The organism is Streptomyces sp. NPDC025833 (genome assembly GCF_055558055.1).
This window is the reverse complement of record NZ_JBVHNF010000010.1, coordinates 56,012-283,927: the sequence shown is the minus strand read 5'-3', so window position 1 is coordinate 283,927 and position 227,916 is coordinate 56,012. Positions and strand designations below refer to the sequence as shown.

The following is a 227,916-nucleotide window of genomic DNA, read 5'->3' as shown; positions in this document are numbered from 1 at the left end:
CCCGCAACCTGCTCCCCCTGCCCTCGGGCGGGGCGCTCATCGACACCCCGGGGCTGCGGGGGGTCGGCCTGTTCGACGCCGCGAGCGGGGTCGGGCAGGTGTTCGCCGAGATCGAGGAACTGGCCGGGGGCTGCCGGTTCCAGGACTGCGCCCACGAGACCGAGCCGGGCTGCGCGGTGCGCTCCGCCGTCGAGGACGGGGACCTCCCGGCCCGGCGGCTGGAGAGCTACCGCAAGCTCGTGCGGGAGAACCAGTGGATCGTGGCCAAGACCGACGTACGACTCCGCGCCGAACTGAAGAAGGACTGGAAGCGGAGGGGAGCGGAGGGCAAGGCGGCGATGGAGGCCAAGCGGAACGGTTGGCGCTAGCGCCCGGGCCTCGGGGTCTCCGGGTCTCCGGGTGTCGGGGTCTCCCGGCCTTTGGGCCTCGGGATCTCCGGCCTCGCAGTCTCCCGGCCTTTGGGCCTCCGGGTCGCCGGGCTCGCGGTCTCCTGGCGCGTGGTCTCCGGGCCTCGCGGCGACTGGGCCTCGCGGCGACTGGGCCTCGTGGTCTCCGGGCCTTCGGGCCTGCGGTTTCCCGGCCTTCGGGCCTCGCGGTCTTCGGGGCGCGCGGCCTCCGCGTCTCCCGGCACCCGGGCCTGGCGGTCTCCGGGCTGCGCGGCCTCTGGGTCTCCCGGCCTTTGCGCCTCGTGGTCTCCGGGCCTGGGTCTCCCGGCCCGGGGGCCCCGGGAGTGCCGGGGCTCGGGACCTTGGACGTCTTCAGGGCTTGGGGCGTTTTCGGAAGCCGTGGCCACGGCAGCGCGGGCGTACGGTCCTGGTGGTGTGTCGAGCACGGCACCGGTGCCGGGGCGGTGCCCGGGAGTGCCGTGTCCGATTTCCGCTGGCCCGGGGGTCGGGCGGCGGCCCACACTGGACCTTGTGAAGGACGAGGACAGCAGGTACGAGGCGGTGCGCAGCCGCGACGGGCGGTTCGACGGCGTGTTCTTCTTCGCCGTCGAGACCACCGGCATCTATTGCCGCCCGAGCTGCCCCGCCGTGACCCCGAGACGGCACAACGTGCGGTTCTTCGCGACGGCCGCCGCCGCGCAGGGCGCGGGCTTCCGGGCCTGCCGGCGGTGCCGCCCGGACGCCGCGCCGGGCTCGGCGGAGTGGAACGTCCGCGCGGACGTCGTCGGCCGGGCCATGCGCCTGATCGCCGACGGCGTCGTGGACCGCGAGGGCGTCGCCGGGCTCGCCAACCGGCTCGGCTACAGCGCCCGGCAGGTGCAGCGGCAGCTCACCGCCGAGCTGGGCGCCGGACCCGTGGCCCTCGCCCGGACCCAGCGGGCCCACACCGCGCGCGTCCTGCTCCAGACCACCGAACTGCCCGTCACCGAGATCGCGTTCGCCTCCGGGTTCGCCAGCGTGCGGCAGTTCAACGAGACCATCCGGGAGGCGTACGCCGCGACGCCGACCGAGGTGCGGGCCGCCACCCCCCGGGGCCGGTCCGCCCGCCGGGCCGCACCCGGCGCGGCCGTCCCGCTCCGGCTCGCCCACCGTGGCCCCTACCAGGCCGGCGCCGTCTTCGACCAGCTCGCCCGGGAGGCCGTGCCCGGCGTCGAGGAGGTGACCGGGGTCCCCGGCGCCCGCACCTACCGGCGCACCCTGCGGCTGCCGTACGGTACCGCGCTCGCCGCCGTCGCGGAACGCACCCGCACCCCGCGGCCGGGCACCGGCACCCACCCGGGCGGCTGGCTCGACGCCCGGCTGCACCTGACCGACCCCAGGGACCTCACCACCGCCGTGCAGCGGCTGCGCCGGCTGTTCGACCTCGACGCCGACCCGTACGCCGTCGACGAGCGGCTCGGCGCCGACCCGCGGCTCGCCCCGCTGGTCGCCGCCCGCCCCGGCCTGCGCTCACCCGGCGCCGTCGACCCGCTGGAGCCCGCCGTGCTCGCCCTGGTGGGACGGCAGGCGGCCGAGCGGCTGGTGCTGCGGTACGGCAAGGTGCTCGACGCGCCCCACGGCGGCCTCACCCACCTCTTCCCCGAACCCGGGGTGCTCGCCGAGGCCGAGCCCGACGGCCCGCTGGGCGCGCTGGCCGCCGCGCTCGCCGACGGCACCGTACGGCTGGACCCCGGCGCCGACCGGCACGACGCCGAGGCGGCCCTGCTCGCCCTGCCCGGCATGGACCCGGCCACCGTCGCCACCGTCCGGATCCGCGCCCTCGGCGACCCGGACGTCGCCCCGCCCGGCGCCGACGTCCCCGACGGCTGGCGGCCCTGGCGCTCGTACGCGGTCCGGCACCTGTGCGTGGCGGGGGAGGAGATCCGATGACCGCCGTCTACTGCACCCACGTGGAGACCCCCGTCGGGCGGCTGCTGCTCACCGCGGACGCGGACGGCGTGCTCACCTCGCTGTCCGTGCCCGGGCAGAAGGGCGGGCGGACCGTCCAGGAGGGCTGGCGGGCCGACCCCGGGCCGTTCCGCGCGGCCGCCGACCAGCTCGCCGCCTACTTCGCCGGCGAACTCCGCGACTTCAGGCTGCCGTTGCGCGCCACCGGCACCGAGTTCCGGCAGCGGGTGTGGGACGCGCTGGACGAGGTGCCGTACGGCGCCACCGCCACCTACGGGGAGATCGCCGCCCGGATCGGCGCGTCCCGTATGGCCGTTCGCGCCGTCGGCGGGGCGATCGGCGCCAACCCCCTGCTCATCCTGCGGCCCTGCCACCGGGTGATCGGCGCCGACGGGACGATGACCGGATACGCGGGGGGACTGGAGCGCAAGGTCCGGCTGCTCACCCTGGAGGGCGCCCTCGGCTGAGGCGCCCGGCGGCCGGGCCTGCGGCGGCGCGTGGCGCGGCCCCCGCCGCCCGGCCGCCGGAGCCCCGGCCCGCCCCGTCCCACCCCCGCCGGGGGGCGCGTTGCGCCGAGCGGGTGGACCGCCGTCGACATTGCGCGACGGCGGTCCCGCCGTGTGGCACGGTCGCCTCCGACGGTCACGGGGAAGGACGGGCACACATGGGGGCATACGTGGGGGCACACCTGGGGGCGCACGCGGCGGCATACACGAGGGCGCGCATGGCCAGGGCCGCACGGGTCCTCACGGTCCTCCTCCCGGTGCTGCTGCCGGGCCTGGCGGCACCGGCCGTCGCCGAACCGGCCCCGCTGCCCTGGACCGGCAGTTGGGAGACCGCGCCCTCCGGCACCACCGCCGCGCTGCCCGGGGCCGCCGTCCGCAACGTCGTCCACCTCAGCGTCGGCGGCAGCGCCGTGCGGATCCGGCTCAGCAACCGGTTCGGCACCCGGCCCCTGCGGCTCGGCACGGTCACCGTCGCGCTGCGCCGGGCGGCCGGCCCCGATGCCGTACCCGGCACGGTGCGCACGGCCGCCTTCCACGGCGCCCGGGAGACGACCGTCCCGCCGGGCGCCGACACCGTGACCGATCCGGTGCCGCTGGCCGTACCGTCCGCCGCGGACCTGCTCGTCACCGTGTACACCCCGGACGACTCCGGACCCGCCACCCACCACCGCGACGCCCAGCAGACCAGCTACCTGGCCCGCTCCGGCGCCGGCCGCGCCGCCGACGAGGACGGCCGCGCGTACACGGCGACCACCCGCCGCTGGTACTACGTCACCGGCGTCGACGTCCGGGGCGTCACCGGTGGCGGCGTCGTCGCCTTCGGGGACTCGCTCACCGACGGCAACGGCTCCACCCCCGACACCAACCGCCGCTGGCCCGACCTGCTCGCCCGGCGGCTGCTCGACCGGCGGATCGGCGTCCTCAACGCGGGCATCTCCGGCAACCGGCTGCTGCGCGACGGCACCGGACCACGCGCACTCGCCCGCCTCGACGCCGACGCCCTGGACCGGGCCGGGGTGCGGACCCTGGTCGTCCTGGAGGGCGTCAACGACATCAAGGGCACCCCGGGGGCGAACGACCCCGCCGCCTACGCGGACGCGTACCGCACCCTGGTGGCCCGGGCCCACGCCCGTGGCATCCGCGTCGTCGGCGTCACCCTCACCCCGTTCGGCGGCCATCCCGCCTGGACCGCCGCCCGCGAGGCGGTACGGCTGCGGGTGAACGCCTTCATCCGCACCGGCGGTGCCTTCGACGCCGTCGCCGACGCGGACGCCGCCCTCCGCGACCCGGCCGACCACGCCCGCCTCCGGCCCGCCTACGACCCCGGCGACCACCTGCACTTCGCCGACACCGGTATGGCCGCCGTGGCCGACACCGTCCTGAGGGCGCTGACCGGTCGACCGGCGGCCGCGCCCCCGCGACCAGCCGTCCGGTGACCCGCCGCGCCGGCCCGCCAGGGCGGCGGCGCGGGGCGCACGGCCGCGCGGACGATTCACGGCCGAGTTCCTGGGAACACGGCCCGCGCGTCGCCGGGCGGTCCTCCCGTGGGGGGTGGGGCCGCCCGGCGGGGCCGGAATTTCCCGATGCGCCGTTTCCCGGCGGCCCGTGCGGTGGACAATCGGGAACATGAGCCAGCAGGGGGGACGACCCGCCCGTCAAGACGACGACTGGTGGGGGCAGTTGTACGACGACTCCACCGAGGACACGGGTCCCACGGTGGCGCCCGATTCCCTGGACGACCGGTTCGCCTCGGCACGGAACGCGGTGACGGAACGGCCCCCGACGCCCCCTGGAGCGCCGGTGCCACCACAGCGGACGGAGGCGACCCCACCCATCGCCGGACCCTGGCCGGGGGAGCACGCTCCGCCCGTCGCCGGGCCCCCGTCGAGGGAGGACGCTCCGCCCGTGTCCGGGTCGCCGTCGAGGGAGGACGCTCCGCCCGTCGCCGGGTCCCCGGCGCCCGCGGGGGTGTCGGTGCCGCCGCAGCGGAGGGAGGCGGTTCCACCGTCGGCGCCGGATCCGCGGGCGGCGCAGTCCCCGCCGCCCGACCCGGCCCCGCCCGTCACTGGTCCCCCGCCCGCGGAGCCGGCCTTCCCCGTGGTCGATTCCCCGCCCGCAGAGGCGGCGGCCCCCGCCACCGTTCACCCGCCCGCGGAGGCGGCCCCGCCCGTTGCCGGGTCCCCGGCGCAACCGGTGGCGGCTGTCGAGGAGGAGGGGGCCGTGGTCGTCGGTGACTGTGCGCCGGCCGGTCATGCCGACCACGTGGGCTCCGGTCCGCCCACCTACGATCCCGAGCCCACCGCGCTCCCGCTCGCCGACCCGGACGGACTCGGCGAGCTGGTCGCGGACACCGTGCTGGACGGCGCCCGGTACGGGGCGTGCACGCTGCGGGCGGTGTCCCTGCGCGGGGACTCCGCCCGGTACCGGGGCGAACCGCGCCGGGACTCGCTGCTCACCGCGCGGTTCGGGACGGGGGAGGGGGCGCTGCTCCTCGTCGCCATGGCGACCGGTGTGCGGGGCGCCCCGGACGCGCACCTCGCGGCGGCCGAGGCGTGCCGGTGGATCGCGCGGGCCGTGGGCCGCAGCCGCGAGCGGCTCGTGGCGGACATCAGGGCCGGGCGGCGGGGCGAGCTGAAGTCGGGGCTGCACCGGCTCACCGACCGCAGCCTCGGCAGGCTCCGGGCGAGCGCCGCCGAGCGGGGCGTCACCCCCGCGCAGTACACGGCGAGCCTGCGCTGCCTGCTGCTGCCCGCCGACCCGGACTGCCGCACCCGCGTGTTCTTCGGCGTCGGCGACGGCGGGCTGTTCCTGCTGCGGGACGGCACCTGGCAGGACGTCGAGCCCGCCCCGGCGCCCGGCGGTACCCCGGGGGCCGTCCCCGCCCCACCCGCCGAGCCGCTCGCCGAGGACGGACGCACTCCGGCGGACCTCGGCCTCCCGGACCCGCCGAGCCCCTTCGAACCGGCCCCCGCACCGGCCCCGGAGCCGCCCCCCGAGCCGTTCCGGTTCCGCGCCCCGGTAGCCCGACCGGGTGATGCGCTGGTGATGTGCACGGCGGGCCTCGCCGACCCGCTGCGCGGTGAGCCCGCGCTCTGCGCCTACCTGGCCCGCCGCTGGTCCGGCCGCACCCCGCCCGGGCTCGCCGGGTTCCTCGCCGACGCCCAGGTGCGGGTGAAGGGCTACGCCGACGACCGTACGGCGGCGGCCGTGTGGGAGGCGTAACCGCGGCCCCTGTGCCTGTATGGGTGCATGGCCAGACAGAACGTAGCCGAGCAGTTCGTCGACATCCTCGTCCGCGCCGGGGTGCGCCGCCTCTACGGTGTCGTCGGCGACAGCCTCAACCCGGTCGTGGACGCCGTCCGCCGCCACGCCTCCGTCGACTGGATCCACGTGCGCCACGAGGAGACCGCCGCCTTCGCGGCCGGCGCCGAGGCCCAGATCACCGGGCGGCTGGCGGCCTGCGCCGGCTCCTGCGGCCCCGGCAACCTGCACCTGATCAACGGCCTCTACGACGCCCACCGCTCCATGGCCCCGGTGCTCGCGCTCGCCTCGCACATCCCGTCCGGCGAGATCGGCCTCGGCTACTTCCAGGAGACCCACCCGGACCGGCTCTTCCAGGAGTGCAGCCACTACAGCGAGCTGATCTCCAGCTCGAAGCAGATGCCCCGGCTGCTGCAGACCGCCATCCAGCACGCGGTCGGGCAGCGCGGGGTGAGCGTGGTGTCCCTGCCCGGGGACATCGCCGGCGAGCCCGCCCCGGAGAAGGCCCCGCAGAGCGCGCTGGTCACCTCACGGCCCACCGTGCGGCCCGGCGACGCCGAGATCGACCGGCTGGTGGAGATGATCGACGCGGCCGGCAAGGTCACCCTGTTCTGCGGCAGCGGCACGGCCGGGGCGCACGCCGAGGTGATGGAGTTCGCCGGCCGGATCAAGGCGCCCGTCGGGCACGCGCTGCGCGGCAAGGAGTTCATCCAGTACGACAACCCGTACGACGTCGGCATGAGCGGCCTGCTCGGCTACGGCGCCGCCTACGAGGCCACCCACGAGTGCGACCTGCTGATCCTGCTCGGCACCGACTTCCCGTACAACGCCTTCCTGCCGGACGACGTGCGCATCGCCCAGGTCGACGTGCGCCCCGAGGTGCTCGGCCGCCGCTCCCGGCTCGACCTCGCCGTGTGGGGCGACGTGCGCGAGACGCTGCGCTGCCTGATCCCGCGGGTGCGGGAGAAGACGAACCGGCGGTTCCTGGACCGGATGCTGAAGAAGCACGCCGACGCGCTGGAGGGCGTGGTCAAGGCGTACACCCGGAAGGTCGACCGGCACATCCCGATCCACCCCGAGTACGTGGCCGCCGTGCTGGACGAGGTCGCCGCCGACGACGCCGTCTTCACGGTCGACACCGGTATGTGCAACGTGTGGGCCGCCCGCTACATCTCGCCCAACGGCCGCCGCCGGATCATCGGTTCCTTCTCGCACGGGTCGATGGCGAACGCGCTGCCCATGGCGATCGGCGCCCAGTTCACCGACCGGCGCCGGCAGGTGGTGTCGATGTCCGGGGACGGCGGCTTCGCCATGCTGATGGGCGACTTCCTGACGCTCGTGCAGTACGACCTGCCGGTCAAGGTGGTGCTGTTCAACAACTCGTCGCTCAGCATGGTCGAGTTGGAGATGCTGGTCGCGGGACTGCCCTCGTACGGCACCGCCAACACCAATCCCGACTTCGCCGCCGTCGCCCGCGCCTGCGGTGCGCACGGCGTGCGCGTGGAGAAGCCCAAGCAGCTCGCCGGGGCGCTCAAGGACGCGTTCCGGCACAAGGGCCCCGCCCTGGTGGACGTCGTCACCGACCCGAACGCCCTGTCCATCCCGCCGCGGATCAGCGCCGACATGGTCACCGGGTTCGCCCTGTCCGCCTCCAGGATGGTGCTGGACGGCGGGGTCGGCCGCATGGTCCAGATGGCCCGCTCCAACCTGCGCAACGTGCCGCGGCCCTGAGGCGTTGCGGCCGATCGGTCCGCGGGCTGGAGGGGGAGCCGGGCAGGACGGAGCCCCGGCCGGTCCCCGTGCCACGGGGACCGGCCGGGGCCGGGGTGTGCGTCGGTGCGTGTGCGTCCGTCAGACGCGCTGCCACAGGGCGGGGACGTTCGGCGGCTCCCAGCCCGGGTTGGCGGTGTGGCCCTGGAGGCACCGGTAGCTGACGCCGTTGTAGGTCACGACGTCGCCGGCCGCGTAGGTGGCGCCCACCTGCCAGGTGGTGTCACCGCTGCCGCCGGACACGGTGAGGGTGTAGGTGGTGGTGTGGGTGGCCTCGCCGGCACCCGTGATGGTGATCGTGTACGTGCCGCCGGTCGTGCCCGCGGCGACCTGCACGGTGGCGGTCGAGGACTGGCCGGAGGTCACCGAGGACGGGCTGAACGACACGCTCACGCCCGCCGGGGCGCCGGACGCCGACAGCGCGACGGTCTGGGCGTTGCCGCTGGTGGTGGCGGTGGCGACGGTCACCGTGGCGGACGAGCCGGGGGAGACCGTGCCGGTGGCGGGGTTGGCGGAGATCGAGAAGTCGTTGGCCGGCGCGGGCGCGTCACCGACGGCGGTCTTCCAGATCGTGTACGCGATCCCGTCCGCGCTGCGGTTCAGCGCGGTGGCGTTGATGTTGCTGGTGGTGTCGCAGGCGGAGTGGTAGCACGAGTCGTAGGCACGGCCCGCGGTGCCGCCCCACTTGGAGGCCTCGCTGGTGGACTTCACGGCCGAGGCACCGGTGGCGTAGCCGGAGGTGGGGATGCCCACCTGCTGGAAGGAGTAGTCGTCGGAGCGGCCCTGGCCCTCGACGTTCTCCTGCGGGGCCAGGCCCAGCGAGTCCCAGTAGGCCTTCATCGGCGCCGAGGCGGCCGAGTTCAGGTTGTTGATGAAGTAACCCGCGTTGGTCGAGGCGACCATGTCGAAGTTGTAGTACGCCTTGATCCGGGCGCGCTCGGTCGTGGAGAGCGAACGGGCGTAGAAGCTGGAGCCGTTCAGGCCCTGCTCCTCATCGGTCCACCAGGCGAAGCGGACCCGGTTCTTCATCGTGGGGTTGGACTGCGCCAGGGTCAGCGCGGTCTCCAGGAGCGCGGCGGAGCCGGAGCCGTTGTCGTTGATGCCGGGCCCGGCGGACACGCCGTCGAGGTGCGCGCCGAACATGTAGACGCTGTTCGCGTCGCCCTGCGGCCACTCGGCGACCAGGTTGTTGCCCGCTCCCGCGGTGCAGCCGGAGGTGCAGCTCTGCTCGGTGACCGTGTAGCCCGCCGACTGGAGCCGGTCCTTGACGTAGGCGAGCGAGGCCCGGTAACCGGCCGTGGTGGAGCGGCGGTTGCCGCCGTTCTGCGAGGCGATGGTGTTCAGCTGGGTCAGGTGCGCCTGCACCTTGGCCACGTCGACGTCCGGCGGGGTGGACGGGTTGCCGCCGCTGCCGCCGGTCACCCGCAGGGTGTACTGGGCGGTGTGGGTCTTCGTGCCGGCGGTGCCCGTGACCGTGATCTGGTAGGTCCCGGCGGCCGTGGCCGACGAGGTGGAGACCGTCATCGTGGAGCTGCTGCCGGAGGTGACCGTCGCCGGGCTGAAGGAGACGTTCACCCCGGCCGGCGCGCCGGAGGCGGTCAGCGAGACCTGCTGGGCGCTGCCGGAGACGGTGCTGGTGCTGACGGTGGCGCGTGCCGAGGCGCCCGCGTCGACGTCACCCGAGGCGGGGCTGAGCGCCAGCGAGAAGTCGGTCTGCTCCCCCGTGCAGGTCGGGTCGCCGGTCTGCGCGGTCACGCTGATCGCGTCCCAGGCGGCCTTGGTGGAGTTGAACAGGGTGCAGCTGGCGTCGAGGCTCTTCGCGGTGGTGAGGGTGGCGGTGCGGTACCGCTTGTACGTCATGCCGCTGGTCTTGAGCAGCATGCCGCCGTAGAAGACCTTGCCCGCGTTCTGGATGCCGACGCCGGTGACGGTGGAGTTGTTGCAGGTGGGGCTGGAGGGCTTGCCGCCGCCGGGGTTGGAGCCCTCGGCCAGCAGGTAGAACCAGTGGTTGAGCGGGCCGGCCGCCGCGTGCTCCTCGGTCGACGGGATCGACGCGGAGTAGCAGTTGGGGTTGTTGCCCACCAGGCTGGGGTTGTACATGTTGCGGATCGGGCCGCGGCCCTGGAGGTTGATCATCTCGCCGACGGTGTAGTCGGGAGTGTCGTACGGCGCCGGCTCGTTGGCGTACGCCTCGGTCAGGGCGCCCATGATGTCGCCGGTCGCCTCGCCCAGCCCGCTCTCGTGGTTGGCGCCGCCGGGCGTGAAGGAGTCCAGGCCGTGGCCGAACTCGTGGCCCACCACGTCGATCCCGGCTATCCACTCGTTCGCGCTGTTGTGGCCGATGGTGATGGTGGAGCCGTCCCAGTACGCGTTCAGCTCGTTCAGGCCGACGCGCACCGGCCAGCTTCCGCCGTTGCCGTCGTGCCCGTTGCGGCCGAGCCAGTTCTTGAGCATGTCGGATTCCTTCTGCGCGGCGAACATCGCGTCCACGCAGCCGGTTTCCTTGCTCGTGGGGTTGCCGGTACCCCAGGTGTCGGTCGTCTTGGTGAACAGGCCGCCGCTGTAGTCCGAACACTGGAGTCCGGGCCGGTTGGTGTCGCGCAGCACGTAGTTGGTGCCCGACCGGGAGGTGTCGATGGTCAGCGGGTTCGGGCCGTTCCACTTGCTGTTGCCGCTGCCCGCCCGGACGTCGTCGTAGGTGTCGACGACCTTTCCGGTGCGCGCGTCGACGAAGACGTGCAGCCGGCTGGGGACGTTCGCCTCGGTGCGGCCGGTCAGCACGGTCTCCCAGGCGAGGGTGGCGCGGTTGCCCTCGGCCCGCACCACCAGCCGCCGGGAGTCGACCTTCTCGGTCTTCGCGAGCTCGGCGCGGCTGGTGCGGACCGCCTGCGCGGCGGTGACCCGGGCCTTGGTGGAGAGCGAGAGCCTGGCCTTGGTGGCGGACTGGACCGAGCGGACCCGGCCGGCGCCGTCGGCGAGGACGACCACGTCGCCGCCCACCACGGGCAGGCCGCGGTAGGTGCGCTCGTAGGCGACGGAGTACAGGCCCTTGACCCAGGGGGTGACCTGCCGCCGGTCGTACTGCTCGTCGGGGCCCTTGGCGAGCGCGTCGAGGCCGCTGCGTGCCGCCTGGTCGGCGGCCGCGACGGCTCTGGCGACGGGGGCCGGTCCCGGCTTGCTCGCCGGGGGCGCGGCGTGCGGCGCGGCCGAGGCGAAGGCGGCCGGCATCACCACCCCTCCCAGCGTCAGGGCCAGGGATGTCCCGGCCACCGCCAGCTTTCTCAGCATTGTTGCTCCTTGTGAGAGGTCGTGAGGCTCACCCGGTGCCCGAATTGGCATGCTCATGCCAATCTGACCACCGGTGTCCGCGGTACGTCGGTGTCTCCGCCCGTTCCGCGCCGGGGTGGCTTGCCACGCCGCCGGGCTGGCCGAACCCTCACACCGCCCCGCGCCCGGGTCAACGGATCGCGGCCCGCCGTCCCGTCCTGTCAAAAACCGGCAAAGGCCCGGGGCGGCGGAACGCGCTCAGATCCCCGCGGCAGGCAGCCGCTCCCGGTACTCCCTGACCTCCGGCACGTCACCCCAGTGGGCCAGCAGCCTGCCGTGCAGTCCGCGCAGCTCGGCGTTGATCGTCAACTCCCGCGAGGACACCGCCGCGTCGAGCACCGGGGCCGCCAGCGCGACCGCCGCGCCCGGGTCGCCCGCGCACGCCCAGCTGTCGGCCAGGCGCAGGGTGAGCAGCAGCCGGGTCTCCCGCATCAGCGGCGGCAGCTGTGCCCGCGACCGCGCGGTGGCGTCGACGGCGCGCCGCGCCGTCATCCGGTCGCCGGTCGCGGCGGCGAGGTCGCGCAGCGCCCCGCCGATCGCCGACTCCACCCGCATCTCGCCCTCGGCGCCGGACAGCCAGGGCGCCTCCAGGCGGTCCCGGTGGCCGAGGCGGGCGAACCCGCGCCGTGCCAGGGCGATGTGCCGCCGGCACTCGGCGACGTCGTGGCCGAGCGCGTGCCCGCGGGCCCGGTACAGGTGCGAGAGGGTGACCACCCACCGCCGCCCGGGGTCCACCGCGCCGATGGCCTCCGCGTACGCGAGGGCCGCCCCGGCGTCCCGGTCGAGCCGGACCAGGGTGCACATGTCACTGAGCAGGGTCGCCCGGGCCGGGACGTCCTGCACCGCGCCCGCCCAGGCCAGGCCCTGGCCGAACCAGGCCATGCCGATGCTGCTCTGCCCGCGCTGCATCCGCAGCCGCCCGGCGACCTGGGCGTACTGGGCGGCCAGCCGGAGCTGCCCGTACGGCAGCCGGCCGGTGGAGTTCACCGCCCCGGCCCATCCCACCAGGGCCCGTAAGAGCCGCTCCACCGTGGTCACGCCGTCGGACGAGCCCCGGTGCAGCGCGCCGCGGAGCAGGCAGGCCAGGGCCGCGGTGAGCGCGTGCAGCAGTTCCGGCTCGCCGCCCGTGCGGCCGTCGAACCCGTCCTGCGGCGCGGTCAGCCCGGCCAGCAGGTCCGGTGTCCCCGCCGGGCCGGGCGCCGCACAGCCCACCGTGCCGTGCAGCGGGCACGCCAGCCCCTCGGCGGGCAGCTCCGACGGCCACAGCGCGGGGTCCAGCACGTCCTGGCCGCCGGGTGTCTCCCCGCCGCCCGGCACCAGGGCGAACAGCCGGGGGTCCGCCGGCGGGCGGTCGGGGCGGTACGGCGTCCCGCACGGCGCGGCGACGACCGCCGCCAGCTCGCCGTCGGTCTCCAGGACGGCGTCTAGCCGGCCCACGATCCCGGCCGGTGGTTCGCGCAGCCCCGCTTCGAGCCTGCTGATGAGACTGTGGTGGTACCCCACCTTCACTCCGAGCTGTGACTGGGTCAGCCCGGCCTGTCTGCGCCGGGCCCGCAGCCGCCGCCCGAACTCCGCCCAGGATTCCACCGGCTGTGCCGTCTCCACGGACCTGCCCCTCCCGACGAAGGCCCGCCGCCGGCAGCGTGACACCGCGTGCTCCATGGCCGCGCGCGTCCGGGCCGGGCCTGGCCGGCCCGCGCGCCGCGTGCCCCGGGCGTGGGTGGGCGCGCCCCGGGCCGACGCTGGTCCGGACCTGACTCATTAGGTCTAGACCATAGTCGTGAACCGGGCCCGGTCAAGGGTCCGTACGAGGTGAACTACCGCACCTCACGAGCTACTTGGGAGTTCACTTCCGTCGAGGAGATCTGGCCGGAGCTGCCGGGGACCGCACCGACCCCGGCCGGAGCCCGGAATCAGCCCGGCGCCTCGGAGGCCGGTGGCCGCGTGGACCTGGCTGAGGTGGATCAGGATGTCGTAGGCCCGGGTGATGGCGAGGGCGGGCAGCGGGTCCTTTCTGAAGGACGAGCCGGCCTCGTAGGTGGGGCGGAGGGTGCTCAGCCAGGTGCGGCCCGCGGCGGGCAGGGTGCGCAGGTCGAGGTGGTGGTCGCGGTGGCGCACCCGGTCCAGGGCGTACTCCCGCAGGTCGGGGTGTTCTCCGGACGATCGCCTCGACCGCCCGGCAGTCCCTCGGCGCGCCACACCGGCCCGGAGTGTCTCACCGGCGAGCCGAAGGGCTCGCACGACCCTGCCGGGACCGTGTGCACCGTCCTCGCCGCGATGTCCGGCACGGAACGCGCGTACGTGCGCGGCCGCACCCCCGAAGGGCGCGAGTCCGCCCGAAGGCGCGGCAGGACCATCGGCGGCGCCGGGTCCGTCGCCCCTTCGGCCCGTGTCCCGGCCGGATCCCTGCGGGTCGGCGCGCGGGTCCGGTGTCCGGGTTCGTCCCGTGGGTCCGGCGTGCGGTGGCGGAGGTGCGCGTGCCGTACGCGGTGTCGCGGCGGCCGTCTCCTCGCCACGCACCCCGCCTTCGGCGAGGCTTGGCCCCGCGCGAACGGGGCATCCGTGCGGTGCTCCCGGAAGGGGGCCGACCGGCAGGCAGGCGGATGGGCGGGCCGGGGCCGTCGCGAACGGGGCGGTGGCAGGCCGGCGGTCGTCGTCCCGCCGTGTGCGTGCGCCCCGCGGAGGATCACATTTCGGCCAGTTTCACCGGGCGTGACGGTCCGTCGGCCGAAGGTGCCTGAGGGGGCCCGGACGCCGTCGCGGGGCGTCCGTGGTGTCCAGCGGCGCCCGGGGTGTCCGGGGTGTCCGGGGAGCCGTCCCGGCACGGCCCGTCGTCCGGCCGGAACGGGCTGCGGACATGGCCGAACCACCGGGCGTCGGGCATGCGCCAGGAGTGTCCGGGATGCCGCTGGGCAAGCATCCCCCCGTGAACGTGTTCGACCAGGAGGGGCAGGGACCGGGCGGCGTGCGGGCGGGGGCCATGAACAGGCAGGCGCGAAGGGGCGGTCCCGTGACCGTGGGGGCCTTCTCGACAACCGGGCAAGAGACCGACACCATCACGGAACAGGCGCTCAGGCGCAGGCTGGGCCGGGCCGATCTGGCAGCGGTGCCCGAGGCCCGCCGGGCCCTGCGCGAACTGCTGCGGCACTGGGGCAAACCGGGCCGCTCGGACATCGCCGAGCTGCTCACCAGCGAACTCGTCACCAACGCCCTCGTCCACACCGACCGCGAGGCCGTCCTCACGGCCGTGGTGGACTCCGGCGGACTGCACGTGGAAGTACGGGACTTCGTGGCCCGCAGACCCGAGGTGCGCGTCCCGGACACGGCCGAGGACACCAACGGCCGGGGCTTGATGCTGGTGCAGTCCCTGGCCGACACCTGGGGCGTGCGGGCGCACGGGGTGGGCAAGTCGGTCTGGTTCGACCTGGGCGCCGAGGCGGCGTGATCCGCCGACGCGAACGGGGCGGGGCGTGACCGGTGTGGTCACGCCCCGCCCCGTTGCCGTCGTACGTGCCGCGACGGTCAGCCGAACTGCTGCTCCAGGTCCTTGAGCTTGCGCTCCAGGGAGTCCAGCCGCGGCAGGGCCATGGTGTCGTCCTCGGCGGTGAGGTCGACGGTCACCGCCTCACTCTTGCCGCGGACCGGCTGGAGGGAGGGCCGAGAGGGCACGGGCAACTGCTCCGCGGTCGCTATGGCAGGCTCCGCGGTGGGCGACGAGGAACCGCGCTCCACCGCCTGCACCTCGACCTGCCGTGCCGCGCCCCGGCCGACGAAGCCGCGGTGGCCCCGGCTGATCGCCTTCAACTGGGCCCGCTCCACGCGCTGCTGGTCGCGCCGCCGCTGCCGGGTCTCCTCCTTCTGTCGCTTGTCCTCGCGGACCTCCTCGACGGCCTCGTCCAGGCTGCGCACGCCCTCCAGGAGCATCAGCGACCAGGCGCGGTAGGTCTCGCGGGGAGCCCGCACCCAGCGGACGATCCGGATCTGCGGCAGCGGACGCGGCACCAGGCCCTGCTCGCGCAGCGCGGCCCGGCGGGTCTGCTTCAGCGCCCGGTCGAACAGGACTGCCGCCGAGAGCGACATCCCGGAGAAGAACTGCGGGGCGCCGGCGTGCCCGATGCCGCGCGGCGCGTGCACCCAGTTGAACCAGGCCGCCGCCGCGGCGAACATCCACACGAGTATCCGGGAGCCGAGGGCCGCGTCACCGTGGCTGGCCTCGCGCACCGCGAGGACGGAGCAGAACATCGCCGCGCCGTCCAGGCCGAACGGCACCAGGTACTGCCAGCCGTCGGTCAGCCCGAGGTTCTGCTCGCCGAAGCCGACGAGGCCGTGGAAGGACAGGGCCGCCGCCACCGCCGCGCAGCAGAACAGCAGGACGTAGGAGGCGGTGCCGTAGATGGCCTCCTTGCGCCTGCGACGCTCCTCGCTGCGCTCCCAGGAGTCGTCCGCGCTCGTGCTCTCCCCGGCGGAGCGCTTGCCGCGCGCGAGCACCGCCACCGCCGCCAGCACGCCCAGGAGCAGTACGGCGCCCGGAAGCAGCCAGTTCAGCGATATGTCGGTCAGTCTCATACGGGTCCCTTGCATGGGGATAGGGCGTGACGCCCGCCATAGTGGCCCACTCCCGACGGCCCTCAGGGGGATTCGGGGCAAGAGGCCGCCAAGGTGGTGCAGGGGGATGCCCAAGACGGCGTTCTGCTCGAACTGCCGCATGACGGGCGGGAGTTGAGTTCGAATAAGACTACCCGTACAAGCGGTTCTGCGGAAAGTTCCCGTGACAAGTGAGGAAGATGTGAATCACCTGCTCGGGAGCCGGTCCGCCGACGGGTGGTCCGCCGGCGTGATCTTAGCGGACGCCCGGCCGTGTTCCGTACCTGACGGCGCCTCAAGCGGCGGCGGCGGCCGTGAGCTTGGCGATCCGGTCGGTGTCACAGGTGCGCGGGCACGTCGCGCAGGTGTCCTCAGGGCGAACGGTGTAGAACATGCAGCAGCTCGCCCGGTCCCGGGTGGGCAGCGCCGCGCCGTCCGGGCCGGTCAGCTCCCGGAACCCGGCCGATCCGGCGTACGGCCGCGTCGCCCCCGGCAGCAGCAGTTCCAGTTCTCGTACCGCCCGCGCCGCCTCCCGCTCGCCGAGCAGCCCGGCGACGTACCACAGCCCCTCCACCAGCTCGTCGGTCGCCATGCCCCACAGCGCGCGTCCGCGCCGCCGCATCCGGGGCCCGAAGGCCGCGAGCACCGGCTCCAGGTGCTCGGCCACGGCCGCCCGCACCTCGGCCCGCAGCGCCTCCTCGTCCGGGACGACGACGGCGCCGGGCAGCGCGGCGGCGGGGTCGCCCGGCAGGCAGGCGACGGCGACGGGGCCGCGCACGGCCATCCGGCCGGTCGTGCGGTCGTAGGAGACGCGTGTGACGGGCAGCCGGGGCACGCGGCGGTGCAGGAACCACGGGACCGTGATCAGCAGGCAGGCGGGCCAGGCGTACCGGTGCAGGCCGAAGCTCGCGACGACGTCCGGGCGCGCGGGCCGGCCGTAGTCCCGCACCACCTGGGCCTCGTCCCAGGCGAGGAAGGCGTCCAGCTCGGCGCCGCCCGCCGCGAGCCCGGCGGCACCGGTCCAGCCCGCGCCCCGCGGCGCCGGGTCGCCGGGCCCCAGCTCCGTCACGGCGAGCCCGGGGAAGGCCGCGGCGAGGCGGTCGTACGCGGCGGTGAGCGGCGAGGCCGCAGCGGGCATGGCGGAACCATCCGTCCTTCGACGCGTCCGCGGGCACGGACCCGGTTGCAGAGGTAAGCCTTACCTTACCCATTCGTCCGGGAGTTTGAACTGCCGCCCCGTACGCCTATCGTGCTGGACGGGCAACCGACAACCCCACGTCAATGACCCCAAGTACGACAAGCCGCCAGGAGGACCCGTGAAGCAGGGCGTGCAGGGCTCACCGGGCATGCCGGCCGCCGCCCGGGTGCCGGTACGGCGGCGCCCGGAAGCCGCCGTGGACCGGGAGCGGGACGACGCGGTGCCCGGCGCGGTGCGGGGCGAGCACACGCACGGCGAACGGCCGGTCCCCGGGCCGCGGGCCCCGGTGCAGCGCTCCTCGGTGCGCGGGCAGGTCCTGGACGCGCTGCGCACGGCGCTGGTGACCGGTGAGCTGAAGCCGGGCGAGGTGTACTCGGCGCCGGTGCTCGGGGAGCGCTTCGGCGTCTCGGCCACGCCCGTGCGGGAGGCCATGCAGCAGCTCGCCCTGGAGGGCGCCGTGGAGGTCGTGCCCAACCGCGGGTTCCGGGTGGTCGAGCGGGGGGCGCGGGAGCTGGCCGAACTGGCGGAGGTGCGCGCGCTCATCGAGGTGCCGGTGCTGCTCCGGCTCGCGCACACGGTGCCCGCCGAGCGGTGGGCCGGGCTGCGGCCGCTCGCCGAGGAGACGGCACGGGCGGCGGCCACCGGCTGCCCGGCGGCGTACGCCGAGTCCGACCGCGCCTTCCACCGGGCGCTGCTCGCCCTGGCGGGCAACGAGCAACTGGTGCGGACAGCCGAGGACCTGCACCGCCGCTCGCAGTGGCCACCGGTCCGGCACGGGCGGGCCTGCCTGATGGCGGACGCCGCGGAACACCTGGCGCTGCTCGACGCGTTGGCCGCGGGGGACCTGGAGTCCGCACGGTCGCTGGTGGGGGAGCACTTCGCGGGCGCGGGCTGAGCCGGGCGGCCGCGCCGCGCCGTTCCGCGGGCTCCCGGACGGTGGCGGGCGGCGCGGTGCCTTGCGGTTCGGTTCGATGCGGCGCCTTGCCATGTGGTGCGGTGCGGTGCGGTGCGATGCGCGCGCCGGGTGTCCGTGACGGCTCCGTGATGTACGCGGGGGCAACGAAGCGTGTCCGCCGGGTGTCCGACCGGTGGGTGCTCGCACGGAGCACCCTCCTCGGGGTCCTACATGCGACAAGGAGGCGTTGATGAGACGTCCCGTCCGCAGATCCGTCCTACGCGCACTGCTCGGCTTCCTGGCGGCCACCGCCCTGGCCGCCGGCACCGGTGCCGCGCTGCCCGCGCTGGCCGCCGACGGCGACCCGCTGCCGGTGCGGATCACCGGCGAGAGCCGCGTGGATCTGTCACTCCAGGGCGACAACGGCGACCCGGCCGAGCCGCAGGTCACCCTGCGGCTCGCCGCGCCCGGGAGCGACGAGCCCGGCGACGGCCCGGACACGCCCGTCGTCCACCAGGGCGACTTCAAGATCAAGATCGACGCGGGGGGTCTCGCCCGCGTCGCCGACGTCAAGCTGCCCTGCGCCGCCAGCGGCTGGACGGCCACCTGCGAGGGCGACCGGATCCACGCGGGGGAGAAGTCCAATGTGATCGGCGGCATCCGCCTCGACATCGCCGCCGACGGCGCGCCGAGGCGGTTCGGCGAGATCACGGTCACCGGTGAGGGCGAGGGCGTCGTCTTCGAGCCGCTGCGCATCCAGGTCGTGGTGAGCGACTCGCGGATCGTGAGCCACGAACTGCCCACACCGGGAGTCGGCGTGGGCGGCACCTGGGAGGCCCCGCTCGGCTTCCGCAACGCCGGCCGCGCGCCCGCCGACGGCGTCGTCCTGCGCTTCCGCGGCACCCGCGGCCTCGGATTCCCCGACAGCTACGGCAACTGCGCCTACCGGCACACCACCGACGGCCCGCTGCGGGACCAGGGCACCGACGCGATCTGCACCTTCACCGGGACCTACGACGCGGGCGCGGCCTACGAGGTGACCGGGCCGCTGAAGGTGGGGACCGCCGCGTTCGCGCTGAACGACCTGTTCACCTACAGCTTCGCCCCCGCCACCGCGCCGACGGCGAAGTCCTCCCCGGGGGACGGCGGTTACACCCAGGGCACCGGCGCGCCGATGACCCTGCGGAAGCTCCCGGCCACCCCCGCCGGCGGGTACTCCGGCAAGGGCATGGCCTGGCTGCCCTCCGGCAACTCCTACGACATCCGGATCACCGGCGACTCGGCGCGCGGCGCGGCGGGCGACACGGTGACGATGGACGTCGGCTTCCGCAATCTCGGTCCCGCCTGGATCCGGGGCCTCGAACCGCCGGACGACGACCCGATGCTCGTCCACGTCGCCCTCCCGCCCGGCACGACGGCGACCACGATCCCCGAGGACTGCTGGGCCGGCCGTCTCGACGACGGCTCGGACGGCTACGGGTGCTGGGTCCGCACGCCGGTCCGGGAGGACGCGAACGTGACCTTCCCGTTCGGGCTGCGCATCGACAAGGTCGTGGAGAACGCCAGGGGCAGGATCGCGTTGCAGCCCTTCGACTACCCGGGGGAACCGAACCAGGACAACAACACGGCCTGGCTCGTCCTGAACGCCACGGACGGTGGCGGGGACACGCAGGGGACCTCCGGCGACCCCGGGTCCGGCGGCCCCTCGGCGGATCCGAGCCCCACCTCCACCTCCGTCCCCGCCCCCAGCCCCACCGCCACGGTCTCGACCGGCGGTACCGGCACGTCCGGCGGTAACGGCACGGCCTCGTCCGGTGGAGACGGTTCGGCAGCCTCAGGCGGTACCTCCGGCGGCGGGCTCGCGACGACCGGCGCGGGCGGGGCCCTGCTCCTCGGGGGCGGCGCACTCCTCGCCCTCGCGCTGGGCACGGTACTGGTCGCCGTGGTCCGCCGCCGCTCGGCGGCCTGAGGCCCCGGGTCCGCGGGCTCAGGCCCCGGGACCGCGGTCCGCGGCCCCGGCCCCCGGCCTGACGCCGCACCGGCCCGCGTCCGCCCGGCCGGTGCGAACGCCCGTCGCGGGGCGTGGGTGCCACCCGGCTTGCCGGCACGGTGAGCTGTTCCTCGTCGTAGTGCTCGGCCGCGCGCGTCCGGACCGCGTCGCCGACACCGCCGGCTCCATCCGTGATCCGGTCGCCTGCTCCGCCGCCTCCAGGGGGGCCCGCTCCGCCTCGCTGAAGACCGTGGCCTCCCGCCACGCGGCGACCAGGCGCAGCCGCACCGCGCTCTCACCGGCGGCCGCGGCCTCCTTGCTGTGCATGCCGAGGCGGAAGGCACGGCCGTCGATCTGGCTCACGCGCAGCGCCACCGGCTCCTGCGTCGCCTTCGGCAGCGGCGACTCCCGGAGCGCCCTGCCCGCGGACAAGTGGTTCAGTCGTGCGTCCATCGTGTGCTCCGCGCGGTCGTCGGTACCCGCACACCCGAGACGACAGGGTCCGCCGCCCTGTGACCCGGGCCGGCTTGTGACCCGCGTCGCCCGCGCTCCCGGGGCGTCGGCTGCGGCGGTGGCACCGGTCTGTCAAGGGGGTGGACCACCCCAGGGATACGGGGGCCGGTCGCAATGATCTTGCGTGGAGTCGGCGGCAGAGTGGACGGCGAGCCGCGGAAGCGGACCGTGCCCACCGGGCCACGATCAGGGGGAGAACCATGAATCGCCGACGTCTCGCCGCCACGGCGGCGCTCGCCGCAGTCCTCACCGGGGTCTTCGCGCCCGTCGCGACGGCCGCCCGGCACGACGACCCCGTCCAGCGGCAGCTCGACCTGCTCGTCGAGCGGGACGGAGTGCCGGGGGCGCTGGCGTTCGACGGCAGGGTGACGCGTACCGCCGGGGTCGCGGACCTGGAGACGGGCCGCGCGATGCCGGGCGCACACGGCAGGTTCCGGCTGGCCAGCGACACCAAGGCGTTCACCGCGGCGGCCGTGCTGCGCCTGGTCGCGGACGGCCGGGTACGGCTGGACGACCGCGCGGGCGCCTACGTGCCGCAGCTCGCCGAACGCCGCATCACCGTACGGCAGTTGCTCAAGCAGACCAGCGGGCTCCCCGAGTACTCCGCGCTGGTCGACTGGAGCGGAGGGCCCGGCACCCCCGAGGACTACCTGGCCCTCGCCCTCAAGGAGCGGCCCGTCTTCGAACCGGGCACCGACTGGGGCTACTCCAACACCAATTACCTGGTCCTCGGCATGCTGATCGACAAGGTCTCGGGGACGGACTTCCGCACCTACATCGAGCGCACGATCCTGCGCCCGCTGCACCTGGACGACACCTACTGGCCCGCGCCCGGCGAGCTGACCCTGCGCGGACCGCACGCCCGCAACTACGGCACCGACCCGGTGCACCCGGAAGCCGGCCGGGTGGACGTGACCGAACTCCCCGGGTACGAGTTCGGCGCCTCCGGCGGGCTCGTCGCGACGCCCGCGGACCTCAACGCCTTCTGGAACGGCCTGTTCGGGGGCCGCCTTCTGCCCGGCTGGGCGCTGCGCCTGATGACCGGGGACACCAGCGACGTCGGCGGCCGGGACGTCTACCCGGCGGGCAGCCGCTACGGCTACGGCGTCGCCTCGGTCCCGCTCAGCTGCGGCGGCGTCTACTGGGGCCACGGCGGGGACCTGCCCGGCGACTCGGTGGGCGGCGGCCGGGCCACGGGCGGCCGCGGCACCGTGACCGTCTACACCACGACCTGGGCGGCCGAGGGCGCGAGCCTGCGGCACCTGCAGAAGGCGGTGGACGCGTCCCTGTGCGCCAAGCGCCGCTGACCGCCCGGCCGGTGCTCCGCCAACCGGGGCTCCGCCGGCCGATCGGCGTCGGCCGGTAGCCGCCGGTGCCACGCCGGGAGCGTGGCGCCGGCGGTGCCACGCTGCCGCTACCGGGTGGCGATCGCCTCGGCCCACGCGTCGACGGTGACGACGTCCGCCCACTGCGGGAACAGCCGCTCGACGAGGACCCGGTGCACCTCCGGGTCGATGTCCAGGCAGGCGTCGGACAGGACGGTGAGACCGAAGTCCATGTCGTTCGCCTGGCACAGCGTGGACAGCACCACGGCGCTGGTGGCGATGCCGGTGAGCACGAGCCCGTCGATGCCCCGCGCCCGCAGCACCACGTCGAGGTCGCTGCCCGAGAACGCGCTCGCCCGCCTCTTGGTGACCACCACGTCACCCGGCCGGGGCGCGACCTCGGGGTGGATCTCGGTGCCGGGGTCGCCCTCGACGTAGAGACCGGCCCGCGCGATGGCGCCGAGCGCCCTGTTGCGGGTGCCGACCTCGGGGAAACCGGGCCGGAACGAGATGACGACGTAGATCACCGGGATGTCCGCCGCGCGGGCCGCGTCGATCGCCCGGCGCAGGCGCGGCAGGTAACCGGAGCCGTCGTCGACGATGTCCACGATGGACCGCTGGACGTCCATGACCAGGAGCGCGTTGCTCATACCTTCTCCAGGGAGGAAGCGGGGCGGGGGCGTCCAGGCACCCTACGACGGAGGCGGCGGCGGTGACGGACCGGCCGGGCGCACGACGGCACCCCGGCCGGTCCGAACCTGACGGCACCTCAGAGCATCAGCAGCAGCCGGGTGTTCGGCACGAGCTTCCGGTTCACGCTGGTGCTCTGCACGAAGATCGTGAAGTCGTCGTTGTGGTCGGGCTTCACGCGGGTCTCCGCGTCCGGCAGGCCGAGCAGGGCCCGGGCCTCGGGCCCCGTGTAGACCCGGTCCGTCGCCTTCTCCAGCACCGCGATCTGCTTGCGGGCCTGTATCTTCTCCGACTTGCTCAGCTGGTAGAACGCGCCACCGGTCCGGTAGGTGTGCCCGGACTCGACGACCCACTCCCGGATCGCGGCGTCGCGCGCCACCGGGATCAGCGCGTACCCCGACGGGTCCGCCGGAGTGAGGCCGGCCGCCTCGATGGTGTCCTTGTTGACCGCCTCCGCGCCCGTGGAGAACACGGCCCGCGACCCCCGGATGCCCTTGGTGCGGCCCACCATGAACTTCTCGGTGGCCTCCTGGATGACCTGTCCGGCCTCCTGCAGTCCCTGCGTGCTCGTGGCGTCCCAGACGGCGATGTTGTCCTTGGGGAAGCCGCACTGCATGGCCTCGCGCTTGCCCATCTGGTCCGGCACGAGGACGGCCAGCGTCCAGTTCTCGTCCTGGGTCTCGATCATCTCGGACACGGCCCGGACCAGGGCGCGCGGGTCGCGGGAGGGGGCGTCCGGGCAGTGGGGGCTGGCGTTCTCCTGCCCGTCGGTGAGCACGAACGTCAGGAAGCTGTGGTCGCCGTACAGCTGGGCCGTCTGCGCCAGTTCCCGCTGCGACTTCAGCGTGGCCGCCAGCAGCGCCGTCATGCCCCCGGCCCGGTAGAGCTGGCTCAGCGACGGCATCCGCAGTACGTCCTTGTCGTAGATGACGCACTCCACCTGGCTCGCGAAGACGTACACCGTGACGCGGGTCTCCTGGTCCAACTCCCGGGACCGGCGCGCGAGGTAGGCGATCTGCTGGTCGGCGACGTCGACGACCTTCTTGCTCAGGTGCGACATCGACGAGCTGGCATCCAGCACGAGAGCGACGTGGTTGATGTAGTTCTGGCTACCGGACATGGCGGGTCCCCCTCGTTCCGACTCGATGGGCCCACCGTCGCACGGGGCACTGACAATCGGTCCCGGCCCGCGGCGCGTGCGCGCACCGGGGGCCGGGACGGCGCTCCGGGGTTCCGCCCGGCGGGCCCGCCGGACGGGTGGAACCCCGGAGCACCCGCGGTCAGCCCATGCTCTTGGCGCCGTCCAGGGCCTCCCGGACGATGTCGGCGTGGCCGGCGTGCTGGGCGGTCTCGGCGATGATGTGCATCAGGACCCGGCGGACCGACCACCGCTCGCCCGGTTCGAACCACGGGGCCTTCGGCAGCGGCCACGAGGCGTCCAGGTCGGGCTGCGCGGCGACCAGTTCGTCGGTCCGGCGGGCCGCCTCGGCGTAGTCGGCCAGCACACCCGCCAGCGTCTCGCCGGGCAGCAGCCGGAACTCGTCCGCCCGCCGGGCCCAGTCGGCCTCGGTCATGGCAGTGAAGTCCCCCATCGCCGACGGGCCGTTCAGGATGAAGCCCGCCCAGCTCCGCTCGACCGCGGTGACGTGCTTGATCAGGCCGCCCAGGCACAGCTCGCTGACGGTGGTCCGCCGCCCGGCCTGCTCGTCGTCGAGGTCGCGGGTGGTGAAGCGCAGGAAGTGCCGGTGCTTGGCCAGCACGTCCAGCAGGTCGGCGCGCTCGCCGGTGGCGGCCGGGGTTCCGGCGGGGGCGCGGTCGGTCAGCTCGTTCACGGTCATGGGATATCCGCCTTCCGGTGGTCCTGTTGCCTCGGTGAAGACCACGCTAGGGACGAATGAGGTCGGATCCTGTCCTAGATGGCCGACCTGGACGGCAGACCCGGATGGCGGATCTGGACGGCGGACCCGGATGGCGGATCTGGACGGCAGTCCTGGGTGCCGGTCATCCGAAGCCCGTCCCGGGTGCCCGGCCCGCCCGCCCGCCCGCGTCCTCACGCCGTGGCCGCCCCCGGCGCGGGCGGCGCCAACTGGCGGGCCAGCCAGGTCGGTACGCCGCCCAGCAGCCGGAACAGGCGCCGCGCCTCCTCGCGGAGCCGGGACGCCTCGGGCTCGTCCTCGGTGTCGGCCAGGGACGCCAGTGCCGGGGCGGTGCCCACCAGGTAGCCCAGTTCCTCCCGGATCCGCAGGGACTCGGCGAAGCCGTGCCGCGCGTCGGCCAGCTCGCCGTCGCGCAGCGAGAGACCGGCGAGGTGGCGCCAGGTGAACGAGAGCAGCAGGGGGTCGGCGTGCGCGGTGGCGCCCGCGTGGGCGCGGAGGTAGGCGGCGCGGGCCGCTTGCGGGGACCGGGCCAGGTTCTCGGCGATCAGACCGCGGCGGAAGTCCAGCAGGGCCCGGCCCGCGGCCCCCGGGGGGATCAGGGCCGCCGCCCGGCCGAGCGCGGACCGCGCCTCGTCGGCGCGGTCCCGGACGCCGTGCAGCGTGGCCGTGTACGCCAGCTGGCCCCGCTCGCAGGCGGCGGCGCCGCGCTCCTCGTCGGTGTGCGCCACCGCCTCCGCGGTCCGCAGCGCGTCCTCCGCGTCCTCCCAGCCCCGCTCGGTGTACAGGCACCGTTCGACCAGCAGGACGGCCCGCTGCAGCGCCGGGGCGGGGCGGTCGGCCGGCAGCAGCGCCGCCGCGTCGGCCCAGCAGGCCCGGCTGCGCAACCGCCATACCGCGGTCTGGAGTGGATCGTCGTCGGTCGTTCCCTTACCAGACATGGCGGTATGCGCCACGTTGCCCTCCCCATGCACGCCATCGAGCTGTTGAGTGGTGGCGGCATTCCAGCACCTCCCGGCGGGCCCGGCCAAGAGGATGGGTGAAAAAATTCACAAAGTAGTGGGGCGCGGCCGTGACCCGAACGCCCCGGCCGCGCACCCCCGCCGGCCTCAGCTCATGCGCAGGGCCAGGAAGAAGTCCAGCTTGTCCTCCAGGCGGGACAGGTCGCGTCCCGTCAACTGCTCGATCCGGCCGACCCGGTAGCGCAGCGTGTTGACGTGCAGGTGGAGCCGGGTCGCGCAGCGGGTCCAGGAGCCGTCGCAGTCGAGGAACGCCTCCAGGGTGGGGATCAGCTCGGCGCGGTGCCGGCGGTCGTAGTCCTTCAGCGGGTCCAGCAGACGGGCCGTGAAGGCGCGCCGCACGTCGTCGGGGACGAAGGGCAGCAGCAGCACGTGCGAGGCCAGCTCCTGGTGCCCGGCGGCGCAGACCCGGCCGGTGCGGGCGGCGGCGACGCGGCGGGCGTGCCGGGCCTCCTCCAGGGCCCCGCGCAGGCCCTCCGCCGAGTGCACGGCGGCGCTGACGCCGAGGGTGAGCCGGCCGTCGTCGGCGAGGCCGGCGGACAGCGGCTCCCGTACCGACCGGAGCAGCGAGTCGGCGAGCAGGCCGGTCTCCGAGCCGTCGTGCTCGGCGGCGACCGCGGGCAGCGGGACCAGGGCGATCGCCTCGTCGCCGGTGTGCGCGACGGCGATCCGGTCCGCGGGCTCGGGACCGGTCGCCAGCGGGTCGACGAGCACTTCCTCCAGCAGGGACTGGGCGACCGGGCCGCCCTCGACCTGCTCGCCCGCCCACTCCACGCGGGCCACCACGACCTGCCAGTGCGGGGCCGCCCCGAGGCCGGGCAGCAGCACCGGCGCCGCCACCCGGAGGCGGGCGGCGATCTCGGCGGGCGCGGCGCCCGTCTGCACCAGCTCCAGCACCTCCTGGGCGAGCCGGCGCCGGACCGTGCGGGCCGCGTCCCGGCGGTCCCGCTCGACGTCGATCAGCTGGGTGACGCCCTGGAGCAGGTCCAGGCGCTCCCCGGGCCAGTCGCCCGCGTCCGCCTCCACGGCCAGCAGCCAGTCCGACAGGACGGTCTGGCGCACGTCGCGGGCGGCCTGCGGGGACCGGCCCGGGGAGCGGACCGGGAACAGCGAGTACGTGGAGCCGTCCAGCAGGATCCGGTGCGGGCCGCGGCGGCCGGTGCGGGTGGCCGCCAGGTGCTCGGCGGCCAGCCGGGCGCAGACGTCGGTGGGCAGCGCCGGGCCGCCCACCTTGGAACCGGCGATCAGCCGGCCGGTGGGGGAGAGCACCCAGGCGCGCAGGTCCAGGTCGGAGCCGAGCAGGTCCAGGACCACGTCCGGGCCGCCGCCCGCCGGGCCGGAGGTCATCATCCGCCGGTGCCGGTCGACCACCGCGGCCAGGTCGCCGGCCCGCTCGCCGGAGACCTGGCGCACCACGTGCTCGGTGATGGTCGCGAACGCCACCGACTCGTGCACCGCGAACAGCGGCAGCCGGTGCCGGGTGCAGGCCCGCACCAGGTCGTCCGGCACGGCGCCCAGCTCGGCCTCGCCGGCGGCGAGCGCCGCCACCCCGGCCTGCACCAGGATCCGCACGAACGGCTCCGAGTCGTCGGCGTCCCGGCGCCAGGCCAGGCCCGTCAGTACCAGCTCGCCACCGGAGAGGTAGCGGCTCGGGTCGCGCAGGTCGGTGGTCATGACCCCGCGTACCGCGCGGTCCAGCTCGTCCTCGCCGCCGAGCAGCCGCAGGCCCAGCGCGTCGGTGTCCAGCAGTGCGCGCAGCCGCATCTCGTCGCCGCCGTTCTTTGTCTCGAAACCTACGATGGATCTTGGAAAACGGGGTGGAACCCACCCGGAACCGGACGTCCGGGCCCGCGCTCCGCGGTCTCCGTGCTGTTTCCCGCGTTTCCCCGGGAAATCGGAGAGGCAGCCGATGACCCCCGTTCATACGAATCTACAAGATGCTCGGCCTGGCCAGCGAACTCCTTCATGGTTTCGGTGACTGACCCCGCCGGAGTACGGAGCGGTGTACTGAGTCCACTCCGCGTTAACAGGACATGAACGAGCCGGGCCCGCCGCACACGGATTGGCTCAATCTGAACGACCCACGAGACGAAGAAGAGAGCCGGTCATGGACTTCCTTCGCCCCGCCAGCTGGGAGGAGGCGCTCGCCGCGAAGGCCGAGCACCCCACCGCTGTGCCGATTGCGGGTGGCACCGATGTGATGGTCGAGATCAACTTCGACCACCGCCGGCCCGAGTACCTCCTCGACCTCAACCGCATCGGCGACCTCCGCGAGTGGGAGGTCGGCGAGGACACCGTACGGCTGGGTGCCTCCGTCCCGTACACCCAGATCATGGAACACCTCCGTGCCGAGCTGCCGGGCCTCGCGCTCGCCTCGCACACGGTCGCCTCCCCGCAGATCCGCAACCGCGGCGGCGTCGGCGGCAACCTCGGCACGGCCTCGCCCGCCGGCGACGCCCACCCCGCCCTCCTCGCCGCGGGCGCCGAGGTCGAGGTGGCGTCGTCGGCCCGGGGCACCCGGCTCATCCCGATCGACGAGTTCTACAAGGGCGTCAAGCGCAACGCGCTCCAGCCCGACGAGCTGATCCGCGCGGTGCACGTCAGGAAGGCCGACGGCCCGCAGCAGTACTCGAAGGTCGGCACCCGCAACGCCATGGTCATCGCCGTGTGCGCCTTCGGTCTCGCCCTGCACCCCGAGACCCGGACCGTGCGCACCGGCATCGGCTCGGCCGCCCCCACCCCGGTGCGGGCCAAGGCCGCCGAGGAGTTCCTGAACGCGGCCCTGGAGGAGGGCGGCTTCTGGGACAACGGGAAGATCATCACCCCGTCGGTCGCCAAGCAGTTCGCCGACCTGTGCTCGGGCGCCTGCAACCCGATCGACGACGTCCGGGGCACCGCGAGCTACCGCCGGCACGCCGTCGGCGTCATGGCCCGCCGGACGCTGACCTGGACCTGGGAGTCGTACCGCGGCACCCGCCGCACCACCGAGGGAGCTGCGTAATGCGCGTCAACTTCACCGTCAACGGACGTCCGCAGGAAGCCGACGACGTCTGGGAGGGCGAGTCCCTGCTGTACGTGCTGCGCGAGCGCCTCGGCCTGCCGGGCTCGAAGAACGCCTGCGAGCAGGGCGAGTGCGGTTCCTGCACGGTGCGCCTGGACGGCGTGCCCGTCTGCTCCTGCCTCGTCGCCGCCGGTCAGGTCGAGGGCCGTGACGTGGTGACCGTCGAGGGCCTCGCCGACTTCGCCCGGCAGCGCGCCGAGCAGGACTGCGCGAGCGGCGCCTGCGGCACCTCCCTCCAGGACGCCCGGCAGTGGCAGGCCAAGGGGACCGACTCGCAGACCGGCGAGGGCGGCGAACTCTCCCCGATCCAGCAGGCGTTCATCGACGCCGGCGCCGTCCAGTGCGGTTTCTGCACCCCGGGCCTGCTCGTCGCCGCCGACGAGATGCTGGAGAACAACCCCAACCCGAGCGACGCGGACATCCGCGAGGCGCTGTCGGGCAACCTGTGCCGCTGCACCGGTTACGAGAAGATCATGGACGCGGTCCGCCTGGCCGCGGCCCGCCAGTCCGAGGGGGTCTGACAGACATGCCGACCAACGGCGCTCCTACGAAGATCACACAGGGCTCGCAGACCAAGGGCGGTATCGGCGAGTCCACGCTCCGCCCGGACGGCACCCTCAAGGTCACCGGCGAGTTCGCGTACTCGTCGGACATGTGGCACGAGGACATGCTGTGGGGCCAGATCCTGCGCTCCACCGTCGCGCACGCGGAGATCGTGTCGATCGACACCTCCGAGGCCCTGGCCATGGCCGGCGTGTACGCCGTCCTGACCTACGACGACCTGCCCACCGCGGTGAAGAACTACGGCCTGGAGATCCAGGACACCCCGGTGCTCGCCCACGGCAAGGTGCGCCACCACGGCGAGCCGGTCGCGATCGTCGCCGCCGACCACCCGGAGACGGCCCGCCGCGCCGCCGCCAAGATCAAGGTGGACTACCGGGAACTGCCGGTCATCACCGACGAGGCCTCCGCGACCGCCCCGGACGCGATCCTCATCCACGAGGGCCGCGACGACCACCACGCCGGGCACGTCCCGCACCCGAACATCGTCCACCGTCAGCCGATCATCCGCGGCGACGTGGCCGAGGCCCGCCGGCGGGCCGACGTGATCGTCGAGGGCGAGTACACCTTCGGCATGCAGGACCAGGCCTTCCTCGGCCCCGAGTCCGGCCTCGCCGTGCCCGAGGAGGACGGCGGCGTCCACCTGTACGTCGCCACCCAGTGGCTCCACTCCGACCTGCGCCAGATCGCGCCCGTCCTCGGCCTGCCCGAGGAGAAGGTGCGGATGACGCTGGCCGGCGTCGGCGGCGCGTTCGGCGGCCGTGAGGACCTGTCGATGCAGATCCACGCCTGCCTGCTGGCGCTGCGCACCGGCAAGCCGGTGAAGATCGTCTACAACCGGTTCGAGTCCTTCTTCGGGCACGTCCACCGCCACCCGGCGAAGCTCCACTACGAGCACGGCGCCACCAAGGACGGCAAGCTCACGCACATGAAGTGCAGGATCGTCCTGGACGGCGGGGCCTACGCCTCCGCCTCCCCGGCGGTCGTCGGCAACGCCTCCTCCCTCTCCGTCGGCCCGTACGTCATCGACGACGTCGACATCGAGGCCGTCGCGCTCTACACCAACAACCCGCCCTGCGGCGCCATGCGCGGCTTCGGCGCGGTCCAGGCGTGCTTCGCCTACGAGGCGCAGATGGACAAGCTGGCGAAGAAGCTCGGCATGGACCCGGTGCGGTTCCGGCAGCTGAACGCGATGGAGCAGGGGACCATCATGCCGACGGGGCAGCCCGTCGACTCCCCGGCCCCGGTCGCCGAACTCCTGCGCCGCATCACGGCGATGCCGCTGCCGCCCGAGCGCCAGTGGGAGTCCAGCGAGGGCTCCGACGTACGGCAGCTGCCCGGCGGCCTGTCCAACACCACGCACGGCGAGGGCGTCGTACGGGGCGTCGGCTACGCGGTCGGCATCAAGAACGTCGGCTTCTCCGAGGGCTTCGACGACTACTCCACCGCCAAGGTGCGCATGGAGGTCGTGGGCGGCGAGCCGGTCGCGACCGTGCACACCGCGATGGCGGAGGTCGGCCAGGGCGGTGTCACCGTCCACGCGCAGATCGCCCGCACCGAGCTGGGCGTCACCCAGGTGACCATCCATCCGGCCGACACCCAGGTCGGCTCGGCGGGTTCGACCTCGGCCTCCCGGCAGACGTACGTCACCGGCGGCGCCGTGAAGAACGCCTGCGAGGTGGTCCGGGAGAAGGTCCTGGAGATCGGGCGCCGCAAGTTCGGCTCCTACCACCCGGCCTGGGCCACCGCCGAACTCCTGCTGGAGGGCGGCAAGGTCGTCACCGACGGCGGCGAGGTCCTCGGCGACCTGGCCGACGTCCTGGAGGGCGAGACCGTGGAGGTCGAGGAGGAGTGGCGGCACCGGCCGACCAAAGCCTTCGACCTGCACACCGGTCAGGGCAACGGGCACGTCCAGTACTCCTTCGCCGCCCACCGCGCGGTCGTCGAGGTCGACACCGAACTCGGCCTGGTCAAGGTCGTCGAACTGGCCTGCGCCCAGGACGTCGGCAAGGCGCTCAACCCGCTCTCCGTCGTCGGCCAGATCCAGGGCGGCACGGCCCAGGGCCTGGGCGTGGCGGTGATGGAGGAGATCATCGTCGACCCCAAGACCGCCAAGGTCAGGAACCCGTCCTTCACGGACTACCTGATCCCCACCATCCTCGACACGCCGACCATCCCGGTCGACGTGCTCGAACTCGCCGACGACCACGCCCCCTACGGGCTGCGCGGCATCGGCGAGGCCCCGACCCTGTCGTCCACGCCGGCCGTCCTCGCGGCGATCCGGAACGCGACCGGGCTGGAGCTCAACCGCTCTCCGGTACGGCCCGAGCACCTGACGGGGACCGCGTAGCACCAGCAGCTCCCCGGGCGGCGCAGGGAACGTCACAACCTCCGCCGCGCCGCCCGGGGGACCCTTTGAGTTCCGCTCCGCTCGCGGTCCTTGAAGTACCAGGAATCTCGTTCGTCTCGGGCCGTCCCCCGGGTCGTCCATTCCCCAAATCCCGCAACCGTGAAGACGGTTGGCGGGTGCCCCTGTGAACCTTGGGAGATGGCACCATGACCCAGCAGTCAGTGGAGCCCAGGACCGCGTCCGAGGATGCCGGCGAAGGCAGCCGCGTTCCCGCAGGACGGTCCTGGCTCGACCGGTACTTCCACATATCAAGAAGAGGATCCACGGTCTCCCGCGAGGTCCGCGGCGGCATCACCACCTTCATGGCGATGGCCTACATCCTCCTGCTCAACCCCCTGATCCTGTCCGGCAAGGACGCGGCGGGGGACGTCATGGGGCAGAAGGCGCTGATCACCGCGACCGCGTTCGCGGCGGCCTTCACCACGCTGCTCATGGGCTTCGTCGGCAAGGTGCCGCTCGCCCTCGCCGCCGGCCTCTCCGTCTCCGGCGTCCTGTCCTCACAGGTCGCCCCCGAGATGACCTGGCCGCAGGCCATGGGCATGTGCGTCATGTACGGCGCCGTCATCATGCTGCTGGTCGTCACCGGCCTCCGCGAGATGATCATGAACGCGATCCCGCTCGCGCTCAAGCACGGCATCACCATGGGCATCGGCCTGTTCATCGCCCTGATCGGCTTCTACAAGTCGGGCTTCGTGCACCAGGGCAAGGCCACCCCGCTCGCCCTCGGCCCCGCCGGTGAACTCGCCGGCTGGCCCGTCCTGCTCTTCGCGGGCACCCTGCTGCTGATCTTCGCGCTCCAGGCCCGCAACACCCCGGGCGCCATCCTGATCGGCATCGTCACCGGCACCGTCGTCGCCGCGGTCCTCAACGGCCTCGGCGTCATCGGCTCGAAGTCATGGGCGAACGGCGCCCCCGAACTGCACGGCAGCGCGGTCTCGATGCCCGACTTCTCGCTCTTCGGCCACGTGGAGTTCGGCGGCTGGGGCAAGGTCGGCGCGATGACGGTCGGCATGATCGTCTTCACCCTCGTCCTCGCCGGCTTCTTCGACGCCATGGCCACCATCATCGGTGTCGGCACCGAGGCCAACCTGGCCGACGACAAGGGCCGGATGCCCGGCCTGTCCAAAGCGCTGTTCATCGACGGCGCGGGCGGCGCGATCGGCGGTGTCGCGGGCGGCTCCGGCCAGACCGTGTTCATCGAGTCGGCCACCGGCGTCGGCGAGGGCGCCCGCACCGGACTCGCCTCCGTCGTCACCGGCCTGTTCTTCGCGGCCTGTCTGTTCTTCACGCCGGTCACCGCGATCGTCCCGCAGGAGGTCGCCTCCGCCGCCCTGGTCGTCATCGGCGCCATGATGCTGATGAACGCCCGGCACGTGGACTGGGCCGACCGCGCCACCGCCATCCCGGTGTTCCTGACCGTCGTCCTGATGCCGTTCACGTACACCATCACCACCGGTGTCGCCGCGGGCGTCATCTCCTACGTCGTCATCAAGGCGGCCCAGGGCAAGGCCCGCGAGATCGGTGCCTTCATGTGGGGACTGACCGTCGTGTTCCTCGTCTACTTCGCCCTTCATCCGATCGAGGGCTGGCTCGGCGTCCACTAGACGCCCCGCCCCGCCCCCGCACCCCGCTAAGGAGACCGACAGATGCTGGACATCGCCGAGGAGCTCGACCGGTGGGTCGAGCAGGGCCGTGACTTCGCCGTCGCCACCGTGGTGGCCGTCGGCGGCAGTGCCCCGCGCCAACCGGGCGCCGCCCTCGCGGTGGACGCCGACGGCACGGCCATCGGATCGGTCTCCGGCGGGTGCGTGGAGGGGGCCGTGTACGAGCTGTGCCGGCAGTCGCTCGAGGACGGGGAGACCGTCCTGGAACGCTTCGGGTACAGCGACGAGGATGCCTTCGCCGTCGGGCTCACCTGCGGCGGCGTCATCGACATCCTCGTCACACCGGTCCGGGCGGACGGTCCCGCCCGGCCGGTGTTCGCGGCCGCGCTGGCCGCCGCCGCTCGTGGGGAGGCGGCGGCGGTCGCGCGGATCGCCGAGGGCCCGGCGGAACTGCGGGGCCGGGCCCTCCTCGTCCGCCCCGACGGGTCGTACGACGGCGGTTTCGGCGCCCATCCGGGGCTGGACCGCACGGTCGCCGCCGAGGCGTGCGCCCTCCTGGACGCGGGCCGCACCGGCACCGTGGAGATCGGCGAGCAGGGCTCGCGCTGCGGCGCCCCGCTCACGGTCCTCGTCGAGTCCTCCGTCCCGGCACCCCGGATGATGGTCTTCGGCGCGATCGACTTCGCGTCGGCACTGGTCCGGATGGGCAAGTTCCTCGGCTACCACGTCACCGTGTGCGACGCCCGCCCGGTGTTCGCGACGCGGACCCGCTTCCCCGACGCGGACGAGATCGTCGTGGAGTGGCCGCACCGGTACCTGGAGCGCACCGCCGTCGACGGCCGCACCGTCCTGTGCGTCCTCACCCACGACGCCAAGTTCGACGTGCCCCTGCTCAGGCTGGCCCTGCGGCTGCCGGTCGCCTACGTCGGCGCGATGGGTTCCCGCCGCACCCACCTCGACCGCGACAAGCGGCTGCGCGAGGTCGGCGTCACCGACCTCGAACTGGCCCGGCTGCGCTCCCCGATCGGCCTGGACCTCGGCGCCCGCACGCCCGAGGAGACGGCGCTGTCCATCGCGGCGGAGATCGTCGCGGCCCGCCGCGGGGGCAGCGGGGTGTCGCTGACCGGCGCGCACACCCCGATCCACCACGACGCCACCTCGCGGACCCGGGGACCGATCGGGTCGGTGGCCTGAGCCCGGCCCGGGAACCCGGCGTCCACCGCCCGCACCGGCGCGGCCTTGCGACCCTGCGGCCGCGTCGTCAGGCGGTCCCCGCCGGCTGCGGTGGCTGCGGGGGTTGCTCGCCCCTGATCTGGAAGACCTCGGACCCGCTCTCCTCCTTGACCGTCTCCACGGCCCGGCGGAACTCCGTGAAGCGCCTGCGCATGCTCGGGCCGTCCTGCGGCGATTCGGTGTCGTAACGGAAGTCGCGGCGCAGCCGTTGCAGCCGCACGGACTGTTTGTGCAGCAGGAGGTACTCCTTCTGGTTCCGCCCACTGGCCGCCACGAACTGGCAGGCGGCGGTGAGCAGGCTCAGGAAGGCCGGTATCCAGGCCGGTGCCCGGACGGTCACGGCGAAGGTGACGGCGAGCGCGGAGAGGCCCGCCGTCACGGTGAGCGCCGTGAAGCGCCGCTGGTGCGACCTGGCCGCCCGGACCACCCACTGGACGTAGGTGTCCAGCCAGTCCAGGTACTCCTTCTCCCTCTCCAGCAGACCGGCGGGAGGAGGCACCCGCGGGTGCATCGAGGGATTGGGCCTGACCTCCTCCAGCAGCGAGGCGCGCAGGAGGGCCACGGCCACCGCGACCATCACCACGGGGCGGACCAGCAGACCTGGGACGCGGCCACGGCTCGTCATCCCCGCATCGTAGGGCCGACGGCGGCCGGTGTCAGCGGAGTTGCCGGTATCGGCCCGGCCGCCGGGCGGGCCGCCGCCCGGGGGAGACCCCGGGACGCCGGGACCGGGCTCCGGGCGGGGCGGGGCGCGGGAGATCCGGTGCCGGGCGGGGCCGTTGCCGTGCTCGCACGGGGCCATGGTGTCCCCCGACCGGCCGGCGGCCTTCGCCGCGCTGTCCCTGCCGCCGACCGTGGTGCCCGGGCCCAGTGCGCTGTTCGTGACCGGCCGGGCCCCGGCCCACGGCCGCCGCGCCGGCCACGGTCCTCGGCAACACGCTCGGCGCGTACCTGCTCGTCGTGGCCGTGGCGCCCGGCGTCGGAACGGTCGTCGAGCGCTCCGTCCCGGTCTTCACCGCGCTGGAACTCGCGGGCGCCTGCTACCTCGTGTACCTGGGCGTCAGGGCGTGGCGGCGGCGCGGGGCGCTGCGGCGGGCGTTCGCGGAGTCCGGCCCGGCGCACGGCGGTCCGCAGCCTCCGGGAGGGGTTCGCCGTCGGCGTGGCCAACCCCGGGACTGATGTCTTCTTCGCCGCCGTGCCGCCGCAGTTAGTGGACCGGGAGCAGGGCCACGCCCCGGCGCAGCCGCTGTTGCTCGGGCTCGTCTGCAACGCCATCGCGGTGGCCTGCGACCCCGTCCGGGGTCCGACCGCCTCGGCCGCCCGGGACCGGTTCGCCCGCTGTCCGCGGCGGCTGTCCGCGGCGGGTGGGGCGGGCGGTCTGACGATGATCGGCCTGGGCGTGACGGTCGCGCCCTGACGGACCGCGGGGACCGACCGCGAGCGAGGCGGGGACCGGCGGGGCCCGGGAAGACCGGCGCCGGGCGCGCGGAGGGGGACCCGGCCGGGGCGCCGTGCCGGGTCAGGTGTGGCCGAGCAGCTCAGGCGTGTCCGAGCGGCTCAGGCGTGCCCGAGCGGCTCACGTGTGCGCGAGCAGCCGGTCCGCGGCCCGGCCGAAGAGTGTGCGGGCCGTCCGTTCCAGTACGCCGTCGAAGACGCGGGGCAGGAAGCGGACGCCCACCTCCTCCCGCCACACGACCCGGCTGCGGCCCCCGGGCCCCGGCCGCACCTCGATCTCCGCCCAGCCCAGGACCACCCGCCCCCGTTTCTCCAGCCGGCACAGGCCGCCTCCGCCGTCCCCCGGCGGGCGCCAGACCGTCACCTCCATGACGTCGTCGACGGTGAGCGGGCCGATTCCCGAGCGGGCCGTGAAGCGCGTGCCCTCGTGGGTCGGCGGTGGGGTGAGCACCAGGATCCGGGTCAGCGGTACGGCGTCGGCGTGGCGGGGCCACTCGGTGAGCCGGCGCCACGCCTCGCCGGGCGGGAGCGGGACCGTGCGTTCGACGATGAAGGTGGGCACGGCACGATCGTAGGCAGGGGGCGCCGGCCGCCCGCCCGTTCACGGCCCCGTGTCGCCCGGCTCGTGCGGCGGGCGCACCGGAGCGGACGGCCGGATCCCGGCGCGGCGCCGGGTCCCGGGTCAGGGGCGGTACACCTCGCCGGGCTCGGCCTTGCCGGGTGCCAGCAGCTGGGGGACCGTCACGAAGACGTAGCCGCGCGCCTTGAGCGCGTCGATGATGCCGGGCACGGCCGGCACGGTCCCGGCGTAGATGTCGTGCAGCAGGATGATGCCGTCCCGGGACGACTGGTCGAGGACGCGCTGGGTGATGAGCGCGGAGTCCTCGGTCGTGTAGTCCTTGGCGGTGACGCTCCACAGCACCTCCGCCAGGCCCAGCTCCTTGCTGATCTCGTGCACGTTGGTGTCGGTGCGGCCCTGCGGCGGGCGCATCAGCGTCGGCTTGCGGCCGGTGAGCCGCTCGATGGCGTCGTTGGGCCGCTTCAGCTCCTCGCGTATCTGCGCGTCGGATATGCGGGTGAGGATCTTGTGGTCCCAGGTGTGGCTCGCGACCTCGTGGCCCTCCGCGGCCATCCGCTTGACGAGCTCCGGGTACTTCTCGATGTGCCCCTTGCCGAGCAGGAAGAAGGTCGCCGGCACCTTCTTCTCCTTCAGGATGTCGAGCAGCCGCGCCGAGTTCTCGCTGGGCCCCGCGTCGAAGGTGAGCGCGATGCACTTGGCCCGGCGGCAGTCGACGGTGCCGAAGGAGCCCGGTGCGCCGTGCGCCGCCCCGGCGCGCGCGGTGCTGGGCGCCGTCGTGTCGACCTGGGCGCAGCCGGACATGGCGAGCGCCAGGGTGGCCGCGGCGGACGCGAGGGCCCAGCCGCGCAACCCGCGGGCCGTTCCGCGCGTCTTCCTGGTCGCGTGGTCCGGCGTCGCGTGCGTGTGGGTCAGAAGAGGCATGCGTGCACTATACACTGCATGTATAGTGCATTCGTTCGAATGCCCAGGTGGGAGCGGCGCCGCGACACGGACGCGGAAGCGGGCCTTGAACCCGCCGGAGCCCCCGCGCGCACCACCGCCACGACCCCCTGCACACCAGTGGTACCGGGCCGGTACGCGGAGTAACCTCGGGTCCATGACGCGCACGGGGGAGCGAGTCGGGGGAACGCGATTACGGACGCCGGCCTGGATCGCGCGCATCGAGACGCCGGACGGCCAAGTCCTCGGCGCGGGCGTGCTGCTCGCACCCCAGCGCGTGCTCACCGCCGGCCACGTCGTCGGACCCGGCCACCGCTACACCGTCCGTCTCGTCGCCGTCCCCGGCCTCGGCGCCGTCGAGGCCACCGTCGACCCCCACGAGCACGTCCCCCAGCGCGAGGAACTCGGCGACCGCAGCGGTGATCTCGCCCTGCTCCGGCTGGCCGCGCCCCTGCCCGCCGAACACACCACCCGGCTCTACCGGCTCGCCGCCCCGCACGGCCCCGTCAGCATGTACGGCTTCCCGGACGGCGACGACGGCGGGCGCTGGCACGGCGCCGTCCTGGTCGCCCCCCGCGGCCGGGACAGCCAGGTGCAACTGCGCCCGGTCACCCCCGGCGAACTCGCCGCCCCCGGCTTCAGCGGCGGCGGTGTCGTGGACCACGCCACCGACCAGGTCATCGGCATCGTCCTCAGCGTCGACGACGGCCCGGGCTCCGCCTTCAGCTACATGAGCCCCACCGAGACCATCCTCAGCCACCTGCCGCAGGTCGCCGCCTGGACCGACGGGGCCGAGGCCGTCGACCCGCGGCTGCGCACCGCCACCGGCGCGGCCGGCGGCCGGCTCGACGTCCCCTTCGCCACCGAACTCGCCTCCTGGTTCCGCGGCGAGGGCTGGCCCGTCCTCGCCACCGTCGTCCCCTCCAGCGGCGACCGCGCCTGGACCCTGCAACGGGCCGTCACCCTCGCCGACCGCGAACTGCGCACCCCCCGCAACACCAGCGCCGTCAGCCACGACCCGCCCGAGACCGTGCCCCCCGCCGGCGCCCACGACCTCGCCCTGGACGTCACCGGGCTGACCGTCGCGGAGGTCATGGACCGGATCGCCGAACGCCTCGGCTTCCGCGACGACCCCCGGCCCGAACGCCTCGGCACCCTCCACATCCCGCTCGCCGCCGTACTCGTGGCCGTGGACCGGGCGGCCGACCCCGACGCCCTGCTCGGCCTGCTGGACCGGCTCGCCGGACAGGGCGCCCGGCTGCTGCTGGCCTTCCGCGAACCGGGCGAGCGCGCCACCCGGGCCGCCGAGAGCCTCGTACACCGGCCGCTGCACGACCGCTGGAACCGGCTGAGCGCCGAAGTCGACCGGATCACCGACGAGCTGGGCCCGGCCCTCGACCTCCACCGCGCCCGTGTGCTGCCCGCCCCGGGCGACCGCTCCCTGATCGACCGGGCCGAGGCCGGTGCCCGCCGCACGGAGATGCTGCGCGCCTGGCTCGCGCACACCTCGGGCCAGGAGCGCGAACCCGGGCGCGCCGACGCGCTGTTCACCTTCGAGGAGGCCGTCGCACGCCGTCGGCGGCGCCTGGAGGAGGCCATCGGCGCTCTCGGCACCCGGCTGCGCCGCCGCGACGAACTCCTCGGCCGCGTCGGCGCGGAGTGGCTGCTGTGCCGGCGGCGGACCGCCGCCCAGGGCGACCGGGTCATGGCCGCCTACCGGCTCTACGAGGAGGCCGCCCTGCGACTGCGGCAGTCCCCCTGTGACATCGAAGGCGCGGAGGCGGCCGTCGAGCGGTTCGTCGGCTTCTGCTCCGCCGCCCCGGACGAAGCGGAGGGCACGTCATGACCTCGTGCGTCCGGCCCGGCTGCGCGGGCCGCATCATGGCCACCGGCTACTGCGACACCTGCGGCCACCGGCACACCGAGCAGCACGCCGTACCACCGTCCGGCCCCGAGGCCCGCAGCGCCGAGGAGTCACCCGGCCCCGCGGCCGTGCACGCCGTCGCCGGGACCGGTGAACTCGACCAGCACGGACTGGTGGTCCTGCCCGAGGTCCCCGCCCCCGACGACGACGTGCTGATCGAGGCCCCCAGCCCGCCCCCCGGCGGCCGCCGCTGCGGCGTCGAGGGCTGCACCATGACCATCGGTGTCGGATACGGCGGCCAGTCCGCCCCCGAGACCGGCCGCTGCCCCCGCTGCGGCGCCACCTACTGGATGACGCCCCAGCTCAAGAAGGACGATGTCGTCGACAACCGCTACAAGGTGCTCGGCTTCCTCGCCCACGGCGGCGTCGGCTGGATCCACCTGGCCGCCGACATGGGCGCCGAGGGCCACCGGGTCGTCCTCAAGAACCAGATCAACCAGGACTCGCTCGCCCGCCGCACCGCCGTGGAGGAGCGCCGGTCCCTCACCGAACTCCATCACCCCGACATCGTCCGCATCGTCACCTACGTCAGGCACAGCACCCCTGGCCGCCCGCCCGCCGGGTACCTGGTCATGGACTACATCGCCGGACGCTCCCTGCAACAGCTCTTCGACGCCGACGACGTCGAGCGGACCTTCCAGGGCCGGCCCCGCCTCGACCACGTCCTCACCTACGGCTGCAAGATCCTCGGCGCCCTCCAGTACATGCACGAACGCGGCCTGCTCTACTGCGACATGAAGCCGGCCAACGTCATCCACTTCGGCCGGGCCGTCAAGGTCGTCGACCTCGGCGCCGTCCGCGCGGTGGGCGACCGCACCTCCCCCTACGTCTACACGCCCGGCTTCGCCCCGCCCAAGGCGGAGATCGACAGCCGCGGCTGGCACGTCGACAGCGACCTCTACACCGTCGGCCTGACCCTCCAGGCACTGGCCCGCGGCACCGAACCCGCGCGCGGCCTCGCCCCCGACTCCTTCCGCCGCCTCGTCGCCCGCGCCACCCATGCCGAACCCTGGGCCCGCTTCCGCTCCGCCGCCGAGATGTCCCGCCAGCTCTGGGAGGTGCTGCGCGAGTTCCGCTCGCTCCAGTTCGGCGAGCAACTGCCCGAGGCCAGCACCCGGTTCCGCCCCTCCGGCGCCAGCCTCGACGCCGGACTCGGCGCGATCCCCGCCCTGGACCACTGGACCGGCCGCCCCGGCGGACACCCCGCCGGACTGCGCGTCTCCCCGCCCGCCGCCGCCGAGGTGGCCGGCGCCCTGCCCGAGCCGGTCCCCGACCCCGACGACGGCGCCGCCCTGCTGCTGGACTCCTTCCCGCCCGACGCCCCCGACCGGATCGCCCGGCAGTGGCCCCGCGAATCCCGCCTCGGCACCCCCGAGACCGCCCTGTGGCTGTGCCGCGCCTACCTCCGCAAGGGCGAGCGGCTGGCGGCGGAGAGCTGGCTCGACGAGGCCGAGACCCAGCTCGGCGAACGCGCCGCCGCCCACGACTGGCGCATCGCCTGGCACCGCGGCGTCCTGCACCTCAGCAGGGGCGAGGTGGAGCTGGCCGGCGCCCGCTTCGACGCGGTCTACCAGGCGCTGCCCGGCGAGTACGTGCCCAAGCTGGCCCTCGGCCACTGCGCCGAGCACATGAGCGGCGACGGGCGCCCGGCCCGGGCCATGCGGTACTACGAGGCCGTCTGGCGGCGGGACTCCGCGCACACCGCCGCCGCCTTCGGCCTGGCCCGCGGCCACCTCGCCGGCGGCGACCGGGACGCGGCCGTCCACGTCCTCGACGAGGTCCCCGCCACCTCCCGGCACCACGACGCGGCCCGCATCGCGGCCGTACGGATCCGCGCCGGCATCCTGAACGGCGAGCCGCCCACCCCGGCCGGACTGCGCGACGCGGACCGGCGGCTGCCCCGGCTGCGGCTGGACGGCGGCGCCGCGGACGGCGGATCCCGCGCCCGGCTGGTCGCCGAGGTCCGAGAGAACGCCCTGCACACGCGGCCGGCCCAGGGCTGGGGACCGGACTTCCCCGCCGGGGACCTCCTCGGCCCCGGGGACGAGGACGGCCTGCGCACCCGCCTGGAGCACTCCTTCCGGCAACTGGCCGCCCAGGCCCGCACCGCCGGCGAACACGGCCGGCTGCTCGACCTGGCCCACGCGGTCCGCCCGATGACCACCTTCTGACGCCCGGGACGCCCGGGGGAGAGGCAGCGATGACCGTGGCCGACGAGACCGAGGTGACACTCGAGATCGGTCAGCAGATGGACCTGCCCGCCGTGCCGGACGCGGCCGGGCGCCGCACCGAGCAGGAGATGCACGCCATCCTGGAGATCGGGGTGCGCGGCCCGGACGGCGCCGGGCGGACGGCGGCGCCCGCGCCCGGCACCGGACCCGTGCTCGCCGAGGTGCTGATCATCGACGCCTCCCGCTCGATGCTCCACCCGGCGGCGAAGCTGCACGCGGCCAAGGACGCCACCGTCGCGGCCGTCCGGATGCTGCCCGACGGCACCGCGTTCGCCGTACTGGCCGGGCAGTTCGACGCCGAGCTGGTCCACCCCGGGCCCGGCCGCGAGGTGCTGGCCGTCGCCGGGCCCGCCGAACGCGCGGCCGCCGAGCGCGCCGTGCGCATCGTGGACGCGGACGGCGGCACCGCCATCGGCGCCTGGCTGGAGCTCGCCCGGCGGCTGCTCAAGGACCATCCCGCGCCCGTCAAGCACGTCCTGCTGCTCACCGACGGACGCAACGAGCACGACGAGCAGTCCCGTTCGCGGCTGGAGACCGTCCTCGACGCCTGCGACGGCCAGTTCGTCTGCGACGCCTGGGGAATCGGCGACGACTGGGACGCCGACCTGCTGCTGGGCATCACCGCACGGCTGCACGGCCGTGCCCGGTCCGTCCGCGAGGAATCGGAACTCGTCGCCGAGTACGAGCAGTTGATGGCCGGACTGCTCGGCACCGCGGTGCCCGAGCTGCGCATCAGGCTGACCCCCACCCCCGGCACCGTCATCCGCCAGGTCAAGCAGGTGGTGCCGAACGAGCAGGAACTCCGGGCCGTCGAGACCGCCCCGGGCGGACGCGCCGCGGAGTACGTCACCCGGGCCTGGGGCGACGAGGTACGGCACTTCCAGGTCGTGCTGTCCGCCGACCCGGCCGGCCGGGAGCGGGACGAGGCCCTGCAACTGGCCGCGGTGGAGATCGTCGTGCCCGATGCGCGGTGGCCGGTACGGCTGCCCAGGCCGCGTCCCATCCTGGTGCGCTGGACCAGCGACCCGAGCGACGCCTCACTGGTGTATCCCGGGGTGCGCCGGCACGAGCTGTACCAGGAGACGGGCGCCGCCGTCGCCGCGGCCTACCAGGCGTGGCTGCGCGGCACCGACGGCCGGGACACCGCGGACCGCGCCCTGGCCCGCGCCCTCGTGCTGGCCGGCGAACTGGGCGACGCCCGGCTGCTCGGTGCGCTCGGGCTGATCGAGGCGGCACCGGGCACCGGGCGGATCCGGACCGGCCTGAAGGACGTCGACTGGCAGCACCTGATCCTCTCCAGCGCCATGGCCACCCCGTCGGAACAGTGCGCGGACCCACCGCCGCCGGCCGGGCCGGGTGAGGCGCACGCGTCCGCCGCGCCCGGCGACGGCGCCGCCCGGTCCGGCGCGGGCCCCGCCCGGGGTTCCGCGGGCCCCGGTCCGGCCGCGGCCGAGGCCGCCGGCCCCTCCGGACCCGCCGCCTCGGGCCTGCCCGTGCGGCCCGACGGACTCATCGAGTGCCCGGACTGCGGGTGGCGCGGCCCGGCCGACTCCGTCTTCTGCGGCGGCGCGTGCGGACGCCGGCTGAAGGGACCCTCCGCATGAACACCGGCAATGACCCGGGCGCGGGCGGCGGGGGACCGCACGGGCGGGCCGCCGAGGGCCGCGGGGCCCACGGGCGGGGGGCCCGGGGCGGTCCGGCGCGCGGGCGCGCCCCCGGGAACGGCGGGCCCGGCAGCCATGTCGCCCCGCCACCCGGCCCGCCGGCCCCGCCGGTCACTCCCACCACTCCCGCCAGGGCCCCCTCCGCCCCCCGCGGCCCGGCCGCACCCACCGCCACCTCGTCCGGCCCGGGGCCGCGCCCCGTGGACCGGCGGGTGCCCGGCCGGTGGCCGCACCGCCTCGCCCGGCTCCCCGTCCGGCTGCTCGAACGGCTCCCCGGCGCCGTCCCGCCTCCGGAGCGGGGCGGCAGCACGACCGCCCGCGACCTCGCCGTCCGCCACCGCCTGCTGCTGGCCCTGGCGGTCCTCCTCACGGTGTCCCTGTTCGCGTCGTACCAGGGCGTGCACGGCGACGCCGACCCGCTGCGCGACTCCAGCGCCCCGGCCGTCCTGTCCCTCGACACCGCGCTGTACGCGCTCGACCGGGCCGAGGAGGACGCCCGGGCGCCGGCGCCGACCAGTGACTTCCAGAAGCAGATCTCCGTCGCCGTGCAGAGCCTCGCGGCGGCCGCGGCCGACGACGACATCGGCGGGCCGGCGGGCCGGCAGGCCCTCCAGACGATCGCCGGGCTGATCACCGTCTACTCCGTCAAGGTGCAGCAGTCCCAGCTCGAGCCCGACGGGAGCGTGCTGCGCGAGGCGTACCTCAGCTACGCCGACGACATCCTGGCGGAGGAGAACGCCGGGATACAGATCCGGCTGACGACGCTGCTGAAGCAGCAGCGTGCCACGGTGGTGCGGCAGACCACGTTCGGCCCCCTGATGTGGCTCGCCTGGAGCGTGACCCTGCTGCTCGCCCTCGCCCTCGTCGCCGCGCTGCTGGAGACCCAGCGCTTCCTGCGCCACCGCTTCCGGCGCCGGTACAACCGGCAGGTCCTCGCCGCGGTGCTGCTGACGCTCGCCGGGGTGGGGGTCGCCGTGCTGTTCACCGTGTGGACCCAGCAGGGCATGGCGGACACCCGCGCGCTGCTCGGCCACACGGTGCCCGGGGAGCAGATCCCCGCAGCGGGGCGGCGCACCGCCACGTACCTGACCGGCACCGGCTTCCGCGCGGCGGCGGCGGTGTGGATCCTGATGGGAGGCGTCCTGCTCATGGCACTGGCCGAGACGGGCCTGCGGCGGCACATCGCCGACTACCGGTTCGGGCCCCGGTGAACGCGCACCCCGGCGGCCCCGCGCCGGCCGCCCCCGGCACCCGGCCCCGCGCCTCGCGCCGTCCGGTCCGCATCGCCACCGTGGTGGCCACCTGCCTGGTCGTGCTGGCGGCGGCCGTCGTGGTGGCCGTCCGCACCTTCGGGCGGGAGCCGACCGTCACGCTGCTGGCCAACTGGACCGGCACGGACGAGCGGAACTTCCGCCGGGCGGTCATCGAGCCGTTCGAGCGCAAGTACCACATCAAGGTCGACTACCAGGGCAGCAACGCGGAGAGCCAGGTGCTCGGCGCCGACGTCGAGGCCGGGACGCCACCCGACGTGGTGGTGCTCACCGGGCCCGGCGAACTCGCCGAGTACGCCCGGCAGAAGCACCTCGTGGCGCTCGACGACCTGGTCGACAGCGGGGACTTCGGCACCTCCTGGGCCACCCGGCTGACGGACGGGCACATGTACTGGTTCCCGCTCAAGGCCGATCTGAAGAGCGTCGTCTGGTACCCGGCCGGCGTCGACGAGCAGCAGCGCCGAAAGGCGGTGCACGAGCCCGCGCAGTGGTGCCTGGGCATGGGGTCCGGAGCCACCAGCGGCTGGCCCGGCACCGACTGGATCGAGGACATCCTGCTCCAGCTGTACGGCCCGGACGTCTACGAACGCTGGGTGAGCGGCGCACTGCGCTGGCAGTCCACGCAGGTGCGCAAGGCGTGGACGACCTGGAAGGAGCTGGTCGGCGCCGGCGGCGACGAGGCCCGGGTGCGGCTCGCCCTGAAGACGTCCTTCCGGACGGCGTCGCAGCGGGTCGGCGCGATCCCGCGCGGCTGCACACTGGAGCACCAGGCGTCGTTCATCCGCAGCGAGCGGGTCTGGAAGGACGCCGACGGCCGGTACGAGCCCTCCGCTCGCCTGCTCTTCGGGCGTCCCGACAACCGCGCCTGGGAGGTCTCCGGGGACCTCGTCGCGCTGCTGCACGACACCCCGGAGGCGAGGACGCTGATCCGCTACCTGGCCTCCGCCGAGGCCCAACGCGCCTGGAACAGCCAGGAGTCCGGCTTCTCCGTGCACGCCGGGGTCGAGCCCGGCGCCGACGGTGCCGGCTCCGCCTGGCACCGCTCGCTGGCGGGCACCCTGCGCGACACCGGGACGGTGCGCTGCTTCGACGCCTCCGACGCCATGCCGCCCGTGGTCCGGGACGCGTTCGCCGAGGCGGTGATCGAATTCCTCGCCTATCCCGGGCGGCTGGAGGCCCTGCTGCGCTCCCTGGACACCCTCAGCTCCAGCCCCGGCCTGACCTGGATCCCGTCGGTGTGCGACGGCAAGCCGTAGGCTCCGGCGGGCCGGCATTGGATCGGGGGGGGGGGGGGGGGGGGGGGGGGGGGGGGGCCCCCCCCCCCCCGCGCGCCCCCCCCGGGGGGGGGGGGGGGGGCGGGGGGGGGGTGGGGGGGGGGGGGGGCGCCCACTGGGTTGGGGTGGGGGGGTTGTTGGTGGCCGGGGGGGGGGGGGGGGTTTTTTTTTTGTATTGTGGGGGGGTGGGGGGGGGGTTGGGGGGGGGGGGGGGGGGGGGGGTGGTTGTTTGGGGGGGGGGGGGGGGGGGGGGGGGGGGGGCGGGGGGGGGGGGGGGTTGGGGGGGGGGGGGGGGGGGGGGGGGGGGGGGCCCCCCCCCCGCCCCCTGGTCGTCACCCGAGGGGTGCTCGGGGAATCTTCCGGGTCACGAGTTGACCTGTGCGGTCACCAGGTTCGAGAAGGTGGTCAGCCGGGTGTAGACACCCGGGTAACCCGCCTCCGCGCACCCCTCGCCCCAGGAAGTGATCCCTGCCAGGACGCCCCCGATGAGCAGGGGACCGCCGCTGTCGCCCTGGCAGGTGTCCACGCCACCGGAGGTGTATCCGGCGCAAACCATGTCGGACTGGACGAAGTCCGAACCGTAGGAGGAACGGCAGCCGGAGTCGGACACGACCGGGACGGTCGCGGTCCGCAGCTGGTTGGAGGAGCCACCGTTCTCCGCGGTGGTGCCCCAGCCGAGGATCCGGGCCGTGGTGCCGGCCGCGTAGAGGCTCGTCTGGGAGGGGGAGACGTACTTCGCCGCGGTGTACGGCATCGACGTCGAGAGGGTCAGCACGGCCACGTCGTCGCCGTTGGTGGCGTCCGTGTAGTCCGGGTCGACCCAGATCCCGCTGACCCGGCTCACCGTGCCGTCGCTGCCGTTCAGATACGTCCGGCCGCCGACGACGCGGACGCTGCCCGGGGTCTCCCCGGCCATGCAGTGGGCGGCCGTCACGACCTTCCTGGGCGCCACCAGGGTGCCGCCGCAGAACTGGTTCTGGGACGCGTCCGTGATCTGCATCATGAACGGGTACGACGCCGTCGTGGTGGTCGTACCGCCGACGATGGGCTGGGGTGCGGCGCTCGCGGTGGGGGAGGCGAGCAGCGCGGTCGCCGCCGCGGCGGCGGTGGCCACCAGGGTGGCGACGGTCCTTCTGGCACGTCTGGGCCCGAACATCAGTCTCCTAGGTGGAGGTTGCACCGGTGGGGGATCGCGCGGGTGTGGGGGGTGAGGCACGGAGGCCGCGGGACCGACCCCCGTGTGCCCGGGCGAGCGGCACACCGCTTACGCTAGGACCCTGAACCCTCGGCTCCCAATGAGGGAACCCCCTAGGCGGTCGGGTGAGGGAAAACCCTCGGTGCGGCCCAGTCAACAAGAGCCCGGCTCAGTGCGCCCGCCGGCCTGCCGCCAATCGGACGATGTCCACCCGCGACCGGATCCCGAGCTTGCGGTAGACCCGGGTCAGGGTCGCCTCCACCGTCTTCACACTGATGAACAGCCGGGCCGCGATCTCCCGGTTGGTGGCGCCCTCCATGATCAGCGCCGCGACCTGACGCTCCATCGCGGCGAGCGTGTCCAGGGCGTCCAGCGTCCTCGGCGGGGCCGGCACCGGTTCCGGCTCGGGGGTGGCGAGGGCCTCCTCCACCTGGCGCAGCCAGGGCAGTGCCCGGCAGCGCCGGAACAGCCGGGCCGCCTCGTCGGCGGCCGTGGAGGCGGTGCCCGCCCGGGGCTCCGGCACGCCGGGGCCCGCGGCGGCGGCCCGCCCGGGGCCGGTCCCGCGGGCGTCCGCGCGCTCCGGCTCCCGCCACGGGCGGCCCCCGGCGGCGGTGTACCTGCCCCACAGCCGGGCCAGGGCGAACGCGGCCCGCGCCTCCTCCAGGCCGTAGCCGAGCTTGCCGAGCCGGTCCTGAGCGGACATCAGCTGGGCGACGGCCGCCTCCAGGTCGCCCCGGGCGGCGCGGACCAGGGCCTCGGACCGGTCGAGCACGGCGAGGACGCTCTCCCGGCCCAGGCGCAGCGCGTGCTCCCGGCTGGCGTCGATGACGTCCTGGGCCTCGTCGGGTTCACCGATCCGGACGAGCGCCTCGGCGAGATCGCCCTGCCAGCGGCCCCGGGCCGGGTCGGTGATGCCGAGCCCCAGCTCCAGGGTGCGCACCCGGCGCAGCGAGCGCACCGTGTCCGCCGGGTCCCCGGCCACCAGTTGGGCGTACCCGAGGGCGCCCAGCGCGCGCGAGAGGTACATCTGGTCGCCGTCCCGCTCGGCGTGCTGCACGGCCTCCAGGGCGAGTGCCAGCGCCCGGTCCACATCGCCGCCGGAGGCCTCCGCGAGCGAGGTGAACATCGCCGAGGCGGTCTCGCCGATGCCCGAGTCCCGGGCCAGCCGCAGGCTCTCGCGGCCCAGGTCGAGGGCGCGTCCGCAGTATCCGGCGCGCAGTTCGGTCTCGGCGAGGCCGCGCAGGAAGTGCACCTCGCTCTCCACCGAGCCGCGCCGGCGCACCTCCCGCAGCAGCGCGGTGACCGTGGTCCGGGCCTCGGCCAGCTGGTCGCCCATGACCAGCCAGCGGAACCGGGCGCTGCCCGCGCCGTTGTGGTGCCAGGCCACCCGGGGGTCCTGCGGCTGCCGCAGGGCCCGCTTGATGGTCCGGGGCGCCTCCGGATGGCCCATCAGGGTCTCCGTCTGCGCCTGGAAGGCGAGGGCGAGCAGCTCGGTGCGCCGGTCCGTGCCGCGCGCGGCCAGTCCGGCGGCGTGCGCGGCGGCCTCCCGGGCCTCGGTGAAGTCGCCCTCGACGATCAGCGCCCGCCAGGCGAGCTGGTAGTGGACCAGGGCGAGCAGCCGGGGGTCGTCGCCGGCGTCGGCGAGGGCCTGCGGGAAGACGGCGTCGACCTCGGCCATGGTGTGCCCGGCGGTGTCGATGACGACGATCCAGGCGCGCACCCGGTCGGCGGGCACGGTCGCCCGGGTCAGCACCTCCCGGGCGATGTCCCGGGCCAGGTCGACCTCGCCGGCGGTGATGGCGTCCTCGGCGGCGGTGAGCCGGCGCTCCTCCCGGCTCGGGACGCCGTCGGCCGGGGTGTGCCGGGCGGCGAGCAGCCCGAGCTGGGCGGCGACCGACGGCGCCCCGCGGTCCCGGGCGAGGGAAGCGGCCTCGGCGAGCCGGGCGGCGACCTCCGGATCGGCGCCGGTGGTGGCGAGGGCCAGGTGCCGGGCCCGCTCTATCGGGTCGGAGGCGGCGGTGGACAACGCCGTGTGCGCGGCGCGCCGTTCGTGCGCCGGCGCCTCCGCGTACAGGGCGGCCGAGATCAGCGGGTGCGCGAACCGTACGGCCGGCGCGTCGGCCCGGCCGGCCAGCAGCCCGAGTTCGGCGGCCTGGGCGCACTCGGCCTCGGCGTTGTGCCGGCCGGCCGCGTGCAGCAGCGCCGAGGTGGGGCGCGCGCCCGCGCTGGCCACCAGCAGGGTGCGGCGGGCCTCCACCGAGAGCATGTCGAGGCGGCTGAGGACCAGGGCGCGCAGCGAGGTCGGCACCGGCAGCGGCTCGCCCGGCCGGGGCGGGGTGGGGCTGTCGGCGAGGGCGCGGCCCAGCTCCAGCGCGAACAGCGGGTTGCCGCCGCTGGTGCGGTGGATCTCGCGGAGGGTGGAGCGGGGCAGGCCGCCGTGCCCGCGGTGGTCGAGGAGCCGGGCGACCTGGACGCGGGAGAGCGGGCCCAGCCGGAGCGCGAGGGTGCCCGGCGGACAGGCGCGCAGGTGGTGGTCGTACTCCTGGCTCTCCTGCCCCTCCGTGCGGACCGCGCACAGGAGTTGCACCGGGGTGCCCTCCAGGCGCCGGGCGGCGAAGCCGAGCAGTTCGGCGCTGGCCGGATCCAGCCACTGCAGGTCGTCGGCGACGACCAGGACCGGGCCGTGGACGGCGAGGGCGCGCAGCGCGGAGAGCACCGCCAGGCGCAGGGCGAGGCCGTCGCGCCGGAGGCTGGACTCGCCCCGGCCGGTGAGCGCCGACTCCAGGGCGGTGCGCTGGGCGGCGGGCAGGCGCGGGGAGACCTCGTCGAGGACCAGCCCGAGCAGATCGGCGAGGGCGAGGAAGGGGAGATGGGATTCGGACTCGGTTGCGGAGCAGCGCAACACGGTGCGGGCCGTGGCGCCGTATTCCTCGGCCAATGCCCGCAGGACGGTGGATTTCCCTATTCCGGCGGGTCCGTGGAGCAGCAGGCTGCCTCCCGCGGCCAGTTGCCCACGGGCACCGGGGAACAGCTCCTCGCGGCCGATGACCAGGTCGGAACGGCACCTGGCAGACTCCTGGAAGTCCCGTCGCACGGTCACCGCTCCCCTCCTGTGTCGTGTCCGGGCCAAATAATAGGCAACGATCCCCGAAATGCGGACGGAAGCAGCGGTGAGGTAAATGACAAAGGGTCAAGGGGAGGGAAATTCAAAGTGCTGCGTTGCCCGATGATTGGGAAAGTTTCCTGTCCGGCTCCGGACTACGGCAGCAGTCCCGTCCTGCGGGCCGCGGTCACCGCCTCCCCCCGTGTGCGCGCGCCCAGCTTCCGCATCGCCGAACGCAGATAACCCTTGACCGTCTCCGGGCCGATGCCCAGCCGTTCGGCCACCGCCGCGTTGGTGGCTCCCGCCGCCACCCAGGACAGCACGTCCAGCTCGCGTGGCGCCAGGGTCACGCCCCCGGCTCGCGGCGGCGCGGTCAGCAGGCCGCAGGCGGCCAGCAGCTCGGCCCGCAGCTCCGGGTCGGTGATCCGGGGGGCCAGCGCCCGCAGCGCCGCGTGCGCCTCGCGCACCTGCTCCCAGGCGCGTCCCTGGTCGGCGCCGGTCCGCTCCGGCCGGGCCGCCGCCAGCAGGCCGTGCGCCTCGTCCCGGACCACCAGCGCCTGCTCCAGGTCCCGCGCCACCGTCACCGCCGCGCCCAGCGTGCGGTCGCCCAGCGGCCCGGCCGAGCGCAGGGCGCCGTACAGCACCCCGCGCACCCGGCGCCGCACCACGACCGGCACCGCGAGCACCGCGCGGATGCCCTCGGCGGCCACCGGTACGTCGTACTCGTGGCTGATCTGCCGCGACCGGGAGTAGTCCGGCACCGCGCACGGCCGGGCCAGCGCCACCGCCTTGCCGCCGAGCCCGCTGCCGGAGGTCACCGCGAGCGAGCGCAGCGCGGCCGTGGTCGTGCCGCTCAGCTCGCTGATGCGGATCCGCGGGCGGCCCGACTCCACCAGGCCGCCGAAGGCGACCGGCAGTCCCGTCGCGCGCCGCAGCCGGGCCAGCGCGCCCGCGATCTCCACCGCCTCCACCGCGTCTGCCGTCACGTCTTCGCCTCTCCGGCCGTTCCACCCCCGTTCGGGGGTGGTGAGACCCGCATCACGGAGTAGACGATGCCAGAGAGCCGCCCGGCAATGGTCCGGCACTGAGGAGGACATGGATGACGGCGACCGAGATGTTCCGCGGGGCGAGGGACTTCCTGCTGGAACACCGCGAGGACTACGCCACCGCCTACGAGGGGTTCCGCTGGCCATGGCCGGAGCACTTCAACTGGGCGCTGGACTGGTTCGACGTGATCGCCGCCGGGAACGACCGCACGGCGCTGCACATCGCCGAGGAGGACGGCAGCGAGGTCCGGCTGTCCTTCGCGGAAATGGCCGAGCGCTCCAACCGGGTGGCCCGGTGGCTGCGTGACCGGGGGGTCGCGGCCGAGGACCGCGTCCTCGTCATGCTCGGCAACCAGGCCGAGCTGTGGGAGATCGCGCTGGCCGCGATGAAGCTGCGCGCGGTCGTCATCCCGGCCACTCCGCTGCTCGGCCCGGCCGACCTGGCGGACCGGGTGGAGCGGGGCCGGGTGAAGCACGTGATCGTCCGGGCCGGGGACACCGCCAAGTTCGACGGCGTGCCCGGCGCCTACACCCGGATCTCGGTCGGCGGGCTGCTCCAGGAGGGCTGGGAGCCGTACGAGGACGCCTACGCGGCCCCCGCCGACTTCGTCCCCGACGGCCCGACCCTGGCCGACGACCCGCTGATGCTGTACTTCACCTCCGGGACGACCGCCCGCCCCAAGCTGGTCGAGCACACCCACACGTCGTACCCGATCGGGCACCTGTCCACCATGTACTGGATCGGCCTGACCCCCGGTGACGTGCACCTGAACATCTCCTCGCCCGGCTGGGCCAAGCACGCCTGGTCCAACCTGTTCGCCCCGTGGAACGCCGAGGCGACCGTCTTCATCCACAACTACACCCGCTTCGACGCGTCCCGGCTGATGGCCGAGATGGACCGCGCCGGCGTCACCACCTTCTGCGCCCCGCCGACGGTGTGGCGGATGCTCATCCAGGCCGACCTCGGCCGGCTCCAGACCCCGCCCCGCGAGGTCGTGGCGGCCGGCGAGCCGCTCAACCCCGAGGTCATCGAGCAGGTCCGGCGGGCCTGGGGGGTGACCATCCGGGACGGCTTCGGGCAGACCGAGACCGCCGTGCAGGTCTCCAACAGCCCCGGGCAGCGGCTGAAGACCGGCTCCATGGGCCGGCCCAGCCCCGGCTACCGGGTGGAACTCCTCGACCCGGTCTCCGGCGCGCCGGGGGCGGCCGAGGGGGAGATCGCCCTCGACCTCGCCGAGCGGCCGGTCGGCCTGATGACCGGCTACCACGGGGACCCGGACCGCACGGCCGAGGCCATGGCCGGCGGCTACTACCGCACCGGGGACATCGCGCACCGGGACGACGACGGATACCTCACCTACATCGGCCGCAGTGACGACGTCTTCAAGGCCTCCGACTACAAGGTGAGTCCCTTCGAGCTGGAGAGCGCGCTGCTGGAGCACGAGGCGGTGGCCGAGGCGGCCGTGGTGCCCGCCCCGGACGAGCTGCGGCTCGCCGTGCCCAAGGCGTACGTCGTCCTCGCCGAGGGCTGGGAGCCCGGCCCCGGCACCGCGAAGGCCCTCTTCGAGCACTCCCGCGAGGTGCTCGCCCCGTACAAACGCATCCGCCGGCTGGAGTTCGGCGCCCTGCCCAAGACCGTGTCCGGCAAGATCCGCCGGATCGAACTGCGCGAGGCCACGGCGGCCGGTTCCCGGGACGAGTACCGCGAGGAGGACTTCCGGTGACCGCCGAGCCGTCGTACAGCCACGGGACGGGGGCCACCGCGCTCCTCGGGGACACCATCGGCGCCAATCTGGACCGGACCGTCGCGGCCTGGCCGGACCGCGAGGCCCTCGTCGACGTGCCGTCCGGACGGCGCTGGACCTACGCGGAGTTCGCCGCCGACGTCGACCGGCTGGCGCGCGCCCTGCTCGCCAGCGGGGTCGCCAAGGGCGACCGGGTCGGCATCTGGGCGGTCAACTGCCCGGAGTGGGTGCTGGTCCAGTACGCCACCGCCCGGATGGGCGCGATCATGGTGAACATCAACCCGGCCTACCGCACGCACGAGGTCGCGTACGTCCTCGACCAGGCGGGCGTCTCCTTCCTCTTCGCCTCCCTCGGCCACAAGGGCAGCGACTACCGGGCGATGGTGGCGGAGGTCCGCGGCACCTGCCCGGGGCTGCGGGAGACCGTCCACTTCGGCGACCCGGGCTGGGACGCGCTGCTCGCGCGCGCCGCCCCCGGCGCCGAGTTCGAGGAACTGTCCTGCGACGACCCCATCAACATCCAGTACACCTCCGGCACCACGGGCTTCCCCAAGGGCGCCACCCTCTCGCACCACAACATCCTCAACAACGGCTATTTCGTGGGCGAGTCGGTCGGGTACACCGAGCAGGACCGGATCTGCGTCCCGGTGCCGTTCTACCACTGCTTCGGCATGGTGATGGGCAACCTCGCGGCCACCTCGCACGGCGCCTGCGTGGTCATCCCGGCCCCGTCCTTCGACCCGGCGGCCACCCTGGAGGCGGTGCGGCGGGAGCGGTGCACGTCCCTGTACGGCGTCCCGACGATGTTCATCGCGGAGCTGAACCTGCCCGGCTTCGCCTCCTACGACCTGTCCAGCCTGCGCACCGGCATCATGGCGGGCTCGCCCTGCCCGGTCGAGGTGATGAAGCGGGTGATGGCCGACCTGCACATGGAGCAGGTCTCCATCTGCTACGGCATGACCGAGACGTCCCCCGTCTCGCTCCAGACCCGGATGGACGACGACCTGGAGCACCGCACGGGCACGGTCGGCCGCGTCCTGCCGCACCTGGAGGTCAAGGTCGTCGACCCGGCCACGGGCGTCACCCGGCCCCGCGGCAGCGCGGGGGAGCTGTGCACGCGCGGGTACAGCGTGATGCTCGGCTACTGGGACGAGCCGGCGAAGACGGCCGAGGTGATCGACGCGGGCCGCTGGATGCACACCGGGGACCTCGCGGTGATGCGCGAGGACGGGTACGTCGAGATCGTCGGCCGGATCAAGGACATGATCATCCGGGGCGGCGAGAACGTCTACCCGCGCGAGATCGAGGAGTTCCTCCACGCGCACCCGAAGATCCGGGACGTCCAGGTCATCGGGGTGCCGCACGAGCGGTACGGCGAGGAGGTGATGGCCTGCGTCATCCCGGGCGATCCCGCGGACGCGCTCACCCTGGAGGAACTGCGGGCCTTCTGCGCCGGCCGGCTCGCCCACTACAAGGTCCCCACCCGGCTCCGCGTCCTCGACTCCTTCCCGATGACGGTGTCGGGCAAGGTACGCAAGGTCGAACTGCGGGAGACGTACGGGGCGTGAGCCCCCGGGTCCCGGCGCCCTGGGCGGCGGTGTCAGGCCGGGCCGTCCCGGCAGCCGCCGGCGGGTGGCGGTGCGCCCGCGCCGTCGTCCACCGGTTGCGGCTCGCCCGCTGGGCGCCGGGCGTGCGCGGTGCCGGGCGGCGTCGGTGGTTCCGGTGACGGAGGAGTACGGGCAGTGAGGCCCCGGCCGCCGCCGTCCGGCGGCGGTGCGCCCGCGGCGTCGTTCACCGGTCGCGGCTGGTCCGCCCGGTCGAGTGTGAACAGTGGGACGTCCAACGCTTCCGCGCGGTGCCGGGTGGCGTCGGTGGATCCGGCGTTGGAGGAGTACGGGGCGTGAGGCCCCGGCCGGGCCCTGGCGGGCCGGGGCGGCGGTGTCGGGGCCGGTCGTCGGCGTGTGCGGCGGGGTGCCCAGCGCGTCGGCGCGGTCCCGGCCGCCGCCGGTGATTCCGGCGATGGAGAAGTGCGCACCGTGCCGACTCCGCCGTCGCCCACAGGCACCGCACGTCCTGCCGCGCGCCCGTGTCCACCCGGGCGAGCCGTCCGCGGGCCGCGAGTCCGATGCCGTCCGGGGGCGCCGGCCGGCGCGGTCGCGGAGACCGCGTCCCGGGCGGTGCGCACGGCGTGCCACCCCGCCGGGGGCGGCTCCCCGGCGGGGCCGGGGCCCTCGTCCCGCCCGCGGCCCGGCCCGGGCGCCCGCCGGGCCGCGCGTCCGACCCAGGTTCCGCCGTCGCGGCCCCCGTGCCGCTCGGGTGGCCCGGCTCCGGGCGCCGCCGGTCACCCGACGCCCGCGGGGCGGCACACACCACGCCGAGCCACTCCTCGTCCCGGCCGCGGGGCGACCGGCGCCCCGCACGCGTACGGACACACCGGCACGGTGTGGACGTGCCCGCGCCCGCGGACCGACGCGGGCCCCGCCCCCCGGCATCCCTCGCCGCCTCTCCCGTCCGGTCCTTCCGCTGTCCGGACGGCTCTTGACGACCTTCGCCCTCCGCCCTACATTGCTTCCAGATAGTAGAAAGTAAGTTCCGCAATACGGAAAACGTAGCGGAGTTTGACGATCGGGAGACTGTGCTCACCGCGGGGCGCGCCGGGAGTACGCATCCGAGAAGCCGAAGCAGGAGTACTCGATGGCTCGTATGACCGCTGCCCGCGCGGCAGTTGAGATCCTCAAGCGCGAGGGCGTCACCGACGCCTTCGGTGTGCCGGGCGCGGCGATCAACCCCTTCTACAAGGCCCTCCAGCAGGGCGGCGGGATCAACCACACCCTCGCCCGCCACGTCGAGGGTGCCTCGCACATGGCCGAGGGCTACACCCGTACCAAGCCGGGCAACATCGGTGTCTGCATCGGCACCTCCGGCCCGGCCGGCACCGACATGATCACCGGCCTGTACTCGGCCATCGGCGACTCGATCCCGATCCTGTGCATCACGGGCCAGGCGCCCACCAACGTGATCCACAAGGAGGACTTCCAGGCCGTCGACATCGCCTCGATCGCCAAGCCGGTCACCAAGATGGCGGTGACCGTCCTGGAGGCCGCGCAGGTTCCCGGCGTCTTCCAGCAGGCGTTCCACCTGATGCGCTCAGGCCGTCCCGGCCCGGTCCTGATCGACCTGCCCATCGACGTCCAGCTCACCGAGATCGAGTTCGACCCCGAGACGTACGAGCCGCTCCCGGTCTACAAGCCGGCCGCGACCCGCGCGCAGATCGAGAAGGCCCTCTCCTTCCTGCTCGCCTCCGAGCGCCCGGTCATCGTCGCGGGCGGCGGCATCATCGGCGCCGACGCCACCGAGCTGCTGGTCGAGTTCGCCGAGCTGACCCAGACCCCGGTCGTCCCCACCCTGATGGGCTGGGGCGCGCTGGCCGACGACCACGAGCTGAACGCCGGCATGGTCGGCGTGCAGACCTCGCACCGGTACGGCAACGCCAACTTCCTGGCGTCGGACTTCGTCCTCGGCATCGGCAACCGCTGGGCCAACCGCCACACCGGCTACAAGCTCGACGTGTACCGCGGCGACCGCAAGTTCGTCCACGTCGACATCGAGCCCACCCAGATCGGCAAGATCTTCCCGCCGGACTACGGTGTCGTCTCCGACGCCAGGGCCGCGCTGGAGCTCTTCGTCGAGGTGGCCAAGGAGCTGAAGGCCGCGGGCAAGCTGCCGGACCACACCGAGTGGGTCGCCTCCACCCAGGAGCGCAAGGCCACCCTGCTGCGCCGCACGCACTTCGACAACGTGCCGATGAAGCCGCAGCGCGTGTACGAGGAGATGAACAAGGCGTTCGGCCCGGACACCCGGTACGTCACCACCATCGGCCTCTCCCAGATCGCCGGCGCGCAGATGCTGCACGTCTACAAGCCGCGCCACTGGATCAACTGCGGCCAGGCCGGCCCACTCGGCTGGACCATCCCGGCCGCCATCGGCGTCGCCAAGGCCGACCCGGACTCCCCGGTCGTCGCGCTCTCCGGCGACTACGACTTCCAGTTCCTGATCGAGGAGCTGGCGGTCGCCGCCCAGCACAAGATCCCGTACGTCCACGTGCTGGTGAACAACGCCTACCTGGGCCTGATCCGGCAGGCGCAGATCGGCCTGGACATCAACTTCCAGGTCAACCTGGAGTTTGAGAACATCAACACCCCGGAGCTGGGCGTCTACGGCGTGGACCACGTCAAGGTCGCCGAGGGCCTGGGCTGCAAGGCCATCCGGGTCACCGAGCCGGACCAGCTCGGCGCCGCCTTCGAGCAGGCCAAGAAGCTGGCCGCCGAGTACCAGGTGCCGGTCGTCGTCGAGGCGATCCTCGAGCGGATCACCAACATCTCGATGAGCCGCACGATGGACATCAGCGACATCTCCGAGTTCGAGGACCTGGCCACCGAGCCCGGCCACGCGCCGACGTCGATCAAGACGCTGAAGGTCTGACCCGCCTGACGCACGAGGGGCGGCCCACCCGGTGGGCCGCCCCTTCGGCATGTCCGCCGCGCGGTCCGCGGAGCCCGCGGGCGGTTCAGAACCCGCCGCCCCCGCAGCCACCGCCGTGGTCGTGGCCACCGCCCCAGCCGTGACCGTGACCGCCGTGGTGGCCACCGCCGTACCCACCGTCGTGGTCGCCGCCCCCGCCCCCGTGGCCGTCGCCGCCCCCGCCGCGCGCGGCCTCGTCGTCGTAGAGGCGGCGCAGTTCGCGGCCCCGGCCGAGCGGGAACAGGCGCTCGTCCGCGAGCGCGCCCGGACCGGTGAGCCGGGCCTCACGGGCGAAACGCGGCACCAGGACGGTGAGAGCGCGTTCGCCGTACAGCGCGACGGCGAGCAGCACCTCCTCCTCCGGCAGGCATTCGGGACCCTGGGGGAGCGGACGGTGCTCGCGCAGCGCCGCCAGGAAGCGGCGGGCGGCCCGGGTGCGGCCGGGCGGCGCCGTGCGCAGCAGTCCCTCCGCCGCCAGCTCGGCCCGCATCCGGGCCAGGGCCCGCCGCACCACCGCCCGGGTGGGCAGCTCCCGCGGTCCCGCGGGCCGGTAGAGGCCGGTGCGCACCGCCTTCTCCAGAGGGTGCCGGAAGGCCTCGGCGGCGTCCACCGAGGTCCGGCACAGGATGCCCGGCAGGCCCGCCACGACCCCGCCGCGCAGGTGCAGCGCCAGCACCGCGACGGTCACGGCGGCGCGGTCGCCCCCGCGCAGCAGGGCGACCGCGCAAGGGGCCTGCGGATTCGGAATCGACGTCGTACGGCCCATGAGACACCCCCGTGCGGGGCCCGCCGCCCCCGTGTCGGCGGGCCCCGTGTGCCGATACTGTGCCCTGGCGCGGGCCGCCGCCGAAGCCCCCGCGGCGTTGTTCAGAGGTTGATTTGAGGGTTGCGCTGCCGGGCTACGACCGCCGCCGTACGCGCCGTCGTCACAGCTCGTGCTCGGACAGCCCGGGCCAGTCGTCCGGGCCGCCGCCCTGCCACTCGATCAGGTCGCTCTCCTCCACCTCGATCCGGTCCAGGTCGGCGAGCCGCAGGATCTCCACGACGTCGTCCAGGTGGGAGGCGATCCCGAGGGTGACGTCCCCCTCGGTGACCCGCCGGGACCCGTCCAGGGCCGGGGAGTGGACCACGATGTGCGGGAAATGGGTCGGATTGGCCATGGGATCAGCGTCCTGCGGATGGCCGCGCCGCGCACGCCGGGGCCGGAACGCGACGAAGCGCCCCCTGACCAGGGGGGCGCTTCGCTGTCACATGGTGACCGTCCGACGGCGCGAGGCTGGGCGCGACAGGTCGTTCGCGCCGCCGGACGGAGTGGGCGGCCCCCGTGCGGGGGCTGGGTGGGACCGCGGCGGGTGCGACGGAGCCGGGTGCCCTTCCCTCTGGTCGAGAAGGGGACGCGGTCCTTCACCACCGCACTGGCTCGCACGCCGCCACGGTCCTCGCCCTGCCCGCGCCCCCCGCCTTCCGGCCACCCCTCATCCGGGCCGTGCGGCGGTTCGCGCGGGCCGCGTGCGGAGATCATGACCTCCCGTCAGATCCCGTACGCTGCTCTGTTTCCTGGATCTCAGTCCTCGCGCAGGGCGCGGACCGCCTCCTCCACGCGCTTGCCGTACTCGGGGTCGGCGGCGTGGAAGTGGGCCAGGTTCTTCTCGACCACGTCGTTGCGGGAGACCTGCGAGAGGCCGCCGGCGATGGTCGCGACCAGCCGGGCCTTTGCGTCCTCCGGCATGAGGCGGTACAGCTCGCCCGCCTGGACGAAGTGGTCGTCCTTGGTGTGCAGCGGGGCCTCGTGGTTGCCGGTGTGACCGGAGACCGGGAGCGGCGCCGACAGCGGGCGGCCGGTCTCGGCCGGGCCGTCGTAGGAGTTCGGCTCGTAGTTCTTCGCGCCGCGGCCCTGGCCGTTGACCGCCATGAGGCCGTCGCGGCCGTAGTTGCGGGCACCGCCCGGGACCGCCTTCGGGGCGTTCACGGCGAGCAGGGTGTGGTTGACGCCCAGGCGGTAGCGGTGGGCGTCCGCGTAGGCGAACAGCCGGCCCTGGAGCATCTTGTCCGGGGACGGGCCGATGCCGGGCACGAAGTTGTTCGGCGAGAACGCGGCCTGCTCGACCTCGGCGAAGACGTTGTCCGGGTTGCGGTTCAGCACCAGGCGGCCCACCCGCTGGAGCGGGTAGTCGCGGTGCGGCCACACCTTGGTGAGGTCGAACGGGTTGAAGCGGTAGTTCGCCGCCTCGGCCGCCGGCATGATCTGCACGTACAGGGTCCACGACGGGTGCACACCGCGCTCGATGGCCTGGAGCAGGTCCGTCTGGTGGGAGTTGGGGTCCGAGCCCGCAATCTCCGCGGCCTGCTCGGCCGTCAGGCAGCGGATGCCCTGGTCGGTCTTGAAGTGGTACTTGACGAAGAACGCCTCGCCCGCCTCGTTCGTCCACTGGTAGGTGTGCGAGCCGAAGCCGTCCATGTGGCGGTACGACGCCGGGATGCCGCGGTCGCCCATCAGCCAGGTCACCTGGTGCGTGGCCTCGGGGGAGTGGGCCCAGAAGTCCCAGACGTTGTCCGGCTCCTGCTTGCCGGTGAACGGGTCCCGCTTCTGCGAGTGGATGAAGTCGGGGAACTTGATCGGGTCCTTGATGAAGAACACGGGGGTGTTGTTGCCGACGAGGTCGTAGTTGCCCTCCTCGGTGTAGAACTTCACCGCGAAGCCGCGCGGGTCGCGGACGGCGTCCGCGCCGCCGAGGGAGTCGGCGACCGTGGAGAAGCGCAGGAACACCTCGGTGCGCTTGCCGATCTCGCTCAGGAAGGCGGCGTGCGTGTAGCCGGTGACGTCGTCGGTCACCTCGAAGTGGCCGTACGCGCCGGAACCGCGGGCGTGCACCACGCGCTCCGGGATCCGCTCGCGGTTGAACCGCGCGAGCTTCTCCAGCAGCTGCTGGTCCTGGATCAGGAGCGGCCCGCCGACGCCGGCGGAGGCGGAGTTCTGGTTGTCGGCGACGGGGGCGCCGGACTCGGTCGTGAGCACGGGCTTCGACATGTGGACCTTCCGAACGGGGGCTGCTGAGGCCTGGTGACGGTGGACAGAGCGTAGGAACGCCCGACCAGGGGAGTCAACAGTTTGTTGAAGAGCTTTTCAACGGTTTGTTGAACACTTGGACAGGAGTGGATTCCGGGCCGCGGCGACGCCTGGGCGCGACAGGACAGGTGTCAGCGCCGCCGCGGCCCGGAAGTCTCGGGGGCCGGTCAGACCTGGGCGCCGGAGAGGCGCTCGACGGCCCGCAGCAGGGCCGAGTGGTCCAGGCCGCCGTCGCCCTGGGCGCGCAGCGAGGCGACGAGCTGGGCGACCACGGCGCCGACCGGCAGGGCCGCGCCGACGTTGCGGGCGGCGTCGGTGACGATGCCCATGTCCTTGTGGTGCAGGTCGATCCGGAAGCCCGGCTTGAAGTCGCGGTTGAGGAAGTTGTCCTTCTTGCGCGTCAGCACGGTGGAGCCGGCGAGACCGCCGTTCAGCACGTCGAGCGCGGCCGTCAGGTCCACGCCGGACTTCTCCAGGAAGACCACGGCCTCGGCGCACGCCTGGATGTTCACGGCGACGATCAGCTGGTTCGCGGCCTTCACGGTCTGGCCGGAGCCGTGCGGGCCGCACAGCACGATGGTCTTGCCCAGCGCCTCGAAGATCGGCTCGGCCTGGTCGAAGTCGGCCCGCTCGCCGCCGACCATGATGGACAGCACGGCCTCCACGGCACCGGCCTCGCCGCCGGAGACCGGCGCGTCCAGGACGCGGATGCCCTTGTCCTTGGCGGCCTTGGCGAGGTCGACGGAGGTCTGCGGGGTGATCGAGGACATGTCGATCAGCAGGGCGCCCTGCTTCGCGTTCTCCAGGATGCCGTCCGGACCGTAGGCGATGGCCTCGACGTGCGGGGAGGCGGGCACCATGGTGATCACCACGTCGGCGTCACGCACGGCCTCGGCGATCGAGCCGGCGGCCGTGCCGCCGGCGGCGGCCAGGCGCTCCAGCTTCTCCTGCTCCAGGGTGAAGCCGGTGACCTGGTAGCCCGCCTTGATCAGGTTCTCGGACATGGGGGAGCCCATGATGCCGAGGCCGATCCACGCGATCTTGGGAAGAGTGCTCATCGGGGTGCCTCTCTAACTGCTCTGCAAAGTCGAAGGGTTCAGCGTGCGGCGCGGGCTTCGCGCGGGAGCCAGTCGAACGACTCGGCGCTGGGGCGGTCGCCCGGCTTGTACTCCAGGCCGACCCAGCCGTCGTAACCGGCCTTGCGGAGCTGGTCGAGCAGCTCCTCCAGCGGGAGCGAGCCCGTGCCCGGGGCGCCGCGGCCGGGGTTGTCGGCGATCTGCACGTGCCCGGTCCGCGCCGCGTACCGCTCGATCACCGCGGGCAGGTCCTCGCCGTTCATGGACAGGTGGTAGAGGTCCATGAGGAACTTGGCGTTCCCGAGGCCCGTCGCCGCGTTGACCTTGTCCACGACCTCGATCGCCGCGGGGGCGCTGACGATCGGGCACTTCGGCGACTCGGGCCGGTTCAGGGCCTCGATCAGGACGGTCCCGCCGACCCGGCCGACGGCCCGGGCCGCGAGGACCAGGTTCTCCAGGGCGAGCGCGTCCTGCTCGGCCGGGTCCACGCCCTCGACGCGGTTGCCGTACAGGGCGTTGAACGTCGTGCAGCCCAGGGAGCCGGCGAAGGCGATGGCCACGTCGATGTTGGCGCGGAACCGCTCCGACTCCGCACCGGGGACCGACAGGGCGCCGCGGTCCGGGCCCGGGAGCTGCCCGGCGTAGAAGTTCAGGCCCGTGAGCCGGACGCCCGCGTCCTCGATCGCCTTCTTCAGGGCGTCGAGCTCGGACTGCTCGGGCGTGGGGGTGTCGATCCAGGGCCACCACAGCTCGACCGCGGTGAAGCCGGCCGCGGCGGCGGCCGCGGGACGCTCCAGGAGCGGGAGTTCCGTGAAGAGGATCGACAGGTTGACGTTGAAGCGCTGGTCTGCGAATCCCATCGGGGGCCGCGCTCCCTTCCGTGGTCGTGTTTCCGTATAGCGGAAGTTCGTTTCTGCGTAATGGAAGATTGCCGCCGTGTGTCGCCGCTTGTCAAGGGGCGCCCGTCCAGCGGACGGCCCTGACCTGCCGCGCGGGTCGGCGGGACGGCGGTTCCGGCGCCGTCCGGGGGCTGCGAAAAGGCGCCCGCCGGGCGTTAGGTTGAGCGCGTGCGATTGAGAGTGGAGTTCACGACCGAGCCGTTCGATCTCGACGAGGCGCCGCCGCACGCCGTGGTGGCCCGCGAGGTCGTCGAGGCTGCCGAACTGGACGCCGTGGACGTCGGACCGTTCGGCAACACCGCGGAGGGCGGTACGGAGGCGGTGCTCACCGCGGTGGACGCGCTGCTGCGCAGATCCCTCGCGGCCGGCGCCACCCGCATCTCCCTCCAGGTCAACGTGATCGGGGAGAGCGAGTGACGGGCACCGGGGACGAGCCGTTCATCGCGGCCGTGAAGCCGCTGGTCGACGCGATCGGCGGCGAGATGGTGCCGCCGGACGAGGCCTGTCCCGACGACGTCGTGCTGAGCTGGGAGGGCGCGCAGGTCGTCGCCGTGCGCCTGCCGCAGCTCGCCGACTCCCTGGACCACATCCTGGCCGCGATGGAGCGCCGCAAGGGTGTGCCGCTCGCCGACCTGGACCGCAGGGCCAAGCAGGAGATCGTCCGCGTCCTGGAGGCCCGCGGGGCCTTCTCGGTCCGCCACGGCGTGGAGACCGTCGCCGGTGCCCTGGGCGTCAGCCGCTTCACCGTCTACAACTACCTGAACCGCCAGAAGGAGGCCTGACCGGACCCTGGCCGTCCCCTTCGAGAGCCGTCGTCCGGCACCTTGGGACGGCGGCTCTCGGCGTGTGTGCGGGGCCCGTTCGGCCCTGTTCGTGAAGCCCTCGTATTTGTTACTCCGAATTTTCAACAAACTGTTGACGTCATGTTTCGGAGGGCGTTAGCTATCCGCAGCCCGTTCAGCACAAGGCCACGGAGGCACCCGTGACTTCGACTTCCACGCCGCCGGGCCTGGCCCGCTTCAACGCCTCGGGGGAGGACTCCGCGCTCGCCTCGCTCCATGAGGCGTGCAGCTCCACGGCATGGGCACGGCGGCTGCTGGCCGCCCGCCCCTACGCTGCTCCCGAGGACCTCTACGCAGCCAGCGACGCCGCCATGGCGGAGCTGACCGCGGAGGACCTGGAGGAAGCCATGGCCGGGCACCCGCCGATCGGCCGCCCCAAGCCGGGGGACCCCACCTCGGCCCGGGAGCAGCGCGGCATGGCCGGCGCCTCCGAATCGCTCAAGGCGGAGATGCTCGACCTCAACCTGGCCTACCAGGAGAAGTTCGGCCATGTCTTCCTGATCTGCGCCACCGGCAGGACCGGTGAGCAGATGCGGGACGCCGTCAAGGAGCGGATCGCGAACTCGCCCGAGCAGGAGCGGGAGATCGTCCGCACCGAGCTGGGCAAGATCAACCGCATCCGACTGGCACGACTCGTCGAAGAGGACTGACAGCAGCCATGAGCACCAGCACCACGCCCTCGGTGTCCACGCACATCCTGGACACCTCCGCCGGCCGACCCGCAGGGGACGTCGCCGTCCACCTCTCCGCCCGCTCCGGGCGCGACGGTGAGTGGCAGCCGCTCGGCGGTTCGGCCACCGACGCGGACGGGCGGTGCAAGGACCTCCCGGCCCTGCCGGAAGGAACCACCCACGTACGGCTCGACTTCGACACCGAGACGTACTTCGCCAAGAAACAAGCCGCGGCCCAGCAGGACGCCCCCGCGCTCCGGGACAGCGAGAACAGCCGGCCGGTGTTCTTCCCCGAGGTCGCCATCGCCTTCGCGGTGGTGCCCGGTGAGCACTACCACGTTCCGCTGCTGCTCAACCCGTTCGGCTACTCCGTTTATCGAGGGAGCTGACCGACACAATGACCCGTTTCGTCCTGGGACAGAACCAGTACGGCAAGTCCGAGAACCGCGTTGTCAAGATCACGCGTGACGGCGACACGCACCACATCAAGGACCTGAACGTCTCCGTCGCCCTCTCCGGCGACATGGAGGACGTCCACCGCAGCGGTTCCAACACGAACGTCCTGCCGACCGACACCACCAAGAACACGGTGTACGCCTTCGCCAAGGAGCACGGCATCGAGAGCGCCGAGAACCTCGGCGTCAAGCTCGCCCGGCACTTCGTGGACAACAACGAGCCCATCCACCGGGCCCGCATCCGCATCGAGGAGTACTCCTGGGAGCGGATCGAGACCTCACAGTCCGGCGCCCGCTTCGTCGGCGCCGAGGACATCGCGCACTCCTTCGTCCGCAAGGGCCAGGAGACCCGCGTCGCGCAGATCACCTACGACGGCCACGGCATCCAGGTGCTCTCCGGCTTCAAGGACCTCACCGTCCTGAACTCGACCAACTCCGAGTTCTTCGGCTTCCTGAAGGACAAGTACACCACCCTGAAGGAGGACTACGACCGCATCCTGGCCACCACCGTCTCCACCTGGTGGCGGCACAACTGGGACGGCGTCGACTCGCACGCCCCGGACTGGGACCGGTCGTACAACGGGGTGCGCAAGCACGCGCTCCAGGCGTTCGCGGAGACCTACTCGTACTCGCTCCAGCAGACCCTCTTCGAGATGGGTGTGCGGGTGCTGAACTCGCGCGACGAGGTCGACGAGATCCGCTTCTCGATGCCCAACAAGCACCACTTCCGCTCTGACCTGTCGCCCTTCGGGATCGACAACGAGGCCAAGGACGGCGCCGTCTACTTCGCCGCCGACCGTCCCTACGGCCTCATCGAGGCCACCATCCTGCGGGACGGTGCCGAGCAGCTCATCCCGGTCGACATGACGAACCTCTGACGCGGGACGCGTGCCCCCGGCCCCGGCACCCGGGCCGGGGGCACGCAACACCGGAGGGAACAAAATGGCACAGCCTGCGAAGGGGCCCGCCACAGCCCCGTGTTCCACCCCGCCGGTGCACATCGAGGACGCCGTCACGTCCGTGCACCCGGTGGACGAGAAGCTCCACCCCTCGCGGCTCGTCCCCGCCGCGCTCCAGCACATCGCCGCCATGTACGCGGGCGTCGTCACTCCTCCGCTCATCATCGGCCAGGCCTGCGGTCTCGACATCGCGGCCCGCACCCGGCTGATCGCCGCGAGCCTGCTCATCGCCGGCATCGCGACCATCCTGCAGACCATCGGCGTCAAGGGCCTCGTCGGCAACCGGCTGCCCTTCGTCAACGCCGCCTCCTCCGCCGGCATCGCACCGATCCTCGCGATCGCCGAGACCAACGGCAAGGGCCACCAACTCCCCGCCATCTACGGCGCGGTGATGGTCGCCGGCGCCTTCTGCCTGGCGCTCGGCCCGTTCTTCGGGCGGCTGCTCCGCTTCTTCCCACCCCTCGTCACGGGTGTGGTCATCACCCTGATCGGCGTCACGCTGATGCCCGTCCCGGTGGGCTGGGCACAGGGCGGCGACAGGACCGCCGCCGACTTCGGCGCCATGCGGCACCTGGCACTGGCCGGCTTCACCCTCGCGGTGATCCTGCTGATCCAGCGCTTCGGCAAGGGCTTCGTCAAGCAGGTAGCCCTGCTGTTCGGGCTGCTCGTCGGCACCCTGGCCGCGATCCCCTTCGGCATGGCCGACTTCACCGGCCTGAAGTCCGCGCCCGTCGCCGCGCTGCCCACCCCCTTCGCCTTCGGCGCCCCCGAGTTCCAGCCCGCGGCGATCCTCTCGCTGTGCATCGTGATGCTGGTGCTGATGACCGAGTCCAGCGCCGGCATGCTCGCCCTCGGCGAGATCTGCGACCGCCGGGCCGACGCCAGGACCATCACCCGCGGCCTGCGCACCGACGGCCTCGCCACCCTGCTCGGACCCGTCTTCGGCGGCTTCCCCACCTCGGCCTTCGCGCAGAACGTCGGCGTCGTCTCGCTGACCCGGGTACGCAGCCGGTACGTCGTCGCCGTCGCCGGCGGCGCCCTGCTGGTCCTCGGCGCCTTCCCGGTCCTCGGCGCGGTCGTCTCCCTGGTCCCCATGCCGGTCCTCGGCGGCGCCGGCATCGTCCTCTTCGGCTCGATCGCCGTCAGCGGCATCCGCACGCTGTCCGAGGCGGGCCTGGACGACAGCTCCAACATCATCCTGGTGGCGGTCGCCCTCGGCGCCGGCATCATCCCGCTGGCCGCGCCGACCTTCTACGCGGACTTCCCGGCCTGGGCGCAGACCGTGCTCGGCTCCGGCATCAGCGCCGGCGCGCTCGTCGCGGTCGTGCTCAACCTGTTCTTCCACCATCTCGGCACCCGGAGTGGGCAACCGGCTCCGGCACTCAAATCCTCCTAGGGTCCTGCCGTGCCCTCCCCGCGGACTCCCCTTCCGGTCCGCGGGCCGCCACTGAAAGACGAGGAAGCACCATGGCACCATCGGCAGACCAGCGCATCGTCATCGAGAACTGTGCGATCGCGACCGTGGACGCGGACGACACCGAGTACGTCTCCGGACACCTCGTCCTCGCCGGCAACCGGATCGAGTCGGTCGGCGCGGGCAAGGCACCCGAGGGGCTGGCGAACGTGGTGCGCCGGATCGACGCGAGCGGCCACCTGGCCACTCCCGGTCTGGTCAACACCCACCACCACTTCTACCAGTGGATCACCCGGGGCCTGGCCACCGACCACAACCTGTTCAACTGGCTCGTCGCGCTCTACCCGACCTGGGCGCGCATCGACGAGCAGATGACGTACACGGCGGCGCAGGGCTCCCTGGCCATGATGGCCCGCGGCGGTGTCACCACCGCCATGGACCACCACTACGTCTTCCCGCAGGGCTCCGGCGACCTGGCCGGCTCGATCATCCGGGCCGCCGCCGAGATGGGCGTCCGCTTCACGCTGGCCCGCGGCTCGATGGACCGCAGCGAGAAGGACGGCGGCCTGCCGCCGGACTTCGCCGTGGAGACGCTGGAGGGCGCGCTCGCCGCGACCGAGGAGACCGTCAAGAGGCACCACGACGCCTCCTTCGACGCCATGACCCAGGTGGCCGTCGCGCCCTGCTCCCCGTTCTCCGTCTCCACCGAACTGATGCGCAACGGCGCCGAGCTGGCCCGCCGGCTGGGCGTACGGCTCCACACGCACGGCTCGGAGACGGTGGAGGAGGAGAAGTTCTGCCACGAGCTGTTCGGGATGGGCCCGACCGACTACTTCGAGTCCACCGGCTGGCTCGGCGAGGACGTGTGGATGGCGCACTGCGTCCACATGACCGACTCCGACATCGCCGCGTTCGCCCGCACCAGGACCGGCGTCGCCCACTGCCCGTCGTCCAACGCCCGGCTCGCGGCCGGCATCGCCCGGGTGCCCGACATGCTGAAGGCGGGCGTCCCGGTCGGCCTCGGCGTCGACGGCACCGCCTCCAACGAGTCCGGCGAACTCCACACCGAGCTGCGCAACGCCCTGCTCATCAACCGCCTCGGCGCCCACCGCGAGGCCGCCCTCAACGCCCGCCAGGCGTTGCGGCTCGGCACCCACGGCGGTGCCCAGGTGCTCGGCCGGGCCGGGCAGATCGGCTCGCTGGAGGCCGGCAAGCTGGCCGACGTCGTGCTGTGGAAGATGGACACCCTCGCCCACGCCTCCATCGCCGACCCGGTGACCGCGCTCGTCTTCGGCGCGGCCGCCCCGGTCACCGCGTCCTTCGTCAACGGCCGGCAGATCGTCGAGAACGGCCGTCTGCTCACCGTCGACGAGGACGCCATCGCCACCGGCACCCGCGAGGAGGCCCGGCGCCTGGCCCGGATCGCCGCCCAGGGCTGACCCGCCTCCTCGTCCCACAGACTCCGGCCGGGAGGGACGGCTCCCGGCCGGGACCCGTGGATCCGAGCGGGATCCACGGTATGCCGTCTCCGGGGCTCGTGTAAGACGCACGCGCCCCGGAGACGGTCGCCCCCCACACCGCTCGCCCACCGCTCACCGCCACACCCCCGTCACGGTCCCGCACGACCACACGCACCACCTCCATGAAACCCACGTCGACGACGACGTGTTACCCGCTCGGAGGAGCCGCAGTGGCCGCCCATCCAGTTGACGAGAAACTCCCCGCCCTCAAAATGGCGACCAGCGGCCTGCAGCATGTCGCCGCCATGTACGCCGGAGTCGTCGCCCCACCGCTCATCGTCGGCGCGGCCATCGGCCTGTCCGCCTCCGACCTGACCTTCCTCACCGGCGCCTGCCTGTTCACCGCCGGTCTCGCCACCTTCCTCCAGACGCTCGGCATCTGGAAGATCGGCGCCCGGCTGCCGTTCGTCAACGGCGTCACCTTCGCCGGGGTGGCCCCGATGACCGCCATCGTCGCCTCGACCTCCGACAAGTCGGACGCCCTGCCGGTCATCTTCGGCGCGGTGATCGTCGCGGGTCTCCTCGGCTTCCTCGCCGCCCCCGTCTTCTGCAAGGCGGTCCGCTTCTTCCCACCGGTCGTCACCGGCTCCGTCATCACCCTGATCGGCATCTCCCTGCTGCCGGTGGCCTTCGGCTGGGCCCAGGGACCCAACCCCAAGGCGGACGACTACGGTTCGACGACCTACCTCACCCTGGCCGGCGTCACCCTGCTGATCGTCCTGCTGCTGCGCCGCTTCACCCGCGGTTTCGTCAAGCAGGTGGCCGTCCTGATCGGTCTGGTGGCCGGCACCCTCGTGGCCATCCCGTTCGGCGTCACGGACTTCGGTCCCGTCGCCGACGCCGACGTGGTCGGGTTCCCGACGCCGTTCCACTTCGGCACGCCCCAGTTCCAGCTCGCCGCGATCCTGTCGATGTGCGTGGTGATGGTGGTCTCGATGACCGAGTCGACCGCCGACATGCTGGCGCTCGGTGAGATCGTCGACCGCCCCGCCGACGAGAAGACCATCGCCGCCGGACTGCGCGCCGACACCCTGGGCTCCGCGCTCAGCCCGCTGTTCAACGGCTTCATGTGCAGTGCCTTCGCGCAGAACATCGGCCTGGTGGCGATGACCCGGATCCGCAGCCGGTTCGTCGTCGCGGCCGGCGGCGGCTTCCTGGTCCTGATGGGCCTGTGTCCGGTGGCCGCCTCGCTCATCGCGGTCGTGCCCCGCCCGGTGCTCGGCGGCGCCGGGGTCGTCCTGTTCGGCTCGGTGGCCGCGAGCGGTATCCAGACGCTGGTCCGGGCCGGCCTGGACCGGGACAACAACGTCCTGATCGTGGCCGTGTCCCTGGCGGTCGGCATCATCCCGATCACGGCCCCGGAGTTCTACCACGCGTTCCCGGAGACCGCGAAGATCGTCCTGGACTCCGGCATCTCCACGGGCTGCGTCACGGCCGTGCTGCTCAACGTGATCTTCAACCACCTGGGCAGGGGCCGCGATGCCCAGGACGTCACCCACCCGATGGAGGCGGGACAGGAGATCGCCGCCGTCCGCTGACGGCGGCCGCCACGACGGAGGCCGGGGGCCACGGGGACGATCCCGTGGCCCCCGGCCGTGCCGTCACCGCCGGCCGGCTACAGGCCGAACAGGGTGAGGTCCGTCGCCAGCTTCCGGAACACGTCCCGCGGGTCGGCGACCAGCCTGCGCGCCGTGAGGTCCATGACGCCGCCCACCGCGGTGATCTCGGCGGCCAGGGTGCCGTCGGCCTTGCGTATCTCCTGCCGGATCCGGAAGGTCTTGCCGGTGCCCCACTCGAACACGCACGTGACGTCGGCCTCGTCACCGGCCAGCAGCTCGCGCAGGTAGCGGATGTTCGTCTCCAGGGCCACCGGGCCCACGCCCTGGCCGACCAGCCGCGCCTGGCTGATCCCGGCCGCCTGGAGCAGCGACCAGCGGGCGTGCTCGGCGTAGTTGAGGTACACGGCCTGGTTGAGGTGCCCCTGGGTGTCGGTCTCGTAGCCGCGCACGGTCACCCGTACGGAAAACGGTTCGGTCACTGCTCGCCCTCTCGTGTTCGTCTCCGGCGTCCGGCCGATCCTGACACGCCGGTCACACCCGGCGCGGCGAGGCCAGCAGATAACGCGCCCTCGTCCGCGGCTCGGTGTACTCGCCGGTCTGCCAGCCCGCCCGGTCCAGGGTGGCCGCGCAGGCCCCCAGCGCCGTGGCGTCCGGCGCGTACACCGCGACCGCCTCCGGCTGCGGGGTCGCCCGGACCCGGTACCCGTCCGCCGCCGCGTCCGCCGGGCGGTGCCCGGCCGCCTCCAGCGCGAGCGCCGCGGCCCGCACCAGATGCGTCCGCTCCCAGCCGCACGGCCGGTCGGCGGCGCCGTCGCGGTTCGTCATCCGGCGCAGCTCCAGCAGCCCCTGCCAGGCGCTGTGCACCTCGCGGTCCCGGGCCGGGCCGGACACGGGCGGTTCCTCCTCGCCGCCGACCCGGGCCGCGAAGACCCCGGTACCGGACTCGGACGGCCCGGCCGCCGCGGTCGGTGCGGCCGGTGCGGGCGCCCCGGTCGGCGCCTCCCGCAGCCGGTGGCCCGCCGGGGTGAGGAAGTGGTCGTGCGGGGGCCGCGGGTGCCGGAAGGCGAGCCCCCGTCCCACCAGCGCCGCCAGTTGGTGCTCCGTGCCGCGCAGCCGGCCGGTGACCGGGTCGGCGGCCTCGATCAGCCGCAGTTGCGCGGCGGTCGGCGGTCGGCTCACGGACGGCTCCTTCCGGCGCGGTCGCTCCACGGGCCCGCCGGACGGCCGGCCTCTCGCGCAGGGTACGGCCCGGGTCCGACAACGCCCTAGCCCTCCCGGGGCCGCAGGTTCCACCCGGTCAGCGCCGGCCGCCCGTGCTCGGTGCCGATGCGGCACAGCGTCCCGGTCGCGAGCTGGAAGAGGGCCCCGTACCGGGGGGCCAGGCCCAGCCGGCGCGCGGTGAGCACCCGCAGGAAGTGGCCGTGGGCGATCAGCGCGACGTCCCCGTCCCCGTCGGCCAGGGCGGCGTCGGCCCTGGCCAGCACCCGGTCGGCGCGGTCGCCGACCTGCTCCGGGGTCTCGCCCGGGTGCTCCGGCGGTCCGGGCGCGACGCCGTCCGTGAAGAGGAACCAGTCCGGCCGGTCGCGCTGGATCTCCGGCGTGGTCACCCCCTCGTACCCGCCGTAGTCCCACTCGCGCAGGTCGGCGTCGACCCGCGCCTCGGGGAGCCCGATGAGCCGGGCGGTCTCCCGGGCCCGTGCCAGGGGGCTGACGAAGGCGGCGCCGACCCGGTACGCGCGGAGCAGCGGCGCCAGGCCGCGTGCCTCCGCGCGCCCGTGCTCGGTGAGGGGTACGTCGGTCCAGCCGGTGTGCCGACCGGAACGCGACCACTCGGTCTCCCCGTGCCGGACGAGAAGGAGCTCACCCATGACGGCACGGTGCCACAGGGCGGCCCGGCCCGCAGGAGGGACTGCTCCGGACGGCGGCCCGGCCGCCGCCCGGCCGCGGGCGCGCTCAGGTGCCGGGGTGGACCAGCGTGTGCTCGGTGCCGAGTCTCCGGGCGGCCGTGTCGGCGTACAGCGTGGTCTCCCCGTCGGACCAGCGCACGACCAGGTCGTCGCGCGAGCGGCCGTGGAGGAAGTCGCCGGCCGTGAGCACCTGGGCGTTCTTCCAGACGCCGTTCGGGCCGAGCAGCCGCGACCGGGTGCCGAGCCCCGTGGCGGAGACGTCGGTGTACGAGTCGAGCGAGCCGTCGGCCCGGCGCACCAGCAGGTCCCCGGTGGCCGTGCCGCCGAAGTCGCCGCCGGTCAGCAGGGCGGTCCCGGCCCAGGTGGCGTTCGCCGCGAGCAGCCGGGTGGCGGGGCCGAAGCCGCCGGTCCCGACGCCGGGGTAGAGGGTGAGCGAGCCGTCGGCCCAGCGGACGAGCAGGGCGGTGCCCCCGTCGGCGCGGAACGGCCCGGCGGTGAGCTGGGCGGCGTTCTTCCACGCGGAGCGGGGCGGCGCCATCCGGATCTCCCGGCCGAGGCCGGTGGGGCCGGGCTGCGGGTAGAGGGTGGCCTCGCCGTCGGACCAGCGCACCAGCAGGCCGGACCGGCTGCCGCCCGCGAAGGCGCCGCCGGTGATGGCCCGGGCGTGCGTCCAGACGGAGTTGGCCCTCTGGAGCACCTTCTCGGCGCCGAAGCCGCCCTTGCCGTCACCGGCGTACAGGGTGACCGCGCCGTCGGACCAGACCACGAGCAGGTCACCGCGCCCGTCGCCGGTGTAGTCGCCCGAGGCCGTGAGCGCCGCCCTGCGCCAGCGTGCCGCGCCGCCCGGCAGCGATCCCTTCAGGCCCCGGTACACCGGCAGGTCGGTGGGTGGCGCCTGGCCGGCCACGGCGTCGGCGAGCAGGTTCGCGGCGTCCGCGCCGAACGCGGGGGCGTAGCTGACGTAGTCGACGTTGGCGTCGTTGCCGCCGCCGTTGTAGCCGCCGAGGTTGCCGATGACGTGCCCGGTGAGGGCGTTGTCCTTGTAGTCGGTGATCCAGGGGCTGCCGGACACCCCGCCGTAGTAGCCGCCGCAGGTCATCGAGAGCTGCCGGAAGCCGCGCAACTGCGTCGTGGGGACGGTGCACTTGACCGCGCGCCCGGCGCTGTTGTGCGCGTAGGAGGGGTAGCCGACGACGGTGACGGCGCGCTGGGTGTAGGAGCCGGGCCGGGTGAAGGTCAGGCCGCCGCCGACCGCGTCCTGGAGGGACTTGCCCGCCTGGTTGGGCGAGACCCGGGCGAAGGCCGTGTCCAGGTCGGACGAGACCTTCTTGGTGGTCGAGGAGCCCGGGTCGGGCGTGTACCGCGGGTCGATGAAGATCCGCTGGATGTGGAAGATGCCGTACGGCTGCCGGTCGGGCGCCGCGCCCTTGACGAACTTCGGGACGAAGACGTAGTCGCCCTTCATGTTCCGCGCGCAGTGGGCCGCGGTGAGCACGATGTCGCGGGCCCGGGTGTTGATCACGCTGCCGGTGCAGTGCCAGGTGGTGCCGCGCGGTCCGTCGGACCCGAAGAACGTGCCGACGAGCCGGGTCCCCGTGAACAGGGTGCCCTTCGGCCGGGTCGCGGCGGCGGCCGGCGCCTCGGGTGCCGCGGCGGTGCGCCGCACCGCGTCCAGCGGCGAGGCCCCGGCCATGCGCTCGGCCGTCCAGAACCGCGCGGCCTCCCGCGCCTCCCGGCCCGCGGCGGGCGCGGGCGGCGCGGTACCGGCCCGTGCGGCCGGCGCCGCGGCCGCGAGCAGCGCCGCGCACAGCACGGCGACGGCCGCGCGACGTCTTCCGTACGAGGACAGCCGTCCGTACGAGAACACTGAAGCTCCCCCTGGTCATCGCTGGAACCGGACCGGGAGCGGCGCGGCGGCCGGCCGTGCGCCGGCGGCGGTGTGCCGTTCCGTCGGGCGCGGCTCCCCGGTCGTTGCCGGGTGATCTTCGCACAGGCGAGCGAACGGGGGGCCGGGCGGGTGCCGGGCGCTACTGCCGGTACCCGCCGAGGAAACGGCCGATCCGGCCGATCGCCGCCTCCAGGTCGTCCGCGTGCGGCAGGGTGAGGATGCGGAAGTGGTCGGGGGAGGGCCAGTTGAAGCCGGTGCCCTGGACCACCTGGATCTTCTCGCGCAGCAGCAGGTCCAGGACGAACCTCTCGTCGTCGTGGATGCGGTGCACCTTGGGGTCCAGGCGCGGGAACGCGTACAGCGCGCCCCTCGGTTTCACGCAGGACACCCCGGGGATCTCGTTGAGCCTCTCCCAGGCGACGGTCCGCTGTTCGTGGAGCCGGCCGCCGGGCCGGGTGAGGTCGCCGATGGACTGGCGTCCGCCGAGCGCGGCCTGGATGGCGTACTGGGCGGGCGCGTTGGCGCACAGCCGCATGGAGGCCAGCATGGTCAGGCCCTCCAGGTAGTCCCGGGCGTGCTGCCTCGGTCCGGTGACCACCAGCCAGCCGGAGCGGAAGCCCGCCACCCGGTGGGTCTTGGACAGGCCGCAGAAGGTGAGCACGACCAGGTCGGGGGCGAGGGCCGCGGCCGAGTGGTGGACGGTGTCGTCGTACAGGATCTGGTCGTAGATCTCGTCGGCGAACACCATCAGGCCGTGCCGGCGGGCCAGGTCGAGGATGCCCTCGACGACCTCCTTCGGGTAGACCGCGCCGGTCGGGTTGTTCGGGTTGATGATGACCACGGCCTTGGTGCGGTCGGTGATCTTCGAGGCGAGGTCGGCCAGGTCGGGGTTCCAGTCGGCCTGTTCGTCGCACAGGTAGTGGACCGCCTTGCCGCCGGCCAGCGTGGTGACGGCCGTCCAGAGGGGGAAGTCCGGTGCGGGGACGAGGATCTCGTCGCCGTCCTCGATCAGGGCCTGTACGGCCATCGAGACCAGTTCCGAGACGCCGTTGCCGAGGTAGACGTCGTCCACGTCCACGTCGAGGCCGAGGGTCTGGTAGCGCTGGGCGACCGCGCGGCGGGCGGAGAGGACACCGCGGGAGTCCGTGTAGCCGTGCGCCCGCGGCAGCATCCGGATCATGTCCTGGACGATCTCCTCCGGTGCCTCGAAGCCGAAGGCCGCGGGGTTGCCGGTGTTCAGGCGCAGCACGCTGTGCCCCGCCTCCTCCAGGGCGTCGGCGTGTTCTATCACCGGGCCGCGGATCTCGTAGCACACCTCGCTGAGCTTGTTGGACTGCCGGAACTCCATGGGCCCCTCCGGGAACTCGTGTTACTTGGTTTTACCAAGTGTGAGCTTGGAAAGTCCAACAAGTTGTCTAGACTGCGTCGCATGCCACCTCGCCGAAGCTACGACCAGTACTGCTCCGCAGCCCGCGCCCTCGACCTCGTCGGCGACCGCTGGACCCTGCTGATCGTCCGGGAGCTGCTCGCCGGCCCCCGCCGCTACACGGACCTGCACGCGGACCTGCCCGGCGTGAGCACCGACGTACTCGCCTCGCGGCTGAAGGACATGGAACGCGACGGCCTCGCGACCCGGCGCCGCCTGCCGCCGCCGGGAGCGGCCTCCGTGTACGAACTCACCGCGCGCGGACGGGAACTGCTGCCCGTGCTGCAGGCGCTGGGCGAGTGGGGCGAAGGGGAGCTGGGCGCGCGCCGGCCCACCGACGCGGTCCGCGCGCATTGGTTCGCGCTGCCGCTGCTGCGCGCCCTGTCCGGCGAAGGGGTCGTCGAAGTCGGCCTGGAGGAAGGCGAGTTCCACCTCGCGCTGGGGATCGAGGACGGTCCGGCGTACGGCGACGGGCCCGCGCCCGGCGGTGCCGACGCGCGGCTGGAGATGGACGCGGCGACCTGCGAGGCCATCGCCCGCGGCGAGTCGGCCCTGGTGGACGCCGTACGGGACGGCCGGGTGGCGGTGACGGGGGACGGCGCCCTCGCCAAGGCGCTGCGGGAGGCGTGACACGGCCGGAGGCCCGCCCCCGAGGAGGGCGGGCCTCCGGCCGCGGGGCCGCGGGTGGCGGAACGGCTCAGGCGCCCGGCGGCACCCGGGACGGCCGGCCGGAACCCCGCGTCAGCGCGTACCCGCCGATCCCGGCGAGCGCGGCCAGCACGGCCCCGATCCCGGTCCACACCCAGCGGTCGGACCACCAGCCGGAGGACCAGCCGTCGTCCGAGCCGAAGCTGGACAGCACCGCCTTCCTGGAACTCTGCTCGTCCTCACCGGACTTGAGCGCGATCCCGGGGACCAGCGGCTTGCCCAGCCTGCCGTCCACGGCGGCCGCGCCGCCGATGTCCTTGGAGTCGACGCGTACTTCGGCGCCGATCGGCTGCCCCAGGTCGGCGGCGCGGAGGTCGACCACCGTGAGCCGGACGTAGTACGTGCCCGGCAGCGGGTCGTCGGCCCACGGCTCCGACCAGCCACGCACCGTGCGCATCACACAGGCCAGTTCGACCGAGGCGGCGTCCTGGGCGGCGGTGCGGGGGGTGGCGCCGTACTGGCAGGACTGGCGGCGCCGCAGCCCGTCGTACACGTCGAGCTGCCAGGTCTGCGCGCCGTGCGTGGCCGGCAGCTTGACCTTCGCCTCGACGGTGGGGCGCTGCCCGGTGTCGGCGGGGAAGGACCAGTACAGGTAGTCGCCGGTGGAGCCGGACGCGGTGGCCCGCTCGCCCTGCTCGATCTCCGCGGCCGTGCGGAACGAGGTGCCCGCCCGGGTGGACGACCCGCCGTCGCCCGTGGCGCTCGGGGAGGGCGAGGAGCCGGCGGCGGCCGGTCCGGCCGCAAGGCCCAGCGCCAGCAGCGCGGTGCCCAGTACTCGTGTGATCCGCATCAGTTCGTCCTCCAGACCGCGACCCGCCAGCGTGACAGCCAGCCCCACAGCAGACCCGCCAGGAAGCCGATCAGCACCAGCGTGCCGAGCAGCCACCAGCCGCGGCCGAGACCGAAGGCGGCCACGTCGCGGTGGCCCGACGGCCCGTCGACCACGTCGACGGTCAGCTCCAGCGGCAGGCCCGGGGTCGTCTTGACGCCCGCGGCGGCCGCGAACGACTGGGTGACCTGGAGGCACACCGTCTCCGCGGGCGCCGACTCGTCGTCGCTGTCCGCCTTCGGGTAGCGCAGGCCGGTGGAGATGACGTCCGTGCGGCCGGTGCCCGCGGCCTCGCCGCGCACGATCTCCCGGCCGTGCACGGTCACCGCCCGCAGCAGCACGCCGTAGTTCGGGTCGACGGCCCGGTCGTCCGCCACGCTCACCGAGGCGCGCAGCTCCTGGCCGGGCTCGACGTCGACCTTGTACCAGCGCTGCTGCCCGAACTCCTCGCGGTCGGTGTACAGCCCGGACTTCAGGGCCGGCGCCCGCTCGCAGCGGTCCGCGCCCTCGGTGGCCACCGGCGTCACCACCGGATCGGCCGCCCGGTCCACCAACTCGCCCACCCGGTCCGTCAGTTCCTCCTTGTGGCGGACGTCGGTGTAGGTGCCGCCGGTCGCGTCCGCGATGCAGCTGAGCTGGGCGCGGGTCTTGGCGTCCGGCACCAGGCCGAGGGTGTCGATGGTCAGCCCTATGCCCTTGGCCGATATCTCCCGTGCCACCTCGCACGGGTCGAGCGGCCGGCAGGTGTCCTCACCGTCGCTGATCAGGACGATGCGCCGGGTGCCGGCCCCGCCGTCGAGGTCGTCCGCCGCCTTCAGCAGGGCGGGCCCGATCGGGGTCCAGCCGGTCGGCGCCAGCGTCGCCACGGCCGCCTTCGCGTCGGTCCGGTTCAGCGGGCCGACCGGGTAGAGCTGCGCGGTGTCCTTGCAGCCCTCCTTGCGGTCGTTGCCGTGGTAGTCGGCGCCGAGCGTGCGGATACCGAGCCGCACCTCCTCCGGCGTCGCGTCCAGCACCTCGTTGAACGCCTGCTTCGCCGCGGCCATCCGGCTGCCGCCGTCGATGTCACGGGTACGCATGGAGCCGCTGACGTCCAGCACCAGTTCGACCTTCGGGGCGGCCTGCTCCGTCTCGTCGGCTGCCGCTCCGGCGGGGAACGCCAACCCGGCCGTCAGGGCGGCGAGCAGAGCACAGACGCCCGCCGCCAGCCGTTGTCTTGTGATCATCGCCGGATCCTATTGACCGGACGCGCCGGACTCCAAAACGTCCGGCGGCGATCTCCTCCCCGCCGCACCGCGCGCCCGCCGCGGAGGTGACGCGGGGTCAGTCCGCCGCCGGGAAACCGGTCGTGCCAGGACGCGGCAGGGCCGTCCAGAGGTCGCCGCCCCGGCCGGGGGAGAGCCGCATCAGGGTCAGCGCCTTCGCCGGCACCGGGTCCTCGCGCAGCGCCCGCAGGTCCGCGGTGGCGGGCAGTCCGGGCAGCACGGCGTCGAGGGCCGCGGCCAGCGCCGGGCCCGAGCCCGCCGTGCCGGCCAGCGCGCCCGCCACCAGGGAGCCGAACAGCTTGCGGCGCAGGGCGGTCACGTCGTCCGTGACCAGCCGGCCGGTGAGGGCGGGCGGGGCGATGCCGTGCCGGGCCAGGCGGGCGGGGCTGATCCGGATGTCGGCGAGGTCCCGGTAGACCAGGCGCAGCGGGGCGCCCTCGGCCGACAGCACCACCAGCAGGTTCTGGCCGTGCGCCTCCAGCGCCACCCCGAGGTCCAGCAGACGCAGGCCCACCGTCAGCGCCAGCCGGGCGAACGCGGCCAGCCAGGCGGGGGAACCGGGCAGGGACGTGGTGGCGAGCGCGGCCACCGGCAGCACCCGCTCGCCCGGAGCCGCGTACACCTCCGGCGACTCCCGCAGCAGCGCGGCCAGATCCGGGGAGTGGGCCGTGACCGCCCCCAGCGTCCGGGTGAAGTGCAGCAGCCCGCCCGTGCGCGCCGCCAGGTCCTCGGCGAAGCCGGACAGCGGCGCCGCCGCCCGCACCGAGTAACCCGAGATGTCGCGCACCGACGACGTCAGCCGGGCGCTGAGCGCGGTCTTCACGTGCGGCCCGCCGGACAGCGCCAGGGTGCGCAGCGACATCAGCGGCCGGGCCGGACGCCAGGCGTCGCACGGCCGCCGCAGCACATGAGCGGCCTGCCAGGGGTGGACCGGCACCAGCAGCCGGCCGGCCGAGCGCAGCTCGTCCGGCCACGCCCCGGACAGCAGGCAGTCCGCCGCCGGCACCGCCACCGTGCCCAGCTCGACGACGGGCCCGTGCTCCGGGCCGTACGCGAGCTGCTCCGCCACCGAGAAACCGGGCCGGGAGCGGCAGTTCGGATGGAACGGGTGCCCGTCGACCACCCGCTGCTCCCACTCCCAGTCCTGCTCGGGCCACTCCTTCGGGTGATCCGCGCCGGCCCGGGACAGCGCCAGCGAGGCCACGCTGCCGGCCAGCTCCACCGCGAGGGCGGACGCGTGCGGCACCCCGAGCGCGGCCGTCAGGCGCGCCGGCTCGGTGTACCGCTCCCGGTCCAGGCGTACGGCCGTCACGTACGCGCTCGTGGCGTACGGGTCCGGGTGCGGACCGTGCAGCGTCCGGCCGTCGGCCAGGCGCAGGGCGAGGCCGTGCGGCCCCGGCACCCGGGCCGCGACCCACGGCAGCGGCTCATGGGCCAGCGCCCGCCACAGCCGGGTCAGCACGGCGGCGTGGGCCCCCGGCAGCTCCGCCGCGTACCGGGGCAGCAGACCGGGCCGTACGGCGGCCAGCTCCTCGGCGATCTCGGCCTCGGTGGCGGAAGGACGGTGCACGGCGGGACTCCTCGGGTACGCGGGCACGGCACGATTGTCGGGGACTGCCGGGGCGGCAGCCATACTGATCATCACCGGTCCCGGACGGCGCACCCGGCGTGCGCGGGGACGGCCGCGGGCCCTGGACGACGGACGAATGGAACGCGTGGACCTCACACCCCCCACCGGCGAGGACGGCCGCCGCGCCGACGCGTACGCGGCCGCGCCCCTGCTCAACTGCCTGCTGCGGGAGGTCGCCGAGCCGCTGCCGGACGCCGGCGGCGACCGCCGCGTCCACCGGCTGCCGGGCGGACGCCTGCTGCGGGTGCGCGCCGGACGGCGCCCCGCGGACCCCGAGCTGTACACGGACGGGGCCTGGCGCCGCATCGGCCACCCCGAACTGGTCAAACTGGTCGCCGAGGAACTGCGCCGGCACACCGGCCTGCCCGGCGGCGACCTGCCCGCCGAGATGATCGACAGCCGGGACGCGGTCGCCGCCCTGCTCACCGCCCGGGCCCGGGCCACCGCCCCCGGGGACCCCTATCTGCGCTCCGAGCAGTCGCTGCTCACCGGCCACCCCCACCACCCCGCCCCCAAGGCGCGCGGCGGCGGCCCGGTCGCGTCCTGGCTGCCCTACGCCCCCGAGGCGCACGCCCGCTTCCCGCTGGTGCTGCTCGGCGTCCGGGAGGACCAGGTCGTCGAGGAGGGCGACACCACCGCCCTGGACGCCCTCGGCACGGCCCCGCCCGGCTACCGGCTGCTGCCCGCCCACCCCTGGCAGCTCGACCTGACCGCCCGCGACCTCGCCCCCGCGTTCGCCGACGGCCGGCTGCTGCGGCTCGGCACCACCGCCTTCGCCGCCTGGCCCACGGCCGCCGTCCGCACGGTCTACGAGCCCCGCCGCGACCTGTTCCTGAAGTTCAGCCTGGACGTGCGCATCACCAACGACGTCCGCCGGCTGTGGCGGCACGACCTGCTCCGGCTGCGCCGCACCGACACCGCCGCGCGGCGCGCCTTCGCCGCGCTGGGCCCGTCCGCGGCCTGGCTGAGCGACCGCGGCTACCGCACCGCCGCCTACGCCTTCGAGGAACTGGCCGTGCTGGTCCGCGACGGGCTGCGCGGCCACCTGCTGCCGGGCGCCACCCCGCTGCTCGCGGCCGGTCTCGCCGAGGGCTTCGAGGGCAGCCCGCTGGCCGCCGCGGCCGATCCGGCCGGCTGGTGGGAGGCGTACCTGCGGCAGGTCGTGCCGCCCGCACTGGCCGCGTTCGGCGAGCACGGGGTCGTCCTGGAGGCCCACCTGCAGAACACCCTCGTCGCCGTGGACGCGGCCGGCACGCCCGTGCAGGCCCTGTTCCGGGACGCCGAGGGCGCGAAACTGGTGCCGGACACCGGCCGGGCCGCCGGCTGGGAGCGGCTGGTGTACTGCCTGGTCGTCAACCACCTCAGCGAGATCGCCGGTGCGCTCGCCGACCGGCACCCCGGCTTCGACCCGTGGCACGCCGCCCGCCGCGAACTCGCCCGGCACCACCTGCCCGAGATCCCCGCCCTGCTCACCGCGCCCACCCTGCCCGGCAAGACGAACCTGCTGCTGCGCTGGACGGGGGCGGACGGCGCGGACGCCCGGTACCGGCCCCTGCCGAACCCCCTGAGAGGGGAGCACGCGCCGTCCGGAACCTGACGGACGGGGGTCCCCGCGCTACAACCGGACCGAAGGGTCGACCGCCCTCACCACATGACCGCCCGCAGGCCCGCCATGGCATTCCCACACCGCGGTGTCACGGAGATGATTCACATGCAGACCGAAGGAGTGGCGGTCGCAGACGGGCCAGACGGTGACGTAATGGTCCATGACGAATTCCTGCACCCCTTCCGCCACGACACCGAGGACCTCCGCCCGATCCGGTGTCGAGACTTCCGCGGACTTGAAGCGGACCGCGCCGACGGGACCGAATTCCGGATCGCGGTAGTAGGCGACGTAGTCGAACTCCGCCCCGACGACGCTTCTCCCCGTGTCGTCGAGTACGGACTTCCGGACCACGATCTGCCTCTCGCCTCTTCTGGGAATTCTTCCACTGGCGGGGCCGACGTTCTCACCCCTCTGCGTGCCGGGGGACCGGGGCCACACCGGCGCGTGCCGTCACTGCCGGTTACTATGCTCACTTGATGCCGGAGGCCGGGGGAGAGAGGGGCACGGCTCTCCCCGGGGCCGATCGTGGACGTTCGCCCGAACCGCAGCGTCCTGGGCGTGGCCGTGGAACGCAAGGCCAGTGAGTGGGGGAGTCCCCGAGATGTTGAGAGAAGTCGCCGCGACCCGCTACGTCGAGCCCCTGCGCTCCGGCGGTTCCGTGCCCGCGGTCGTCGAGGCCGACGACCTCGGGACGTACGTCGTCAAGTTCACCGGCTCCGCGCAGGGCCACAAGGCACTGGTCGCCGAGATCATCGTCGGGGAACTCGCCCGCGCGCTCGGCCTGCGCTTCCCTGAACTGGTCCTCGTCCACTTCGACCCCGCCATCGCCGCCGCGGAGCCGCACCAGGAGGTGCGCGACCTGCACGGCGCCAGCGCGGGCGTCAACCTCGGCATGGACCACCTGCCGGGCGCCCGCGACTTCACCCCGGAGGTCGCCGGGACCTTCCCGGTGGACCCGCTGGAGGCCGGCCGGATCGTCTGGCTGGACGCGCTCACCGTCAACGTCGACCGCACGGTGCACAGCTCCAACCTGATGGTCTGGCCGACACTCGGCACCGTGCCCCCGCGGCTGTGGCTGATCGACCACGGCGCCGCCCTGGTCTTCCACCACCGCTGGGACACCACGGCCCCGGGCCGCGGGTACGACTTCCGCCACCACGCCCTCGGCCACTACGGCCCCGACGTGCGCGCCGCCGACGCGGAGCTGGCGCCCCGGGTGACGGAGGAACTGCTGCGCGGCATCGTCGCCGAGGTCCCGGACGCCTGGCTCGCCGAGGACGCCGGGTTCGCCACGCCCGACGACGTCCGTGACGCCTACGTCGGCTACCTGCTGGACCGCGTCCGGCTCTCGCCGCAGTGGCTGCCCACGGGTTTCCCGACCCGCGAGGAGCTCGCGGCGGAGGAGGCGGCCCGCGCGGCGCGCACGCAGGCGGGCCGCCCGGCCTGGCTGAAGCGGGTGCCCGACCTGCACGGCGAGCCGGCCGCGGAACAGGACTGGTCCGCGCACCTCGGCTGAGCCGCCCCGCGGCGGCCGGGCCGTGCCCCCACATGCGACCGGGTGGCCCCGGCGGATGCCGGGGCCACCCGGGGCCGCTCCTCCCGAGGGCCGGAGGACGCGGGGATCAGCCCTTGAGCTGCTGGTACGCCGGCAGGGTGAGGAAGTCGGCGTAGTCCTCGTCCAGGGACACGCGCAGCAGCAGGTCGTGCGCCTCCTGCCAGTGGCCGGCCGCGAAGGCCTCCTCGCCGATCTCCTTGCGGATGGCGTCGAGCTCCTCGGCGGCGACCTTGCGGGCCAGCTCCGGGGTGGCCTTGTCGCCGTTCTCGAACTCGACGCCGGCGTTGATCCACTGCCAGATCTGCGAGCGGGAGATCTCGGCGGTGGCCGCGTCCTCCATGAGGTTGAAGATGGCCACCGCGCCGAGTCCGCGCAGCCACGCCTCGATGTAGCGGATGCCCACCTGGACGGCGTTGACCAGGCCGTCGTACGTCGGCCTGGCGTCGAGCGAGTCGATCGCGATCAGGTCGGCGGCCTCGACGCGCACGTCCTCGCGGAGCCGGTCCTTCTGGTTCGGCTTGTCGCCGAGGACCTTGTCGAAGGACTCCATCGCGATCGGCACCAGGTCGGGGTGGGCGACCCAGGAGCCGTCGAAGCCGTCGTTCGCCTCGCGGTCCTTGTCGGCGCGGACCTTCTCGAAGGCCACCTTGTTGACCTCCGCGTCCCTGCGGGACGGGATGAAGGCGGCCATGCCGCCGATGGCGTGCGCGCCGCGCTTGTGGCAGGTGCGGACCAGGAGTTCGGTGTACGCCCGCATGAACGGGGCGGTCATGGTGACCGCGTTGCGGTCCGGCAGGACGAACCGGGCGCCGCCGTCACGGAAGTTCTTGACGATGGAGAACAGGTAGTCCCAGCGGCCGGCGTTCAGCCCGGAGGCGTGGTCGCGGAGTTCGTAGAGGATCTCCTCCATCTCGTACGCGGCCGTGATCGTCTCGATCAGCACGGTGGCGCGGACGGTCCCCTGCGGGATGCCGACGTAGTCCTGGGCGAAGACGAACACCTCGTTCCACAGCCGGGCCTCCAGGTGCGACTCGGTCTTCGGCAGGTAGAAGTACGGGCCCTTGCCGAGGTCCAGCAGCCGCTGGGCGTTGTGGAAGAAGTAGAGGCCGAAGTCGACCAGGGCGCCCGGGACCGGACGGCCGTCGGCGTCGACGAGGTGGCGCTCGTCCAGGTGCCAGCCGCGCGGCCGCATGACGACCGTCGCCAGCTCCTCGTTCGGGCGCAGGGCGTACGACTTGCCGGTGCGCTCGTCGGTGAAGTCGATGGCGCGGGTGTAGGCGGCGATCAGGTTGGCCTGGCCGAGGACGACGTTCTCCCAGGTGGGCGCGGAGGCGTCCTCGAAGTCGGCGAGCCAGACCCGGGCGCCCGAGTTGAGCGCGTTGATGGTCATCTTGCGGTCGGTGGGACCGGTGATCTCGACGCGCCGGTCGGTCAGCGCGGCCGGGGCCGGGGCGACCCGCCAGGAGTCGTCCGCGCGGACGGCGGCGGTCTCGGGGAGGAAGTCGAGCGTGGAGGTGCGGGCGATCTCGGCGCGGCGCTCGGCCCGGCGGGCCAGGAGTTCGTCACGGCGCGGGGTGAACCGCCGGTGCAGCTCCGCCACGAAGGCGAGCGCAGCGTCCGTGAGGACCTCTTCCTGCCGGGGCAGGGGCTCGGCGTCGACGATGGCCAGCGGGGACGCTGGTGCGGACATGAGCTGTCACTTCCTTCAGCGGTGGCACCGTGTGCCAAGTGGCACGAAATAGGACATCAGCGCCCACTGTGCGGTCAGGCGCTTCTGAACAGTGGATAGTAGTTTCCTCATCGTGGAACTTCAAGGTGTGTTGATGTCGAGATTCTCTGGGTCGAGGGAAGGTGGCGCCCCGTGCCACCCCGCTCACTCAAGGTGGCTCAGGTCGGCCTCGGTGTCGATGTCGTACGCCTCGGCCACGTCACCGCACTCCACGAGCCGGATCTCCGCCCGGTGCGCCGTGAGGTAGGCCCGCGCCCCCCGGTCCCCGGTCGCCGTCCGCGCGATGCCCGCCCAGTGCGCGGCACCGAACAGCACGGGGTGGCCGCGTACCCCGTCGTAGGCGGCCGAGACCAGCGATTTCTCGTCCTCGTGGGCGGCGAGCACCCGGGCCACCGCCGCGGGTCCGATGCCGGGCTGGTCGACCAGGGCGACCAGGGCGGCACGCGCTCGGGTGCCGGCGAGCGAGGCCAGTCCCGCCCGCAGCGACGAGCCCATGCCCTCCGCCCAGTCCGGGTTCTCCACGAGGACGCAGCCGTCCAGCACCGCGCGCTCGCGCACCTCGTCCGCCGCGGCCCCCAGCACCACGTGGAGGCGTGTGCAGCCCGCCGCCCGCAGCACGCCGACCGCGTGTTCGACCAGGGGCCGGCCCCGGTGCGTCAGCAGTGCCTTGGGGCGCCCGCCGAGCCGTCTGCCGCCGCCGGCGGCGAGCAGCAGCCCCGCGATTTCCCCCCGTGGATCATGGTTGTCCGTCATGGGTCCTGCATACCCGACGGCGGCGGAACCGGCCCTCCGCGCGGCCCGTTTCCGGTGGGCTGAATTTCGGTTCGCGCTGTGGCGCTCCCGCACGGGAGGGCGTTTACTGACCCGCGCACGACGGCGTGCCAGGGGGAGGGCTGTGTTGCGGAGCTTGGGGCAGAGGCCGGTGACCGGCAGCGGCGAGGATCCGAGGGTGGTGGGGCTGCGGACCGCGGTCTCCCGGCTGCGCCGCGAACTCGCCGCCCTGCCGGCGGACTTCCCCGACCGGGCGATAGCCGAGGACGAGCTGGCGGCCCTGGCCGCGATGGCCGCGGGCGGCCTCCCGGAGGTCCCGCGCCTGCGCGGCTCGCTGCTGCTGATCGCGGGCGCGATCGGCTCGGTCAGCGCGCTGGCGCTCGGGCTGCGCGACGTACGCGAGGCGGTGGAACTGTTCGGTCAGCCGCCCCGGCACTCCTGAGCCGGGCCCGCCGGGCGCGCGGCAGGCCGGGGCAGACACACCTCCGCCCGTGCCCCGCGCGGTCGCGGGCCGGTGCGGGTCAGGCCGGTGTGGGTCAGGCGCCTGAGCTGGCCAGTGCGTGGGACAGTTCGAGGGCGATCTGCTGGAGCACCGGCACGATCTTGTCGGTGGCGGCCTCGGTGACCCGCCCGGCCGGCCCGGAGATCGAGATCGCGGCGGCCGTCGGGCTGTCCGGCACGGACACCGCCAGGCAGCGCACCCCGATCTCCTGCTCGTTGTCGTCGACGGCGTACCCCGCCCGCCGGACGTCGTCCAGCGCCGCCAGGAACCCGTCCGGCGTGGTGATGGTCTTCTCCGTGGCGGCCGGCATCCCGGTCCGGGACAGCAGGGCCCGCACCTCGGCGTCCGGCACCCCGGCGAGCAGCGCCTTGCCCACACCGGTCGAGTGCGGCAGCACCCGCCGCCCCACCTCGGTGAACATGCGCATCGAGTGCTTCGAGGGCACCTGGGCCACGTACACGATCTCGTCGCCGTCGAGCAGCGCCATGTTCGCCGTCTCGCCGGTCTCCTCCACCAGCCGCGCCAGGTAGGGCCGCGCCCAGGTGCCGAGCAGCCGGGAGGCGGACTCGCCGAGCCGGATCAGCCGGGGCCCGAGCGCGTACCGCCGGTTGGCCTGCTGGCGCACGTAGCCGCAGGCGACCAGCGTGCGCATCAGCCGGTGGATGGTCGGCAGCGGCAGTCCGCTGGTCGCGGACAGTTCACTCAGGCCCACCTCGCCGCCGGCGTCCGCCATCCGCTCGAGCAGGTCGAAGGCACGCTCCAGGGACTGCACACCGCCGGCGGCGGCGGGCTTGGCGGAGTCGGTGGTGCTGGCGCTGGACGTCGGCACGGCGCGTTCCTTTCGGGGCTGACGGGAGGGAAGAAGCCTACCCGGCAGCCGGTTGACTCCCCGCTTGTACGTAGCTACGTTCTGCTTGATGGAATTCTAATTCCGCTTTGTGGAAACGTCTAGAGGGGGCGTTCCTGCCGTCCTGCCTCGAAGTGGGGCCCTTGACGGCCGGAGGGCGGGAGTGAAGACTCCTTCAACAGAACGTTGAAGTCCGTTACGTGGCTGAAGCTCCCGTTTCCTGGACGTGCGACAACGGTAGAGAGAGGGGTTCGGGTGTCCGACGCTGAACTGGTGCTGCGCTCGACGCGCGTGATCACTCCGGAAGGGACGCGGGCCGCCGCGGTCACCGTGTCCGGCGGGAAGATCACGGCCGTCCTGCCGTACGACGCCGAGGTACCGGCGGCGGCCCGGCTGGAGGACGTCGGGGACCACGTGCTGCTGCCCGGCCTGGTCGACACCCACGTACACGTCAACGACCCGGGCCGGACCGAGTGGGAGGGCTTCTGGACCGCCACCCGCGCGGCGGCGGCCGGCGGCATCACCACCCTGATCGACATGCCGCTCAACTCCCTGCCCCCGACCACCACGGTCGACCACCTGCGGATCAAGCAGGACGTGGCCCGGGACAAGGCGCACATCGACGTCGGCTTCTGGGGCGGCGCCCTGGCCGACAACGTCAAGGACCTGCGCCCGCTGCACGACGCCGGGGTCTTCGGCTTCAAGGCCTTCCTGTCCCCGTCCGGTGTGGACGAGTTCCCGCACCTGGACCAGGAGCAGCTCGCCCAGTCCATGGCGGAGATCGCCGGGTTCGACGGGCTGCTCATCGTGCACGCCGAGGACCCGCACCACCTGGCCGCGGCCCCGCAGCACGGCGGCCCGAAGTACGCCGACTTCCTCGCCTCCCGGCCGCGCGACGCCGAGGACACGGCCATCGCGAGCCTGATCGCGCAGGCCCGGCGGCTGAACGCCCGCGTGCACGTGCTCCACCTGTCCTCCGCCGACGCCCTGCCGCTGATCCGCGCCGCCCGCGCCGAAGGCGTCCGCGTCACCGTGGAGACCTGCCCGCACTACCTCACACTCACCGCCGAGGAGGTCCCGGACGGCGCCAGCGAGTTCAAGTGCTGCCCGCCCATCCGCGAGGCCGCCAACCAGGACCTGCTGTGGGAGGCGCTGGCCGACGGCACCATCGACTGCGTGGTCACCGACCACTCGCCCTCCACCGCCGACCTGAAGACCGAGGACTTCGCCACCGCGTGGGGCGGCATCTCCGGCCTCCAGCTCAGCCTGTCCGCCGTGTGGACGGCGGCCCGCGAGCGCGGTCACGGCCTGGAGGACGTGGTCCGCTGGATGTCCGCGCGGACCGCCGAGCTGGCCGGCCTCGACGCGCACAAGGGCGCCATCGCCCCCGGCCGCGACGCCGACTTCGCCGTCCTCGCCCCCGACGAGACCTTCACCGTCGACCCGGCCGGCCTCCAGCACCGCAACCGGGTCACCGCCTACGCCGGCAGGACCCTGTACGGCGTCGTCAAGTCCACCTGGCTGCGCGGCGAACGCATCGTCGCCGACGGCGAGTTCACCGAGCCGAAGGGCACGCTGCTCGCCCGCCCCTGATGAGCCACCTTCCATTCCCCCGGCCGACTCCAGAAAGGACCTACTGATCACCGTGACGGCGATACCGAGCTTCACCGGCGACGCGAACCCCTACGGAGGCGGCGACCCGTACGCGGACTACCGCACCGCCGACTTCCCCTTCACCCAGTACGCCAATCTTGCCGACCGGCAGCTCGGCGCCGGTGTCATCGCCGCGAACGACGAGTTCTTCGCCCAGCGGGAGAACCTGCTGGTGCCCGAGCGCGCCGAGTTCGACCCCGAGCACTTCGGCCACAAGGGCAAGATCATGGACGGCTGGGAGACGCGCCGCCGGCGCGGCGTCTCCGCCGGGCACCCGTGGCCGACCGCCGAGGACCACGACTGGGCGCTGATCCGCCTCGGCGCGCCCGGCGTGATTCGCGGGATCGTCGTCGACACCGCCCACTTCCGCGGCAACTACCCGCAGGCGATCTCGATCCAGGGCGCCTCCGTGCCCGGCTCGCCCTCGCCCGAGGAACTGCTCGCCGACGACGTCAAGTGGACCACCCTGGTCCCGCGCACCGCGGTCGGCGGCCACGCGGCCAACGGCTTCGCCGTCTCGGCCGAGCAGCGCTTCACCCACCTGCGGCTCAACCAGCACCCCGACGGCGGCATCGCCCGCCTGCGGGTGTACGGCAAGGTCGTCCCGGACCCCGAGTGGCTGGCGGCCCTCGGCACCTTCGACCTGGTGGCCCTGGAGAACGGCGGCCAGGTCGAGGACGCCTCCAACCTCTTCTACTCCCCGGCGACCAACACCATCCAGCCGGGCCGCTCCCGCAAGATGGACGACGGCTGGGAGACCCGGCGCCGCCGCGACCAGGGCAACGACTGGATCCGGTACCAGCTCGCCGCCCAGTCCCAGATCCGCGCCGTCGAGATCGACACGGCGTACCTCAAGGGCAACAGCGCCGGCTGGGCGTCGGTCTCCGTGCGGGACGGCGAGGACGGCGAGTGGACCGAGGTCCTCCCGCGCACCCGGCTCCAGCCCGACACCAACCACCGGTTCGTCCTGCCCGAGCCGGCGGTCGGCACCCACGCGCGGATCGACATCTTCCCCGACGGCGGCATCTCCCGCCTGCGGCTGTTCGGTTCGCTGACCGAGCAGGGCGCGAGCGGCCTCGCCGCCCGCCACCAGGAGCTGGGCGGCTGATCCCCGCCCGCACGCACGCGTGGGGCGCCCCGGACGGACAGCACCGGGGCGCCCCTCACGTCATCCGTTCCGGAGCCCGCCCAGGACTCCGGAACTTCTCCGTCCGCTTTTCGCGTTGTCCTCCACGTGACCCTCAGGCAAGAGATCGTCGGCAACGCCATGCAGATGGCGGTCGTCAACCTGCACCCCGGCCGGACCGTCTACTGCGAGGCCGGGAAGTTCCTGTTCAAGACCACGAACGTGACCATGGAGACGCGGCTGTCCGGCCCGTCCGGCGACGGGCGCCGGCAGGACGGCCCGGGCGGCGGCATGGGCGGCCTGCTCCGCCAGGCCGTGGGCACCGCCATGCAGGTCGGCCAGCGCGTGCTGGCCGGCGAGTCGGCGGCCTTCCAGTACTTCACCGCCCGGGGCCGTGAGGGCACGGTCGGGTTCGCGGGCGTGCTGCCCGGCGAGATGCGCGCCCTGGAGCTCGACGGCACGCGCGCGTGGTTCGCCGAGAAGGACGCCTTCGCGGCCGCCGAGTCCACCGTCGACTTCGGCATCGCCTTCGCCGGCGGCCGTACCGGCATGAGCGGCGGCGAGGGCTTCGTCCTGGAGAAGTTCACCGGGCACGGCACGGTGGTCATCGCCGGCGCGGGCAATTTCATCGACCTCGACCCCGCCGATTTCGGCGGCCGCATCGAGGTCGACACCGGCTGCGTGGTCGCCTTCGAGGAGGGCATCCGGTACGGCGTCCAGCGCGTCGGCGGCCTGAACCGCCAGGGCCTGATGAACGCGGTCTTCGGTGGCGAGGGCCTGTCGCTGGCCACCCTGGAGGGCGCCGGGCGGGTGATCCTCCAGTCCCTCACCATCGAGGGCCTGGCCAACGCCCTGAAGAAGGCGCAGGGCGGCGACAAGCAGGGCCCGACGGGCGGCCTGTTCTCGACCCACGCCGGCTGAGCCCGGTACCGGCCGCCGCCGGGCGGGGCCGGGGGCCCGGCCCCGCCCGGAGCCGGACCCCCGGTGGTGCGCGCCGTTCCCCGTGCCGGTCCGCGGGGGACTCAGCAGCCGAAGTCGACCAGGTCGAACGTGGCGTAGTGGTCCGCCGTGTAGTAGTCCTCCCGCTGTCCCTGGCCGGTGACGATGCGGCGCGCGCCGCGGGTGGGGGAGCCCGGAGTGATCACGGTGTACTCGTGGTAGTAGCCCGTGCTCCGGCTGGGCAGGACGCGCTCGCGGTTCTGGAAGACGGTGCCGTCCTGCGCGTACGGGTAGGGCCCGCCCTTCGCGATCAGGTTCAGGGTGTCGTCGGCCTGCGGGGGCAGCGCGCTGTGGCAGATCCGGCCGACGGCGGCGGTGGCGGCGTCCGCCGTGGTCGCGGAGACGGTGCCGCCCACGAGGAGGGCGGACAGCAGGGCGGCGGCGGCGCCGATGCGGGTGGTGCGCGGGGGGATTCTCATGACGTCATGATGACGCGCGTAGATCGTGGCATGTCAATGACAATCACGCAGGGTTCCCCGGGAAGTCCCAGCTCTTCCCCGGGCGTTCACACGGACCCCGCCGTCGTCACACGGCCCCCACACGCGCCCGGCTCAGCCGGACCCCGCGCTCTCCGCGGCGGCGAACAGGGCGAAGGCGAGCAGCACCAGCGCGACGCTCGCGTAGACCCCGTAGCCGTCGAGGAAACCGATCCGCTGCACCAGGCCCACGTGCCAGTCGGTGAACTCGTGCAATAGACCGAGCCCGCCCTGCACCAGTGCCATGAATCCGAGGAACTCCAGTACCTGTCTCACGCCACGAGCCTCCCGCCGCGGCGCTCCCCGGCGCATCGGCCGCCGGGCGGGGCCGCGGTGCCGAAGGGCTGCGTCCGGCGCGGCGGACCCGGCCGAAAGTCGCGGCGGTGCGACTTCGGTCGGTGATCCCGCGCGATCGGTAGGCGATCGGGGGTGCGGGGCGGCGGCGGGGCGCGGACCGTGCGTAGATTTGCCGACCGTGAGCGATGACGAGCAGGCGCGGGCGCCGAAGGAGTTCACGGGCCGCCGCTGGCTGTTCCCGTCCGCGCTGGTGCACCAACTGGACCCGCCCGCCGGCGCCGCGGGCCGGCGGCCCCGGCGCACGGCACGGGACTGGGCCGTCGACTTCTCCTGCTTCCTCCTGGCCGTCGCCATCGGCCTGGCGGCGGCGCAGTCCCTGCCCGCGGAGACCGGCCTGCCGCGCTCCCTGGCCGTCCTCGACCAGGCGCTGGGCGCGCTCGCCTGCGGCGCCGTGTGGCTGCGCCGCAGGTGGCCGGTCGGGCTCGCCGTCGCGATGGTCCCGGTCGGCCTGCTGTCCAACACCGCGGGCGGCGCGGCGGCGGTCGCCCTGTTCACGCTCGCCGTGCACCGGCCCTTCCGGTACGTCGCCTGGATCGGCGGCCTCGACCTCGCGCTGGTCCCCCTCCTCTACTGGGTGCGGCCCGACCCCGACCTGCCCTACCTCGGCGTCGTCGTCTTCGCCGTGCTGCTCGAGGTGTCGATCACCGGCTGGGGCATGTTCGTCCGCTCCAAGCGGATGCTGATGCTGAGCCTCAGGGACCGGGCGCACCGGGCGGAGACCGAGGCGCGGCTCCGTGCCGAGCAGGCGCAGCGACTGGCGCGCGAGGCCATCGCCCGCGAGATGCACGACGTGCTCGCCCACCGGCTCACCCTGCTCAGCGTGCACGCGGGCGCCCTGGAGTTCCGGCCGGACGCGCCCCGCGAGGAGGTCGCCCGGGCCGCCGGGGTGATCCGGGAGAGTGCCCACGAGGCCCTCCAGGACCTGCGCGAGATCATCGGCGTACTGCGGGCCGGCGAGTCCGACGGGCCGACCGGCGGGCGTCCCCAGCCGACGCTCGCCGCGCTGGACGCGCTCGTCGCCGAGTGCCGCGAGGCCGGCATGCGGGTCAGCCTCGACCACCGGGTCGCCGAGCCGGCCGCCGTCCCCGCCTCCGTCGGCCGCACCGCCTACCGCATCGCCCAGGAGGCCCTGACCAACGCCCGCAAGCACGCCCCGGGCGCCGAGGTCACGGTGAGCCTCGCCGGTGCCCCGGGCGACGGCCTGACGGTCGCCGTCGGCAACCCCGCGCCGCCCGGCGAGGTGCCGCCCGTCCCCGGCTCCGGCCAGGGCCTGATCGGCCTCACCGAACGTGCCACGCTGGCCGGCGGCCGCCTGGAGCACGGCGCGCGTCGCGACGGGGGGTTCGAGGTGCGGGGCTGGCTGCCGTGGCCGCGGACCTGAGCCCCCCGGCCCCCGCACGCGCGCGTGCCCGCCGCTCCCGGCCGATTACCCCGCCCCCGTTCCCCGGACCGTGATTACGTGAGCCCATGACTGCGACGCCGATCAGACTCCTCCTCGTCGACGACGACCCCCTGGTGCGCGCCGGGCTGGCGCTGATGATCGGCGGGGCCGAGGACATCGAGGTCGTCGGTGAGGCCGCCGACGGGGCCCAGGCCGAGGAACTCGTGCGGCGGACGCGGCCGGACGTCGTCCTGATGGACATCCGGATGCCGTCCGTGGACGGGATCACCGCGACCCGGCGGCTGCGCGCCCGCCCGAACGCCCCGCAGGTCGTCGTGCTCACCACCTTCCACGCCGACGACCAGGTGCTGCACGCCCTGCGGGCCGGTGCCGCCGGCTTCGTGCTCAAGGACACCCCGCCCGCGGAGATAGTCGACGCCGTGCGCCGGGTGGCCGCCGGCGACCCGGTGCTGTCGCCCGCCGTCACCCGCCAGCTCATGCGGCACGCGGCCGGCAGCGCCGCCGACGACCGGCAGGCCCGCGCGCGCCGGCGGCTCGCCGTCCTCAACGACCGGGAACGCGAGGTCGCCGTCGGCGTCGGGCGCGGACTCGCCAACGCGGGGATCGCCGCGGAACTCTTCATCAGCGTGGCCACCGTCAAGGCCCACGTCTCCCGCGTCCTCGCCAAGCTCGGCCTCGACAACCGGGTGCAGATCGCGCTCCTCGCCTACGACGCGGGGCTCCTGGAGGAAGACGCCGAGGGCGCCGACGGGCGTTAGGGGATTCCCCCGCGCCGGCCCGGGCCCCCGGTGACCTCGGTGCGTCAGCAGGCGGGGCCGGCGCCGTACCCTGTCCCTGTGCATGTCCGGACAACCGGACTACACGACTTCCCGTCAACCAGGCACGGGGCTACGCTCGGGCCCGTGCCGAAACCGAATGTGGACCCGACCGTGCCGCTCGACCTCCGCGTGGACCGCGGTTCCCCGGTGCCGCTGTACTTCCAGCTCTCCCAGCAGCTGGAGGCCGCCATCGAGCAGGGCACCCTCACGCCGGGCAGCCTGCTGGGCAACGAGATCGAGCTGGCCGCGCGGCTCGGCCTGTCCCGGCCGACCGTCCGCCAGGCCATCCAGTCCCTCGTCGACAAGGGGCTCCTCGTCCGGCGCCGGGGCGTGGGCACCCAGGTCGTGCACAGCCAGGTCAAGCGCCCGCTGGAGCTGAGCAGCCTCTACGACGACCTGGAGGCGGCCGGCCGGCGCCCCGCGACCCGGGTGCTGGTCAACACGGTCGTGCCGGCCTCCGCCGCGGTCGCCGCCGCGCTCGGTGTCGCCGAGGGCGCCGACGTGCACCGCGTCGAACGGCTCCGGCTCGCGCACGGCGAACCGATGGCCTACCTGATCAACCACCTGCCGCCCGGCCTGCTCGACCTCGGCACCGACCAGTTGGAGGCCACCGGCCTGTACCGGCTGCTGCGGGCCGCCGGGATCACCCTGCACAGCGCCCGCCAGTCCATCGGGGCGCGCGGCGCCACCGCCGCCGAGGCCGAGCGGCTCACCGAGGCCGAGGGGGCCCCGCTGCTGACCATGGAGCGGACCACCTTCGACGACACCGGCCGCGCGGTCGAGTACGGCGACCACACCTACCGCCCCAGCCGCTACGCCTTCGAGTTCCAGCTCCTCGCCCGCCCCTGACCGCACCCGGTCTTCGTCGCATTGTCCGGACAATGTGACCGGTTCGCGGTGCCCCGGTCGTGTCCAACGCGCTCGCCGTGCTCGATACTGGAGTGTCAGGGGCCGGTGAGGCCACCGCCGGAAAACCACCGGCGGCCGGGTCACCCGCCCCTCACGCACGTCGGAGCAGAGCAAGAGCACAGCAAGAAGGGCACGGCCTCGTGGCACGGTTTCGGACCTGGGTAGGCATAGCGCTGGCGGGGGCACTCTCCGTGTCCCTGGCGGCGTGCAGCAGCACCGGAGGCAAGCGGGCGGAGGACGCCCGCAAGGCCGCCGCCGCCCAGGGCAGGGCGGCGGTGAACACCCCGCGCTGGACCTTCGCCATGATCACCCACTCGGGCGACGGCGACACCTTCTGGGACATCGTGCAGAGCGGCGCCAAGCAGGCCGCGATCAAGGACAACATCAACTTCCTGTACTCGCACGACGACGAGGCGCAGCAGCAGGCCCAGCTCGTCGACGCGGCCGTCGACAAGAAGGTCGACGGGATCATCGTCACCCTCGCCAAGCCGGACGCCCTGAAGGCGGCCGTGGCCCGCGCCGAGAAGGCCGGCATCCCGGTGATCACGGTGAACTCCGGCTCCGCGGAGTCCAAGGCGTTCGGCGCCCTCACCCACATCGGGCAGGACGAGACCATCGCCGGCGAGGCGGTCGGTGACGAGCTGAACGAGCGCGGCCGGAAGAAGGCCCTGTGCGTGCTGCACGAACAGGGCAACGTCGGCCACGAGCAGCGCTGCGACGGTGTCGCCGAGACCTTCCGCGGCACCCTGCGCAAGCTCTACGTCAACGGCACCAACATGCCCGACGTGCAGTCCGCGATCGAGGCCAAGCTCCAGGCCGACCCGTCCATCGACTCCGTCGTCACCCTCGGCGCCCCGTACGCCGACACCGCCGTGAAGGCGCGGACGGACGCGGGCAGCAAGGCGGAGATCGACACCTTCGACCTCAACGCCAAGGTGGCGGCCGCGCTGAAGGACGGCACCCTCGGCTTCGCCGTGGACCAGCAGCCGTACCTCCAGGGCTACCAGGCCGTCGACCTGCTGTGGCTGTACAAGTACAACGGCGACGTCCTCGGCGGCGGCAAGCCGGTCCTGACCGGCCCGCAGATCATCACCAAGGACCAGGCGCCGGCGCTGGCGGAGTACACCGACCGGGGCACCCGATGACCGCCACCCCGGCCCGCGCCGACGGCGGGACCGCCGACGGCGGGACGCCGCCGGCCCCGGTGCTGCGCAAGCTGCTCGCCCGCCCGGAACTGGGCTCGGTCGTCGGCGCCCTGGCCGTCTTCGTCTTCTTCGCCTTCGTCGCCGACGGGTTCCTGCGCGCCTCCAGCCTCAGCACGGTCCTGTACGCCTCCTCGACCATCGGGATCATGGCCGTACCGGTGGCCCTGCTGATGATCGGCGGCGAGTTCGACCTGTCGGCCGGCGTCATGGTGACGTCCTCCGCGCTGATCTCGTCGATGTTCAGCTACCAGATGACGGCGAACACCTGGGTCGGCGTCGGCGTCTCGCTGCTGGCCACCCTCGCCGTCGGCGCCTTCAACGGCTTCGTGCTCACCCGCACCAAGCTGCCCAGCTTCATCGTGACGCTCGGCACCTTCCTCATGCTGACCGGCATGAACCTCGGCTTCACCAAGCTGATCGACGGCACGGTCTCCACCAAGACCATCGGCGACATGGAGGGCTTCGCCAGCGCCCACGCCGTCTTCGCCTCGACGCTCACCGTCGGCGGCGTCGGCATCAAGGTCACCATCCTGTGGTGGCTCGGCATGGTCGCCCTCGCCTCCTGGATCCTGCTGCGCACCCGCACCGGCAACTGGATCTTCGCCGTCGGCGGCAACCAGGACGCGGCCCGCGCGGTCGGCGTGCCCGTCGCCAGGACCAAGATCGGCCTGTACATGGGCGTCGCGTTCGGCGCCTGGGTCTCCGGCCAGCACCTGCTCTTCTCCTTCGACGCCGTCCAGTCCGGCGAGGGCGTCGGCAACGAGCTGATCTACATCATCGCGGCCGTCATCGGCGGCTGCCTGATCACCGGCGGGCACGGGAGCGCGGTCGGCTCGGCCGTCGGCGCCCTCCTGTTCGGCATGACCAGCAAGGGCATCGTCTTCGCCGAGTGGAACCCCGACTGGTTCAAGTTCTTCCTCGGAGCGATGCTGCTCCTCGCGACCCTGCTCAACGCCTGGGTCCGCAAGCGGGCGGAGGCCGCGAAATGACCGGGACCCAGACGCGCACCCCCCTGGTGGAGCTGACCGGCGTCGGCAAGCGCTACGGCAGCGTCCGCGCCCTGGAGGGCGTCTCCCTCCAGGTCCACGCGGGCGAGATCACCTGTGTCCTCGGCGACAACGGCGCGGGCAAGTCGACGCTGATCAAGACCATCGCGGGCCTGCACCCGCACGACGCGGGCACCCTGCGCATCGAGGGCGAGGAGACCCGCCTCGCCTCCCCGCGCGAGGCCCTGGACCGGGGCATCGCCACGGTCTACCAGGACCTGGCCGTCGTCCCCCTCATGCCGGTCTGGCGCAACTTCTTCCTCGGCTCCGAGCCCCGCACCGGTTCCGGCCCCTTCAAGCGCCTGGACACCGGCCTGATGCGCCGCACCACCCGCGAGGCGCTGCTGCGCATGGGCATCGACCTGCGGGACGTCGACCAGCCCATCGGCACCCTCTCCGGCGGTGAACGCCAGTGCGTGGCGATCGCCCGCGCGGTCCACTTCGGGGCGAAGGTCCTGATCCTGGACGAGCCGACGGCCGCCCTGGGAGTGAAGCAGTCCGGTGTGGTCCTGAAATATGTGGCGGCGGCACGGGACGAGGGCCTGGGCGTCGTCTTGATCACCCACAACCCGCACCACGCGTACCTCGTGGGGGACAGGTTCGTGCTGCTGCGCCGGGGCACGATGGCGGGCCACCACACCCGGGACGAGATCAGTCTGGACGAGCTGACCCGGCAGATGGCCGGCGGGTCCGACCTGGAGGAGCTCCGCCATGAACTCCGGCGTGGCTGAGCGGCGCGGGACCGCGCCGGCGGCCGGCGGCCCCGCCACCGCGGCGCGGCCGGCCGGCACGGGCCCGCGCCCGGCGGTGGCCGCGCGCCCCGGCCTCCCGTCCACGGCCGCACTCGGCCCGGCCGTGCGGCACAATCGAGCCCGATGAGCACCTACCGCGACCTCACGGCCCCCATCGGCTCGCGTCGAGCCCCCGTCCTGCGCACGGTCGGTACCCGGGAGCGCCGGTCCCACCTGACCGCCCCCCGCGTCCCCACCGTCGGCATCGACATCGGCGGCACCAAGGTCATGGCGGGCGTCGTGGACGCCGACGGCAACATCCTGGAGAAGCTCCGCACCGAGACCCCGGACAAGTCCAAGAGCCCCGAGGTCGTCGAGGACACCATCGCCGAGCTGGTCCTGGACCTGTCCGACCGGCACGACGTGCACGCCGTCGGCATCGGCGCGGCCGGCTGGGTCGACGCCGACCGCAACCGCGTCCTGTTCGCCCCCCACCTGTCCTGGCGCAACGAACCGCTGCGCGACCGCCTCGCCAGCCGGCTCTCCGTGCCGGTCCTGGTCGACAACGACGCCAACACCGCCGCCTGGGCCGAGTGGCGCTTCGGCGCCGGCCGCGGCGAGGACCACCTGGTCATGATCACCCTCGGCACCGGCATCGGCGGCGCCATCCTGGAGGACGGCCAGGTCAAGCGCGGCAAGTTCGGCGTCGCCGGTGAGTTCGGCCACATGCAGGTCGTACCCGGCGGCCACCGCTGCCCGTGCGGCAACCGCGGCTGCTGGGAGCAGTACAGCTCCGGGAACGCGCTCGTCCGCGAGGCCAGGGAGCTGGCCGCGGCGGACTCCCCGGTGGCCTACGGGATCATCGAGCACGTCAAGGGCAACGTCAACGACATCACCGGCCCCATGATCACCGAGCTGGCCCGCGAGGGCGACGCGATGTGCGTGGAGCTGCTCCAGGACATCGGCCAGTGGCTCGGCGTCGGCATCGCCAACCTCGCCGCGGCCCTCGACCCGTCCTGCTTCGTGATCGGCGGAGGCGTCAGCGCCGCCGACGACCTGCTCATCGGCCCCGCCCGGGACGCCTTCAAGCGCCACCTCACCGGCCGCGGCTACCGCCCCGAGGCGCGCATCACCCGCGCCCAGCTCGGCCCCGAGGCGGGCATGGTGGGCGCCGCCGACCTGGCCCGCCTGGTCGCCCGCCGGTTCCGCCGCGCCAAGCGCCGCCGGGTGGAGCGCCACGAGCGCTACGAGCGGTACGCCCAGGCCCGCCGCGACCAGGACAGCGCATGACGACGTCGCTGCCCCACCAGACCGGCTCCCCGGACGGCACGGACCGGCCCGCCGAGGACCCGCGGCACCGCAGCAGGCGCCGGGCGCTGACCCTGCTGATCATCGTCCTGCTCATCGGCGTCCCGGCCGGCTACCTGGTGATCTCCGCGAACCAGAGCCGGGACAGCGGCAAGGACAAGGAGGCCAAGTACTCCGCGACCGGCCTCACCGAGGGCTGGCCGTCCAAGGTGCAGCGCCGCCTCTACCAGGTGACCGTCCCGCACCCGGCCGACGGCATCGCCTACTACGAGACGAACAACTGGCGGACCAGCCGCCTCTACGTCCGGTTCCGCACCAACCCCGCGGGCCTGGACAGCTTCCTCCAGGGCATGGGCGTGCGCAGGGAGCAGCTCAGGAAGGACTACATCGCGGTCGGCGACCGGGACCGCAAGGTCAGCGGCTGGACCTTCGGCGGGTCCGGCCCGTGGTACGGACTGACCCACGAGGCGAAGAACCCGGCACCCACCCAGGACGTCGTCGTCAACCTGTCCGACCCGGAGCACCCGGACGTGTTCGCCGTCTCCCGCACGATCCCCTGACCGGGGCCCGGGCCGGGACGCGGGCCCGGTTGTCAGACCCCGCCCGTAGAGTCGGAGAGGTCTGACACGGCACACGGGCGGGACGGGAGGCGGCAGGACGTATGGGCGGCACGGCTGCGGTGGCCGAGCGCACGGCGGGATCCCCGGAGACCGGGACCGGGCACCCGGTCCCGGTGCGCCTCGCGTGCGTCTACCTGCCCGCGCCCCTGCCGCGCGAGGGCCGCCTCGCCTTCTGGGACCCCGCGGGCGACCCGCTGCCCGCGTCCCCCGGGACCACCGCGGAGGAACTCACCGTCGTACGCCGGCACGGCGCCGGTGCGCGCCGCCACCGGGTGCCCGCGCTGACCGTGCCGCTCGCCGGGGCCCTGCCGCTGCTCGTCGGCGCCCGGCACGACCCGGCCGCCCACCCGGCCACCACCTGCTGGAGCGCCGCCGCCCTGCACGCCCTGCACCTCGTCGCCCGCGGCCGGCTGCTCCCCGGCCTCACCCCGGGCGGCCACGACGCCTGGCGCGCCGGCCCGCTGGAGCCCGGTGACATCGCCCACCTGCGCGCCGTCGCCGCCGCCCTGCCCCCCGAGGGACATGCCGTGCCCCTCCCGGGTCCCGGCGCGCTCCGGGTGCCCGAGCCGGAGGCCCTCGTCCGCTCCTTCCTGGACGCGGTCGCCGACACCCTGCCCCGCACCCCCGCCGCCCCCCACGCCTCGGGCCGGCCCTTCGCCGCCCGGGAACCGCAGAGCCTGCCCGCGGCCCGGGAGTGGGCGGCCGAGGTCGCCGCCGGAATGGACGCCGGCGTCCGGATCTCGCTCCGCCTCGACCTGTCCGCGTCCGACGTCTTCGACGCGGGCGCGAGCGGCGGCGCCCGTGCCGCCGGCGCCGCCGTCGTACAGGTGCACAGCCTCGCCGACCCCACCCTGGTGGCCGACGCGGCCGGCCTGTGGGCGGGGGAGGCGGCCCCGGCGTTCGGTCCCCGCGCACGCGTGGACGCGGCCCTGGCCGTCCGGCGCGCCGCCCGGGTGTGGCCGCCCCTGGACCGCCTCGCCGAACAGGACGTCCCCGACGTGCTCGCCCTGTCCGAGGAGGAGCTGGGGGAACTCCTCGGCGTGGCGGCGAGCCGGCTCGCCGCCGCCGGGGTCGCCGTGCACTGGCCCCGCGACCTCGCCCGCGACCTGACCGCCGCCGCCGTGGTCCGCCCGGCGCCCGGCTCGGCGACCGACGGCACCGGCTTCTTCGAGAGCGAGGACCTCCTCCGGTTCCGCTGGCAGCTCGCGCTCGGCGGCGATCCGCTGAGCGAGGCCGAGATGGACTCCCTCGCCGAGGCCCACCGTCCGGTCGTCCGGCTGCGGGACCGCTGGGTGCTGGTCGACCCCGCGCTGGTCCGCAAGGCCCGCAGACGGGAACTCGGACTGCTCGACCCGGTGGACGCGCTGTCCGTGGCCCTGACCGGCGAGGCCGAGGTCGACGGCGAGAGCGTCGAGGTGGTCCCCGTCGGCGCGCTGGCCGCGCTCCGCGACCGGCTCACCGCCGGCCTCCACCCCGCGGCCCCGCCGCCCGGCCTGCACGCCACCCTGCGCGACTACCAACTGCGCGGGCTGGCCTGGCTCGACCTGATGACCTCGCTCGGCCTCGGCGGCTGCCTCGCCGACGACATGGGCCTCGGCAAGACGGTCACCCTCATCGCCCTGCACCTGAAGCGGGCCCGCACCGAGCCGACCCTCGTCGTCTGCCCGGCCTCCCTCCTCGGCAACTGGCAGCGGGAGATCACCCGGTTCGCGCCCGGGGTCCCCGTCCGCCGCTTCCACGGCCAGGACCGCACGCTGGACGGCGTCGACGGGGGCTTCGTCCTCACCACCTACGGCACCATGCGCTCCGCCGCGGACCACCTCGCAGAGCGGCCCTGGGGAATGATCGTCGCCGACGAGGCGCAGCACGTGAAGAACCCCTACTCCGCCACCGCCAAGGCACTGCGCACGATCCCGGCGCCCGCGCGGGTGGCGCTCACCGGCACCCCGGTGGAGAACAACCTCTCCGAACTGTGGGCCCTGCTCGACTGGACCACCCCCGGCCTCCTCGGCCCGCTGAAGTCCTTCCGGGCCCGGCACGCCCGCGCGGTGGAGAACGGCGAGGACGCGGAGGCCGTGGACCGCCTCTCCCGGCTGGTCCGGCCGTTCCTGCTGCGCCGCCGGAAGTCCGACCCGGGCATCGTGCCGGAACTGCCGCCCAAGACCGAGACGGACCATCCGGTACCGCTCACCCGGGAACAGGCCGCGCTGTACGAGGCCGTGGTGCGCGAGTCGATGCTCGCGATCGAGACCGCCGAGGGCATGGCGCGCCGCGGCCTGGTGCTGAAGCTGCTCGGCGCCCTCAAGCAGATCTGCGACCACCCGGCGCTGTACCTGAAGGAGGCCGCGCACACCGACCGGGCGGCCGCCCGCTCCGGCAAGCTCGCCCTGCTGGACGAGCTGCTGGACACCGTGCTCGCCGAGGACGGCTCCGTGCTCGTCTTCACCCAGTACGTCGGCATGGCCCGCATCCTCACCGCCCACCTGTCGGCCCGGGCGGTCCCGGTCGACCTGCTGCACGGCGGCACCCCGGTACCGGAGCGCGAGCGCATGGTCGACCGCTTCCAGAGCGGTGAGACGCCGGTGCTCGTCCTCTCGCTGAAGGCCGCGGGCACGGGCCTGAACCTCACGCGCGCGGGCCACGTCGTCCACTTCGACCGCTGGTGGAACCCGGCGGTCGAGGAGCAGGCGACGGACCGCGCCTACCGCATCGGCCAGACCCAGCCCGTCCAGGTCCACCGGCTGGTCACCGAGGGCACGGTCGAGGACCGCATCGCCGAGATGCTCGCGGCGAAGCGCGCCCTGGCCGACGCGATCCTCGGCTCCGGCGAGGCGGCGCTCACCGAACTGACCGACCGCGAGCTGTCCGACCTCGTCTCCCTGCGGAGGACGCCGTGACGGGCACCGGCGCCGGACCGCGCCCCGGTGACGCCGCCCGCCGGGCCCTGCGGGCGGCGCGGCGGCGAGCCGAGGCCGAGCGGGGGCAGGACACGGCGGACGTGACCCGCCCCGACCCGGCCGAGGCCCCGCGCGCCCCCGGCCCCACCGCCGACCCGGGACCGGACGCGCTTCACGGCTCGGCCGACGCCCCGGGGGGTTTCACGGCAGGCGGTGTGGCCGGCGGCGCAGCGGAGGGTACGGCCGGTGGCGCGGCTGGTGGTGAGCCAGGCGGTGCGGGCGACGACACGCCGGGTGGTGCGTCCGGCGCGCCGGGCGGCCCCGCCGACCGCACGACCGGTAGTCCGGCCGACGGTGAGTCAGGCGACACTGCCGGCAATGGGCCGGGCGATGCCTACGGCGCTACCGGCGGCGCGGAGCCGCGGCCCGGGGACCTGGCCCGGGCCGCCCTGAGGGGTGCCCGGAGCGGTTCCGCCGGCCGGGTGCCGGACGAGGTCGCAGACCACGTGCCGGACGACGCCCCGGACACGGGTCCGGCGCCGGAGGCCGGCCCCTCGGCGCAGGCCGCCCCGGACCCGGCGCCTCCCGCGGCGGGCGCGGCTCCTGGTGCCGGTGCCGTTCCGGAGGCCGGGCGGGCCGGTGAGGACGGCGGAGCCGGTGGGGTCCGCTCGGCGAGCGCCGGCGCCGGTGCTGCCGGGGAGCGGCGGCCCGGCGATGTCGCCCGGGAGGCGCTGCGCGCGGCCCGCCGGGATGCGCCGGGCACGGAGACGGCCGGGCCGCGGCGCGAGCGGCGGGCGGCCACGCGCCCCGGCGCCGCCACGCCGCGCGGCGCGTCCGTCCCGGGCCAGGAGGCCGGGGCCGCCAGGGTCAGGGCGGCGCAGGACATGCGGCGCTACCTGACGACCGCCTTCCGCATGCCCACGTGGCCGGACACTCCCGACGAGCCGGAGCGGCCGGAGGAACCCGCCTCCGCCACACCCCCGCCCGCCGAGCCGTCCCATGACGTGCCCGGGCCCTCGCCCGCCGAGCCGTCCCATGACGTGCCCGGGCCCTCGCCCGCCGAGCCGTCCCAGGTGTCCTCCGCACTCCCTCCCGCTCCTACGCCGGCCGCCCCCTCCGCGTCTGCCGTCGCGCGGGCCGGGGCCGGTGGGCCCCGCGTGCCGCCGGCCCTGCCCCCGACCATGGCCAGCCCGCACCGCGACGGCGATCTGCGGCGCACCTTCCCGGCGTTCGCGGCCTGCGGGGCCGGCGCCGGGGACGGGGCGTTCGCCGGGACCTGGTGGGGCGACGCCTGGGTCCGGGCGCTGGAGCAGGGCGCGCTCGACCCCAAGCGGCTGGCGCGGGGCCGCGGTTACGCCGACCAGGGGCACGTGGACGCCATCACCGTCACCCCGGGGCTCGTGCTGGCGTACGTGCGGGGCAGCCGGCCCCGGCCGTACCGGGTGCAGGTACGGGTGCGGACACTGGAGGACGCGGACTGGGAGCGGTTCCTGGACACCGCGGCCGACCGTCCGGGCCACATCGCGGCGCTGCTCGACGGGGAGCTGCCCCACTCCTTCGCCGACTGCGGCGTCCGCCTGCTGCCCGGCCCCGGTGACCTCGGCCCGCGGTGCAGTTGCCCCGACTCCGGCCACCCCTGCAAGCACGCGGCCGCCCTCTGCTACCAGACGGCCCGTCTGCTGGACGCCGATCCTTTCGTACTGCTTCTGCTGCGCGGCCGGGGCGAGCGGGAACTGCTCGACGCCCTGTCCCGGCGCAGCGCCGCCCACGCGGCCCGCGCCGCGCGGGAGCGGCAGCCGGACGCCCTGCCCGGGGTGCGGGCGGCCGACGTCCTGGCACCCCGCCGACTCCCGCCGCCGCCACCGCCGTTGCCGGTCCCGTCGCACCCCGGGCAGCCGCCGGTGTACCCGTCGGCGCCCGGCGGCCCGGACCCCTTCGCGCTGGACCAGTTGGCGACCGACGCCGCCGCCCGCGCCCACGCCCTGCTCGGCACCGGACGCGATCCGGTCGGCACGCTGACCCTGTGGCAGGACGCGGTCCGGCTGGCCGCGGCCCGTCCGGGTTCCGGGCTGACGGCGGCGACCCGCACGCTGTACGCCACCCTCGCCGACGCGGCCGGCCGTACCCCGGCCGACCTCGCGCGTGCCGTGGCGGCCTGGCGGCAGGGCGCAGCGGCGGGGCTGGCCGTACTGGAGGAGCCGTGGGACCCGCCGGCCGGCCGCTTCGACCGCGCCCGCCCGCTGCTGCTCGCCGCCGACCTGCCCGCGTTCCGTCCCTGGCGCAACCGCCTCACCCACCCCGGCGGCCACGTCCAGCTCCGGCTGGGCCAGCAGGGCCTGTGGTACGCCTACGAGTCGGAGCCCGGCCAGGACGACTGGTGGCCCCGCGGCACCCCGGACCTCGATCCCGTGGGAGCGCTCACCGGTCTCGGCGTACCGGACGAGTTCTGACCCCTGACCACGGCGGCCGGGGCCCCGGCCGCGGACCTCTGACCCCGGCGGCCGGGAACCGGTCACCGACGGGCGGGCGGGCGGGCCGCGGGCGGCGGCCCGGGCTGGTGCCCGCCCGCCACGCCTGGCGGAAGGCCGGTCACCCCTCCGTGCGCCGGGACGGGAAGCCGTGGGCGCGGGCGGCGAGGACGACGACGAGGACCGGCAGCAGGAGCAGCAGCACGGTCGGGGGGAAGGAGTCGCTGCCGGCCGCGTCAAGCAGGACGCCGCCCAGGACGCCGCCGCCGGCCATGGCCACGTTCCAGAGCGTGACGAGCATGGCCTGCGCGGCGTCGGCGTGTTCGCCGCCCGCGTCGCCGACAGCGGTCTGGAGCAGCGTGGGCAGCCCGCCCCAGCCCAGCCCCCACAGCGCGGCGGCGGCGTACACCGGGGCCCCGCCGTCGCCGGCCAGGGCCAGCAGGGCGGCGGCGGCAGCGACCAGCAGTGTGGCGGCGACGGTCAGCGCGCGCAGCCGCCGGTGGATGCGGGCGCCCACGATCCAGATGCTCAGCAGCGAGGTGACACCGAAGACGAGCAGCACCAGGCCGGTGCGGTCGCCCATTTCCAGGTCGTCCAGGAACGCGGCGATGTAGGCGTACAGGACCGTGTGGGCCAGGACGAAGACGAGGGTCACGAAGAGCACCGGGCGCACCCCCGGGACCCTCGACGCCCGCAGCATGCGGGGCCGTTCGCCGCGGGGCCGCCCCGGGTGGTCGGGCACGGCGGCCACGATCCACACCAGCAGCACCACCGTGAGCGCCGTCATCGCGAGGAACGCCACCCGCCAGCCGAACGCCCGGCCCAGGAAGGTCCCGGCGGGCACGCCGAGGGAGAGCGCCACCGGGATGCCCGCCATGGCGACGGCGATGGCCCGGCCCTGGAGGGGGACCGGCACCATGCGCCGGGCGTATCCGGCGAGCAGTGCCCACGCCACCCCGGCGGCGACGCCGGCGAGGAAGCGGGCCGCCATCGTCAGGCCGTACGAGGAGGACACGGCGGTGACCGTGTTGGCCACGGCGAACCCGGCCACGGCGGTCAGCAGCAGCCGCTTGCGCCGCCAGCCCGCGGTGGCCGCCGTCAGCGGCAGCGCGGTGAGCGCGGTGCCGACGGCGTAGACCGTGACGGTCTGCCCGGTCGCCGACTCGCCCACCCCCAGGTCGTGGCTCATCCCGGGCAGCAGCCCCGCCGGGAGCGTCTCGGTGAGGCTCGTGATGAACACCGCGGTGGCGAGCGCGAGGAGAGCCGCCAGCGGGAGCCCCTGCCGCCCTCCCGCGCCGTCCCGTCCCGCGGGCGGCGCGGTGCCGGACTCCCCGCCGGGGACGGCGGCCGTGTCGGTCGAGGCGCTCATGAGGTGGACTCCGTATCTCTCGGGGGGTGCGGACTCTCTGGGTGTCGGCTCCCTCGGCGGTGCCGTCGGGGTCGGCGATGCCGCCGGGGCCGACGGCGGGGCCCGGCGGGCGCGCGGCTGTGCCTGGCGGGACAGGCGGCCGTGCCCGGGCGGCGCACACGGCCGCGCCGGACGGCCCTGTCGCCGTCCGCCGGGACCGTCCGGTGCCACGACTGTGCGCCCGGCCGCTTCCGGAACGCTTCGGAAAACCTCGGGGACGCCTCGGGGACGCCTCGGGCCGGTGCCGGACGGCCGGGCGCCGCACCGGCCCGGGGTAGGTTGAGCCCATGCGGTTTGGGGTGCTCGGACCACTCGCGGTATGGGACGACGGAGGGGAGCCGGTGCGGGTCCCCGAGACCAAGGTGCGGGCGCTGCTGGCGGTCCTGCTCGCCCACGAGGGCGCCCCCGTCTCCGCGGACCGGCTCGTCCACGACCTGTGGGGCGACGGCCCGCCCCGCCGTCCGGCGGGCGCCCTTCAGGCCAAGGTCTCGCTGCTGCGCCGGGTGGTCGGGCACGGCCGGCTGCTGCGGCAGCCGCCGGGGTACCGGCTGCGGCTCGACGCCGCCGACGAGGTGGACGCCGTACGGTTCGCAGGCCTGGTCGCCGAGGCCCGCGCCGTCCCGGACCCGGGGGCGCGGGCGGCGCTGCTCACCGAGGCCCTCGGACTGTGGCGGGGCCCGGCCTACGCGGACTTCGCCGACGAGGAGTTCGCACGGGCGGCCGTGCGGCGCCTGACGGAGGAACGGCTCTCCGCGCTGGAGGAGCGGGCCGAGGCCCGGCTGTCCGCGGGGGAGCACCTGCCGCTGGTCGGAGAGCTGGCCGCCCTCGTGGCCGGGCACCCGCTGCGCGAACGGCTGCGCGCCGTGCAGCTGCGGGCGCTGTACCGCGCGGGTCACCAGGGCGAGGCCCTGGCGTCGTACGAGGACCTGCGCCGCCGCCTCGCCGACGAGCTGGGCGCCTGTCCCGGCCCCGAACTGAGCGCACTGCACGAGGCGATGCTCCGTCAGGACCCCTCCCTGAACGCCCCCTGCGTCCCCTGTGCGCCCGCCTCCGCCGCGGCGCCGCAGTCCCCGTCGCCGCGGCCCCTTCCCGCGCCCGCGGCGTCCGCGAGCCTGCCCGTGCCCCTCACCGCCCTCGTCGGCCGCGAGCGGGCCCTCGGCCGGCTCCGCCGGCTCCTCGCCCGGGAACGGCTGGTCACCCTCACCGGCCCCGGCGGTGTCGGCAAGACCCGCCTGGCCGTCGCCGCCGCGTGGGAGACCGCCTCCGGCACGGCGGCCGCGGGCGGCCCCGAGGAGGTCTGGTTCGTCGAGTGGGCGGGGGTCCGCGACGCCACCGCCGACGACCTCGCCGGGATCGTCGCCGCGACGCTCGGCATCCGCGACGACGCCCTCTCCGTCCCGCCGGCCGTCCCCGCCGTGGCCGCGTCCGCCGTGCACCGGCTGGCCACCGCCCTGCGCGACCGCAGCGCCCTGCTCGTGCTGGACAACTGCGAACACGTCGTCGAGGCCGCCGCCGAACTGGTTGCACGCCTGCTGCGCGGCGCGCCCCGGCTGCGGGTCCTCACCACCGGCCAGGAACCGCTCGCGCTGGCCGGCGAGACCGTGTTCCTGGTCGAACCGCTCGGCATGCCCGACGCCGTCCGCCTGTTCACCGAGCGGGCCGAAGCCGGTGCGCCCGGCTTCCGGCTCGGCCCGGACACCTCCGCCGGCCCCGGCGCGGGGGAGGGGGCCGACCACGCCGCCGTGGCCGAGATCTGCCGCCGCCTCGACGGCATCCCGCTCGCCCTGGAACTGGCGGCGACCCGGGTACGCGCCCTGGGAGTACGGGAGTTGGCGGCGCGGCTCGGGGACCGGTTCCGGGTGCTCACCTCGGGTCCCCGAGGGGCGCCCGCCCGTCAGCGGACGCTGCGCGCGATGATCGACTGGAGCTGGGAACTGCTCGACGAGCCCGAACGCCTCGTCCTCGGCCGCCTCGCCGTGCACGCCGACGGCTGCGGTCTCGACGCGGCGGAGGCGGTGTGCGCGGGCGACGGCGTGCCCCGCGACGCGGTGCTCGACGTCGTCACCCGGCTGGTCGGGAAGTCCCTCGTCGTCGTCACGGACGGCCCGGCGGGGCCCCGGTACCGCCTCCTGGAATCGGTCGCGGCCTACGCGCTGGAGCGGCTGCGCGCGACGGGCGAGGAGCCCGCCGCGCGCGAGCGGCACCTGCGCCACCACCGCGCGCTCGCCGAACACGCCGGGCCACGGCTGCGCGGTCCGCTCCAGCGCGACTGGCTCGCCCGGCTGGACCTGGAGGCCGGCAACCTGCGCGCCGCTCTCGACGAGGCGGTACGACGGGCCGCCGCGGGCCGCGGCGAGGAGGCCGTACGGCTCGCCACCGCCCTGTCCTGGTGGTGGCTGCTGCGCGGCCGCCTCACCGAGGCCCGCCGCGGCCTGGCCGCCGTCCTCGCGGCCACCCGGAGCGAACCCGACCCCGAACTCGCCCTGCTGCACGACGCGTTCACGCTGCTGACCGGGGAACGTGTGGCAACCCCCGGCGCCGACGCCGTGTCCGACCCCGGGCGCAGGGCCCGGGCCCTGTGGCTGAACGCCTACGGCAGGTTCGGCGTCGGCGACCTGGCCGGCAGCCACACCTGGAACGCCCGCGCCCTCGACCGTTTCGAGGCCGCGGACGACCGATGGGGCATCGCCGCCGCGCTCGCCGTGCGGGCCGCGCTCGCCCTGGTCCGCGGCGACCTGGCCGTCGTGGCCCGCGACGGCGAGCGCAGCCGCGCCCTCTTCCGTGAACTGGGCGACCGCTGGGGCGGACTCCAGACCGTCTCACCGCTGGCCGCGCTCGCCGAGATCAGGGGGGAGTACGCGCAGGCGGCCCGGCTCCAGCACGAAGGGCTCCAACTCGCCGAGGAGTTGGGACTCCGGGCCGAGGTCTCGGCCCGGCTGTCCGGCCTCGGCCGCCTCGCCCTGCTCGACCGCGACTTCGACCGGGCCCGCGACCTGCACGAGCGGGCCCGCCGCCTGGCCGTCGAACAGGGCTACAAGTACGGCGAGATCCACGCCGACATGGGGCTGGCCCTCGGCGCGCGGCGCGCCGCTGACGTCGACGCGGCCGAGGCGCACCTGCTGCGCATCCGCGCCGACCACGCCGGTGTCTCCTCCCCGGCCGGTGACCACCTGCTCCACGCCGAACTCGGCTTCGTCGCCGAACTCCGCGGCGAGGCGGCCCGGTCCGCCGCCCACCACCTGCGCGGCCTCAGGATCGCCCGCTCCCTCGGCGAACCGCGCGCCCTCGCGCTCTCCCTGGAGGGGCTCGCCGGCGCGGCCACCCTGTGCGGACACCGCTCCGGCGCGATCTGCGCGGCCCTGCTGCTCGGCGCGGCCCACAGCGCGCGCGACAGCGTGGGCGCGCCCCTGCCGCCCGCCGAGCGCGGCGACGTCGACCGCGTCACCGCGGCGGCGCGCTCGGTGCTGGGCGGGCGCGCGTTCGACGAGTCCTTCGGGCGCGGGACGGCCCTGACCCCCGCCGAAGCGGAGCACCACGCCCGCGCCGCCCTCACCGCCCCGGCGGACGACGCGGCGTGAACGGACGGCTCAGATCGGGGACGGCCCGCACCGACAGGGGCCCGTGTCGGCGGCGGCCCGGCAGCGGCTCGTGCTCGGCGACCGGCGACGGCGATCGGTCACCGGATGCGGGTGGCGGGTGTCCGGTGGCCGTGGACGCCCGCACTTTCCTCGTCGCTGCGGGGACGGGCGGCTCAGGTCGGCGGCGGCCCGCGTCGTAGGACCTGTGTCGGCGGTGGCCTGGCAGCGGCTCGTGCTCGGCGACCGGCGACGGTGATCGGTCACCGGATGCGGGTGTCCGGTGTGCGGCGGCCGTGGACGCTCGTATTCTGCTCGTCGCTGCGGGGACGGGCGGCTCGGATCGACGGCGGCCCGCGTCGGCGCGGCCCCGCGACGGCTCCCCGACCAGTGATCGGCGACCGGGAACGGGTGACCGGCGTGGGGTGTCACGGACGCCCGCACCCTCTTCGCCGCCGCCCGGCCGGACGGTGGCCCTGCCGGACCGCGCCGCCCCCGCTCCCCAAGGCCGGAGACGGAGCGGCTCTCAGGCCACCGCCGGGTGGGTGGTCACCGCGCACTCGAAGACGAGCGCGTCGTGCTGCTCGACGGTCACCCGGACCCGGCCGTCCTCCAGCGACTCCGCCGCGACGTGGGCCGGGGCGTCCAGCTCCGCGTACCGGTGGAAGACCGCCTCCAGGCCCGTCGCCAGGACGGGAACCGGTGCGAGGTGGTGCCGGGCCGCCTGGCGGGCGGCCTCCAGCAGCAGCATGCCGGGGGCGTGGTCGTTCGGGTGGTCGAAGAGGATCGGGTGCAGGGTGTCCACCCGCAGCCGCCGGCGGCCGTCCGTGCCACGCGACGAGAGCACCACGTCGTGCGCTCGGTCCCGGCCGACCAGGTCGGGGCGGAGCGGCGGCGGCAGCTCGACGGCGTCGGCCATCGCCTGTCCCGCGTCCGCGTAGGGCCCGCGCAGCCGCCGGTACAGCGCACCGCTGTGCGAACTGAACGTGGTGGACGCGGTGGCCAGGTGCTGCCCGTCACGGGTGGCGGTCACCTCCATCCGCATCCCGCGCAGCACACCGGCCCGCCGCTCGACGTCCGCGCACCGGATGCGCAGTTCCAGCTCGGCGGGCGTGGTCCCGGCGCGCAGCGCCGCCGGGTCGAGCGAGACGCGCAGGTCGCGCCAGATCTGCTTGTGGTCCATGGGCGCACCGTGCACCGCGTGGGACAGCAGCGGCACGGTCTGCCGCAGCGTCTCGCTGAACAGCAGCGGGTCGTGGAAGCCCTCGGCGGGGCCGTAGAACGAGTGGGCCCGCGGCCACTGGGCGGTGACGGTGCACGTGTGCGCGCCGGTCTGCCGCCAGCCGGTGAGGAACACCTCGGTGACCACCGAGCGGTGGACGAACTCCTTGGGGACGGTCGTCGTCCAGCTGGTCAGTCCCGCGGGCGCCGGCGCGGGCCGTGCCGCCCGGAGGCCCGTGGTCGTGCCGTCGATGGGCGCGAACGTGGTCATGTGCCTCTCCCCCAGGGCAGTTGAGAACGGAGTGCTGCCAGGAACGCAGGGCGAGCCCCGAGGGCTCGGGTGGAGCGAGCGGTGCGCGACGGCATAACTGTACGGACTGACCGGTTTTTTTCCAACCGGCCCGGGCCCCGCGGGCGTTGGGTCGACACCGCGCGCATCCGGTGGATGCCGTCTGCCCCCGGCGCGGGCGCCGGAACATCCTCCTTGGTCATCCGGTGGGGGGCGTGTGAAGATCTGGTTCCGGTCATCAGGTTCGCCGGTCCGCCGCCGCGTGTCGCGCACGGCGCACCGCACGGAGGGGAGAGGACATCCATGACCGAGCAGTTCGGCAAGCTCCGCATGGCCGCGCTCAACATCGACGGAGTGCTGCTGAACGACTCGTTCAGCCCCGTCATCCACCACTTCGTGACCAGCCGGGGTGCCGTGTACTCCGCCGACCTCGAACGCCGCATCTTCTCCCAGCCGCGGGCGGTCGCGGGCAGGCTGCTCGCGGAGGCCTGCGGCCTGCCCCTCTCCCCGGCGGAGACGATCGCCCTCTACCTCAAGGAGCGGGAGCGCTACCTCGCCGAGCACCCGGTGCACCTCCTCGACGGCGCGGTGGACCTGCTGCACCGGCTCCGCGCGCTGGGGCTGCGGACGGTCTGCTACGGCGGGCTCGACGCCTCCCACTTCGACCGGTACCTCGGCCACCTGTCCGGCCTGTTCGACGAGCCGCGGTACGTCTGCACCAACGACATCCGCCCCGGACTGCGCGAGATCGCGGTCGACATCGCCGGACTCGCCCCGGACGAGGTGCTGTTCGTCGACGACGTGGCCCGGGTCGCCGAGTCCGCGCGGGAGCTGGGCGTCCCGTTCGTCGGCCACCCGAGCGACTTCGCGCACGGCTTCCAGCGGCAGCTCATGGCGGAGGCCGGGGCGCGCCACGTCGTCGGCTCCCTCGGCGAGATCGACGAGCGCCTGCTGCGCACCGTCGACGCCGAGGCGCGGGCCGGCACGCTGTGGGACGCGGCCCCGGGGCAGGCCGTGGCATGAGCGGCGGCGAAGGACTGCTGACCGGTAAGGTCTTGCTGGTCACCGGCGCGAGCAGCGGCATCGGGGCGGCGACGGCCCGGGTGGCCGCGCGGCAGGGCGCCGCGCTGGTGCTGGTGGCCCGGCGCGCGGGCCGACTCGACGAGCTGGCGGCCGAGTTGCGTGAAGGCGGAGCCGAAGTCGCCTGCGCCGCCGGGGACGTGACCGAGGCCGGCGATGTGGAACGGGCGGTGCGGCTCGCCGTCGACCGGTACGGCAGGCTCGACGCGGCCTTCAACAACGCCGGGACGACGACCGTACCGGCCCTGCTGCACGAGACGGACGACGCCGACTTCGACACCGTCCTGGACGTCAACCTGCGGGGCGTCTGGCTGTGCATGAAGCACCAGATCAAGGCCATGCTCGGCACCGGCACGGGTGGCGCGATCGTCAACAACAGCAGTATCGCCGGGGTCCGCGCCACCTCGGCCGGGGCCCCCTACGTGGCCGCCAAGCACGCCGTGCTCGGGCTGACGAAGTCCGCCGCCGCGCAGTACGCGGGACACGGCGTCCGGGTGAACGCGCTCGCCACCGGACTGACCCGCTCGGAGATGTCCGAGGGCGTCTTCGCCCGGGACCCGGCGGCGGAGGAGAGGATGCGCCGCCGCAACCCGCAGGGCAGGGTGGCCGATCCGGAGGAGGTGGCCCGCGTCGCGGTGTGGCTCTGCAGCGACCAGGCCAGCTTCGTCACCGGCGCCACCATGGCGGTGGACGGCGGCGCCGGAGCCTGGTGACGGCCGGAGTCGGGTCCGGGGCCGCGCGGCCGGGGCGTTGATAAAGTAAAAGTACCTGACATCTGGTTTTTCGTGGCTCCGGAGTGCTGTCGTACGACGGGGAACGGTGTCCGCGCCGGCCGGAGGGGTGGCGGGTGCGGACGAGAGGACGAACTCATGGCACGGCAGTTGCGCGCGATCCGGACCCGAGCCGTGATCCTGGAGGCGGCGGCCGAGGTCTTCGCGCAGCACGGGTACCACGGTGCCAGCATCTCGCAGATCCTGGAGAAGGCCCAAGTCACCAGGGGCGCCCTGTACTTCCACTTCTCCTCCAAGGAGCAGCTGGTGCAGGGCATCTTCGCCGAGCAGGTGACGGAGCAGGGCTATCCGTCGCGCACCTACAAGCTCCAGGAACTGGTCGACGAGGCCATGGCACTCGCCTGCCGCCTGCCGCAGGAGATCATGCTGCGCGCCGGCGCCCGGCTCGCGATGGACCCGCAGCTCCAGCAACTCGCCGACGGCGGACCGTGGGAGGCGTGGGCGCAGCGGTTCGCCTCCGTGGTCGACACCGCCAAGCGGCACGGCGAGGTCTACCCGCACGTGGACCCCGGCGACCTGGGCCGTTTCCTGGTGAGTTCGTGGATCGGCGCCCAGGTCGTGTCGGAGGTGGCGTCCGGCTGGGCCGACCTGGAGGAGCGGATCGCGTCCCTCTTCGCCTACACGCTGCCCAGCGTCGCGCTGCCCGTGGTCTTCGCGCAGCTGGAATTCGGACCCGACCGCGGGACGCGGGTGCTCGCCGAGATGACGGCGCACCGCCGGGCACGGCTGATGGCCGAACCGGCGGGCTGACGCCCCGCGCCGACTCCACGCCGGTTCCGTGCCGGAACGTTCCCGCACCGAGCCCCGCGCGGCCGGGCAAGAACTTGCCGGAACTTTCAGCAAGTTCTTGCCGCGCCGGGAGGCTGCTGGTTGACTCGGCCGGGCCCGACGGCCCGAGAGGAACCCGATGACCCCCGGCACCGACGTCCTGGTCCTGGGCGGCGCGGGCGTGGACACCGTCGTCCACGTCCCCGCACTGCCGCTGCCCTTCGCCGACAGCTACATGATCCGCCCCGGCATCACGGCCCGCGCGGGACAGAGCGGTGATTTCGTCGCCCTCGGCCTCACCGCCCTGGGCCTGCGGATCCACCACATCGACATGATCGGCGACGACCCCGAGGGCGACCTGGTCCGTGCCCTCCACCGGGACCACGGCATCCCCCTCACCGCCGTCCCGCAGCCCGCGGGCACCAAACGCGCGGTCAACCTCGTCGGCCCCGACGGACGGCGGCTGTCCCTGTACGACGACACGCGCTCCCGGGAACAGGACCGGCTGCCGGAGGCGACGCTGCGCGCCCTCGCCGCCGGCGCCCGGCACGCCCACGTCGTCATCACCCACCCCTGCGCGCAGGCGCTGCCCCTGCTCCGCGAGGCCGGGCTCACCCTCTCCACCGACCTGCACGACTGGGACGGCGCCGACCCGTACCACGAGTCGTTCGCCCTGGCGGCCGACCTCGTCTTCCTCTCCGCCGCCGCGCTGGCCGACCCGGAGCGCACCATGCGGGACGTCGCCGCCCGCGGCCGGGCCCGGATCGTCGTGGCCACCGCCGGTGCCGAGGGCGCCCACCTGCTGGCGGACGGCGAGCTGACGCACGTACCGGCCGTCGCGCCCCCGGCCCCGGTGGTGGACTCCAACGGCGCGGGTGCGCCTTCGCCTCCGGGTTCCTGCTCGGCTGGCTGAACGGTGAGGAGCCGCTGCGCTGCGCCCGGTACGGAGCGGTCGCCGGGGCCCACGCCTGCACCGTCCCGTCGACCCGCACCGACGTCATCACCCGGGCCGACCTCCTCGCCCGCGCGACCCAGCCGGCCCCCGCGCCCGCAGAGCCCGCGCCCGCAGAGCCCGCGCCCAGCGAGCCCGCGCCGGCCGGGGCCGCGGCGAGGCCGCGCGCCTGACCCCGGCCGAAGGCACCACCTGACACCCGTCACCGGCCGGAGCGCACCCGGCGGCGGCACCCCGCCCGGCCCGCTCAGGGCCGCCGCCGCCCCTCACGCCCGGCTCGTCGGCGCAGTGACGGTTCCTGGGCCAGTACCGCCCCGAGGGTCACCGCGAAGGTGATCGCGGCGGCCACCACGATCAGCCAGGACAGCAGGACGAGGACCAGGCCGAGGGAGCCGTACTCCCCGAGGGCCCGGTTGAGCGCGCCCGGCATGTACAGCCGCGCGGTCAGGCTGAGCCCGGCCATGGCGGCCGAGGCCAGCAGCGCCCCCGGCAGCAGCAGCGGCCAGGAGACGCGGCCGGCCAGCAGCAGGTGCTGCGTCCACAGCCAGACCCCGATGCCCACCAGGAAGACGAGCGGGGTGCCGAGCCAGAGCCCCACCCCGAAGCCGTCGCGCACCGGGCCCTGCAACAGGACGACCACCACCAGCGCCAGCAGCCAGACCACCCAGCGCCAGGCGGCGATCCGGGTACCGGCGTGCGGCAGCCCCCAGGCCCGCTCGCACACCCGGGCCATGGCACGGCTGAAACTGGTCGCCGAGAGCAGGACGATCACCAGCCCGACGGCCCCCGTCGTCTGCTTGAGGCTGCCCTGCGGGGGCGGTGCGAGCACCTGCTGCACCTGCTGCTCGGCGGCGCCCGTCAGGCCGAACAGGGAGCTGAGCGAGTCGGAGAGCTGCTCGCGGACCCCGCGCGGCGCGAACGCGGCGAAGGCGAACAGCAGCGGGACGCAGGCCAGGAACGCCTGGGCCGCCAGTCTGGTGGCCGCGTCCAGCAGGTTCGCGGACAGCAGGCGGCCCGTCAGCTCGCTGGCCACCGGGAAGCGCTGTTCGGCGGCGGCGCGCAGGTGCTTCGGCCACGCCGTCCACGACATGCCGCCTCCCGGCCGGTGCGCTGCCCCGCCGCCGGACAGTCCCGTCGTACGACAGTCAACGCGGCCCGCCGAACCCGGGGCCAGCCGGGCTGGCCCGATCGGGCGCCCGTCCGCCGCCGCTCCGAGCCGCCCCCGGCGCGTCCGCCACACACCGCGCCCGTCCGGTGCCGGCGGCCGTCCGAACGGCCCCCTCCCGCTCGCGCGTCCGCCCCGCGCCGGGTCGGCTTGCGGGGAGAGGACCGATCGATCGGGAGGCAGGGGTGGCGGACGGCGGCGCACGCGCGGACGAGCCCGCGGAACGGGCCACGATGCGGGAACTGCGGGCCCGGATCGCGGCCCTGGAGAGCGAACGGGCCCGGCCGCCGCGGCACCGCGTCCGGTCCTCCGTCGCCGCGGTGCTCATCGTCGTCGGCTGCCTGCTCGCCCCGCTCGCCGTCGTCGCCGCGTGGGCCGCCGACGAACTGGACGACACCGACCGCTACGTGGCCACGGTCGCCCCGCTCGCCGCGAACCCGGACGTGCAGAACGCCGTCGCGAACCGGGCCACCGACGCGCTCATGCGCCACCTCGACCTGCCCACCCTGCTCGCGGACGTGGCGCCGCGGGACCGGCCCCGGCTGGAGAAGGCACTGGGCGGCCGGCTCGGCGACGCGCTCGAAGGGGCCGTACGCGGCTTCGTCCACGACGAGGCGCGGAAGATCGCCGCCTCGGACGCCTTCCGCACCATCTGGACCGACGCCAACCGGGGCATCCACCGCGCCCTCGACAAGGCCGTCACCGGGAGCGGCGGCGGCGCGGTGCGGCTCCGGGACGACGCCGTCACGCTCGATCTGGCCCCCGTGGTGGACCGGCTCAAGCAGCGGCTCGTCGACGCGGGGATCGGCGCCGCCGCCCGCATCCCCACGGTGCACACCGACTTCACCCTCGTCAGGTCCGACCAGATCGGCAAGGCCAAGACCTACCTCCGGCTCCTGCAACTCGCCGGGAACTGGCTGCCGGTGCTGGCCGCCGTCCTGGTGGCCGCCGGTGTGCTGCTCTCGGTCCGCCGCCGCCGGGCCCTGGTCGCGGGCTGCCTCGGCGTCGCCGCCGCCACCGCCGCCCTCGGCATCGGACTGCGGATCTTCCGGGCGTTCTACCTCGACCGCTTGCCCGCCGGTGTCTCCCCGGCGGCGGCCGGCGCGGTCTACGACGCGCTGACCCACCTCCTGCGGACCACCGTGCGCATGGTCGTGGCCGTCGGCGTGGTCATCGCCCTGGCCGCCTGGCTGACGGGCCCGGGCAGGCACGCCGCCCTGGTGCGACGGCTTTGGACCTCCGGCATCGGCGCGGTCCGCGCCACCGCCGGCCGCGCCGGGCTGCGCACCGGCCCGGCCGGGCCCTTCGTCCGCCGGTACCGCGCCTGGATCACCTGGATCCTGGTCGTCGCGGCGCTGGTGGCCTACCTGCTGTGGCCGTACCCCACCGGCTGGGTGGTCGTCGGCATCGCCCTGTGCCTGCTCTTCCTGCTGGCCGTCGTCGAGTTCCTGGCAGCGGCGCCGCCGGATTCCCAAGGGGGCGCGGAGGGCGCGCGGGCGCCCGCCTGACACCGCCACGCACCCCTACCGCGAGGGAGCCTGGCACCGGCGTCCACGGCGCCGTCACGGGACCATCACGCCACCGCCACCCGGTCGGCCCCGAGCCGGACGCCGGGCCACCCGCGCGGGCCGGGACCGCCGGGCGACGGCCCGACCCGGGCACCCCTCGACCCTCGACGCGAGGGCGCAGGGAGGAGAACCCGGGGACAGCGGCCTCTGCAACCTGTGCCAAGTGGTGCCCAGTGAGGGACCCAGGATCAGGAGCGACCAACAGTTATAGCCCTCGCCCCCGCGAAGTCGGACGCGCCGGGAGGCGTCTGAGGCGATGCCTGCCCCCGCCGAGGGGCGCACGGGCTTCTCGTCCGCAGACTGTTCATGGTCGCGGAAGCTGCGACAGGACCATGTGCACCGGGCGGGCCGCACCGCCCGCGCCGGTGAGTCCGGCAGCGTGGAAGTCAACGACTTCGGCCGCGAGAGGGACACCCGTCGAGACGGAGCAGAATGATGTTGTGGGCGCCTCGCACTGCGCCCAGCATGACAAGCTGTGCTTGCCCACCCCCGAACCCAGGAGGTCACCATGACCGCAGAGCCCGTATCTACGGAAGGTTCGGAGCCGGCTGCCCCGGAGACGTCCTCTCTGGAGCCGGACAGCGACGGCAACTACGACCTCAAGCGCAAGTTCCGCGAAGCCCTGGCGCGCAAGCGCGGTGCGCAGGCGGACGCCGCTGATACCGCCGCCAAGTCCGATGCATCGAAGGTGCGTTCGGCGCACGGCCCGGCTGCGAGCCAGCGGTCGTTCAGGCGCAAGAGCGGCGGCTGAGCCGATGAGTCCCGCGATCTGACCGCTTCACCGGCACTCGCGCTGTCCACTCGCGCGTCCCGTGCAGTGGCCCGCGACGTGCGCATGCCCGTGCGCGCGTTCCGGGCGGGGCTTAGAGCGCGGGCGAGGGCCGAGGGCTCAGGATTTGTCGCGTGCCAGGACGACGATGGCTGTCAGCAGCAGGACCGACCCGAATACCAGGAGCGTGCTGATCTGCTCGCCGAGCAAGACGGCTAGGAACGCGGCTGTGGCGGGTTCGAGGAGTACGAGCACGGCCGCAGTAGTGCTGCGGACCGTGGTCAGCCCGTTGAAGTACCAGCGGTAGGCGAGCAGGGTCGGCACGACGCCGAGGAAGATGAGCCAGCCGGTGGATTCGGCGACGTGTTCAGCACGGGGCCAGGTTCCCTGGGTAAAGGCCAAGGGCAGCAGACACAGTGCCCCCGCACTCCAGGTGGTCGCGTCTGAGGTTGCTTTCCCGGTGTGGCGGGCGTGCAGGGTGACGGCGCTGTAGCCGATGGCGGAGAGCAGGGCCAGCGCGATGCCCATATAGGGGCGGGGCCCGGAGACTGGGCGCGAGATCAGGAGCAGCAGGCCGAGCAGCGCGGTCCCGATCGCGGCGGTGCCGCGCTTGGTGAGCCGCTCTTTCAGAAGGACGTGGGCTCCGGCGCTGACCAGGATCGGGCTCGCGCCGAGGGTGACCATGGTGCCGAGGGCGAGCCCGGCGTCGTGGACGGCGCCGAAGTAGGCCGTCTGATAGGCCGCCAGGGCGAGGCCGGTGAAGACGGCGGTGCGTCGGCATGGCGTGGGCCGGACGTCGGCAGGTTGCCGGAAGCGGTGGGCGGTCAGGACGGCGGCCGCGATGGCGAAGCGCCAGAACGACACGGCGATGGGGCCGAGGCCGCTGGTGCGGAAGAGTTCGGCTGCTGCCGCGCCGCCTGCGCCCCAGGCGACGGCGGCGGCGGAAACGGAGAGCAGGCCACGCCGAAGCGGCGTGAGGGTAGAGCAGAGGAAGGACCTCGCTGACCTTGGGTGACTCGCGGCACCACGGCGGAAGGATTCGGACCAGCCATGGACCGGTCGAGGCGGGTTTCCTCGTCTTCGAGCGCGCGAAAATCTATCTCGGCCAGAGTAGACATTGGACTGTGATGTGGTTAAGGTTTCTCTCGTAGTCGAGATCGAGCGAGGCCCGGCAGACATGAACTGCCGGTCGGTAGTGCAGCAGTTGCAGTTCGTAGGACGGTGCGGTGGTGGAGTTCCGAAGCCAGAGCGGTTGCAGGACGGTGACGGGACTGACGACCGGACCGGGTGGCCCGCAGTGATCAGGGGCCGCCATGAGCAGTACCGCAGTGGCAGTACCCGCAAGTGCAAGTTCGCAGTACCCAGCAGTGAGGTCATGGAGCAGTACCTCGGTGAAGGCGTCGGCTGCGGGCGCGCGCACCGGGTGATTCGGCAGTGGGGTTCCAAGCCGGCAGACGCAGGACGGGCGACGGGGCCGGCTGCCGAAGGGTGGCGCTGTTCGAGGCCACCAGCAGTTTGCAGTACCGGCAATTCGCAGTTTCCGTCAGTGAGTAGTTGATCAAGAGGGAAGAACGGAGGAGCCGAGCGCCATCAGGATCGCCCGGGCGGAAGTCTTGGACCCGGGTACCGCAGGACATCGATAGTGAGGTGGTCTCCGGTCAAGCAACCGCGATCCCCGCGCCCCCGGCAGCGTCTCGGCCGGGTCTGCGGAAACAGAAGGCCGGTGCAGTATCAGGGCCGGCAGATGGTGTAGTAGTTCCTTCGGGGCCCTGGTGCCGGTACGGCGCCAGGGCCCCTCCACGCGTTCCACAGAGAGGTGCGATGACAGCAGACGACACGTTCGGCCGTCTGGATGACGACGACTACCCCGCGTACACCATGGGCCGGGCCGCCGAACTGCTCGGCACCACCCAGGGCTTCCTCCGGGCCATCGGCGAACACCGCCTCATCACCCCGCTGCGCTCCGCGGGCGGACATCGCCGCTACTCCCGCTACCAGTTGCGCGTTGCCGCCCGCGCCCGGGAACTCGTCGACCGCGGGACCCCCATCGAGGCCGCCTGCCGGATCGTCATCCTCGAGGACCAGCTCGAGGAAGCCCAGCGCCTCAACGCCGAATACCGCCGCGCCACCGAATCGGCGAACCCGACGGCAGCAGCATGAGATGAGCGTGCCCGTCTGCGTCGGCGGGCACCGCACGCAAGGTCTCGTGTGCGGCGTGATCATTTCCTGTGGTGACCCGGTGTGTGGGCGTGTAACGTCTGGGCCAGCTGTCGTGGTTCGGAATTCCCTCTTGCCCACGCCTTCGGTGTGGGCGTTTTGCTGTGCTGTGCCGCAGGAACCAGGGCGATCACCTCCGTCTGCCACATGGAGTGGGAGGCGTTCATCGACTGGAAGGCATAAGACATGGCAACGGGAACAGTGAAGTGGTTCAACGCGGAGAAGGGCTTCGGCTTCATCGCCCAGGATGGCGGCGGCCCGGACGTCTTCGCGCACTACTCCGCGATCAACTCCACCGGCTTTCGTGAGCTCCAGGAGGGCCAGGCCGTGACGTTCGACGTCACCCAGGGCCAGAAGGGTCCGCAGGCCGAGAACATCAACCTGGTCTGACCTCGCAGACCCGCCCGGGGGATCGCGCACGCCGCATCAGGCGGCCGCCGCCCGTGCAGGATCAGGGGGCCGCGCAGCAACGGCTGCGCGGCCCCCTGATCTGTGGAGGCCCAGCGCCGCTGCCGCTTCGGCTTGAACCTTCCTGACCTCAGTCGCTGCAAGCGTCGTCGGGCACGGGAGCCGCGTGTCTGGCGCGGCTGCCGTGCGGCTCGGAGGAGCGGACGGTCAGACGCTCGTCCAGGCGTCGAGGAAGGCTTTCCGTCCGGCCGGATCGTCCGACCTGTGGTCCGCGTGCAGGACGCGCCAGGCGGTGAGCTCGAGATCTCGGAGCCACAGTTCTCCGATGACCTGCGTCTCAAGGTCGGGCAGATGGTCGGACTCGACGAGGGCCTGACCGATCACCTCCCCGGCCGCGAAGCGCTGGGGCGGGGGTCATCTCATCGACGGCCGAGAGGATCTGCCGGGCCAGGGCAGTTCCCTCTCCTGCCGGCGAAACGCCGCCGCGACCACTGCGACGCCGGCGACGCCCTCCACATCGAGCTGGCCCGCCTCGCGATGCGGAGGCCAGGTCCAATGGGTGTTCCAACTGGTCTGCGAGCGCGGTGGATACGTAAGGGCGGACCTCAGGAAGCATCGGCGATCCTTGCGCGTAGGCGAGTGGAGATGCCCGTCCGTAAGCACTGATCGTTCCCAGGACCAGCCGTTTCACCGCCGGGACCGCTGCCGCTCCTGACGATCCTGCCGCCGGCCTCCGCGAGCTCCTGTAACGGCTGCTCCGTGAACGTCACGCGGGGCTGTGAGGGAGGGCTTGAGTTCGGGCTGACTGGGGCCGTCGACCGGGGGCCTGGGTCTTCCGCGGGCGTGATCCGCGGGGAGGGTACGTGCCGTGCGCCAGGCAGTGCCGACCGGCGCTCGTCAGGGCGACGCCCCACTGCCCGCAAACCCGGCGCGAGACAGTTGGAAGCCTCGAGCGCTACGCGGCCCGGGAGGCCTTCCACCTGGTCAGACCTGTGCAGTCGTCACCTCCGTTATAGGGGCAGTCGTGAGACGTGAGAGGGTCTGGGGCGTGAGCGAGACACCACCGAACACCCTGCAGTACCGCTTCGACGGGCGAGAAGACGCCCCTGTCCTGGTCCTGGGTCCCTCACTGGGCACCACCTGGCACATGTGGGACCGGCAGGTGCCGGAGCTGGCCGAGCAGTGGCGCATCTTCCGGTTCGACCTGCCCGGCCACGGCGGCGCCCCCGCACACCCGGCCGGCTCGGTCGCCGAGCTGACCGGCCGGCTGCTGGCCACCCTGGACACGCTCGGGGTGCAGCGCTTCGGCTACGCCGGCTGCGCGCTGGGCGGCGCGATCGGCATCGAGCTGGCCCTGCGCCACCCCGAGCGGCTCGCCTCACTCGCGCTGGTCGCGGCCTCGTCCCGGTTCGGCACCGCCGACGAGTTCCGGCAGCGCGGAGTGGTCGTCCGGACCAACGGCCTCGACCCGATCGCCCGGACCGCGCCCGAACGCTGGTTCACCGGCGGGTTCGCCGCCGCCCAGCCCGCGATCACCGAGTGGGCCGTGCAGATGGTCCGCACCACCGACCCGGGCTGCTACATCGCCGCCTGCGAGGCCCTGGCCGCCTTCGACGTACGGGCCGAGCTGGGCCGGGTCGGCGTCCCGACCCTGGTGCTGGTCGGCTCCGACGACCAGGTCACCGGCCCCGCCGAGGCCCGCACCCTGGTCGCCGGCATCCCGGACGCCCGGCTCGCGGTCGTCCCCGGCGCCTCCCACCTGGTACCGGTCGAGCAGCCCGCCGCCGTCACCGACCTGCTCGTCCACCACTTCGCCACCGCCTGGCAGCAGCCCTTCGACACCGGGCAGACCGCGCTGCCGGCCGCCGCGACGGCCTCGGCCCTGCCGGCCGCGCCGCCCGCCCCGGTCGTCCCGCCGCAGCCCGCGCCGGTCGCCGAGATCGCCCCGGCCGCCGTGCCCGCGCAGGACGCGGGAGAGCCCGACCGGTACCGGACCGGGCTGAAGATCCGCCGCGAGGTGCTCGGCGACGCGCACGTGGACCGGGTCCTGGCGCAGACCGACGAGTTCTCCGGGGACTTCCAGGAGTTCGTCACCCGATACGCCTGGGGCGAGATCTGGGACCGCCCCGGCCTGGACCGCCGCACCCGGAGCTGCATCACCCTCACCGCGCTGGTCGCGGGCGGCCACACGGAGGAACTGGCCTCGCACACCCGGGCCGCCCTGCGCAACGGGCTGACACCGGACGAGATCCGGGAGGTGCTGCTCCAGGCGGCCGTCTACTGCGGGATGCCGGCCGCGAACAGCGCGTTCAGGGTCGCCCAGCAGGTCATCCGGGAGGAGACGACACCCGCCGGGTAGCGTCCGCGCCGCGCGGGGCGGCCGGCGGCGGCAGGATGGGGAGTCATGGAACTCACGAAGAAGTCGCACGCCTGTGTCCGCCTCACCAAGGAGGGGCGGACCCTCGTCATCGATCCGGGCGGGTACTCCGAGGAGGACGCCGCCGTCGGCGCGGACGCCGTCCTGGTCACGCACGAGCACCCGGACCACTTCGACGAGGGGCGGCTGCGGGCCGCCCTGGAGGCGAAGCCGGCCGCCGCGATCTGGACGCTGCGGGCCGTCGCCGACCGGATCGCGGCGGCCTTCCCGGGCCGCGTGCACACCGTCGGCCACGGCGACACCTTCACCGCCGCCGGCTTCGACGTCCAGGTCCACGGCGAGCTGCACGCGGTCATCCACCCGGACATCCCGCGCATCACCAACGTCGGCTACCTGATCGACGGCGGGAAGGTCTTCCACCCCGGCGACGCCCTGACCGTCCCGGACCACCCGGTGGAGACCCTGCTGCTCCCGGTGATGGCCCCCTGGAACAAGATCTCCGAGGTCATCGACTACGTCCGCGAGGTCGGCCCGCGACGCGCCTACGACGTCCACGACGCGCTGCTCACCGACCTCGCCCGGCCGATCTACGACCGCCAGATCGGCGCCCTGGGCGGCACCGACCACCAGCGGCTCGCCCCCGGGGCGTCCGCGGACCTCTGACCGCGCGGACCCGCGCTGTCACCCCCGCCGGGTAGGTTGGGGGACATGCGCATCGCCACCTGGAACGTGAACTCGATCACCGCCCGCCTTCCCCGGCTGCTGGCCTGGCTGGAGAGCAGCGGCACCGACGTGCTCTGCATCCAGGAGGCCAAGCTGGCCGAGGAGCAGTTCCCGTTCGACCCGCTGCGCGAGCTGGGGTACGAGGCCGCGGTCCACGCCACCGGCCGGTGGAACGGCGTGGCCGTGCTCTCCCGGGTGGGCCTGGCGGACGTGGTCAAGGGCCTGCCCGGCGACCCGGGGTACGACGGCGCGACCGAGCCGCGGGCCGTCTCGGCCACCTGCGGCCCGGTCCGCGTCTGGTCGGTGTACGTGCCCAACGGCCGCGAGGTCGGCCACCCGCACTACGCCTACAAGCTCCAGTGGTTCGAGGCGCTGAGGGCCGCCGTGCGGGACGACGCGCGGGGCGGTCGCCCGTTCGCCGTCCTCGGCGACTACAACGTCGCGCCGACCGACGCCGACGTCTTCGACCCGGCCGCCTTCGAGGGCTCCACCCACGTCACCACCGCCGAGCGGGCCGCCCTGGCCTCCCTGCGCGAGACGGGCCTGACCGACGTCGTGCCGCGCCCCCTGAAGTACGACCACCCGTACACGTACTGGGACTACCGCCAGCTCTGCTTCCCGAAGAACCGCGGCATGCGCATCGACCTGGTGTACGGCAACGAGCCGTTCGCCAACGCGGTCAAGGACTCCTACGTCGACCGCGAGGAGCGCAAGGGCAAGGGCGCGTCCGACCACGCGCCGGTGGTGGTCGACCTGGACGTGTGATGCCACGCTGGGGCCATGCAGCTTCCGTTCCCCGGCGCCCGGCACCACAAGAAGCGTGAGGGCGCGGGCGACCCCGCGGCGGGGGCGCCTCCCGCGCCGGCGAAGCCGGGCGGCCGGCGGCCGGGGGCGGGGGAGTTCCCCGCCGATCCCGACGCGGTCGCCGGGCTGCTGTCCGAGTGCGAGCTGCTGCGCTCGCACGCGACCCGGGCCGGCGTCCGCCTCGACGACACCCCGGCCTCCCTGGAGGCCCTGGACCAGATGGTCCCGCGCTGGCGGGACGACCCCGAGACCCTGCCCTGGCTGGGCCACGACGCCGGGCTGTACCTGGGCACGGTCGTGGTGCGCACCGTGACCGGCGCCGCCTGGCGGATCCGCGCCGACGGAGAGCCCGTCGTACGGCTCCCCTCCGGGCGGGTGGTGGAGGTGGTGCCGGCCGGGCAGGAGTGGGCCGCGAACGGGGTGCCCGAGCTGTCCCAGCTCTACGCCGAGACCGCCGAGACCTGACCCGGCCGGACCCGCCCCCGCTGCCGTCCCGTTACGTCGAGGTATGCCCGCCGGCAAGGCCCGGCGCCCGCGGGCAAGACCCGGCGCCCACGGGCAAGGCCCGCCGCCCGGTGGCCGGTTCGGTGCCGTCCCGGCCGACGTCGCCAGGGGACGGCACCGGCCGCACCGGCCACCCCACCGGAGCCCCCGCGGACCCGGTGCCGTCGGCCGGACGACGTCGTCAACCCGGCACCCCAGGCGAGGCGTTGGGCGGTGCCGCGGGCCGGGACGCCGACGCCGTACCCGGCGCCGGCCGTCGCCGCACCACGTCAGGCGCGGCCCCGGCGGCACGAGTTCCCCCATGCCGGGAGACCCGCCGCCGCCAACCTCGACTACGATTTGCGGTTCATCCCCGTGGTGATGGTGATCGCGCCGAACCGCACCGGGATGAGCACGCTGCTCTCGCGGTTCGCCGGCCGGGTGTCCCGCCCGAGCAGCACAGCCCCGAGACCGGGACCGTGGCGGCCGCCACGGCCGGCCCCGGGGCGCTGCCGGGTGGGGAGCCTCCCATGGCCCCGCAACCGCAAGGGGGGCGGCAGTTCACACGGGCCAGGCTCGTCCGGCGGCAGCCGGAGATCACTGCTCGCCGAGCGGGACGGACGTATGACGGGCCGTTCGCGGGCGAGCGGAAGGTCAGCTGCGCGCCGGACGGGTTGTGCTCGGGGCAGAGCGGGCCGACGGTGTCGGCCACCGGCGCGAGGCGGTGCCCGGCGGGGACGTCGCAGGCCGTGGGGTACGGGTCCACGGCCTCGGCGCACGGTCCGCCGGGCGTCCGCCCGCGCGAGGCGTCCGGCCCGTCAGACGGCACCGGCCGCGGCCGGCTCCGGCGGCGGAGTCCGCGCGGCCCGCGTCACGTCCGCCACCAGTTCGACCACATCGGGCCCGTACGCGTGCGAGTTGACCACCTTCAGCAGCAGGACGAAGGAGCCGTCGCCGTGCTTGCGGGCCAGCCGCTCGTGGTGGCGGGCGAGGTAGCGGGTGGCGGCCTGGTTGGTGATGGCCCGCTGGCCGCAGAACAGGAACACCGGCCGGCTGTCCGCCCGGTCGCCCGCGGTGAGCCGGGCCGGCAGCACGTACTCGCTCCGCCCGCCGTCCACGCGGTACTCCTGCCCGCCTGTCCGCAGGGCGCCGGCCCGCGGACCCGCGGCGGTCTCGCTGTCGACGCGCACACCCGGCAGCAGGGACGCCAGGTGAGCCTCCATCCGCCGGTTCGACACCGGCCCGCCGAGGCAGAACTCGGTGCGCTCGCCGAAGCCCTGGCGGGCGGCGTCGTGCGCCACGACCTGGGCGTTGGCGTCGCAGTCCTTGATGAGCGCGGCCAGTTCCAGCAGGGCGAACACGTCGTGCCGCATCACCGCCGGTTCGGGACCGCCCGCGTTGCGGTTGACCACCAGCAGCGACTCGGAGTGGTCCGGCAGCCCGAAGAACGCCTGCCTGCGGCGCAGCCGGCGCTTCCACAGGTACGTGCGGGACAGCCGGCCGAGCGTGGCGGAGACGCCGGTGGCCGGCACGCCCAGGACGAGGTTGCGCACGTCGTCGTTCATGGCCGAGCAGGGTAGCGGCCCCACGGGGCCGGCGTGCGTACCGGTGTTCGACGTGTGACGGTCGTGTGGCGGCATCCGCAGGCGTACTGTCGGTACTGCACCGATCTGGTTACGCTGCGCGCACTTGTCCCGACCGGAGGTACGCATGGCTCGTCCAGGTACGCGGAAACTGGCGGTTCTGGCGGTCTCGGCCGCCGTGGTGTCGGTGGGGGCCGCGGCGCCGCCCGCCGCGACGGCGGGCGGGGCGGCTGGCAAGGTACCCGTGGCCGTCGGCTACGGCGGCGCGGTGGCCAGCGTCGACGCGGACGCCTCCGCCGCCGGCATCGAGGTGCTCAGGCGCGGCGGCAACGCGGTCGACGCGGCCGTGGCCACCGCCGCCGCGCTCGGCGTCACCGAGCCCTACTCCGCCGGCATCGGCGGGGGCGGTTACTTCGTCTACTACGACGCCAGGTCCCGCACGGTGCACACCATCGACGGACGCGAGACCGCGCCGCTCAGCGCCGACTCCGACCTGTTCACGGAGAACGGCAAGCCGCTCGCCTTCGCCGACGCCGTCAGCAGCGGCCTGAGCGTCGGCACCCCGGGCACCCCCGCCACCTGGCGGACGGCCCTGGACCGGTGGGGCAGCCAACGGCTCGGCACCGTGCTGCGGCCCGCCGAGCGGCTGGCCCGTGACGGGTTCACCGTCGACGACACGTTCCGTTCGCAGACCGCGTCCAACGAGACCCGGTTCCGCTACTTCCCGGACACGGCGAAGCTGTTCCTGCCGAACGGACGGCTGCCCGCCGTCGGTTCCACGTTCAAGAACCCGGACCTCGCGCGCACCTACGAGCAACTGGGCCGCCAGGGCACCGGCGCGATCTACCGCGGCGACATCGGCGACGACATCGTCGAGGCCGTCGAACGGCCGCCCGTTGACCCCGCCTCGGGCTGGAACGCCCGCCCCGGCAAGCTGGCCGAGAAGGACCTCGCCGTCTACCGCGCCAAGCTCCAGGCGCCCACCAGGACGGCGTACCGCGGCCTGGACGTGTACTCCATCGCGCCCTCCTCCTCCGGCGGCACGACGGTCGGCGAGGCCCTCAACATCCTGGAGGGGACCGACCTGCCGAAGGCCGGTGAGGTGCAGTACCTGCACCACTTCATCGAGGCGAGCCGCATCGCCTTCGCCGACCGCGGCCGCTGGGTCGGCGACCCCGCCTTCGAGAACGTGCCCACCAGGCAACTGCTGTCCCAGCGGTTCGCCGACTCCCGGGCCTGCCTGATCAAGGACGACGCGGTGCTCACCAGTCCGCTGGCCCCGGGCGACCCGCGCCACCCCGCGGCCTGCGGCAAGGGCGGCACGGCGGCCCCGACGACCTACGAGGGCGAGAACACCTCCCACCTGACGGTGGCCGACAAGTGGGGCAACGTCGTCGCCTACACGCTCACCCTGGAGCAGACCGGCGGCAGCGGCATCACCGTCCCGGGCCGCGGCTTCCTGCTCAACAACGAGCTGACCGACTTCTCCTTCGCCCCGGCCAACCCGGCCGTGCACGACCCCAACCTGCCCGGCCCGGGCAAGCGCCCGCGCTCCTCGCTCTCCCCGACCATCGTCCTGGACCGGCAGGGCAAGCCGGTGGTGGCGGTCGGCTCACCCGGCGGCGCGACCATCATCACCACCGTCCTGCAGACCCTGACCGGGTTCCTGGACCGGCGGCTGCCGCTGGTCGACGCCATCGCCGCGCCCCGCGCCAGCCAGCGCAACGCGGCCCAGACCGAGCTGGAACCGGCGCTGTACGACAGCGCCTTGCGGCAGCGGCTCGAGGCCATCGGGCACAGCTTCAAGCCCAACCCGGAGATCGGCGCGGCGACCGGCGTGCAGCGCCTGCCGAACGGCAAGTGGCTGGCCGCGGCCGAGAAGGTACGGCGCGGAGGCGGCTCGGCGATGGTGGTGAACCCGGCGCCGTAGCGGCAGCCGTACCCGTGACCGGAACCGGGCCGGGGGCCACGACCCCCGGCCCGGGTCCGGCGGGCGCCCGGGCCCCGGGTGAGGGGCGGGCGCCCGGGGCACTCAGTGCTGCGGCTCGGCGACGGGCGGCCGGTCCTCCTCGGTGCGGAAGTCCAGCCGCCCCTCCCGCGCGTCCACCGTGACCCGGCTGCCCTTGGAGACGGTGCCGTTCAGCAGCAGCCGGGACAGCGCGTTGTCCACCTCGCGCTGGATCGTGCGGCGCAGCGGCCGGGCGCCGTACTCCGGCTGGTAGCCGCGCTCGGCGAGCCAGTCGACGGCCGCGTGCGTGAAGGAGACCTCGACGCCCTGGCCGTCCAGCAGCCGCCGGGTGCTCTCCAGCAGCAGGCCGGTGATCCGCCGCAGTTGTTCGCCCGTCAGCTGCCGGAAGACCACGACCTCGTCGATCCGGTTGAGGAACTCCGGGCGGAAGTGCTCGCGCAGCGGCCGCAGGATCTGCTCGCGCCGCGCCTCCTCGTCGGCGTCCGCGCCACCCGGCCCGAACCCGATCCCGGCACCGCGCCGGGTGATCGCCTCGGAACCCAGGTTGCTGGTCATCACGATGACCGTGTTGGTGAAGTCGACCGTACGGCCCTGCGCGTCGGTGAGCCGGCCGTCGTCCAGGACCTGGAGCAGGATGTTGAAGACGTCCGGGTGGGCCTTCTCCACCTCGTCCAGCAGGAGCAGCGAGTACGGGTGACGGCGCACCACCTCGGTGAGCTGCCCGGCCTCCTCGTGGCCGACGTACCCGGGCGGGGCGCCCACCAGCCGGGAGACGGTGTGCCGTTCCTGGTACTCGCTCATGTCGAGGCGGACCATGCGGTCCTCGCTGCCGAACAGGGCCTCCGCGAGCGCCCGCGCCAGCTCGGTCTTGCCGACACCGGTCGGCCCGAGGAAGAGGAAGCTGCCGATCGGCCGGTGGGGGCTGGCGAGCCCCGCGCGGGAGCGCAACACCGCCTCGGAGACCACGGCGACGGCCTCCTCCTGGCCGACCACCCGCTCGTGCAGGTGCTCCTCCAGACCGAGCAGCCGCTCCTTCTCCTCCTGCGTCAGCCGGCTGACCGGGATGCCGGTCTGCCGGGACACCACCTCGGCGATGGCCTCCGCCGTCACCTCCAGCTGTCCCTCGTCGGCCTTCTCGTCGTCGCCGGCCTCGGTGATCCGCTGCTTCAGCTCGGCGATCCGGTCGCGGAGCTGCTTGGCCTGCTCGTAGTCCTCGTCCGCGACCGCCTGGTCCTTGTCCCGGACGAGCTGCTCCACCTCGCGCTCCATCGCGCGCACGTCGGTGCCCTTGGTCCGCGCGCCGAGCCGCACCCGGGCGCCCGCCTGGTCGATGAGGTCGATCGCCTTGTCCGGCAGCCGCCGGTCGGTGAGATAGCGGTCCGACAGCTCGACGGCGGCGACCAGCGCCTCGTCGGTGTACCGGACCTGGTGGTGGGCCTCGTACCGGTCGCGCAGCCCGCGCAGGATCTCGATGGTGTCCGCGGCCGTCGGCTCGGGCACCAGGATTGGCTGGAAGCGGCGGGCCAGCGCGGCGTCCTTCTCGATCCGGCGGTACTCCTCCAGCGTGGTCGCGCCCACGATGTGCAGCTCCCCCCGGGCGAGGGCGGGCTTGAGGATGTTCCCGGCGTCCAGCGCGCCGCCCTCGCCGCCGGAACCGGCGCCGACCACGGTGTGCAGTTCGTCGATGAACACGACCAGCCGGTCGGAGTGGGCGCGGATCTCCTCGACGATGTTGTTCAGCCGCTCCTCGAAGTCGCCCCGGTAGCGGGTGCCGGCGACCACGCCGGTGAGGTCCAGGGCGACGACCCGGCGGCCCGCCAGCATGTCCGGGACGTCGCCGTCCGCGATGCGCTGGGCGAGGCCCTCGACGACGGCCGTCTTGCCGACGCCCGCGTCGCCGATGAGGACCGGGTTGTTCTTGCCGCGCCGGGACAGCACCTCGATGGTCTGCTCGATCTCCGTGTCCCGGCCGATGACCGGGTCCACCCGGCCCTGCCGGGCCAGGTCGGTCAGGTCCCGGCCGTACTTGTCGAGGGTCGGCGTGCCGGTGGGCCGCTGCCGCTCCTGGCGGGGCGGCGCGGTGTCCGGGGCGTCGGGCGGCAGGCCGCCCGCCGAGAAGCGGGCCGCGTTCAGGATGTGCCCGGCCGCCGAGTCCGGGTTCGCGGCCAGCGCGCTCAGCACGTGCTCCGGGCCGATGTAGCCGGTACCGCTCGCCCGGGCCAGGTCGTGCGCGTCCAGCAGGGCGCGCTTGACGGCCGGGGTCAGCGACAGCGAGGTCGGCGGCGGCGCCTCGCCGGGCGCGTGCTGCACCGGGCCCGCCCGGTCGTCTATCTCCGTGGCGAGCGAGTCGGGGTCCGCGCCCGCCCGGGTCAGCAGGCTCCTGGTGGGCTCCGCCGACACGGCCGCGCGCAGCAGGTGCTGGGTGTCCAGGTCCCGGCTGCCGTGCTCGGCGGCGTACTGGGCGGCTCCTCTGACCAGGTCCCGGGCCGGCTGGCTGAGCAGGCGGCCGATGTCGATGTGGCGCGGTCCCTGTGCTCCGCCGGGCGGCCCGCCGAAGAAGCGGGCCATGAACTCACCGAAGGGGTCAGGAGGGTAGCCGTTGGTCATGGCGTGGGTTCCTTCGCTGACGGCATGCGGAGCGACCGGGTAACCAGGGGGCGGGTCGCTCATGCCCACGATGACACGATCCGAGGGGGCGGGCATGTCCGCCCATCGGGGCGGCGACCGCGTCCGCCGACCGTCCGGCGCCCTGGTGGCGGGACCGCCGGGGACATCCCGCGCACAACCGTCCGGGGGGCCGGGACGGCACCGCGCACATCGTTCCGAGGGGCCCGGCGACCGCGCATGTGCCCGGTCGTCCGAGGGGCCCGGGCGCGCGCCGCGGGAGGGTGTGCCCGGCCCCTCAGGCGGGGGAGCGCGCCGTGAGGATCCGGGGGCCCGCCTCCGTGATCGCCACGGTGTGCTCGACGTGGGCCGCCCGGGACCCGTCGGTGGTGCGCAGGGTCCAGCCGTCGGGGTCCTCGCCGTAGCCGTCGCCGCCGCCCGCGATCAGCATCGGCTCGATGGCGAGGACCAGGCCGGCGCGCAGCGGGAAGCCCCGGCCGGGCCGTCCCTCGTTCGGGACGTCGGGTTCCTCGTGCATGCGGCGGCCGATGCCGTGGCCGCCGAAGCCCTGCGGGACGCCGTAGCCGGCCGTACGGCAGACCCGGCCGACGGCGTGCGCGATGTCACCGGTGCGGTTGCCGGGCACGGCCGCCGCGACACCGGCCGCCAGGGCGCGCTCGGCGGTCTCGATCAGCCGGAGGTCGTCCGGGCGCGGGCGGCCCACCACGAAGCTGATCGCCGAGTCACCGGCCCAGCCGTCCAGCTCGGCCCCGCAGTCGACGGAGAGGAGATCGCCGTCGCGCAGCCGGTACCGGGTGGGGATGCCGTGCACGATCGCGTCGTTCACGGAGGTGCAGAGCACCGCGGGGAAGGGGGTCGGGGCGAAGGAGGGGCGGTACCCGAGGAACGGCGAGGACGCCCCCGCCTCGCGCAGCACCTCGCGGGCGACCTCGTCCAGCTCCAGCAGGGAGACGCCGACGCGCGCCGCCTCCCGTACGGCCGTCAGGGCCCGGCCGACGACCTGCCCGGCCGCGTGCATCGCGTCGATGGACGCGTCTGTCTTCAGTTCCACCATGCCAATTACTATACCGGTATTTAAATGGGGGTCGCGCGGGGCACAATGGGGACATGGTGCGCACCCCTCTCACCCCCGAAGAGCACGAGCGCGGCGAGCGGCTCGGGCGGCTGCTGCGCGAGGCGCGCGGCGCCCGGAGCATGGCCGACGTCGCCGCCGAGGCGGGCGTGTCGGCCGAGACGCTCCGCAAGATCGAGACGGGCCGGGCGCCGACGCCGGCCTTCTTCACGGTGGCGGCGCTGGCGGCCGCCCTCGGCCTGTCCATGGACGAGCTGGTCACCCGCTGCGCCCTGGTGGCCGTCTGACCCGACCGCGGACGCCCGGAGCACCCTCCGCGGCGGCCGCGCGCCGCGCCCGGCGCCGCCTTGCGGACGCGCCCGCGGCGCCCGGGCGCAGGCGCGCGACGCCCGCGGCGCGACACCCGGCGGCCCGTCCGCGAGCCGGAGGGCGTCGTCCGGCGGTATGCCCGCGAGCCGGTGGGCTCCGCCCGGCGGCCCGTCCGCGAACCGGCCGCCGACACCCGGTCCGCTGCCCGGCCGGGGGCCGCTCACCCACCGGAGTGTGAATCGTGATCGACTCCGCGGCTTGGCGACGATGGTCTTGGCAAGGGCCCCGCGGGGGCTTACGTTCGTGCCTCTACGCCCCCTGCTCTACGGGCGTAGAGGCTCTGACGTCGTGTCGAAGGAGCAGCTCATGGCCAACGTCGTCCGCGCCGCTCTGGTCCAGGCCACCTGGACCGGCGACACCGAGTCCATGGTGGCGAAGCACGAGCGGCACGCCCGCGAGGCGGCCCGCCGGGGCGCGAGGATCATCGGGTTCCAGGAGGTCTTCAACGCCCCCTACTTCTGCCAGGTCCAGGACCCGGAGCACTACCGCTGGGCCGAGCCGGTGCCCGACGGCCCGACCGTGACCCGGATGCGGGAGCTGGCCCGGGAGACCGGCATGGTGATCGTCGTCCCGGTCTTCGAGGTCGAGCAGTCCGGGGTCTACTACAACACCGCCGCCGTGATCGACGCCGACGGCACCTGCCTCGGCAAGTACCGCAAGCACCACATCCCGCAGGTCACGGGCTTCTGGGAGAAGTACTACTTCAGGCCCGGCAACCTGGGCTGGCCCGTCTTCGACACCGCCGTCGGCAAGGTCGGCGTCTACATCTGCTACGACCGGCACTTCCCGGAGGGCTGGCGGCAGCTCGGGCTCAACGGCGCCCAGCTCGTCTACAACCCCTCCGCCACCCACCGGGGCCTGTCCGCCCACCTGTGGCGGCTGGAGCAGCCCGCCGCGGCCGTCGCCAACGAGTACTTCGTCGCCGCCATCAACCGGGTGGGCCGGGAGGAGTACGGCGACAACGACTTCTACGGCACGTCGTACTTCGTCGACCCGCGGGGGCGGTTCGTGGGCGACGTGGCCGACGACGGGGCCGAGGAACTCGTCGTCCGCGACCTGGACTTCGACCTCATCGAGGAGGTGCGGCGGCAGTGGGCGTTCTACCGCGACCGCCGCCCCGACGCCTACGAAGGGCTGGTGCGGCCGTGAACGACCTCTACTCGCGCCACCGCCGCGTCATGCCCGACTGGCTCGCCCTGTACTACGACGACCCGATCGAGATCACCCACGGCGAGGGACGGCACGTCTGGGACTCCGACGGCCGCAGGTACCTGGACTTCTTCGGCGGCATCCTCACCACGATGACCGCGCACGCCCTGCCCGAGGTAACCAAGGCGGTCGAGGAGCAGGCCGGCCGGATCCTCCACTCCTCCACCCTCTACCTCAACCGGCCGATGGTCGAACTCGCCGAGCGCATCGCCCGGCTGAGCGGGATCCCGGACGCCAGGGTGTTCTTCACGACCTCCGGCACCGAGGCCAACGACACCGCCCTGCTGCTCGCCACCTCCCACCGGCGCAGCAACACGGTCCTGGCCATGCGCAACAGCTACCACGGCCGCTCCTTCGGCACGGTCGGCATCACCGGCAACCGCTCCTGGTCCCCGACCTCCCTGTCCCCGCTGCAGACCCTGTACGTCCACGGCGGCGTGCGCACCCGGGGGCCGTTCGCGGGCCTCGACGACCGCGGCTTCGTCGACGCCTGCGTCGCCGACCTGAAGGACGTGCTCGGCCACACCCGGCCGCCCGCCGCGCTGATCGCCGAGCCCGTCCAGGGCGTCGGCGGGTTCACCTCCCCGCCCGACGGCCTCTACGCCGCCTTCCGCGAGGTCCTCGCGGAGCACGGCGTGCTCTGGATCGCCGACGAGGTGCAGACCGGCTGGGGCCGGACCGGCGACCACTTCTGGGGCTGGCAGGCACACGCCCGCAGCGGCCCGCCGGACATCGTCACCTTCGCCAAGGGCATCGGCAACGGCATGTCCGTCGGCGGTGTCATCGCCCGCGCCGACCTCATGAACTGCCTGGACGCCAACAGCATCTCCACCTTCGGCGGGACCCAGGTCACCATGGCCGCGGCTCTCGCCAACCTCGGTCACCTCCTCGAACACGACCTCCAGGGCAACGCCCGCCGGGTCGGCGGACTGCTCATCGAGCGGCTGCGGACGGTCGCCGCCCGGCTCCCCGGGGTGCGGGAGGTGCGCGGCCGCGGTCTGATGATCGGGATCGAGCTGGTCCGGCCGGGCACGGACGACGCCGACCCGCAGGCCGCCGCCGCCGTGCTGGAGGCGGCGCGCCAGGGCGGCCTGCTCATCGGCAAGGGCGGCGGCCACGACACCAGCGCCCTCCGGATCGCCCCGCCGCTGTCCCTGACGGTCGCCGAGGCGGAGGAGGGCGCGGCCATCCTGGAAGGCGCGCTGCGCGGCACGTACGCGAGCGGCTGAGCCGCCTCCCGGGCCGCGCCCGGACGGCCGCCGGGGAGCAGGCACGAGAGAACACCAGAGAAGAGGGGTACGGCGATGGGCACCACCTCGACGTCCCGGCCCGCCGGGCCCCGGCCGCCCGGACCGGTGCTGCCCGTGCGCCGGGTGCCGGCCCTGGAGCGGGTGCTCGCCGGGGACGAGTCCCGGCAGGCCGCGTACACCAGGTCCCCGCAGCGCGCGGAGGCGGCGGCCGTCGTGCTCGGCCGGGCCTTCCCCGCCCCGCCGGAGGTGGTGCGCCGGGCCGCCGAGCGGTGCGGGCTGCCCGTGGTCGTCCTACACCGGCCCTTCCCCCTCGCGGAGCCGACGGAGGAGGTGCGGTCCCGGCCGGTCCGGCGGACGTTCGCCCCGATCAGCCTGTCGCAGGCCGTACGGACCGCCCCGACCGGCCTCGTCACGGCCGGCGCGCCGTCGCGGACGCTCCTTCCCGCCGCGACCGCGCGCCGGGGGCGTACACGCCGCTGACCGCGCCCCGACCGCACCGTCCACCCTGGCCATCCCGCAAGGAGAGGGACCATGAGCAGCCGAACCGTCATCCGCGGTGGACTCGTGATCACCGCGTCCGACGAGATCCACGCCGACGTCCTGGTCGAGGACGGCCGCGTCGCCGCCCTCGCCGCCTCCGGCACTCCCGCCGCCGGGGCGTTCACCGCGGACCGGGTCCTCGACGCCACCGGGAAGTACGTCATCCCCGGCGGCGTCGACGGCCACACCCACATGGAGATGCCCTTCGGCGGCACCACCGCCGCCGACACCTTCGAGACCGGCACCCGCGCGGCGGCCTGGGGCGGCACCACCACGATCGTCGACTTCGCCGTCCAGACGGCCGGCCGCACCCTGCGCGAGGGCCTGGACGCCTGGCACGCCAAGGCCGAGGGCAACTGCGCCGTCGACTACGCCTTCCACATGATCGTCTCCGATGTGAACCCCGACACGCTCAAGGAGATGGACCTCCTGGTCGAGGAGGGCGTGACCTCGTTCAAGCAGTTCATGGCCTACCCCGGGGTGCTCTACTCCGACGACGGCCAGATCCTGCGCGCCATGCAGCGCGCCGCCGGCAACGGCGGGCTCATCATGATGCACGCCGAGAACGGCATCGCCATCGACGTGCTGGTCGAGCAGGCGCTCGCCCGCGGCGAGACCGACCCGCGCTTCCACGGCGAGGTCCGCAAGGCCCTGCTGGAGGCCGAGGCCACGCACCGCGCCATCCGGCTCGCGCAGGTCGCCGGAGCCCCGCTGTACGTGGTGCACGTCTCGGCCGCGGAGGCGGTGGCCGAGCTGACCCGCGCCCGCGACGAGGGACTGGACGTCTTCGGCGAGACCTGCCCGCAGTACCTCTTCCTGTCCACCGACAACCTCGCCGAACCGGGCTTCGAGGGCGCCAAGTACGTGTGCAGCACCCCGCTGCGGCCCCGCACCCACCAGGAGCGGTTGTGGCGGGCGCTGCGGACCGACGACCTCCAGGTCGTCTCCACCGACCACTGCCCCTTCTGCTTCACGGGCCAGAAGGAACTCGGCCGCGGCGACTTCTCGAAGATCCCCAACGGGCTGCCGGGCGTGGAGAACCGCATGGACCTGCTCCACCAGGCGGTCCTCGACGGGCACATCTCGCGCCGCCGCTGGATCGAGATCGCCTGCGCCACCCCGGCCCGGATGTTCGGCCTGTACCCGAAGAAGGGCACCATCACCCCGGGCGCCGACGCGGACATCGTCGTCTACGACCCGCACGCCGAGCAGGTGCTGTCCGCCGCGACCCACCACATGAACGTCGACTACTCGGCGTACGAGGGCAGGCGCGTCACCGGCCGCGTCGAGACGGTCCTCTCGCGCGGCGAACTCGTCGTCGACCGGCGGGAGTACACCGGCCGCGCCGGGCACGGCGTCTTCATCCCGCGCTCCACCTGTCAGTTCCTGAACTAGGAGTGGCGTCCATGGACTTCGGCCTCGTCCTGCAGACCGATCCGCCCGCCTCCCGCGTCGTCGCCCTGATGCAACGCGCCGAGCGCAACGGCTTCCGCTACGGCTGGACCTTCGACTCCGCCGTGCTCTGGCAGGAGCCCTTCGTCATCCACAGCCAGATCCTGGCCAACACCGAGCGGCTGAAGGTCGGCCCGATGGTGACCAACCCGGGCACCCGCACCTGGGAGGTGACCGCCTCCACCTTCGCCACCCTCAACGACATGTTCGGCAACCGCACCGTCTGCGGCATCGGCCGCGGCGACTCCGCGATGCGGGTGGCGGGACGCAGACCGAACACCCTCGCCCGCATCAGCGAGGCCATGAAGGTGATCCGCGCCCTCGGCCGGGGCGAGGAGGCCGACCTCGGCGGCACGAAGATCCGCTTCCCGTGGATCGCGGAGGGCGCCGAGGTCCCCGTCTGGATGGCCGCGTACGGCCCCAAGGCGCTCAGGATGGCCGGCGAGGAGGCCGACGGGTTCATCCTCCAGCTAGCCGACCCGTACCTGACCGAGTCCATGGTGCGCACCGTCAGGGACGCGGCGGCGGCGGCCGGCCGCGACCCGTCCGAGGTGACGGTCTGCGTCGCCGCCCCGGCGTACGTCACCGAGGACGACTCGCCCGAGGCCCTCGCCCACGCCCGCGAGCAGTGCCGCTGGTTCGGCGGCATGGTCGGCAACCACGTCGCCGACCTGGTCGCCAGGTACGGCGAGCACTCCTCCCAGGTCCCCGCCGAACTCACCGGCTACATCGAGGCCCGGCAGGAGTACGACTACGCCCACCACGGACGCAGCGGCAACCCCGACACCCGGTTCGTGCCCGACGAGATCGTCGACCGGTTCTGCGTCATCGGCCCGGCCGAACGGCACGTCGAGAAGCTGGAGGCGCTCCGCGCCCTGGGCGTCGACCAGTTCGCGGTGTACGACATGCACGACGCGCAGGAGGCCACCATCGACGCCTACGGCAGCCGGGTCATCCCCGCCCTCACCGCCTGAGCCCCGCCCGCGCCCCCCGCACACCCCCTGGTCTCCCCTTCCCGCCGCCTCCGGGGAGGGGGCCGGTGCCCGCGCGGCATGCCCCGGTCCGCGCCCTGCCGGTACTCCGGCGGCCGGAACCGGCGGGCGGTCGCCGCCTCGGCTTCAGCCCCGGCCGCCCAGCGCCGCCACCGCGGACTTCGCCGCCTTGATGGCGCCCTTGTTGATCTCGTCCGTGCCGGGGGCCTTCCTGGTCTCGAAGTCGCTGCCGCTGTAGGTGACGACGACGAGGGCGTTGGCGACCCGGGCCAGCACCACGCCCTCGCGGGTCTGCTGCCCGTCCTCCGTGACGAGGTGCACGACCGAGTAGGCGCCGTCCCCGAGCCCCGGCACGGCCCCGCCGCCGCTCTTCTCCCCGACCCGCTGCCGGTACTCGCCGGTCGCCTCCTGCTCCGACCCGGTCAGCTCGAACGACACGTCCAGCCAGCGGTAGTCGTAGCCCTTGAGCGCGTTCCAGGAGCAGGTGCGGCGCCGCGTGGTGTCCGTCGACGGGATCTCCTTGCCGGCCGTCTTCGCCCCGGGCACCAGGGACTTGAGGACGGCGGCGGGCACGGCGGAACAGGGGGCGGGCGCGGTGGCGTACGCGGGCGCCGCCGCGCCGCCGGACGGGCTCGCGGCGGGGGACTCCGCGGGGGTGCTCTGGGACGCCCGGTGCCCGGCCGCCGCGGACGGGGCCGCCGGCCCGGACGTCAGCGCCCAGCCGGCGCAGGCGAGTACCGCGACCGGCGACAGACGCGCGGTGAGCGCGAGCGGCAAGGGAAGGGAACGCACGGCGCACTTCTCGTGGGGGAGGGGTGGGGAGGGTCCACGATGTGGACGGGGACGACAGTGTCACACGGCTGCCGGTGGCGCGGAAGAGGAAACTCGCAGCGTCCCCACCCGGTGACACACCCCCTCACGGGATGCCCCATTCGCCCCGTACGTCGCCGGATCGTCCGCCGGCGCCGCGGCACCCGCCCCGCCCCCACCGCCCCACCCGGGCTACGGGACCCTCGACGTCCATTCCGGTGACGCGAACTTGGTGCGGGCCAGTTCCGTCGCGCGGGCCATCTCGGTGTCGGTGACCGTGCCCTGAGCCAGGCCGTAGCGTGCGCGGAAGGAGTCGATCATCCGGTCGATGACGGCCTCACGGGCCAGCCCGGTCTGCCGCCGCAGCGGGTCGACCCGCTTCTTCGCGCTCTTCGTGCCCTTGTCCGACAGCTTCTCCCGCCCGATGCGCAGCACCTCGACCATCTTGTCGGCGTCGATGTCGTACGACATGGTCACGTGGTGCAGCACGGCACCCGGGCCGCCGCCGGGCCCGACGATCCGCTTCTGCGCCGCGCCCGCGATCTTCCCCTGGTCCGTGGCGATGTCGTTCAGCGGCTGGTACCAGGCCCGGATGCCCATGTCGCCGAGCGCGCCCAGCACCCAGTCGTCCAGGTAGGCGTAGCTGTCCTGGAAGGACAGGCCCTGCACGAGGGACTCGGGCACCGACAGGGAGTAGGTGATCGTGTTGCCGGGCTCCACGAACATCGCGCCGCCGCCGGAGATCCGCCGCACCACCTCGATGCCGTGCCGGGCGGCGCCGCCGGGGTCCACCTCGTTGCGCAGCGACTGGAAGCTGCCGATGATCACCGCCGGGGCGGCCCACTCCCACACCCGCAGCGTCGGCGGCCGCCGCTCCGCGGCCACCTCGGCGGTCAGCACCTCGTCCAGCGCCATGTGCAGGGCGGGCGGCTGCGGCGCCTCGTGGATCAGCTGCCAGTCGTAGTCGGTCCAGTCCGTGGCGCGCGCCAGCGCCCGGCGCACCGCGATGCCGACGCCTTCCGAGGTCAGGCCGTACATCACCGTCCCGGCGGGGAGCGCCGCGTCGATCCGCGCGGCCAGCCCCGCCGCGTCGGTGTCCGCGGGCGCGCCCTCCAGCGCGCCGTCCACCGCCTCCAGCGCCTCGTCCGGCTCCAGGAAGAAGTCACCCGCCACGCGCACCCGCCGCAGCACGCCGTCCTCGACGTCCACATCCACGACGACGAGCTTGCCGCCGGGCACCTTGTACTCACCGTGCACTGCCTGAGCCTCCGTTCCTGCCGGACTCGATCAACGTACGCCCCGCCCGGGATGTTCCCGGGCGCCCCGCACCGGGCCGGACGCCCCCCCGGCGCGTACGTCGTGTGCCCGCCTGCGGAGAACGGCCCCCCGGCGCCGGTGCGCGACCGTACGATCCTGACCGGTCCTCCCGTCGACCGTGAGGTGAGAGATGCGGTTCACCACCCGGCCCACCCTCCAGGGCACCTTCGGCATGGTGTCGTCCACCCACTGGCTGGCCTCCCAGTCCGCGATGGCGGTGCTGGAGGACGGGGGCAACGCCTTCGACGCCGCCGTGGCCGGCGCGTTCGTGCTGCACGTCGTGGAGCCGCACCTCAACGGCCCGGCCGGCGAGGTGCCGATCCTGCTCGCCCCCGCGGGCGGCGCCGTGCGCGTGCTGTGCGGGCAGGGCGTGGCCCCCGCGGGCGCCTCGGCCGCCCACTACCGCGGGCTCGGACTGGACCTCGTACCGGGCACCGGGCCGCTCGCCGCCGCCGTGCCCGGCGCCTTCGACGCCTGGCTGCTCCTGCTGCGCGACCACGGCACCAGGGCCCTGGACGACGTGCTGAAGTACGCCATCGGGTACGCCGAGCACGGGCACCCGCCCGTGGAGAACGTCGGCGCGACCGTCGAGAGCGTACGGCGGCTGTTCGAGACCGAGTGGACCTCGTCGGCCGAGGTGTACCTGCCGCACGGCCGCGCGCCCCGCCCCGGCACGCTGCTGCGCAACCCCGCGCTCGCCGCCACCTGGCGGCGGCTGCTGGCCGAAACCGCCGGCGCGGGCGGCCGGGAGGCGCGGATCGACGCCGCGCGCGAGGTGTGGCGCACCGGCTTCATCGCCGAGGCCCTGGTGCGCCAGTCCGGGCGGCCCACCATGGACACCACCGGGCGGCGGCACACCGGCACGCTCACCGCGGCCGACCTGGCCGGCTGGTCGGCGGCCTACGAGGCGCCGGTCACCCACGACTGGAACGGCTGGACCGTCTGCAAGGCCGGCCCCTGGAGCCAGGGCCCCGCCTTCCTCCAGCAGCTCGCCCTGCTCCCGCCCGAGCTGCCCGCACACGGCTCCGCCGACTACCTCCACCTGCTGATCGAGGGCTGCAAACTCGCCATGGCCGACCGCGAGGCCTGGTACGGGGACGCGGCCGAGGTGCCCCTCGCGGACCTGCTGTCGGACGACTACAACACCGCGCGGCGCGCCCTGATCGGGGACACGGCCTCCTGGGACCTGCGCCCCGGCAGTCCCGGCGGGCGCGCCCCGCGGCTGCCCGCACAGGCGCTCGCGCGCGTGGTGCCGGCCGGCGCGCGGCCCGGCTTCGACCCGATGGGCGCCGGCGAGCCGACCGTCGCGCCGCTGCCCGGCCTGCCGCCCCTCGCGGACGTGACCGGCGAGGCGCAGGCGGCCGGGGACGGACCGGTCGCCGCCGACGGCACCACCCGCGGCGACACCTGCCACCTGGACGTCGCCGACCGCTGGGGCAACATGGTCGCGGCCACGCCCAGCGGCGGCTGGCTCCAGTCCAACCCCGTCGTGCCGGAACTCGGCTTCCCGCTCGGCACGCGCCTGCAGATGGCCTGGCTGGAGGAGGGCCTGCCGAACTCCCTGACCCCCGGCCGCCGTCCCCGCACCACGCTCACCCCGTCCCTCGCGCTGCGCGACGGGGTGCCGGTCCTGGCGTTCGGCACGCCCGGCGGTGACCAGCAGGACCAGTGGCAGTTCCACTTCTTCCTGGCCGCCGCCCTGCGCGCCCCCGTGCGCGGCGGCCTCGACCTCCAGGGCGCCGTCGACGCGCCCAACTGGCACAACGACGGTTTCCCCAGTTCCTTCCACCCGCGCGGCCGGCGCCCCGGCAGCGTGACCGTGGAGTCCCGCACGGACCCGGCCGTGGTCGCGGAACTGCGGCGGCGCGGCCACCACGTCACCGTCGGCCCGGCCTGGTCCGAGGGCCGGCTGTGCGCGGTGGCCCGGGACCCGGAGACCGGCGTCCTGTCGGCGGCGGCCAACCCGCGCGGGATGCAGGGGTACGCCGTCGGCCGCTGACCCCCGCGCCGGCCCCCGTTCTTCATCGGGAATCCACCCCGGGTACACCCGCGGGGCGGGGGATGTCAGTGGGACGTGCTCTCATGGGAGGCATGAACGAAGAGACGGAAACCATCGACGAGTTTCTCGCCCGCTGCTCGGCCGACGTGGAGGAAGCGGTCCGCAAGGCCGCCGCGGCCGAGATCCTGCCCCGCTTCCGCCGCCTCGCCGCGGACGAGGTGGACCAGAAGAGCGGCCCGCACGACCTGGTGACCGACGCCGACCGCCTCGCCGAGCTGCGGCTCACCGAGGACCTCGGCGCCCTGCTGCCCGGCTCCCTGGTGGTCGGTGAGGAAGCGGTGCACGCCAACCCCGCGGTGTACGAGGCGCTGCAGGGCGACACGCCGGTCTGGATCGTCGACCCGGTCGACGGCACCCGCCAGTTCGTCCACGGCGACGACGGCTTCTGCACCCTGGTGGCCCTCGCCCACCGGGGTGACGTCATCGCCTCCTGGACCTACGCCCCGGCCCGCGACCAGTTCGCCACCGCCGTCCGCGGCCGGGGCGCCTTCCTCGACGGCGAGCGGCTGTTCGCGGGCCCGCCCGAGCCCGGCCGGGACCTCGCCGTCGCCACCTCCCACCCGGACTTCACCACGGACGCCCAGAAGCGCGCGCTGCGCGCCCTGTGGACGGACGGCCTCGCCCCGCGCCCGTGCGGCTCCGCCGGCCTGGAGTACCTGGCCGTCGCCCGGGGCGAGTTGGACGCCGTGGCGTTCTCCTGGGAGGCCGCCTGGGACCACGCCGCCGGCCTGCTGCTGGTCGAGGAGGCGGGCGGCACGCACCTCACCCTGACCGGCGAGCCGTTCCGCGTCACCGGGGGCAACGCCCTGCCCTTCACGGCCGCCCGGGACGCGGCCACCGCCCGCCGGGTGGCCGGGCTGCTGGGCACCGGCTCCTGAACCTCCGGGGTCACCCGGGCCGGGGGAGTGGCGGTCCCCCGGCATATCCTGATCCCGAATGGCCGTCGGCTGACAAAGGGGACCGAAGGTGCCGTCGATGCTCGATGCGGTCGTGGTGGGTGCGGGACCGAACGGACTGACCGCCGCGGTGGAGCTGGCCCGCCGCGGCTTCTCCGTGGCCCTGTTCGAGGCGAAGTCCACCGTGGGCGGGGGGGCCCGCACCGAGGAGCTGACCCTCCCCGGTTTCCGGCACGACCCGTGCTCGGCCGCCCACCCCCTCGGCATCAACTCCCCGGCGTTCCGCGCCCTGCCGCTCGACCGGTACGGCCTCGAATGGCTGCACGCCCCGCTGCCCATGGCCCACCCCTTCCCGGACGGCGGCGCGGCCGTGCTGTCCCGCTCGGTGGCCGAGACCGCGGCCTCCTTCGGACCGCGCGACGCGGGCCCCTACCGCAGACTCGTCGAGCCGCTGCTCGCCCACTGGGACACCCTGGTGCGGGACTTCATGTCCCTGCCGCTGACGGCGCTCCCGCGCGACCCCGTCACCCTCGCCCGGTTCGGCCTGGCGGGCCTGCCGCCGTCCACGTGGCTGATGCGCCGCTTCCGCGACGAACGGGTCAAGGCGCTCCTCGCCGGCCTGGTCGCCCATGTGATGGCGCCCCTGGGCGGCCTGGCCACGAGCGCCATCGGACTCGTCTTCGCCCTGTCCGCCCACGCCCGCGGCTGGCCCGTGCCCCGCGGCGGCTCCCAGGCCATCTCCGACGCGCTGGCCGCGCTGCTGCGGGACCTCGGCGGCGAGATCCACACCGACTACGAGGTCAAGCGCCTGGACGACCTGCCGCCCGCGCGCGCCTACGTCTTCGACACCTCGCCCGCCGCGCTCGCCCGCATCGCCGGCTTCGGCGACTACTACGCGCACTACCGCTACGGCCCCAGCGTCTTCAAGATCGACTACGCGCTGGACGGCCCGGTGCCCTGGACCGCGCCCGAGGCCCGCGTCGCCGGCACCGTCCAGATCGGTGCGAGCAAGGCCGAGATCGGCGCCGCCCTGCACACCGCGTCCCGCACGGACCGCGCCCCCGACAAGCCGTTCATGATCACCGTGCAGCCCAGCGTGGCCGACCCCGGCCGCGCCCCCGAGGGCAAGCACGTCTTCTGGGCCTACGGCCACGTGCCGAACAACTGGTCCGGCGACCTCACCGAGGCCATAGAACGCCAGCTGGAGCGCTTCGCCCCCGGCTTCCGCGACCGTGTCCTCGCCCGGGCCACCGCCGGACCCGCCGAGATGGCCGCCCGCAACGCCAACTACGTCGGCGGTGACATCGCCTGCGGCGCGGCCTCCGGCCTCCAGCTCCTGCTGCGCCCCCGGCTCTCCCTGTTCCCGTACCACACCCCGCACCCGGCGGTCTTCATCTGCTCCTCGGCCACCCCGCCCGGGCCCGGCGTCCACGGCATGTCGGGGCACAACGCGGCCAAGGCCGTCTGGCGGAGACTGAGGCAGACATGACCACCATCACCCTCGTCCGGGGCGACATCACCCGGCAGCACGCCGACGCCATCGTGAACGCCGCCAACTCCTCCCTGCTCGGCGGCGGGGGCGTGGACGGCGCGATCCACCGCCGCGGCGGCCCCGCCATCCTGGAGGAGTGCCGCGCCCTGCGCGCCTCCCGGTACGGCAAGGGCCTCCCCACCGGGCAGGCCGTCGCGACCACGGCGGGCGAGCTGGACGCCCGCTGGGTGATCCACACCGTCGGCCCCGTGTACAGCGGGAGCGAGGACCGCTCGGACCTGCTCGCCTCCTGTTACCGCGAGTCCCTCCGCCTCGCCGGTGAACTCGGCGCCCGCACCGTCGCGTTCCCGGCCGTCTCCACCGGCGTCTACCGCTGGCCGATGGAGGACGCGGCCCGGATCGCGGTGGAGGCGGTCCGGGACACGCCGACGGCGGTCGAAGAGGTGCGCTTCGTCCTCTTCGACGACCGGGCGTACGAGGCGTTCGCCGCGCGGCTGGACTGAGCCGCCCACCGCGCACTCCCGCGGACCGAGCGGTCCGCCCGTCCCGCCGAGCGCTCCCGCGGTCCGGACACCCCGCCCGTCCCGCCGGACACCCCGCCCGTCCCGCCGAGCGCTCCGCCCGCCTCGCCAAGGGCCGCCAAGGGATCCGGCCGACGACCCGGTGGCCGTCGAACCGGTGCGCCGAATTCACCCGAACGGAGTCTTTCGCGGTGCGCCCGGACGCCGTAGGGCCGACCCTCGACACAGCGGTACGCGCCGCAAGGACGCGCGTGCCCCACACGGGGGAGGCAGGGAGGAGACAGTCATGAGCCAGGCAGCACAGCCCACCGGACCGGCTTCCCCGGGCGGCCCGGGGCGGCCGCACCAGTCCGCGGCCCGGAGCAGCGGCTGGGTGACCGGCGGTGTCACGTTCGCCGGAGTCCTGATGGTGTGCAGCGGCGTCCTCGCCCTCCTCCAGGGCATCGCCGCGGTCGCCAAGAACGACGTGTACTTCCGCATCGGCGCGTACCTCTACGAGTTCAGCCTCACCGGCTGGGGCACGATCCACATCATCCTCGGCGCGCTGGTCCTGCTGACCGGTGTCGGCCTGCTCATGGACATGACGTGGGCGCGCTTCGCCGGTCTGTTCTTCGTCGCGCTGAGCCTGATCACCCAGTTCCTGTTCCTGCCGTACTCGCCCGTCTGGTCGCTGGTCCTGATCGCGATCGACGTCTTCGTGATCTGGGCCCTGGCGAGCCGGCAGGAAGCGGCGGCGGCCTGAGGCCGCCGGCACCGGCTCCGGTCAGCCCAGCGCGCGCAGCGTCCTGCCGAGCCGCGCCACCCCGTCGGCGACGACACCGGGCGGGGTGGCGGCGTACCCGAGGACCAGCCCCGGCCGCCCCGGCGACTGCCGGTGCCAGGACAGCGGCTGGCACTTGACGCCCCGGGCGAGCGCGGCCGCCGCGAACACGGTGTCGGGCACGTCCGAGGCGTACGTCACCGTCAGGTGCAGGCCCGCCGCCGCGCCGTGCACGCGGGCGCCCGGGAGGTGTTCGGCGAGGGCCGCGATCATCGCGTCCCGCCGCCCGCGGTGGCGCCCGCGCAGCATCCGCAGGTGCCGTTCCAGCTCGCCGGACTCCATGAGCCGGGCGAGGACGAGCTGCGGCAGCACGGCGTTCCCCAGGTCGTTGAAGCGCTTGGCGTCGACCAGCGGGGCGCGGTACCGGGCCGGTGCCACCAGCCAGCCGATCCGCAGCGCGGGCGCGAGCAGCTTGGACACGCTGCCCAGGTAGCAGACCCGGTCGGCCAGCAGGGCGCGCAGCGCGGGGACCGGAGGGCGGTCGTAGCGGTGCTCGGCGTCGTAGTCGTCCTCCAGGATCAGCCCGCCCTCGTGCGCCCACGCCAGCAGCTCGCGCCGGCGTGCGCCGCTGGTCACGACACCCGTGGGGAACTGGTGGGCGGGCGTGAGCAGGACCGCCCGCGCCCCGGTCGCCCGCAGCGCGTCGACCCGTACGCCCTCCTCGTCGACCGGCACGGGCGGGGTGGCCAGGTCCCCGTTGGCCAGGTGCTGCCGGGCCCCGAGCGAACCGGGGTCCTCCACCGCGACCGCGTCGACGCCGTCCGCCCGCAGCACCGGGTGCAGCAGCGTCAGCGCCTGCGCGGTGCCCGCGACGATCAGCACGTCGTCCGGCACCACCCGTACCCCGCGCACCCGCGCGAGCCAGTCGGCGACGGCCCGCCGCAGCCGGGGCGCGCCGCGCGGGTCGCCGTAGCCGAGCTGCTCGGCCGCCAGCCCGGCGAGCACGGCCCGCTCGGCGCGCAGCCAGGCGGCGCGCGGGAAGGTGCTGAGGTCGGGACGGCCGGGCGTGAAGTCGACGGCGGCCGGGGCGGCCCGCAGGGCGTCGAAGACCTCGACGCTCGGGGCCCCGGTGAACAGCGCCGGGGCGCCCGTACCGGGGCCACCGGGTCCGCCGGCCGCCCGCGCGCCGCCGGCGCCGGGGGCGCGGCCATCCCTGCCGTGGGCACCCGCGCCGACGGCACGGGCGGAGGAGCCGCCGCCACCGGCACCGGTGCCCCCGCCACCGGCAACAGAGCCACCGGTACCGAAGCCACCGCCACCGCCAGCGCCACCGGCACCGGCGGCGCGCACGCCGTCGCGTGCGAGCCCGGCACCGTCGCCGGTGCCCCTCGGCGGGCCGCCCGCCGGCCCCGTCGTGCCGGGTGCGGCCCGCCCGGTACGGCCGCGGTCGCGCGCGGAGGCGGTGAACGGGGCCGCGACCACCACCGTGCCGCCGCGCCGGCGGCCCGTCACCTGGCCGTCCTCGGCGAGCCGCCGGTACGCCTCGGTCACCACGCCCCGCGACACGTACAGCTCCGCGGCGAGCACCCGGGTGGGCGGCAGCCTGCTGCCCACCACCAGCCGGCCGTCGGCTATCGCCTGCCGCAGCCGTCCGGCCAGCCACTCCGCCTTGCCGACGGCGGGCACCTCCGCCACCGCGAGCTGGAGGAAGTCGGAGCCACGCCCCGCTCCCTCGGCCTCACCCACCGCCTTTGCCGTCCCCTCCGCAGCCATCCGCCCATGCTGTCACGCGCCCCGCCGCCCCCACCCCTGGCGCGCCCCTCCCGTGCCCGGCGTCCCGGCGTCCCCGTGCCCGCGCCGCCCCCCTTCAGCCCCCTCAGCCCCCTCACTCCCCGAACGTGAACCCGGGTTCGTCGCGGGTGAGGACGGCCGCCGCCGGTACGGTCCGCCAGTGCGCGGTCACCTCCTCCTCGATCGCCTTGAGGACCTCGGGCACGACGTCCGCGCCGCCCTCGTGCATCGCCTCCGCCACCACCAGCACCCGGCCGGTGTGCGCGCCGACCGCCGAGAAGCCGCTCTGGCGGTGGGTCCAGCGGCGGGCGTGCGCCCGGCCCGCGGAGTCGACGAAGGTCACCTCACCGGGGGCGGGATGCTCGACGCCACCGCCGAACGCCGTGTACGTCTCGTCGCCGCGGGCGGGGCGGACCTCCAGCAGCGGCCCGGCGATCCGGTCGGCGTCGAGGACCGCCACCGGCACGGCGTACGCCACGGACACCGCGTTGCACAGGTCCACCAGCGGATGGATGGCCGGCAGCGCCCCCTCCTTCCGCAGCCGGCGCAGCAGCGACTCCGCGGCGGACCGGTACTGCGTCGGCTTCACCCCCATCCGGGCGAAGGCCCGCCGCCAGGCCAGCACCTCGGGGAACTCGCCCTCGGTCGCCCGCTCCAGCCGGGCCAGCGCCCGCGCGGTGTACGCGGCGGCGCGCGGCCCGGTGTCCGCGGCGGCGTCGACACCGGCGGCGTACAGCACACCGGCCGACAGCTCGGGATGGGCGGCCCGGACCGGGTCCGCATGCCGGAATCGCACGCTCACGCCACCACCACTCGCACGCCTGGGTTCGACGGGACGCTCAACGGGACCTCCTCGGTGATCGGAAAGGCCAGACTGCCCCGCCCTTGGCCCGCCGGACAGAGCCAAAGGCGCTCGCACCGACCGGTCCATAACCGCCGACCGGTCCACCACCCCGGGCCACGCCCCCTGGACCGCGGCCGCCGCGGCCCGCGTGGCATCATCGGCCCGGGTCAGGACCACCGCCGTACGAGGAGCACGATGAACCCCGCTCTCACCGAGTCGCCCGAGGGGACCGCCCCGCGCCCGGACGGCGCCGGGGGCCCCGGGCGGGGCGCCTCGCTGCTGGACGACTTCTCCCTGGAGATGACCGGCAAGGACGTGGCCCGGCTGGAGGAGGCGGCACCCGGCATCCCGCCCGGCACGCGCGTCAACATCACCTTCCTCGCCGGCGAGGACACCGCCACCCGCCGGACGGCCGCCCGCGCGGTGAAGCGGCTCGGCTTCGTCCCCGTACCGCACCTCTCCGCGCGCCGGCTGCCCTCCCGGCCGGCCCTGGAGGAGTTCCTCGGCGGGCTGGCGGCCGACGGCACCGCCGAGAACGTGTTCGTCGTCGGCGGCGACCCCGCCCGTCCCGAGGGCCCCTACGAGGACGCCCTCTCCGTGCTGCGCACCGGGCTGCTGCACCGGTACGGCGTCCGGCACGTCGGCATCACCGGCTACCCCGAGGGCCACCCCGCGATCACCGGCCAGGCGCTGTGGTCCGCGCTCACGGACAAGGCCGCCGCCATCGGGGCCGGCCCCTTCACCGGCGACGTCATCACCCAGTTCGGCTTCGACGCCGACCCGGTCCTCACCTGGCTGGAGGCCCTGCGCGCCCGGGACGTGCGTCTCCCCGTCCGCATCGGCGTCCCCGGACCGGCCGGAGTGCGCCGGCTGCTGGGCTACGCCACCCGGTTCGGCGTCGGCACCAGCGCCTCCGTCGCCCGCAAGTACGGGTTCTCGCTGACCGGCCTCGTGGGCACGGCCGGCCCGGACCGCTTCCTGCACGCCCTGGCCGACGGGTACGACCCCGCCCGGCACGGCCCGGTGAAGGTGCACTTCTACACGTTCGGCGGGCTGCGGGCCACCGCCGAGTGGATCACCCGGTTCCGGCAGCGGCACCCCCCGGCGCCCCGGACGCCCTGAACCGCCCGGGCCCCAGGCCAGACCCACGTACGTGTCGGATTCCCGCCAGCCACGGGGGCGGCCGGTGGCCGATGCTGGACGTATGCAGACAGGGACGCACCCCGACCGGGAACACTGCGTGCGCGCCGTCCGGTCCAAGGACGCACGGTTCGACGGATGGTTCTTCACGGCCGTCCTGACCACCCGGATCTACTGCCGGCCGAGCTGCCCGGTCGTACCGCCCAAGCCGGAGAACATGACGTTCTACCCGAGCGCCGCCGCCTGCCAGCAGGCCGGGTTCCGGGCCTGCAAGCGCTGCCGCCCCGACGCCAGCCCCGGCTCCCCGGAGTGGAACCGGCGCGCGGACCTGGTGGCCCGGGCCATGCGGCTGATCGCCGACGGCGTCGTGGACCGCGAGGGCGTGCCCGGACTCGCCGCCCGGCTCGGCTACAGCACCCGGCAGGTGGAGCGGCAGCTCCTCGCCGAGCTGGGCGCCGGCCCCCTCGCGCTCGCCCGCGCCCAGCGCGCCCAGACCGCGCGCCTGCTCATCGAGACCACGCCGCTGCCCATGGCGGACATCGCCTTCGCCGCGGGCTTCGCCTCCGTCCGGGCCTTCAACGACACCGTCCGCGAGGTCTTCGCCCTGTCCCCGAGCGAGCTGCGCGCCCGGGTGCCCGGCAGCGGCCCCGGCACCCCCGGCGTGCTCACGCTGCGGCTGCCGTTCCGCGCCCCGCTCAACCCGTCCAACCTCTTCGGGCACCTCGCCGCCACCGCCGTACCCGGCGTGGAGGAGTGGCTGCCCGGCCGCCCGGACGGCCCGGAGGGCCCCACCACCGGCGCCTACCGGCGCACCCTGCGGCTGCCGTACGGACACGGCATCGTCGCCCTCGCCCCCCGCCCCGACCACATCGCCTGCCGGCTCACCCTCGGCGACCTGCGCGACCTGACCGTGGCCATCAGCCGCTGCCGCCGCCTGCTGGACCTGGACGCCGACCCGGTCGCCGTCGACGAGCGGCTGCGCGCCGACCCGCTGCTCGCCCCGCTGGTCGACCAGGGTCCCGGCCGCCGGGTGCCGCGCACCGTCGACGAGGCCGAGTTCGCCGTCCGGGCCGTGCTGGGCCAGCAGGTGTCCACGGCCGCCGCCCGCACCCACGCGGCCCGCCTGGTCACCGCGCACGGCAAACCCCTCGACGACCCCGAGGGCGGACTCACCCACCTCTTCCCGTCCCCCGAGGCGCTGGCCTCGGTCGACCCCGCGAGCCTGGCCATGCCCCGCACCCGGCGCACCACCTTCACCACCCTCGTCCAGCGGCTCGCCGACGGCGACCTGCACCTCGGCGTGGACGCCGACCGGGCGGAGGCCCGCGAGCGGCTGCTCGCGCTGCCCGGCTTCGGCCCGTGGACCGTGGACGTCATCGCCATGCGCGCCCTGGGCGACCCCGACGCCTTCCTCCCCACCGACCTCGGCATCCGGCGCGCCGCCAGGACGCTGGGCCTGCCGTCCACCCCGGCCGCGCTCACCGCCCGCGCCGAGAGCTGGCGCCCCTGGCGGGCCTACGCGGTGCAGTACCTGTGGGCGACCGACAGCCACCCCGTCAACTTCCTTCCGGCATGAGGAACCCGATGAACCGGCACACCACGACCGACAGCCCGTACGGTCCGCTCACCCTCGTCGCCGACGCCGACGGCGCCCTGTGCGGCCTGTACATGGCCGGGCAGCGGCACCGCCCCGGCGAGGAGGCCTTCGGCCCGCGCGACGACTCGCTGCCCGTCTTCGCCGAGGCGGCCGGGCAACTGGACGCGTACTTCGCGGGCGAGACCCGGGAGTTCACCGTCCGGCTCGGGCTGCACGGCACCCCGTTCCAGCGCGGCGTCTGGGAGCAGCTCACCCGGATCCCGTACGGCGAGACCCGCACCTACGGCGAACTCGCCGGCGCCCTCGGCAGCCCCGGCGCCTCCCGGGCCGTCGGCCTCGCCAACGGCCGCAACCCCGTGGGCATCATCGTCCCCTGCCACCGCGTGATCGGCTCCGACGGCAGCCTCACCGGTTACGGCGGCGGCCTGGACCGCAAGCGCCGCCTGCTGGACTTCGAACGCGGCAGCGCCCTGTTCTGACGGCCCCGGCCGCGGGCCCCGGCGGGCCGCCGGATGAGTCCGGGGCCCGCCGGGCGGGCCCGGGGGTCTCAGCCGCCGGCGGTGGCCCGGCCGAGCGCGGCGAGCGCGGCGACGGCCTCGGCCTGGCGCGGACTCCTCAGCGCGGCGAGGGCGTCCCGGGCCGCGATCAGCGTCTGACGGGCCTCCGGGTGCCCCAGGGCGGCGAGCGTCCGGCCCAGGTCGAGCCGGGCCTGCTCGGCCCAGGCCGGCATCTGCGCGGCCTCGAAGTGCGCGAGGGCCCGCCGGAGGGACGGCTCGGCCTCCTGCCAGCGCCCCAGGGCCGCCAGGTCGTTGCCGATGTGCTGCCGGGTGACCGCGTGGTACAGCCCGATCAGCTCGTCCGCCCGGCCCGGGACACCCTCCTGGCAGATCCGTTCGCTGCGCCGGTGGATGTCCAGGGCCTCCGCCGCCCGGCCGAGCCGGCGCAGCAGGGTGCCGAGGGCGTTGAGGGTGGTCAGCTCGGCCAGCCTCGCCTGCGGGGAGTCCTCCGCGGCGACGCGGACGGCCGCCTCGCGCAGCCGCGTGTGGGCCTCGTCCATCCGGTCCAGCCGCTGGAGCGCCGCCGCGCCGTAGCCGAGTGCCCAGCTCTCCTGGAGCGTGTCCCCGCTGTCGCGGGCCGCCACGAGCGCCGCGTCGGCGGCCACCAGGGCGGCCCCTGGGTCGTGGACGCACGAGTTGTGGGCCCAGGAAAGGTAGTTGAGGTGGACCGCCTCCTCCCGCCGGCTGCCGAGCGCGCGGGCGGCCTCGGAGGAGCGCCGGAACACCTCCACCCACTGCTCCCAGTGCAGGTTGAGGTCGGAGAACCAGTGCATCGCCTCCGCGGTGTCCAGGACCTGCCGGTGCCGGCCGGCGTCGTGGGCCCGGCGCAGCGCGGCGAGCCACTGGGAGCGCTCGGCCTCCAGCCAGGCCCGCGCCTCCTCCCGGCCGTCGGGCGCAGCGTCCGGGTCCGGGTCGCAGGACGGCGCGTCCGGGTCGTGGTCGGCTTCGAAGTGCAGCGCGGCGGCGGTGGCCCGGCGCAGCATCCACTCCGCGGTCCGGTCGAGGGCGGCTTCGCGGACCGCGGGGCCGTCCTCGGCCTCGACCTGCTCGGTGGCGTAGAGCCTGAGCAGGTCGTGGAACCGGTAGCGCTCGGCGGCGGGGTCGCTCTGGAGCAGCCCGGCGTCGGTCAGCTCCTCGGCGCAGGCGACCGCCTCGTCGTAGGGCAGCCCGGCCAGGAGCCCGCCGGTCTCCGGGCTGAAGTCCGCCCCGGCCGCCAGCGCGGCGCGGCGCAGGAACGTCCGGGATTCCGACCGCAGTTGACGGTACGACAGCGCGAAGGCGGCGCGCACCTGCAGGCTGCCCGCCTGGAGGCCGTCCAGTCGCCGGCCCTCGGCGGCGAGCCGGGCGACGAGCTTGCCCAGGCGCTCGTGCGGCCGGCTGAGCAGCCGCTGCCCGGCGATCCGGACGGCCAGGGGCAGGTGCCCGCACAGGTCGGCGAGGTCGCGGGCGGCCTGCGCCTCGGCCCGCACCCGTTCGGGGCCGACGATGCGGGTGAGCAGTTCCACCGCCTCCTCGCGCCGCAGCAGCGTCAGGTCGCAGCGGTGCACGGACGGCAGGCCGGCCAGGGCCTGACGGCTGGTGACGAGGGTCAGCGACGGGCCGGGGCCGGCCAGCAGCGGGGTGACCTGGGACTCGTCGGCGGCGTTGTCCAGCAGCAGGAGCAGCCGCCGCTCACCGGCCAGGGACCGCCACAGGCCCGCCCGGTCGTCGGTGCCGGCTGGGATCGCGGCGTCGGCCACCCCCACGGCGGCCAGCAGCCGGGCCAGCGCGTCCCGCGGCGTGGTCGGCTCCGCGTCCATGCCGTGCAGGTCCAGGGCGTACTGCCCGTCCGGGAAGTACGGGGCGAGACGGTGGGCGGCGTGCACCGCGAACGAGGTCTTGCCCAGTCCGGGCTGCCCGGCGACCACGGCGACCGCCGGCCGGTCCGGGCCGGGGTCCCGCGCCAGGTCCAGCAGCCGGGCGAGAGCCGTGTCGCGGGCGGTGAAGTCCTGGATGTCGCGGGGCAGGCACAGGGCGGCGGGCGCGTCCGGGCCGGCGGCCGGACGAGGGCGCGGCCGGCCCAGCGCGGCGGCCCTCTCCAGGCCCGCCGCCTCGTCCGCGTCCAGTCCCAGCGCCTCGGCCAGCGCCTGGACCGTGCGGCGCTGCGGCCCCTTGGTCCGCCCGCGTTCCATGTCGGCCAGCGCCCTGACGCTCACCCCGGCCGCGTGCGACAGAGCCTCCTGGCTCAGTCCGGCACGCGCGCGCAGGAGGCGCAGCCGCTGTCCGAAGTCCTCAGTGGAAGGCGTGCCACCGCGCACCGTCGACGTCCCCGATCGTCCGGCCCGTCCAGCGCGAGCCACCGGCAGAAGTATGGCGGACGGTACTTCTGCCGGTGGAACCGCCTGGGAGGCGGGGGGTGTTGGTGATGGACTGAGGTCAGGCGCGGGACGCCCGCCGCATGGGGCGGGCACCGACCACCCGCCGCCGCACGGCCCCCGCGGACCCGCGGGGCTGCTGGAACGGGGAAGAGACCGCACAGACCGAGCACCACACGGCACACGCACACGACACGGGCCCCACCGGCACCCGTCCGCCCCCCGGGCGGCACGGCGCCTCGGGCCCGCTCCGGTCCGCGCTCGCCGATCCGCGCACGCGGGTCCACCCGCCGCCGCACCACCGGCCGGCAGGGGCTGCCGAGCCGCACCGGACCACACCGCACCACACCGTCACGACCACGTCGGCCGTCGGCACCGAGCCGCGGCCCCGCACCACTCACGGGGGAACTCTCCATGAACGCCGCACGTCGCCACACCCTGCTGCTCGCCACCGCGGGCACCGCCCTCGCCCTGTCCCTCACCGCCTGCCAGAGCGACGGGGACAGCAAGTCGGCGCCCGCGACGACCTCTTCGGCGACCGCCTCCGCGACCGCGTCCGCCACCGCCCCGGCGCCCGCCGGGGCCGCGGACGGCGAGCACGCCGAGGCGGCCGGCAAGGCCGGCGCCACCGTCCAGGCCGGCGCCACCGTCCAGGCCGGCGCCACCGTCCAGGCCGGCGCCACCGTCCGGGCCGGCGCGACCATCCTCGCGCGTCCGACGAAGGCGGCGGGCGGCGGCGACGCCGCGGGCTCCACCGCCCGGCAGGCGTCCGCCGCCGGCCGGGTCTGCACCGCGCGCGACGTCACCGTCACCGCCGCCCTCCAGGGCGGCCCGCCCTACACCCACATCGTGCTCACCGCGAAGAACACCTCCGGCCAGTCCTGCCGCCTGGCGGGCGCGCCGCACATCCAGTTCCTGGAGAGCCACAAGCAGGACGTCCCGGTCGTCGCCAAGAGCAAGCCGGCCACCCCGGTCGTGCTCACCGCCGGAGCCCCCGCCTACGCCCTGGTGAAGCTCTCGGACGGCGGGGTCGACGAGGACAACGAGCCCGTGTCGGCGTTCTCCGTCGTCCTGGAGGGCGACTCCACGGTCATCGCCGTCCGCGCGCCCGGCAGCGCCGGCATCGCCGTCGACCCGGCGAAGGCCCTCACCGGCTACTGGACCCCGCAGCTCCGCAACGGCGCGGACGACTTCTGAGTCCCACGGGACACCAGCGAGCGGAGCGCTCCGCCGGACGAGACCGGCGGAGCGCTCCGCTCGTCCACCGAACCCGCTGGCCACAGGAGTGCGCAGGTCAGCCCGGGTGGCGTAACTCCGGCGTAACACCCGGGGCGTAGCTTCTCACCCGGGTGCGGGGGCATCCGGTCCGGCGGTGCACGACCGGCGGGCGGCTCCCGGCCGCGACCCTTCATCGGGAGCGGGCCGAGGCCACGGCCGGTCGTCCTCCCCTCCCGGAGCGACGAATCCACCCGAAGGCTCTTCCTCCTGCGCGCGAGGATCAGGCCATGGACGACCTCGTGCCCAGGCGATGGACCCGGCGGACGCACGTCACGCAGGGCTCGCGTGCGCCCTCGGAGTGCTGGCGCGGTCCTACGACGAGCACCCCGAGTACCGCCAGGAGGGGCGCTCGGCGGTCGGCCGGGACATCCCCTATCCGCCAGCCCCCCCGCCCAGCTCGCGCAGCAGGCGGGGCAGGGCGGTGCCGATGGGTTCGCGGACGACCTCGTGTGCGCGGTCGTCGTACGGGGTCGGCTCGGCGTTGACGATGATCAGGCGGGCGCCGTGGTCCGCGGCGACCCCGACCAGGCCGGCGGCGGGCTGCACCTGGAGGCTGCTGCCGGCGGCGACGAACACCGTGCACGCCTTGCCGATCGCCAGGGCCTCGCCGAGCACGACGGGGTCCAGCGGCTGGCCGAACATCACCGTCGCCGGTTTCAGGACGCCCCCGCACGCCCGGCAGTCCGGGTCGTCCTCGCCTGCGTCCAGCCGGGCCAGGGCGTCGTCCATCGGCCCGCGGGCCCCGCAGCCGGTGCACACCGTGCTCCGGGCGCTGCCGTGCAGTTCCAGCACCTTGCGGGCGGGCATCCCGGCGAGCTGGTGCAGGCCGTCGACGTTCTGCGTGATCACCCGCACCGGGACGCCGGACCGCTCCAGCTCGGCGACCGCCCGGTGCGCGGCGTTGGGCTCGGCCCGCGCCGCGTGGTTCTCCCGGCGCATCCGCCAGGACCGGCGCCGGATCTCGGGGTCCGCCATGTAGTACTCGTAGGTCACGAGCTTCTCGGCCTCGGGGTCCCGCCGCCACAGCCCGTTCGGGCCGCGGTAGTCGGGGATGCCGGAGTCGGTGGAGACACCGGCCCCGGTGAACACGGCGACGAGCGGTCTGGTCATGCCACCGAGGGTAGGACGGACCGCCCGGCGCCCGCGGGCCGGGCGGCCGGGCTCAGGACACCCGGTGGCCGTTCTCCAGTTCCGCCGTGCCCGAGCCGCCCGCCAGCACGTCCAGGGCGGCCAGCACCCGGCGGCCCAGCGCGCCGCCGAGGTGGGCGGCGAGGTCGTCGCGGGCGACCAGGCGCCAGGACAGCAGTTCCTCCTCCTGGAGGCGGACGGCCGCCAGCTCGGTCTCGGTGAGGACGCCCCCGTCGTACAGGTACGCCACCAGCGGCGGCCGGTCCGCGCCGTGCACCCAGTCGACCGCGAGGAGCCGGCCGAGCGGGCGGTCGAGCCCGATCTCCTCCAGCGTCTCCCGGCGGGCGCCCTGGCGCGGCGTCTCCCCGGTGTCGGACTCGACGGTCCCGCCCGGGAGCGCCCAGCCCTCGCGGTAGTTGGGCTCGACGAGCAGCACCCGCCCCGTTGCGTCCCGGAAGAGCACGGCGGCACCGGCCAGGACCCGGGGCAGGCCCGCGATGTACGCGGCGAAGTCAGAGGTGGTGGTCATGGGGGGAAGGGTAACCAGCCGTCCCGTTCCCGCGTCCGGTCGTGGCCAGCCGCAGGGTCCGTTCGGCCAGGGCGCTGACCGGCACGCCGTCGGAGCCGGACACCGCGCTGCGGACGGTGTCCTCCAGCGGGTCCCGCCACCGGGCCGGGACGGCCCGCGCCCCGGTGCCGACGTCGGCCACCGAGCCGGCCGTCGCCCCGTCGGAGTCGGTGTCCAGGCCGCCGTGCACGCACGCGCGCCACTCCGGGCGCAGCAGGGCGGCCTCGTCGGCGTCGGCGGGCTCGGGGAGGCAGCCGGTCAGCGGCAGCGCCGCGGCCCGGCGCGGACAGCGGTCGAGGTCGATGCGGCCGCGGGTCCGCACCTCGCCCCGCTCGACGGGTCTGCCGGGCATGTCGCCCGCGACGCGGCCGAGCCGGCCGCCGTGGACGCGGTCGGCGAGGCCCGGTCCGGTGCGCCGGGTGCTCATGGCAGGGGTGTGCCCGCGTGAGGCGGGGCTTCCCACGGTTCGGGCGGGGCATGACGCCGGGGGTGTCCTGCGGTTATGGTCACAGCGGCGCGACTGGCCCCGCCGTGCGCGGGGCCCGGAGAGCAAGGGGAAGACAAGGTGGCGGACGCTGCAGGGAACGAGACCCGTCGGGTGCTCATCGCCGCGGACAAGTTCAAGGGCTCGCTGACGGCGGTGCAGGTCGCCGAGCGGGTGACGGCCGGGCTGCGCCGGGTCGTGCCGGACCTGCGGGTCGAGGCGCTGCCCGTGGCCGACGGCGGCGACGGGACCGTGGACGCGGCGGTCGCGGCCGGCTTCGAGCGGCGTGAGGTCCGGGTCGCCGGGCCGCTCGGCGGGGAGGTGACGGCCGCGTTCGCGCTGCGCGAGGGCACCGCGGTCGTGGAGATGGCGGAGGCGAGCGGCCTCCAGCGGCTGCCGGCCGGGGTCTTCGCCCCGCTCACGGCCTCGACGTACGGCTCCGGGGAGCTCCTGCGGGCCGCGCTGGACGCGGGCGCCCGCACGATCGTGTTCGGGGTGGGCGGCAGCGCCACCACCGACGGCGGCGCGGGCATGCTGGCGGCGCTGGGCGCCCGGTTCCTGACCGGGGACGGCGTGCCGGTGCCCCCGGGCGGCGGCGGTCTGGCCGCGCTGGCCCGCGCCGACCTCTCGGGGCTCGACCCGCGGCTGTCCTCGGTCGAGCTGGTGCTCGCCAGCGACGTCGACAACCCGCTGACCGGGCCGAAGGGGGCGCCCGCGGTGTACGGGCCGCAGAAGGGCGCCTCTCCGGACGACGTGGCGGCCCTGGACGCGGCGCTGGCCCACTTCGCGAAGGTGCTGGAGGCGGAGGTGGGCCCGCGGGCGGCCGAGTACGCGGCGTCCCCCGGGGCCGGCGCGGCCGGCGGCATCGGCTACGGCGCCCTCCTCCTGGGCGCCCGCTTCCGCCCCGGCATCGAGGTCATGCTCGACGTGCTGGGCTTCGCGCCCGCCCTGGAGCGGGCCTCCCTGGTCATCACGGGGGAGGGGTCGCTGGACGAGCAGACGCTGCACGGCAAGGCACCGGCCGGGGTCGCCGCGGCGGCCCGGAGCGCCGGCAAGGAGGTCGTCGCGGTGTGCGGGCGGCTGGCGCTGTCGGAGGAGGCGCTGACGGGCGCCGGGATCTCCCGGGCGTACCCGCTGACCTCCGTCGAGCCCGACGTGGCCGAGTGCATCGCGAACGCGGGACCGATCCTGGAGCGGGTCGCCGCCCGGATCGCCGAGGACCGCCTGGGCTGAGCCGCCGGCACCGTCCGGACGGAGAAGGGCCCCGAACCCGTCCCGGGTTCGGGGCCCTTCTCCGTGTCTTCGCCGGGCTACGGGAGCTGCGCCGCCCGGGACTCGCGCCGGTTGTCGCGGAAGTTGTTCACCCGCCGGGCCGTCGCGAACAGCGGGATCACCGCGCCCATCACGAGCTGGAGCGCGCAGCCCGTCTGGAGCAGCAGCTGGCCGCTGGGGGCGTCGAAGGCCCAGCCCGCGAGCAGCCCCATGGACAGCACGATCCAGGAGAGCATGGCGCCGGCGAGGCGGCCCCGCGGCTTCGGGTACTCCACGCGGCTCACCATCAGCCACGCCGTCCCGAGGATCGCCAGCAGCGTCGCCACGAACGGCAGCTCCAGGAGCACGATCGAGACGACGGTCAGCGCGCCGAACGGCGAGGGCATGCCCTGGAACACGCCGTCCTTCATCGTCACGCAGGAGAAGCGCGCGAGGCGCAGCACGACCGCCAGCAGGACCACGATCCCGCCGACCGCCGCCACTCTCTGGTGCGCGTCGTCCGCGACCATCCCGTAGACGAGGACGAAGTACGCGGGGGCGAGGCCGAAGCTGATCAGGTCCGACAGGTTGTCCAGCTCGGCCCCCATCGGCGAGGAGCGCAGCTTCCTCGCCACCAGCCCGTCGAACAGGTCGAACACGGCCGCGCAGAGCATCAGGATGACCGCCGTGGCCGCGCTGTGGCGGGCCATGCCGGTCTCCTGGCTGCCGGTCAGGTGCGGGATCAGGATGCCGGTGGTGGTGAAGTACACCGCCATGAAGCCGCACGTGGCGTTGCCCAGCGTCAGCGTGTCCGCTATCGACAGGCGCAGAGAGAGGGGCATCTCCTCCTCTTCGTGCACCTCGTCAGCCTCGGGCACCCAGCCCGCCTGGGTCTCCGGATCAATCACGGTCAATGCGAGTCACCCCAGCCACGGTCTTCTGTCCGACCTCGACCGCGACCTCCACGCCCTCGGGCAGGTAGAGGTCGACACGCGACCCGAAGCGGATCAGACCGATGCGCTCGCCCTGCTCGACCTTGGTCCCCCGGGGGATGTAGGGCACGATGCGACGGGCGACGGCGCCGGCGATCTGGATCATTTCGATGTCGCCGAGTTCGGTGTCGAAATGCCAGACTACGCGCTCGTTGTTCTCGCTCTCCTTGTTGAACGCGGGAACGAAGCCGCCGGGGACGTGCTCGACGGACGTGACCGTGCCCGCGAGGGGGGCGCGGTTGACGTGGACGTTGAGCGGGCTCATGAAGATCGCGACGCGGGTGCGGCCGTCCTTCCACGGCATGATGCTCTGCACCACGCCGTCGGCGGGCGAGATGACCCGGCCGGGAGCGATCTCGCGCTCGGGGTCGCGGAAGAACCACAGCATGCCCGCGGCGAGCGCGGTGGCGGGCACGGCGACGGCCCTGGCCGCTCCCGAGCGTCGGGCGCGGGCCAGGCTGAGGGCTGCGGTGGCGACGGTCGGGAGGAGCCACGGCGATGCTCCGCGCGCGAGGCGTGCGCCTACCAGGCTGTCGCGGTGTGCAGAGGTTTGGCTGTGGGGCATGGATGACCTTCGTAGCGGATGATGCCGCGCTCTGACGGGGGACGGCGGCTTTCCCGGATCGTACCGGTCGCGGGCTACAACTGGGCAAGCCAGGAAGCCGAGTCGGCGGCCGAAGAGCGTCTACGGGGTGTGATCTTCTTCTCGAAGAAACACCCCGTATCCGGACAATCAGCCCTCGAATCGATACTCCTCGAGCAGCCTGCGCCCGATGATCATTTTCTGGATCTCGGCGGTGCCTTCACCGATGAGCAGCATCGGAGCCTCCCGGTAGAGGCGCTCGATCTCGTACTCCTTGGAGAAGCCGTAGCCGCCGTGGATCCGGAAGGCGTCCTCCACGACCTCCTTGCAGTACTCGGAGGCGAGGTACTTCGCCATCCCCGCTTCGAGGTCGTTTCGTTCCCCGGAATCCTTTTTGCGAGCCGCGTTGACCATCATGGCATGCGCGGCCTCCACCTTGGTCGCCATCTCCGCGAGCTTGAACTGGACGGCCTGATGCTGGGCGATCGGCTTGCCGAAAGTGTGACGTTGCTGGGCATACCGGACGCCGAGTTCGAAGGCGCGCTGGGCGACGCCGCAGCCGCGCGCCGCGACGTTGACCCGGCCGACCTCGACTCCGTCCATCATTTGGTAAAAACCTCGGCCGGTGACCCCGCCGAGCACCCGGTCGGCCGGAACGCGCAGGCCGTCCATGATCAACTCGGTGGTGTCGACGCCCTTGTAGCCCATCTTCTCGATCTTGCCGGGGATGGTGAGGCCCGGGCGGACCTCGCCGAAACCCGGCTCCTTCTCGACCAGGAAGGTGGTCATCGACCTGTGGGGCGCCGTGCCCTCGGGGTGTCCTTCGTCACTTCGGACGAGAACGGCCACGAGGGAGGACGTGCCGCCGTTCGTCAGCCACATCTTCTGGCCGTTCAGGACGTACTCGTCGCCGTCCCTGACCGCCTTCGACGTGATGGCCGACACATCGGAGCCCAGGGCCGGCTCCGACATCGAGAAGGCGCCCCGGATGTCACCGGCGGCCATCCTCGGCAGGAAGTGGTCCTTCTGCTCCGGGGTGCCGTGCTGCTTGAGCATGTACGCGACGATGAAGTGGGTGTTGATGATGCCGGACACCGACATCCAGCCGCGGGCGATCTCCTCCACGCACAGCGCGTAGGTGAGCAGTGACTCGCCCAGCCCCCCGTACTCCTCGGGGATCATCAGACCGAACAGACCGAGTTCCCTCAGCCCGTCCACGATCTGCTGCGGGTACTCGTCGCGGTGCTCCAGCCCGGTGGCGACGGGGATGATCTCCTTGTCGACGAAGTCGCGGACGGTGGAGACGATCTCCCGCTGGACGTCCGTGAGGCCGGCGGTCTGGGCGAGTCGGGTCATGGCTACTTCTCCTGCTCACGCCGGGACACGTCCAGCGGCTCCGGGCGGCCGGGCTGCTCGCCGCCGCGCTCCTTGACGTACGTCGCGGTCGGCACCATGACCTTGCGGCGGAAGACGCAGACCAGCGTCCCGTCCTGCTTGTAGCCCTTGGTCTCGACGTGCACGATCCCGCGGTCGTTCTTCGACTTCGACGGCCACTTGTCCAGCACGGTCGTCTGGCCGTACACCGTGTCGCCGTGGAAGGTCGGCGCCACGTGCCGGAGCGACTCGATCTCCAGGTTGGCGATCGCCTTGCCCGAGACGTCTGGCACCGACATGCCGAGCAGCAGCGAGTAGACGTAGTTGCCCACCACGACGTTCCGGCCGAAGTCCGTCGTCTTCTCGGCGTAGTTGGCGTCCAGGTGGAGCGGGTGGTGGTTCATGGTGAGGAGGCAGAACAGGTGGTCGTCGTACTCCGTGACCGTCTTGCCCGGCCAGTGCTTGTACGTCGCCCCGACCTCGAACTCCTCGTAGGTGCGTCCGAACCGCATGCGCCTCACGCCTCCGGGATCTCGAACGTGCCGGTGCGCCGCATGCCGGCGGCGCGCCCCTTGCCCGCGATGACCAGGGCCATCTTGCGGCTGGCCTCGTCGATCATCTCGTCGCCGAGCATCGCGGAGCCCTTCTTCCCGCCCGCCTCGGACGTGTGGTAGTCGTACGCGTCCAGGATCAGCTCGGCGTGGTCGTAGTCCTCCTGGGAGGGCGAGAAGATCTCGTTGGACGCCTCGACCTGGCCCGGGTGCAGCACCCACTTGCCGTCGAACCCGAGCGCCGCGGCGCGCCGCGCGACCTCGCGGTAGCCGTCGACGTTGCGGATCTGGAGGTAGGGGCCGTCGATCGCCTGGAGGTCGTTGGCGCGGGCGGCCATCAGGATCTTCATCAGGATGTAGTGGTAGGCGTCCGCCGGGTAGCCGGGCGGCTGCTCGCCCACGACGAGCGACTTCATGTTGATGGAGGCCATGAAGTCGGCCGGGCCGAAGATGATCGTCTCCAGGCGCGGGGAGGCCTCGGCGATCGCGTTGACGTTGTTCAGGCCCCGCGCGTTCTCGATCTGCGCCTCGATGCCGATCCTGCCGACCTCGAAGCCCATGCTCTTCTCGATCTGCGTCAGCAGCAGGTCCAGGGCGACGACCTGCTCGGCGCTCTGCACCTTCGGGAGCATGACGCAGTCGAGGTTCTGGCCCGCGCCCTCGACGACCGTGACGACGTCCCGGTACGTCCATTCGGTCGTCCAGTCGTTGACGCGCACGACCCGCGTCTTGCCCGTCCAGTCGCCCTCGTTGAGGAACTTGACGATGGTGTGCCGCGCCTCGGGCTTGGCGAGCGGCGCGCACGCGTCCTCCAGGTCGAGGAAGACCTGGTCCGCCGGCAGGCCCTGCGCCTTCTCCAGGAAGCGCGGGTTCGAGCCCGGCACGGCCAGGCAGGAGCGCCGCGGGCGCAGTCGGTTGACCTGGGGAGCGGGGCTGGTCATGCGGGGACCTCCAGGGGGTCGAGCTTGTTCGCTTTGCGGATCTCGTCGGCGATGCGGCCGATGATCCCGGTGATGTCGAAGTCCTTCGGGGTGAAGACGGCGGCCACTCCGGCGGCCCTGAGCTGCTCGGCGTCGCCGTTCGGGATGATGCCACCCGCGATCACCGGTATGTCTGTGGCACCGGCCACACGGAGCCGTTCGAGGACGTCCGGGACCAGCCGGGCGTGCGAGCCGGAGAGGATCGACAGCCCGACCGCGTGCACATCCTCGGCGAGGGCGGCCGTCACGATCTGCTCCGGGGTGAGCCGGATGCCCTGGTAGACCACCTCGAAGCCGGCGTCCCGGGCGCGGACCGCGATCTGCTCGGCGCCGTTGGAGTGACCGTCCAGGCCCGGCTTGCCGACCAGGAAGCGCAGCCGTCCGACGCCCAGCTCCCGGGCGGTGGCCTCCACCTTGGCGCGCACCCCGGCGAGGGCCGAGCCGGCTTCGGCGGGGACGGCCACCGGCGCGGAGGACACCCCGGTGGGCGCCCGGTACTCGCCGAACACCTCGCGCAGGGCGCCCGCCCACTCGCCGGTGGTGACGCCGGCGCGGGCGCACTCCAGGGTGGCCTCCATCAGGTTGTCGGTGCCCTTGGCGGCCTCCTTCAGCCGCTCCAGCGCCTTGCAGGGGCGCGGGTGGTTGAAGGGCGGCTGGTAGCGGGTGTCCCGCCAGCGCCCGAGGGACTCGACGACGCGGGCCTCGACCGCCGGGTCGACCGTCTGGATCGCGGTGTCCAGGTCGGCCGTGAGCGGGTTCGGCTCGGTGCCCTCGAAGACGTTGACGCCGACGATCTTCTCCTGGCCGGACTCGATCCGGGCCCGGCGCTCGGCGTGCGAGGCGACCAGCCGCGACTTCAGGTAGCCGGACTCCACGGCGGCCAGCGCGCCGCCCATCTCCTGGATGCGGTCCATCTCGGCGAGGACCTCGTCGACCAGCCCCTCCACCTTCGCCTCGACCACCTTCGAGCCCTCGAAGAGGTCCTCGTACTCCAGCAGGTCGCTCTCGTAGGCGAGGACCTGCTGGATGCGCAGCGACCACTGCTGGTCCCAGGGCCGGGGCAGGCCCAGGGCCTCGTTCCAGGCGGGCAGTTGCACGGCACGCGCGCGTGCGTCCTTGGAGAGGGTGACCGCGAGCATCTCCAGCACGATCCGCTGGACGTTGTTCTCCGGCTGGGCCTCGGTCAGGCCGAGCGAGTTGACCTGGACGCCGTAGCGGAACCGGCGCTGCCGGGGGTCCTCGATGCCGTACCGCTCGCGGGTGACCTGGTCCCAGATGCGGCCGAAGGCCCGCATCTTGCACATCTCCTCGATGAAGCGGACGCCCGCGTTCACGAAGAAGGAGATGCGCGCGACCACGTCGCCCATGCGCTCCCGCGGCACCTGCCCGCAGTCGCGGACGGCGTCCAGGACGGCGATCGCGGTCGACATGGCGTAGGCGATCTCCTGCACCGGCGTGGCCCCGGCCTCCTGCAGGTGGTAGCTGCAGATGTTGATCGGGTTCCACTTCGGGAGGTGGGAGACCGTGTACGCGATCATGTCGGTCGTCAGGCGGAGCGAGGGCCCCGGCGGGAAGACGTGCGTCCCGCGGGACAGGTACTCCTTGACGATGTCGTTCTGGGTCGTGCCCTGGAGCCTGGTGACGTCCGCGCCCTGCTCCTCGGCGACGACCTGGTAGAGCGCCAGCAGCCACATGGCGGTGGCGTTGATCGTCATCGAGGTGTTCATCTGCTCCAGGGGGATGTCCTGGAACAGCCGGCGCATGTCACCGAGGTGCGCGACGGGCACGCCGACCCGGCCGACCTCGCCGCGGGCGAGGATGTGGTCGGAGTCGTAGCCGGTCTGGGTCGGCAGGTCGAAGGCGACCGACAGACCGGTCTGGCCCTTGGCGAGATTGCGCCGGTACAGCTCGTTGGACGCCTCCGCGGTCGAGTGGCCCGCGTACGTCCGCATGAGCCACGGACGGTCCTTCTGACGCTCTGTCATCTGCGGCCCTCAGACGTTCCGGAAGCGGTTGATGGCGTCGATGTGCTTCGCGCGCGTCTCCTCGTCGCGCACGCCCAGGCCCTCCTCGGGCGCCAGGCACAGCACACCGACCTTGCCCTGGTGGGCGTTGCGGTGGACGTCGTGGGCGGCCTGGCCGGTGTCCTCCAGGGAGTACACCTTCGACAGGGTGGGGTGGATCCTGCCCTTCGCGATGAGCCGGTTGGCCTCCCAGGCCTCGCGGTAGTTGGCGAAGTGCGAGCCGATGATCCGCTTCAGGGACATCCACAGGTAGCGGTTGTCGTACTCGTGCATGTAGCCCGAGGTCGAGGCGCAGGTGGTGATGGTGCCGCCCTTGCGGGTGACGAACACGGAGGCGCCGAAGGTCTCGCGGCCGGGGTGCTCGAAGACGATGTCGATGTCCTCGCCGCCGGTCAGCTCGCGGATGCGCTTGCCGAAGCGCTTCCACTCCTTGGGGTCCTGGGTGCTCTCGTCCTTCCAGAACCGGTAGTCCTCGGCGTTGCGGTCGATGATCGACTCGGCACCCATGGAGCGGCAGATGTCCGCCTTCTGGTCGCTGGAGACGACACAGATCGGGTTGGCGCCGCCGGCGAGCGCGAACTGGGTGGCGTAAGAGCCGAGGCCGCCGCTCGCGCCCCAGATCAGGACGTTGTCGCCCTGCTTCATGCCGGCGCCGTTGCGGGAGACGAGCTGGCGGTAGGCGGTGGAGTTGACCAGGCCGGGGGCCGCGGCCTCCTCCCAGCTCAGGTGGTCCGGCTTCGGCATGAGCTGGTTGGACTTGACGAGCGCGATCTCGGCGAGGCCGCCGAAGTTGGTCTCGAAGCCCCAGATGCGCTGCTCGGGGTCGAGCATCGTGTCGTTGTGGCCGTCGGAGGACTCCATCTCGACCGACAGGCAGTGCGCGACGACCTCGTCACCGGGCTTCCAGGCGTTGACGCCCGGGCCGGTGCGCAGGACGACGCCCGCGAGGTCGGAGCCGATGACGTGGTACGGCAGGTCGTGGCGCCTGGCCAGCTCGTTGGTGCGGCCGTAGCGCTCCAGGAACCCGAACGTGGACAGCGGCTCGAAGATCGAGGTCCACACCGAGTTGTAGTTGACCGAGGAGGCCATGACGGCCACCAGGGCCTCGCCCGGGCCCAGCTCGGGCACGGGCACGTCGTCGAGGTGGATCGACTTGCGCGGGTCCTTGTCGCGGGTCTCCAGACCCGCGAACATCTCCGTCTCGTCCTTGTGCACGGTGATCGCGCGGTACGACTCGGGGAGCGGCAGGGCGGCGAAGTCGGCGGACGTGGCGTCCTTCGACTGGATCGCGTCCAGGATGTCCTTCACGGTCACGGTGTTGCCTCCGGCGGTGAGCGCCCTGAGGGAGGGGCGCCTGAGGGGTTCGTCGGTGCTGTGCTGCGTGCTGCTGAGGGTTTTTCTGGGTGCCGTCGGTTCGGCTCGGTGGTGTTCCGGCAGCGCTTTGTGGCGCAGGAGGTTGCCTGTGACGCAGGCGTCCGGGCGCGCAGGCCGTCGGCCTGCCGGGACAGCCGGCGAACGCTTGGTTCCCGCTCGCCGTCCGCTCGGACTCCTTCAAAGTATGACACCGCGTGTCAGGTGACAAGGCACTGAGTGCCAGAACTTGCTCTCAGATGAAATCTTTACGTAACAGATGAGCGATGATCGATCGAACGGCCCCGGTGACCTGGCGGAACACGGTTCGAAAACGGCCCCGGACATGCCGAAACGGCCACCCCGAAGGGTGGCCGCCGGCAGCGTGGGGCGGAGCGTCAGCGCTCCTTCAGCGCCTCCTCGATGGTCCGCATGACCTCCGCCAGCGGGGCGTCGGTGCGGGCGACCGTCACCAGCACCTCGCCGTGCGCGGAGGCCGTGGCCGGGGCGGCCGGGGCGGCCGCCTGCGCGGCGGAGGCGCGGCCGGCCCCGATGCCCGTGCCGAACGTCTTGCGCACGATCGCGAAGGCGTGGTCGAGCTGGGCCTCCACGTCCCCCTGGCCGCCCGCCCGCAGCCAGCGTCTGAGGACGTGGTTGTGGGCCGTGACCACGGCCGAGGCGGCCACCTCCGCCAGCAGCGGGTCGTCGTTGGCGTCGTCGGCGTGCGCGTGCTCGTCGAAGTGGCCGAGCAGGTAACGGGTGAACAGCCGCTCGTAGCGGGCCACGGAGGCGATCTCGGCCTCGCGCAGGGTGGGCACCTCACGCGTGAGCTTGTAGCGGGCGACCGAGATCTCCGGCCGCGCCGCGTACATCTTCATGACTTCCTTGATGCCCCGGCACACCGTGTCGAGCGGGTGCTCGTGCGCCGGCGCCGCGTTGAGCACCGCCTCCGCGCGGACCAGGGTGTCGTCGTGGTCCGGGAAGATCGCCTCCTCCTTGGAGCGGAAGTGGCGGAAGAAGGTGCGCCGGGCGACACCGGCGGCGGCGGCGATCTCGTCGACGGTGGTGGCTTCGTACCCCTTGGTCGCGAACAGCTCCATGGCTGCTGCCGCCAGTTCCCGGCGCATTTTCAGCCGCTGGGCGGCGGCGCGACTGCCTGCGGCACTTTCCGGCGCGTCGGTGGCTGCGGTACGTGAGGACTTGGCGGGCTGGGACATGACCCGAACGTACTGCATGCGCGCGGCCCGGTGCGCAGGTCCGGGGCGTCCCCCGCCCGCGGGGGACGGGGGACCGCCGGGTCCGGCGGACGGAGGCGGGCCGCCCGGGCCGAGCAGCCCGCCCCAGTCCCGCTCCGGCCGCGACCGGTCGCCGGCGCCGTCAGCGGCGGGCATACTCGCGGAAGCCGCGGCCGGTCTTGCGGCCCAGGCAGCCCGCGGCGACCAGGTGCTCCAGCAGCGGCGCCGGGGCGAGACCGGGGTCGCGGAACTCGCGGTGCAGCACCTTCTCGATGGCCAGCGAGACGTCCAGGCCGACCACGTCCAGCAGTTCGAACGGGCCCATGGGATAGCCGCCGCCGAGCCTCATCGCCGCGTCGATGTCGTCCAGCGAGGCGTAGTGCTCCTGGACCATCTTGATCGCGTTGTTGAGGTACGGGAACAGCAGGGCGTTCACGATGAACCCGGCGCGGTCGCCGCAGTCCACGGGGTGCTTGCGGATCCGGCCGCAGACCTCGCGGACGGTCGCGTGGACGTCGTCGGCCGTGAGGACCGTGCGGACCACCTCGACCAGCTTCATCGCCGGCGCCGGGTTGAAGAAGTGCATGCCGATCACGTCCTGCGGGCGCGAGGTGGCACGGGCGCAGGCGACGACGGGCAGCGACGAGGTGGTGGTGGCCAGGACCGCGCCCGGCTTGCACACCTTGTCCAGCGCCTGGAAGAGCTGCCGCTTGACCTCCAGGTCCTCGGCGACCGCCTCGACGGCCAGGTCGACGTCGGCGAAGGCGTCGTAGGACCCGGCCGGCACGATCCGGTCCAGGACCTGCGCGGCGGCCTCGGCGGACAGCCGGCCCTTGTCGACGGAGCGGGAGAGCGACGTGCCGATCCGGGCCTTGGCGGCCAGGGCCTTCTCCTCGCCGCGGCCGGCCAGCACGACCCGGTAGCCCGCCTTGGCGAAGACCTCGGCGATGCCGGAGGCCATGGTGCCGGACCCGGCGACACCGACCGAGCGGACCTCGCGGCCGGCGGCCGCCGCACCGCCGGCCGCCGGGGTCGCCGCGTCCGGCACCACCGTGCCGCTGCCCGGCGCCTCGTACGTGTAGAAGCCGCGGCCGGCCTTGCGGCCCGTCAGACCCGCCTCGCTGAGCTGCTTGAGGATCGGCGCGGGGGCGTGCAGCCGGTCCCGGGACTCGGCGTACATCGCCTCCAGGACCGTGCGCGCGGTGTCGACGCCGATCAGGTCGAGCAGGGCGAGCGGGCCCATGGGCAGCCCGCAGCCGAGCCGCATGGCCGCGTCGATGTCCTCGCGGGAGGCGTACCGGGCCTCGTACATCGCGGCGGCCTGGTTCAGGTAGCCGAACAGCAGCCCGTCCGCCACGAAGCCCGGCCGGTCGCCGACGGCGACCGGCTCCTTGCCCAGCTCGACGGCGAGATCGGTGACGGCGGCGACGGCCTGCGGCGCGGTCAGCACCGAGGAGACCACCTCGACCAGCTTCATCGCCGGCGCCGGGTTGAAGAAGTGCAGGCCGAGCACGCGCTCGGGACGGGCCGAGTCGGCGGCCAGCCGGGTCACGGACAGGGCGTTGGTGCCGGTCGCGAGGATCGTGCCGGGGCGGACGATGCCGTCCAGCTCGCGGAAAATCTGCTGCTTGACCTCGTACGACTCGGGGGCCACCTCGATGACGAGGTCGGCGTCGGCGGCCGCACCGAGGTCGGTGGCGGTGCGCACCCGGGCCAGCACCCCGGCGCGCTGCTCCTCGGTGAGCCGGCCGCGGGCCACGGCACGGGCGGTGGCGGCCTGGAGGGCGGCGAGCGCCTTCGCGGCCTGGACCTCGCTGACGTCGATGCCGATCACCTCGCGGCCGGCCCGCGCGAGGACCTCGGTGATACCGGTGCCCATGGTGCCGAGGCCGACGACGGCGATCGTCCTAAGCGGGGACGGAGGGGTGTGGGACAGGGGAGTGGCCATCGCGGGACTCCAGGATGAGGGGTGACGACGAGGGACGCGCCGTGGTGCGCCGAGGGGCGCACCACGGTGCGGGAGAGGAGTGCGGGTGTTGCCGGGCTGCGAGCGCACACGCCCGGTGCTGCCGGTGCCGCGGGCGCGCACACGCCCGGGAACGGCGGAACTTCCGACCGGCCCTGTCCCGGAGCCGGGTCGTACTGCGGCGCACCAAGGGCACCGAACCGACAGACTCTCCCACGCCCCAGGGGGCGGGGGAGCTGTCCCCGGCGACGGCCGCGTCACCAGACCGTCGCCAGCGGGAGCGCGAGGGTTACTCGCTCGTATGAGCCTAACCGGCGGGTAACGAGCGCGCCAGCCCCCGGACTTTGTGATGTATCTCGCCCGCCCGGCGCGACCCCTCTACGCTGGGCCTCGTGGACGAAGAGTTGCGCTCGCTCACGGACCGCTTACGGCGGGAGGCCGGCGGCTCGGCCGGCTTCGACCGCCTGCTGGCCACCGGGGACCACGGCGAACTGGCGGAGGTGCTCACCGCGCCCGGCCAGCCGCTGTGGGCCAGGGAGCTGGCCGCGTTCCGCCTCGGCCGGGCCGGCGACCGGCGGGCCTTCGAGGCGCTGGTGCTGCTGCTCAACCACCGCGACCCGCCGCGCTGCGCCTCCGCCGCGCACGCCCTCGCCCGTCTCGGCGACCCGCGCACGGCCCGGGCCGCCGCCGCCCTCGCCACCAACGAACTCCGCGTCGCCTACGCCCTGCACCCGGTCCGGCTGCTGACCGCCCTGCGCGCCCCCGAGTCGGTGCCCGCCCTGATCACCACCCTGGAGCGGCGGCTGAACCCGCACGACCCCTACCGGCGGGTCGCCCTCGCCTGTGTGGAGGGCCTCGGCGCGCTCGGCGACCCGCGCGCCCGGCGGGTGCTGACCGAGGCCCTGGCCCACCCGGCGCTCGCGGAGGCGGCGGTGCACGCGCTGGCGCGGATACCGCAGCGGCAGCCGGGGTGACGTCCGGTCAGGGGCGCAGGCTCCTGGCGTACCGCACCTCGGGCACGGACACGCCGTCGGCCTCGAAGGGCTCCTCGGCGCCGTCGGCGCGGAAACCGGCGCGCTCGTAATAGCGCCGGGCGGGCGCGTTGCCCGCGACCACCCACAGGAGCATGCGCGGGGACGCCGGGAGCCGCCGGACCGACGCGGCGAGCAGCGCCCGCCCGACACCGCGGCCCAGGTGCGCCGGGTCGACGTAGAGCGCGTACAGCTCGGCGTCCCCGGTCCGCGTCCCGCCGTCCCGGTACGGTCCGGCCGCCGCCCAGCCGAGCACCTCGCCGTCCCGCTCGGCGACCAGGTCCACCACCCGGTCGTCCCGCCCGAACCGGGCCCGCCGCCGCTCGGCGTCGGCGGCCGCGTCGAGCCCGTCCAGGTACGTCCGCGGGACGAGTCCCCGGTAGGCGTGCCGCCAGCCGCCGACCCGGATCTCGGAGACGCGGCCGCAGTCGGCGAGCCGCATGGGGCGGATGAGGGGGTGAGTGAGGGGGAACCGGTCGTCCATGACGGCACTTTAGGGAGCCGCCCTCCGGGCCCGCCCGTGATTGTCGGACCGCGAACCGGAGGGCCCTGCCGCCGTATCGCTGCCGCACCGAACGCCGCCGGACCGTCAGCGGGAGGACGCCGGCGGCCCGAGCGGGGCCGGGACGCGGGACCGCGCCGCCGCCTTCGCCGTCAGCGGCTCCGGCTCCGGCGACCTCGCGCAGACCGCGTCGGCCGGCCCGGTGCCCCGCGGCACCGTGCCGTCGGCCAGATAGGCGGCCAGGTACCCGTCCAGGCACGCGTTGCCGTTCAGCGTGACGCCGTGGTTGCCGCCACCCCGCTCGACCACCAGGCTGGAGCGGGCCAGCAGCCGGTGGACCGCGACGGCGCCGGAGTAGGGGGTGGCGGCGTCCTCGGTCGCCTGGAGGAGCAGGACCGGCGGCAGTTTGCCGTTCGCGATGTTCACCCGCGGCCGCGGCGCCACCGGCCAGAACGCGCAGGGCGCGTTGTACCAGGTGTTGTTCCAGGCCATGAGGGGGGCCGCGCTGTGGACCGCCCAGGTGTCCGCGCGCCACCGGTCCCAGTCGCGGGGCCAGGGGGCGTCGCGGCACTGCACCGCCGTGTAGACGCTGTAGCCGTTGTCGCCCGCGGCGTCCACCGCGCCGAAGTTGTCGTACGCCTCCACCAGCGGCCCGGTGGTCCCGCGCCGGACGTAGGCCGCGAACGCCTCGGCGAGGTAGGGCCAGTAGCCGTCGTGGTAGCCGCCGGGCATGAAGGTGTCCTCCAGCTCCGCCGCGCCGACCCTGCCCCCGGCGGGCTTACCGGCGAGCGCCGTCCGCATCGCGTACCAGCGGGCCCCGACCGCGGCGGGGTCCGTGCCGAGCCGGTAGTGCGCGTCGTGCCCGGCGATCCAGGCCATCAGCGCGCGGTGCCGGTCCTCGAAGGCGTAGTCCTGGCGGAGGTTGTCCCGGTACCAGACGCCGGTCGGGTCGACGACGGAGTCCAGCGCCATGCGGTGCACGTGCCCGGGGTACAGCTTCGCGTAGACCGCGCCCAGGTAGGTGCCGTAGGAGTAGCCGAGGTAGCTGATCCGCGGCGCGCCGAGGGCCCGGCGCACGGCGTCCAGGTCCCGGGCCGTGCTGACGGTGTCCATGTACGGCAGGACGCCGGCGTACTTGCGGCCGCAGGCGGCGGCGAAGGACCGCGCGCGCTCGATGCCGGCCCGCTCCAGCGCGGCCGTGGCCGGCACGGAGGCCGGGCGGCCCGCCGCGAAGTGGCCGCGCGCGCACGTCAGCGCGGGCTCGCTGCGGCCGACCCCGCGCGGGTCGAAGCCGATGACGTCGTACCGGGCGGCCACGTTCCCCGGCAGCGAGGAGGCGACGACCCCGGCGAGCGCCAGTCCGCTGCCGCCGGGACCGCCCGGGTTGACCAGGAGCGGTCCCTCGAAGGCCCGCGCGGTGTGCGGGACGCGGGACAGGGCGAGCGTGATCGTGCGGCCCGAGGGTTTCGCGTGGTCCAGCGGCACCCGTACGGATGCGCACTGGAGGGCCGGGTGGTCGCGGGTGCCGCAGTTCTTCCAGGCGGGCGGCGGTACGGCCGCGGTGGCGGCCGCCGGGGCGGGTACGGCGGCGAGCGAACCCGCCACCACGGCGGCGGCCGCGCACAGCGCGGCTGCGCGTGTCCTCATGGGCGTCCTCCCGGGACGGCGGGGTCCGGCGGACCGCGGGGCTCACCGTCCTCGCCGGATCGTCCCGGAGTCCGGGCCGCGGGGAACGCGCCACGGCGATACTTGACCCCATCGGGTCGGCGGATGCGCCCTGACGCCCCCGGAAGCGCTCACATGAGGCTGAGCTGGACCGGCCCCGGTTCGGGTTCCGGCCCCGCGGCGGCCGGGCCGATCCGGCGGGCCCGTCCCGGGCGCGCGGGCCCGATGCCGTACTCCCGCGCCAGTTCGTGCACTTGGCGGGTGATGTGGCGCTGGTACCACCGGGGCGCGTAGGCCCCCTCCGCGTACAGGCGCTCGTACCGGCGGACCAGGTGCGGGTGGTGCCGTCCGAGCCAGGCCATGAACCACTCCCGGGCCCCCGGGCGCAGGTGCAGCACCAGGGGGGTGACGGAGGTGGCCCCGGCGGCCGCGACGGCCCGCACCGTGGCCCGCAGCCGGTCCGGGTGGTCGCTCAGGAACGGGATCACCGGCGCCATCAGCACCCCGCAGCCGATGCCGTGCTCCCCGAGGGTGCGGACGACCTCCAGCCGGCGCTCGGGCGCGGGGGTGCCCGGCTCCACCGTGCGCCACAGCTCGGTGTCGAGGAAGCCGACGGAGACGGAGATGCCCACGTCCGTCACCTCGGACGCCCTGACCAGCAGGTCCAGGTCGCGCAGGATCAGGGTGCCCTTGGTGAGCACCGAGAACGGGTTCGCGTGCTCGGTGAGCGCGGAGATGATGCCCGGCATCAGCCGGTAGCGGCCCTCCGCGCGCTGGTAGCAGTCGACGTTGGTGCCCATCGCGACGTGGTCGCCCCGCCAGCGGCGCGAGCCGAGCTGGCGGCGCAGCACCTCGGGCGCGTTCACCTTGACGACGATCTGGGTGTCGAAGCCGATGCCCGTGTCCAGGTCCAGGTAGCCGTGCGTCCTGCGGGCGAAGCAGTAGACGCAGGCGTGCGTGCAGCCCCGGTAGGGGTTGACCGTCCATTCGAACGGCATCCGCGAGGCGCCCGGCACCCGGTTCAGCACCGACCGGGCCCGCACCTCGTGGAAGGTGATTCCGCGGAACCCGGGCGCGTCGATCGTCCGGGTGGTCACGGCGTCCGCGCCGAACAGCGCGGCGTCGGCGGCCCGGCCGTGTTCGGTCCGGCCGTGCCCGGCCGGGTCCGCCGGGTCCGGCTGGTCCGCCGGCTCCGTCGTGAGGTTGTCCCAGCGCATGACGCCTCCTCGCTCGCGCTGGGCCCACAATAGAACATCTGTTCCCATGATCGTGCGCACCCGATTTGGGGGGCCGGACACCGGGGTGGTTGGCTTGTCCCAACCCCGAGCAACCAGGTCCTGGAGGAACGCAATGGCGCAGGTCGAGGCCACTACGGAGCGGGTCGTCGCGGCGGACGCGGAGACGGTGTTCGACGCGCTCGCCGACTACAGCGGCACGCGGCGCAAGCTGCTGCCCGAGCAGTTCAGCGAGTACGAGGTGCGCGAGGGCGGCGACGGCGAGGGCACCCTCGTCCACTGGAAGCTCCAGGCCACCAGCAAGCGGGTCCGCGACTGCCTGCTGGAGGTGAGCGAGCCCACCGACGGCGAGCTGGTCGAGAAGGACCGCAACTCCTCCATGGTCACCACCTGGCGGGTCACCCCGGCCGGCGAGGGCGGCTCGCGCGTCGTCGTCACCACCACCTGGCAGGGCGCCGGCGGCATCGGCGGCTTCTTCGAGCGGACCTTCGCGCCCAAGGGCCTCGGCCGGATCTACGACGCCGTGCTCGACAACCTCGCCGCCGAGGTCGGCAAGTAGCTCAAGTGCCCACCGGTGCAAGGCAGTTGACGATCGGTTGACGCCCTCACCGGTTCGGGTGGATCTCCGTCCGGGGAGCCCGTGGCGCCGTAACCCGCCGCAGCCGTCCGCAGTTCTCGCCTCACGCGGGAGATGTGACGGGTGCGGCGAGGGGAGCGGTTCGTGGGCGGTACGACACTGGTGGAGCACGAGCCGCTCGGGCCACCGGCGACGAGCGGAGGGAGCGCGGCGGACGCGGGGACCGCGGCGGCCGAGGCGGCGGCGGCCGAACGGACGGCCGCCGCACCGCCGCCCCCCGCCGAACTCACCCCCCGCCGGGTCCGGTTGGTGTTCCTCGGGCTGATGCTGGCGCTGCTGCTGGCCGCCCTGGACCAGATGATCGTCGCCACCGCCCTGCCGAAGATCGTGGGCGAGCTGCACGGCCTGGACAAGATGTCCTGGGCGATCACCGCCTACCTGCTCACCTCCACCATCGGCCTCCCCCTGTACGGCAAACTCGGCGACCTGGTCGGCCGCAAGGGCGTCTTCCAGTTCGCCATCGCCGTCTTCGTCGTCGGCTCCGCGCTGGCCGGCCGGGCCGGCAGCATGGACCAGCTCATCGCCTACCGGGCGCTCCAGGGCGTCGGCGCCGGCGGGCTCATGATCGGCGTGCAGGCGATCATCGCCGACATCGTGCCGCCCCGGGAACGCGGCCGCTACATGGGCCTGATCGGCGCCGCCTTCGGTCTCGCCTCCGTCGCCGGACCGCTGCTCGGCGGCTACTTCACCGACCACCTCTCCTGGCGCTGGTGCTTCTACGTCAACGTTCCCTTCGGACTGGTCACCCTGGCCGTCGTCACCGTCGTGCTGAAACTCCCCAGGCCGCGGGTGCGCGCCCGGCTCGACGTGCTCGGCGCGCTGCTGCTCGCCGCCGCCTCCACCTGCCTGGTGCTGCTCACCAGCTGGGGCGGGACCGAGTACGCCTGGGACTCCCGGCAGATCCTCGGCCTCGGCGCCGGCGCCCTCGTCACCACCGTCCTCTTCCTCGTCGCCGAACGCCTCGCCGCCGAACCGATCATGCCGCTGCGGCTGTTCCGGGACTCGGTCTTCACCATCAGCGGCCTGGTCGGCCTGGTGATCGGCGTCGCCCTGTTCGGCGCCGCCAGCTACCTGCCGACCTTCCTCCAGATGGTCGACGGGGCCAGCGCCACCGAGTCCGGGCTGCTGATGCTGCCCATGATGGCGGGGATCGTCGGCGCCTCGATCATCGGCGGCCAGCTCATCAGCCGCACCGGCCGGTACAAGGTCTGGCCCGTGCTCGGCAGCGCCGTCTCCGCCGCCGGCATGTGGCTGCTGTCCCGGCTGGAGACCGACACCCCGCGGCTGCACTACAGCATCTGGATGGCCGTGCTCGGCGCCGGCATCGGCATGGTGCTGCCCGTCCTGGTCCTCGCCGTGCAGAACTCGGTGCGCCCCTCCGACCTAGGCAGCGCCACCAGCGCCAACAACTACTTCCGGCAGATCGGCGGCAGCGTCGGCGCCGCGGTCTTCGGCACCCTCTTCGCCGACCGGCTCACCGGCGCCCTGCGCCGGGAGCTGCCCCCGCGCGCCGGCGCCGGGCTGCCCGACGCCGACTCGATCACCCCGCAGCTCGTCCACGCGCTGCCCCCGGCCCTGCGCGACGCCTACGTCCGCGCCTACGCCGACGCGATGCCCCGGATCTTCCTCTACCTGGTCCCGGTGCTCGTCCTCGGCCTGATCATCGCCTTCTTCCTCAAGGAGAAACCACTGGTGTCCCACCACACCGTCGAAACCGAGCCCGGGACCACGACCACCGCCATCCCGCACGCCCGCCCCCGGACCGCGGCGGCCGCCGCCCCCGGCCGCGCGCCGCACGCCGCCGGCGTCCCCGTGTGCGGCACGGTGCAGCACCCCGACGGCACCGTGGTGCCCCGCGCGGCGCTCACCCTCATCGACGTCGCCGGACAGCAGATCGGCCGCGGCGCCAGCGGGGACGACGGGCGGTACGCGCTCAGCACCCCCGGCGCCGGGGCGTACGTGCTGATCGCCGCGGCCGGCGGGCACCAGCCGCAGGCCGTCTCCGTCACCGTCGGCGAACGGCCCGTCGAACTCGACGTCGTCCTCGGCGGCGCCGGCCGCCTCGCCGGCAACGTGCTCACCGCCGACGGCAGCCCCGTCCGGGACGCCACCGTCACCCTCACCAACGTGCACGGCGAGGTCGTCTCCGCCACCCGCAGCGGACGCGAGGGCGGCTACGTCATCACCGAACTGGTCGCCGGCGAGTACACCCTCGCCGCCAGCGCCCCCGCCTTCCGGCCCGCCGCGCTCCCGGTCACCGTGCAGGCGTCCCGGGAGACCCGCCAGGACGTCGAACTCGCCGGCGGCGCCGTGCTCAAGGGCACCGTCCGGGCGAGCGGCGGGCGTGCCGTGGAGGACGCCCGGGTGACCCTGCTCGACGCCGCGGGCAACGTCGTCGACACCCTCACCACCGGCGCCGACGGGACGTTCCGGTTCGTGGACCTCTCGTCCGGCGAGTACACCGTCATCGCCGCCGGTTACCCGCCGATCGCCACGGTGTTGCAGGTCGCGGGCGGTGGCCGCACCGAGCGCGACCTCCAGCTGGGGCACGAGGACTGACCCGGCGCGGGCCGTGCGCCGGGCCGTGCGCCGGTGGCATCCGGTGAACCCAATTCCGGGATTGCCACACATCGCGACCGGCCGCCGCCTTACCGTAGTGGCCGGCGGCACAGATCGTTTGCGTACAGCCGTGGGGAGAGAGGGCCTGGGCCATGGACCGTGGCAGCGAGCGGGACACAGCTCCCGGGCTCGGCGCCGGCGACACCGCCGCGGGCCGGATCCCGCTGGCCGTGGTCGTCGTCGACCGCGCCGGCCTGGTGTCCCACTGGAGCAGCGGCGCACGGCGCCTGTTCGGCGTGGACCGGCAGGACGCCGTCGGCCGCCCCGCGGCCGACCTGCTGCCCGTCTCCGGCGCCCTCCCCGGGGACCTGGACGACCCGGTCGACGCCTACCCGCCCTACGACGGCCCCGGCCCGCACCCGGACTCCCCGCTCGGCGGGCACACCGGCTACGCCACGGCCGGCCGGGCCCGCCTCCGCCCGCCCCGGCAGGCGCCCGGCGCCGAGCGGCTGGACGTGCTCTGGTGGGCCTACCCGCTGGTCGGCCCGGACCCCTCCCGGCTGCTCGTGCTCGCCGCCGACGCCACCCTGCTGCGCGCGGAACGCGGCTACGACGCCGAGGGCGCCGAGGGCGCCGAGGGCGCCGAACGCGTCTCGCCCGGCTTCGCCCGCCACACCGAGCTGCCCGCCCCCGAGGACCTCGAACGGCGGCTGCCCGACATCCTGCCCAACATGGGCCCGGGGCTCAGCGCCCGCATCGTCTCGCAGGTCCTGGAACTCGGCTATCCGGTCCTGGAGTTCAGCAGGCTCGAGCGGGTGCCCGTCACGCCGTACTGGGGCGTGCCGCGCCGCCCAGGCCGGGCCCGCGCCGAGGCCGTGCTCCCACGGCAGCGGCCGGCCGCCCTCCCGGTCCCGTCCGGCGCCGAGACGGACCTGGAGTACGCCGCCGTCCGGGAGCGGCTGGAGTTCCTCAACGAGGTCAGCTCCCGCATCGGCTCCTCCCTGGACCTCGGCGAGACCATCCGCGAGGTCACCAGCGCCGCCGTGCCGCGGTTCGCGGACTTCGCCGGCACCCACCTGCGCGCCGCGGTGCTGGCGGGCGAGGGCTTCCCGGACGGCCCGCCGGACGCCCACACCGTGATGTTCCGCGTCTGGGTCGAGCACAACGACGAGCCCGGCCGCTGGGACGACACCGTGCCGGTCGGCGAGTCCTTCGCCTTCCCCGAGCACACCCCGTTCTACCGGTGCATGGTCACCGGTGAACCGGTCGTCGTCCCGGAGGTCACCGAGGAGCTGAGCGAGCGCATCGCCGGCGAGTTCGAGAAGCGCGACCTGCGCCCGCTGATCGGCGGCCGGTCCCTGCTGATCGTCCCGCTCAAGGCGCGCAACGTCGTCCTCGGCTTCATGGTGCTGATGCGCCGCCCGGACCGCGCCCGGTTCGACGACATGGACCGCACCACCGGCGCCGAACTCGCCGCCCGCGCCGGCCTCGTGCTCGACAACGCCCGCATGTACACCTACCAGGAGAACGTCGCCGACACCCTCCAGGACAGCATGCTGCCGCAGGTCACCCCGCGGATGGCCGGCTGCGACACCGCCACCCGCTACCTGCCTGGCACCCGGCTCGGCCGGATCGGCGGCGACTGGTTCGACACCATCAAGCTGCCCGGCTCCCGTACCGCCCTCGTGGTCGGCGACGTCATGGGGCACGGCCTGAACTCGGCCGCGATGATGGGGCAGTTGCGCACCGCCGTGCAGACCATGGCGGCCCTGGGCACCCCGCCCGCCCAGCTCCTGCGCAACCTCGACGACCTGGCCCGCCGGCTCGGCGACAACTACCTCGCCACCTGCCTGTACGCGGTCTACGACCCGATCCGCGGCGAACTGACCCTCGCCAACGCCGGGCACATCCCGCCGGTGCTGGTCCGTGCCGCGGACGGCGGCAGTGAACTCCTGGAGCTGCCCACCGGCGCCCCGATCGGCGTCGGCGGTGTCCCCTTCGAGGCGGTCCGGGTCGACGTCGCGCCGGGCGACCGGCTGGTGCTGTGCACCGACGGACTGGTCGAGGTGCGCGGCTCCGACATCGGCGAGGGCCTCGCCGCGCTCTGCGAGTCCGCCGCGCACCCCGCCGCATCCATGGACGACGCCTGCGACACCATCATCCGCGCGCTGAACACCCGCGGCGGACGCAAGGACGACGTCGCCCTCCTCATGGCCCGGCTCAACGGCATCCCGGACGAGCACGTCGCCGAGTGGCGGCTCGACGCCGACCCGCGCGAGGTGGCCCGGGCCCGGCGACTGGTCTGCGACCAGCTCCGGCAGTGGGGGCTGCCGGAGACCGTGGAGACGGCCCGGCTGCTGGTCAGCGAGGTCGTCACCAACGCCGTCCGGCACGCCGGTGGCGAGCGGATCGGCCTGCGGGTGGTCCGGACCGACGCGCTGCTGTTCGAGGTCACCGACGACGACCCCGACCTGCCCGCCATGATCACCGCGGGTCCGGACGACGAGTCGGGCCGCGGCCTGCGCGTGGTCAGCCGGCTGGCCCGGGAGTGGGGAGCCAGCGCCACCGGGCACCGCAAGACCGTCTGGTTCGAACAGGCCGTCCCCGTGTCGTGAAGGCGGCCGCCGCCCGGCCCTTGCCCCGCCGCGGTCCGCCACGGTATCCCGATCACGGAACCGACGACCGTGGGGAGCACGCATGAAGATCTCGGACAAGTACCGCGACAACTGGGAGAGTTACTGGCGGGAGACCGCCGACGGCCGGGGGGAGGCCATCTGGGACGCCGAGCCCGCCCTGACCGCCGCGCCGCACAGCGAACTGCTCCTCGCGCACGCCGGCCCGGACCGCGCGATCGTCGACCTCGGCTGCGGCAACGGCACGCAGACCCGCTACCTGGCCACCCGGTTCGCCCGTGCGATAGGCGTCGACCTCTCGCACGCGGCCGTCGAGCACGCCCGCCGCGCCGCGGACGGCGGTCCCGCCGAGTTCCGGCAGCTCGACCTCACCGACACCGGGGCCGTGCGCGACCTGCACCGGCGGCTCGGCGACACCCACGTCTACATGCGGGCCGTCATCCACCAGAGCGAGCCCGCGGCGCGGCCCGCCGTGGCCGCCGCGGTCGCCGAGCTGATCGGCACCGCGGGCCGGGCCTTCGTGGTCGAGCTGACCTCCGCCTCCCGGGACGTCCTGTCGCACGCCGCGTCCGAGCCGGGCGGCCCGGGACCCAAGCTCCAGCGCGTCTTCCACCACGGGCTCAAGCCCGCCGACGCGGCCGATGACGAGATCCCCCGGCTGCTCGCCGGGGCCGGTCTCACCGTCCTGGCCGACGGCGCGACGACCCTGCCGCAGACCGAGCACCTCAAGGACGGCACCCGCATAGAGCTGCCGGCCCGGTGGTTCGTCCTCGCGGGGGCGTGAGCGGCCCCCGGCGCCCCCTCGGGGCCCGCCGGCGGACCCGGTGCCCGGCGCGCCACCGCTGCGTACCGGGTCACCGTGTCCGGGTCGTAGCCTGTCCGCCGCCCGACGCGTAACGTGACGCAGCATGAAGATCCTCATCAGTGCCGACATGGAGGGTGCCACGGGCGTCACCTGGCCTGCCGACGTGCTGCCGGGGACGCCGCAGTGGGAGCGGTGCCGGTCGATGTTCACCTCGGACGTGAACGCCGCCGCCCAGGGCTTCTTCGACGGCGGCGCCGACCAGGTGGTCGTCAACGAGGCCCACTGGTCCATGCGCAACCTCCTCCTGGAGCGCCTGGACGAGCGCGTGGAGATGCTCACCGGCCGGCACAAGGCGCTGTCCATGGTGGAGGGCGTCCAGCACGGCGACGTCGACGGCATCGCGTTCGTCGGCTACCACGGGGGAGCCGGCATGGAGGGCGTCCTCGCCCACACCTACCTCGCCAACCAGATCACCGGTGTCTGGCTGAACGACGTCCGCGCCAGCGAGGGCCTGCTCAACGCGCACGTCGTCGCCGAGTACGGCACCCCCGTCGTCCTCGTCACCGGTGACGACGTGGCGTGCGAGGACGCCCTCGGCTACGCCCCCGAGGCGCTGAAGGTCGCCGTCAAGGACCACGTGTCCCGGTACGCGGCCGTGTGCCGGACCCCGGCCCGCACCGCCGCCGACATCCGCGCGGCGGCCAAGGAGGCGGCCCGGCTGGCGGTCCGTCACCAGCCAGTCCAGGCAGGGCCGTTCACCGTCGTCGTCGAGTTCGACGCCGAGCACCTGGCGCAGGCCGCCACCGTCGTCCCCGGAGTGGTCCGCACCGGTGAGCGGAAGGTGGCGTACACGAGCGCCGCCATGTACGAGGGGATCAGGACGTTCAAGGCGGTCACCACGATCGTCTCCGCCGCCGTGGAGGAGCAGTATGGCTGACCAGCTGGCCTTGGACGAGGTGGTGGAGTTCACCTCCGGACTGATCCGCATCGACACCGCCAACCGGGGCGGCGGCGACTGCCGGGAGCGGCCCGCCGCCGAGTACGCGGCCGAACGGCTGGCCGGTGCGGGCCTGGAGCCGCTGCTGCTGGAGCGCACCGCGGGCCGGACCAACGTGGTGGCCCGGATCGCGGGCACCGACCCGTCCGCCGACGCGCTGCTGGTCCACGGCCACCTCGACGTCGTGCCAGCCGAGGCCGCCGACTGGAGCGTGCACCCGTTCTCCGGCGAGGTCCGCGACGGCGTGGTGTGGGGCCGCGGCGCCGTCGACATGAAGAACATGGACGCGATGATCCTCGCGGTGGTCCGGAACTGGGCCCGGCAGGGCGTACGGCCCCGCCGCGACCTCGTCATCGCCTTCACCGCGGACGAGGAGGCCAGCGCCGAGGACGGCTCCGGCTTCCTGGCCGACCGGCACCCCGAACTCTTCGAGGGCTGCACCGAGGCCGTCGGCGAGTCCGGTGCCTTCACCTTCCACGACGGCGCCGGCCGCGAGATCTACCCGATCGCGGCGGGGGAGCGGGGCACCGCCTGGCTGAAGCTGACCGCGCGCGGCCGGGCCGGGCACGGCTCCAAGGTGAACGCGGAGAACGCGGTGACCCGGCTCGCCGCGGCCGTCACCCGCGTCGGCGAGCACCGGTGGCCGCTCCGGCTCACCCCGACCGTGCGGGCCGCCCTCGACGCCCTCGCCGCCCTGTACGGCGTCGAGACGGGACCGGCGGACGTGGACACGCTGCTGGAGAAGCTCGGCCCCGCCGCCAAGCTGGTCGAGTCGACCGTCCGCAACAGCGCCAACCCGACGATGCTGGAAGCCGGTTACAAGGTCAACGTGATCCCCGGCGAGGCGGCCGCCTACGTGGACGGGCGGTTCCTGCCCGGCACCGAGGAGGAGTTCACCGCCACCCTGGACGAGCTGACGGGGCCGGACGTGCGCTGGGAGTTCGCGCACCGGGAACCGGCCCTCCAGGCACCGGTGGACGTGCCGCTGTTCGACCGGATGCGGGCCGCGGTGGCGGAGTTCGCGCCCGGCGGCCATGTGGTGCCGTACTGCATGTCGGGGGGCACGGACGCCAAGCAGTTCTCCCGGCTCGGCATCGCCGGCTACGGGTTCTCGCCGCTGCGGCTGCCCGTCGGCCTCGACTACCAGGCGCTGTTCCACGGGGTGGACGAGCGCGTGCCGGTCGAGGCGCTGCACTTCGGTGTCCGGGTGCTGGACCGCTTCCTGCGGACGGCCTAGAGGGTGGGGGAGAGGATGCTGGAAGCGCCGTACGGATCGTGGCCGTCACCCGTCGACGCGGCGCTGGCCGCCGCGCACGACGGACGGCCCGACTGGGTGGGCTTCGTCGGCGACGAGGTGTGGTGGACCGAGCCCCGGCCGGCCGAGGGCGGCCGGCGGACGCTGGTGCGGCGGCGGGCCGACGGCGCCGAGGAACAGGTGCTGCCCGCGCCGTGGAACGTGCGCAGCCGCGTCATCGAGTACGGCGGCCACCCCTGGGCCGGTGCGGTGGCGGACGGCCGGCCCCTCGTGGTGTTCGTGCACTTCGCCGACCAGCGGCTCTACCGCTGCGAGCCGGGCGGTGAGCCCCGGCCGCTGACCCCCGTGTCACCGGTGGGCGGCGGCCTGCGCTGGGCCGAGCCCCGGATCGACCTCGCCCGCGGCGAGGTGTGGTGCGTCCTGGAGGAGTTCACCGGGGACGGCCCTGACGACGTACGGCGGGTCCAGGCCGCCGTACCGCTGGACGGCTCGGCCGCCGGCGACCGGGCCGCCGTCCGCGAACTCCTCCCCGCCCGGCACCGGTTCGTCACCGGGGCCCGGCTGTCGCCCGACGGCCGGCGGGCCGCCTGGCTGGCCTGGGACCACCCGCGGATGCCGTGGGACGGGACGGAGCTGCTGGTCGCCGAGGTCGGCGGCGACGGCCTGCTGACCGGCGCCCGGACCGTCGCCGGCGGACCGGAGGAGGCCGTCGCCCAGGTCGAGTGGGCGGCGGACGGCGCCCTGCTCCACTCCAGCGACCGCACCGGCTGGTGGAACCTCTACCGCGACGGCACCCCGCTGTGCCCGCGCGAGGAGGAGTTCGGCGGGCCCCTCTGGCAGCTCGGGCTGCGCTGGTTCGCGCCGCTGGACAACGGGCTGCTGGCGGTCGTGCACGGCCGCGGGCCCGCCGTGCTCGGGATACTCGACCCGGAGTCCGGCGAGATCGTCGACGCCGCCGGCCCCTGGACGGAGTGCACGGCCACCCTGGCCGCCCACGGCACCCGCGTCGTCGCGGTCGGCGCCGGCCCGCGCACCGGGCACGAGGTGGTCGAACTGGACACCGCGACCGGCCGCGCCCGCGTGATCGGCGCCCGGCACCGCGACCCGGTGGACCCGGCCTACTACCCGCGGCCGCAGGTCCGCACCTTCGCCGGCCCGGACGGCCGCGAGGTGCACGCCCACGTCCACCCGCCGCACCACCCCTCCCGCACCGCGCCCGACGGCGAACTGCCGCCGTACGTGATCTGGGCGCACGGCGGGCCCACCAGCCGGGTGCCGCTGGTGCTGGACCTGGCCATCGCCTACTTCACCTCGCGGGGCATCGGCGTCGCCGAGGTGAACTACGGCGGCTCCACCGGCTACGGCCGGGCCTACCGCGAACGGCTGCGCGAGCAGTGGGGCGTGGTCGACGTCGAGGACTGCGCGGCCGTCGCCCGCGCCCTGGCCGACGAGGGCACCGCCGACCCCGCCCGGCTGGCCGTCCGGGGCGGCAGCGCGGGCGGCTGGACCACCGCCGCCTCCCTGACCACGACCGACGTCTACGCCTGCGGCACCATCGTCTACCCGGTGCTCGACCTCGCGACCTGGGGCCCGGGCGAGACCCACGACTTCGAGTCCCGCTACCTGGAGTCCCTGATCGGCCCGCTCGCGGAGGTGCCGGCGCGGTACGCCGAGCGCTCGCCGACCGCGCACGCCGACCGGCTCACCGTGCCGTTCCTGCTGCTCCAGGGCCTGGACGACGTCATCTGCCCGCCTGCCCAGTGCGAGCGCTTCCTCGCCCGGGTCGCCGGCCGCGGCGTGCCGCACGCCTACCTCACCTTCGCGGGGGAGGGGCACGGGTTCCGGCGGGCCGAGACCATGGTGCGCGCCCTGGAGGCGGAACTCTCCCTATACGCCCAGGTGTTCGGGCTGGACCCGGCGCCGCCGACCGCGAAGGTAGAACTGGCCCCGTGAAGGAACTCCTGCGCCCGCGCCGGCTGGCACCCGGCGCCCGGGTCGCCGTCGTCGCCCCCAGCGGGCCGGTGCCCGAGGAGCGGCTGGAGGCGGGCCTCGACGTGCTGCGCGGCTGGGACCTGGACCCGGTGGCCGGGGCCCATGTCCTCGACCGGCACCCCGGGTTCGGGTACCTGGCGGGCACCGACGCCGACCGCGCCGCCGACTTCCAGCGCGCCTGGTGCGACCCGGCCGTGGACGCGGTGCTGTGCGCCCGCGGCGGCTACGGCGCGCAGCGCATGGTGGACCTGCTGGACTGGGACGCGATGCGGGCGGCCGGGCCCAAGGTCCTCGTCGGGTTCAGCGACATCACCGTCCTGCACGAGGCCGTCGCCGCCCGGCTGGGGCTGGTCACGCTGCACGGGCCGATGGCGGCCGGCATCGACTTCGTCAAGAACGCCCGCGCCCAGGAGCACCTGCGGGCCACGCTCTTCGCGCCCGAGACGGTCCGCACCCTCGACCTCGGCGGCCGGTCCCTCGTGCCCGGCCGGGCCCGTGGCGTCACCCTCGGCGGCTGCCTGAGCCTGCTCGCCGCGGAGTGCGGCACCCCGCACGCCCGGCCCGCGGCGCGCGGCGGGCTGCTCTGCCTGGAGGACGTGGGCGAGGAGGCGTACCGGCTGGACCGGTACCTGACCCAACTGCTGCGGGCCGGCCGGCTGGACGGGGTGCGCGGGGTGCTCCTCGGCTCCTGGGAGGGCTGCGCGGACTACGCCGAACTGCGGCCGGTGCTGGCCGACCGGCTCGGCGGACTCGGCGTCCCGGTCGCCGAGGAGACCGGCTTCGGCCACTGCGCGGGGGCGTCGACGGTCCCGTTCGGAGTGGCGGCCGAACTCGACACGGAGGCCGGCACGCTCACCCTGGACGAGCCGGCGCTGCGCTGACCCCGCCCGGCGCGGGGCGTCCTCGGGCGGCCCCGGTCGGGGACGCCGTAGGCTGGCCGGATGCCGCACCCTCCGTCGCCCTGGCTCGCCGTGGGCCCCCGCGTCGCCGTCCGCGCCTTCGCCCTCGACGACGGCCCCGAGTTCACCGCCCGGGCCAGGGAGAGCAAGGACCTGCACCGGCCGTGGCTGTTCCCGCCGGACACCGACGCCGCGTACGCCGACTACGCGGGCCGGCTGATCGAGGATCCGGCCCGGGCCGGTTTCCTGGTGTGCGAGAAGGACGGCGGGGCCATCGCCGGCTTCATCAACATCAACAACATCGTGCGGGGCGGCTTCCGGTCCGGCGCCCTCGGCTACGGCGCCTTCGCGCACGCGGCCGGGCGGGGCCTGATGCGCGAGGGGCTGGAGCTGGTGATCGGGTACGCCTTCGGGCCGCTCGGCCTGCACCGGCTGGAGATCAACGCACAGCCCGGCAACACCGCCTCCATCGCACTGGCCCGCGGCGCCGGGTTCCGGCTGGAGGGGTTCTCCCCGAAGATGATCCACATCGACGGTGCCTGGCGCGACCACGAACGCTGGGCGCTCACCGCCGAGATGCGCCCCGGCCGCTGACCCCCGCCCCGGCCGTGCGGGCGCGGCGGGCGGACGCCTTCGCGCGATCCTGACCGGCGGCTCCCCCGGCCGGGTCCCCTGCCGCCGGGTTCCGTGGTCACCGTGACGAGGATCCGACGTGACGTGCCGACCCTCCCCGCCGCCGAGTCGGGGCCCGACAACCCGCTGTCCGACACCACCCTCGCCGCCGCCCAGGAGCCCCGGCGGCACCTGCCGCGCATCGGAGCCCTGCCGGAACCCGAGCCCGGCCGCCCGCCCGGCCCGCCCCTGGTCGCCCCGCCCCGGCGGGAGCTGCTGGAGTCGGCCCCGGCCGCCGCGCACACCGAGTACCGCCTCGGCGTCGCGCAATGGCACGCCGGGGACCGCGCGCGGGCCGTCCGAAGCTGGGAGCGCGCGCTGCTGCACGCGTCCGCGCCCTGGGCGCCGCTGCGCTGCCTGGCCGTCGCCGACCGGGAGGCCGGCCACCACGACGGGCCGCCGACCGGTACGCGGACGCCTTCGACGCCCTGTGCCGCGACCGGCGGGACCAGGGGAACGCCGCGGCCGCGCTCGGCCGGGAGGCTGCGAGGCGCTGCTCCGGGTGCGGCGGACCGCCGAGGCCCGCATGGTGTGGGAACGGCCGCCCGACGCCGTCCGCGACCGGGGCCGGTTCCGGCCGCTGCTCGCCGGACTGTTCCTCGCCGAGGGCCGGGGCGCCGCGGCGCGGGCCGTTTTCGGCGCCGGGTTCGAGATCGCCGACCTGCGGGAGGGCGCGGAGGACGTCGGACGGCTCCGGAGCCGCCTCACCGACGAGCCGCTGCCCGCCCGCTACGACTCCCGGATGCGGCCGGACGCCGGCTGGGGGGACTGGTCGCCGCGCTGGTCGACGTACTCGAAGACCGAGCCGTCCGGATGCACGGCCAGCAGGTTGCGGCCCGCCGGGGTCGGCACCGGGCCCGCGACGACGTGGGCGCCCAGCTCCGTCAGCAGCCGGTGCGCCTCGTCCACGTCCTGGACGGCGATCGTCGCGGCCACCTTGCGCAGCACCTCCAGCTCCGACTCCGGGCCGCTCATCAGGAGGAAGGAGCCGACCGCGGCGACCTCCACGTCACCGCGCCGGAAGCGCAGCGCCCTGCCGCCCGACAGGCTCTCGTAGAAGGGGACCGCGGTGTCGAGGTCGTCGACGCAGATGCGCAGCGAGGCGCCCAGAATCTCCATGCGGGCGAGCCTAGTTGGGCCCGCCGGGCACGCGCACGGCACTCCTGCCACCCGCCGTGGCGCACCGGCGCCCGCCGGGTGAGCGAACCCCTTGGGTGCATCCGGCGAGCGGCCGGTGGGGCCTCACCGGCCGAGCTGCGGCAGCACCTTCGTGCGGTAGAAGTCGAAGAACCCCCGCTGGTCCGGGCCGATCTGGTTGACGTACACCCGGTCGAACCCGGCGTCGGCGAACTCCCGCAGCGCCTGGGCGTGCCGGTCGGCGTCGTCGCCGCACACCACCTGGTCCCGCACCATGTCCTCGGTGACCAGCTCCCGCACCTGCTCGAAGTGGCGCGGCGAGGGCAGCACCTGGCCCAGCTCACCGGGGAGCAGCTCGTTGTACCAGAGCTCGCGCACCGTGCGGACGCAACTCTCGCGGTCGGTGCCGTAGCAGACCTTGGTGCCGCCGCTGACCGGCTTCGTCCCGCCGCCGCCCTTGCGGAACCGGGTGACCATCTCCTCCTGCGGCATCATCGTGATGTAGCCGTCGCCGATCCGGGCGGCCAGCGCGGTCGCCTTCGGCCCAAAGCCGGAGACGTCGATCGGGACGGGCTCGTCGGGGACGGTGTAGAGGCGGGCGTTCTCCACCGTGTAGTGGGTGCCGTGGTGGTTGACCTCCTCGCCGGTGAACAGCCGGCGCATCACCTGGACCGCCTCCTCCAGCATCTCCAGGCGCACGTGCGCGGGCGGCCAGTGGTCGCCGAGGATGTGTTCGTTCAGCGCCTCCCCGGTGCCGACCCCGAGCCGGAACCGGCCGCCGGTCAGTACCGCGCTGGTCGCCGCGGCCTGCGCCACGACCGCCGGGTGCATCCGCACGGTCGGGCAGGTCACGGCCGTCTCGATGGGCAGCGAGACGGCCTCCGAGAGCGCGCCGATCACCGACCACACGAACGGGCTCTGGCCCTGCGCGCCGTTCCACGGGTGGTAGTGGTCGGAGATCCACAGCGCCTGGAACCCGGCCTGCTCGGCCATCCGGGCCTGTTCGACGAGGGCGGCGGGACCGTGCTCCTCGGCCGCGAGGAAATAGCCGTACTCGGGCATCGGAAGACCTCCGTGCGGACATGGGCCCGTCGTGGTGCGGGGCGCGGGGTGCGGCGGACCCCGGCCGGGTAACCGGCCGCGACCGGCCGAAACGCCGGTGCGGGCGCGCGGGACGGGAGTGGCGTGCGGGTGCCCGGTCCGGTGGCCGGGCCTCCCGCCCGGCGTTTGGGCGCCCCGGCCCCGGTTACGCGGAAGACCTCGTACGAGCCACACCGGAGGCCACCGTGAGCCGATCCCGTGCCGTGGTCGTCGGTGCCGGTTCCGCCGGGTGCCGGGCCGCCCGCACGCCGGCCCGGCCCACCCGGAACCGCGCCGCCCGCCCCGACGGACCGCGTCCGGCACCCGCCGCTCCCGCGGGTCACCGCAGGCGTCGCGGAGGCGCGCCGGGTCACCGGGCCGCGCCCGGTGCCGGGCGCGGCGGACGGGGGCCCCGGACACCGGGACGGTCCGCTGCCGGGCCCCCGAGCGCGGAACCGGCAGCCGCGGCCCGGCCGCCCCTGCCGCCACCGCGACCCGGGGCTCACCACCGGCCGCCGTCCTCCCGCGCCAGGGCGTCCGACCGGGCCCCCACGGGCCCGACCGGTCCGGCCGGCCACGGCGGCACCGGCACCGGAACCGGCGCGGACACCGGACGGCCCGGACCGGCCGTCCGCACACACAGGAGACGAGCCCATGACGAAACGGCCGCACCCGGAGAACCGGCGGGGCCACGAGCCAGCGAAGAACCAGCCGGGCGGCGAACCCGCCAGGAACCAGCCGGGCGGTGAACCGGCGAAGAACCAGCCGGGCGGCGAACCCGCCAGGAGCGGCCGGGAGCACCCGTCCCCCGGCCCGGTCAAGCGGACCGACCCCCCCGGCACCCGCGACTGAGCGCGACCGACCGCGAGGAGAAGGAGATCCATGAACACCGAAGAACTCGCCGAACTGGGCCAGCAGTTGCGCGTGGACAGCGTGCGGGCGTCCGCCGCCGCGGGATCGGGGCACCCGACGTCCTCGATGTCCGCGGCCGACCTGGTGGCCGTCCTGCTCGCCAACCACCTGCGCTACGACTTCGAGCGCCCCGAACACCCGGCCAACGACCGCTTCGTGCTGTCCAAGGGCCACGCCTCGCCGCTGCTGTACGCCGCCTACAAGGCGGCCGGCGCGATCGAGGACGGCGAGCTGGTCACCTTCCGCAAGCTCGGCAGCCGGCTGGAGGGCCACCCGACGCCCCGGCGGCTGCCCTGGGTGGAGACGGCCACCGGCTCGCTCGGCCAGGGCCTGCCGGTCGGCGTCGGCATCGCGCTCGCCGGCAAGCGGCTGGACCGCACCGGCTACCGGGTGTGGGTGGTGTGCGGCGACAGCGAGCTGGCGGAGGGCTCGGTGTGGGAGGCCGCCGAACACGCCGGCTACGAGAACCTGGACAACCTGATCGTCATCGCGGACGTCAACCGGCTCGGCCAGCGCGGCCCCACCCGGCACGGCCACGACCTGGACGCCTACGCCCGCCGCTTCCAGGCGTTCGACTGGCACACCATCGAGATCGACGGCCACGACGTCGACGCGATCGACCGGGCCTACGGGGAGGCGCTGTCCACCACCGGTCAGCCCACCGTGATCCTCGCCCGCACCCTCAAGGGCAAGGGCGTGGCCGCCGTCGAGGACCGCGAGGGCCTGCACGGCAAGCCGCTGCCCGAGGCCGAGGAGGCCGTCGCCGAACTCGGCGGCCGGCGCGACCTGCGCGTCCGCGTCTCCGAGCCGCGCGCCGCCGCCGCGCTGCGCTCGCTCACCAGCGAACCCGTCCAGCTCCCGCGCTACGACGAGGGCGACGAGGTCGCGACCAGGGACGCCTTCGGCGCGGCCCTCACCGCGCTCGGCACCGCCCGCGGCGACGTCGTCGCCCTGGACGGCGAGGTCGGCGACTCCACCCGGACCGAGGAGTTCCACAAGGCCCACCCCGACCGGTTCTTCGAGTGCTACATCGCCGAGCAGCAACTCGTCGCCACGTCCGTCGGGATGGCCGCGCGCGGCTGGCTGCCGTACGCCTCCACCTTCGCCGCCTTCCTCACCCGCGCCCACGATTTCGTGCGCATGGCGTCCATCAGCGGCTCCGGCATCAATCTGGTCGGTTCGCACGCCGGGGTCGCGATCGGGCAGGACGGGCCGTCCCAGATGGGCCTGGAGGACCTGGCGATGTTCCGGTCCGTGTACGGCTCGACGGTGCTCTACCCGTGCGACGCCAACCAGACCGCCCGCCTGGTCGCGGCCATGGCCGGCCTGGACGGCATCCGCTACCTGCGCACCTCCCGCGGCAAGTCCCCGGTGCTCTACGGGCCCGACGAGGAGTTCCCGGTGGGCGGCAGCAAGACGCTGCGCTCCGGCGAGAACGACCGGCTGACCCTCGTCGCGGCCGGGACCACCGTCTTCGAGGCGCTGGCCGCGGCCGACCGGCTCGCCGAGGACGGCATCCAGGTGCGGGTGATCGACCTGTACTCGGTCAAGCCCGTGGACGCCGAGACCCTGCGCCGGGCGGCCGAGGAGACCGGCTGCCTGCTCACGGTGGAGGACCACCACCCGGAGGGCGGCCTCGGGGACGCCGTCGCCGAGGCGTTCTCCGACGGCCGGCCGGTGCCCCGCCTGGTCCGGCTGGGCGTGCGCACCATGCCGGGCTCGGCCGCGCCCGACGAGCAGCTGCACGCGGCCGGTATCGACGCCGCGGGCATCGCGGCGGCGGCCCGCCTGCTGGTCGAGGAGGCGGTCGTGCGGTGAACGGGCCCACCGCGCCGCGGCGACGGCCGTGCCCGGCACCCTCGCCGGTTCCGCGCCGCCCGGGCGCGGAACCGGCGGGGCACCTAACCTGGGAGCAGGTGGACGATCCGGGCCCCGACGCCCGTCGCCGGTCCCCGCTCGACGTCCCGGACCAGGCGTGCATCGCCCCCGGACCGGCGCGCCGCGCGCCTCGCGGTACGGCGCGGCCGGCCCGCGTACCCCCTCCGACCGGGGACGACGGCGTTCCCGGGACACGCGGTTCCGCTCCTGAGGTTTGGCCGGGGTCGTGGCGGCCACACGCAGGGGAGAGGTGGCCATGTCGAACGCAAAAAACACATCGCAATCACAGAGTTCACGGAAATCACACGATTCCGAGGAACCGGAAGACGAACTGCAAGAGGAATCCGGGGAAGACCAGAACAGCACAGACAGGCAGGCGGCGGACGAAAAGCGTCCCACTCCGATGCAGGTGCTGCGCGAGGCGCGCGCCCAGCTCGCGGAACTCACCGGACTCGTTCCGGAGTCGGTGTCCTCGTTCGAGCAGACGGAGCAGGGGTGGGCGCTGGAGGTCGAGGTCCTCGAACTGGAGAGGGTGCCCGACACCATGAGCCTGATGGCGACCTACCAGGTCGAACTGGACCTCCAGGGCCAGCTCACCGGGTACCGCAAAGCCCGCCGCTACGAGCGCGGGAGGGCCGACGCCCGCGGTGGCCGCTGAGCCACCGTCCGCGACGGCACCCGCGCAGACCGCGCACCCGACACACGAGGAGGAATCGCCGGCATGACCGTTGTCCCGGCACAGCAGTCCGGAGGCGGAGGCGGCAGCAGCGGCCTCTACGACGTCCTCGAGCTGGTTCTCGACCGCGGCCTGGTGATCGACGCGTTCGTCCGCGTCTCCCTGGTCGGCATCGAGATCCTGAAGATCGACGTCCGCGTCGTCGTGGCCAGCGTCGACACCTACCTGCGTTTCGCCGAGGCGTGCAACCGGCTCGACCTGGAGTCCGGCCCGCACAAGAGCCCCGGTCTGCCCGACCTCGTCGGCGAGGTCACCGAGTCCGGCGCCCGCGGCAAGTCCAAGGGCGCGCTCTCCGGTGCCGCGCAGACGATATCCGACGCCTTCAACCAGGGCCGCGACGGCGATGGGGAGAAGGAGTCCCGTCCGCGTGCCCGCAAGGCTCCGGCGCGTCGTAAGGAGGAGCAGGAGTGAGCACCTACGTCTACGGGATCACCGCCCGGTCGCACCCGGCCCTGCCCGAGGGCATGACCGGCGTGGGCGACCCGGCCCGCACGGTGCGCGTCCTCACGGCCGGTGACCTGGCCGCCGTGGTCAGCGACGCCCCGGAGGACCTGCGGCCCAAGCGCAGGGACCTCCTCGCCCACCAGAACGTGCTCGCCGAGGCCGGCGCCGCGGGCTGCGTGCTGCCGATGCGCTTCGGCAGCGTCGCCACCGACGACGACTCCGTCGTGCAGGTGCTGAGCGAGCGGGCCGACCACTACACGGACCGCCTGCGCGAGCTGGACGGCAAGGTCGAGTACAACGTCAAGGCCACCCACGTCGAAGAGGCCGTCCTGCATCTGGTGATGGCCGAGAACGCCGACGTGCGGTCCCTCGCCGAGGCCAACCGGCGCTCGGGCGGCGGCAGCTACGACGACAAGATCCGCCTCGGCGAGATGGTCGCCGCCGCCGTCAAGGCGAAGGAGGCCGAGGACGCCGGCGAGCTGGAGCGCCTGCTGACGCCGGGCGGCTGGGCGGTCAGCGTGGGCCCCGAGTCCACCGGCTGGCTGCTGAACGTGTCGCTCCTGGTCCCCCGGGACGAGGCAGAGCGCTTCATCGCGCTCGTCGAACAGGTCCGGCAGGACCACCCCCACGTCGACGTGCGGATCAACGGTCCGCTGCCGCCGTACAGCTTCGTCGAGCCCGGCCCCGCGCAGCCCGCGGGCCGTGCGGCGGGCGCGGACGCGGGCGCGCAGTAGAGGTTCCGGCCCGGACGGAAGGAGACCACCGTGGGACTGATCGGTGAAGTGCTGATGCTGCCGTTCGCGCCCGTGCGCGGTAGCGCGTGGGCCGTCAGGCAGGTGCTCCGCGAGGCGGAACGGATCTACTACGACCCCGCCACCGTACGGGCCGAACTGGCCCGTCTCGAGGAACGGCTGGAGGCGGGCGAGATCACCGAGGAGGAGTTCGACCGCACCGAGGACGAACTGCTCGACCGGCTGGAGACCGCCCTGCGCTCCGGCACCACCCCAGGCAACGGGACGGGATGATGAACCGAACGACACTGGGCCTCGCCGTAGGGGCCGGATACATGCTCGGCCGCACCAAGAAGCTGAAGCTGGCGCTCGCCGTCGGCTCCATGGTGGCCGGCAAGAAGCTCAACCTCAGTCCGAAGATGCTCGCGGACCTGGTGAACCAGCAGCTCAAGAACAACCCCCAGTTCGCGGAGATCGGCGGCCAGCTCCGCCAGGACCTGCGCGGTGTCGGCAAGGCCGCCACGGGCGCGATGGTCGAGCGGCAGATGAACTCGCTCGCGGACCGCCTGCACGGCCGCACCGCGGCGGTACGCGACCAGTTGTCCGGCGCGTCGTCGGCCGGCGGGGACGAGGACGAGGCGCGGGACGACCGGGCCGAGGAGGACCGCGAGGACCGCGAGGACCGCGAGGACGGGGACCGCGGCGACGACCGCGGGTCCCGCCGGGACGAGCCGCGGCGCGAGGGCCCCCCGGCGAAGAAGTCCGCCGCCAAGAAGACCGCGGCCAAGAAGACGGCACCGGCGAAGAAGACGGCGGCCAAGAAGACCACCGCGGCCCGCAAGACGGCCGCGAAGAACACTGCCGCGTCCGGCGGCGCCGCCAGGCGTGCCACCGGCGGCCGGCCGAAGGGCGGCGATGACCGATGAGCGAGGCACTCGGATCCGCCGGCTCGGCGGCGCGCAAGGCCACGGACGGGGGCAAGGGCAGCCCGCTGGGCGACCTCGCCCACAGCGAGGCCGCCGACCGCCTCAAGGCGGAGGCGCAGGAATTCATGGCCGCGCAGGCCACCAAGCTGCTGACGGGCGTCGGCCGCAAGCTGGGCCAGGCCACCGGCAAGCTCACCGACATCGCCGAGGGCAACAGCCCGGGCCTTGCCAAGCTGGCGCTGGAGGGCGGCCGCAAGCTCGCCGAGGGCAAGGGCCCGGCGCGCACGGCGATGGAGCTGGGCGCCGGCCGGGCCAAGGACAAGGTGATGTCAGCGGTCAGAAGCCTGGGCGGCAGCAAGGGCAAGAAGGGCGGCGCCGGCAAGAAGCCGACGGTCATCCTGGAGTCCGTGGACGTGGGCGTGCCGCTGCGCACGGCCTACGACCAGTGGACGCAGTACCAGAGCTTCAGCAGCTTCGCCAAGGGCGTCAAGAGCGCTAGCCGCGCGGACGACACCCACTCCGACTGGCAGGCCAAGATCTTCTGGTCTACCCGGAGCTGGAAGGCGAAGACCACCGAGCAGATCCCCGACTACCGCATCCAGTGGACGTCGGAGGGCGCCAAGGGCACCACCAAGGGCGTCGTCTCCTTCCACCGGCTGGAGGACAACCTCACCCGGGTCCTGCTGGTCATCGAGTACTACCCGACGGGCCTGTTCGAGAAGACCGGCAACATCTGGCGCGCCCAGGGCCGCCGGGCCAGGCTGGACCTGAAGAACTTCGCCCGCTTCATCACCCTCAAGGGCGAGGCGGAGGACAGCTGGCGCGGTGAGATCCGCGACGGCGAGCTGGTCCGCAGCCACGAGGACGCCGTGGAGGAGGAGGAACGGGAGGCCCAGGAGTCCGAGGAGGGCGAGGAGACCGAGGGAGCCGAGGGCGAGGAGTCCGAGGAGTCCGAGGAGGAACCTGAGGAGTCCGAGGAGGAGCCGGAGGAGTCCGAGGAGGAGCCTGAGGAGGGCGAAGAGGAGCCCGAGGAAGGCGAAGAGGAGCCCGAGGAAGGCGAGGAGGAGCCCGAGGAGGGCGAGGAGGAGCCCGAGGAGGGATCCCGGGAGCCCCGGGGCGAGGCCGACGAGGAGGAGTCCGAGGAGGGCGAGGAGGAGCCCTACGAGGACGAGGCCGAGGAAGGCGAGTACGAGGACGAGGAAGAGGGCCCGTACGAGGACGAGGCCGAGGAGGAAGAGCCCGGGGAGGAGGAGCCCGCGGAGGACGAGGAGTACGAGGACGAGGCCGAGGAACCCGAGCACGCCGAGCGCGGGAGCCGTCGATGACGACACCCGGTCGTTTCCCCGAGCCCTACGGACAGCAGGGCTCGGGGGCGAACCTCGCCGACATCCTGGAGCGGGTGCTCGACAAGGGTGTCGTCATCGCGGGTGACATCAGGATCAACCTGCTCGACATCGAACTGCTCACCATCAAGCTGCGGCTCATCGTCGCCTCGGTGGACAAGGCCAAGGAGATGGGCATCGACTGGTGGGAGAGCGACCCGGCGCTCTCCTCGCGGGCCCGCCGCGACGAGCTGGCCCGCGAGAACGCCGAGCTGAGGGAACGGCTCGCCCGGCTGGAGGAACTGGAGACGGGCCACCGGGTCCCGCGGGAGGAGGCACCATGACCGGCCTGCGGTACGTGTACGCCGTCTGCCGTCCGTTCGAGCTGCCCCTGCAGTCCCAGCTCACCGGCGTCGGCGGTGCCCCGCCCGCGGTGCTGCACCACCACGGGCTGGTGGCCGTCGTCAGCACGGTCCCGGAGGCCGACTTCTCCGAGGAGGCGCTGAAGGCGCACCTGGAGGACCTCGACTGGCTGGCCGCGACCGCCCGCGCCCACCAGGGCGTGATCGACGCGCTCGCCACGGTGACCACCCCGCTGCCGCTGCGCCTCGCGACCGTGTTCCGCGACTGCAGCGGGGTCCGCGCGATGATCGAGGCCCGGGAGGACGACTTCCGGCGCGTCCTGGACCGGTTGCAGGGCCGCGTGGAGTGGGGCGTGAAGATCTACCTGGAACCCGAGGCGCAGCCGGAGGCGGCCGTGCCCGGGCCGGTCGAGGCCCGGCCGGGCAGCGGGCGCGACTACCTGCGCCGGCGCCGTGAGCGCACGCACGCGCACGAGGAGAAGTGGCAGCGCGCCGAGCGCTTCGCGCACTCCCTGCACGAGCGGCTCTCCGCGCGGGCCGAGGACTCCCGAATCCACGCCCCGCAGAATTCGGCGCTCTCCACGGCGCCGGGCCGCAACGTCCTCAACGCGGCCTACCTGGTGCCCCGGCGCCGCTCCGAGGAGTTCGTGGAGATGGTGGACCGCACGAAGGACGAGGAGCCCGGGATCCGGGTGGAGCTCACCGGCCCCTGGGCGGCCTATTCGTTCACCGGGGAGGAATCATCCGGAGAGGGATCATGAGGGGGACGGAACGTTGACCGTCGTGGAACGCCGTGAGATCGCGCTCGTGGACCTGCTCGACCGGCTGCTGGCGGGCGGCGTGGTCATCACGGGCGACCTCACGCTGCGCATCGCGGATGTCGACCTCGTGCGCATCGACCTGAACGCCCTGATCAGCTCCGTGAACGAGCAGGTCCCCTCACCCTTCGAGGAGCCGTGATGACCCCGCCCGGCCAGCGCAAGCGGATCGAGCTCGAACCCGACACGGTCGAGCGGGATCTGGTGAAACTCGTGCTCACGGTGGTGGAACTGCTGCGTCAGCTCATGGAGCGGCAGGCGGTCCGCCGGTTCGACACCGGCGACCTCTCCGAGGAGCAGGAGGAGCGCATCGGGCTCACCCTGATGCTGCTGGAGGACCGGATGGCCCAGCTCAGGGACCGCTACGGGCTGCGGCCCGAGGACCTGAACCTGGACCTCGGGCCGCTCGGACCGCTGCTTCCCCGCGACTGAGTCACGGCGACCGGTTCAGGCCTCCTTGCGGCACAGGATCTCCCCGTGCAGGACGGCGAACCAGCCGTCCTCGCAGCCACCCCACGTGCGCCACGCCTCGGACACGGCCCGCAGCTCCTCGGGCGTCGCGTGGCCGCCCCGCGTGGCCCGGTCGGCGTAGGCGGAGGCCAGGGTGCGGTCCGCCCAGAGGCCGCTCCACCAGGCCCTGTCCTGCTCGGTGGTGAACGTCCAGGTGCTGGAGCCGGCGGTGAGGACGGTCAGTCCTGCTGCCCGCGCCCAGCTCTTGAGCCGGCGGCCCGCGTCGGGTTCCCCGCCGTTGGCCCGGGCCACCCGCTCGTACAGGTCCAGCCAGTCGTCCAGCCCGGGGAGCGCCGGGTACCAGGTCATCGCCGCGTAGTCCGCGTCGCGTACGGCGATCAGCCCGCCCGGCCTCGTCACCCGGTGCATCTCGCGCAGGGCCCGCACCGGGTCGCCCACGTGCTGGAGCACCTGGTGGGCGTGGACCACGCAGAAGGTGTCGTCGGGGAAGTCCAGGGCATGCACGTCGCCGACCGCGAAGTCGACGTTGTCCAGGCCGCGGGCCGCCGCGGTGGCCCGGGCCCGTTCCAGGACCCCGGGCGCCCGGTCGAGGCCGGTGACCCGGCCCTGCGGCACCAGTTCCGCGAGGTCGGCGGTGATGGTCCCGGGCCCGCAGCCGATGTCCAGGACCGTCATGTGGGGCTTCAGACGGCCGAGCAGGTGGGCCGCGGAGTTGGCGGCGGTCCGCCAGGTGTGCGAACGCAGCACCGACTCGTGGTGCCCGTGCGTGTAGACGGCGCTCTCCCGCGCTTCCGGCATGGCTCTACCCCTTCGCCCTCTGGTCGGCGCACCGGCGGGACCCGCCCCGCCGGCACGGCCCCACCGTACGCGCGCGTGCCGAATGATGAGATACGCGTTTCACCATGTGAGCTGAGGGCTCGTCAGGAATGACTGGCGCACCGTCAGTCGCCCGGTCCCAGCGGGCGGTAGACCGTCAGGGCCTCCCGCAGCTTCTCCAGCGTGACCTCGCCCGACACGGCCGTGACCTCACCGTCGTACGCCAGCGGGGTGCCCGTCGCCAGGCCGGTCAGCCGCAGCCGGTGCACCTGCACCGCGGCGTGCGCGGGCGACCGGGTCAGCGGGCCCGCGGCCGCCGCCGCGAGCAGCCGGAGCGCGGGCCTGCGGCTGCCGTGCACCACCCGCACGTCCAGCAGGCCGTCCGCCAGATCGGTGCGGCGGCCCGGCGCGAGCCCCATCCGGTGGTACATCCCGCTGCCCACGAAGAGCATCCACAGGGGCCGCCGCTTCCCGCCCAGCTCCACCTCCAGCGGATGCCGGTCCGCGCGCAGCACGCGCAGCGCGCCGAGCAGCCCGGCCGGCCAGCCGCCGATGCGGTGCGACCAGCGGTCCCGGGCCCGCACCAGCTCCGGGTACACACCGAGGCTCAGCGTGTTGAGGAACAGGCCCTCGTGGTTGCCGGAGACGAACCGGCCCACGTCCACCCGGACCGCCTCACCGTGCCGGACGGCCCGGGCCAGCGGGCGTTCGTCCTCCACGCCGAGGTCATAGGCGAAGTGGTTCAGGGTGCCGCCCGGCAGCACCGCGAGCGGCAGGCCGCGCCGCAGCGCCACCCCGGCCGCGGCGTTCACCGTGCCGTCGCCGCCGCACACCCCGAGCACCCGGGCCCGGGCCGCCGCCTTCTCCAGCTCGTCCCCGAGGTCCTCCGGCGCGCACTCGACGATCTCGGCCTTCGGCAGCGCGGCGTGCAGCGCCTTCACCCGGTCCGACGTGCCCGAGGACCGGTTGGCCACCACCACCAGGCCCTCGCCCTCGGGCAGCGCCGGCGCCTCGGCGCGCGGCCGCGCGGTCGGGCAGATCTGCGCCCGGGTCGGCACCAGCCGCCGGACCAGGAACGCGGCCCCCGCACCGAGGGCGGCCCCGGCCAGCACGTCGCTCGGGAAGTGCACCCCCGTGTACACCCGGGACGCCGCCACCGAGAGCGCCACCGGGGCCACCGCCGCGCCCCACGCCGGCGACTCCAGGGCGACCCCGGTCGCGAAGGCCGCGGCCGAGGCCGCGTGCCCGGACGGGAAGGAGGTGGTGATCGGCTGCCGCTTCAGCCGCCGCACCACGGGCACCGGGTCCAGCACCGGCCGGGCCCGGCGCACCGACCGCTTGCCGAGCGTGTTGATCGTCAGCGAGGCCAGGCTCAGCGACGCCAGCCCCCGGACCGCGGCCCGCCGGGCCCGGGGCGTGCGGCTCGCGGCCAGCGCGGCGGCCGTCGCGAACCACAGCACGCCGTGGTTCGCGCTGCGGCTCAGATGGGGCAGGACGCGTTCGGCACCGGGCCAGCGCCGGGTGGCGGCCGTCTCGAACAGCCGGCCGTCGAGGTCGAGCAGCGTGCGCAGCGGACTCCGGGCGGCGGACGCGGCGGTCAGGTCCAGGTCTGGGCTCATGGGATGCGCATACCCTGAAGTGCCCGTCGCTTGTGTCCTCGCCCCCCGGCGCGCAAGGAGTTCCCCCGGATGCGCCTGTTCCTCGTCCGGCACGGCCAGACCCCGTCCGACCTGGGCCACCTGCCGGACACCGGCGTGCCCGGACGCGGGCCGACCCCGCTCGGCGAGGCGGGGGCCGCGGCCCTGCCCGCGGCACCGGCCGGCGAGGACATCGACGCGCTCTACGCCTCCACGCCGATCCGCACCCACCGGGACGGGATCCGCGAGCTGTCCGGCGGGTACCTGGAGATGCTCCCCGGGCACACCCCGCAGGGCGAGCGGTGCCCGCGCACGGCGTTCGCCCGGGCGGCCGGGGACACCCCGCGCTGCGCATGCCCGGCGGGGAGAGCGGTGCGGAGGCCCTCGGCCGGTCCGACGCCGTGCTCGCCGTGATCGCCGAGGCCGCCGGGAGCGGCGCCCGGGCCGCCGTCGTGATCAGCCACGGGGCCGCCATCCGGGTGTGGACCGCCGCCCGCGCCGCCGACGCCGACGTGGCCGGCGCCGCGGCCCGCCCGCCGGAGGACACCGGCGTGGTGATCCTGGAGGGCTCGCCGGCCGCGGGCCGGCGGGCCCTGTCCAGGGAGGGCGCCGTGGTGGCACCGGCGGGCGAGGGCGGACCGGCGGGGGAGAGCCTGGGAGCGGCGGACCGGCGCGCCGGGGAGGGCGCCGGGCCATAAGGGTTTGCCTCCCGTACCGGCCGCCCCGGAGAATGCCTGCCCATGGGACATCTGGAAGTCGCGCACCTGGAGTACTACCTCCCCGACGGGAGGGCGCTGCTCGGCGATGTCTCCTTCCGGGTCGGCGAGGGCGCCGCCATCGCCCTGGTCGGCCCGAACGGCGCGGGCAAGACCACCCTGCTGCGGCTGCTCTCCGGCGAGCTGAAACCGCACGGCGGCACCGTCACCGTCGGGGGCGGCCTCGGCGTGATGCGCCAGTTCGTCGGCTCGGTCCGGGACGAGACGACCGTGCGCGACCTCCTCGTCTCCGTCGCCCCGCCGCGCGTCCGCGAGGCGGCGAAGGCGGTCGACGAGGCCGAGCACGACCTCATGACCGTGGATGACGAGGCGGCCCAGATGCGGTACGCGCAGGCCCTCGCCGACTGGGCCGAGGCGCGCGGCTACGAGGCCGAGACCCTCTGGGACATGTGCACCACGGCCGCCCTGGGCATGCCCTACGAACGCGCCCAGTGGCGGCAGGTGCGCACCCTCTCCGGCGGCGAGCAGAAGCGGCTGGTGCTGGAGGCGCTGCTGCGCGGCACCGACGAGGTGCTGCTGCTGGACGAGCCGGACAACTACCTCGACGTTCCGGGCAAGCGGTGGCTGGAGGAGCAGCTCCGGGAGACCCGCAAGACCGTGCTCTTCGTCTCCCACGACCGCGAACTCCTCTCCCGCGCCGCCGACAAGATCGTCTCCGTCGAGCCGGGCCCGGCCGGCGCCGACGCCTGGGTGCACGGCGGCGGCTTCGCCACCTACCACGCGGCCCGCCGCGAGCGCTTCGCCCGCTTCGAGGAGCTGCGCCGCCGCTGGGACGAGAAGCACGCCCAGCTCAAGAAGCTGGTGCTGAACCTCCGGCAGGCGGCATCGGTGAGCCACGAGATGGCGTCCCGGTACCAGGCCGCGCAGACCCGCCTGCGCAAGTTCGAGGAGGCCGGCCCGCCGCCGGAGCCGCCGCGCGAGCAGGACATCACCATGCGGCTGAAGGGCGGCCGTACCGGCGTACGGGCCGTGACCTGCGCGAACCTCGAACTGACCGGTCTGATGAAACCGTTCGACCTGGAGGTCTTCTACGGCGAACGGGTCGCCGTGCTCGGCTCCAACGGCTCCGGCAAGTCCCACTTCCTGCGGCTGCTCGCCGGCGAGGACGTCGCGCACACGGGGGCGTGGAAGCTGGGCGCCCGGGTGGTGCCCGGCCATTTCGCGCAGACCCACGCCCACCCCGAGCTGATGGGCCGCACCCTCCTGGACATCCTGTGGAAGGAGCACGCCCAGGACCGCGGCGCGGCGATGTCCCGGCTGCGCCGCTACGAACTCACCCAGCAGGCCGAGCAGGGCTTCGACCGGCTCTCCGGCGGACAGCAGGCCCGCTTCCAGATCCTGCTGCTGGAGCTGGCCGGCGTCACCGCGCTGCTCCTGGACGAGCCCACCGACAACCTGGACCTGGAGTCCGCCGAGGCCCTCCAGGAGGGCCTGGAGGCGTTCGAGGGCACGGTGCTCGCGGTCACCCACGACCGCTGGTTCGCCCGCTCCTTCGACCGCTTCCTGGTCTTCGGCAGCGACGGCCGGGTCCGCGAGACCCCGGAACCCGTCTGGGACGAACGGCGGGTCGAGCGGGCCCGCTGACCGCCCCTGCCGCGGCGCGCCACGGGTGGGCCGGGCCACGCCGTACCGGGCAGGACCGGGCCGCGCGGAGGCCCGGTACCCCGGATGTTCGTACAGTGGACCCCAGGACAGCGAACTCCACGGATTCCTCCCGGACACCGCTCGGGGGCGGTGCGCGCCGGATGGGTACTCGTGGCCCATGAACGAACACGACGAGCGGGGCACCACCATGACCGGAGTCGACCCCGGCCGGCTGGACGACCAGCAGCTCATGAAGGAGCTGGAGACGATCCACCGCACGCGCCACGACACACTCCTGTACGGCTCGAACGACGCACTGCGGGCCCACAACGAGCGGATGGCACAGCTGGAGGGCGAGTATCTGCGCCGCAACCCCCGCCGCCTGGTGAGCGCGGCCCGCACCCGCGAGGGCGCCCGGGAGCGGCGCTGCGGCGAGGCGGCGGCCCCGCGGACCTCCGGCACCTGACCGGCCCGGCGGCCGGCGCGGCCCCGCCGCGCCCCGGCACACCGGAGGGCCGGCCCGTGACGGGCCGGCCCTCCGCCTCCGCGGGTCCGGTCAGCCGGCCTCGCCCGAGAACACGCGCAGGAACGCCTCGCAGAACGCCTTCAGATCGTCCGGCTTGCGGCTGGTCACGAGCTGGTTGGAGCCGTGGTCGCAGATCTTGACCTGCTCGTCCACCCAGGTGCCGCCCGCGTTCTCGATGTCCGTCTTCAAGCTCGGCCAGGAGGTCAGCACCCGGCCCCGGACCACGTCCGCCTCCACCAGCGTCCACGGCGCGTGGCAGATCGCGGCCACCGGACGGCCCTGCTCGAAGAAGTCCTTGACGAACGCCACGGCCTTCTCGTCCATGCGCAGGAAGTCCGGGTTGGCGACGCCGCCCGGCAGCACCAGGCCGCCGAAGGACTCGGCCGAGGCCTCGCCCACCACCTCGTCCACGGGGAACGTGTCCGCCTTGTCCAGGTGGTTGAACGCCTGGATCTTCCCGGAATCGGTGGACACCAGCACCGGCTCGTGCCCGGCGTCCGAGGCCGCCTTCCAGGGCTCGGTCAGCTCGACCTGCTCGACGCCCTCGGGGGCGACCAGAAACGCGATACGCATGATCATCTACTTCCTTTCACTTTCCCCGGCGCGGCCGGGCGGCCCCGGTCGCGCCGTCTTCGCGCCCGGCCACCCGCCGGCAGCGCACCGTGTCTCCTCCTGCCGCGGCGGAGCGCCGCGCGCCGGGCGTGGCGCCCCGCGCGGCGCCGGCCTTCCGGTACCGGCTCACGCGCCGCCCGCCAGCGCCTCCGCGAGCTGCTGCACGTTCTCGTAGCGCTCGCCGTGCCGCAGCCCGGCCACCGCGTCGACCAGCCCGCCGGGGGCGTTGCCCCGGCGCAGCGCACGGGCCAGCTCGCCCGGCTTGGCGGGGAAGGCGTGCCGGCTCAGGTGCCGGGCCAGCTCCAGCCGGGTCCGTTCCAGTGCCGCCGGTGAGCCGAGCCCACCGACCGGTCCGGCCCAGACCTCGGGGTCGTCGTCCGCGGCGGGCTCCGGGTCGTTCCACTCCTCGGCCCGCGTGGGGTGCCCGGACCGCAGCAGGCCCTGCAGTTCGTGCTTCATCTCGTCGTCCCGGTGGACGCTCAGCCGGTCGCTTCCTCGCTGCATATCTCCCTCCAGAGGGTCGAAGGTCCGCATCGCGTACCCGGTGCCGCGACGGCGACACGGGCTCCGCGCACGGCTATTGCCTCTCCCTGCCCGGCAGGAACTCCTGGACCTTCGCCTTCAGCCCCTGTTTGATCATCGAGCCCCGGTCGCTGTCGCCCTTCAGGACGGCCGCGGCCGTCGCCTCCATCTGCTCCCAGCTCGCGTGCGGCGGGATCGGCGGTACGGCGGGGTCGGTGAGGAACTCGATCACCACCGGTCCGTCCGCGGCCAGCGCGGCCCGCCAGCCCGCCTCCACGTCCTGCGGCTTCTCCACCCGGATGCCGGTCAGGCCGAGCGACCGGGCGAACGCCGCGTACTGCACGTCCGGGATCGACTGCGACGGCAGGAACGACGGGGCGCCCTCCATCGCCCGCATCTCCCACGTCACCTGGTTCAGGTCCTGGTTGTTCCACACGGCCACCACCAGCCGCGGGTCCGTCCAGCGGTCGCGGTACTTCGCCGCCGTGATCATCTCCGCCAGGCCGTTCATCTGCATCGCACCGTCCCCGACGAGCGCGACCACCGGCCGGTCCGGGTGCGCGAACTTCGCGCCGATGGCGTACGGCACGGCGGGACCCATCGTGGCCAGCGTCCCGGACAGCGACCCGCGCATCCCCGGCCGCATCGTGATGTGCCGCGCGTACCAGTTGGCGACCGAACCGGAGTCCGAGGTCAGGATGACGTCGTCCGGCAGCAGCGGGTCCAGCGCCCGGGCCACGTACTCCGGGTTGATCGGGTCGGCCTTCAGGGCGGCCCGCCGGTCCATCGTCTCGTGCCAGCGCCGCACGTTGGCGCAGACCGTGTCGTACCACTCGCGTCCGCCGCGGTCGGTGTCGAGCATCGGGATCAGCCGCCGCAGCGTGGCCCGCGCGTCCCCGACCAGGTTCACCTCGTACGGGTACCGCATGCCGATCATGTGCGGGTCGATGTCGATCTGGACCCCGCGCGCCTTGCCGAACTCCGGCATGAACTGCGTGTACGGGAACGACGAGCCGATCGTCAGCAGGGTGTCGCAGTCGCGCATCATCTCGTACGACGGCCGGCTGCCCAGCAGCCCGATCGGCCCGGTGACGTAGGGCAGTTCGTCGCTCAGCACGTCCTTGCCGAGCAGCGCCTTCGCCACCCCGGCGCCGAGCAGCTCGGCGATCTCCCGCACCTCCACGACCGCCCCGGCGGCGCCCTGGCCGACCAGGACGGCCACCTTGTCGCCCGCGTTCAGCACGTCCGCCGCCCGGCGCAGGGCCTCGTCCGTCGGCGTCGCCGTCCAGTCGCTCATCCCCAGGCTGGACGGCACCATCTTGAAGTCGTGCGTCGGCGGCGAGTAGTCCAGTTCCTGCACGTCGCCGGGGATGATCAGCGCGGTGGGGCAGCGCCGGGCGTACGCCGTGCGGATCGCCCGGTCCAGCACGTTCGGGAGCTGCTCGGGCACCGTCACCGTCTCCACGAACTCCGAGGCGACGTCCTTGTACAGCGTGTGCAGGTCGACCTCCTGCTGGTAGGAGCCGCCGATCGCCGTCCGGTTGGTCTGGCCGACGATCGCCAGCACCGGCACGTGGTCCAGCTTGGCGTCGTACAGGCCGTTCAGCAGGTGGATGGCACCGGGCCCGGACGTCGCCGCGCACACCGCGAGCCGGCCGCTGAACTTCGCGTACCCGACGGCCTCGAAGGCGGACATCTCCTCGTGGCGGGACTGGATGAACCGCGGCCGGTCCTCGGCGCGGCCCCAGGCGGCGAGCAGCCCGTTGATGCCGTCACCCGGATAGCCGAAAACCTGTTCCACGCCCCAGGCGCGCAGGCGCTCCAGGATGTGGTCCGAGACCTTGGTGCTCATGAAGGGGGCCTCCCCGGTGCGGTGCGAAGCGGACGGTCCGGTAGGTCCCTGCCGAGTCACCTGCCAGGGAGCCGGAAAACCTCCACGGCGGGGACGGCGTCCGGCGGACCGGGCCGGGTGCGGCCGCGCCGTCGGCGCCGTCACCCGCCCGGCCCCGCGCGTCCCGCGAATGGGCTCCGGCCGCGCGCGGTGCGGCCGCGGGCGGGCTGTCATGGCAGCGGGGGCACGTCCCGTGCCCCTCCCGTACCCGGGCGCCCCACGGTGCTGCCGTCGTACCGGTGCGCCGGCGTACGGCCGTCCCGCCGCCATCCGCCGAGGAGCCCCTCCCATGCGCCGCACCGTCCGCGCCCTGCCCGCCGTCCTCGCCGCCGGTGCCGTGCTCGCCCTCACCGGGCCGGCCGCGTTCGCCGGCACCGCCGCCGAGACCCGCCCCGGCGGCGCCCCGCCGTCGTGCGCCCCCCGCGTCCCGGCGGCGCCGGACACCGCCGTCCGCCCGGGCGCCCCGAGCCCGGCCGGGTCCGGCGCAGCGTGCGACCGGCGGATCGGTGCGCCGGCCGGCGCACCGGCGGCCGGCTGCGCGGACGGCGCCCCCTGCGCCGAGGACGGCCGGTGCCCGGCGGGGGAGCCCTGTGCGGAGGGCAGGCCGGACACGGGCACCGGACCGGACCCGGCCGGCCGGGACACCCCCCGCCAGGACGGCGACGCCGGGCGCGCGACCGCCGGGCCGGGCGTGGTCGGACCGGACGGCGCGGGCCAGGGCGACGGCGGGCGCGACGGCACCGGGAAGGAGACCGGCGGGCGCGACGGCACCGGGAAGGACGCCGGCGGGCGCGACGGAGCGGGGTACGACGACACGGGGTCCGACGCCTCCGGGTGGGACGGCTCCGGGTGGGACGGCGACGGCCGGGAGGACGGCGGGTACGGCGACGGCGGCTGCGCGGACGCCCGCGACGGCTCCTGCCCGGACGGGACCGCCGCCGTCCAGCACGGCGTGGCCGCGGGACAGGGCGGCACCTTCGGCGCCTCGGTACCGGCACTCGCCGCGGGCGGTGTCCTGATCGCCGCCGCCTGCGCCGGCGCCGGATACCGGCTGTACGGCCGCGTACGGACGGCGGCAGGCCGGCCCGAGGGGCGGTGACCCGGGGCCGCGGCCACCGTCATGGAGCGCCGCCCGGCGGGTACCCAGCCCCCCGAGGGCTCCCCGGAACCCCACGGGCGTCGGCCGCCGCACGACCGGCACGACACCGGCAGGCCCGGACCACGGGCGACGGGGACGGCGGACCGGCGCCCGGACGGCCCGGCGGACGGCCCGGCCTGGACGGCACGAAGGACCACCGACTGCGCGGAGGCGGACATGCGGACGGACCCCGGCCGGGATCGCGCGGAGGGCCACGGCCCCGTCCGCTACGGCCCGCCGCTCCCCGGCGACGGCCTGCCCGTGCTCCCCGAACTCTCCGCGGTGCTCGCCGCCGCGGCGGGCCGCGCCGACGCCCAGCCCGTCGGCGGCTCCCCCGCCCTGCTGGAGGCGGCCTGCGGCTACTGGACCCGCCGCGGCCTGCCCTGCGGTCCCGACCAGGTGGCCGCGGGACCCGGCGCCCCCGCCCTGCTGCTCGCCCTGACCGCCGCGCTCGCCGGGGACGGAGCCGACGTCCTGGTGCCCCGCCCCTGCGCCGCCTGGTGGGCCCCGTACGCCCGGCTCCTGGGCCGGCCCGTCTTCCACGTGCCGGCCCCCGCCGAGAGCGGCGGCGTACCCGACCCGTACGCCCTGCTGGAGACCGTCCGCCGGGTCCGCGCCGAGGGCGGCGACCCGCGGCTGCTGGTGCTGTCCGTCGCCGACGACCCCACCGCCACGGTCGCCCCGCCCGAACTGCTGCACGAGACCGTCGAGGCCGCCACCGCCGAGGGCCTGCATCTGGTCAGCGACGAGACCTGGCGCGACACCGTGCACGCCCCGCACGCGACCGTCCTGCTCAGCCCCGCCGAGATGCAGCCCGGCCAGGTCACCGTCGTCACGGACCTGGCCGGCGCCCTGCTGCCCGCCGGCTGGCCCGCCGCCGTCGCCCGCTTCCCGGCCACCGACGGCGGCCGCCGGCTGCACGCGCGCGTGCTCGACATCCTGACCGCCCTCGGGGCGCGGGTCGCCGCCCCGGTCGCCGCGGCCGCCGGCTACGCCCTCGACGAACCCCCGCCCGTCACCGGGCACCGCGAGGCCACCGTGCGGCTGCACGCGCGCCTCGCCGCCGCGGCGCACGCCGAGGTCGTCGCCGCCGGCGCCCTCGCCCGGCCGCCGCAGGCCGGCCGCCACCTGTACGCCGATCTCGGGCCGCTGCGCGAACCGCTCGCCGCCCGGGGCGCCGGCGACGCCCAGGACCTGGAGGACCTCCTCACCGCCCGGCTCGGCATGCCCGCGCCCGGCGGCCACCGCTTCGGCGACGACCTCGGGGCGCTGCGCGTGCGCCTCGCCACCGGGCCCCTGCTGGGCGGCACGGACGAGGAGCGCACGGAATGCCTCACGTCCCCCGAGCCGTTGGAACTGCCGCACGTGCGGGACTCGTTGATGTCCCTGCGGTCGGCCCTGGACGATCTCCGCGACGACGCCCGGCGAAGGGAGCCTCCTCGATGACGCAGCGGACGCGTGAGCCCGGACCGGTCACCACGGCGACGGCCACCGGGGCGCCCGGCACCCCGGCCCCCCTCCCGCCCCCCTTCCCGCCGCTGGCCGAGCCCCGCCCGCTGGGCGAACACCGGGTCTGGCCCCGCACCTTCCACGACCGGCTCACCACACCCCTGCCCGGCCTGCGGGCCCTCGCCCGGTTCGCCCGCGAAGGCGCCGTACGCCCCGGCCCCGAAGGGCTCGCCGACATCGCCCGCCTGCCGTACGAACCGGCCCCGCTGCCCCGCGTCGGCACCCGCACCCTCGCCGTCACCTGGGCGGGACACGCGAGCTGGATCGTCCGGATCGGCGGGCTCACCGTCCTCACCGACCCGGTCTGGTCCCAGCGGATCCTCGGCACCCCGGCCCGGATCACGCCCGTCGGCGTGCCCTGGGAGTCCCTGCCCCGCGTCGACGCCGTCGTCATCAGCCACAACCACTACGACCACCTGGACGCCCCGACCCTGCGCCGGCTCCCGCGCGACACCCCGGTGTTCGCTCCCGCGGGCCTCGGCCGCTGGTTCCAGCGGCGCCGGTTCACCCGGGTCACCGAGCTGGACTGGTGGGAGGGGGCCGAACTCCGGGGCACCCGCTTCGACTTCGTGCCCGCCCACCACTGGTCCAAGCGCACCCTCACCGACACCTGCCACAGCCTGTGGGGCGGCTGGGTCCTCACCGCGCCCGACGGGCAGCGCCTCTACTTCGCCGGGGACACCGGCTACGGCCACTGGTTCTCCCGCATCGGCCGCCGCTACCCCGGCATCGACCTCGCCCTGATGCCCGTCGGCGCCTACGACCCCCGCTGGTGGCTCAGCGACGTCCACTGCGACCCCGAGGAGGCCGTCCGGGCCACCCTCGACCTCGGCGCCCGCCGCATGGCCCCCATGCACTGGGGCACCTTCATCCTCTCCGCCGAACCGGTCCTGGAGCCCCTCATCCGGGCGCGGGCCGCCTGGGAGCGGGCCGGTCTGGACCGGGAGGACCTGTGGGACCTGCCGGTGGGCGGTTCCCGGGTGCTGGAGTGAGGCGCACCCGCAGCGGCGGGGGCGGCGGGCACAGCGGTCAGTCGGCGGCCCGGACCCGCCGCCACACCCCGGGCGCGGCGCCGAGCACGATCGTCAGCAAGACCGCCACCACGACCCCCTCCCACGGCTCCTTGAACAGCGAGCCCCCCAGTATCCCGATCACCTGGTAGGTGGCCGCCCAGGCGAGGCACGCGGGCAGGTTCCCCCGCGCGAACCTGCGCGGCGGCCACTGCGCCATCAGACAGGCCAGCATCACGGGTATGCGGCCGGCCGGCACCAGCCGGGACAGCACCAGCACCGCGACACCGTGCTCGGCCAGCTTCCCGCGCGCCTGCGCCAGCCGCTCGTCGGGCGCCCGCGACCGGATCGCCTCCAGCCACCGCGACCCGTTCCTCGACCGCATCCCGCGCCGCCCCAGCCAGTACAGCGCCATGTCCCCGAGGAAGGCGGCCGACGAGGCCGTGAGGAAGACCAGGGCCAGCGCGACCGGCGCCGTCCGGTGGAACGCGACCACCGCCGCCGAACTCACCAGCGCCCCCGTCGGCACCACCGGGACCAGCGCCCCGAGGAACACCAGCAGGAAGAGGGAGGGGTACCCGGCCGCCTGCTGCGCGGTCCCGGCCGTCACGGCTCCCGACGCGTCGGCGAGCCAGCTCACCGCGACACCTCCAGCCGCACGGCCTGCCCGTGCCCCAGCTTGTGCACGGCGACCCGCGGCGCGGCCACCGCCGCCAGCCGCACGAACTCGTCGCCCGGCGCGTGGAACTCGTGCGGGCGCACCGCGTCCATGCCGATCGGCCAGTACGTCCCGTAGTGCACCGGCACCGCCGCCCGCGGCGCCAGCCGGGCCAGCGCCCGCGCGGCCCGCCCCGCGTCCAGGTGCCCCTCCCCGAGGTACGGCCCCCAGCCGCCCACCGGCAGCAGCGCCACGTCCACCGGCCCGACCCGCTCGGCCATCGCGTCGAACAGCCCGGTGTCCCCGGCGAAGTAGGTCCGCGCCTCCCCCTCCACGACGTAGCCCAGCGCGGGGGAGCGCTGCGGGCCCACCGGCAGCCGCCGGCCGTCGTGCAGCGCCGGCACCACCCGGATCAGCACCTCGCCGACCCGCACCTCGTCCCCGGGGACCACCTCGGTGATCCGCAGGCCCCGCAGCCGGCGCAGTCCGGGCACCGCCCGTGGTGCGCCCCGGGGCACGAGCAGGCGCGTGCCCGGGGCGAGGCAGGCCAGTGACGGCACGTGCAGGTGGTCGGCGTGCAGGTGGGAGACGAGCACCACGTCCGCCCGGCGGGCCCCGGCGGACGGCACGTCACCCCGGCGGCGGCGCAGGTGCGCCAGCCGCCGGGCGAACAGGGGATCGGTGAGCACCCGGACGTTCGCGTCCACCACCGTGCAGGTCGCGTGACCCCACCAGGTGATCTCCACCGGCACCTCCTCCGCCTCCTTCGCGCGACTCCCCGAAGCCTACGGGCAGGAGTAGGGTCGGCGGCGAAACCCGGAGGTGAGGGGGGACACCATGGGACAGCCACGGGCTGTGTGCGGCGCGCGCACACCGGTGCGGGTGACCGCCATCGCGAGCCTGACGCCCCTGGAGGAGCTGGAGGCCGACCCCTTCCTGGTGGACTCGCGCAGCCAGTACGCGATGTGCGCCCGCTGGGCGGCCGAGCGCGGCTGGGTGGTCGCCCGCGAACTCCTGGTCGGCGGGCTGCGCTCCGACCACCGCGCGCTCTGGGACGGGGTGCGCGCCGGAGTGGACGTGTTCGTCGTGCCCAGCCTGCGCGTGCTGCGCCGGGCCGTGTCGTCCGTGGAGGAGTTCACCGCCGAGTGCGCCCGCCGGGGCGTGCGCGTGGAGGCCGTGGGGCGGGCCGAGCCGTCGTACGACGCGCAGATGAAGGCCCGGGTGCACCGGCGCCTGTCGATGCCGACGGCCGGCTACGACGGACGGTGACCGCGGGCGCCCGGCACCCCGTATGACAAGGTGGAGCCGGGCCCGACCGGGCCGGCGAGGCGAGAAGGGGCCCTTTCCCGCACCCATGGCGGGGGCAGGGCCGGGACGCGAGGTGTACGGAGCGTGGGAGGCATACGGTGGCGGCGCACCGCCAGTCAGATCGGACGGAGCGTCACCGTATGGGCGGTCTCCACGGTCACCATGCTGGCCCTCGCCGGGCTGCTGCCCGACTTCCGGCTCCAGTCCGCCGACGGTGACAGCGCGACCCGCATAGCCGTCACCGCGGCCCTCGGCGCCGGGGCCTTCGGCATCCTCTCGGCGGTCGTCTGGCCGCTCCTGGTCCGGCTCCTGCTGCTCGTCCCGGCGTTCGTCCTCGGCCTGCTGGTGTTCTTCCTCAACGGCTTTTTGCTGCTGCTCGCCCTGCGGATCAACCCCTCCGGCCGCGGCGAGGCCGCCCCCGAGACGGCCGTCATCGTGGCCGCCGTGATGTCCGCCGTGGCCTCCACCACCGGGGCGGCCCTCGCCGTCCGCGACGACGAGACCTACCGGCGCCGGCTGCACCGCCTGGCCACCCGGGGCAGCCGGACCCGTCCGCTCTGCCCCGCCGCCCCCGGCCTCGTCTGCGTCCAGCTCGACGGCGTCGGCCACGACGTCCTCACCGACGCGGTCCGCAAGGGGCTGATGCCGACGGTCGCCCGCTGGCTGCAACCGGCCGGCGGGCCCGTCCCGGGCGACGGCGCCCACCCCACGCACCGCCTCACCCGCTGGCGCACCGACTGGTCCAGCCAGACCGGCGCCAGCCAGCTCGGCATCCTGCACGGCAGCACCTTCGACGTGCCGGCCTTCCGCTGGTACGAGAAGGACCGGGGCGAGGTGATGGTGAGCAACCGGCCGACGAGCGCCGTCGAGCTGCAACGCCGCGCCGTGCGGCGCACCGGCGACGCCGGACTGCTCTCCGTCGACGGCGCCAGCCGCGGCAACCTCTTCAGCGGCGGCGCCGGCGAACAGGCCCTCGTGCTGTCGATCGCCGCCCGCCGCCGCAGCCCGGCGACCCGGTCCCGCGCCGGCTACTTCGCGTACTTCTGTGACCCCGCGGGCGCCGTCCGCACCGCCCTGTCCTTCGTCGCCGAGGTGGGCCGCGAGATCGGCCAGTCCACCCGCGCCCGCCTCACGGGGCAGCGCCCGCGGGTGGGCCGGGGCGGCCTCTACCCGTTCGTCCGCGCCTTCGCCACCGTCGTGGAACGGGACGTCGTCGTCGCCGCGGTCATGGGCGACATGCTCGCCGGCCGCACCGTCGTCTACGCCGACCTCGTCGCCTACGACGAGGTCGCCCACCACTCCGGCCCGCGCAGCCGCGACGCCGAGAAGGTGCTCCAGCGCCTGGACCGCTCCCTCGCCCTCCTCGAACGCGTCGCCGAACACGCCCCGCGCCCGTACCGGATCGTCGTCCTCTCCGACCACGGGCAGAGCCCCGGCGAGACCTTCCGCGCCCGCTACGGCCTCACCCTCGGCGATCTCGTCCGGGCCGGCTGCGGACTGCACGTGCCCCGCCGCGCCGAACGCACCCGCAGCGGCGCCGAGGCCCGTGCCGCCGTCCGCGCCGCCCTCGGCCGGCCCGTGGAGGAGAGCGGCCACCACCGCCCCGCCCCCCGCCGCGAGCCGATCGTGCTCGCCTCCGGCAACCTCGGCCTGGTCTCCTTCCCGGACGTGCCGCACCGCATGACCAAGGAGGAGATCGACGCCCGCCACCCCGGCCTGCTCACCACCCTCGCCAACCACCCCGGCATCGGCTTCCTGCTGGTGCGCAGCGAACGGCACGACGGCGTGGTGCTGGGGGCGTACGGCGCCGAGGTCCCGCTGGCCGAGCTGGCCGACGGGTCCGGGCCGCTGGCCCCCTTCGGACCCGGCGCCGCCGCCGCGGTCCGGCGCACCCACTCCTTCCCGCACACCGCGGACATCATGGTGAACTCCGCGCACGACCCCGCGGACGGCGAGGTGCTCGCCTTCGAGGAGCAGATCGGCTCCCACGGCGGGCTCGGCGGCGCCCAGTCGCAGCCGTTCCTGCTCTCCCCGCGGGAGCTGTCCGCACCGGTCCGGGACGGGGCGGAACTCACCGGGGCCGAGCACGTCCACCAGGTGCTGCGGCGCTGGCTGGGCGAACTGAACGGACCGCAGGTGCCGCTCGCCCCGGCCGCCGCGGAGGAACGGGCCGCCTGAACCGGCCCCCGGCCGGTCCCGCCCGGTCCCGCCCGGACGTCACCTCGCGTTCACCCGGCGTGGGCCGGTCCGCACGGTGCGCCGGGCCCGAATGTGATCGGATGGGGGAACACGGAACACGGGTACCCCGAGAACGCGACCCCCGAGAAAGGAAGCAACGTGGCAACCACGCGCACCGCGCACACCGTCTGGGAAGGCAACCTGCTCGAAGGCAACGGTGTCGTCACCTTCGACTCCTCCGGCATCGGCGAGCAGCCGGTGTCGTGGCCGTCCCGCGCCGAGCAGGCGAACGGCAGGACCAGCCCCGAGGAGCTGATCGCCGCCGCCCACTCGAGCTGCTTCTCCATGGCCCTCTCGCACGGTCTGGCCGGCGCCGGCACCCCGCCCACCCGGCTGGAGACCAAGGCGGACGTCACGTTCCAGCCGGGCGAGGGCATCACCGGCATCCACCTCTCCGTGCGCGGCGAGGTGCCCGGCCTGGACGCGGACGGCTTCGCCTCGGCCGCGGAGGACGCCAAGAAGAACTGCCCGGTCAGCCAGGCCCTGTCCGGCACGACCATCACGCTGACGGCCGAGCTGGCCTGACGCCCGCACGACCACGCACGCGTGCCGCCGACCCCGCCCCGGGTCGGCGGCACGCGTACGCTCAGCCGCCGAGCCGCTCCCAGCCCCGCCGCTCCGGGCGCGGCCCGAGCTGCCGGGGGTCCCGGGTCCGGTAGACCACGTACGGCCGGAACAGGTACTGCACCGGCGCGCTGAACATGTGCACCAGCCGGCTGTACGGCACGAACGCGATCAGCACCATGCCGGCCACGGCGTGCACCTGGTACAGGACCGGCACGCCCGTCATGAGATCCGTCCTCGGCCGGAGCGTGAACAGGCTGCGCGACCAGGGGCCGATGGTCTCCCGGTAGCCGTACCCGTCGCCGCCGGAGTGCGCCAGCTTGGCGGCCATGCCCAGCACGATCGCCCCGACCAGCAGCACGTACATCGCCTTGTCGTTGGCCGTGGTCGCCCGGAACACGGGCGTGTTGGTGCGCCTGCGGTAGACCAGCAGCAGGATCCCGGCGACCGCCAGCACCCCGGCCGCCGTCCCGCCGTACAGCGAGAACAGGTGGTAGGTGTGCTCGGACACGCCCACCGCGTCCGTCCACGACCGCGGCACGAACAGGCCCACCAGGTGCCCGGCGAGGACGAACAGGATGCCGTAGTGGAAGACCGGCGAGGCCACGTTCAGCAGCCGCGACTCGTACACCTGCGACGACCGGGTGGTCCAGCCGTACTTGTCGTAGCGGTACCGCCAGACGAGGCCGGCCACCAGCAGGGCGAAGGCGATGTAGGGCAGGGCGCCCCAGAGCACGACGGTCACCGGCGCACCCCCGTCCGCGCGGCCGGAAGGGTGGCGCACACCGCGTCCAGCACGCCCGCGTACGGAGTGCCGTAGGCGGTCAGCCGCGCGCGGAGCTGCTCCAGGCCGTCGCGGTACTCGGCGAGCAGGCTGGTGTCGCCGGTCCGCGCGGTGAACTCCAGCACCGCGGGGAGGAAGTCCGGCAGCTCCTCGCCGCTGAACGCGAGGCCGTGCCGGCGGTACAGCTCCTTGATGCGGACCAGGGACATCCCGCGCCGCCGGGTGTCGCCGTCGTGCCACCAGCTCAGGTACAGGCTGTGCCGGTTGCGGAAGTCGAAGACCTGCACGTAGTGGGCGGCCAGCTCCGCGGGCGGGGTGACGGCCGCGTGGTCGGTGAACGCGCGCAGCTGCGGGGCGGCCTCCCGCAGCAGGGGCAGCCGGGCGACGAAGTCGTCGTCCGGGTAGGTCAGGCAGAGGGCCGCCGCCTGGTAGAGCACCGCGTCCGAGGGCATCACGCCTCCTTCGCGTCGTCGGACGTCTGCCGCCTGCGCAGCAGGTGGAAGTTCTCCACGGACACCAGCGGCAGCCGCCGGCGGCCGGAGTCCCGGCCGAACGGCCCGTCGCCGCCCATGCCGGGGCCGCCCGCGTAGTCGAGGCTGCACCCCTCGGGCAGCGCGGACTCCTCCATCCGGCGGGCGTCGCCGACGGCCGCGGTCGGGATGACGTACCGCTCCTCGTACTTGGCGATGGCCAGCAGCCGGTACATCGCCTCGATGTCGTCGGGTTCCATGCCGGCCGCGGCGGCGACGGCCGCGTCCGGTTCCTCGCCGAGGTTGAGCGCCCGCATGTGGGAGCGCATCGCGGCGAGCTTCTCCAGCGCCGCCCGCACCGGGCCGGTGTCACCCGCCGTGAACATCTCCGCCAGGTACTCCAGCGGGATGCGCAGGGTGTCGATCGCGCCGAACAGGTTGCCCGCGTCCTCCCCGTCGTGCCCTGTCTCGGCCAGCGCGTCCACCACCGGGGACAGCGGCGGGATGTACCAGACCATCGGCATCGTCCGGTACTCCGGGTGCAGCGGCAGCGCCACCCGGTACCTGCTGACCAGCGCGTGCACGGGGGAGCGGCGGGCGGCCTCCGTCCAGTCGCGCGGGATGCCCGCGTCCTCGCAGGCCCGCAGCACCTCCGGGTCCTCGGGGTCCAGGAACACGTCGAGCTGGGCCGCGTACAGGTCCTTCTCGTCCGGTACGGAGGCCGCGGCCGTCACCCGGTCCGCGTCGTACAGCAGGACGCCGAGGTAGCGCAGCCGGCCCACGCAGGTCTCCGAGCAGACGGTCGGCAGCCCGACCTCGATGCGCGGGTAGCACAGGGTGCACTTCTCGGCCTTGCCGGTGGCGTGGTTGAAGTACACCTTCTTGTACGGGCATCCGGTCACGCACATCCGCCAGCCCCGGCAGCGGTCCTGGTCGACCAGGACGATGCCGTCCTCGGCCCGCTTGTACATCGCCCCGGAGGGGCACGAGGCCACGCAGGACGGGTTCAGGCAGTGCTCGCAGATCCGCGGCAGGTAGAACATGAACGTCTGCTCGTAGGCGAACCGCACCTTCTCGGACGCCTCCCGCCGGGTGCGTTCGACCATCGGGTCCAGGTCGCCGTAGGCGGGCGCGCCGGCCAGGTCGTCGTCCCAGTTCGACGACCACTCGATCTTCATCGGCTTGCCGGTGATCGACGACACGGGCCTCGCCACCGGGTAGTCGTCGCCCAGCGGGGCGTCGGTGAGGTTCTTGTAGTCGTACGTCCAGGGCTCGTAGTAGTCCTTGATCTCCGGGAGCTTCGGGTTGGAGAAGATCCCGGCCAGCTTGTGCAGCCGGCCGCCCGCCTTCAGCCTCAGCGCGCCGCGCCGGTTCAGCTCCCAGCCGCCGCGCCAGGTCTCCTGGTCCTCGTAGCGGCGCGGGTAGCCCTGGCCGGGCCGTGTCTCCACGTTGTTGAACCAGACGTACTCCATGCCCCGCCGGTTGGTCCACGCCTGCTTGCAGGTGACCGAACAGGTGTGGCAGCCGATGCACTTGTCGAGGTTCATGACCATCGCGATCTGGGCCATGGGACGCATCAGTACTCGACCTCCTGGCCGCGGCGGCGGATCACCGTCACCTCGTCGCGCTGGTTGCCCGTCGGGCCCAGGTAGTTGAACCCCCAGGACAACTGGGCGTACCCGCCGATCAGATGGGACGGTTTGAGGAGCAGCCGGGTGAGCGAGTTGTGGATGCCGCCGCGCATCCCGGTGGTCTCCGTCTTCGGCACGCTCACCGTGCGCTCCTGCGCGTGGTGCATGTAGACGGTGCCGGCCGGCATGCGGTGCGAGACGATCGCCCGGGCCACGACCACACCGTTGCGGTTGACCGCCTCCACCCAGTCGTTGTCCGCGACCCCGATCGCGTCGGCGTCCTGCGGGGCCATCCAGATGGTCTGCCCGCCCCGGGACAGGGCCAGCATGAACAGGTTGTCCTGGTACTCGGAGTGGATCGACCACTTGTTGTGCGGAGTGAGGTAACGGACCGTCACCTCCCGTTGCCCGTCGGGCCCGAGCCGCGGTTCACCGAACAGCCGGTGCATGTCCAGCGGGGGCCGGTAGACCGGCAGGGCCTCGCCGAGTTCGTGCATCCAGTCGTGGTCCAGGAAGAACTGCTGGCGTCCGGTGAGGGTGTGCCAGGGCTTGCCGTGCTCGGTGTTGAGCGTGAAGGCGGTGTAGCGCCGGCCGCCGTACTCGCTGCCGGACCACTCCGGCGAGGTGATCACCGGCACCGGCGCCGCCTGCGTGTCGGCGTACGTGACCCGCTTGCCCTCGTGTTCGGCGGCGAGGTGGGCCATCGGCTGCCCGGTGCGCCGCTCCAGCGTGCGGAAACCCTGCGTGGCCAGGCGCCCGTTGGTGGTGCCGGACAGGGCGAGGACGGTGTTCGCCGCCCGCACCGCGGTGTCCAGGGCCGGGCGCCCGTCCGCCGGGCCGCCGCGCACGGCGCCGTTCAGCCGCCGCAGCCGCTCCACCTCCTCGTCGGGCCGCAGCGCGATCCCCTTGGCGGGCAGCCCCAGTTCCTCCACCAGGGGGCCGAGCGCGGCGAACTTCGCGCCGATCGCGGTGTAGTCGCGCTCCACCACGGTCAGGGCCGGCATGGTCCGGCCCGGCACGGGAGCGCACTCGCCGCTCCGCCAGTCCCGGACCACCCCGCCCGGCTGGGCGGTCTCGCCCGGCGTGTCGTGCTGGAGCGCGGTCGCCACCAGGTCCCGGCGCACGCCCAGGTGGCCCGCCGCCAGTTCGCTGAACCGCTCGGCGAGCGCCTTGAAGGCGTCGAAGTCGGTGCGGGTCTGCCAGGGCGGGTCCACGGCCGGGGTGAAGGAGTGCACGTAGGGGTGCATGTCGGTGGAGGACAGGTCGTGCTTCTCGTACCAGGTCGCGGCCGGCAGCACCACGTCCGACAGCAGGGTCGAGGACGTGTGCCTAAAGTCGAGCGACAGCAGCAGGTCGAGCTTGCCCTCCGGCGCCGCTTCCCGCCAGGTCACGTCCCGCGGCCGCTCGCCGGGCGCGGCCTCCTCGGCGCGCAGCGAGGAGTGGGTGCCGAGCAGGTGCCGGGTGAAGTACTCGGCGCCCTTCGCCGACGAGCCCAGCAGGTTGGCCCGCCACAGGGTCAGCACCCGCGGCCAGTTCTCCGGGGCGTCCGGGTCCTCGCAGGCGAACCGGAGGGTGCCCGCGCGGAGTTCGGCCACCGCGCGGGCCACGGGGTCACCGGGCCCGTCGCCCAGGTCCAGCGGGTTGCGGTCGAACGTGGGGTACGACGGCATCCAGCCCACCCGGGCGGACAGGGCCAGGCAGTCCGCGCCGGTCATCCCCGCGAACCGGCCCTCGCCGAGCGGGGAGGCCAGGACGTCGGCGCCGAACCGGTCGTAGCGCCACTGGTCGGTGTGGAGGTACCAGTACGCGGTGCCGATGGCCTGCCGGGGCGGCCGGGACCAGTCGGAGGCGGCGGCCAGCGTCGCCCAGCCGGTCAGCGGCCGGCACTTCTCCTGGCCGACGTAGTGCGCCCAGCCGCCGCCGTTGCGGCCCTGGCAGCCGGTGAGTTGGAGCAGTGCGAGGAAGGCGCGGTAGATGGTCTCGGAGTGGAACCAGTGGTTGGTGCCCGCGCCCATGAGGATCATGCAGCGGCCCCGGGACCGCTCGGCGGTCCGCGCGAACTCGCGGGCGATGCGCACGCACTGCGCGGCCGGGACGGAGGTGTGCGCCTCCTGCCAGGCCGGGGTGGCCGGCGCGCGGCCGTCCTCGTAGGAGACGGGCCAGTCGCCCGGCAGGCCGGGCCGCGCCACGCCGTAGTGCGCGAGCAGCAGGTCGAAGACGGTCGTCACCAGCGGGCCGCCGGGCCCGCCCAGCCGGGTCGCCGGCACGCCCCGCCGCAGCACTTCGCCCCGCCCCTGCCCGTGCGTCCCGCCCTCGGTGTCGAACCGGGGCAGCAGCACCTCCACCGGGGCCGCGAAGGCGGTGCCGTGCAGGCTCAGCCGCGGTGCGGTCTCCCCCAGCTCCAGGTTCCACCTGCCCTCACCGCTCCGTGTCCAGCGGAAGCCCAGGGAACCGTTCGGCACGGCCGCGCGGCCGGTCCCCTCGTCCAGCACGACCGTCTTCCACTCCGCGCCCTCCACGTCCTGGCCGACGTCCGCGGCGCGCAGGAACTTGGCCGGCACGTACGCCCCGTCCCGCTCGGTGAGCGTCACCAGGAACGGCAGGTCGGTGAACTTGCGCACGTAGTCGGTGAAGAACGGGGTCTGCCGGTCGACGAAGAACTCCTTGAGGACCACGTGGCCCATCGCCAGGGCCAGCGCGCCGTCCGTGCCGGGGTGCGGGTGCACCCACTCGTCGGCGAACTTGGTGTTGTCCGCGTAGTCGGGGGAGACCACCACGACCTTCTGGCCGCGGTATCGGGCCTCGGCCATCCAGTGCGCGTCCGGCGTCCGGGTCACCGGCACGTTGGAGCCCCACATCATCAGGTACGCGGCGTCCCACCAGTCGCCCGACTCGGGGACGTCCGTCTGGTCGCCGAAGACCTGCGGCGAGGCCACCGGCAGGTCGGCGTACCAGTCGTAGAAGGACAGCATCGGCGCGCCGATGAGGGAGTGGTAGCGGGCGCCGGCCGCGTGCGACACCATCGACATCGCCGGGATCGGGGAGAAGCCGGCGATCCGGTCGGGCCCGTGGGTCTTGACGGTGTGCACCTGGGCGGCCGCGACGATCTCCACCGCCTCCTCCCAGCGCGCCCGCACCAGGCCGCCCTTGCCGCGGGCCCGCTGGTAGCGGCCGCGCCGCTCCGGGTCGTCCTGGATGTCGGCCCAGGCCAGCACCGGGTCCTTCAACCGGCCCCTGGCCTCCCGGTACATCTCCAGCAGCACGCCCCGGACGTACGGGTAGCGCACCCGGGTGGGGGAGTAGGTGTACCAGGAGAACGCGGCGCCCCGCGGGCAGCCGCGCGGCTCGTACTCGGGCCGGTCCGGGCCCACCGAGGGGTAGTCCGTCTCCTGGGTCTCCCAGGTGATGATCCCGTCCTTGACGTACACCTTCCACCGGCACGACCCGGTGCAGTTCACCCCGTGGGTGGAGAGCACCACCTTGTCGTGGCTCCACCGGTCCCGGTAGAAGGCGTCCGCCTGCCGCCCGCCGGTCAGTGTCACGCCGTGCAGGTCGGGCGTGGGTGTGCCGGGCCGGAAGAACCGGCCGGCGGCGAGCAGGGCCGCGCCGGGTTCCCTCGGCGGTGTCCGCGTGTCGGTCACGTGCGCTCCCTCGGTTCTCCCCGTACTCAGAACCTAGGGGCGGCGGCGGGAACCCACCTGTTCGCAGACCCGTACGGGTCAGCCGGGGCCCGGCGCGGCGGGCGGGGTCACAGGCTCCCGCGGTACTCCCGCAGCAGCGCCACCGTGCGCTGCGCGGACGCGGCGCGGGCCGTCATGTGGTCCAGCACCTCCAGGTGCGCGGACACCTCCCGGCGCGAGTCCAGGTAGAGGGCCCCGGTCAGGTACTCGGTGAACACCATGTCCGGCAGCTCCGGCTCGGCGAACCGGAACAGCGTGAACGGCGCGTACGTCCCCGGGTGCGGGCCCGCCGCGAACTCGGCGACCTGGAGCGTCACCCGGTCCCGCCCGGCGTACTCCAGCAGCCGGTCGAGCTGGTCCCGCAGCACCTCGGGCCGCATGCTCACCGGGCGCCTGAGCACCGTCTCGTCCATGATCACCCACAGGTGGGGCGGGTCCTCGCGCTCCAGCAGCCGCTGCCGTTCCATGCGCAGTGACACGTGCCGCTCGATCGTCTCCGGCGAGGTCTGCCCTATCGTGCCCGCCTCCAGCACCGCCCGCGCGTAGTCCTCCGTCTGGAGCAGTCCGGGCACGAAGTGCGGCTCGTAGGAGCGGATGATCCGGGCGGCGCCCTCCAGGCTGACGTACATGCTGAACCAGTCGGGCAGCACGTCGTGGAACCGCTGCCACCAGCCCGGCTGGTTGGCCTCCTCGGCCAGCCGGACGAACGCGTCGGCCTCCTCCTCGGCCACCCCGTAGGTGGTCAGCAGCACCTGCACGTAGGGGATCTTCAGCGAGACCTCGGCCATCTCCATCCGCCGCACGGTCGCCGACGCCACCCGCAGGACCCGGGCGGCCTCCTCGCGGCCGAGCCCGGCCGCCTCGCGCAGCTCCTGCAACCGCTTGCCGAGCACCACCTGGCCCACGGTGGGCGCGGCCCGCCGCTCACTCACGCCACGCCCTCCCCTACGCGCCGATGTGCGGAAGGCAGTCTGTCATGTGTCGCCGCCTCGCACACGTGTCCGTGGTCAGGGGCGGTTTTTTTGAGTGTTCAATGAGAGTTCAACCGACCAGGGTGTGCAGGTACTTGGCGGTCGCCGCGTCGGCCGGCAGGAACGTCTCGATGGCGAGCTCCGCCACCGTCACGTCCATCGGCGTGTTGAACGTGGAGATGGAGGACACGAACGACAGGGTCCGGCCGGCGTGCTCGATCAGCATCGGGAGCGCGAAGTACGGGACGGGCTCGGCCGGTTCCCCGCCCGGCTGCTCCTCGGGCACCGGGTAGGCGGACACCTCCTCGTACAGGGCCCGCAGCCGGTCCGAGCGGTGCAGCGCGATCTCGCGCTCCATCTGGGCCAGCAGGTGCCCGCGCCACTCGCGCAGGTTGCGGATGCGCGGCGCCAGCCCCTGGGGGTGCAGGGTCAGCCGCATCGCGTTCGGCGCCGGGCTCATCAGCGTCTCCGGCACGCCCTCCAGCAGCATGGCGATGCCCCGGTTCGCGGCGACGACCGTGTACCCGGCGTCGACCACCAGCGCGGGGTAGGGCTCGTACCCCCGGATGAGCCGCTCCAGGCCGTCGCGCAACGAGTCCAGCGCCGGGTCGTCCAGCGGGGTCTCCGGGTAGCGGGGGGCGTAACCGGCGGCCAGCAGCAGGGCGTTGCGCTCGCGCACCGGCACGTCGAGCCGCTCGGCGAGCCGCAGCACCATCTCCTCGCTGGGCCGCGACCGCCCGGTCTCGACGAAGCTGATGTGCCGCGCGGAGGAGTCGGCGCGCAGGGCCAGCTCCAACTGGGAGAGCCGCCGCCGTTCGCGCCAGGCGCGCAGCAGCGGGCCGGCCCCCTTGCCGGGGGCGACGGAGGCGGAGGGTTCGGACGCGACGATCGTCATACCGTCCGACCCTAGCCGAGGCGGGGCGGGGCGGGGCCTGGAGCGCGTGGCCCTGAGCGTGCGGTCCGGAGTGCGCGGTCCGTAGCGTGCGGGTCGGAGTGCGCGCTCCGGTCCGGCGGCCGGTCTTCGGGCGGGGCGGCGGTTCGGCCGGTCCGTGCCGGGTCTCCGCCCGCCCGTTTCGTGCCGGGGCACTGTCTGCCGGTCCCGTGCCGGGGCGCTGTCCGGCCGGCCCGTGCCGGGACTTCGTCCGGCTGTTTCCTGCTGGGGCGCTGTCTGCCCGTCTCGTGGCGGGGCACCGTCTGGCCGGTCCGTGCCGGGACTTCGCGCGGCCGTCCTGTGCCGGGTCTTCGTCGCCCGCCCCACGCTGGGCCTTCGTTCGCCCGTCGCGCTCCTGGCTTCCAGCCGCCCGTTTCGTGTCGGGGCGCCGTCTGGCCGGTCCACGCCGAGACCTCGTCCGGCCGTCATGTGCCGGGACTTCGCCCGCTCGCCCCGTGCCGGGCTTCTGCCCGCACGACCCGTGCCGAGGCGCCGTCCGGCCGACCCGTGCCGGGCTTTTCCCCCGCTCGTTTCGGGCCGGCGCCGTCCCGTGCCGGGGTGTCGTCCGGCCGGTCCGTGCCGAGGCCCCGTCCGCTCGCTGCTTGCTGCCCGCTGCTCGCTGCCCGCCGCGTGCCGGGCTTCCGGCCGTCCGGCCGTCCGGCGTGGCAGGGTGAATCCGGACCGCATCCCCGTACGGGGGCTCCGACCGAAGGGAGACCGGACATGGCCGTCGAACCGCTGCCGCGGGAGGAGATCGAGGACCGGCTGGCCGGGCTGCCCGGCTGGTCCCTGGACGGGGACCGCCTCACCCGGGCCTACCGCCTCCGCTCACACGTCGCGGCGGCCGCGCTGGTCGTGCACATCGCCGCGATCCAGGACGAGCTGGACCACCACTCCGACTGCTCGCTCGGGTACCACACCGTCTCCCTCGCCGTGCACACCCACAGCGCGGGAGGCGTCGTCACCGAGAAGGACTTCGAGCTCGCCCGGAGAGTGGAGGACATCGCCCCCGGCCACGGCGCACACTGAGCGGTGTGCTCGACTACGAGAAGGAAGCCCGCGGATACGACGCCTCGCGCGGCGGCGAGGCCCGCGCCGAGGCCGCCGCACGGGCCGTCCTCGGACTGATACCCGAGGGGCCGGGCCGCCTCCTCGACATCGCCTGCGGCACCGGGATCGTCACCCGGCGGCTCGGCGCGGCCCGCGCCGGACTGCGGGTGACCGGGGCGGACCTCACCCCCGCCATGGTCCGGATGGCATCGGCGCGGCTGCCCGGCGCGGTCGTGCGCGCCGACAGCCGCCGACTGCCCTTCCCCGACGGCACGTTCGACGCGGTCACCTCCGTCTGGCTGCTGCACCTGCTGCCCGACGCCGGGGACGTGCGCACGGTGGTGGCCGAGTGCGCCCGCGTCCTGCGCCCCGGCGGGGTGTACGTCACGACCGTCGACAAGGCCGCCGCGCACGATGTCGGCAGTGACATCGACGAGGTCCTCGCCGCCCGCCCGCGCCGTCCCTCGAGCGACGCCGCGGATGCCGTCTCCGACCACGCCGCCCGGTGCGGGCTCCGGCCCGCCGGTCACGCCGTCTTCCCCGGCACCGGGCAGGGCCGCAGTCCCCGCGAGACCATCGCCGACCTGCGCCGCGGCTGGTTCACCCAGCTCCCGCCCGGTGAGCCGCGCACCGAGGAGTTCGCCGCGCGGCTGGCCAGGCTGCCGGACCAGGAACGCCCGCGCCCCGACCCGCGGTTCGGCGTGCGCGCCTACCGCAGACCGGCCGCCGCCCGGTAACCGGAAGCACCCCCTTCCGCAGGGGGCCCGGGTCCGTCCGTCAACGGCTGCCGTGCGTACCGCACTTGGGGCGGGAGCCCCGCGTCCGGGCCTCCGCTCAGCGCCCCAGGGTGACGACGAGCAGCGTGCGTGCGGGCTCGTCCCCGACCAGGCGGCAGCGGTGCGGAACGTCGCCGCGGTGGTGGGCGCTCTGGCCGGCCCGCAGCCGGATCGGTTCCTGCCCGCGCAGTTCCAGGTCGACCTCGCCGTCGAGCACGTAGACGAAGTCCTCCCCGGTGTGCTCGAACCAGCCGCGTTCGCCCTGGCCGGGCGTGAAGTGCTGCTCGTACGCCTCCATGACGTCGCTCTGGCCCCCGGGGATCAGGACCCGGGCGAACTGTCCGGTGCCCTCGGTGACCCGGATGACCTGCGGATCCGCCTCGTGGGCCACCGCGTCCGGGGTGCCGGAGGGGCGCAGGAAGATGCCCGGGGGCAGGCCGAGGGCCTCGGCGATCTTGTAGATGGAGGCGAGGCTCGGGGTGGTCAGGCCCCGTTCCAGCTGGCTGAGGAAGGGCTGGGACAGCCCCGAGCGGGCGGCGAGTTCGGCCATCGGGACGCCGAGGCGCTTGCGGTGCCCTCGGATCACGGAGCCCACGGCCAGGGCCTCGGGGGTCGGGTCGGGTCGGCGCACGCTCCGACGGTAGCGCAGCGGTGCGGCACGGGGAGTCGGTCGAGAGGTCCGGACGAGGTTTTATGCCGCGGACACGCTGCGGCAATAAACCACGCGAATTATTGACCTCATCAATATCGCCCGTTCCGGGGAGGCCCGGAGACCCGTCATGAGGTGCCGCACCATGGCTCGCACAGCACCCCCGGCCCGTCCGGCACTCTCCCCGGAGAAAGCCGCGCCGGCCCGCCCGCCCGGACGCCGGCTCGCCAGGGCCCTCGGCTCCGCCGGGACACCGCTCACGGCCGCGGTCCTCGTCGTCGTCCTGTGGTGGGCGGCGGCCCGGGCCGGCGTCCTCGGCGCGGGACTCGTACCCACTCCCTGGCAGACGCTGCGCGCCGCGCACGCCATGGCGGCCGACGGCACGATGGCCGCCGACCTGCGGGCCAGCCTGGCCCGCGCCGGACAGGGCTTCGCGGCCGGGGCGTCGGCCGGGACGGCGCTCGGGTTCCTCACCGGACACCACCCGCGGGTCGCGTCGCTGGTCGGCCCGGTGATGTCGTTCCTGCGCCCGATCCCGGCCATCGCCCTCGTACCGCTGGTCACCACCTGGTTCGGGATCGGCGAGCAGGCCAAGCACCTGGTCATCGCCTACGCCGTGTTCCTCGCCGTCTGGCTGTACGTCCACGACGGCGTCGCCCGCATCCCCGCCGACTACCTCCGCGCGGCCCGCACCCTCGGCGTGCCCGCCCGGCGCCGGCTGACCGAGGTCCTGCTGCCGGCCGCCGCGCCCTCGGTCGTCGCGGCGCTGCGCTACGGCGCCTCACTGGCCTTCCTCGCCCTGGTCGCGGCCGAACTGGGCGGCGCGCAGAGCGGCATCGCCTACCGCCTCCAGGTCGACGGCCAGTTCCTGCGCACCGACCACATGTTCGTCGGGCTGATCGAACTCGGCCTGCTCGGCCTCCTCGCCGACGCGCTGATCAGCACGGCCGGCCGCCGCCTCGTCCACTGGAGCAGCAGCTCATGAGCACCCTCGTCCGACTCGACGCAGTCACGGTCGACTACGACGGCAGACGCGCCGTCTCCACCACCGATCTCCGGTTCGCGGAAGGCTCCTTCACCTCCCTCCTCGGCCCGACGGGCTGCGGCAAGTCCACGCTGCTGGGCACGATCGCCGGGTTCGTGACGCCGAGTTCCGGACGCGTCCTGATGGACGGCGCGCCGGTCACCGGGCCGGGACCCGACCGGGGCGTGGTGTTCCAGCACTACGCGCTGCTGCCCTGGTTCACCGCGCGCGGCAACGTCGAGTTCGCCCTCAAACGCTTCGGCCTGTCCCGCGCCGCCCGCCGCGACCGCGCCCTGGAGTCACTGGACGCGGTCGGTCTCGCGGACGCCGCCGAGAAGTACCCGGCCCAGCTCTCCGGCGGCATGCGGCAACGCGTCGCACTCGCCCGGGCCCTGGCGGCCGAACCCCGGGTCCTGCTGATGGACGAGCCGTTCGGCGCGCTCGACGCCATCACCCGGACGCGCATGCAGCAACTGCTGGCGCGGTTGTGGCAGCGCACCGGCACCACCGTCGTCTTCGTCACCCACGACGTGGACGAGGCCCTCACCCTGTCCCAGCGGGTGATCGTCATGGCGGCGGACCCGGGACGGGTGATCGCCGACCACCCGGTGGACGAGGCCCCGGCCCCGTACCGGAGCGGATCGCACCCCTTGCACCAGCGCATCGTCGCCCAACTCGGCACCGAACCCTGAGGAATCCCATGCGCAGCACACCCCGCGGCCTGCTGGCCGCCGTACTCGCCCTGACCGCGCTCCTCACCGCCTGCGGCACGGGCGAGCGCAGCGCCTCCGGCGGTTCGTCCCGGATCACCATCGCCGGCAGCGACCACCTGGGCGGCGCCCCGCTCTACACCGCCACCGAGAACGGCCAGTGGGCCGCGAACCACCTCGACCCCAGCCTCCAGTCCTTCGCCACCGGCCGCGACGCGCTCAACGCCGTCCTGGGCGGCCAGAGCCAGTACGCGGTCGTCGGCGACCTGCCCGCCGTGTCCGCGATACTCACCGACCGGAAGATCAGGATCCTCGCCGCCCTGTCCGGTTACACCGACTGGCGGCTGCTCACCACCGCGTCCGCCGGCATCAGGGACTTCGCCGACCTGAAGGGCAGGAGGATCGGCCTGCCCGAGGGCACCAACGTCCAGTACGCGCTCGACGGCATGCTCACCGGGGCCGGACTGGAGCCCGGCGACGTCACCCTGGTCAACCTCGCCCCGAACCAGGTCACCTCGTCCCTCGCCCGGGGCGACATCGACGCGGGCCTGACCTTCCCCAGCTTCTACGACGCCACCAGGACGGCACTCGGCGGCGACTACCGCGAACTGCGCTACGCCGGCTACACCTACCGCACCCTGCTGATCGCCGCCCCCGGCACGAGCACCGCCACGTCCACCGCCGTCCTGCGCACCCTGACCGCCGCGGCGAAGACCATGGCCGAGGATCCGGCCGCCGCCCGCAAGGCCGTCGTCTCCCAGGCCAAGGGCGCCCTGGACCCCGCCTTCGCCGACGCCCACTACGCCTCCTACCGCTACCGGATCACCCTCGACGAACCGCTGCTGAAGCTCCTCCTCGCCGAGGGCGCCTGGGCCAAGTCGGCACAGAAGCTGCCGGGCACGCCGGACCGGGCCACCTTCCTCCGGCACATCGACCGAACGCCGCTCACGGC

At 74.4% G+C, this 227,916-nt stretch carries 189 protein-coding genes and 7 pseudogenes (2 of these 196 only partly in view); 116 read left to right on the top strand and 80 right to left on the bottom strand.

The genetic code is table 11. From position 1 onward, the window contains the following. The 6 genes from rsgA to ACZ4K2_RS19930 all read left to right on the top strand — a co-directional run. Nucleotides 1-368, top strand: the final stretch of a protein-coding gene (gene rsgA / locus ACZ4K2_RS19955; RefSeq protein ID WP_467474762.1) for a ribosome small subunit-dependent GTPase A. 745 nt of this gene lie to the left of the window's left edge; only the last 368 of its 1,113 coding nucleotides appear in the window; the start codon falls outside the window, past its left edge; its stop codon occupies nt 366-368. 549 nt (nt 369-917) lie between these two features. Continuing rightward, nucleotides 918-2,315: a bifunctional transcriptional activator/DNA repair enzyme AdaA gene (locus ACZ4K2_RS19950; protein WP_467474764.1), complete on the top strand. Its 1,398-nt coding sequence runs from the start codon at nt 918-920 to the stop codon at nt 2,313-2,315. Beyond that, nucleotides 2,312-2,800: a methylated-DNA--[protein]-cysteine S-methyltransferase gene (locus tag ACZ4K2_RS19945; RefSeq protein WP_467474766.1), complete on the top strand. Its 489-nt coding sequence runs from the start codon at nt 2,312-2,314 to the stop codon at nt 2,798-2,800. Before ACZ4K2_RS19950 ends, ACZ4K2_RS19945 begins: the two co-directional genes overlap by 4 nt. Nucleotides 2,801-3,057: 257 nt before the next feature. After that, a complete protein-coding gene (locus ACZ4K2_RS19940) occupies nt 3,058-4,275 on the top strand; it encodes a GDSL-type esterase/lipase family protein (protein WP_467474768.1) in 1,218 nt (405 codons plus the stop codon). 190 nt (nt 4,276-4,465) lie between these two features. Continuing rightward, nucleotides 4,466-6,061 carry a protein phosphatase 2C domain-containing protein gene (locus ACZ4K2_RS19935; protein ID WP_467474769.1) on the top strand — a complete coding sequence of 532 codons (1,596 nt, stop codon included), beginning with the start codon at nt 4,466-4,468 and terminating at the stop codon, nt 6,059-6,061. A 27-nt stretch (nt 6,062-6,088) separates the two neighbouring features. Further along, nucleotides 6,089-7,831, top strand: coding sequence for a pyruvate dehydrogenase (locus ACZ4K2_RS19930; RefSeq protein ID WP_467474771.1), 1,743 nt, complete (start codon nt 6,089-6,091; stop codon nt 7,829-7,831). A 120-nt stretch (nt 7,832-7,951) separates the two neighbouring features. Here the strand turns inward: ACZ4K2_RS19930 and ACZ4K2_RS19925 are convergent, their stop codons facing one another. The 3 genes from ACZ4K2_RS19925 to ACZ4K2_RS19915 form a co-directional block, all read right to left on the bottom strand. Beyond that, a complete protein-coding gene (locus ACZ4K2_RS19925; RefSeq protein WP_467474773.1) occupies nt 7,952-11,158 on the bottom strand; it encodes a M20/M25/M40 family metallo-hydrolase in 3,207 nt (1,068 codons plus the stop codon). A 237-nt stretch (nt 11,159-11,395) separates the two neighbouring features. Continuing rightward, nucleotides 11,396-12,802, bottom strand: a complete 1,407-nt coding sequence (locus tag ACZ4K2_RS19920) for a helix-turn-helix domain-containing protein (RefSeq protein WP_467474775.1) — start codon at nt 12,800-12,802, stop codon at nt 11,396-11,398. A 222-nt stretch (nt 12,803-13,024) separates the two neighbouring features. Next, nucleotides 13,025-13,315, bottom strand: coding sequence for a hypothetical protein (locus ACZ4K2_RS19915; RefSeq protein ID WP_467769960.1), 291 nt, complete (start codon nt 13,313-13,315; stop codon nt 13,025-13,027). Between the two features lie 892 nt (nt 13,316-14,207). Between ACZ4K2_RS19915 and ACZ4K2_RS19910 the strand changes: the two genes are divergently transcribed. Then, nucleotides 14,208-14,642, top strand: coding sequence for an ATP-binding protein (locus tag ACZ4K2_RS19910; RefSeq protein WP_467475205.1), 435 nt, complete (start codon nt 14,208-14,210; stop codon nt 14,640-14,642). Between the two features lie 77 nt (nt 14,643-14,719). On the opposite strand, the gene ACZ4K2_RS19905 is transcribed toward ACZ4K2_RS19910, so the two are convergent. Both ACZ4K2_RS19905 and ACZ4K2_RS19900 read right to left on the bottom strand, forming a co-directional pair. Continuing rightward, nucleotides 14,720-15,763, bottom strand: a complete 1,044-nt coding sequence (locus ACZ4K2_RS19905) for a DUF2637 domain-containing protein (RefSeq protein ID WP_467474779.1) — start codon at nt 15,761-15,763, stop codon at nt 14,720-14,722. 313 nt (nt 15,764-16,076) lie between these two features. After that, the gene (locus ACZ4K2_RS19900) at nt 16,077-16,919 is read right to left on the bottom strand and encodes a (2Fe-2S)-binding protein (protein ID WP_467474781.1); all 843 of its coding nucleotides are present in this window, start codon (nt 16,917-16,919) and stop codon (nt 16,077-16,079) included. A 178-nt stretch (nt 16,920-17,097) separates the two neighbouring features. Between ACZ4K2_RS19900 and ACZ4K2_RS19895 the strand changes: the two genes are divergently transcribed. Together ACZ4K2_RS19895 and ACZ4K2_RS19890 are read left to right on the top strand one after the other, a co-directional pair. Beyond that, nucleotides 17,098-17,874 carry a GntR family transcriptional regulator gene (locus ACZ4K2_RS19895; protein WP_467474783.1) on the top strand — a complete coding sequence of 259 codons (777 nt, stop codon included), beginning with the start codon at nt 17,098-17,100 and terminating at the stop codon, nt 17,872-17,874. A 250-nt stretch (nt 17,875-18,124) separates the two neighbouring features. Then, nucleotides 18,125-19,843, top strand: coding sequence for a hypothetical protein (locus ACZ4K2_RS19890; protein ID WP_467474784.1), 1,719 nt, complete (start codon nt 18,125-18,127; stop codon nt 19,841-19,843). A 139-nt stretch (nt 19,844-19,982) separates the two neighbouring features. On the opposite strand, the pseudogene ACZ4K2_RS19885 reads toward ACZ4K2_RS19890, so the two are convergent. Further along, nucleotides 19,983-20,317 (bottom strand): annotated as a pseudogene (locus ACZ4K2_RS19885) (carboxymuconolactone decarboxylase family protein); the annotation flags it as partial. Nucleotides 20,318-20,577: 260 nt separating this feature from the next. Between ACZ4K2_RS19885 and ACZ4K2_RS19880 the strand changes: the two are divergent. Continuing rightward, nucleotides 20,578-21,684, top strand: a complete 1,107-nt coding sequence (locus ACZ4K2_RS19880) for a serine hydrolase domain-containing protein (RefSeq protein WP_467474786.1) — start codon at nt 20,578-20,580, stop codon at nt 21,682-21,684. A gap of 107 nt (nt 21,685-21,791) precedes the next feature. Here the strand turns inward: ACZ4K2_RS19880 and ACZ4K2_RS19875 are convergent, their stop codons facing one another. The 5 genes from ACZ4K2_RS19875 to ACZ4K2_RS19855 all read right to left on the bottom strand — a co-directional run bounded on the left by ACZ4K2_RS19875 (nt 21,792) and on the right by ACZ4K2_RS19855 (nt 27,049). After that, nucleotides 21,792-22,352: a cysteine hydrolase family protein gene (locus ACZ4K2_RS19875; protein WP_467474788.1), complete on the bottom strand. Its 561-nt coding sequence runs from the start codon at nt 22,350-22,352 to the stop codon at nt 21,792-21,794. Between the two features lie 119 nt (nt 22,353-22,471). Further along, nucleotides 22,472-23,512 (bottom strand): vWA domain-containing protein, encoded by a 1,041-nt coding sequence (locus ACZ4K2_RS19870; RefSeq protein ID WP_467474790.1) that lies wholly within the window; start codon nt 23,510-23,512, stop codon nt 22,472-22,474. A 160-nt stretch (nt 23,513-23,672) separates the two neighbouring features. After that, complete coding sequence (locus tag ACZ4K2_RS19865; RefSeq protein WP_467474792.1) at nt 23,673-24,230, bottom strand: DinB family protein; 558 nt, start codon at nt 24,228-24,230, stop codon at nt 23,673-23,675. A gap of 212 nt (nt 24,231-24,442) precedes the next feature. After that, complete coding sequence (locus ACZ4K2_RS19860) at nt 24,443-25,207, bottom strand: hypothetical protein (RefSeq protein WP_467474793.1); 765 nt, start codon at nt 25,205-25,207, stop codon at nt 24,443-24,445. A gap of 168 nt (nt 25,208-25,375) precedes the next feature. Beyond that, nucleotides 25,376-27,049, bottom strand: coding sequence for a PucR family transcriptional regulator (locus ACZ4K2_RS19855; RefSeq protein ID WP_467474795.1), 1,674 nt, complete (start codon nt 27,047-27,049; stop codon nt 25,376-25,378). Between the two features lie 343 nt (nt 27,050-27,392). Here ACZ4K2_RS19855 and ACZ4K2_RS19850 point away from each other — a divergent pair, with 343 nt between their 5' ends. The 5 genes from ACZ4K2_RS19850 (at nt 27,393) to ACZ4K2_RS19830 (ending at nt 34,115) form a co-directional block, all read left to right on the top strand. Next, a complete protein-coding gene (locus tag ACZ4K2_RS19850; protein WP_467474797.1) occupies nt 27,393-28,286 on the top strand; it encodes an FAD binding domain-containing protein in 894 nt (297 codons plus the stop codon). Further along, on the top strand, nt 28,286-28,867 hold the full coding sequence (locus ACZ4K2_RS19845; RefSeq protein ID WP_467474799.1) for a (2Fe-2S)-binding protein: 582 nt from the start codon (nt 28,286-28,288) through the stop codon (nt 28,865-28,867). The genes ACZ4K2_RS19850 and ACZ4K2_RS19845 overlap by 1 nt, the downstream gene beginning before the upstream one ends. A 5-nt stretch (nt 28,868-28,872) precedes the next feature. Continuing rightward, nucleotides 28,873-31,257 carry a xanthine dehydrogenase family protein molybdopterin-binding subunit gene (locus tag ACZ4K2_RS19840; protein WP_467474801.1) on the top strand — a complete coding sequence of 795 codons (2,385 nt, stop codon included), beginning with the start codon at nt 28,873-28,875 and terminating at the stop codon, nt 31,255-31,257. Nucleotides 31,258-31,463: 206 nt separating this feature from the next. Next, nucleotides 31,464-32,921, top strand: a complete 1,458-nt coding sequence (locus ACZ4K2_RS19835; protein WP_467474803.1) for an NCS2 family permease — start codon at nt 31,464-31,466, stop codon at nt 32,919-32,921. Between the two features lie 42 nt (nt 32,922-32,963). Beyond that, entirely contained in the window at nt 32,964-34,115 is a 1,152-nt protein-coding gene (locus ACZ4K2_RS19830) for an XdhC family protein (protein ID WP_467474805.1), read from the top strand. 67 nt (nt 34,116-34,182) lie between these two features. Here ACZ4K2_RS19830 and ACZ4K2_RS19825 read toward each other — a convergent pair whose 3' ends face one another. Beyond that, entirely contained in the window at nt 34,183-34,779 is a 597-nt protein-coding gene (locus ACZ4K2_RS19825; RefSeq protein ID WP_467474807.1) for a hypothetical protein, read from the bottom strand. 175 nt (nt 34,780-34,954) lie between these two features. Here ACZ4K2_RS19825 and ACZ4K2_RS19820 point away from each other — a divergent pair. Further along, nucleotides 34,955-35,571, top strand: a pseudogene (locus tag ACZ4K2_RS19820) (LysE family translocator). Between the two features lie 159 nt (nt 35,572-35,730). Here ACZ4K2_RS19820 and ACZ4K2_RS19815 read toward each other — a convergent pair. Next, entirely contained in the window at nt 35,731-36,171 is a 441-nt protein-coding gene (locus ACZ4K2_RS19815; protein WP_467474809.1) for an SRPBCC family protein, read from the bottom strand. A 120-nt stretch (nt 36,172-36,291) separates the two neighbouring features. Further along, a complete protein-coding gene (locus ACZ4K2_RS19810) occupies nt 36,292-37,110 on the bottom strand; it encodes a polysaccharide deacetylase family protein (protein ID WP_467474810.1) in 819 nt (272 codons plus the stop codon). Nucleotides 37,111-37,285: 175 nt separating this feature from the next. Between ACZ4K2_RS19810 and ACZ4K2_RS19805 the strand changes: the two genes are divergently transcribed. From ACZ4K2_RS19805 to ACZ4K2_RS19785, 5 genes are all read left to right on the top strand, one after another. Next, nucleotides 37,286-38,974: a trypsin-like peptidase domain-containing protein gene (locus ACZ4K2_RS19805; RefSeq protein ID WP_467474812.1), complete on the top strand. Its 1,689-nt coding sequence runs from the start codon at nt 37,286-37,288 to the stop codon at nt 38,972-38,974. Beyond that, entirely contained in the window at nt 38,971-41,223 is a 2,253-nt protein-coding gene (locus ACZ4K2_RS19800; RefSeq protein ID WP_467474813.1) for a serine/threonine-protein kinase, read from the top strand. The genes ACZ4K2_RS19805 and ACZ4K2_RS19800 overlap by 4 nt, the downstream gene beginning before the upstream one ends. A 29-nt stretch (nt 41,224-41,252) precedes the next feature. Beyond that, nucleotides 41,253-42,887: a VWA domain-containing protein gene (locus ACZ4K2_RS19795; protein WP_467474815.1), complete on the top strand. Its 1,635-nt coding sequence runs from the start codon at nt 41,253-41,255 to the stop codon at nt 42,885-42,887. Nucleotides 42,888-43,159: 272 nt separating this feature from the next. After that, entirely contained in the window at nt 43,160-44,158 is a 999-nt protein-coding gene (locus ACZ4K2_RS19790; protein ID WP_467474817.1) for a hypothetical protein, read from the top strand. Further along, nucleotides 44,155-45,474: an extracellular solute-binding protein gene (locus ACZ4K2_RS19785; protein WP_467474818.1), complete on the top strand. Its 1,320-nt coding sequence runs from the start codon at nt 44,155-44,157 to the stop codon at nt 45,472-45,474. Before ACZ4K2_RS19790 ends, ACZ4K2_RS19785 begins: the two co-directional genes overlap by 4 nt. Before the next feature lie 382 nt (nt 45,475-45,856). Here the strand turns inward: ACZ4K2_RS19785 and ACZ4K2_RS19780 are convergent, their stop codons facing one another. From ACZ4K2_RS19780 to ACZ4K2_RS19770, 3 genes are all read right to left on the bottom strand, one after another. Continuing rightward, on the bottom strand, nt 45,857-46,648 hold the full coding sequence (locus ACZ4K2_RS19780; RefSeq protein ID WP_467474820.1) for a S1 family peptidase: 792 nt from the start codon (nt 46,646-46,648) through the stop codon (nt 45,857-45,859). A 208-nt stretch (nt 46,649-46,856) separates the two neighbouring features. Continuing rightward, nucleotides 46,857-49,787 carry a helix-turn-helix transcriptional regulator gene (locus ACZ4K2_RS19775; RefSeq protein ID WP_467474822.1) on the bottom strand — a complete coding sequence of 977 codons (2,931 nt, stop codon included), beginning with the start codon at nt 49,785-49,787 and terminating at the stop codon, nt 46,857-46,859. Between the two features lie 158 nt (nt 49,788-49,945). Then, a complete protein-coding gene (locus tag ACZ4K2_RS19770; RefSeq protein WP_467474824.1) occupies nt 49,946-50,776 on the bottom strand; it encodes a helix-turn-helix transcriptional regulator in 831 nt (276 codons plus the stop codon). A gap of 113 nt (nt 50,777-50,889) precedes the next feature. On the opposite strand from ACZ4K2_RS19770, the gene ACZ4K2_RS19765 reads away from it, so the two are divergent. The 3 genes from ACZ4K2_RS19765 to gcl all read left to right on the top strand — a co-directional run bounded on the left by ACZ4K2_RS19765 (nt 50,890) and on the right by gcl (nt 57,063). Beyond that, on the top strand, nt 50,890-52,560 hold the full coding sequence (locus ACZ4K2_RS19765; RefSeq protein WP_467474826.1) for an AMP-binding protein: 1,671 nt from the start codon (nt 50,890-50,892) through the stop codon (nt 52,558-52,560). Beyond that, a complete protein-coding gene (locus tag ACZ4K2_RS19760; protein WP_467474828.1) occupies nt 52,557-54,149 on the top strand; it encodes an AMP-binding protein in 1,593 nt (530 codons plus the stop codon). The genes ACZ4K2_RS19765 and ACZ4K2_RS19760 overlap by 4 nt, the downstream gene beginning before the upstream one ends. A gap of 1,126 nt (nt 54,150-55,275) precedes the next feature. Beyond that, on the top strand, nt 55,276-57,063 hold the full coding sequence (gcl, locus tag ACZ4K2_RS19755) for a glyoxylate carboligase (protein ID WP_467474830.1): 1,788 nt from the start codon (nt 55,276-55,278) through the stop codon (nt 57,061-57,063). 85 nt (nt 57,064-57,148) lie between these two features. Here gcl and ACZ4K2_RS19750 read toward each other — a convergent pair whose 3' ends face one another. From ACZ4K2_RS19750 to ACZ4K2_RS19730, 5 genes are all read right to left on the bottom strand, one after another. Beyond that, a complete protein-coding gene (locus ACZ4K2_RS19750; RefSeq protein ID WP_467474832.1) occupies nt 57,149-57,868 on the bottom strand; it encodes a DUF2207 domain-containing protein in 720 nt (239 codons plus the stop codon). Between the two features lie 160 nt (nt 57,869-58,028). Then, a complete protein-coding gene (locus tag ACZ4K2_RS19745; protein WP_467474834.1) occupies nt 58,029-58,262 on the bottom strand; it encodes a hypothetical protein in 234 nt (77 codons plus the stop codon). A 404-nt stretch (nt 58,263-58,666) separates the two neighbouring features. Continuing rightward, nucleotides 58,667-60,130: a catalase gene (locus ACZ4K2_RS19740; protein WP_467474836.1), complete on the bottom strand. Its 1,464-nt coding sequence runs from the start codon at nt 60,128-60,130 to the stop codon at nt 58,667-58,669. Between the two features lie 206 nt (nt 60,131-60,336). Further along, nucleotides 60,337-61,227, bottom strand: a complete 891-nt coding sequence (locus ACZ4K2_RS19735; RefSeq protein ID WP_467474838.1) for a 2-hydroxy-3-oxopropionate reductase — start codon at nt 61,225-61,227, stop codon at nt 60,337-60,339. A gap of 38 nt (nt 61,228-61,265) precedes the next feature. Next, nucleotides 61,266-62,105, bottom strand: coding sequence for a TIM barrel protein (locus tag ACZ4K2_RS19730; protein ID WP_467474840.1), 840 nt, complete (start codon nt 62,103-62,105; stop codon nt 61,266-61,268). Between the two features lie 207 nt (nt 62,106-62,312). Here ACZ4K2_RS19730 and ACZ4K2_RS19725 point away from each other — a divergent pair, with 207 nt between their 5' ends. The 8 genes from ACZ4K2_RS19725 (at nt 62,313) to ACZ4K2_RS19690 (ending at nt 69,543) form a co-directional block, all read left to right on the top strand. Beyond that, nucleotides 62,313-62,561 carry a hypothetical protein gene (locus ACZ4K2_RS19725; RefSeq protein ID WP_467474842.1) on the top strand — a complete coding sequence of 83 codons (249 nt, stop codon included), beginning with the start codon at nt 62,313-62,315 and terminating at the stop codon, nt 62,559-62,561. After that, a complete protein-coding gene (locus ACZ4K2_RS19720) occupies nt 62,558-62,926 on the top strand; it encodes a helix-turn-helix domain-containing protein (RefSeq protein ID WP_467474844.1) in 369 nt (122 codons plus the stop codon). Before ACZ4K2_RS19725 ends, ACZ4K2_RS19720 begins: the two co-directional genes overlap by 4 nt. 200 nt (nt 62,927-63,126) lie before the next feature. Continuing rightward, the gene (gene uraD / locus ACZ4K2_RS19715; RefSeq protein ID WP_467474846.1) at nt 63,127-63,636 is read left to right on the top strand and encodes a 2-oxo-4-hydroxy-4-carboxy-5-ureidoimidazoline decarboxylase; all 510 of its coding nucleotides are present in this window, start codon (nt 63,127-63,129) and stop codon (nt 63,634-63,636) included. Nucleotides 63,637-63,644: 8 nt separating this feature from the next. Then, nucleotides 63,645-64,046: a hydroxyisourate hydrolase gene (gene uraH / locus ACZ4K2_RS19710; RefSeq protein WP_467474848.1), complete on the top strand. Its 402-nt coding sequence runs from the start codon at nt 63,645-63,647 to the stop codon at nt 64,044-64,046. An 8-nt stretch (nt 64,047-64,054) separates the two neighbouring features. After that, complete coding sequence (pucL, locus tag ACZ4K2_RS19705) at nt 64,055-64,990, top strand: factor-independent urate hydroxylase (protein ID WP_467474850.1); 936 nt, start codon at nt 64,055-64,057, stop codon at nt 64,988-64,990. A gap of 64 nt (nt 64,991-65,054) precedes the next feature. Beyond that, a complete protein-coding gene (locus ACZ4K2_RS19700) occupies nt 65,055-66,467 on the top strand; it encodes a nucleobase:cation symporter-2 family protein (protein WP_467474852.1) in 1,413 nt (470 codons plus the stop codon). A gap of 71 nt (nt 66,468-66,538) precedes the next feature. Continuing rightward, nucleotides 66,539-67,924 (top strand): 8-oxoguanine deaminase, encoded by a 1,386-nt coding sequence (locus ACZ4K2_RS19695; RefSeq protein WP_467474854.1) that lies wholly within the window; start codon nt 66,539-66,541, stop codon nt 67,922-67,924. Nucleotides 67,925-68,175: 251 nt separating this feature from the next. After that, nucleotides 68,176-69,543, top strand: a complete 1,368-nt coding sequence (locus ACZ4K2_RS19690) for a nucleobase:cation symporter-2 family protein (protein WP_467474856.1) — start codon at nt 68,176-68,178, stop codon at nt 69,541-69,543. 77 nt (nt 69,544-69,620) lie between these two features. Here ACZ4K2_RS19690 and ACZ4K2_RS19685 read toward each other — a convergent pair whose 3' ends face one another. The 5 genes from ACZ4K2_RS19685 to ACZ4K2_RS19665 all read right to left on the bottom strand — a co-directional run bounded on the left by ACZ4K2_RS19685 (nt 69,621) and on the right by ACZ4K2_RS19665 (nt 74,707). Next, nucleotides 69,621-70,043 carry an acyl-CoA thioesterase gene (locus ACZ4K2_RS19685; protein ID WP_467474858.1) on the bottom strand — a complete coding sequence of 141 codons (423 nt, stop codon included), beginning with the start codon at nt 70,041-70,043 and terminating at the stop codon, nt 69,621-69,623. Between the two features lie 52 nt (nt 70,044-70,095). Further along, entirely contained in the window at nt 70,096-70,743 is a 648-nt protein-coding gene (locus ACZ4K2_RS19680; protein ID WP_467474860.1) for a hypothetical protein, read from the bottom strand. Between the two features lie 86 nt (nt 70,744-70,829). Next, nucleotides 70,830-71,432 carry a histidine phosphatase family protein gene (locus ACZ4K2_RS19675; protein WP_467474862.1) on the bottom strand — a complete coding sequence of 201 codons (603 nt, stop codon included), beginning with the start codon at nt 71,430-71,432 and terminating at the stop codon, nt 70,830-70,832. Nucleotides 71,433-71,517: 85 nt separating this feature from the next. Next, nucleotides 71,518-73,338 (bottom strand): trypsin-like serine peptidase, encoded by a 1,821-nt coding sequence (locus tag ACZ4K2_RS19670; protein WP_467474864.1) that lies wholly within the window; start codon nt 73,336-73,338, stop codon nt 71,518-71,520. Between the two features lie 160 nt (nt 73,339-73,498). Continuing rightward, complete coding sequence (locus ACZ4K2_RS19665) at nt 73,499-74,707, bottom strand: pyridoxal phosphate-dependent aminotransferase (RefSeq protein ID WP_467474865.1); 1,209 nt, start codon at nt 74,705-74,707, stop codon at nt 73,499-73,501. 81 nt (nt 74,708-74,788) lie between these two features. Here ACZ4K2_RS19665 and ACZ4K2_RS19660 point away from each other — a divergent pair, with 81 nt between their 5' ends. Beyond that, entirely contained in the window at nt 74,789-75,415 is a 627-nt protein-coding gene (locus tag ACZ4K2_RS19660; protein ID WP_467474867.1) for a winged helix-turn-helix transcriptional regulator, read from the top strand. A gap of 67 nt (nt 75,416-75,482) precedes the next feature. On the opposite strand, the gene ACZ4K2_RS19655 is transcribed toward ACZ4K2_RS19660, so the two are convergent. From ACZ4K2_RS19655 to ACZ4K2_RS19645, 3 genes are all read right to left on the bottom strand, one after another. Next, nucleotides 75,483-76,283 carry a hypothetical protein gene (locus ACZ4K2_RS19655; protein ID WP_467474869.1) on the bottom strand — a complete coding sequence of 267 codons (801 nt, stop codon included), beginning with the start codon at nt 76,281-76,283 and terminating at the stop codon, nt 75,483-75,485. Next, nucleotides 76,283-77,545 carry a VWA domain-containing protein gene (locus tag ACZ4K2_RS19650; protein ID WP_467474871.1) on the bottom strand — a complete coding sequence of 421 codons (1,263 nt, stop codon included), beginning with the start codon at nt 77,543-77,545 and terminating at the stop codon, nt 76,283-76,285. The genes ACZ4K2_RS19655 and ACZ4K2_RS19650 overlap by 1 nt, the downstream gene beginning before the upstream one ends. Before the next feature lie 97 nt (nt 77,546-77,642). Continuing rightward, nucleotides 77,643-79,154 carry an IucA/IucC family protein gene (locus ACZ4K2_RS19645; protein ID WP_467474873.1) on the bottom strand — a complete coding sequence of 504 codons (1,512 nt, stop codon included), beginning with the start codon at nt 79,152-79,154 and terminating at the stop codon, nt 77,643-77,645. 136 nt (nt 79,155-79,290) lie between these two features. Here ACZ4K2_RS19645 and ACZ4K2_RS19640 point away from each other — a divergent pair, with 136 nt between their 5' ends. Beyond that, nucleotides 79,291-80,811, top strand: coding sequence for an IucA/IucC family protein (locus ACZ4K2_RS19640; protein WP_467474875.1), 1,521 nt, complete (start codon nt 79,291-79,293; stop codon nt 80,809-80,811). 18 nt (nt 80,812-80,829) lie between these two features. On the opposite strand, the gene ACZ4K2_RS19635 is transcribed toward ACZ4K2_RS19640, so the two are convergent. Continuing rightward, entirely contained in the window at nt 80,830-81,171 is a 342-nt protein-coding gene (locus ACZ4K2_RS19635; RefSeq protein ID WP_467474877.1) for a hypothetical protein, read from the bottom strand. Nucleotides 81,172-81,421: 250 nt separating this feature from the next. Between ACZ4K2_RS19635 and ACZ4K2_RS19630 the strand changes: the two genes are divergently transcribed. After that, the gene (locus ACZ4K2_RS19630; RefSeq protein WP_467474879.1) at nt 81,422-82,336 is read left to right on the top strand and encodes a HipA family kinase; all 915 of its coding nucleotides are present in this window, start codon (nt 81,422-81,424) and stop codon (nt 82,334-82,336) included. Between the two features lie 106 nt (nt 82,337-82,442). Here the strand turns inward: ACZ4K2_RS19630 and aceB are convergent, their stop codons facing one another. Then, the gene (gene aceB / locus ACZ4K2_RS19625) at nt 82,443-84,065 is read right to left on the bottom strand and encodes a malate synthase A (RefSeq protein WP_467474881.1); all 1,623 of its coding nucleotides are present in this window, start codon (nt 84,063-84,065) and stop codon (nt 82,443-82,445) included. 183 nt (nt 84,066-84,248) lie between these two features. Next, nucleotides 84,249-84,857, bottom strand: a complete 609-nt coding sequence (locus tag ACZ4K2_RS19620; RefSeq protein ID WP_467474883.1) for a nucleotidyltransferase family protein — start codon at nt 84,855-84,857, stop codon at nt 84,249-84,251. A gap of 142 nt (nt 84,858-84,999) precedes the next feature. Here ACZ4K2_RS19620 and ACZ4K2_RS19615 point away from each other — a divergent pair, with 142 nt between their 5' ends. Then, nucleotides 85,000-85,317, top strand: coding sequence for a DUF5955 family protein (locus ACZ4K2_RS19615; RefSeq protein ID WP_467474885.1), 318 nt, complete (start codon nt 85,000-85,002; stop codon nt 85,315-85,317). 94 nt (nt 85,318-85,411) lie between these two features. Here the strand turns inward: ACZ4K2_RS19615 and ACZ4K2_RS19610 are convergent, their stop codons facing one another. Next, the gene (locus tag ACZ4K2_RS19610; RefSeq protein WP_467474887.1) at nt 85,412-86,206 is read right to left on the bottom strand and encodes an IclR family transcriptional regulator; all 795 of its coding nucleotides are present in this window, start codon (nt 86,204-86,206) and stop codon (nt 85,412-85,414) included. Between the two features lie 273 nt (nt 86,207-86,479). Here ACZ4K2_RS19610 and allB point away from each other — a divergent pair, with 273 nt between their 5' ends. The 3 genes from allB to ACZ4K2_RS19595 all read left to right on the top strand — a co-directional run bounded on the left by allB (nt 86,480) and on the right by ACZ4K2_RS19595 (nt 89,924). Next, entirely contained in the window at nt 86,480-87,817 is a 1,338-nt protein-coding gene (allB, locus tag ACZ4K2_RS19605; RefSeq protein WP_467474889.1) for an allantoinase AllB, read from the top strand. Nucleotides 87,818-87,869: 52 nt separating this feature from the next. Continuing rightward, on the top strand, nt 87,870-88,985 hold the full coding sequence (gene alc, locus ACZ4K2_RS19600; RefSeq protein WP_467474891.1) for an allantoicase: 1,116 nt from the start codon (nt 87,870-87,872) through the stop codon (nt 88,983-88,985). A gap of 126 nt (nt 88,986-89,111) precedes the next feature. Then, complete coding sequence (locus ACZ4K2_RS19595) at nt 89,112-89,924, top strand: AIM24 family protein (RefSeq protein WP_467474893.1); 813 nt, start codon at nt 89,112-89,114, stop codon at nt 89,922-89,924. Nucleotides 89,925-90,025: 101 nt separating this feature from the next. Here the strand turns inward: ACZ4K2_RS19595 and ACZ4K2_RS19590 are convergent, their stop codons facing one another. Together ACZ4K2_RS19590 and ACZ4K2_RS19585 are read right to left on the bottom strand one after the other, a co-directional pair. Continuing rightward, nucleotides 90,026-90,421 carry a ribonuclease domain-containing protein gene (locus ACZ4K2_RS19590; RefSeq protein ID WP_467474895.1) on the bottom strand — a complete coding sequence of 132 codons (396 nt, stop codon included), beginning with the start codon at nt 90,419-90,421 and terminating at the stop codon, nt 90,026-90,028. A gap of 132 nt (nt 90,422-90,553) precedes the next feature. Beyond that, complete coding sequence (locus ACZ4K2_RS19585) at nt 90,554-90,754, bottom strand: hypothetical protein (RefSeq protein ID WP_467474897.1); 201 nt, start codon at nt 90,752-90,754, stop codon at nt 90,554-90,556. A gap of 199 nt (nt 90,755-90,953) precedes the next feature. On the opposite strand from ACZ4K2_RS19585, the gene ACZ4K2_RS19580 reads away from it, so the two are divergent. From ACZ4K2_RS19580 to ACZ4K2_RS19535, 10 genes are all read left to right on the top strand, one after another. Next, nucleotides 90,954-92,216 carry a sensor histidine kinase gene (locus tag ACZ4K2_RS19580; protein WP_467474899.1) on the top strand — a complete coding sequence of 421 codons (1,263 nt, stop codon included), beginning with the start codon at nt 90,954-90,956 and terminating at the stop codon, nt 92,214-92,216. A gap of 86 nt (nt 92,217-92,302) precedes the next feature. After that, nucleotides 92,303-92,995 (top strand): response regulator, encoded by a 693-nt coding sequence (locus ACZ4K2_RS19575; protein WP_467474901.1) that lies wholly within the window; start codon nt 92,303-92,305, stop codon nt 92,993-92,995. Between the two features lie 171 nt (nt 92,996-93,166). Next, the gene (locus ACZ4K2_RS19570) at nt 93,167-93,904 is read left to right on the top strand and encodes a GntR family transcriptional regulator (RefSeq protein ID WP_467475207.1); all 738 of its coding nucleotides are present in this window, start codon (nt 93,167-93,169) and stop codon (nt 93,902-93,904) included. Nucleotides 93,905-94,104: 200 nt separating this feature from the next. Next, on the top strand, nt 94,105-95,109 hold the full coding sequence (locus ACZ4K2_RS19565; protein ID WP_467474903.1) for a sugar ABC transporter substrate-binding protein: 1,005 nt from the start codon (nt 94,105-94,107) through the stop codon (nt 95,107-95,109). After that, entirely contained in the window at nt 95,106-96,158 is a 1,053-nt protein-coding gene (locus tag ACZ4K2_RS19560; RefSeq protein ID WP_467474905.1) for an ABC transporter permease, read from the top strand. The genes ACZ4K2_RS19565 and ACZ4K2_RS19560 overlap by 4 nt, the downstream gene beginning before the upstream one ends. After that, nucleotides 96,155-96,946, top strand: a complete 792-nt coding sequence (locus ACZ4K2_RS19555) for an ATP-binding cassette domain-containing protein (protein ID WP_467474907.1) — start codon at nt 96,155-96,157, stop codon at nt 96,944-96,946. Before ACZ4K2_RS19560 ends, ACZ4K2_RS19555 begins: the two co-directional genes overlap by 4 nt. Nucleotides 96,947-97,090: 144 nt before the next feature. Then, nucleotides 97,091-98,236, top strand: coding sequence for an ROK family glucokinase (locus ACZ4K2_RS19550; RefSeq protein WP_467474909.1), 1,146 nt, complete (start codon nt 97,091-97,093; stop codon nt 98,234-98,236). Next, nucleotides 98,233-98,814 (top strand): sugar kinase, encoded by a 582-nt coding sequence (locus ACZ4K2_RS19545; RefSeq protein ID WP_467474911.1) that lies wholly within the window; start codon nt 98,233-98,235, stop codon nt 98,812-98,814. The genes ACZ4K2_RS19550 and ACZ4K2_RS19545 overlap by 4 nt, the downstream gene beginning before the upstream one ends. Nucleotides 98,815-98,915: 101 nt before the next feature. Beyond that, complete coding sequence (locus tag ACZ4K2_RS19540; protein WP_467474913.1) at nt 98,916-101,771, top strand: DEAD/DEAH box helicase; 2,856 nt, start codon at nt 98,916-98,918, stop codon at nt 101,769-101,771. A 506-nt stretch (nt 101,772-102,277) separates the two neighbouring features. Then, complete coding sequence (locus tag ACZ4K2_RS19535; protein WP_467474915.1) at nt 102,278-104,221, top strand: SWIM zinc finger family protein; 1,944 nt, start codon at nt 102,278-102,280, stop codon at nt 104,219-104,221. A 139-nt stretch (nt 104,222-104,360) separates the two neighbouring features. Here ACZ4K2_RS19535 and ACZ4K2_RS19530 read toward each other — a convergent pair whose 3' ends face one another. Further along, nucleotides 104,361-105,608, bottom strand: a complete 1,248-nt coding sequence (locus ACZ4K2_RS19530; protein ID WP_467474917.1) for an MFS transporter — start codon at nt 105,606-105,608, stop codon at nt 104,361-104,363. A gap of 326 nt (nt 105,609-105,934) precedes the next feature. Between ACZ4K2_RS19530 and ACZ4K2_RS19525 the strand changes: the two genes are divergently transcribed. Next, nucleotides 105,935-109,225 carry a BTAD domain-containing putative transcriptional regulator gene (locus ACZ4K2_RS19525; protein ID WP_467474919.1) on the top strand — a complete coding sequence of 1,097 codons (3,291 nt, stop codon included), beginning with the start codon at nt 105,935-105,937 and terminating at the stop codon, nt 109,223-109,225. 523 nt (nt 109,226-109,748) lie between these two features. Here ACZ4K2_RS19525 and ACZ4K2_RS19520 read toward each other — a convergent pair. Beyond that, on the bottom strand, nt 109,749-110,714 hold the full coding sequence (locus ACZ4K2_RS19520; protein ID WP_467474921.1) for a ScbA/BarX family gamma-butyrolactone biosynthesis protein: 966 nt from the start codon (nt 110,712-110,714) through the stop codon (nt 109,749-109,751). 321 nt (nt 110,715-111,035) lie between these two features. On the opposite strand from ACZ4K2_RS19520, the gene ACZ4K2_RS19515 reads away from it, so the two are divergent. The 4 genes and pseudogenes from ACZ4K2_RS19515 (at nt 111,036) to ACZ4K2_RS19500 (ending at nt 114,496) form a co-directional block, all read left to right on the top strand. Continuing rightward, complete coding sequence (locus ACZ4K2_RS19515) at nt 111,036-111,755, top strand: HAD family hydrolase (protein WP_467474922.1); 720 nt, start codon at nt 111,036-111,038, stop codon at nt 111,753-111,755. Next, nucleotides 111,752-112,525, top strand: coding sequence for an SDR family NAD(P)-dependent oxidoreductase (locus tag ACZ4K2_RS19510; protein WP_467474924.1), 774 nt, complete (start codon nt 111,752-111,754; stop codon nt 112,523-112,525). Before ACZ4K2_RS19515 ends, ACZ4K2_RS19510 begins: the two co-directional genes overlap by 4 nt. Before the next feature lie 156 nt (nt 112,526-112,681). Beyond that, nucleotides 112,682-113,353, top strand: coding sequence for a ScbR family autoregulator-binding transcription factor (locus ACZ4K2_RS19505; protein WP_467474926.1), 672 nt, complete (start codon nt 112,682-112,684; stop codon nt 113,351-113,353). Between the two features lie 157 nt (nt 113,354-113,510). Further along, nucleotides 113,511-114,496, top strand: a pseudogene (locus tag ACZ4K2_RS19500) (adenosine kinase). Nucleotides 114,497-114,570: 74 nt separating this feature from the next. On the opposite strand, the gene ACZ4K2_RS19495 reads toward ACZ4K2_RS19500, so the two are convergent. Beyond that, nucleotides 114,571-115,413 (bottom strand): YhjD/YihY/BrkB family envelope integrity protein, encoded by an 843-nt coding sequence (locus ACZ4K2_RS19495; RefSeq protein ID WP_467474927.1) that lies wholly within the window; start codon nt 115,411-115,413, stop codon nt 114,571-114,573. 260 nt (nt 115,414-115,673) lie between these two features. Between ACZ4K2_RS19495 and ACZ4K2_RS19490 the strand changes: the two genes are divergently transcribed. Further along, nucleotides 115,674-116,996 carry a hypothetical protein gene (locus tag ACZ4K2_RS19490; RefSeq protein WP_467474929.1) on the top strand — a complete coding sequence of 441 codons (1,323 nt, stop codon included), beginning with the start codon at nt 115,674-115,676 and terminating at the stop codon, nt 116,994-116,996. A 568-nt stretch (nt 116,997-117,564) separates the two neighbouring features. Then, complete coding sequence (locus tag ACZ4K2_RS19485; protein WP_467474930.1) at nt 117,565-117,807, top strand: DUF5302 domain-containing protein; 243 nt, start codon at nt 117,565-117,567, stop codon at nt 117,805-117,807. Nucleotides 117,808-117,945: 138 nt separating this feature from the next. Here the strand turns inward: ACZ4K2_RS19485 and ACZ4K2_RS19480 are convergent, their stop codons facing one another. Further along, nucleotides 117,946-118,782 (bottom strand): DMT family transporter, encoded by an 837-nt coding sequence (locus tag ACZ4K2_RS19480; RefSeq protein ID WP_467475209.1) that lies wholly within the window; start codon nt 118,780-118,782, stop codon nt 117,946-117,948. An 864-nt stretch (nt 118,783-119,646) separates the two neighbouring features. On the opposite strand from ACZ4K2_RS19480, the gene ACZ4K2_RS19475 reads away from it, so the two are divergent. Both ACZ4K2_RS19475 and ACZ4K2_RS19470 read left to right on the top strand, forming a co-directional pair. Beyond that, nucleotides 119,647-119,985, top strand: a complete 339-nt coding sequence (locus tag ACZ4K2_RS19475) for a MerR family transcriptional regulator (protein WP_467474932.1) — start codon at nt 119,647-119,649, stop codon at nt 119,983-119,985. Between the two features lie 243 nt (nt 119,986-120,228). Next, nucleotides 120,229-120,432 carry a cold-shock protein gene (locus ACZ4K2_RS19470; protein ID WP_055495910.1) on the top strand — a complete coding sequence of 68 codons (204 nt, stop codon included), beginning with the start codon at nt 120,229-120,231 and terminating at the stop codon, nt 120,430-120,432. Nucleotides 120,433-120,657: 225 nt separating this feature from the next. Here ACZ4K2_RS19470 and ACZ4K2_RS19465 read toward each other — a convergent pair whose 3' ends face one another. Further along, nucleotides 120,658-120,834, bottom strand: a complete 177-nt coding sequence (locus ACZ4K2_RS19465) for a hypothetical protein (RefSeq protein ID WP_467474934.1) — start codon at nt 120,832-120,834, stop codon at nt 120,658-120,660. 664 nt (nt 120,835-121,498) lie between these two features. Between ACZ4K2_RS19465 and pcaDC the strand changes: the two genes are divergently transcribed. Genes pcaDC through ACZ4K2_RS19445 form a run of 4 tightly spaced genes read left to right on the top strand, consistent with a single transcriptional unit; the run spans nt 121,499 to nt 124,819 of the window. Then, on the top strand, nt 121,499-122,809 hold the full coding sequence (gene pcaDC / locus ACZ4K2_RS19460) for a bifunctional 3-oxoadipate enol-lactonase/4-carboxymuconolactone decarboxylase PcaDC (protein WP_467474935.1): 1,311 nt from the start codon (nt 121,499-121,501) through the stop codon (nt 122,807-122,809). A 45-nt stretch (nt 122,810-122,854) separates the two neighbouring features. Then, nucleotides 122,855-123,490: an MBL fold metallo-hydrolase gene (locus ACZ4K2_RS19455; RefSeq protein ID WP_467474937.1), complete on the top strand. Its 636-nt coding sequence runs from the start codon at nt 122,855-122,857 to the stop codon at nt 123,488-123,490. A 45-nt stretch (nt 123,491-123,535) separates the two neighbouring features. Further along, nucleotides 123,536-124,315: an exodeoxyribonuclease III gene (locus tag ACZ4K2_RS19450; protein WP_467474939.1), complete on the top strand. Its 780-nt coding sequence runs from the start codon at nt 123,536-123,538 to the stop codon at nt 124,313-124,315. 15 nt (nt 124,316-124,330) lie between these two features. After that, nucleotides 124,331-124,819 (top strand): DUF6278 family protein, encoded by a 489-nt coding sequence (locus tag ACZ4K2_RS19445; protein WP_467474941.1) that lies wholly within the window; start codon nt 124,331-124,333, stop codon nt 124,817-124,819. A gap of 836 nt (nt 124,820-125,655) precedes the next feature. Here ACZ4K2_RS19445 and ACZ4K2_RS19440 read toward each other — a convergent pair. Beyond that, nucleotides 125,656-126,402 carry a hypothetical protein gene (locus tag ACZ4K2_RS19440; RefSeq protein ID WP_467474943.1) on the bottom strand — a complete coding sequence of 249 codons (747 nt, stop codon included), beginning with the start codon at nt 126,400-126,402 and terminating at the stop codon, nt 125,656-125,658. A 145-nt stretch (nt 126,403-126,547) separates the two neighbouring features. Here ACZ4K2_RS19440 and ggt point away from each other — a divergent pair, with 145 nt between their 5' ends. Then, nucleotides 126,548-128,350, top strand: a complete 1,803-nt coding sequence (ggt, locus tag ACZ4K2_RS19435; RefSeq protein WP_467474945.1) for a gamma-glutamyltransferase — start codon at nt 126,548-126,550, stop codon at nt 128,348-128,350. A gap of 102 nt (nt 128,351-128,452) precedes the next feature. Here the strand turns inward: ggt and ACZ4K2_RS19430 are convergent, their stop codons facing one another. Further along, nucleotides 128,453-130,996 (bottom strand): ATP-dependent Clp protease ATP-binding subunit, encoded by a 2,544-nt coding sequence (locus ACZ4K2_RS19430; protein ID WP_467474947.1) that lies wholly within the window; start codon nt 130,994-130,996, stop codon nt 128,453-128,455. Between the two features lie 295 nt (nt 130,997-131,291). After that, nucleotides 131,292-132,068, bottom strand: a complete 777-nt coding sequence (gene map / locus ACZ4K2_RS19425; RefSeq protein ID WP_467474949.1) for a type I methionyl aminopeptidase — start codon at nt 132,066-132,068, stop codon at nt 131,292-131,294. A 53-nt stretch (nt 132,069-132,121) separates the two neighbouring features. Between map and ACZ4K2_RS19420 the strand changes: the two genes are divergently transcribed. The 6 genes and pseudogenes from ACZ4K2_RS19420 (at nt 132,122) to ACZ4K2_RS19395 (ending at nt 137,880) form a co-directional block, all read left to right on the top strand. After that, nucleotides 132,122-132,373, top strand: a complete 252-nt coding sequence (locus ACZ4K2_RS19420; protein WP_467474951.1) for a helix-turn-helix domain-containing protein — start codon at nt 132,122-132,124, stop codon at nt 132,371-132,373. Nucleotides 132,374-132,761: 388 nt separating this feature from the next. Then, the gene (locus ACZ4K2_RS19415) at nt 132,762-133,604 is read left to right on the top strand and encodes a nitrilase-related carbon-nitrogen hydrolase (RefSeq protein ID WP_467474953.1); all 843 of its coding nucleotides are present in this window, start codon (nt 132,762-132,764) and stop codon (nt 133,602-133,604) included. Next, nucleotides 133,601-134,893, top strand: coding sequence for an aspartate aminotransferase family protein (locus tag ACZ4K2_RS19410; RefSeq protein WP_467474955.1), 1,293 nt, complete (start codon nt 133,601-133,603; stop codon nt 134,891-134,893). Before ACZ4K2_RS19415 ends, ACZ4K2_RS19410 begins: the two co-directional genes overlap by 4 nt. A 75-nt stretch (nt 134,894-134,968) precedes the next feature. Further along, nucleotides 134,969-135,379 (top strand): annotated as a pseudogene (locus tag ACZ4K2_RS19405) (PucR family transcriptional regulator); the annotation flags it as partial. A 66-nt stretch (nt 135,380-135,445) separates the two neighbouring features. Next, nucleotides 135,446-136,849, top strand: coding sequence for a dihydropyrimidinase (gene hydA / locus ACZ4K2_RS19400; protein ID WP_467474957.1), 1,404 nt, complete (start codon nt 135,446-135,448; stop codon nt 136,847-136,849). Nucleotides 136,850-136,860: 11 nt separating this feature from the next. Next, nucleotides 136,861-137,880 (top strand): TIGR03842 family LLM class F420-dependent oxidoreductase, encoded by a 1,020-nt coding sequence (locus tag ACZ4K2_RS19395; RefSeq protein WP_467474958.1) that lies wholly within the window; start codon nt 136,861-136,863, stop codon nt 137,878-137,880. 144 nt (nt 137,881-138,024) lie between these two features. Here ACZ4K2_RS19395 and ACZ4K2_RS19390 read toward each other — a convergent pair whose 3' ends face one another. Together ACZ4K2_RS19390 and ACZ4K2_RS19385 are read right to left on the bottom strand one after the other, a co-directional pair. Next, nucleotides 138,025-138,690, bottom strand: coding sequence for a hypothetical protein (locus ACZ4K2_RS19390; protein WP_467474960.1), 666 nt, complete (start codon nt 138,688-138,690; stop codon nt 138,025-138,027). Between the two features lie 210 nt (nt 138,691-138,900). Continuing rightward, nucleotides 138,901-139,965: a lipoate--protein ligase family protein gene (locus tag ACZ4K2_RS19385; RefSeq protein ID WP_467474962.1), complete on the bottom strand. Its 1,065-nt coding sequence runs from the start codon at nt 139,963-139,965 to the stop codon at nt 138,901-138,903. 190 nt (nt 139,966-140,155) lie between these two features. Here ACZ4K2_RS19385 and ACZ4K2_RS19380 point away from each other — a divergent pair, with 190 nt between their 5' ends. The 5 genes from ACZ4K2_RS19380 (at nt 140,156) to ACZ4K2_RS19360 (ending at nt 145,735) form a co-directional block, all read left to right on the top strand. Next, complete coding sequence (locus ACZ4K2_RS19380) at nt 140,156-142,024, top strand: gamma-glutamyltransferase family protein (RefSeq protein ID WP_467474964.1); 1,869 nt, start codon at nt 140,156-140,158, stop codon at nt 142,022-142,024. 92 nt (nt 142,025-142,116) lie between these two features. Next, the gene (locus tag ACZ4K2_RS19375; protein ID WP_467474966.1) at nt 142,117-142,962 is read left to right on the top strand and encodes an inositol monophosphatase family protein; all 846 of its coding nucleotides are present in this window, start codon (nt 142,117-142,119) and stop codon (nt 142,960-142,962) included. A gap of 88 nt (nt 142,963-143,050) precedes the next feature. Beyond that, nucleotides 143,051-144,469 (top strand): phytoene desaturase family protein, encoded by a 1,419-nt coding sequence (locus ACZ4K2_RS19370; RefSeq protein WP_467474968.1) that lies wholly within the window; start codon nt 143,051-143,053, stop codon nt 144,467-144,469. Beyond that, nucleotides 144,466-144,975, top strand: coding sequence for an O-acetyl-ADP-ribose deacetylase (locus tag ACZ4K2_RS19365; RefSeq protein ID WP_467474970.1), 510 nt, complete (start codon nt 144,466-144,468; stop codon nt 144,973-144,975). The genes ACZ4K2_RS19370 and ACZ4K2_RS19365 overlap by 4 nt, the downstream gene beginning before the upstream one ends. Nucleotides 144,976-145,279: 304 nt before the next feature. Beyond that, a complete protein-coding gene (locus ACZ4K2_RS19360) occupies nt 145,280-145,735 on the top strand; it encodes a DUF7144 family membrane protein (protein ID WP_467474972.1) in 456 nt (151 codons plus the stop codon). A gap of 21 nt (nt 145,736-145,756) precedes the next feature. Here ACZ4K2_RS19360 and ACZ4K2_RS19355 read toward each other — a convergent pair whose 3' ends face one another. Both ACZ4K2_RS19355 and ACZ4K2_RS19350 read right to left on the bottom strand, forming a co-directional pair. Continuing rightward, nucleotides 145,757-147,526: an aminotransferase-like domain-containing protein gene (locus ACZ4K2_RS19355; protein ID WP_467474974.1), complete on the bottom strand. Its 1,770-nt coding sequence runs from the start codon at nt 147,524-147,526 to the stop codon at nt 145,757-145,759. Between the two features lie 112 nt (nt 147,527-147,638). Continuing rightward, entirely contained in the window at nt 147,639-148,346 is a 708-nt protein-coding gene (locus ACZ4K2_RS19350) for a B3/B4 domain-containing protein (protein ID WP_467474976.1), read from the bottom strand. Nucleotides 148,347-148,688: 342 nt separating this feature from the next. Between ACZ4K2_RS19350 and ACZ4K2_RS19345 the strand changes: the two genes are divergently transcribed. The 3 genes from ACZ4K2_RS19345 (at nt 148,689) to ACZ4K2_RS19335 (ending at nt 151,604) form a co-directional block, all read left to right on the top strand. Beyond that, nucleotides 148,689-149,510: a methylenetetrahydrofolate reductase gene (locus tag ACZ4K2_RS19345; RefSeq protein ID WP_467475210.1), complete on the top strand. Its 822-nt coding sequence runs from the start codon at nt 148,689-148,691 to the stop codon at nt 149,508-149,510. A gap of 82 nt (nt 149,511-149,592) precedes the next feature. Beyond that, on the top strand, nt 149,593-151,104 hold the full coding sequence (locus tag ACZ4K2_RS19340; protein WP_467474978.1) for a DNA-3-methyladenine glycosylase 2 family protein: 1,512 nt from the start codon (nt 149,593-149,595) through the stop codon (nt 151,102-151,104). 8 nt (nt 151,105-151,112) lie between these two features. Next, nucleotides 151,113-151,604, top strand: a complete 492-nt coding sequence (locus ACZ4K2_RS19335; RefSeq protein WP_467474980.1) for a methylated-DNA--[protein]-cysteine S-methyltransferase — start codon at nt 151,113-151,115, stop codon at nt 151,602-151,604. A gap of 68 nt (nt 151,605-151,672) precedes the next feature. Here ACZ4K2_RS19335 and ACZ4K2_RS19330 read toward each other — a convergent pair whose 3' ends face one another. Next, nucleotides 151,673-153,979, bottom strand: a complete 2,307-nt coding sequence (locus ACZ4K2_RS19330; RefSeq protein WP_467474982.1) for a helix-turn-helix domain-containing protein — start codon at nt 153,977-153,979, stop codon at nt 151,673-151,675. 471 nt (nt 153,980-154,450) lie between these two features. On the opposite strand from ACZ4K2_RS19330, the gene ACZ4K2_RS19325 reads away from it, so the two are divergent. Beyond that, nucleotides 154,451-155,233: a DUF4232 domain-containing protein gene (locus tag ACZ4K2_RS19325; protein WP_467474984.1), complete on the top strand. Its 783-nt coding sequence runs from the start codon at nt 154,451-154,453 to the stop codon at nt 155,231-155,233. Nucleotides 155,234-155,686: 453 nt separating this feature from the next. On the opposite strand, the gene ACZ4K2_RS19320 is transcribed toward ACZ4K2_RS19325, so the two are convergent. From ACZ4K2_RS19320 to ACZ4K2_RS19310, 3 genes and pseudogenes are all read right to left on the bottom strand, one after another. Next, nucleotides 155,687-156,424 (bottom strand): SIR2 family NAD-dependent protein deacylase, encoded by a 738-nt coding sequence (locus ACZ4K2_RS19320; protein WP_467474986.1) that lies wholly within the window; start codon nt 156,422-156,424, stop codon nt 155,687-155,689. A gap of 52 nt (nt 156,425-156,476) precedes the next feature. Further along, nucleotides 156,477-156,971, bottom strand: coding sequence for an NUDIX domain-containing protein (locus ACZ4K2_RS19315; protein ID WP_467474988.1), 495 nt, complete (start codon nt 156,969-156,971; stop codon nt 156,477-156,479). Then, nucleotides 156,955-157,200 (bottom strand): annotated as a pseudogene (locus ACZ4K2_RS19310) (hypothetical protein); the annotation flags it as partial. The gene ACZ4K2_RS19315 and the pseudogene ACZ4K2_RS19310, both read right to left, overlap by 17 nt. A gap of 375 nt (nt 157,201-157,575) precedes the next feature. On the opposite strand from ACZ4K2_RS19310, the gene ACZ4K2_RS19305 reads away from it, so the two are divergent. Further along, entirely contained in the window at nt 157,576-158,727 is a 1,152-nt protein-coding gene (locus ACZ4K2_RS19305) for a glycerate kinase (protein WP_467474990.1), read from the top strand. Nucleotides 158,728-158,804: 77 nt separating this feature from the next. Here ACZ4K2_RS19305 and pssA read toward each other — a convergent pair whose 3' ends face one another. From pssA to ACZ4K2_RS19260, 9 genes are all read right to left on the bottom strand, one after another. Beyond that, nucleotides 158,805-159,623 carry a CDP-diacylglycerol--serine O-phosphatidyltransferase gene (pssA, locus tag ACZ4K2_RS19300; protein ID WP_467475212.1) on the bottom strand — a complete coding sequence of 273 codons (819 nt, stop codon included), beginning with the start codon at nt 159,621-159,623 and terminating at the stop codon, nt 158,805-158,807. 22 nt (nt 159,624-159,645) lie between these two features. Continuing rightward, nucleotides 159,646-160,302, bottom strand: a complete 657-nt coding sequence (locus ACZ4K2_RS19295; RefSeq protein ID WP_467474992.1) for a phosphatidylserine decarboxylase — start codon at nt 160,300-160,302, stop codon at nt 159,646-159,648. 168 nt (nt 160,303-160,470) lie between these two features. Continuing rightward, a complete protein-coding gene (locus ACZ4K2_RS19290; protein ID WP_467474994.1) occupies nt 160,471-161,676 on the bottom strand; it encodes an acyl-CoA dehydrogenase family protein in 1,206 nt (401 codons plus the stop codon). A gap of 2 nt (nt 161,677-161,678) precedes the next feature. After that, a complete protein-coding gene (locus ACZ4K2_RS19285; protein WP_467474996.1) occupies nt 161,679-162,206 on the bottom strand; it encodes a MaoC family dehydratase in 528 nt (175 codons plus the stop codon). Between the two features lie 5 nt (nt 162,207-162,211). Next, a complete protein-coding gene (locus ACZ4K2_RS19280) occupies nt 162,212-163,186 on the bottom strand; it encodes an HpcH/HpaI aldolase/citrate lyase family protein (RefSeq protein WP_467474998.1) in 975 nt (324 codons plus the stop codon). Further along, nucleotides 163,183-165,210, bottom strand: coding sequence for a protein meaA (locus ACZ4K2_RS19275; protein ID WP_467475000.1), 2,028 nt, complete (start codon nt 165,208-165,210; stop codon nt 163,183-163,185). Before ACZ4K2_RS19275 ends, ACZ4K2_RS19280 begins: the two co-directional genes overlap by 4 nt. 9 nt (nt 165,211-165,219) lie before the next feature. Further along, the gene (ccrA, locus tag ACZ4K2_RS19270; RefSeq protein WP_467475214.1) at nt 165,220-166,557 is read right to left on the bottom strand and encodes a crotonyl-CoA carboxylase/reductase; all 1,338 of its coding nucleotides are present in this window, start codon (nt 166,555-166,557) and stop codon (nt 165,220-165,222) included. A gap of 440 nt (nt 166,558-166,997) precedes the next feature. Beyond that, on the bottom strand, nt 166,998-167,816 hold the full coding sequence (locus tag ACZ4K2_RS19265) for a TetR family transcriptional regulator (protein ID WP_467475002.1): 819 nt from the start codon (nt 167,814-167,816) through the stop codon (nt 166,998-167,000). Nucleotides 167,817-167,976: 160 nt separating this feature from the next. Next, nucleotides 167,977-169,782, bottom strand: coding sequence for a 3-hydroxyacyl-CoA dehydrogenase family protein (locus ACZ4K2_RS19260; protein ID WP_467475004.1), 1,806 nt, complete (start codon nt 169,780-169,782; stop codon nt 167,977-167,979). A 410-nt stretch (nt 169,783-170,192) separates the two neighbouring features. Between ACZ4K2_RS19260 and ACZ4K2_RS19255 the strand changes: the two genes are divergently transcribed. Then, nucleotides 170,193-170,774 carry an adenylosuccinate lyase gene (locus tag ACZ4K2_RS19255; protein WP_467475006.1) on the top strand — a complete coding sequence of 194 codons (582 nt, stop codon included), beginning with the start codon at nt 170,193-170,195 and terminating at the stop codon, nt 170,772-170,774. 7 nt (nt 170,775-170,781) lie between these two features. Here the strand turns inward: ACZ4K2_RS19255 and ACZ4K2_RS19250 are convergent, their stop codons facing one another. From ACZ4K2_RS19250 to ACZ4K2_RS19240, 3 genes are all read right to left on the bottom strand, one after another. Beyond that, nucleotides 170,782-171,315, bottom strand: coding sequence for a GNAT family N-acetyltransferase (locus tag ACZ4K2_RS19250; protein WP_467475008.1), 534 nt, complete (start codon nt 171,313-171,315; stop codon nt 170,782-170,784). A gap of 105 nt (nt 171,316-171,420) precedes the next feature. Further along, nucleotides 171,421-172,980, bottom strand: a complete 1,560-nt coding sequence (locus ACZ4K2_RS19245; protein ID WP_467475010.1) for an alpha/beta hydrolase — start codon at nt 172,978-172,980, stop codon at nt 171,421-171,423. A 149-nt stretch (nt 172,981-173,129) separates the two neighbouring features. Then, a complete protein-coding gene (locus tag ACZ4K2_RS19240) occupies nt 173,130-174,215 on the bottom strand; it encodes an Rv2578c family radical SAM protein (protein ID WP_467475012.1) in 1,086 nt (361 codons plus the stop codon). A gap of 133 nt (nt 174,216-174,348) precedes the next feature. Between ACZ4K2_RS19240 and ACZ4K2_RS19235 the strand changes: the two genes are divergently transcribed. From ACZ4K2_RS19235 to ACZ4K2_RS19190, 10 genes and pseudogenes are all read left to right on the top strand, one after another. Beyond that, complete coding sequence (locus ACZ4K2_RS19235; protein ID WP_467475014.1) at nt 174,349-174,792, top strand: SRPBCC family protein; 444 nt, start codon at nt 174,349-174,351, stop codon at nt 174,790-174,792. 162 nt (nt 174,793-174,954) lie between these two features. Continuing rightward, the gene (locus ACZ4K2_RS19230) at nt 174,955-177,429 is read left to right on the top strand and encodes an MFS transporter (protein WP_467475016.1); all 2,475 of its coding nucleotides are present in this window, start codon (nt 174,955-174,957) and stop codon (nt 177,427-177,429) included. Between the two features lie 152 nt (nt 177,430-177,581). After that, nucleotides 177,582-180,044: an ATP-binding SpoIIE family protein phosphatase gene (locus ACZ4K2_RS19225; protein WP_467475018.1), complete on the top strand. Its 2,463-nt coding sequence runs from the start codon at nt 177,582-177,584 to the stop codon at nt 180,042-180,044. Between the two features lie 82 nt (nt 180,045-180,126). Then, on the top strand, nt 180,127-180,846 hold the full coding sequence (locus tag ACZ4K2_RS19220) for a class I SAM-dependent methyltransferase (RefSeq protein WP_467475020.1): 720 nt from the start codon (nt 180,127-180,129) through the stop codon (nt 180,844-180,846). 124 nt (nt 180,847-180,970) lie between these two features. Beyond that, entirely contained in the window at nt 180,971-181,804 is an 834-nt protein-coding gene (locus ACZ4K2_RS19215; protein WP_467475021.1) for a M55 family metallopeptidase, read from the top strand. Further along, a complete protein-coding gene (locus tag ACZ4K2_RS19210; protein WP_467475023.1) occupies nt 181,797-183,101 on the top strand; it encodes a M20/M25/M40 family metallo-hydrolase in 1,305 nt (434 codons plus the stop codon). Before ACZ4K2_RS19215 ends, ACZ4K2_RS19210 begins: the two co-directional genes overlap by 8 nt. Before the next feature lie 15 nt (nt 183,102-183,116). Next, the gene (locus tag ACZ4K2_RS19205) at nt 183,117-185,072 is read left to right on the top strand and encodes a S9 family peptidase (protein WP_467475025.1); all 1,956 of its coding nucleotides are present in this window, start codon (nt 183,117-183,119) and stop codon (nt 185,070-185,072) included. Then, nucleotides 185,069-185,992, top strand: a complete 924-nt coding sequence (locus ACZ4K2_RS19200; RefSeq protein WP_467475027.1) for a S66 peptidase family protein — start codon at nt 185,069-185,071, stop codon at nt 185,990-185,992. Before ACZ4K2_RS19205 ends, ACZ4K2_RS19200 begins: the two co-directional genes overlap by 4 nt. 60 nt (nt 185,993-186,052) lie before the next feature. Next, nucleotides 186,053-186,604 carry a GNAT family N-acetyltransferase gene (locus tag ACZ4K2_RS19195; RefSeq protein WP_467475028.1) on the top strand — a complete coding sequence of 184 codons (552 nt, stop codon included), beginning with the start codon at nt 186,053-186,055 and terminating at the stop codon, nt 186,602-186,604. A 153-nt stretch (nt 186,605-186,757) separates the two neighbouring features. Beyond that, nucleotides 186,758-187,433: pseudogene (locus tag ACZ4K2_RS19190) on the top strand (DUF5107 domain-containing protein); the annotation flags it as partial. Here ACZ4K2_RS19190 and ACZ4K2_RS19185 read toward each other — a convergent pair. Next, complete coding sequence (locus ACZ4K2_RS19185) at nt 187,412-187,801, bottom strand: VOC family protein (RefSeq protein ID WP_467475030.1); 390 nt, start codon at nt 187,799-187,801, stop codon at nt 187,412-187,414. The pseudogene ACZ4K2_RS19190 and the gene ACZ4K2_RS19185 overlap by 22 nt on opposite strands. 123 nt (nt 187,802-187,924) lie before the next feature. Then, a complete protein-coding gene (locus ACZ4K2_RS19180; RefSeq protein ID WP_467475031.1) occupies nt 187,925-188,881 on the bottom strand; it encodes an LLM class F420-dependent oxidoreductase in 957 nt (318 codons plus the stop codon). A 672-nt stretch (nt 188,882-189,553) separates the two neighbouring features. Here ACZ4K2_RS19180 and ACZ4K2_RS19175 point away from each other — a divergent pair. The 12 genes from ACZ4K2_RS19175 (at nt 189,554) to ACZ4K2_RS19120 (ending at nt 197,460) form a co-directional block, all read left to right on the top strand. Further along, nucleotides 189,554-189,751: a hypothetical protein gene (locus ACZ4K2_RS19175; RefSeq protein WP_467475032.1), complete on the top strand. Its 198-nt coding sequence runs from the start codon at nt 189,554-189,556 to the stop codon at nt 189,749-189,751. A 30-nt stretch (nt 189,752-189,781) separates the two neighbouring features. Further along, nucleotides 189,782-191,629, top strand: a complete 1,848-nt coding sequence (locus tag ACZ4K2_RS19170; protein ID WP_467475034.1) for a transketolase — start codon at nt 189,782-189,784, stop codon at nt 191,627-191,629. A 316-nt stretch (nt 191,630-191,945) separates the two neighbouring features. Beyond that, complete coding sequence (locus tag ACZ4K2_RS19165; RefSeq protein WP_467475216.1) at nt 191,946-192,347, top strand: gas vesicle protein GvpO; 402 nt, start codon at nt 191,946-191,948, stop codon at nt 192,345-192,347. A gap of 63 nt (nt 192,348-192,410) precedes the next feature. Beyond that, complete coding sequence (locus ACZ4K2_RS19160; protein ID WP_467475036.1) at nt 192,411-192,836, top strand: gas vesicle structural protein GvpA; 426 nt, start codon at nt 192,411-192,413, stop codon at nt 192,834-192,836. Continuing rightward, the gene (locus ACZ4K2_RS19155) at nt 192,833-193,603 is read left to right on the top strand and encodes a GvpL/GvpF family gas vesicle protein (RefSeq protein ID WP_467475038.1); all 771 of its coding nucleotides are present in this window, start codon (nt 192,833-192,835) and stop codon (nt 193,601-193,603) included. Before ACZ4K2_RS19160 ends, ACZ4K2_RS19155 begins: the two co-directional genes overlap by 4 nt. A gap of 30 nt (nt 193,604-193,633) precedes the next feature. Continuing rightward, on the top strand, nt 193,634-193,894 hold the full coding sequence (locus ACZ4K2_RS19150) for a gas vesicle protein GvpG (protein ID WP_467475040.1): 261 nt from the start codon (nt 193,634-193,636) through the stop codon (nt 193,892-193,894). Next, nucleotides 193,894-194,526 (top strand): DNA primase, encoded by a 633-nt coding sequence (locus ACZ4K2_RS19145; protein ID WP_467475041.1) that lies wholly within the window; start codon nt 193,894-193,896, stop codon nt 194,524-194,526. Before ACZ4K2_RS19150 ends, ACZ4K2_RS19145 begins: the two co-directional genes overlap by 1 nt. Then, the gene (locus tag ACZ4K2_RS19140; protein ID WP_467475043.1) at nt 194,523-195,851 is read left to right on the top strand and encodes an SRPBCC family protein; all 1,329 of its coding nucleotides are present in this window, start codon (nt 194,523-194,525) and stop codon (nt 195,849-195,851) included. Before ACZ4K2_RS19145 ends, ACZ4K2_RS19140 begins: the two co-directional genes overlap by 4 nt. Then, nucleotides 195,848-196,192, top strand: coding sequence for a gas vesicle protein (locus ACZ4K2_RS19135; protein WP_467475045.1), 345 nt, complete (start codon nt 195,848-195,850; stop codon nt 196,190-196,192). The genes ACZ4K2_RS19140 and ACZ4K2_RS19135 overlap by 4 nt, the downstream gene beginning before the upstream one ends. Next, on the top strand, nt 196,189-196,971 hold the full coding sequence (locus ACZ4K2_RS19130; RefSeq protein ID WP_467475047.1) for a GvpL/GvpF family gas vesicle protein: 783 nt from the start codon (nt 196,189-196,191) through the stop codon (nt 196,969-196,971). Before ACZ4K2_RS19135 ends, ACZ4K2_RS19130 begins: the two co-directional genes overlap by 4 nt. A gap of 13 nt (nt 196,972-196,984) precedes the next feature. Next, nucleotides 196,985-197,170 carry a gas vesicle protein gene (locus ACZ4K2_RS19125; RefSeq protein ID WP_467475049.1) on the top strand — a complete coding sequence of 62 codons (186 nt, stop codon included), beginning with the start codon at nt 196,985-196,987 and terminating at the stop codon, nt 197,168-197,170. Further along, on the top strand, nt 197,170-197,460 hold the full coding sequence (locus ACZ4K2_RS19120) for a gas vesicle protein K (RefSeq protein WP_467475051.1): 291 nt from the start codon (nt 197,170-197,172) through the stop codon (nt 197,458-197,460). The genes ACZ4K2_RS19125 and ACZ4K2_RS19120 overlap by 1 nt, the downstream gene beginning before the upstream one ends. Nucleotides 197,461-197,475: 15 nt before the next feature. On the opposite strand, the gene ACZ4K2_RS19115 is transcribed toward ACZ4K2_RS19120, so the two are convergent. Together ACZ4K2_RS19115 and ACZ4K2_RS19110 are read right to left on the bottom strand one after the other, a co-directional pair. Further along, nucleotides 197,476-198,297 carry a class I SAM-dependent methyltransferase gene (locus ACZ4K2_RS19115; RefSeq protein WP_467475053.1) on the bottom strand — a complete coding sequence of 274 codons (822 nt, stop codon included), beginning with the start codon at nt 198,295-198,297 and terminating at the stop codon, nt 197,476-197,478. A 143-nt stretch (nt 198,298-198,440) separates the two neighbouring features. Beyond that, a complete protein-coding gene (locus ACZ4K2_RS19110; RefSeq protein ID WP_467475055.1) occupies nt 198,441-199,934 on the bottom strand; it encodes a phosphatase PAP2 family protein in 1,494 nt (497 codons plus the stop codon). A gap of 69 nt (nt 199,935-200,003) precedes the next feature. Here ACZ4K2_RS19110 and ACZ4K2_RS19105 point away from each other — a divergent pair. The 3 genes and pseudogenes from ACZ4K2_RS19105 to ACZ4K2_RS19095 all read left to right on the top strand — a co-directional run bounded on the left by ACZ4K2_RS19105 (nt 200,004) and on the right by ACZ4K2_RS19095 (nt 202,778). Beyond that, nucleotides 200,004-200,650, top strand: a pseudogene (locus ACZ4K2_RS19105) (histidine phosphatase family protein). 42 nt (nt 200,651-200,692) lie between these two features. Beyond that, a complete protein-coding gene (locus tag ACZ4K2_RS19100) occupies nt 200,693-202,312 on the top strand; it encodes an ATP-binding cassette domain-containing protein (RefSeq protein ID WP_467475057.1) in 1,620 nt (539 codons plus the stop codon). Between the two features lie 178 nt (nt 202,313-202,490). Then, complete coding sequence (locus ACZ4K2_RS19095; RefSeq protein WP_467475059.1) at nt 202,491-202,778, top strand: DUF6158 family protein; 288 nt, start codon at nt 202,491-202,493, stop codon at nt 202,776-202,778. A 90-nt stretch (nt 202,779-202,868) separates the two neighbouring features. Here ACZ4K2_RS19095 and ACZ4K2_RS19090 read toward each other — a convergent pair whose 3' ends face one another. From ACZ4K2_RS19090 to ACZ4K2_RS19080, 3 genes are all read right to left on the bottom strand, one after another. Then, entirely contained in the window at nt 202,869-203,411 is a 543-nt protein-coding gene (locus ACZ4K2_RS19090) for a type 1 glutamine amidotransferase domain-containing protein (RefSeq protein ID WP_467475061.1), read from the bottom strand. A gap of 165 nt (nt 203,412-203,576) precedes the next feature. Beyond that, the gene (locus ACZ4K2_RS19085) at nt 203,577-203,954 is read right to left on the bottom strand and encodes a DUF2795 domain-containing protein (RefSeq protein ID WP_467475063.1); all 378 of its coding nucleotides are present in this window, start codon (nt 203,952-203,954) and stop codon (nt 203,577-203,579) included. 73 nt (nt 203,955-204,027) lie between these two features. After that, a complete protein-coding gene (locus ACZ4K2_RS19080; RefSeq protein WP_467475065.1) occupies nt 204,028-205,824 on the bottom strand; it encodes a thiamine pyrophosphate-requiring protein in 1,797 nt (598 codons plus the stop codon). Between the two features lie 328 nt (nt 205,825-206,152). Between ACZ4K2_RS19080 and ACZ4K2_RS19075 the strand changes: the two genes are divergently transcribed. The 3 genes from ACZ4K2_RS19075 (at nt 206,153) to ACZ4K2_RS19065 (ending at nt 209,502) form a co-directional block, all read left to right on the top strand. Beyond that, nucleotides 206,153-206,962, top strand: coding sequence for a hypothetical protein (locus ACZ4K2_RS19075; protein WP_467475067.1), 810 nt, complete (start codon nt 206,153-206,155; stop codon nt 206,960-206,962). A 216-nt stretch (nt 206,963-207,178) separates the two neighbouring features. After that, the gene (locus ACZ4K2_RS19070) at nt 207,179-208,447 is read left to right on the top strand and encodes an aminotransferase class I/II-fold pyridoxal phosphate-dependent enzyme (protein ID WP_467475068.1); all 1,269 of its coding nucleotides are present in this window, start codon (nt 207,179-207,181) and stop codon (nt 208,445-208,447) included. After that, on the top strand, nt 208,444-209,502 hold the full coding sequence (locus tag ACZ4K2_RS19065) for an MBL fold metallo-hydrolase (protein ID WP_467475070.1): 1,059 nt from the start codon (nt 208,444-208,446) through the stop codon (nt 209,500-209,502). Before ACZ4K2_RS19070 ends, ACZ4K2_RS19065 begins: the two co-directional genes overlap by 4 nt. A 37-nt stretch (nt 209,503-209,539) precedes the next feature. Here the strand turns inward: ACZ4K2_RS19065 and ACZ4K2_RS19060 are convergent, their stop codons facing one another. After that, nucleotides 209,540-210,160, bottom strand: a complete 621-nt coding sequence (locus ACZ4K2_RS19060; protein ID WP_467475072.1) for a DedA family protein — start codon at nt 210,158-210,160, stop codon at nt 209,540-209,542. Beyond that, nucleotides 210,157-210,930, bottom strand: a complete 774-nt coding sequence (locus ACZ4K2_RS19055; protein ID WP_467475074.1) for an MBL fold metallo-hydrolase — start codon at nt 210,928-210,930, stop codon at nt 210,157-210,159. The genes ACZ4K2_RS19060 and ACZ4K2_RS19055 overlap by 4 nt, the downstream gene beginning before the upstream one ends. A gap of 85 nt (nt 210,931-211,015) precedes the next feature. Here ACZ4K2_RS19055 and ACZ4K2_RS19050 point away from each other — a divergent pair, with 85 nt between their 5' ends. From ACZ4K2_RS19050 to ACZ4K2_RS19040, 3 genes are all read left to right on the top strand, one after another. Beyond that, nucleotides 211,016-211,447 carry a hypothetical protein gene (locus ACZ4K2_RS19050; RefSeq protein WP_467475076.1) on the top strand — a complete coding sequence of 144 codons (432 nt, stop codon included), beginning with the start codon at nt 211,016-211,018 and terminating at the stop codon, nt 211,445-211,447. A gap of 123 nt (nt 211,448-211,570) precedes the next feature. Continuing rightward, on the top strand, nt 211,571-213,664 hold the full coding sequence (locus ACZ4K2_RS19045; protein ID WP_467475078.1) for a phage holin family protein: 2,094 nt from the start codon (nt 211,571-211,573) through the stop codon (nt 213,662-213,664). 159 nt (nt 213,665-213,823) lie between these two features. Further along, nucleotides 213,824-214,249, top strand: coding sequence for an OsmC family protein (locus ACZ4K2_RS19040; RefSeq protein ID WP_467475080.1), 426 nt, complete (start codon nt 213,824-213,826; stop codon nt 214,247-214,249). 61 nt (nt 214,250-214,310) lie between these two features. On the opposite strand, the gene narI is transcribed toward ACZ4K2_RS19040, so the two are convergent. From narI to ACZ4K2_RS19010, 6 genes are all read right to left on the bottom strand, one after another. Next, entirely contained in the window at nt 214,311-215,033 is a 723-nt protein-coding gene (gene narI, locus ACZ4K2_RS19035) for a respiratory nitrate reductase subunit gamma (protein ID WP_467475082.1), read from the bottom strand. Beyond that, complete coding sequence (narJ, locus tag ACZ4K2_RS19030; protein WP_467475084.1) at nt 215,030-215,524, bottom strand: nitrate reductase molybdenum cofactor assembly chaperone; 495 nt, start codon at nt 215,522-215,524, stop codon at nt 215,030-215,032. The genes narI and narJ overlap by 4 nt, the downstream gene beginning before the upstream one ends. Then, nucleotides 215,524-217,119, bottom strand: coding sequence for a nitrate reductase subunit beta (gene narH / locus ACZ4K2_RS19025; protein WP_467475086.1), 1,596 nt, complete (start codon nt 217,117-217,119; stop codon nt 215,524-215,526). The genes narJ and narH overlap by 1 nt, the downstream gene beginning before the upstream one ends. Next, a complete protein-coding gene (locus ACZ4K2_RS19020) occupies nt 217,119-220,814 on the bottom strand; it encodes a nitrate reductase subunit alpha (protein ID WP_467475088.1) in 3,696 nt (1,231 codons plus the stop codon). The genes narH and ACZ4K2_RS19020 overlap by 1 nt, the downstream gene beginning before the upstream one ends. Before the next feature lie 107 nt (nt 220,815-220,921). Then, entirely contained in the window at nt 220,922-221,785 is an 864-nt protein-coding gene (locus ACZ4K2_RS19015) for a helix-turn-helix domain-containing protein (RefSeq protein ID WP_467475090.1), read from the bottom strand. 109 nt (nt 221,786-221,894) lie between these two features. After that, nucleotides 221,895-222,719 (bottom strand): helix-turn-helix domain-containing protein, encoded by an 825-nt coding sequence (locus tag ACZ4K2_RS19010; protein ID WP_467475091.1) that lies wholly within the window; start codon nt 222,717-222,719, stop codon nt 221,895-221,897. Nucleotides 222,720-223,478: 759 nt separating this feature from the next. On the opposite strand from ACZ4K2_RS19010, the gene ACZ4K2_RS19005 reads away from it, so the two are divergent. After that, nucleotides 223,479-223,784 (top strand): 4a-hydroxytetrahydrobiopterin dehydratase, encoded by a 306-nt coding sequence (locus tag ACZ4K2_RS19005; protein ID WP_467475093.1) that lies wholly within the window; start codon nt 223,479-223,481, stop codon nt 223,782-223,784. 5 nt (nt 223,785-223,789) lie between these two features. After that, nucleotides 223,790-224,542 (top strand): class I SAM-dependent methyltransferase, encoded by a 753-nt coding sequence (locus ACZ4K2_RS19000; protein WP_467475095.1) that lies wholly within the window; start codon nt 223,790-223,792, stop codon nt 224,540-224,542. 97 nt (nt 224,543-224,639) lie between these two features. Here ACZ4K2_RS19000 and ACZ4K2_RS18995 read toward each other — a convergent pair whose 3' ends face one another. Continuing rightward, complete coding sequence (locus ACZ4K2_RS18995) at nt 224,640-225,212, bottom strand: helix-turn-helix domain-containing protein (protein ID WP_467475097.1); 573 nt, start codon at nt 225,210-225,212, stop codon at nt 224,640-224,642. A gap of 163 nt (nt 225,213-225,375) precedes the next feature. Between ACZ4K2_RS18995 and ACZ4K2_RS18990 the strand changes: the two genes are divergently transcribed. The 3 genes in view from ACZ4K2_RS18990 to ACZ4K2_RS18980 are tightly spaced (at most 8 nt apart) and all read left to right on the top strand, a layout consistent with a single transcriptional unit that may run on beyond the window. Further along, the gene (locus ACZ4K2_RS18990; RefSeq protein WP_467475099.1) at nt 225,376-226,215 is read left to right on the top strand and encodes an ABC transporter permease; all 840 of its coding nucleotides are present in this window, start codon (nt 225,376-225,378) and stop codon (nt 226,213-226,215) included. Further along, nucleotides 226,212-226,946 (top strand): ABC transporter ATP-binding protein, encoded by a 735-nt coding sequence (locus ACZ4K2_RS18985; RefSeq protein WP_467475101.1) that lies wholly within the window; start codon nt 226,212-226,214, stop codon nt 226,944-226,946. Before ACZ4K2_RS18990 ends, ACZ4K2_RS18985 begins: the two co-directional genes overlap by 4 nt. Nucleotides 226,947-226,954: 8 nt before the next feature. Further along, nucleotides 226,955-227,916, top strand: the 5' portion of a protein-coding gene (locus ACZ4K2_RS18980; protein ID WP_467475103.1) for an ABC transporter substrate-binding protein. The gene runs 31 nt beyond the window's last position; the window shows 962 of its 993 coding nt (coding positions 1-962); its start codon is at nt 226,955-226,957; the stop codon falls past the right edge of the window.

What these genes read in the sequence shown, in the direction of transcription:
- ACZ4K2_RS19735 (WP_467474838.1), bottom strand. Translation starts at nt 61,227, where the DNA reads ATGAGCACTCTTCCCAAGATCGCGTGGATCGGCCTCGGCATCATGGGC.
- ACZ4K2_RS19415 (WP_467474953.1), top strand. Translation starts at nt 132,762, where the DNA reads ATGGCCAACGTCGTCCGCGCCGCTCTGGTCCAGGCCACCTGGACCGGC.
- ACZ4K2_RS19140 (WP_467475043.1), top strand. Translation starts at nt 194,523, where the DNA reads ATGAGCGAGGCACTCGGATCCGCCGGCTCGGCGGCGCGCAAGGCCACG.
- ACZ4K2_RS19195 (WP_467475028.1), top strand. Translation starts at nt 186,053, where the DNA reads ATGCCGCACCCTCCGTCGCCCTGGCTCGCCGTGGGCCCCCGCGTCGCC.
- ACZ4K2_RS19380 (WP_467474964.1), top strand. Translation starts at nt 140,156, where the DNA reads ATGCGGTTCACCACCCGGCCCACCCTCCAGGGCACCTTCGGCATGGTG.
- ACZ4K2_RS19515 (WP_467474922.1), top strand. Translation starts at nt 111,036, where the DNA reads ATGACCGAGCAGTTCGGCAAGCTCCGCATGGCCGCGCTCAACATCGAC.
- ACZ4K2_RS19050 (WP_467475076.1), top strand. Translation starts at nt 211,016, where the DNA reads ATGGGACAGCCACGGGCTGTGTGCGGCGCGCGCACACCGGTGCGGGTG.
- ACZ4K2_RS19235 (WP_467475014.1), top strand. Translation starts at nt 174,349, where the DNA reads ATGGCGCAGGTCGAGGCCACTACGGAGCGGGTCGTCGCGGCGGACGCG.
- ACZ4K2_RS19865 (WP_467474792.1), bottom strand. Translation starts at nt 24,230, where the DNA reads ATGACCGTGAACGAGCTGACCGACCGCGCCCCCGCCGGAACCCCGGCC.
- ACZ4K2_RS19780 (WP_467474820.1), bottom strand. Translation starts at nt 46,648, where the DNA reads ATGTTCGGGCCCAGACGTGCCAGAAGGACCGTCGCCACCCTGGTGGCC.
- ACZ4K2_RS19630 (WP_467474879.1), top strand. Translation starts at nt 81,422, where the DNA reads ATGTTGAGAGAAGTCGCCGCGACCCGCTACGTCGAGCCCCTGCGCTCC.
- ACZ4K2_RS19275 (WP_467475000.1), bottom strand. Translation starts at nt 165,210, where the DNA reads ATGACAGAGCGTCAGAAGGACCGTCCGTGGCTCATGCGGACGTACGCG.
- ACZ4K2_RS19180 (WP_467475031.1), bottom strand. Translation starts at nt 188,881, where the DNA reads ATGCCCGAGTACGGCTATTTCCTCGCGGCCGAGGAGCACGGTCCCGCC.
- ACZ4K2_RS19650 (WP_467474871.1), bottom strand. Translation starts at nt 77,545, where the DNA reads ATGATCACAAGACAACGGCTGGCGGCGGGCGTCTGTGCTCTGCTCGCC.
- ACZ4K2_RS19145 (WP_467475041.1), top strand. Translation starts at nt 193,894, where the DNA reads ATGAACCGAACGACACTGGGCCTCGCCGTAGGGGCCGGATACATGCTC.
- ACZ4K2_RS19695 (WP_467474854.1), top strand. Translation starts at nt 66,539, where the DNA reads ATGGCACCATCGGCAGACCAGCGCATCGTCATCGAGAACTGTGCGATC.
- ACZ4K2_RS19445 (WP_467474941.1), top strand. Translation starts at nt 124,331, where the DNA reads ATGCAGCTTCCGTTCCCCGGCGCCCGGCACCACAAGAAGCGTGAGGGC.
- ACZ4K2_RS19130 (WP_467475047.1), top strand. Translation starts at nt 196,189, where the DNA reads ATGACCGGCCTGCGGTACGTGTACGCCGTCTGCCGTCCGTTCGAGCTG.
- ACZ4K2_RS19355 (WP_467474974.1), bottom strand. Translation starts at nt 147,526, where the DNA reads ATGGCTGCGGAGGGGACGGCAAAGGCGGTGGGTGAGGCCGAGGGAGCG.
- ACZ4K2_RS19120 (WP_467475051.1), top strand. Translation starts at nt 197,170, where the DNA reads ATGACCCCGCCCGGCCAGCGCAAGCGGATCGAGCTCGAACCCGACACG.
- ACZ4K2_RS19070 (WP_467475068.1), top strand. Translation starts at nt 207,179, where the DNA reads ATGCGGACGGACCCCGGCCGGGATCGCGCGGAGGGCCACGGCCCCGTC.
- ACZ4K2_RS19375 (WP_467474966.1), top strand. Translation starts at nt 142,117, where the DNA reads ATGAACGAAGAGACGGAAACCATCGACGAGTTTCTCGCCCGCTGCTCG.
- ACZ4K2_RS18990 (WP_467475099.1), top strand. Translation starts at nt 225,376, where the DNA reads ATGGCTCGCACAGCACCCCCGGCCCGTCCGGCACTCTCCCCGGAGAAA.
- ACZ4K2_RS19170 (WP_467475034.1), top strand. Translation starts at nt 189,782, where the DNA reads ATGAACACCGAAGAACTCGCCGAACTGGGCCAGCAGTTGCGCGTGGAC.
- ACZ4K2_RS19010 (WP_467475091.1), bottom strand. Translation starts at nt 222,719, where the DNA reads ATGACGATCGTCGCGTCCGAACCCTCCGCCTCCGTCGCCCCCGGCAAG.
- ACZ4K2_RS19855 (WP_467474795.1), bottom strand. Translation starts at nt 27,049, where the DNA reads ATGCGGCTGCGCGCACTGCTGGACACCGACGCGCTGGGCCTGCGGCTG.
- ACZ4K2_RS19360 (WP_467474972.1), top strand. Translation starts at nt 145,280, where the DNA reads ATGAGCCAGGCAGCACAGCCCACCGGACCGGCTTCCCCGGGCGGCCCG.
- ACZ4K2_RS19805 (WP_467474812.1), top strand. Translation starts at nt 37,286, where the DNA reads ATGACGCGCACGGGGGAGCGAGTCGGGGGAACGCGATTACGGACGCCG.
- ACZ4K2_RS19935 (WP_467474769.1), top strand. Translation starts at nt 4,466, where the DNA reads ATGAGCCAGCAGGGGGGACGACCCGCCCGTCAAGACGACGACTGGTGG.
- ACZ4K2_RS19925 (WP_467474773.1), bottom strand. Translation starts at nt 11,158, where the DNA reads ATGCTGAGAAAGCTGGCGGTGGCCGGGACATCCCTGGCCCTGACGCTG.
- ACZ4K2_RS19560 (WP_467474905.1), top strand. Translation starts at nt 95,106, where the DNA reads ATGACCGCCACCCCGGCCCGCGCCGACGGCGGGACCGCCGACGGCGGG.
- ACZ4K2_RS19660 (WP_467474867.1), top strand. Translation starts at nt 74,789, where the DNA reads ATGCCACCTCGCCGAAGCTACGACCAGTACTGCTCCGCAGCCCGCGCC.
- ACZ4K2_RS19550 (WP_467474909.1), top strand. Translation starts at nt 97,091, where the DNA reads ATGAGCACCTACCGCGACCTCACGGCCCCCATCGGCTCGCGTCGAGCC.
- ACZ4K2_RS19420 (WP_467474951.1), top strand. Translation starts at nt 132,122, where the DNA reads ATGGTGCGCACCCCTCTCACCCCCGAAGAGCACGAGCGCGGCGAGCGG.
- ACZ4K2_RS19165 (WP_467475216.1), top strand. Translation starts at nt 191,946, where the DNA reads ATGTCGAACGCAAAAAACACATCGCAATCACAGAGTTCACGGAAATCA.
- gcl (WP_467474830.1), top strand. Translation starts at nt 55,276, where the DNA reads ATGGCTCGTATGACCGCTGCCCGCGCGGCAGTTGAGATCCTCAAGCGC.
- ACZ4K2_RS19540 (WP_467474913.1), top strand. Translation starts at nt 98,916, where the DNA reads ATGGGCGGCACGGCTGCGGTGGCCGAGCGCACGGCGGGATCCCCGGAG.
- ACZ4K2_RS19185 (WP_467475030.1), bottom strand. Translation starts at nt 187,801, where the DNA reads ATGGAGATTCTGGGCGCCTCGCTGCGCATCTGCGTCGACGACCTCGAC.
- ACZ4K2_RS19135 (WP_467475045.1), top strand. Translation starts at nt 195,848, where the DNA reads ATGACGACACCCGGTCGTTTCCCCGAGCCCTACGGACAGCAGGGCTCG.
- pucL (WP_467474850.1), top strand. Translation starts at nt 64,055, where the DNA reads ATGACCCGTTTCGTCCTGGGACAGAACCAGTACGGCAAGTCCGAGAAC.
- ACZ4K2_RS19085 (WP_467475063.1), bottom strand. Translation starts at nt 203,954, where the DNA reads ATGCAGCGAGGAAGCGACCGGCTGAGCGTCCACCGGGACGACGAGATG.
- ACZ4K2_RS19450 (WP_467474939.1), top strand. Translation starts at nt 123,536, where the DNA reads ATGCGCATCGCCACCTGGAACGTGAACTCGATCACCGCCCGCCTTCCC.
- ACZ4K2_RS19210 (WP_467475023.1), top strand. Translation starts at nt 181,797, where the DNA reads ATGGCTGACCAGCTGGCCTTGGACGAGGTGGTGGAGTTCACCTCCGGA.
- ACZ4K2_RS19870 (WP_467474790.1), bottom strand. Translation starts at nt 23,512, where the DNA reads ATGTCCGGTAGCCAGAACTACATCAACCACGTCGCTCTCGTGCTGGAT.
- ACZ4K2_RS19545 (WP_467474911.1), top strand. Translation starts at nt 98,233, where the DNA reads ATGACGACGTCGCTGCCCCACCAGACCGGCTCCCCGGACGGCACGGAC.
- ACZ4K2_RS19555 (WP_467474907.1), top strand. Translation starts at nt 96,155, where the DNA reads ATGACCGGGACCCAGACGCGCACCCCCCTGGTGGAGCTGACCGGCGTC.
- ACZ4K2_RS19900 (WP_467474781.1), bottom strand. Translation starts at nt 16,919, where the DNA reads ATGCCCGCTGCGGCCTCGCCGCTCACCGCCGCGTACGACCGCCTCGCC.
- ACZ4K2_RS19890 (WP_467474784.1), top strand. Translation starts at nt 18,125, where the DNA reads ATGAGACGTCCCGTCCGCAGATCCGTCCTACGCGCACTGCTCGGCTTC.
- ACZ4K2_RS19225 (WP_467475018.1), top strand. Translation starts at nt 177,582, where the DNA reads ATGGACCGTGGCAGCGAGCGGGACACAGCTCCCGGGCTCGGCGCCGGC.
- ACZ4K2_RS19640 (WP_467474875.1), top strand. Translation starts at nt 79,291, where the DNA reads ATGGAACGCGTGGACCTCACACCCCCCACCGGCGAGGACGGCCGCCGC.
- map (WP_467474949.1), bottom strand. Translation starts at nt 132,068, where the DNA reads ATGGTGGAACTGAAGACAGACGCGTCCATCGACGCGATGCACGCGGCC.
- ACZ4K2_RS19475 (WP_467474932.1), top strand. Translation starts at nt 119,647, where the DNA reads ATGACAGCAGACGACACGTTCGGCCGTCTGGATGACGACGACTACCCC.
- ACZ4K2_RS19875 (WP_467474788.1), bottom strand. Translation starts at nt 22,352, where the DNA reads ATGAGCAACGCGCTCCTGGTCATGGACGTCCAGCGGTCCATCGTGGAC.
- ACZ4K2_RS19090 (WP_467475061.1), bottom strand. Translation starts at nt 203,411, where the DNA reads ATGCGTATCGCGTTTCTGGTCGCCCCCGAGGGCGTCGAGCAGGTCGAG.
- ACZ4K2_RS19455 (WP_467474937.1), top strand. Translation starts at nt 122,855, where the DNA reads ATGGAACTCACGAAGAAGTCGCACGCCTGTGTCCGCCTCACCAAGGAG.
- ggt (WP_467474945.1), top strand. Translation starts at nt 126,548, where the DNA reads ATGGCTCGTCCAGGTACGCGGAAACTGGCGGTTCTGGCGGTCTCGGCC.
- ACZ4K2_RS19280 (WP_467474998.1), bottom strand. Translation starts at nt 163,186, where the DNA reads ATGACCAGCCCCGCTCCCCAGGTCAACCGACTGCGCCCGCGGCGCTCC.
- ACZ4K2_RS19295 (WP_467474992.1), bottom strand. Translation starts at nt 160,302, where the DNA reads ATGCCCCACAGCCAAACCTCTGCACACCGCGACAGCCTGGTAGGCGCA.
- ACZ4K2_RS19335 (WP_467474980.1), top strand. Translation starts at nt 151,113, where the DNA reads ATGAACCGGCACACCACGACCGACAGCCCGTACGGTCCGCTCACCCTC.
- ACZ4K2_RS19665 (WP_467474865.1), bottom strand. Translation starts at nt 74,707, where the DNA reads ATGGAGTTCCGGCAGTCCAACAAGCTCAGCGAGGTGTGCTACGAGATC.
- ACZ4K2_RS19575 (WP_467474901.1), top strand. Translation starts at nt 92,303, where the DNA reads ATGACTGCGACGCCGATCAGACTCCTCCTCGTCGACGACGACCCCCTG.
- ACZ4K2_RS19260 (WP_467475004.1), bottom strand. Translation starts at nt 169,782, where the DNA reads ATGGCCACTCCCCTGTCCCACACCCCTCCGTCCCCGCTTAGGACGATC.
- narH (WP_467475086.1), bottom strand. Translation starts at nt 217,119, where the DNA reads ATGCGTCCCATGGCCCAGATCGCGATGGTCATGAACCTCGACAAGTGC.
- ACZ4K2_RS19110 (WP_467475055.1), bottom strand. Translation starts at nt 199,934, where the DNA reads ATGAGCCCAGACCTGGACCTGACCGCCGCGTCCGCCGCCCGGAGTCCG.
- ACZ4K2_RS19520 (WP_467474921.1), bottom strand. Translation starts at nt 110,714, where the DNA reads ATGACCACGTTCGCGCCCATCGACGGCACGACCACGGGCCTCCGGGCG.
- ACZ4K2_RS19675 (WP_467474862.1), bottom strand. Translation starts at nt 71,432, where the DNA reads ATGGGTGAGCTCCTTCTCGTCCGGCACGGGGAGACCGAGTGGTCGCGT.
- ACZ4K2_RS19825 (WP_467474807.1), bottom strand. Translation starts at nt 34,779, where the DNA reads ATGACGAGCCGTGGCCGCGTCCCAGGTCTGCTGGTCCGCCCCGTGGTG.
- ACZ4K2_RS19245 (WP_467475010.1), bottom strand. Translation starts at nt 172,980, where the DNA reads ATGAGGACACGCGCAGCCGCGCTGTGCGCGGCCGCCGCCGTGGTGGCG.
- ACZ4K2_RS19810 (WP_467474810.1), bottom strand. Translation starts at nt 37,110, where the DNA reads ATGCCTCTTCTGACCCACACGCACGCGACGCCGGACCACGCGACCAGG.
- ACZ4K2_RS19290 (WP_467474994.1), bottom strand. Translation starts at nt 161,676, where the DNA reads ATGACCCGACTCGCCCAGACCGCCGGCCTCACGGACGTCCAGCGGGAG.
- ACZ4K2_RS19945 (WP_467474766.1), top strand. Translation starts at nt 2,312, where the DNA reads ATGACCGCCGTCTACTGCACCCACGTGGAGACCCCCGTCGGGCGGCTG.
- ACZ4K2_RS19905 (WP_467474779.1), bottom strand. Translation starts at nt 15,763, where the DNA reads ATGAGACTGACCGACATATCGCTGAACTGGCTGCTTCCGGGCGCCGTA.
- ACZ4K2_RS19325 (WP_467474984.1), top strand. Translation starts at nt 154,451, where the DNA reads ATGAACGCCGCACGTCGCCACACCCTGCTGCTCGCCACCGCGGGCACC.
- ACZ4K2_RS19655 (WP_467474869.1), bottom strand. Translation starts at nt 76,283, where the DNA reads ATGCGGATCACACGAGTACTGGGCACCGCGCTGCTGGCGCTGGGCCTT.
- ACZ4K2_RS19315 (WP_467474988.1), bottom strand. Translation starts at nt 156,971, where the DNA reads ATGACCACCACCTCTGACTTCGCCGCGTACATCGCGGGCCTGCCCCGG.
- ACZ4K2_RS19285 (WP_467474996.1), bottom strand. Translation starts at nt 162,206, where the DNA reads ATGCGGTTCGGACGCACCTACGAGGAGTTCGAGGTCGGGGCGACGTAC.
- ACZ4K2_RS19730 (WP_467474840.1), bottom strand. Translation starts at nt 62,105, where the DNA reads ATGGGATTCGCAGACCAGCGCTTCAACGTCAACCTGTCGATCCTCTTC.
- ACZ4K2_RS19505 (WP_467474926.1), top strand. Translation starts at nt 112,682, where the DNA reads ATGGCACGGCAGTTGCGCGCGATCCGGACCCGAGCCGTGATCCTGGAG.
- uraH (WP_467474848.1), top strand. Translation starts at nt 63,645, where the DNA reads ATGAGCACCAGCACCACGCCCTCGGTGTCCACGCACATCCTGGACACC.
- ACZ4K2_RS19740 (WP_467474836.1), bottom strand. Translation starts at nt 60,130, where the DNA reads ATGTCGAAGCCCGTGCTCACGACCGAGTCCGGCGCCCCCGTCGCCGAC.
- ACZ4K2_RS19525 (WP_467474919.1), top strand. Translation starts at nt 105,935, where the DNA reads ATGCGGTTTGGGGTGCTCGGACCACTCGCGGTATGGGACGACGGAGGG.
- ACZ4K2_RS19100 (WP_467475057.1), top strand. Translation starts at nt 200,693, where the DNA reads ATGGGACATCTGGAAGTCGCGCACCTGGAGTACTACCTCCCCGACGGG.
- ACZ4K2_RS19495 (WP_467474927.1), bottom strand. Translation starts at nt 115,413, where the DNA reads ATGTCGTGGACGGCGTGGCCGAAGCACCTGCGCGCCGCCGCCGAACAG.
- ACZ4K2_RS19800 (WP_467474813.1), top strand. Translation starts at nt 38,971, where the DNA reads ATGACCTCGTGCGTCCGGCCCGGCTGCGCGGGCCGCATCATGGCCACC.
- ACZ4K2_RS19530 (WP_467474917.1), bottom strand. Translation starts at nt 105,608, where the DNA reads ATGAGCGCCTCGACCGACACGGCCGCCGTCCCCGGCGGGGAGTCCGGC.
- ACZ4K2_RS19850 (WP_467474797.1), top strand. Translation starts at nt 27,393, where the DNA reads ATGGACTTCCTTCGCCCCGCCAGCTGGGAGGAGGCGCTCGCCGCGAAG.
- ACZ4K2_RS19265 (WP_467475002.1), bottom strand. Translation starts at nt 167,816, where the DNA reads ATGTCCCAGCCCGCCAAGTCCTCACGTACCGCAGCCACCGACGCGCCG.
- narJ (WP_467475084.1), bottom strand. Translation starts at nt 215,524, where the DNA reads ATGCCCTCGGACGCGGTGCTCTACCAGGCGGCGGCCCTCTGCCTGACC.
- ACZ4K2_RS19345 (WP_467475210.1), top strand. Translation starts at nt 148,689, where the DNA reads ATGACCGGCAAGGACGTGGCCCGGCTGGAGGAGGCGGCACCCGGCATC.
- ACZ4K2_RS19440 (WP_467474943.1), bottom strand. Translation starts at nt 126,402, where the DNA reads ATGAACGACGACGTGCGCAACCTCGTCCTGGGCGTGCCGGCCACCGGC.
- ACZ4K2_RS19845 (WP_467474799.1), top strand. Translation starts at nt 28,286, where the DNA reads ATGCGCGTCAACTTCACCGTCAACGGACGTCCGCAGGAAGCCGACGAC.
- ACZ4K2_RS19065 (WP_467475070.1), top strand. Translation starts at nt 208,444, where the DNA reads ATGACGCAGCGGACGCGTGAGCCCGGACCGGTCACCACGGCGACGGCC.
- ACZ4K2_RS19430 (WP_467474947.1), bottom strand. Translation starts at nt 130,996, where the DNA reads ATGACCAACGGCTACCCTCCTGACCCCTTCGGTGAGTTCATGGCCCGC.
- ACZ4K2_RS19115 (WP_467475053.1), bottom strand. Translation starts at nt 198,297, where the DNA reads ATGCCGGAAGCGCGGGAGAGCGCCGTCTACACGCACGGGCACCACGAG.
- ACZ4K2_RS19395 (WP_467474958.1), top strand. Translation starts at nt 136,861, where the DNA reads ATGGACTTCGGCCTCGTCCTGCAGACCGATCCGCCCGCCTCCCGCGTC.
- ACZ4K2_RS19005 (WP_467475093.1), top strand. Translation starts at nt 223,479, where the DNA reads ATGGCCGTCGAACCGCTGCCGCGGGAGGAGATCGAGGACCGGCTGGCC.
- ACZ4K2_RS19160 (WP_467475036.1), top strand. Translation starts at nt 192,411, where the DNA reads ATGACCGTTGTCCCGGCACAGCAGTCCGGAGGCGGAGGCGGCAGCAGC.
- ACZ4K2_RS19880 (WP_467474786.1), top strand. Translation starts at nt 20,578, where the DNA reads ATGAATCGCCGACGTCTCGCCGCCACGGCGGCGCTCGCCGCAGTCCTC.
- ACZ4K2_RS19840 (WP_467474801.1), top strand. Translation starts at nt 28,873, where the DNA reads ATGCCGACCAACGGCGCTCCTACGAAGATCACACAGGGCTCGCAGACC.
- ACZ4K2_RS19510 (WP_467474924.1), top strand. Translation starts at nt 111,752, where the DNA reads ATGAGCGGCGGCGAAGGACTGCTGACCGGTAAGGTCTTGCTGGTCACC.
- ACZ4K2_RS19795 (WP_467474815.1), top strand. Translation starts at nt 41,253, where the DNA reads ATGACCGTGGCCGACGAGACCGAGGTGACACTCGAGATCGGTCAGCAG.
- ACZ4K2_RS19075 (WP_467475067.1), top strand. Translation starts at nt 206,153, where the DNA reads ATGCGCCGCACCGTCCGCGCCCTGCCCGCCGTCCTCGCCGCCGGTGCC.
- ACZ4K2_RS19930 (WP_467474771.1), top strand. Translation starts at nt 6,089, where the DNA reads ATGGCCAGACAGAACGTAGCCGAGCAGTTCGTCGACATCCTCGTCCGC.
- ACZ4K2_RS19175 (WP_467475032.1), top strand. Translation starts at nt 189,554, where the DNA reads ATGACGAAACGGCCGCACCCGGAGAACCGGCGGGGCCACGAGCCAGCG.
- ACZ4K2_RS19590 (WP_467474895.1), bottom strand. Translation starts at nt 90,421, where the DNA reads ATGAGAATCCCCCCGCGCACCACCCGCATCGGCGCCGCCGCCGCCCTG.
- ACZ4K2_RS19700 (WP_467474852.1), top strand. Translation starts at nt 65,055, where the DNA reads ATGGCACAGCCTGCGAAGGGGCCCGCCACAGCCCCGTGTTCCACCCCG.
- ACZ4K2_RS19320 (WP_467474986.1), bottom strand. Translation starts at nt 156,424, where the DNA reads ATGACCAGACCGCTCGTCGCCGTGTTCACCGGGGCCGGTGTCTCCACC.
- ACZ4K2_RS19365 (WP_467474970.1), top strand. Translation starts at nt 144,466, where the DNA reads ATGACCACCATCACCCTCGTCCGGGGCGACATCACCCGGCAGCACGCC.
- ACZ4K2_RS18985 (WP_467475101.1), top strand. Translation starts at nt 226,212, where the DNA reads ATGAGCACCCTCGTCCGACTCGACGCAGTCACGGTCGACTACGACGGC.
- ACZ4K2_RS19080 (WP_467475065.1), bottom strand. Translation starts at nt 205,824, where the DNA reads ATGAGCACCAAGGTCTCGGACCACATCCTGGAGCGCCTGCGCGCCTGG.
- hydA (WP_467474957.1), top strand. Translation starts at nt 135,446, where the DNA reads ATGAGCAGCCGAACCGTCATCCGCGGTGGACTCGTGATCACCGCGTCC.
- ACZ4K2_RS19485 (WP_467474930.1), top strand. Translation starts at nt 117,565, where the DNA reads ATGACCGCAGAGCCCGTATCTACGGAAGGTTCGGAGCCGGCTGCCCCG.
- ACZ4K2_RS19205 (WP_467475025.1), top strand. Translation starts at nt 183,117, where the DNA reads ATGCTGGAAGCGCCGTACGGATCGTGGCCGTCACCCGTCGACGCGGCG.
- aceB (WP_467474881.1), bottom strand. Translation starts at nt 84,065, where the DNA reads ATGTCCGCACCAGCGTCCCCGCTGGCCATCGTCGACGCCGAGCCCCTG.
- ACZ4K2_RS19340 (WP_467474978.1), top strand. Translation starts at nt 149,593, where the DNA reads ATGCAGACAGGGACGCACCCCGACCGGGAACACTGCGTGCGCGCCGTC.
- ACZ4K2_RS19240 (WP_467475012.1), bottom strand. Translation starts at nt 174,215, where the DNA reads ATGCGCTGGGACAACCTCACGACGGAGCCGGCGGACCAGCCGGACCCG.
- ACZ4K2_RS19745 (WP_467474834.1), bottom strand. Translation starts at nt 58,262, where the DNA reads ATGGCCAATCCGACCCATTTCCCGCACATCGTGGTCCACTCCCCGGCC.
- ACZ4K2_RS19470 (WP_055495910.1), top strand. Translation starts at nt 120,229, where the DNA reads ATGGCAACGGGAACAGTGAAGTGGTTCAACGCGGAGAAGGGCTTCGGC.
- ACZ4K2_RS19750 (WP_467474832.1), bottom strand. Translation starts at nt 57,868, where the DNA reads ATGGGCCGTACGACGTCGATTCCGAATCCGCAGGCCCCTTGCGCGGTC.
- ACZ4K2_RS19940 (WP_467474768.1), top strand. Translation starts at nt 3,058, where the DNA reads ATGGCCAGGGCCGCACGGGTCCTCACGGTCCTCCTCCCGGTGCTGCTG.
- ACZ4K2_RS19620 (WP_467474883.1), bottom strand. Translation starts at nt 84,857, where the DNA reads ATGACGGACAACCATGATCCACGGGGGGAAATCGCGGGGCTGCTGCTC.
- ACZ4K2_RS19250 (WP_467475008.1), bottom strand. Translation starts at nt 171,315, where the DNA reads ATGGACGACCGGTTCCCCCTCACTCACCCCCTCATCCGCCCCATGCGG.
- ACZ4K2_RS19220 (WP_467475020.1), top strand. Translation starts at nt 180,127, where the DNA reads ATGAAGATCTCGGACAAGTACCGCGACAACTGGGAGAGTTACTGGCGG.
- ACZ4K2_RS19765 (WP_467474826.1), top strand. Translation starts at nt 50,890, where the DNA reads ATGACGGCGACCGAGATGTTCCGCGGGGCGAGGGACTTCCTGCTGGAA.
- ACZ4K2_RS19095 (WP_467475059.1), top strand. Translation starts at nt 202,491, where the DNA reads ATGAACGAACACGACGAGCGGGGCACCACCATGACCGGAGTCGACCCC.
- ACZ4K2_RS19835 (WP_467474803.1), top strand. Translation starts at nt 31,464, where the DNA reads ATGACCCAGCAGTCAGTGGAGCCCAGGACCGCGTCCGAGGATGCCGGC.
- ACZ4K2_RS19215 (WP_467475021.1), top strand. Translation starts at nt 180,971, where the DNA reads ATGAAGATCCTCATCAGTGCCGACATGGAGGGTGCCACGGGCGTCACC.
- ACZ4K2_RS19860 (WP_467474793.1), bottom strand. Translation starts at nt 25,207, where the DNA reads ATGTCTGGTAAGGGAACGACCGACGACGATCCACTCCAGACCGCGGTA.
- ACZ4K2_RS19830 (WP_467474805.1), top strand. Translation starts at nt 32,964, where the DNA reads ATGCTGGACATCGCCGAGGAGCTCGACCGGTGGGTCGAGCAGGGCCGT.